The organism is Paenarthrobacter sp. NPDC089988 (assembly GCF_044748465.1).
In the GTDB taxonomy this organism is placed as follows: Bacteria; Actinomycetota; Actinomycetes; order Actinomycetales; family Micrococcaceae; genus Arthrobacter.
This window is the reverse complement of sequence record NZ_JBIVGD010000002.1, coordinates 1-226785: the sequence shown is the minus strand read 5'-3', so window position 1 is coordinate 226785 and position 226785 is coordinate 1. Positions and strand designations below refer to the sequence as shown.

General features: G+C 63.6%; 222 protein-coding genes, 4 tRNA genes and 1 pseudogene (1 of these 227 only partly in view). 67 read left to right on the top strand and 160 right to left on the bottom strand.

The window, feature by feature from the left end:
- The 10 genes from ACIPV6_RS04350 to ACIPV6_RS04305 form a co-directional block, all read right to left on the bottom strand.
- Positions 1-203 carry the 5' portion of a hypothetical protein gene (locus tag ACIPV6_RS04350; RefSeq protein WP_400269689.1) on the bottom strand. It extends 28 nt beyond the left edge of the window, so only the first 203 of its 231 coding nucleotides appear in the window; it begins with the start codon at positions 201-203; the stop codon falls past the left edge of the window.
- Positions 200-502: a hypothetical protein gene (locus ACIPV6_RS04345; RefSeq protein ID WP_400269688.1), complete on the bottom strand. Its 303-nt coding sequence runs from the start codon at positions 500-502 to the stop codon at positions 200-202. Before ACIPV6_RS04345 ends, ACIPV6_RS04350 begins: the two co-directional genes overlap by 4 nt.
- 119 nt (positions 503-621) lie before the next feature.
- Entirely contained in the window at positions 622-1575 is a 954-nt protein-coding gene (locus ACIPV6_RS04340) for a hypothetical protein (protein WP_400269687.1), read from the bottom strand.
- Positions 1572-1730 carry a hypothetical protein gene (locus tag ACIPV6_RS04335; RefSeq protein WP_400269686.1) on the bottom strand — a complete coding sequence of 53 codons (159 nt, stop codon included), beginning with the start codon at positions 1728-1730 and terminating at the stop codon, positions 1572-1574. The genes ACIPV6_RS04340 and ACIPV6_RS04335 overlap by 4 nt, the downstream gene beginning before the upstream one ends.
- Positions 1730-1936 (bottom strand): hypothetical protein, encoded by a 207-nt coding sequence (locus tag ACIPV6_RS04330; RefSeq protein WP_400269685.1) that lies wholly within the window; start codon positions 1934-1936, stop codon positions 1730-1732. The genes ACIPV6_RS04335 and ACIPV6_RS04330 overlap by 1 nt, the downstream gene beginning before the upstream one ends.
- Complete coding sequence (locus tag ACIPV6_RS04325) at positions 1933-3054, bottom strand: AAA family ATPase (protein ID WP_400269684.1); 1122 nt, start codon at positions 3052-3054, stop codon at positions 1933-1935. Before ACIPV6_RS04325 ends, ACIPV6_RS04330 begins: the two co-directional genes overlap by 4 nt.
- Positions 3055-3147: 93 nt before the next feature.
- Entirely contained in the window at positions 3148-3483 is a 336-nt protein-coding gene (locus tag ACIPV6_RS04320) for a hypothetical protein (protein ID WP_400269683.1), read from the bottom strand.
- Positions 3483-3788, bottom strand: a complete 306-nt coding sequence (locus ACIPV6_RS04315) for a hypothetical protein (RefSeq protein WP_400269682.1) — start codon at positions 3786-3788, stop codon at positions 3483-3485. Before ACIPV6_RS04315 ends, ACIPV6_RS04320 begins: the two co-directional genes overlap by 1 nt.
- 169 nt (positions 3789-3957) lie before the next feature.
- Positions 3958-4140, bottom strand: coding sequence for a hypothetical protein (locus tag ACIPV6_RS04310; RefSeq protein WP_400269681.1), 183 nt, complete (start codon positions 4138-4140; stop codon positions 3958-3960).
- A 1-nt stretch (position 4141) separates the two neighbouring features.
- A complete protein-coding gene (locus ACIPV6_RS04305; protein ID WP_400269680.1) occupies positions 4142-4333 on the bottom strand; it encodes a helix-turn-helix transcriptional regulator in 192 nt (63 codons plus the stop codon).
- Here ACIPV6_RS04305 and ACIPV6_RS04300 point away from each other — a divergent pair.
- Positions 4332-4967, top strand: a complete 636-nt coding sequence (locus tag ACIPV6_RS04300) for a helix-turn-helix domain-containing protein (protein WP_400269679.1) — start codon at positions 4332-4334, stop codon at positions 4965-4967. The genes ACIPV6_RS04305 and ACIPV6_RS04300 overlap by 2 nt on opposite strands.
- Before the next feature lie 142 nt (positions 4968-5109).
- Positions 5110-6066, top strand: a complete 957-nt coding sequence (locus tag ACIPV6_RS04295; RefSeq protein ID WP_400269678.1) for a tyrosine-type recombinase/integrase — start codon at positions 5110-5112, stop codon at positions 6064-6066.
- Positions 6067-6097: 31 nt separating this feature from the next.
- On the opposite strand, the gene ychF is transcribed toward ACIPV6_RS04295, so the two are convergent.
- Entirely contained in the window at positions 6098-7183 is a 1086-nt protein-coding gene (gene ychF, locus ACIPV6_RS04290) for a redox-regulated ATPase YchF (protein ID WP_397322155.1), read from the bottom strand.
- A 111-nt stretch (positions 7184-7294) separates the two neighbouring features.
- Here ychF and ACIPV6_RS04285 point away from each other — a divergent pair, with 111 nt between their 5' ends.
- Positions 7295-8545 carry a DNA recombination protein RmuC gene (locus ACIPV6_RS04285; RefSeq protein WP_400269677.1) on the top strand — a complete coding sequence of 417 codons (1251 nt, stop codon included), beginning with the start codon at positions 7295-7297 and terminating at the stop codon, positions 8543-8545.
- Positions 8546-8689: 144 nt separating this feature from the next.
- Here the strand turns inward: ACIPV6_RS04285 and ACIPV6_RS04280 are convergent, their stop codons facing one another.
- Both ACIPV6_RS04280 and ACIPV6_RS04275 read right to left on the bottom strand, forming a co-directional pair.
- Positions 8690-9775, bottom strand: a complete 1086-nt coding sequence (locus tag ACIPV6_RS04280; RefSeq protein WP_400269676.1) for a 4-hydroxy-3-methylbut-2-enyl diphosphate reductase — start codon at positions 9773-9775, stop codon at positions 8690-8692.
- Between the two features lie 9 nt (positions 9776-9784).
- The gene (locus ACIPV6_RS04275; protein WP_400269675.1) at positions 9785-10651 is read right to left on the bottom strand and encodes a hypothetical protein; all 867 of its coding nucleotides are present in this window, start codon (positions 10649-10651) and stop codon (positions 9785-9787) included.
- A 171-nt stretch (positions 10652-10822) separates the two neighbouring features.
- Between ACIPV6_RS04275 and xseA the strand changes: the two genes are divergently transcribed.
- Together xseA and ACIPV6_RS04265 are read left to right on the top strand one after the other, a co-directional pair.
- Positions 10823-12100 carry an exodeoxyribonuclease VII large subunit gene (gene xseA / locus ACIPV6_RS04270; protein ID WP_400269674.1) on the top strand — a complete coding sequence of 426 codons (1278 nt, stop codon included), beginning with the start codon at positions 10823-10825 and terminating at the stop codon, positions 12098-12100.
- Between the two features lie 76 nt (positions 12101-12176).
- The gene (locus tag ACIPV6_RS04265; protein ID WP_400269673.1) at positions 12177-12419 is read left to right on the top strand and encodes an exodeoxyribonuclease VII small subunit; all 243 of its coding nucleotides are present in this window, start codon (positions 12177-12179) and stop codon (positions 12417-12419) included.
- 128 nt (positions 12420-12547) lie between these two features.
- Here ACIPV6_RS04265 and ACIPV6_RS04260 read toward each other — a convergent pair whose 3' ends face one another.
- The 9 genes from ACIPV6_RS04260 to ACIPV6_RS04220 form a co-directional block, all read right to left on the bottom strand.
- Positions 12548-13402, bottom strand: a complete 855-nt coding sequence (locus ACIPV6_RS04260) for a polyphosphate kinase 2 family protein (protein WP_400269672.1) — start codon at positions 13400-13402, stop codon at positions 12548-12550.
- 51 nt (positions 13403-13453) lie between these two features.
- Positions 13454-14674 (bottom strand): pyridoxal phosphate-dependent aminotransferase, encoded by a 1221-nt coding sequence (locus ACIPV6_RS04255; protein WP_397322146.1) that lies wholly within the window; start codon positions 14672-14674, stop codon positions 13454-13456.
- A gap of 120 nt (positions 14675-14794) precedes the next feature.
- Positions 14795-15748, bottom strand: coding sequence for an ABC transporter substrate-binding protein (locus ACIPV6_RS04250; RefSeq protein ID WP_400269671.1), 954 nt, complete (start codon positions 15746-15748; stop codon positions 14795-14797).
- Complete coding sequence (locus ACIPV6_RS04245; protein WP_400269670.1) at positions 15745-16491, bottom strand: ABC transporter permease; 747 nt, start codon at positions 16489-16491, stop codon at positions 15745-15747. The genes ACIPV6_RS04250 and ACIPV6_RS04245 overlap by 4 nt, the downstream gene beginning before the upstream one ends.
- A complete protein-coding gene (locus ACIPV6_RS04240) occupies positions 16488-17222 on the bottom strand; it encodes an ABC transporter permease (RefSeq protein ID WP_400269669.1) in 735 nt (244 codons plus the stop codon). The genes ACIPV6_RS04245 and ACIPV6_RS04240 overlap by 4 nt, the downstream gene beginning before the upstream one ends.
- Complete coding sequence (locus tag ACIPV6_RS04235) at positions 17222-18316, bottom strand: ABC transporter ATP-binding protein (protein ID WP_400269668.1); 1095 nt, start codon at positions 18314-18316, stop codon at positions 17222-17224. The genes ACIPV6_RS04240 and ACIPV6_RS04235 overlap by 1 nt, the downstream gene beginning before the upstream one ends.
- Before the next feature lie 159 nt (positions 18317-18475).
- Positions 18476-19648, bottom strand: coding sequence for a ribosome small subunit-dependent GTPase A (rsgA, locus tag ACIPV6_RS04230; RefSeq protein ID WP_400269667.1), 1173 nt, complete (start codon positions 19646-19648; stop codon positions 18476-18478).
- Positions 19649-19866: 218 nt separating this feature from the next.
- Positions 19867-20331, bottom strand: coding sequence for an NUDIX hydrolase (locus ACIPV6_RS04225; RefSeq protein WP_400269666.1), 465 nt, complete (start codon positions 20329-20331; stop codon positions 19867-19869).
- Between the two features lie 30 nt (positions 20332-20361).
- Positions 20362-22158 carry a beta-galactosidase family protein gene (locus ACIPV6_RS04220; protein ID WP_400269665.1) on the bottom strand — a complete coding sequence of 599 codons (1797 nt, stop codon included), beginning with the start codon at positions 22156-22158 and terminating at the stop codon, positions 20362-20364.
- Between the two features lie 49 nt (positions 22159-22207).
- Here ACIPV6_RS04220 and ACIPV6_RS04215 point away from each other — a divergent pair, with 49 nt between their 5' ends.
- Positions 22208-23224: a pirin family protein gene (locus ACIPV6_RS04215; protein ID WP_400269664.1), complete on the top strand. Its 1017-nt coding sequence runs from the start codon at positions 22208-22210 to the stop codon at positions 23222-23224.
- Between the two features lie 36 nt (positions 23225-23260).
- Here ACIPV6_RS04215 and ACIPV6_RS04210 read toward each other — a convergent pair whose 3' ends face one another.
- The gene (locus tag ACIPV6_RS04210) at positions 23261-24205 is read right to left on the bottom strand and encodes an N-acetylglucosamine kinase (RefSeq protein WP_400269663.1); all 945 of its coding nucleotides are present in this window, start codon (positions 24203-24205) and stop codon (positions 23261-23263) included.
- A 39-nt stretch (positions 24206-24244) separates the two neighbouring features.
- On the opposite strand from ACIPV6_RS04210, the gene ACIPV6_RS04205 reads away from it, so the two are divergent.
- Positions 24245-25270, top strand: coding sequence for a nitronate monooxygenase (locus ACIPV6_RS04205; RefSeq protein WP_400269662.1), 1026 nt, complete (start codon positions 24245-24247; stop codon positions 25268-25270).
- On the opposite strand, the gene ACIPV6_RS04200 is transcribed toward ACIPV6_RS04205, so the two are convergent.
- Entirely contained in the window at positions 25245-26219 is a 975-nt protein-coding gene (locus ACIPV6_RS04200; RefSeq protein WP_400269661.1) for a LysR substrate-binding domain-containing protein, read from the bottom strand. The two genes, ACIPV6_RS04205 and ACIPV6_RS04200, sit on opposite strands and share 26 nt — an antisense overlap.
- A 91-nt stretch (positions 26220-26310) precedes the next feature.
- Between ACIPV6_RS04200 and ACIPV6_RS04195 the strand changes: the two genes are divergently transcribed.
- The 3 genes from ACIPV6_RS04195 to ACIPV6_RS04185 are packed head-to-tail and all read left to right on the top strand — an operon-like array spanning position 26311 to position 28766.
- Positions 26311-27537 (top strand): MFS transporter, encoded by a 1227-nt coding sequence (locus ACIPV6_RS04195; RefSeq protein WP_400269660.1) that lies wholly within the window; start codon positions 26311-26313, stop codon positions 27535-27537.
- A 31-nt stretch (positions 27538-27568) separates the two neighbouring features.
- A complete protein-coding gene (locus ACIPV6_RS04190) occupies positions 27569-28207 on the top strand; it encodes a TMEM175 family protein (RefSeq protein ID WP_400269659.1) in 639 nt (212 codons plus the stop codon).
- Between the two features lie 52 nt (positions 28208-28259).
- Entirely contained in the window at positions 28260-28766 is a 507-nt protein-coding gene (locus ACIPV6_RS04185) for an Lrp/AsnC family transcriptional regulator (protein ID WP_387434933.1), read from the top strand.
- Positions 28767-28778: 12 nt separating this feature from the next.
- On the opposite strand, the gene ACIPV6_RS04180 is transcribed toward ACIPV6_RS04185, so the two are convergent.
- Positions 28779-30011 carry an MFS transporter gene (locus ACIPV6_RS04180; protein ID WP_400269658.1) on the bottom strand — a complete coding sequence of 411 codons (1233 nt, stop codon included), beginning with the start codon at positions 30009-30011 and terminating at the stop codon, positions 28779-28781.
- Between the two features lie 171 nt (positions 30012-30182).
- On the opposite strand from ACIPV6_RS04180, the gene ACIPV6_RS04175 reads away from it, so the two are divergent.
- Genes ACIPV6_RS04175 through zapE form a run of 4 tightly spaced genes read left to right on the top strand, consistent with a single transcriptional unit; the run spans position 30183 to position 33306 of the window.
- Positions 30183-30698: an Lrp/AsnC family transcriptional regulator gene (locus tag ACIPV6_RS04175; RefSeq protein WP_400269859.1), complete on the top strand. Its 516-nt coding sequence runs from the start codon at positions 30183-30185 to the stop codon at positions 30696-30698.
- Positions 30699-30708: 10 nt separating this feature from the next.
- Positions 30709-31134 carry a DUF1761 domain-containing protein gene (locus ACIPV6_RS04170; RefSeq protein WP_400269657.1) on the top strand — a complete coding sequence of 142 codons (426 nt, stop codon included), beginning with the start codon at positions 30709-30711 and terminating at the stop codon, positions 31132-31134.
- 10 nt (positions 31135-31144) lie between these two features.
- Positions 31145-32140, top strand: coding sequence for a magnesium/cobalt transporter CorA (gene corA / locus ACIPV6_RS04165; protein WP_400269656.1), 996 nt, complete (start codon positions 31145-31147; stop codon positions 32138-32140).
- Positions 32131-33306, top strand: a complete 1176-nt coding sequence (zapE, locus tag ACIPV6_RS04160; protein ID WP_400269655.1) for a cell division protein ZapE — start codon at positions 32131-32133, stop codon at positions 33304-33306. Before corA ends, zapE begins: the two co-directional genes overlap by 10 nt.
- Positions 33307-33339: 33 nt before the next feature.
- Here the strand turns inward: zapE and ACIPV6_RS04155 are convergent, their stop codons facing one another.
- From ACIPV6_RS04155 to galU, 12 genes and pseudogenes are all read right to left on the bottom strand, one after another.
- Complete coding sequence (locus tag ACIPV6_RS04155; protein WP_397322117.1) at positions 33340-33870, bottom strand: ferritin; 531 nt, start codon at positions 33868-33870, stop codon at positions 33340-33342.
- 45 nt (positions 33871-33915) lie between these two features.
- The gene (crcB, locus tag ACIPV6_RS04150; protein WP_400269654.1) at positions 33916-34287 is read right to left on the bottom strand and encodes a fluoride efflux transporter CrcB; all 372 of its coding nucleotides are present in this window, start codon (positions 34285-34287) and stop codon (positions 33916-33918) included.
- A complete protein-coding gene (locus tag ACIPV6_RS04145; RefSeq protein WP_400269653.1) occupies positions 34284-34739 on the bottom strand; it encodes a fluoride efflux transporter FluC in 456 nt (151 codons plus the stop codon). The genes crcB and ACIPV6_RS04145 overlap by 4 nt, the downstream gene beginning before the upstream one ends.
- A complete protein-coding gene (locus ACIPV6_RS04140) occupies positions 34736-35251 on the bottom strand; it encodes a universal stress protein (protein WP_400269652.1) in 516 nt (171 codons plus the stop codon). The genes ACIPV6_RS04145 and ACIPV6_RS04140 overlap by 4 nt, the downstream gene beginning before the upstream one ends.
- A gap of 36 nt (positions 35252-35287) precedes the next feature.
- Positions 35288-36992: pseudogene (locus ACIPV6_RS04135) on the bottom strand (ABC1 kinase family protein).
- Positions 36993-36997: 5 nt separating this feature from the next.
- On the bottom strand, positions 36998-37534 hold the full coding sequence (locus ACIPV6_RS04130) for a PadR family transcriptional regulator (RefSeq protein ID WP_400269651.1): 537 nt from the start codon (positions 37532-37534) through the stop codon (positions 36998-37000).
- An 88-nt stretch (positions 37535-37622) separates the two neighbouring features.
- Positions 37623-38063: a VOC family protein gene (locus ACIPV6_RS04125; RefSeq protein ID WP_400269650.1), complete on the bottom strand. Its 441-nt coding sequence runs from the start codon at positions 38061-38063 to the stop codon at positions 37623-37625.
- A 47-nt stretch (positions 38064-38110) separates the two neighbouring features.
- A tRNA-Ala gene (locus ACIPV6_RS04120) sits at positions 38111-38183 on the bottom strand.
- 36 nt (positions 38184-38219) lie between these two features.
- Complete coding sequence (locus ACIPV6_RS04115; RefSeq protein WP_400269649.1) at positions 38220-39023, bottom strand: SDR family oxidoreductase; 804 nt, start codon at positions 39021-39023, stop codon at positions 38220-38222.
- Positions 39024-39029: 6 nt separating this feature from the next.
- Positions 39030-39896 carry a hypothetical protein gene (locus tag ACIPV6_RS04110; protein ID WP_400269858.1) on the bottom strand — a complete coding sequence of 289 codons (867 nt, stop codon included), beginning with the start codon at positions 39894-39896 and terminating at the stop codon, positions 39030-39032.
- A gap of 152 nt (positions 39897-40048) precedes the next feature.
- Entirely contained in the window at positions 40049-40675 is a 627-nt protein-coding gene (locus ACIPV6_RS04105; RefSeq protein WP_400269648.1) for a GNAT family N-acetyltransferase, read from the bottom strand.
- A 6-nt stretch (positions 40676-40681) separates the two neighbouring features.
- Positions 40682-41614 (bottom strand): UTP--glucose-1-phosphate uridylyltransferase GalU, encoded by a 933-nt coding sequence (gene galU / locus ACIPV6_RS04100; RefSeq protein ID WP_400269647.1) that lies wholly within the window; start codon positions 41612-41614, stop codon positions 40682-40684.
- Positions 41615-41718: 104 nt separating this feature from the next.
- On the opposite strand from galU, the gene ACIPV6_RS04095 reads away from it, so the two are divergent.
- The 3 genes from ACIPV6_RS04095 (at position 41719) to ACIPV6_RS04085 (ending at position 43555) form a co-directional block, all read left to right on the top strand.
- A complete protein-coding gene (locus ACIPV6_RS04095) occupies positions 41719-42318 on the top strand; it encodes a 5-formyltetrahydrofolate cyclo-ligase (RefSeq protein ID WP_400269646.1) in 600 nt (199 codons plus the stop codon).
- 147 nt (positions 42319-42465) lie between these two features.
- Complete coding sequence (locus tag ACIPV6_RS04090) at positions 42466-42735, top strand: FmdB family zinc ribbon protein (protein WP_400269645.1); 270 nt, start codon at positions 42466-42468, stop codon at positions 42733-42735.
- Between the two features lie 67 nt (positions 42736-42802).
- Positions 42803-43555: a Flp pilus assembly protein CpaB gene (locus ACIPV6_RS04085; protein ID WP_400269644.1), complete on the top strand. Its 753-nt coding sequence runs from the start codon at positions 42803-42805 to the stop codon at positions 43553-43555.
- Positions 43556-43568: 13 nt separating this feature from the next.
- On the opposite strand, the gene ACIPV6_RS04080 is transcribed toward ACIPV6_RS04085, so the two are convergent.
- The 7 genes from ACIPV6_RS04080 to ACIPV6_RS04050 all read right to left on the bottom strand — a co-directional run bounded on the left by ACIPV6_RS04080 (position 43569) and on the right by ACIPV6_RS04050 (position 54700).
- Positions 43569-47828: an AAA family ATPase gene (locus ACIPV6_RS04080; RefSeq protein ID WP_400269643.1), complete on the bottom strand. Its 4260-nt coding sequence runs from the start codon at positions 47826-47828 to the stop codon at positions 43569-43571.
- Positions 47829-47976: 148 nt separating this feature from the next.
- Complete coding sequence (gene guaA, locus ACIPV6_RS04075; protein ID WP_400269642.1) at positions 47977-49566, bottom strand: glutamine-hydrolyzing GMP synthase; 1590 nt, start codon at positions 49564-49566, stop codon at positions 47977-47979.
- Positions 49567-49676: 110 nt separating this feature from the next.
- Positions 49677-50177 (bottom strand): DUF3817 domain-containing protein, encoded by a 501-nt coding sequence (locus tag ACIPV6_RS04070; RefSeq protein WP_400269641.1) that lies wholly within the window; start codon positions 50175-50177, stop codon positions 49677-49679.
- Positions 50174-51037: an SURF1 family protein gene (locus tag ACIPV6_RS04065; protein ID WP_400269640.1), complete on the bottom strand. Its 864-nt coding sequence runs from the start codon at positions 51035-51037 to the stop codon at positions 50174-50176. The genes ACIPV6_RS04070 and ACIPV6_RS04065 overlap by 4 nt, the downstream gene beginning before the upstream one ends.
- A gap of 50 nt (positions 51038-51087) precedes the next feature.
- Complete coding sequence (locus ACIPV6_RS04060; RefSeq protein ID WP_400269639.1) at positions 51088-51576, bottom strand: PTS sugar transporter subunit IIA; 489 nt, start codon at positions 51574-51576, stop codon at positions 51088-51090.
- Between the two features lie 63 nt (positions 51577-51639).
- A complete protein-coding gene (locus tag ACIPV6_RS04055; protein WP_400269638.1) occupies positions 51640-53394 on the bottom strand; it encodes a glycerol-3-phosphate dehydrogenase/oxidase in 1755 nt (584 codons plus the stop codon).
- Between the two features lie 169 nt (positions 53395-53563).
- A complete protein-coding gene (locus ACIPV6_RS04050) occupies positions 53564-54700 on the bottom strand; it encodes a GuaB3 family IMP dehydrogenase-related protein (protein ID WP_397322005.1) in 1137 nt (378 codons plus the stop codon).
- Positions 54701-54881: 181 nt separating this feature from the next.
- Here ACIPV6_RS04050 and ACIPV6_RS04045 point away from each other — a divergent pair, with 181 nt between their 5' ends.
- Genes ACIPV6_RS04045 through ACIPV6_RS04035 form a run of 3 tightly spaced genes read left to right on the top strand, consistent with a single transcriptional unit; the run spans position 54882 to position 57116 of the window.
- Positions 54882-55781 (top strand): WXG100 family type VII secretion target, encoded by a 900-nt coding sequence (locus ACIPV6_RS04045; RefSeq protein WP_400269637.1) that lies wholly within the window; start codon positions 54882-54884, stop codon positions 55779-55781.
- A 49-nt stretch (positions 55782-55830) separates the two neighbouring features.
- Positions 55831-56460: a hypothetical protein gene (locus tag ACIPV6_RS04040; protein ID WP_400269636.1), complete on the top strand. Its 630-nt coding sequence runs from the start codon at positions 55831-55833 to the stop codon at positions 56458-56460.
- A gap of 5 nt (positions 56461-56465) precedes the next feature.
- Positions 56466-57116, top strand: a complete 651-nt coding sequence (locus ACIPV6_RS04035; protein ID WP_400269635.1) for a hypothetical protein — start codon at positions 56466-56468, stop codon at positions 57114-57116.
- Here the strand turns inward: ACIPV6_RS04035 and ACIPV6_RS04030 are convergent.
- From ACIPV6_RS04030 to ACIPV6_RS03985, 10 genes are all read right to left on the bottom strand, one after another.
- Positions 57113-58996, bottom strand: a complete 1884-nt coding sequence (locus ACIPV6_RS04030) for an ABC transporter ATP-binding protein (RefSeq protein ID WP_400269634.1) — start codon at positions 58994-58996, stop codon at positions 57113-57115. The two genes, ACIPV6_RS04035 and ACIPV6_RS04030, sit on opposite strands and share 4 nt — an antisense overlap.
- Before the next feature lie 105 nt (positions 58997-59101).
- Entirely contained in the window at positions 59102-60613 is a 1512-nt protein-coding gene (gene guaB / locus ACIPV6_RS04025; RefSeq protein WP_400269633.1) for an IMP dehydrogenase, read from the bottom strand.
- A gap of 213 nt (positions 60614-60826) precedes the next feature.
- Positions 60827-62878: an acyltransferase family protein gene (locus tag ACIPV6_RS04020; protein ID WP_400269632.1), complete on the bottom strand. Its 2052-nt coding sequence runs from the start codon at positions 62876-62878 to the stop codon at positions 60827-60829.
- A 14-nt stretch (positions 62879-62892) separates the two neighbouring features.
- Positions 62893-64956, bottom strand: coding sequence for an acyltransferase family protein (locus ACIPV6_RS04015; RefSeq protein ID WP_400269631.1), 2064 nt, complete (start codon positions 64954-64956; stop codon positions 62893-62895).
- A 264-nt stretch (positions 64957-65220) separates the two neighbouring features.
- Positions 65221-66324, bottom strand: a complete 1104-nt coding sequence (locus ACIPV6_RS04010; protein ID WP_400269630.1) for a flavin-containing monooxygenase — start codon at positions 66322-66324, stop codon at positions 65221-65223.
- 249 nt (positions 66325-66573) lie between these two features.
- The gene (locus ACIPV6_RS04005) at positions 66574-68208 is read right to left on the bottom strand and encodes a LuxR C-terminal-related transcriptional regulator (RefSeq protein ID WP_400269629.1); all 1635 of its coding nucleotides are present in this window, start codon (positions 68206-68208) and stop codon (positions 66574-66576) included.
- A gap of 335 nt (positions 68209-68543) precedes the next feature.
- Complete coding sequence (locus ACIPV6_RS04000; protein WP_400269628.1) at positions 68544-68777, bottom strand: hypothetical protein; 234 nt, start codon at positions 68775-68777, stop codon at positions 68544-68546.
- Between the two features lie 498 nt (positions 68778-69275).
- The gene (groL, locus tag ACIPV6_RS03995) at positions 69276-70889 is read right to left on the bottom strand and encodes a chaperonin GroEL (RefSeq protein WP_397321993.1); all 1614 of its coding nucleotides are present in this window, start codon (positions 70887-70889) and stop codon (positions 69276-69278) included.
- Positions 70890-70975: 86 nt separating this feature from the next.
- The gene (groES, locus tag ACIPV6_RS03990; protein ID WP_018776625.1) at positions 70976-71272 is read right to left on the bottom strand and encodes a co-chaperone GroES; all 297 of its coding nucleotides are present in this window, start codon (positions 71270-71272) and stop codon (positions 70976-70978) included.
- A gap of 197 nt (positions 71273-71469) precedes the next feature.
- On the bottom strand, positions 71470-71892 hold the full coding sequence (locus ACIPV6_RS03985; protein WP_400269627.1) for a hypothetical protein: 423 nt from the start codon (positions 71890-71892) through the stop codon (positions 71470-71472).
- 67 nt (positions 71893-71959) lie between these two features.
- Between ACIPV6_RS03985 and ACIPV6_RS03980 the strand changes: the two genes are divergently transcribed.
- On the top strand, positions 71960-73183 hold the full coding sequence (locus tag ACIPV6_RS03980; protein WP_400269626.1) for an SAM-dependent methyltransferase: 1224 nt from the start codon (positions 71960-71962) through the stop codon (positions 73181-73183).
- 114 nt (positions 73184-73297) lie between these two features.
- Here the strand turns inward: ACIPV6_RS03980 and ACIPV6_RS03975 are convergent, their stop codons facing one another.
- The 6 genes from ACIPV6_RS03975 to ACIPV6_RS03950 all read right to left on the bottom strand — a co-directional run bounded on the left by ACIPV6_RS03975 (position 73298) and on the right by ACIPV6_RS03950 (position 79044).
- A complete protein-coding gene (locus ACIPV6_RS03975; protein WP_400269625.1) occupies positions 73298-73678 on the bottom strand; it encodes a hypothetical protein in 381 nt (126 codons plus the stop codon).
- 712 nt (positions 73679-74390) lie between these two features.
- Positions 74391-76346 carry an alpha/beta hydrolase gene (locus ACIPV6_RS03970; RefSeq protein ID WP_400269624.1) on the bottom strand — a complete coding sequence of 652 codons (1956 nt, stop codon included), beginning with the start codon at positions 76344-76346 and terminating at the stop codon, positions 74391-74393.
- A 7-nt stretch (positions 76347-76353) separates the two neighbouring features.
- Entirely contained in the window at positions 76354-76761 is a 408-nt protein-coding gene (locus ACIPV6_RS03965; protein WP_400269623.1) for a DUF6507 family protein, read from the bottom strand.
- A 114-nt stretch (positions 76762-76875) separates the two neighbouring features.
- A complete protein-coding gene (locus ACIPV6_RS03960; RefSeq protein ID WP_400269622.1) occupies positions 76876-77688 on the bottom strand; it encodes a shikimate 5-dehydrogenase in 813 nt (270 codons plus the stop codon).
- 77 nt (positions 77689-77765) lie between these two features.
- Positions 77766-77888: a type B 50S ribosomal protein L36 gene (gene ykgO / locus ACIPV6_RS03955; protein WP_021472472.1), complete on the bottom strand. Its 123-nt coding sequence runs from the start codon at positions 77886-77888 to the stop codon at positions 77766-77768.
- A 25-nt stretch (positions 77889-77913) separates the two neighbouring features.
- Positions 77914-79044 (bottom strand): GTP-binding protein, encoded by a 1131-nt coding sequence (locus ACIPV6_RS03950; protein WP_400269621.1) that lies wholly within the window; start codon positions 79042-79044, stop codon positions 77914-77916.
- Between the two features lie 145 nt (positions 79045-79189).
- On the opposite strand from ACIPV6_RS03950, the gene ACIPV6_RS03945 reads away from it, so the two are divergent.
- Positions 79190-80341, top strand: a complete 1152-nt coding sequence (locus ACIPV6_RS03945) for a glutamate--cysteine ligase (RefSeq protein WP_400269620.1) — start codon at positions 79190-79192, stop codon at positions 80339-80341.
- 36 nt (positions 80342-80377) lie between these two features.
- Here the strand turns inward: ACIPV6_RS03945 and tsaD are convergent, their stop codons facing one another.
- The 6 genes from tsaD to ACIPV6_RS03915 all read right to left on the bottom strand — a co-directional run bounded on the left by tsaD (position 80378) and on the right by ACIPV6_RS03915 (position 85638).
- Positions 80378-81496 carry a tRNA (adenosine(37)-N6)-threonylcarbamoyltransferase complex transferase subunit TsaD gene (tsaD, locus tag ACIPV6_RS03940; RefSeq protein WP_400269619.1) on the bottom strand — a complete coding sequence of 373 codons (1119 nt, stop codon included), beginning with the start codon at positions 81494-81496 and terminating at the stop codon, positions 80378-80380.
- On the bottom strand, positions 81493-81996 hold the full coding sequence (gene rimI / locus ACIPV6_RS03935) for a ribosomal protein S18-alanine N-acetyltransferase (RefSeq protein ID WP_400269618.1): 504 nt from the start codon (positions 81994-81996) through the stop codon (positions 81493-81495). The genes tsaD and rimI overlap by 4 nt, the downstream gene beginning before the upstream one ends.
- Positions 81996-82667 (bottom strand): tRNA (adenosine(37)-N6)-threonylcarbamoyltransferase complex dimerization subunit type 1 TsaB, encoded by a 672-nt coding sequence (gene tsaB, locus ACIPV6_RS03930; protein ID WP_400269617.1) that lies wholly within the window; start codon positions 82665-82667, stop codon positions 81996-81998. The genes rimI and tsaB overlap by 1 nt, the downstream gene beginning before the upstream one ends.
- Positions 82667-83242, bottom strand: a complete 576-nt coding sequence (gene tsaE, locus ACIPV6_RS03925) for a tRNA (adenosine(37)-N6)-threonylcarbamoyltransferase complex ATPase subunit type 1 TsaE (RefSeq protein WP_400269616.1) — start codon at positions 83240-83242, stop codon at positions 82667-82669. The genes tsaB and tsaE overlap by 1 nt, the downstream gene beginning before the upstream one ends.
- A complete protein-coding gene (alr, locus tag ACIPV6_RS03920; protein ID WP_400269615.1) occupies positions 83239-84480 on the bottom strand; it encodes an alanine racemase in 1242 nt (413 codons plus the stop codon). Before alr ends, tsaE begins: the two co-directional genes overlap by 4 nt.
- Positions 84481-84543: 63 nt before the next feature.
- Entirely contained in the window at positions 84544-85638 is a 1095-nt protein-coding gene (locus tag ACIPV6_RS03915; protein ID WP_397321968.1) for a carbohydrate kinase family protein, read from the bottom strand.
- 46 nt (positions 85639-85684) lie between these two features.
- Here ACIPV6_RS03915 and ACIPV6_RS03910 point away from each other — a divergent pair, with 46 nt between their 5' ends.
- Positions 85685-87079: a 6-phospho-beta-glucosidase gene (locus tag ACIPV6_RS03910; RefSeq protein ID WP_400269614.1), complete on the top strand. Its 1395-nt coding sequence runs from the start codon at positions 85685-85687 to the stop codon at positions 87077-87079.
- Here ACIPV6_RS03910 and ACIPV6_RS03905 read toward each other — a convergent pair.
- Positions 87076-87594 (bottom strand): GNAT family N-acetyltransferase, encoded by a 519-nt coding sequence (locus ACIPV6_RS03905; protein ID WP_400269613.1) that lies wholly within the window; start codon positions 87592-87594, stop codon positions 87076-87078. The two genes, ACIPV6_RS03910 and ACIPV6_RS03905, sit on opposite strands and share 4 nt — an antisense overlap.
- Positions 87595-87676: 82 nt before the next feature.
- On the opposite strand from ACIPV6_RS03905, the gene mshA reads away from it, so the two are divergent.
- Both mshA and ACIPV6_RS03895 read left to right on the top strand, forming a co-directional pair.
- On the top strand, positions 87677-88921 hold the full coding sequence (gene mshA / locus ACIPV6_RS03900; RefSeq protein WP_400269612.1) for a D-inositol-3-phosphate glycosyltransferase: 1245 nt from the start codon (positions 87677-87679) through the stop codon (positions 88919-88921).
- Positions 88922-88992: 71 nt separating this feature from the next.
- Complete coding sequence (locus tag ACIPV6_RS03895) at positions 88993-90681, top strand: formate--tetrahydrofolate ligase (RefSeq protein WP_400269611.1); 1689 nt, start codon at positions 88993-88995, stop codon at positions 90679-90681.
- Positions 90682-91031: 350 nt separating this feature from the next.
- Here ACIPV6_RS03895 and ACIPV6_RS03890 read toward each other — a convergent pair whose 3' ends face one another.
- The 8 genes from ACIPV6_RS03890 to glmS form a co-directional block, all read right to left on the bottom strand.
- The gene (locus ACIPV6_RS03890; protein WP_397325810.1) at positions 91032-92117 is read right to left on the bottom strand and encodes an inositol-3-phosphate synthase; all 1086 of its coding nucleotides are present in this window, start codon (positions 92115-92117) and stop codon (positions 91032-91034) included.
- 168 nt (positions 92118-92285) lie between these two features.
- On the bottom strand, positions 92286-93323 hold the full coding sequence (gene mgrA / locus ACIPV6_RS03885; RefSeq protein WP_400269610.1) for an L-glyceraldehyde 3-phosphate reductase: 1038 nt from the start codon (positions 93321-93323) through the stop codon (positions 92286-92288).
- Positions 93324-93402: 79 nt separating this feature from the next.
- Entirely contained in the window at positions 93403-95166 is a 1764-nt protein-coding gene (gene treZ, locus ACIPV6_RS03880) for a malto-oligosyltrehalose trehalohydrolase (protein ID WP_400269857.1), read from the bottom strand.
- 50 nt (positions 95167-95216) lie between these two features.
- Positions 95217-97529 (bottom strand): malto-oligosyltrehalose synthase, encoded by a 2313-nt coding sequence (treY, locus tag ACIPV6_RS03875; protein ID WP_400269609.1) that lies wholly within the window; start codon positions 97527-97529, stop codon positions 95217-95219.
- Positions 97526-99832, bottom strand: coding sequence for a glycogen debranching protein GlgX (gene glgX, locus ACIPV6_RS03870; RefSeq protein WP_400269608.1), 2307 nt, complete (start codon positions 99830-99832; stop codon positions 97526-97528). Before glgX ends, treY begins: the two co-directional genes overlap by 4 nt.
- Positions 99833-99901: 69 nt before the next feature.
- Positions 99902-101479: an NAD(P)H-hydrate epimerase gene (locus ACIPV6_RS03865; protein ID WP_400269607.1), complete on the bottom strand. Its 1578-nt coding sequence runs from the start codon at positions 101477-101479 to the stop codon at positions 99902-99904.
- 18 nt (positions 101480-101497) lie between these two features.
- Positions 101498-101845, bottom strand: a complete 348-nt coding sequence (locus ACIPV6_RS03860) for a holo-ACP synthase (protein ID WP_400269606.1) — start codon at positions 101843-101845, stop codon at positions 101498-101500.
- A 4-nt stretch (positions 101846-101849) separates the two neighbouring features.
- Entirely contained in the window at positions 101850-103733 is a 1884-nt protein-coding gene (glmS, locus tag ACIPV6_RS03855) for a glutamine--fructose-6-phosphate transaminase (isomerizing) (RefSeq protein ID WP_400269605.1), read from the bottom strand.
- Between the two features lie 138 nt (positions 103734-103871).
- Here glmS and coaA point away from each other — a divergent pair, with 138 nt between their 5' ends.
- Together coaA and ACIPV6_RS03845 are read left to right on the top strand one after the other, a co-directional pair.
- Positions 103872-104843, top strand: a complete 972-nt coding sequence (gene coaA / locus ACIPV6_RS03850; protein WP_397325817.1) for a type I pantothenate kinase — start codon at positions 103872-103874, stop codon at positions 104841-104843.
- A 64-nt stretch (positions 104844-104907) separates the two neighbouring features.
- Entirely contained in the window at positions 104908-105684 is a 777-nt protein-coding gene (locus tag ACIPV6_RS03845; RefSeq protein ID WP_400269604.1) for a D-alanyl-D-alanine carboxypeptidase family protein, read from the top strand.
- Positions 105685-105747: 63 nt separating this feature from the next.
- Here ACIPV6_RS03845 and glmM read toward each other — a convergent pair whose 3' ends face one another.
- The 3 genes from glmM to rplM form a co-directional block, all read right to left on the bottom strand.
- Complete coding sequence (gene glmM / locus ACIPV6_RS03840) at positions 105748-107112, bottom strand: phosphoglucosamine mutase (RefSeq protein ID WP_400269603.1); 1365 nt, start codon at positions 107110-107112, stop codon at positions 105748-105750.
- Between the two features lie 125 nt (positions 107113-107237).
- Entirely contained in the window at positions 107238-107744 is a 507-nt protein-coding gene (gene rpsI / locus ACIPV6_RS03835; protein WP_387435019.1) for a 30S ribosomal protein S9, read from the bottom strand.
- 37 nt (positions 107745-107781) lie between these two features.
- Positions 107782-108225, bottom strand: a complete 444-nt coding sequence (gene rplM / locus ACIPV6_RS03830) for a 50S ribosomal protein L13 (protein ID WP_347108042.1) — start codon at positions 108223-108225, stop codon at positions 107782-107784.
- A gap of 300 nt (positions 108226-108525) precedes the next feature.
- Between rplM and ACIPV6_RS03825 the strand changes: the two genes are divergently transcribed.
- From ACIPV6_RS03825 to ACIPV6_RS03780, 10 genes are all read left to right on the top strand, one after another.
- Complete coding sequence (locus ACIPV6_RS03825; RefSeq protein WP_400269602.1) at positions 108526-109170, top strand: prepilin peptidase; 645 nt, start codon at positions 108526-108528, stop codon at positions 109168-109170.
- Positions 109171-109494: 324 nt separating this feature from the next.
- Complete coding sequence (locus ACIPV6_RS03820; RefSeq protein WP_400269601.1) at positions 109495-109692, top strand: Flp family type IVb pilin; 198 nt, start codon at positions 109495-109497, stop codon at positions 109690-109692.
- A gap of 152 nt (positions 109693-109844) precedes the next feature.
- On the top strand, positions 109845-110573 hold the full coding sequence (cpaB, locus tag ACIPV6_RS03815) for a Flp pilus assembly protein CpaB (protein ID WP_400269600.1): 729 nt from the start codon (positions 109845-109847) through the stop codon (positions 110571-110573).
- On the top strand, positions 110570-111763 hold the full coding sequence (locus ACIPV6_RS03810; protein WP_400269599.1) for a CpaE family protein: 1194 nt from the start codon (positions 110570-110572) through the stop codon (positions 111761-111763). The genes cpaB and ACIPV6_RS03810 overlap by 4 nt, the downstream gene beginning before the upstream one ends.
- Positions 111760-113202: a CpaF family protein gene (locus ACIPV6_RS03805; RefSeq protein WP_400269598.1), complete on the top strand. Its 1443-nt coding sequence runs from the start codon at positions 111760-111762 to the stop codon at positions 113200-113202. Before ACIPV6_RS03810 ends, ACIPV6_RS03805 begins: the two co-directional genes overlap by 4 nt.
- Before the next feature lie 5 nt (positions 113203-113207).
- The gene (locus ACIPV6_RS03800) at positions 113208-114158 is read left to right on the top strand and encodes a type II secretion system F family protein (protein ID WP_400269597.1); all 951 of its coding nucleotides are present in this window, start codon (positions 113208-113210) and stop codon (positions 114156-114158) included.
- 9 nt (positions 114159-114167) lie between these two features.
- Positions 114168-115049, top strand: coding sequence for a type II secretion system F family protein (locus tag ACIPV6_RS03795; protein ID WP_400269596.1), 882 nt, complete (start codon positions 114168-114170; stop codon positions 115047-115049).
- Positions 115050-115121: 72 nt separating this feature from the next.
- Complete coding sequence (locus ACIPV6_RS03790) at positions 115122-115517, top strand: TadE/TadG family type IV pilus assembly protein (protein ID WP_400269595.1); 396 nt, start codon at positions 115122-115124, stop codon at positions 115515-115517.
- Positions 115505-116950, top strand: a complete 1446-nt coding sequence (locus tag ACIPV6_RS03785) for a pilus assembly protein TadG-related protein (RefSeq protein ID WP_400269594.1) — start codon at positions 115505-115507, stop codon at positions 116948-116950. Before ACIPV6_RS03790 ends, ACIPV6_RS03785 begins: the two co-directional genes overlap by 13 nt.
- Before the next feature lie 262 nt (positions 116951-117212).
- Positions 117213-118379 (top strand): trypsin-like peptidase domain-containing protein, encoded by a 1167-nt coding sequence (locus ACIPV6_RS03780; protein ID WP_400269593.1) that lies wholly within the window; start codon positions 117213-117215, stop codon positions 118377-118379.
- A 70-nt stretch (positions 118380-118449) separates the two neighbouring features.
- Here the strand turns inward: ACIPV6_RS03780 and ACIPV6_RS03775 are convergent, their stop codons facing one another.
- Positions 118450-119133, bottom strand: coding sequence for a heme oxygenase (biliverdin-producing) (locus ACIPV6_RS03775; RefSeq protein ID WP_400269592.1), 684 nt, complete (start codon positions 119131-119133; stop codon positions 118450-118452).
- 284 nt (positions 119134-119417) lie between these two features.
- Here ACIPV6_RS03775 and ACIPV6_RS03770 point away from each other — a divergent pair, with 284 nt between their 5' ends.
- Both ACIPV6_RS03770 and opgC read left to right on the top strand, forming a co-directional pair.
- Positions 119418-120023: a TasA family protein gene (locus tag ACIPV6_RS03770; RefSeq protein WP_400269591.1), complete on the top strand. Its 606-nt coding sequence runs from the start codon at positions 119418-119420 to the stop codon at positions 120021-120023.
- Between the two features lie 233 nt (positions 120024-120256).
- Positions 120257-122773 (top strand): OpgC domain-containing protein, encoded by a 2517-nt coding sequence (gene opgC / locus ACIPV6_RS03765; protein WP_400269590.1) that lies wholly within the window; start codon positions 120257-120259, stop codon positions 122771-122773.
- Between the two features lie 37 nt (positions 122774-122810).
- Here the strand turns inward: opgC and ACIPV6_RS03760 are convergent, their stop codons facing one another.
- From ACIPV6_RS03760 to ACIPV6_RS03725, 8 genes are all read right to left on the bottom strand, one after another.
- Positions 122811-123701: a tRNA pseudouridine synthase A gene (locus ACIPV6_RS03760; protein WP_400269589.1), complete on the bottom strand. Its 891-nt coding sequence runs from the start codon at positions 123699-123701 to the stop codon at positions 122811-122813.
- A gap of 20 nt (positions 123702-123721) precedes the next feature.
- Positions 123722-124282, bottom strand: coding sequence for a 50S ribosomal protein L17 (gene rplQ, locus ACIPV6_RS03755; RefSeq protein ID WP_400269588.1), 561 nt, complete (start codon positions 124280-124282; stop codon positions 123722-123724).
- 66 nt (positions 124283-124348) lie between these two features.
- Entirely contained in the window at positions 124349-125359 is a 1011-nt protein-coding gene (locus tag ACIPV6_RS03750; protein WP_347108054.1) for a DNA-directed RNA polymerase subunit alpha, read from the bottom strand.
- 137 nt (positions 125360-125496) lie between these two features.
- Positions 125497-125898 carry a 30S ribosomal protein S11 gene (gene rpsK, locus ACIPV6_RS03745; RefSeq protein ID WP_021472435.1) on the bottom strand — a complete coding sequence of 134 codons (402 nt, stop codon included), beginning with the start codon at positions 125896-125898 and terminating at the stop codon, positions 125497-125499.
- 51 nt (positions 125899-125949) lie between these two features.
- Complete coding sequence (gene rpsM, locus ACIPV6_RS03740; RefSeq protein WP_021472434.1) at positions 125950-126327, bottom strand: 30S ribosomal protein S13; 378 nt, start codon at positions 126325-126327, stop codon at positions 125950-125952.
- Between the two features lie 197 nt (positions 126328-126524).
- On the bottom strand, positions 126525-126638 hold the full coding sequence (gene rpmJ / locus ACIPV6_RS03735) for a 50S ribosomal protein L36 (RefSeq protein ID WP_011775570.1): 114 nt from the start codon (positions 126636-126638) through the stop codon (positions 126525-126527).
- A gap of 70 nt (positions 126639-126708) precedes the next feature.
- Positions 126709-126930 (bottom strand): translation initiation factor IF-1, encoded by a 222-nt coding sequence (gene infA / locus ACIPV6_RS03730; RefSeq protein WP_011775571.1) that lies wholly within the window; start codon positions 126928-126930, stop codon positions 126709-126711.
- A gap of 196 nt (positions 126931-127126) precedes the next feature.
- Complete coding sequence (locus ACIPV6_RS03725; protein WP_400269587.1) at positions 127127-128194, bottom strand: P1 family peptidase; 1068 nt, start codon at positions 128192-128194, stop codon at positions 127127-127129.
- A gap of 223 nt (positions 128195-128417) precedes the next feature.
- On the opposite strand from ACIPV6_RS03725, the gene ACIPV6_RS03720 reads away from it, so the two are divergent.
- Genes ACIPV6_RS03720 through ACIPV6_RS03710 form a run of 3 tightly spaced genes read left to right on the top strand, consistent with a single transcriptional unit; the run spans position 128418 to position 131711 of the window.
- Positions 128418-129395, top strand: coding sequence for a carbohydrate ABC transporter permease (locus ACIPV6_RS03720; RefSeq protein ID WP_400269586.1), 978 nt, complete (start codon positions 128418-128420; stop codon positions 129393-129395).
- Complete coding sequence (locus ACIPV6_RS03715) at positions 129392-130312, top strand: carbohydrate ABC transporter permease (RefSeq protein ID WP_400269585.1); 921 nt, start codon at positions 129392-129394, stop codon at positions 130310-130312. Before ACIPV6_RS03720 ends, ACIPV6_RS03715 begins: the two co-directional genes overlap by 4 nt.
- Before the next feature lie 52 nt (positions 130313-130364).
- Complete coding sequence (locus ACIPV6_RS03710; protein WP_400269584.1) at positions 130365-131711, top strand: ABC transporter substrate-binding protein; 1347 nt, start codon at positions 130365-130367, stop codon at positions 131709-131711.
- 62 nt (positions 131712-131773) lie between these two features.
- Here the strand turns inward: ACIPV6_RS03710 and map are convergent, their stop codons facing one another.
- From map to rpsJ, 28 genes are all read right to left on the bottom strand, one after another.
- Positions 131774-132601 carry a type I methionyl aminopeptidase gene (map, locus tag ACIPV6_RS03705; protein ID WP_397325838.1) on the bottom strand — a complete coding sequence of 276 codons (828 nt, stop codon included), beginning with the start codon at positions 132599-132601 and terminating at the stop codon, positions 131774-131776.
- A gap of 17 nt (positions 132602-132618) precedes the next feature.
- Entirely contained in the window at positions 132619-133545 is a 927-nt protein-coding gene (locus ACIPV6_RS03700) for an NAD-dependent epimerase/dehydratase family protein (RefSeq protein WP_400269583.1), read from the bottom strand.
- A complete protein-coding gene (locus tag ACIPV6_RS03695) occupies positions 133542-135263 on the bottom strand; it encodes a class I adenylate-forming enzyme family protein (protein ID WP_400269582.1) in 1722 nt (573 codons plus the stop codon). The genes ACIPV6_RS03700 and ACIPV6_RS03695 overlap by 4 nt, the downstream gene beginning before the upstream one ends.
- On the bottom strand, positions 135253-136440 hold the full coding sequence (locus ACIPV6_RS03690; protein WP_400269581.1) for a cytochrome P450: 1188 nt from the start codon (positions 136438-136440) through the stop codon (positions 135253-135255). The genes ACIPV6_RS03695 and ACIPV6_RS03690 overlap by 11 nt, the downstream gene beginning before the upstream one ends.
- The gene (locus ACIPV6_RS03685) at positions 136437-137231 is read right to left on the bottom strand and encodes a glycosyltransferase (RefSeq protein ID WP_400269580.1); all 795 of its coding nucleotides are present in this window, start codon (positions 137229-137231) and stop codon (positions 136437-136439) included. Before ACIPV6_RS03685 ends, ACIPV6_RS03690 begins: the two co-directional genes overlap by 4 nt.
- Entirely contained in the window at positions 137228-138283 is a 1056-nt protein-coding gene (locus tag ACIPV6_RS03680; RefSeq protein ID WP_400269579.1) for a 3-oxoacyl-ACP synthase III family protein, read from the bottom strand. The genes ACIPV6_RS03685 and ACIPV6_RS03680 overlap by 4 nt, the downstream gene beginning before the upstream one ends.
- Positions 138284-138393: 110 nt before the next feature.
- Positions 138394-138963: an adenylate kinase gene (locus tag ACIPV6_RS03675; protein WP_397325868.1), complete on the bottom strand. Its 570-nt coding sequence runs from the start codon at positions 138961-138963 to the stop codon at positions 138394-138396.
- 5 nt (positions 138964-138968) lie between these two features.
- On the bottom strand, positions 138969-140279 hold the full coding sequence (gene secY, locus ACIPV6_RS03670; RefSeq protein WP_400269578.1) for a preprotein translocase subunit SecY: 1311 nt from the start codon (positions 140277-140279) through the stop codon (positions 138969-138971).
- A gap of 184 nt (positions 140280-140463) precedes the next feature.
- Positions 140464-140946: a 50S ribosomal protein L15 gene (gene rplO / locus ACIPV6_RS03665; RefSeq protein ID WP_347108065.1), complete on the bottom strand. Its 483-nt coding sequence runs from the start codon at positions 140944-140946 to the stop codon at positions 140464-140466.
- Entirely contained in the window at positions 140946-141152 is a 207-nt protein-coding gene (gene rpmD, locus ACIPV6_RS03660) for a 50S ribosomal protein L30 (protein ID WP_347108066.1), read from the bottom strand. Before rpmD ends, rplO begins: the two co-directional genes overlap by 1 nt.
- A 2-nt stretch (positions 141153-141154) precedes the next feature.
- Entirely contained in the window at positions 141155-141826 is a 672-nt protein-coding gene (gene rpsE / locus ACIPV6_RS03655; protein WP_397325846.1) for a 30S ribosomal protein S5, read from the bottom strand.
- A 29-nt stretch (positions 141827-141855) separates the two neighbouring features.
- Positions 141856-142239 (bottom strand): 50S ribosomal protein L18, encoded by a 384-nt coding sequence (gene rplR / locus ACIPV6_RS03650; RefSeq protein ID WP_397325847.1) that lies wholly within the window; start codon positions 142237-142239, stop codon positions 141856-141858.
- Positions 142240-142242: 3 nt separating this feature from the next.
- Positions 142243-142779: a 50S ribosomal protein L6 gene (rplF, locus tag ACIPV6_RS03645; protein ID WP_400269577.1), complete on the bottom strand. Its 537-nt coding sequence runs from the start codon at positions 142777-142779 to the stop codon at positions 142243-142245.
- A gap of 18 nt (positions 142780-142797) precedes the next feature.
- Complete coding sequence (rpsH, locus tag ACIPV6_RS03640; protein WP_387435056.1) at positions 142798-143196, bottom strand: 30S ribosomal protein S8; 399 nt, start codon at positions 143194-143196, stop codon at positions 142798-142800.
- 78 nt (positions 143197-143274) lie between these two features.
- Entirely contained in the window at positions 143275-143853 is a 579-nt protein-coding gene (gene rplE, locus ACIPV6_RS03635; RefSeq protein WP_144659421.1) for a 50S ribosomal protein L5, read from the bottom strand.
- The gene (rplX, locus tag ACIPV6_RS03630) at positions 143853-144212 is read right to left on the bottom strand and encodes a 50S ribosomal protein L24 (RefSeq protein WP_144659420.1); all 360 of its coding nucleotides are present in this window, start codon (positions 144210-144212) and stop codon (positions 143853-143855) included. Before rplX ends, rplE begins: the two co-directional genes overlap by 1 nt.
- Before the next feature lie 3 nt (positions 144213-144215).
- Positions 144216-144584: a 50S ribosomal protein L14 gene (rplN, locus tag ACIPV6_RS03625; protein WP_003803789.1), complete on the bottom strand. Its 369-nt coding sequence runs from the start codon at positions 144582-144584 to the stop codon at positions 144216-144218.
- A 353-nt stretch (positions 144585-144937) separates the two neighbouring features.
- Positions 144938-145234 (bottom strand): 30S ribosomal protein S17, encoded by a 297-nt coding sequence (rpsQ, locus tag ACIPV6_RS03620; protein WP_144659419.1) that lies wholly within the window; start codon positions 145232-145234, stop codon positions 144938-144940.
- Positions 145231-145551, bottom strand: coding sequence for a 50S ribosomal protein L29 (gene rpmC / locus ACIPV6_RS03615; RefSeq protein WP_400269576.1), 321 nt, complete (start codon positions 145549-145551; stop codon positions 145231-145233). The genes rpsQ and rpmC overlap by 4 nt, the downstream gene beginning before the upstream one ends.
- 2 nt (positions 145552-145553) lie before the next feature.
- Positions 145554-145970, bottom strand: coding sequence for a 50S ribosomal protein L16 (rplP, locus tag ACIPV6_RS03610; protein ID WP_021472412.1), 417 nt, complete (start codon positions 145968-145970; stop codon positions 145554-145556).
- Positions 145971-146792: a 30S ribosomal protein S3 gene (gene rpsC / locus ACIPV6_RS03605; RefSeq protein ID WP_387435059.1), complete on the bottom strand. Its 822-nt coding sequence runs from the start codon at positions 146790-146792 to the stop codon at positions 145971-145973. It lies immediately after the preceding gene.
- The gene (gene rplV / locus ACIPV6_RS03600) at positions 146793-147158 is read right to left on the bottom strand and encodes a 50S ribosomal protein L22 (RefSeq protein WP_021472410.1); all 366 of its coding nucleotides are present in this window, start codon (positions 147156-147158) and stop codon (positions 146793-146795) included.
- Between the two features lie 39 nt (positions 147159-147197).
- A complete protein-coding gene (gene rpsS, locus ACIPV6_RS03595; RefSeq protein ID WP_011775591.1) occupies positions 147198-147479 on the bottom strand; it encodes a 30S ribosomal protein S19 in 282 nt (93 codons plus the stop codon).
- A 12-nt stretch (positions 147480-147491) separates the two neighbouring features.
- Positions 147492-148331: a 50S ribosomal protein L2 gene (gene rplB, locus ACIPV6_RS03590; protein ID WP_021472409.1), complete on the bottom strand. Its 840-nt coding sequence runs from the start codon at positions 148329-148331 to the stop codon at positions 147492-147494.
- A gap of 29 nt (positions 148332-148360) precedes the next feature.
- A complete protein-coding gene (gene rplW / locus ACIPV6_RS03585; protein ID WP_011775593.1) occupies positions 148361-148666 on the bottom strand; it encodes a 50S ribosomal protein L23 in 306 nt (101 codons plus the stop codon).
- Positions 148663-149280, bottom strand: a complete 618-nt coding sequence (gene rplD, locus ACIPV6_RS03580) for a 50S ribosomal protein L4 (protein WP_021472407.1) — start codon at positions 149278-149280, stop codon at positions 148663-148665. The genes rplW and rplD overlap by 4 nt, the downstream gene beginning before the upstream one ends.
- Positions 149281-149284: 4 nt before the next feature.
- Positions 149285-149935 (bottom strand): 50S ribosomal protein L3, encoded by a 651-nt coding sequence (gene rplC / locus ACIPV6_RS03575; RefSeq protein ID WP_347108077.1) that lies wholly within the window; start codon positions 149933-149935, stop codon positions 149285-149287.
- 17 nt (positions 149936-149952) lie between these two features.
- On the bottom strand, positions 149953-150261 hold the full coding sequence (gene rpsJ / locus ACIPV6_RS03570; protein ID WP_003803825.1) for a 30S ribosomal protein S10: 309 nt from the start codon (positions 150259-150261) through the stop codon (positions 149953-149955).
- A 385-nt stretch (positions 150262-150646) separates the two neighbouring features.
- Here rpsJ and ACIPV6_RS03565 point away from each other — a divergent pair, with 385 nt between their 5' ends.
- Complete coding sequence (locus ACIPV6_RS03565) at positions 150647-152080, top strand: GH1 family beta-glucosidase (RefSeq protein WP_400269575.1); 1434 nt, start codon at positions 150647-150649, stop codon at positions 152078-152080.
- Between the two features lie 18 nt (positions 152081-152098).
- On the opposite strand, the gene ACIPV6_RS03560 is transcribed toward ACIPV6_RS03565, so the two are convergent.
- The 8 genes from ACIPV6_RS03560 to rpoB form a co-directional block, all read right to left on the bottom strand.
- Entirely contained in the window at positions 152099-152224 is a 126-nt protein-coding gene (locus tag ACIPV6_RS03560) for a hypothetical protein (protein WP_400269574.1), read from the bottom strand.
- A gap of 25 nt (positions 152225-152249) precedes the next feature.
- Positions 152250-156437 (bottom strand): hypothetical protein, encoded by a 4188-nt coding sequence (locus ACIPV6_RS03555; RefSeq protein ID WP_400269573.1) that lies wholly within the window; start codon positions 156435-156437, stop codon positions 152250-152252.
- Positions 156438-156600: 163 nt separating this feature from the next.
- Positions 156601-157791, bottom strand: a complete 1191-nt coding sequence (tuf, locus tag ACIPV6_RS03550) for an elongation factor Tu (RefSeq protein ID WP_021472401.1) — start codon at positions 157789-157791, stop codon at positions 156601-156603.
- Positions 157792-158022: 231 nt separating this feature from the next.
- Complete coding sequence (gene fusA / locus ACIPV6_RS03545; protein WP_397325852.1) at positions 158023-160137, bottom strand: elongation factor G; 2115 nt, start codon at positions 160135-160137, stop codon at positions 158023-158025.
- A gap of 69 nt (positions 160138-160206) precedes the next feature.
- Complete coding sequence (gene rpsG, locus ACIPV6_RS03540; protein WP_021472399.1) at positions 160207-160677, bottom strand: 30S ribosomal protein S7; 471 nt, start codon at positions 160675-160677, stop codon at positions 160207-160209.
- 1 nt (position 160678) lies between these two features.
- Positions 160679-161053, bottom strand: a complete 375-nt coding sequence (gene rpsL / locus ACIPV6_RS03535; RefSeq protein ID WP_009358312.1) for a 30S ribosomal protein S12 — start codon at positions 161051-161053, stop codon at positions 160679-160681.
- A 420-nt stretch (positions 161054-161473) separates the two neighbouring features.
- Positions 161474-165373: a DNA-directed RNA polymerase subunit beta' gene (locus ACIPV6_RS03530; protein ID WP_400269572.1), complete on the bottom strand. Its 3900-nt coding sequence runs from the start codon at positions 165371-165373 to the stop codon at positions 161474-161476.
- Between the two features lie 104 nt (positions 165374-165477).
- Complete coding sequence (rpoB, locus tag ACIPV6_RS03525; protein ID WP_400269571.1) at positions 165478-168984, bottom strand: DNA-directed RNA polymerase subunit beta; 3507 nt, start codon at positions 168982-168984, stop codon at positions 165478-165480.
- Positions 168985-169378: 394 nt separating this feature from the next.
- On the opposite strand from rpoB, the gene ACIPV6_RS03520 reads away from it, so the two are divergent.
- Both ACIPV6_RS03520 and ACIPV6_RS03515 read left to right on the top strand, forming a co-directional pair.
- Entirely contained in the window at positions 169379-170578 is a 1200-nt protein-coding gene (locus ACIPV6_RS03520) for an acetyl-CoA C-acetyltransferase (protein WP_400269570.1), read from the top strand.
- A gap of 45 nt (positions 170579-170623) precedes the next feature.
- The gene (locus tag ACIPV6_RS03515) at positions 170624-171103 is read left to right on the top strand and encodes an aminoacyl-tRNA deacylase (RefSeq protein WP_400269569.1); all 480 of its coding nucleotides are present in this window, start codon (positions 170624-170626) and stop codon (positions 171101-171103) included.
- Between the two features lie 179 nt (positions 171104-171282).
- On the opposite strand, the gene rplL is transcribed toward ACIPV6_RS03515, so the two are convergent.
- The 9 genes from rplL to ACIPV6_RS03470 all read right to left on the bottom strand — a co-directional run bounded on the left by rplL (position 171283) and on the right by ACIPV6_RS03470 (position 177784).
- On the bottom strand, positions 171283-171660 hold the full coding sequence (gene rplL / locus ACIPV6_RS03510; RefSeq protein WP_387435074.1) for a 50S ribosomal protein L7/L12: 378 nt from the start codon (positions 171658-171660) through the stop codon (positions 171283-171285).
- 76 nt (positions 171661-171736) lie between these two features.
- Positions 171737-172330: a 50S ribosomal protein L10 gene (rplJ, locus tag ACIPV6_RS03505; RefSeq protein WP_400269568.1), complete on the bottom strand. Its 594-nt coding sequence runs from the start codon at positions 172328-172330 to the stop codon at positions 171737-171739.
- Between the two features lie 302 nt (positions 172331-172632).
- Positions 172633-173802 (bottom strand): GNAT family N-acetyltransferase, encoded by a 1170-nt coding sequence (locus ACIPV6_RS03500; protein ID WP_400269567.1) that lies wholly within the window; start codon positions 173800-173802, stop codon positions 172633-172635.
- Positions 173781-174881 (bottom strand): GNAT family N-acetyltransferase, encoded by a 1101-nt coding sequence (locus ACIPV6_RS03495; RefSeq protein WP_400269566.1) that lies wholly within the window; start codon positions 174879-174881, stop codon positions 173781-173783. Before ACIPV6_RS03495 ends, ACIPV6_RS03500 begins: the two co-directional genes overlap by 22 nt.
- Before the next feature lie 109 nt (positions 174882-174990).
- On the bottom strand, positions 174991-175698 hold the full coding sequence (gene rplA, locus ACIPV6_RS03490; protein WP_397325861.1) for a 50S ribosomal protein L1: 708 nt from the start codon (positions 175696-175698) through the stop codon (positions 174991-174993).
- Between the two features lie 130 nt (positions 175699-175828).
- Entirely contained in the window at positions 175829-176260 is a 432-nt protein-coding gene (gene rplK / locus ACIPV6_RS03485) for a 50S ribosomal protein L11 (protein ID WP_166183617.1), read from the bottom strand.
- Between the two features lie 129 nt (positions 176261-176389).
- Entirely contained in the window at positions 176390-177238 is an 849-nt protein-coding gene (gene nusG, locus ACIPV6_RS03480) for a transcription termination/antitermination protein NusG (protein ID WP_400269565.1), read from the bottom strand.
- Between the two features lie 111 nt (positions 177239-177349).
- On the bottom strand, positions 177350-177631 hold the full coding sequence (secE, locus tag ACIPV6_RS03475) for a preprotein translocase subunit SecE (RefSeq protein WP_387435083.1): 282 nt from the start codon (positions 177629-177631) through the stop codon (positions 177350-177352).
- 80 nt (positions 177632-177711) lie between these two features.
- Positions 177712-177784 (bottom strand) — tRNA-Trp (locus ACIPV6_RS03470).
- Between the two features lie 255 nt (positions 177785-178039).
- Between ACIPV6_RS03470 and ACIPV6_RS03465 the strand changes: the two genes are divergently transcribed.
- A complete protein-coding gene (locus ACIPV6_RS03465) occupies positions 178040-179269 on the top strand; it encodes a pyridoxal phosphate-dependent aminotransferase (RefSeq protein WP_400269564.1) in 1230 nt (409 codons plus the stop codon).
- Positions 179270-179456: 187 nt separating this feature from the next.
- Here ACIPV6_RS03465 and ACIPV6_RS03460 read toward each other — a convergent pair whose 3' ends face one another.
- Positions 179457-180131 (bottom strand): LuxR C-terminal-related transcriptional regulator, encoded by a 675-nt coding sequence (locus tag ACIPV6_RS03460; protein ID WP_400269563.1) that lies wholly within the window; start codon positions 180129-180131, stop codon positions 179457-179459.
- Positions 180128-181612: a PspC domain-containing protein gene (locus ACIPV6_RS03455; RefSeq protein WP_400269562.1), complete on the bottom strand. Its 1485-nt coding sequence runs from the start codon at positions 181610-181612 to the stop codon at positions 180128-180130. The genes ACIPV6_RS03460 and ACIPV6_RS03455 overlap by 4 nt, the downstream gene beginning before the upstream one ends.
- A gap of 125 nt (positions 181613-181737) precedes the next feature.
- Between ACIPV6_RS03455 and ACIPV6_RS03450 the strand changes: the two genes are divergently transcribed.
- The 5 genes from ACIPV6_RS03450 (at position 181738) to ACIPV6_RS03430 (ending at position 185873) form a co-directional block, all read left to right on the top strand.
- Complete coding sequence (locus ACIPV6_RS03450; protein WP_400269561.1) at positions 181738-183234, top strand: PspC domain-containing protein; 1497 nt, start codon at positions 181738-181740, stop codon at positions 183232-183234.
- 1 nt (position 183235) lies between these two features.
- Positions 183236-183637, top strand: coding sequence for a hypothetical protein (locus ACIPV6_RS03445; RefSeq protein WP_400269560.1), 402 nt, complete (start codon positions 183236-183238; stop codon positions 183635-183637).
- Positions 183638-183639: 2 nt separating this feature from the next.
- Positions 183640-183888 (top strand): PspC domain-containing protein, encoded by a 249-nt coding sequence (locus tag ACIPV6_RS03440; protein WP_397324274.1) that lies wholly within the window; start codon positions 183640-183642, stop codon positions 183886-183888.
- Positions 183889-184097: 209 nt separating this feature from the next.
- Entirely contained in the window at positions 184098-185123 is a 1026-nt protein-coding gene (locus tag ACIPV6_RS03435; protein WP_387435091.1) for a 6-phosphofructokinase, read from the top strand.
- A gap of 9 nt (positions 185124-185132) precedes the next feature.
- A complete protein-coding gene (locus ACIPV6_RS03430) occupies positions 185133-185873 on the top strand; it encodes a GNAT family N-acetyltransferase (RefSeq protein ID WP_400269559.1) in 741 nt (246 codons plus the stop codon).
- A 101-nt stretch (positions 185874-185974) separates the two neighbouring features.
- Here the strand turns inward: ACIPV6_RS03430 and ACIPV6_RS03425 are convergent, their stop codons facing one another.
- The 7 genes from ACIPV6_RS03425 to ACIPV6_RS03395 form a co-directional block, all read right to left on the bottom strand.
- A complete protein-coding gene (locus tag ACIPV6_RS03425; RefSeq protein ID WP_400269558.1) occupies positions 185975-187507 on the bottom strand; it encodes a DHA2 family efflux MFS transporter permease subunit in 1533 nt (510 codons plus the stop codon).
- Positions 187491-188120 (bottom strand): PadR family transcriptional regulator, encoded by a 630-nt coding sequence (locus tag ACIPV6_RS03420; protein WP_400269557.1) that lies wholly within the window; start codon positions 188118-188120, stop codon positions 187491-187493. The genes ACIPV6_RS03425 and ACIPV6_RS03420 overlap by 17 nt, the downstream gene beginning before the upstream one ends.
- A 119-nt stretch (positions 188121-188239) precedes the next feature.
- Positions 188240-188665 carry an ankyrin repeat domain-containing protein gene (locus tag ACIPV6_RS03415; protein WP_400269556.1) on the bottom strand — a complete coding sequence of 142 codons (426 nt, stop codon included), beginning with the start codon at positions 188663-188665 and terminating at the stop codon, positions 188240-188242.
- Positions 188662-189747 (bottom strand): YgfZ/GcvT domain-containing protein, encoded by a 1086-nt coding sequence (locus ACIPV6_RS03410; RefSeq protein WP_400269555.1) that lies wholly within the window; start codon positions 189745-189747, stop codon positions 188662-188664. Before ACIPV6_RS03410 ends, ACIPV6_RS03415 begins: the two co-directional genes overlap by 4 nt.
- A gap of 52 nt (positions 189748-189799) precedes the next feature.
- Positions 189800-190522, bottom strand: a complete 723-nt coding sequence (locus ACIPV6_RS03405; protein WP_400269554.1) for a flavodoxin family protein — start codon at positions 190520-190522, stop codon at positions 189800-189802.
- Between the two features lie 80 nt (positions 190523-190602).
- Positions 190603-191202: an FABP family protein gene (locus ACIPV6_RS03400; protein ID WP_397324283.1), complete on the bottom strand. Its 600-nt coding sequence runs from the start codon at positions 191200-191202 to the stop codon at positions 190603-190605.
- Between the two features lie 166 nt (positions 191203-191368).
- Positions 191369-192103 carry a permease gene (locus ACIPV6_RS03395; RefSeq protein ID WP_400269553.1) on the bottom strand — a complete coding sequence of 245 codons (735 nt, stop codon included), beginning with the start codon at positions 192101-192103 and terminating at the stop codon, positions 191369-191371.
- Positions 192104-192367: 264 nt separating this feature from the next.
- Here ACIPV6_RS03395 and ACIPV6_RS03390 point away from each other — a divergent pair, with 264 nt between their 5' ends.
- The 10 genes from ACIPV6_RS03390 (at position 192368) to asd (ending at position 202556) form a co-directional block, all read left to right on the top strand.
- Positions 192368-193066: a winged-helix domain-containing protein gene (locus ACIPV6_RS03390; protein ID WP_397324286.1), complete on the top strand. Its 699-nt coding sequence runs from the start codon at positions 192368-192370 to the stop codon at positions 193064-193066.
- A 207-nt stretch (positions 193067-193273) separates the two neighbouring features.
- A complete protein-coding gene (mshD, locus tag ACIPV6_RS03385) occupies positions 193274-194245 on the top strand; it encodes a mycothiol synthase (protein ID WP_400269552.1) in 972 nt (323 codons plus the stop codon).
- A gap of 104 nt (positions 194246-194349) precedes the next feature.
- Entirely contained in the window at positions 194350-196599 is a 2250-nt protein-coding gene (locus ACIPV6_RS03380) for an RNA degradosome polyphosphate kinase (RefSeq protein WP_400269551.1), read from the top strand.
- Positions 196600-196607: 8 nt separating this feature from the next.
- Positions 196608-197576: an NUDIX domain-containing protein gene (locus tag ACIPV6_RS03375; protein WP_400269550.1), complete on the top strand. Its 969-nt coding sequence runs from the start codon at positions 196608-196610 to the stop codon at positions 197574-197576.
- 71 nt (positions 197577-197647) lie between these two features.
- On the top strand, positions 197648-199294 hold the full coding sequence (locus ACIPV6_RS03370; RefSeq protein ID WP_400269856.1) for a hypothetical protein: 1647 nt from the start codon (positions 197648-197650) through the stop codon (positions 199292-199294).
- Positions 199291-199683: a GntR family transcriptional regulator gene (locus ACIPV6_RS03365; protein WP_400269549.1), complete on the top strand. Its 393-nt coding sequence runs from the start codon at positions 199291-199293 to the stop codon at positions 199681-199683. The genes ACIPV6_RS03370 and ACIPV6_RS03365 overlap by 4 nt, the downstream gene beginning before the upstream one ends.
- Entirely contained in the window at positions 199680-200483 is an 804-nt protein-coding gene (locus ACIPV6_RS03360) for a thymidylate synthase (RefSeq protein WP_400269548.1), read from the top strand. The genes ACIPV6_RS03365 and ACIPV6_RS03360 overlap by 4 nt, the downstream gene beginning before the upstream one ends.
- Entirely contained in the window at positions 200480-201079 is a 600-nt protein-coding gene (locus ACIPV6_RS03355; protein WP_400269547.1) for a dihydrofolate reductase, read from the top strand. The genes ACIPV6_RS03360 and ACIPV6_RS03355 overlap by 4 nt, the downstream gene beginning before the upstream one ends.
- Positions 201080-201086: 7 nt before the next feature.
- Positions 201087-201308 (top strand): NF038396 family protein, encoded by a 222-nt coding sequence (locus tag ACIPV6_RS03350; RefSeq protein WP_400269546.1) that lies wholly within the window; start codon positions 201087-201089, stop codon positions 201306-201308.
- 105 nt (positions 201309-201413) lie between these two features.
- Positions 201414-202556 (top strand): aspartate-semialdehyde dehydrogenase, encoded by a 1143-nt coding sequence (asd, locus tag ACIPV6_RS03345; RefSeq protein ID WP_400269545.1) that lies wholly within the window; start codon positions 201414-201416, stop codon positions 202554-202556.
- Between the two features lie 73 nt (positions 202557-202629).
- On the opposite strand, the gene ACIPV6_RS03340 is transcribed toward asd, so the two are convergent.
- Complete coding sequence (locus ACIPV6_RS03340) at positions 202630-203778, bottom strand: winged helix DNA-binding domain-containing protein (RefSeq protein WP_400269544.1); 1149 nt, start codon at positions 203776-203778, stop codon at positions 202630-202632.
- An 86-nt stretch (positions 203779-203864) separates the two neighbouring features.
- Here ACIPV6_RS03340 and ACIPV6_RS03335 point away from each other — a divergent pair, with 86 nt between their 5' ends.
- Complete coding sequence (locus ACIPV6_RS03335; protein WP_400269543.1) at positions 203865-204344, top strand: hypothetical protein; 480 nt, start codon at positions 203865-203867, stop codon at positions 204342-204344.
- A 21-nt stretch (positions 204345-204365) separates the two neighbouring features.
- Here the strand turns inward: ACIPV6_RS03335 and ACIPV6_RS03330 are convergent, their stop codons facing one another.
- From ACIPV6_RS03330 to ACIPV6_RS03305, 6 genes are all read right to left on the bottom strand, one after another.
- Positions 204366-205433 (bottom strand): UDP-N-acetylmuramate dehydrogenase, encoded by a 1068-nt coding sequence (locus ACIPV6_RS03330; RefSeq protein WP_400269542.1) that lies wholly within the window; start codon positions 205431-205433, stop codon positions 204366-204368.
- A 119-nt stretch (positions 205434-205552) separates the two neighbouring features.
- Positions 205553-205987: a MaoC family dehydratase gene (locus tag ACIPV6_RS03325; protein ID WP_400269541.1), complete on the bottom strand. Its 435-nt coding sequence runs from the start codon at positions 205985-205987 to the stop codon at positions 205553-205555.
- A complete protein-coding gene (locus tag ACIPV6_RS03320; RefSeq protein WP_400269540.1) occupies positions 205987-206448 on the bottom strand; it encodes a MaoC family dehydratase N-terminal domain-containing protein in 462 nt (153 codons plus the stop codon). The genes ACIPV6_RS03325 and ACIPV6_RS03320 overlap by 1 nt, the downstream gene beginning before the upstream one ends.
- Before the next feature lie 61 nt (positions 206449-206509).
- Positions 206510-206734 carry a DUF3188 domain-containing protein gene (locus ACIPV6_RS03315; RefSeq protein WP_400269539.1) on the bottom strand — a complete coding sequence of 75 codons (225 nt, stop codon included), beginning with the start codon at positions 206732-206734 and terminating at the stop codon, positions 206510-206512.
- 31 nt (positions 206735-206765) lie between these two features.
- On the bottom strand, positions 206766-207686 hold the full coding sequence (locus ACIPV6_RS03310) for a DUF2797 domain-containing protein (RefSeq protein ID WP_400269538.1): 921 nt from the start codon (positions 207684-207686) through the stop codon (positions 206766-206768).
- Between the two features lie 2 nt (positions 207687-207688).
- On the bottom strand, positions 207689-208552 hold the full coding sequence (locus ACIPV6_RS03305; protein ID WP_400269537.1) for an HpcH/HpaI aldolase/citrate lyase family protein: 864 nt from the start codon (positions 208550-208552) through the stop codon (positions 207689-207691).
- 378 nt (positions 208553-208930) lie between these two features.
- Here ACIPV6_RS03305 and ACIPV6_RS03300 point away from each other — a divergent pair, with 378 nt between their 5' ends.
- Genes ACIPV6_RS03300 through ACIPV6_RS03285 form a run of 4 tightly spaced genes read left to right on the top strand, consistent with a single transcriptional unit; the run spans position 208931 to position 212760 of the window.
- Positions 208931-209992 (top strand): ABC transporter substrate-binding protein, encoded by a 1062-nt coding sequence (locus ACIPV6_RS03300; protein ID WP_400269536.1) that lies wholly within the window; start codon positions 208931-208933, stop codon positions 209990-209992.
- Positions 209993-209994: 2 nt separating this feature from the next.
- A complete protein-coding gene (locus ACIPV6_RS03295) occupies positions 209995-210879 on the top strand; it encodes an ABC transporter ATP-binding protein (RefSeq protein ID WP_400269535.1) in 885 nt (294 codons plus the stop codon).
- The gene (locus ACIPV6_RS03290; protein ID WP_400269534.1) at positions 210879-211781 is read left to right on the top strand and encodes an ABC transporter permease; all 903 of its coding nucleotides are present in this window, start codon (positions 210879-210881) and stop codon (positions 211779-211781) included. The genes ACIPV6_RS03295 and ACIPV6_RS03290 overlap by 1 nt, the downstream gene beginning before the upstream one ends.
- A 55-nt stretch (positions 211782-211836) precedes the next feature.
- A complete protein-coding gene (locus tag ACIPV6_RS03285; RefSeq protein WP_400269533.1) occupies positions 211837-212760 on the top strand; it encodes a TauD/TfdA dioxygenase family protein in 924 nt (307 codons plus the stop codon).
- A gap of 91 nt (positions 212761-212851) precedes the next feature.
- On the opposite strand, the gene ACIPV6_RS03280 is transcribed toward ACIPV6_RS03285, so the two are convergent.
- The 5 genes from ACIPV6_RS03280 to ACIPV6_RS03260 form a co-directional block, all read right to left on the bottom strand.
- A complete protein-coding gene (locus tag ACIPV6_RS03280) occupies positions 212852-213805 on the bottom strand; it encodes an aldo/keto reductase family oxidoreductase (RefSeq protein WP_400269532.1) in 954 nt (317 codons plus the stop codon).
- 12 nt (positions 213806-213817) lie between these two features.
- The gene (locus tag ACIPV6_RS03275) at positions 213818-215572 is read right to left on the bottom strand and encodes a glycoside hydrolase family 13 protein (protein WP_400269531.1); all 1755 of its coding nucleotides are present in this window, start codon (positions 215570-215572) and stop codon (positions 213818-213820) included.
- A gap of 73 nt (positions 215573-215645) precedes the next feature.
- Positions 215646-216542, bottom strand: coding sequence for a carbohydrate ABC transporter permease (locus tag ACIPV6_RS03270; protein WP_400269530.1), 897 nt, complete (start codon positions 216540-216542; stop codon positions 215646-215648).
- The gene (locus ACIPV6_RS03265) at positions 216542-217486 is read right to left on the bottom strand and encodes a carbohydrate ABC transporter permease (protein WP_400269529.1); all 945 of its coding nucleotides are present in this window, start codon (positions 217484-217486) and stop codon (positions 216542-216544) included. Before ACIPV6_RS03265 ends, ACIPV6_RS03270 begins: the two co-directional genes overlap by 1 nt.
- A gap of 23 nt (positions 217487-217509) precedes the next feature.
- Positions 217510-218781, bottom strand: coding sequence for an ABC transporter substrate-binding protein (locus ACIPV6_RS03260; protein WP_400269528.1), 1272 nt, complete (start codon positions 218779-218781; stop codon positions 217510-217512).
- 232 nt (positions 218782-219013) lie between these two features.
- Between ACIPV6_RS03260 and ACIPV6_RS03255 the strand changes: the two genes are divergently transcribed.
- Positions 219014-220231: an ROK family protein gene (locus ACIPV6_RS03255; RefSeq protein ID WP_400269527.1), complete on the top strand. Its 1218-nt coding sequence runs from the start codon at positions 219014-219016 to the stop codon at positions 220229-220231.
- 24 nt (positions 220232-220255) lie between these two features.
- Here ACIPV6_RS03255 and ACIPV6_RS03250 read toward each other — a convergent pair whose 3' ends face one another.
- The 7 genes from ACIPV6_RS03250 to ACIPV6_RS03220 form a co-directional block, all read right to left on the bottom strand.
- Positions 220256-221827, bottom strand: coding sequence for a Na+/H+ antiporter (locus ACIPV6_RS03250; protein WP_400269526.1), 1572 nt, complete (start codon positions 221825-221827; stop codon positions 220256-220258).
- A gap of 85 nt (positions 221828-221912) precedes the next feature.
- Complete coding sequence (locus tag ACIPV6_RS03245; protein WP_400269525.1) at positions 221913-222569, bottom strand: NAD(P)-binding oxidoreductase; 657 nt, start codon at positions 222567-222569, stop codon at positions 221913-221915.
- A gap of 83 nt (positions 222570-222652) precedes the next feature.
- Positions 222653-222726 (bottom strand) — tRNA-Met (locus ACIPV6_RS03240).
- A 60-nt stretch (positions 222727-222786) separates the two neighbouring features.
- A tRNA-Thr gene (locus ACIPV6_RS03235) sits at positions 222787-222858 on the bottom strand.
- Positions 222859-222975: 117 nt separating this feature from the next.
- Positions 222976-223434 carry a LysM peptidoglycan-binding domain-containing protein gene (locus ACIPV6_RS03230; protein ID WP_400269524.1) on the bottom strand — a complete coding sequence of 153 codons (459 nt, stop codon included), beginning with the start codon at positions 223432-223434 and terminating at the stop codon, positions 222976-222978.
- Positions 223435-223531: 97 nt separating this feature from the next.
- Positions 223532-225589, bottom strand: coding sequence for a DEAD/DEAH box helicase (locus ACIPV6_RS03225; RefSeq protein WP_400269523.1), 2058 nt, complete (start codon positions 225587-225589; stop codon positions 223532-223534).
- 382 nt (positions 225590-225971) lie between these two features.
- A complete protein-coding gene (locus ACIPV6_RS03220; RefSeq protein WP_400269522.1) occupies positions 225972-226628 on the bottom strand; it encodes an MOSC domain-containing protein in 657 nt (218 codons plus the stop codon).
- Between the last annotated feature and the right edge of the window lie 157 nt (positions 226629-226785).

The window sequence follows — 226785 nt, the reverse complement described above, 5'->3', positions numbered from 1 at the left end:
TCGATGATTTCGTTTGAGAGTCGTATGGCGTCTTCTGTGGTGAGGACGGATAGCACGTGCCTGTCGCGGAAGATGATGACGGCTGGTTCGTGTGTGCCGTCAGGTTTTTGCTGGATGCCGGCGCGGGAGTAAGTGCGGTAGCCGCCGTCGATGTTCTGCCAATAGCGGTCAGCGTGAGCCCGGAAGGGATTGCCAAACTTCATGTTGTTTTCCCGTTTCTGTGCCTTGCGAGAATTTCACGGATGATGCTTTGCGGATCGGCTACGGGAATGCCGCCCGGTAACCGTCCGCGGGTCTTATCGAGGAAGTGCGGGATTACTGCCTCGGAGAGCCCTAAGGGGTTTTCCTGGTGGTATTTCTCCCAGGAGCCGCTTTGTTGGAGCTTTACGAGTTCCGCGGTGATCATGTTGACGGTGCCGGCGCATTCGCGTTGCGCCATGTGGCATCCGTAGGTTCGGCCTTCGAGGCTGATTTCCCGCCAGATTTTGGCGAACTCGTTCACGCCGTTTACTTCGTGAGTGAGCTGCTTGTGTTCGTTGGTGGTTCGGCACGGGCATTCGAAGCAGGGTTCCGCGGCTGCGGGTCCGTCCGTGGTGGCCGGGTCAACTCTGGTTCGTCTGGTCACGTACGTTTCCCTTTCGTGGAGATGCTGGCGAGTTCGGTTAGTTGGAGCAGTGCGGTCATCGGAAAATCAAGTTGCGCGATGTCACCCGCTTGTTGGGTGGTGACGGATTCGATGTCGGCAGCGGCCTTGAGGAAGGCTTGTCCGTGCTGTGTCGTGGTGGTGAATCGCACGTATGCCCCACCTGTTTCCATCGCGTTTCGGTAGTTCATGGAGAACTCGTCTGGGTCTGGGTTCAGCAGGAACGGCAGACGATCCGGGAACTTCGCGTCGATCACTTCGCGGAAGTCTTGGCACGAGCTGACGGTTTGGATTCCTGTATTGCTCATCGCTGCCAGGAGCGGCCTGATCTGAACGTCTACAACAGTGCTATTACCGTCTGCTAGTCGCAGCGAGGCACCTTTGTGCATGGCCTCATACGACGCTGGTTCTCCCATGACGTTGTACATCCGCTCCACATTTCCGAGGCCGAAAGCCCAGAATGGAGAGTCCGCATCAACGTCCGACTGCGGATCCCTGATGAGGTCAGAGTCGAAGCCTTCCGGGACGATGAAGGGCGGTCCCTGTTCACCCCTCATGCGGGCGTAGATGGTTTGAATCGCGTCCCGAGACAGGCCGGTAGTGCGGGCTTCTAGATAGGCGCTGTGGCTGGGGTAGGTTTTCGCGATCGTTAGTTCCCGAAGGATAGCGAGAGTTGCGCCCGCACATTCGGGACGTTTCCCTGTTTCAACCGGTGTCACGTATCCCATGGCTTTCGTCTGTTCGTCATGGAGATGGATGTCAGGGGCGAAGACATGGCAGGCGAAGAAGCCACCCTTTGAGATGCCGCGCCAATCCACGATGAACTGATCGTCGTAATTCCCGCTGGTGTGCTCTCGTCCCGCGTTCGATTTGCGGAAGGGGCATTCCTGGCAAGGGTTCCCACAAGCAGACGCAAGTTCCGGGGTTGTCACGCTGCAACCTCCTGCCCGTTGGCGAGTGCTTCGTATCTGCGCTGCCAATACCGAGCCCGTGAAGCTTCATGCTCGGCACGTTGGCGCCATAGTGTCGCTTGGGCGGGCCAGTCCCAGAGTTCGACGGCGTGGGGGTTGTAGTCGTATCCGGCCATTACTGTGCCGCCTTCCTGTTCTTTCGTTCGCGGTCTACGTTTCCCGCGGCTTTGTGCCCGGTTGGGTCTTTATGGAGCGTGGTTTTGCCGTGATGTGTCTCAGGGGTGTTCTTCGAAGCCATGAGCGCTTGGTGGTAAGTGAGTGCGAGATTCCGCCAATGAATTGCTTGGAAGCGGTAATAGCTGGCAAGTTCGGCGTCAGTCATGCGGCTTCCCCAGATAGGGGTGTTACATGTGTTTCTTGTGTTACGTCTTCGAATAGCTCCGGGTCAGAAGTAACACTTGTAACAGATGTAACAGGGGTATAGACGCCCCGTGATGGGTTGCTGATCCGGCCTGCTTCGTATGCTCTGCGGAGGTAGACGCGGGCGGTGGAGTCGTCCAGATGTAGGAGTGTCGCAACGTCTTTGGCTTTCATGCCTTCGGGGTACTTGTTGACGACTTGGATAACTTCGGCCATGCGGTCATTCACGCCGTCAGTCGTGCGGGCGTCGATAGCTGCTTTCGCGGCTTCGGCGCGGGATCCGCCTACGAGCACCCAGTTCCCCGTTCCGGCTTGTTCAAGGATGTATTCACCCTCTGCCGCGTCCCTGCTGGTCACCTGTAGCTGCGCTTGCGTTTCGTGGCGGGAACGCTTGAGCAAGACGATGGTGTCTGCTGCCCCGGCGATACCCTGGGTTCCGCTCACCGCGTCCAGGAAGTCGGCGCCGTCCATCTTGCGGGTGTGGTGCACGATGATGATGCTGGATCCGGGATTGTCGTCAGCGAGGCGCTTGAGTGCGCCCATAACCCGGTAGTCCCTGTCGTACTGGGTTTCGCTTCCCGCAGCGGACGGCATTGCTTTACCAAGAGTGTCCAGGATGACTAGCGGGTTCTTGCCGGGGTGCCGGTCCATGAATTCCCGAATGGTTTCCACCATGTCACCGCGTGGAACATCGGTGAGGAATGTGAGGCTGTTGCTGAGGCTGGTTACGCCCAGGGTCCGAAGCCTGGATTGCAGGCGCCGTGGGCCGTCTTCGAGTGCGAGGTAGAGCACGGGAGCCGGTTTGGTTGTAACGCAGCCGAGCACCTTCTTTCCGGTGCTGATAGCAATGGCTATGCCCAGGACGAGCCATGATTTGCCGATCTTCGGGGCTGCGACAAGGAGCGTGAGCCCTTCGGGAATGATGCCGTCCACTACGTACACAAGTTCCGGGAACACCTGTTCAAGGAGCCAGGAACCAGTGAATGCTTTCTTGAGCTTCGAGGGGGATTCGTCTTCGTAGGCGTCGGCGCAAAAGTAGTCAGGAATGTCGCGGGTTGGGTTGAGCTGCGTGTCGGTCAAGTTCAGTCCTTGCGTCTGATGTGGTCTGTTCCGTTGTTTTGCAAGGGCCGGTGTGGGCGCTCATCTCCACACCGGCCCTAGTCCTGGGCGCTATCAAGCTGCCGGCTTGTGCTGCTGTGCTCTGGCGAAGTGATCCAGGAAGAGTGATTCCCATGCCGAGGCAATTTCATCTGACTCTGCGGTGATGATCAGGTTGAAGTCCGGGCGCGCCCAACCGTGGGGATCTGGGAATCGCTCCATGCCGCCGTATTCACGAGGGAACCGGAACGGCCTGTATCCGTGGACGCGAATTTCCACGATGGAGCCTTGTGGGAGTCGGGAGATGTCCCATGCATGGACTCGATCCAGCTCAGCGGAGTCATAGGCGACGGATCCGCGGGTGGTGCGGTCAAAGCGGGCAACATCGATGGTGATCTTCTTGCTGATCATCAGAGATGCCCCTCAAAGAACTCGTGGTCGGAGTTGTAGGCGAGGCGGAAAAGTTCAGCCCACAGCCCGCCTGCCATTACCTTCTTGGGGTTCTCAGCGCCCAGCCATGCCGTATAGGCGGCGTCTGTCAGCAGTTCTGGCGCCAGCTTGTTCGCCCTTGCGAGGCGTAGCACCGTTTCCGCGTATCGGGCGTGGCTTACTTCTTCCTGGAACTCAGCCAGTGCGGAAGCTGTGACGCTTGATGCTTGGTCGAAGTGGTCACGCCACGTTGCGTAGACATCGGTCGAGGGATCGGTTAGAGTCATTGCAGAAGACATAACGGTGAGAACCTATCTATTTCTTGTTGTTATTGATCAGGCGGGTTGGACTTGCAAGGGCAAATTGCATGGTTCGGCCCGCTTTTTTGTGCATTCCGTATTTGACTGCCCCCCCGGCTGCCAAACACTCTTGATGGTGGCTCTGAGTCCACTTGTGCTATTCGATGACGGTCAGTCCTTCTGGGTGGCACTGTTGGCGTTCGCCGTTCTCCCAGGTGACCCATACGCCCCGGCTAGTTACGCGCCAAACCTTGCCGATAGGGCCGTTTGCCTTACCGGACATTCCGACATACTTCACGCGCCTGCCGGCGAACTTTGCCTTCCACTCGTCAAGGCTCATCTCAAGCAGCGTTCTCAAATGCTGCGTCGATGTAGTCGCTAACGTCTGACTCGCGGAATACTCGACGGCCCCCAATTTTGGCGGATTTTGGTGCGGTTCCTTGGTGGATCATCCAACGTAGCTGCGCCTCTGACTTGCGGAGTCGTTCCGCAGCTTCTCCTAGCGTTAGCAACGTAGTTGGTGATGGTGTCATGTCGCTCCTAGTCGTTTGGGAACTAAGAAGAATAGTTCTTGTAAGACTATTGTGGCTGGATGTTGAGATTGTTGTCAACCCCCTGGGGAATACATACACTATTCGCATGGAGAATACTGATGGACCGGTAGGTATAGGTGAGGCGACGGAGCGAGCCTTCGGGGCTCGGGTAAGGGAACTTCGCACAGCGCTAGGCATGACGCAGGCTGACCTTGCGGCCAGGATGACAACCCTGGGCTACGGAATGTCCCAGACCATGATCGCCAAGTTAGAGCGTGGGGCCCGCCCCACTTCAGTCGGGGAATTGGCCGTGTTGGGTGACATCTTGGCTGTTCCCCTGCCGAGCCTCCTTGCGGGTGAGACTCTGCCCCCAGAGATTGCCCGCATCAACGAACTCAGGATTCGCGTGTACAACAAGGCGTCCGCGATTGTGGAACTTAAGCGCGAGATGGAGAAGGTTGCAACATCTCTCGAAGTTCAAAGAGTCGGCTTGGAGGGCTCTGTTCGTGTCTACAATGAAGCGCTGTCAGCGGCGATCAACGCCCGCGGCGCCGACTGGCTGGCCGCGTGGGGAATAGACGGTAACGACGAGCTAGACATTCAGCGCGATCTTTCGGGGTTCCTAAATGGCTAGCATTCAGAAACGTGACAACGGTTCTTGGCGTGCCAGATACAGAGACGACGCAGGCAAAGAACATGCGCGGCACTTCCCCCGGAAGATAGATGCTCAACGGTGGCTCGATGAAGTGACGGCGTCTGTCGTTACAGGCAGCTACGTGGATCCGAAGTCTGGGCGGATCACGCTTGCCAGTTTCTTCGCTGAATGGTCGGGCCGGCAAATATGGGCCGATGGAACCACGAAAGCTATGAGCTTAGCCGTGCGCTCGTGCACGTTCGCTGACATCGAGTTCCGAAGCCTCAAGCGCTCCCATGTTGAGGCGTGGGTGAAAAAGATGAGCCAAGACGGCTTGGCGCCAGGAACAGTAAAGACGCGCTACAACAATGTTCGTTCGGTGCTGCGCGGAGCAAAGAATGATCGGTTACTAGCCGTGGATCCGGCTGAGGGAGTGACGCTCCCCCGCGCCCGTAAGGCTGAGTATGCCATGGCTATCCCGTCGCCAGAAGATGTCGGCAAGCTCATGGCCGCATCGGAGGTGTGGTTTCAGCCGTTTGTTGCGATGTGCGCCTTTGCAGGCCTACGCCTCGGGGAAGCTGCGGCTGTGCAGCTCAGTGATATCGACTTTCTGCGCAGGACTCTCAACGTACGGCGCCAGATACAGCGGGCCGGCAAGGGGCAGGTTTCCATCACGCTGCCCAAATACGGCTCTGAGCGCGTCGTTCACATCCCGGACGGGTTGGTGCAGCTTCTAGCGACACACGTTCAGCAGATCGGCGTACACGGCCAGCAGCAGTGGTTATTCCTAGGTGACCAGGGCTTGCCTCCGCATCAGAACACCACTGGCTATTGGTGGCGTAAAACAGTAAAGGCCGCAGGCCTTGAAGCTGTGAGACTCCATGACCTGCGGCACTACTATGCTTCTGGTTTGATTGCTGCTGGCTGTGACGTTGTGACCGTGCAGCGGGCCTTAGGCCACTCGAAAGCAACCACCACCCTGAATACCTACGCGCACCTCTGGCCCACTGCCGAGGACCGCACCAGAACCGCCGCTGGCGCAATGATGGATCACGCTCTCGGCAATTCTGCGGACTCCTTGCGGACTCGGCAAACCTAACCCCAACAAGCAAGCGGGAAAACGGCCTCAATCACACGTTGAAGCGGAACTCCACCACGTCGCCGTCGGCCATGACGTATTCCTTGCCTTCGATGCGGACCTTGCCGCGAGACTTGGCCTCAGCCATGGAGCCGGCATCGATGAGGTCGTCGAAGGACACAACTTCGGCCTTGATGAAGCCGCGCTGGAAGTCGGAGTGGATCACGCCGGCTGCTTGCGGAGCGGTGTCACCTTGGCGGATGGTCCAAGCGCGGGTTTCCTTGGGGCCGGCGGTCAGGTAGGTCTGCAGGCCAAGGGTGTGGAAGCCGACGCGGGCCAATTGATCCAGCCCGGATTCGCTCTGCCCGTTCATTTCCAGCATTTCGCGGGCTTCTTCCTCGTCCAGTTCGACGAGGTCAGCCTCAAGCTTGGCGTCAAGGAACACCGCATCGGCGGGGGCAACGAGCTCGCGCAGCTCATCCTGCTTGGCGGGGTCGCCGAGGATGCCTTCGTCGGCGTTGAAGACGTAGATGAAGGGCTTGGCCGTCAGGAGGCCGAGCTCCTTGAGGTGTCCCATCTCCAGCTTGTCGCTCTTGATCGACGAGAAGATGGTGTCGCCGCGTTCGAGCACAGCTTGTGCAGCCTTGATGGCGTTCAGTTCGGCCGCTTCACGCTTCTTGATCTTGACTTCTTTTTCGATGCGCGGGATGGCGTTTTCGATCGTCTGGAGGTCGGCCAGGATCAGTTCGGTGTTGATGGTCTCCATGTCGGAGCGCGGGTCCACCTTGCCGTCGACGTGCACAACGTCGGGGTCGTCGAAGACGCGGACAACCTGGGCAATCGCCTCGGCTTCGCGGATGTTGGCGAGGAACTTGTTACCCAGGCCTTCACCCTCCGATGCGCCCTTCACAATCCCGGCGATGTCCACGAAGGACACCGGCGCGGGCAGCAACTTCTGCGAACCGAAGATCTCGGCCAGCTTCGCCAGGCGCGGGTCCGGCAGGTTCACGACGCCGACATTCGGTTCGATGGTTGCGAAGGGATAGTTCGCAGCAAGCACCTGGTTGCGGGTCAGTGCGTTGAAAAGGGTTGATTTGCCGACGTTGGGCAGTCCGACGATGCCAATAGTAAGAGCCACGAGGATTGATTCTACCCGGAACGACCGCAGACTTGCTTGTTGAAACCGGCACCGAAGGGTCACACGCGAGGCCGCACTAAAACTGTCGTACCCCTGTGACAGGGTTACTGCATGGATGGATTTGGATTGGTTCTGGCCCTGCTCATGCTGCTGATCGGAGCGGCCGTCGGACTTGGCATCGGGTACGTGCTCTTCCAGCGCCGGGGCGCGGGATTGGAAGCGGACTTCGACGCCGTTTCGTCCCGCCTTTCGGAGGTGACAGCCCAGTTCGCGGCCGCCGACGCCGAACGCCGGCTTTTGTTCGCACAGAACCGGGAACTAAGCGAGGCACGGAATTCGGACGGCAGCGTCCTGCGCGCCCTTGCCCCGGTCGCCGAGAAGCTCACCGCAGTCCAGCAGCAGGTCTCGCTCCTGGAACGCGACCGCGCGGAACAGTACGGGCAATTGGCCCAGCAGTTGCAGGACGCCCGGCTCTCCGATGAGCAACTCCTCAGGTCGACGCACGCTTTGGCATCCGCACTGCGATCCAACAGTGCCCGCGGTCAGTGGGGCGAGGTCCAGCTTCGCCGTGTGGTTGAGGCCTCGGGTATGTTGCGCCACGTGGACTTCCACGAGCAGGTGCATTCCGCACGCAGCGACAACACCCTGCGTCCAGACCTTGTGGTCCAGCTTCCCGGGGGCAAACAGCTGGTAGTGGATGCCAAGGTGCCCCTGGCTTCATACCTGGCAGCGCAGGAGCAGCTCCACGGCGAGGGTGCCCTCGGTGAATCAGTCACGCCTTCAGCCAATCAGGATCCCAAAGTGCTCCTTGCCCAGCACGCCAAGGCGCTCAAGGCCCACATCGACGCCCTCGCTTCGAAGAAGTACTGGGACATCCCCGGCAACTCCCCCGAACTGGTCATCTGCTTCCTGCCCGCCGAGTCGATCCTGGCCTCGGCCTTGGAAGCGGACCCGGCCTTGTTGGAGCATGCCCTGTCCAGGAACGTGGTACTGGCTTCGCCGGGAACGCTCCTCGCGGTCCTGAAATCCGTTGCCTTCACGTGGCGGCAAGACGTACTCACAGACAGCGCCCACGAACTCTTCGAACTCGCAAGGCAGTTGTACGAGCGGATGGGTACGCTCGGCGAAAATGTCGGGAAACTGGGCACTTCCCTCAAAACGTCCGTGGATCGCTACAACGCGTTGGTGGGAACTTTGGAGGCGCGGGTTCTGCCCACGGCCCGCAAACTCAACACCATGGACGACGCCGGACTTGTCGCCCCGCCGTCGGTGGAGGCCGTGCCGCGCTCCCTCGCAGCGCCGGAGCTTCTGGCAGTGGAGTCACGGGACGAAACGGACCACGACCGCGAGTCGGCCGCCTAGGAAAGCGGCCAGGCGACCTGTGGAGGGCTTGGGTAAGCAACTCTTCACCGCTTCAGCCAAAGTGCCGACAAGAAGAAACGGCCCCGGCTGGGTGACTCTCACTCATGTGACAATCACCCGGCCGGGGCCGGTTTCTGAATCTTTCTAGGACGTAGGGCGGTTTCCGCGTCCACCAAGTGCCCGGCTTACATCGCCGGCCTGCTTCAGGGTAGCGCGCAGTTCCTTCGGCAGGGAGAAGAGCAGGTCTTCTTCGGCCGTCACCACTTCCTGGACTTCGCCGTAACCGTAGTCTGCGAGCAGCCTCAGCACCTCCTGGACCAGAACCTCCGGCACCGAAGCGCCGGATGTGACGCCTACGGTGGCAACGCCTTCGAACCAGCGTTCATCCACCTCATTGGCAAAGTCCACGCGGTACGACGTCTTTGCACCGTACTCCAGGGCAACTTCGACCAAGCGGACGGAATTCGATGAGTTGGCCGATCCCACCACGATCACGAGGTCGGCCTGCGGAGCGATCTTCTTGATGGCTACCTGGCGATTGGTGGTTGCATAGCAAATGTCGTCGCTGGGCGGATCCTGGAGCGTGGGGAACCGTTCCTTGAGCATGCGCACGGTTTCCATGGTCTCGTCAACGCTCAAGGTGGTCTGGGAAAGCCAGATGGTCTTTTCAGGGTTGCGGACCGTTACCTTGCCCACTTCATGCGGGCCATTAATGATCTGGATATGGTCCGGGGCTTCACCAGCCGTACCTTCTACTTCCTCGTGGCCATCGTGGCCGATGAGCAGAATGTCGTAGTCCTCTTTCGCGAAACGCACGGCTTCGCGGTGAACCTTGGTCACCAACGGGCACGTGGCGTCGATGGTGCGCAGGCCGCGATCCTCAGCCGACTGCACCACGGCAGGGGAAACTCCGTGGGCAGAGAAGATCACCAGGGCACCCTCTGGGACCTCGTCCGTCTCGTCGACGAAGATGGCGCCCTTTTCCTCAAGGGAGGAGACCACATGGACGTTGTGGACGATCTGTTTGCGGACATAGACCGGAGGGCCGTAATGCTCCAAGGCCTTTTCGACCGCGATGACGGCACGGTCGACGCCCGCGCAGTATCCACGCGGGGCAGCCAGAAGGACCTTCTTGGTCCCGTTCACAGGAGCAGCCGCCAGTACCTCTTCAGGAGATCGACGTCTGCGGGGAACCGTGGGCATCGGAATGGAGACTGCTGTGCTGGTCATCCTTCCATGCTACCGGGCAGTGGTGGCCCGGTTCGCCGAAGGTGACCGCCGTCTCCCGGCTACCAACCACCCAAGGAATCCCAATGCCATGACGGCAGCCGAGACCCAAACATCCACGACTATCCATTGGCCAAAGCCGGACCGCGACGACTCGAGGAACTCCTGCTTGAACAACTCCGCCACACTGTTGCCGCTGGAAATGTTCTGGACCGAACTGACGGCGAGGTCCGCCGTCGTGCTCCAGAGGGCAGCCAGAGCCAGCCCGCCAAGTCCCAGGAAAACGAAAACCAGCGCGCGCCTGCGTGCCGCGGCCAGCGCGAGCAGAACCGACACACCGGCGCCCAAAGCGGCAACCCACCACAACGGGGCGAAAGCGGATACGCGCTCCACGATCTGCCGCTGCGACGGTTGTCCCAACGTCACCACGCTTTCAGCCGGCACCTCCAGGGTGATCCCGGTGGACGAGGCGAAGTGGTCCCTGATGAGCCGGACCAGCGGCGCGATATCCAGGAGCAAAGCAGTGGGGGAACCGGATTCTTCGGTTTGGCCGCCAAAATTGAGGCGGTGGCTGTTCCGGACCGTTTCTTCCCAGGCCTGCGGATAGTCGCTCCACGATTGCATGCCGTTCGCAGCGCCCTTGAGGGCATCGCCCGCGAGGTTGCGAACGGGCTCGGGCAGTTGCACGGAGGACTCGAAGGTGCTCACGGCCGCGCCGGTCAGGCGGTTCTGAAAGTCGGGATCCTTGCCCAGGGCACCGGCCATGCGAACGAACCCGTCCTCCTTGACCACATTCGCATCAACCCATGCTGCAGGCACGGCCACGGCTGTGAGCAGCAAAGCGAGGATCACTCCCACTGCTGAGACAAAAGTACGCAAGGTCTACCTCGGTGCTAGGGGGCTGTCCAACCATCCTAGGTCTGTCCACATACAGGGAAAAATATGGGACCCGGCGGCTGCGGCTATGGATAGAGTTGGAAGGCAGCCCGGTAACCGGCGGGCGCAAGGTTACCGAGGACAGGCGCATGCAGGAAAGAGCACGGATCACCCATGTCAGCTGAAGCCAGCCCCGAATCGACCTTGCCTGCAACTGCTGCCGAGACCAGTCCGGACAACCCGTGGCCCCTGCAATTGTTGTCGCGGAAGCTCAAGGCCCACATCGAACGTGCACCTGCTGCATGGATCGAGGGCCAGGTGATCGAAATGAACCGGCGCGGCGGCAACGCGTTCCTCACGCTACGCGACGTCGACGCGGAGATCTCATTGCCTGCTTCGGTGTGGTCCACGGTGCTGGACCGCCAACGGACTCCGCTGGAACGCGGCTCACGCGTGGTGGCCTTGGTGAAAGCCGATTTCTGGGTGAAGACCGGGCGACTCAACATGTCTGTGAAGGACATCAGGCCGGTGGGCCTGGGCGATCTCCTGGCCCGGATAGAGAGGCTCCGGCAGGCCCTGGCGGCAGAAGGGCTTTTCGCCGATTCCAGAAAGCGGAAGCTGCCGCTGCTCCCCCACCGCATTGGATTGATCACGGGCCGCGATTCGGACGCTAAGAAGGACGTCCTGCGCAACGCAGCGCTGCGTTGGCCAGCCGTCGAATTCGATGTCCGCGAGGTGGCAGTCCAAGGCAACACCGCGGTCTCGCAAATCATTGGCGCCCTCAAAAAGCTGGATGCGGATCCGCACGTGGATGTCATCGTCCTCGCCCGTGGTGGCGGTGCCCTGGAAGACCTCCTGCCTTTCAGCAACGAGGACCTGATCAGGGCCGTGGCCGCCGCTACAACCCCGGTGGTCAGTGCCATCGGCCACGAAGCCGACCGGCCGATCCTCGACGACGTTGCCGACCTCCGCGCCTCGACGCCAACGGATGCAGCCAAAAGGATCGTTCCGGACGTCTCCGAAGAGCTTGCGGTGGTCCGGCAGGCCCGCGACCACCTGCGCCGCAGCATCGGGAGGATGGTGGACCGGGAAACGGACCGGCTGCACGCCCTGAGGTCGAGGCCGGTTTTGGCCACGCCGGACACCCTCGTGGCGGTCCGCGCACAGGACATCGACAGGTTGCAGCAGAGGTCCCACTCTGCCGTGAATACAGCTGTGCTGCGGGCCCTCGACCAGGTGCATCACCTGCGCGCGCAAGTTCGGGCGTTGTCCCCGCAAAAGACACTGGACCGTGGTTATGCCGTGGTGCAGATCGTGGGCGAGGACCAGGCGGGCCACACTGTGGTCAGCAGCCCGGAACAGACGCCGGAAGGAACGGCTTTGGCCATCCGGGTTGCGGAAGGACGATTCCGGGCAACGTCCGTGGGGCAAGGCCAGATCGCCGGGCGATGATCCCAGGACACGAACGACGGCGCACTATAGACCACCAACCGGCCCTAGCGGCCGGGACACCAGCCAAAGGAAACCCATGACCGAAAACCCCGCACACGCCTCCGAGTCGCTCGACGCCCTGAGCTATGAAGACGCCCGTGAACAATTGGTGGCCGTCGTGGGCCGCCTCGAGGCCGGCGGCGCAAGCCTGGAAGAGTCACTCGCCCTGTGGGAACGCGGCGAAGCGCTGGCCAAACGCTGTGAGGACTGGCTGGAAGGCGCCCGAAAGCGGCTCGCAACGGCCCGCGAGGCAAGCACCGAATCCGGGGAGGGTCAGTAACCGGGTGCTGCCCCGCGACCGACGGGCAATCCCCTATTGCCCGCGTCCGACGGCTAAGCCGCTACTGACAGGAAGAAACGGCTGACCGGACGGCACGCGGCAGCCTCGCACGCCCGCCGAAGGACAGTTCAGGACTCGACCACCAAGGCACGTTCAGCGGCAACGTCAAACTCCGCCTTGGGCCAGTCCAGGGACATCCCGCGAAGGGCCTCCAGCAACAATTCCTGAACAGCGATGCGCGCGTACCACTTCTTGTTGGCCGGAACCACGTGCCACGGGGCGACGACAGTGGATGTTTTCTCGAATGCGACGCTGTAGGCGTCCATATAGTCGTCCCAGAATGCCCGCTCGGTGAGGTCGCCGCGACTGTACTTCCAGTGCTTGGTCGGATCGTCCAACCGCGCGATGAGGCGTCTTTTCTGTTCGTCCTTGCTGATGTTCAGCATGACTTTGACAATGGTTGTTCCCTGCTCGGCCAGCCGCGCCTCGAAGTCATTGATGGCTGAATACCGCCGCTCCAGTTCCTTGGCGTCGGCCCATCCATGCACCCGGTGGATGAGGACATCCTCGTAATGGGAGCGGTCGAAGACACCCACCATGCCTGCAGCCGGAACCTGCTTCTCGATCCGCCACAGGAAATCGTGGGCTTTCTCTTCCTCCGTGGGTGCCTTGAAGGCCGTGAGGTGGACACCTTGCGGGTCCATGGCACCCACAACATGGCTAACGGCCCCACCCTTGCCCGCTGTGTCCATGGCCTGGAGGATCAACAGCAACCGTTTGGGACTGCCGAACTTTCCGGACGCAAACAATTGCTCCTGGAGTTCGGCCAGCCTGGCATCCTGCGCGCCGAGCAAGGCCTTGCCGTCCATCTTGTTGCCTGCGTAGCCCGGCGTTGATTCGGGATCCACATCCGCAAGTGAGAATCCCGAACCCACCCTCAAGACTTCTGCTGGACTCTTGGCGAACTCAACCGCAGCGACCATGGCTTGCCTTCCTGCCGGGCGGCGCCCCGGCGGCGCAGCATGGAACTCAGGCTAGTTGCCCGGGTACCTCGACAGGAAGTCCGCCATGCGCCCGATCGCCTCTTCGATGTCCTTGACGTTGGGCAGGGTGACCATGCGGAAGTGGTCCGGACGTACCCAGTTGAAGGCCCGGCCGTGCGAGACCAGAATCTTCTGCTCCCTCAGGAGATCCAGGACGAACTTCTCGTCGTCCCGGATGTGGAAGACCTCCGGATCCAGTTTGGGGAACAGATAGAGGGCTCCCCTGGCCTGCTGGGTGCTGACGCCGGGAATGGCGTTCAGGAGGTCGTACGCCTTGTTCCGCTGCTCCAGGAGCCGACCGCCGGGAAGGATGAGGTCGTTGATGCTTTGGTAGCCGCCCAGTGCCGTTTGGATGGCGTGCTGGGCAGGCACGTTGGCGCACAGGCGCATGTTGGCCAGCAGGTTGATGCCTTCGAGGTAATCCGCGGCGTCCTTCTTCGGCCCGGAAATGGCCATCCAGCCGGCCCGGTAGCCGCACACGCGGTACGCCTTGGACAGGCCGCTGAACGTCAGGCACAGCACATCGTCGCCCGTCAGGCCGGCAAGATTCACGTGGACGGCGTCTTCATACAGGATCTTCTCGTAGATTTCGTCCGCGAAGATCACCAGGCCGTGCTTCTCGGCCAGAGCCACGATCTTCTTCAGCGTCTCTTCCGGGTAGACCGCTCCTGTGGGGTTGTTCGGGTTGATGACCACGATTCCCTTGGTGCGCGGCGTGATCTTGGCTTCCATGTCCTCAAGGTCGGGCTGCCAGCCGGATTCCTCGTCGGTGAGGTAATGGACGGGCCGCCCGCCGGCCAGGGCGACAGAAGCCGTCCACAGGGGGTAGTCCGGGGTGGGAATCAGGACCTCATCGCCGTCCTCGAGCAGCGCCATGAGGGACATGGTGATGAGCTCGCTGACGCCGTTGCCAAGGTAGATGTCGTCAACGTGGATGTTCTGGATACCGCGGGTCTGGTAGTACTGGGACACGGCCGTCCGGGCGGAGAAGATGCCGCGTGAATCGCTGTATCCCTGGGCGTTGGGGAGGTGGCGGATCATGTCCACCAGGATGGCGTCAGGCGCTTCGAAACCAAACGGTGCCGGGTTTCCGATGTTCAGTTTGAGGATACGGTGACCCTCCGCCTCCATTTGCTGGGCGGCCTGAAGAATCGGTCCACGGATGTCGTAGAGGACATTATGAAGCTTGGTGGACTGCTTGAAATTCGCCATTCCTCAAATATGCCATAGCGGTCATGGACTTCCGTTGAGACGTCCCTCACAGAAACGACGACGGCGGTGACGGGCCCGCGCGGGTCCGTCACCGCCGTCGTACGCGGTTTTCGTCAGCTGTTACTTGACGATGCCCTTGTCCTTGAGCCAAGCGGCAGCTGCGTCCTTGGCGCTCTGCTTCTGGTCGCCGCTCACCGAGCGGTTCAGGTTGATGAGGTCCTCGGTGGTGAGGATCTTGGACACGTTGTTGAGGGCGTCCTTGGCCTTGTCCGTCATCTTGGACTTGTTGTAGAGCGGCAGGACCTGCTGGGCCTTGAAATTGTTCTTGGGGTCTTCGAGGACCACGAGGTCGTTGTCAACGATGGACGGCGTGGTGGTGTAGATATCGGCCACCTGGACCTTGTCCTCGAGCAGGGCCTGCAGGGTCAGGTTGCCACCGCCGTCGCTGAAGGGCTGCAGTCCCTTGAGCTCGCAGTTGTAGTTCTTCTTCAAGCCCGGGAAACCGTAGGAGCGGGTCTCGAAGGTGGCCGGGGCAGCCATGGTGAAGTCCTTGCAGACCTTGGCCAGATCCTCGATGGACTTCAGCTGGTACTTCTCTGCCGTGGCTTTGGTGACCACCATGGCATCCTTGTCCTCGGCCTTGGCTGCATCCAGCACGGCCAGGCCCTCAGGGAGCTTGCCCGGCAGCGCCTTGTACACGTCATCTGCCGAGACCTCCGTGGCATCGGCGTTCAGGTAGGACAGGAGGTTGCCGGAGTAGTCCGGGACGAGGTCCACCGAGCCGTCCTGGACCGCCTTGAAGTAGATCTCGCGGGAACCAATGTTTGGCTTGGTGGTGGCCGTGACTCCGGCCGCGTTGAGGGCACCGGCGTAGATTTCGGCGATGACCTGGCTTTCCGGGAAGTCGGCCGAACCTACCACCAACGATCCACCGGCTGATCCACTGGGTGCCGACGTCGACGGTGTTGCCAGGGGGCTGCCACCACAGGCGCTCAGCGCAAGCGCCACACCGAGGCCGGCTGCCAGGCCGCCGAGACCACGGCGCGTAAGGGTCATGGGGACGGGGTTTTTCATGGTGTACCTCCTTGAACGGCAGCCCCGGAGGGAGCTGTGGCTTGGTGACCGTCGGATGCCTTCTGGCGTCCGCGGGAGTCGGGGGCAAGGCCCGGTGACAGCACCAGGCGCTGGATGGCGGCGAGGACAAGGTCGACGGCGATCGCCAGGGCTGCGATCAACAGGGAACCGCCGAGCATGCGCGGGAAGTCCTGAAGGACCAGTCCGTCGAAGAGGTAGCGGCCCAACCCGCCCAACGGCAGGTAGGCAACCACCGACACTGTGGCGATGACCTGCAGCACTGCCGTCCGGATTCCGCCGAACATCACTTGCAGGCCGTTGGGCAGTTCCACGCGGAACAGGATCTGCATCTCGGTCATGCCCACGGCCCGGGCACCATCCACCACCGTGGAATCGACGCTGGAGATGCCTGCGTAGGTGCCTGCCAGGAGCGGTGGAACGGTGAGGATGACGAGTGCCCAAACCGGCGGCATGAGGCCGCTGCCCGCCAAAAGCGCGAACAGCACCAGCAGGCCCAGCGTGGGCAGGGCACGGAGGGCGCCGGCCAAGGCGACCGCAACCACCCTGCCCCGGCCTGTGTGGCCAATGTAGAGCCCAACGGGAATGGCTATAGCCGCGGCGATGACCAGCACCAGGCCGCTGTATTGCAAGTGTTCGGATAGACGCGCAGGAATTCCACCGCTGCCGGACCAGTGCAAAGGATCGATCAGCCAGGCGATGGTGTCCGTGAAGATGTTGCTCATGCCGAAGCCCCCGGATCCGGTCGTGGGGATGCCTGCGCTGCCGGGCCGGACTTAGGTTCGGTGACGATCGCCGTGGTGCTGGCCTGTCCGCTGCCACCCGCGGCCCGTGTCCAAGGCGTCAGGATCCGCTCCAGCACCACGAGCACGGCGTCCATCAGCAACGCGAGCACCAGGATGGCAACGATGCCCACCACCACTTCGGTCACGAAGGCACGCTGCAGGCCGTCGGTGAAGAGCATTCCCAGGTTCCCAACGCCCAACAACGCCGCGACGCTGACCAGCGAGATGTTGCTGACCGACACAACGCGGAGCCCGGCAAAAAGCACCGGGAGGGACAAAGGCAGATCTACTTGGAAGAACCTGTTCAGTGGCTTGAAGCCCATGGCGACGGCGGCGTTGCGAAGATCGTTGTCCACGGAATCGAAGGCATCCATGGCTGCCCGGACCAGCAGGGCCACAGCATAGATCGTGAGGGCCACCACCACGTTCAGGGGGTCCAGTATCCGCGTGCCCAGGATGGTGGGAAGAATGATGAACAGGGCCAGGGACGGAATGGTGTACAACAGGGAAGTCGCCGTGGCCACCACTGATCGCAGGGTGCCGTTACGGCGGGCCAACTGTGCCAGGGGAATCGAAATCAGCAGCCCCAGGAGCATGGGAACGACGGCCAGGACCAGATGCTGTCCCGCCAAGCCAAACACCATGCCCGTGTTCGCCAGGAACCACTCCATCAGGTGGCGTCCTCCCTGCGGCGGCGGACTTCCTCGATGAGGGCAAGGACTTCCGGCGCCTTCAAGACGCCGGCAACCCGGCCGTCGTCGTCCACGGCCACGCCAAGCCCTGACGGGGAGGACAGCGCCGCGTCGAGCGCCCGCCGCAGGGTGTCCCCCTTGCGGAAGAGCGAACCGCCGGGGATGATTCCGGCACCGTCCCGCGGTGAGGACCACCCGAGCGGCCTGGACTCCTGGTCGACAACCAGCGCCCACTCCCCCGAATCCTGGCCGGCGTGATGCCCGTCCGAGGCTCCCACCATGGTGACGGGATGCAGCTGCACCGAGTCGGCGGCGTTGAACGCCAAATGCCGGAAGCCCCGGTCACGGCCAACAAAGGAGGCTACGAAGTCGTTGGCCGGCGCCCGCAGGATCTCCTCCGGAGCCGCGTACTGGGCGAGCTTACCGCCCACGGCAAAGACCGCTACCTTGTCGCCCAGCACCGTTGCCTCATCGATGTCGTGGGTCACGAACACGATGGTCTTGGCCAACTCGCGCTGGAGGCGCAGCAGTTCCTGCTGAAGTTCGTCGCGCACCACGGGGTCCACCGCGCTGAAGGGCTCATCCATGAGCAGCACCGGCGGATCTGCCGCGAGCGCACGCGCCACGCCGACGCGTTGCTGTTGGCCGCCCGAGAGTTGCGACGGGTACCGTTTGCCGAGTCCGGAAGCCAGCCCGACGACGTCGAGCAGTTCCGCCGCACGCTTCCGCGCCGCGGTCTTCGGAACGCCGTTCAGTCGCGGAACGGTGGCAATGTTGTCCAGCACGGACCGGTGCGGGAGCAAACCTGCGGATTGCATGACGTACCCCATGGACCGGCGCAACTGGGCGGCCGGGACCTTTGACACGTCCTCGCCGTTGACGGTGATGGTGCCCGCGCTGGGCTCGACCATGCGGTTGATCATGCGCAATGACGTGGTCTTGCCGCAGCCCGAGGGACCGACAAAGACCGTAATGGCACCCTTGTCGATGGACATGCTCAGAGCGTCAACCGCCGGTTGTCCCCCCTGGTACTGCTTGGTCACGCTCTGGAACTCAATCATGGCTTCGGCCATACCTGGGCTTACCTATCTGTAATTTCGACATCCTCGGACGGTAGAGCCAATTGATCATAAGCACGCTTACTGTGGCTGTAAAGCCGATCTTCACCCAGCGTAGCCAGCGGGCCAAGCGATGTCAGCGACGCCACGTATTCCGTAATGAATCGGCAATGTTCACCGTTTCCGGCGTTTGGGGTTCCTTCCGTTCCTTTCCTCGGCCGTGTCGTGGCGGTATCGCTCGGCCGCCCGTTGTCCGCGTTCGGCGGAAACCACCTTCTGGTGCCACTCGCGCTGGTAAGCACGACGCGCGGCTGCATCGTGTTTCCGGTTCAGTGCCGCGATCTCCCGCTGGAGCTTGAGGTAGCTTGCCCACCGGCGATGGTCCAACGATCCGTTGGCCAAGGCCTCCAGCACGGCGCACCCCGGCTCAGCCTGGTGGGAGCAGTCGGAGAACCTGCATTGCCCGAACAGCTCTTCAAGGTCGCCGAACATTTCGTCCATACCGTCGTCCGCGTCGAAAAGGCCGAAGCCACGGACGCCAGGCGTGTCCATCAGTACTGCGCCACCCTGCAACGGAACCAGCTCACGGGACGTGGTGGTGTGCCTGCCCTTGCCATCGCCGGCACGGACCGCGCCGGTCTCCTGGACGCCGCGACCCACCATGGCGTTGATCAGCGTGGACTTGCCTGCGCCGGACGGGCCAAGCATCACCAAGGTTGCCCCTTGCGGAATGTGGCGAAGGAGTTCATCCAGGCCGTCGCCGTGTTCGGCAGAGGTAGTGACCACTTCCACGCCGGCTGCTTGCTGGATGACCTCGCCCACAACATCGTCCGCCAGGTTTGCGAGGTCGGCCTTGGTGATCACCACCAGGGGTGTGGCACCGGAATCCCAGGCGGCCACGAGCGTCCTTTCCAGGCGGTTGTGGGTCAGCGGCCGGTCCATGGGAACCACCACGGCCACGATGTCGATGTTCGCACCGAGGATCTGTTCCTCCGAGGACGACTCGAAGGCGCGCTTGCGGCTCAGCGCGGAACGCCGGGGCAAGACCTCGACGACGGCCCGCTCACCGGCCGCGTTGCGCCCCAACCACACCCAGTCTCCCGTGGCTGGGACGAGGCCGCGGCGCGGGTAGGGCAAATGGAGCAGCCCGTTGCCCGAAGCGACCAGGACGTGGTTTCTGTCGAGGCGGACGATCCGGCCCGGCGAAGCATCAGCGGCGGACGCCAACGGTCCCGTCAAAGGATGGTCCGCGAAGAGTTGGACAACGCGGGGGTTGTATCCGTACTCCACGAGGAGTCGGTTGGTAGCAGGAAAAAGGATGTCGCTTGACGAAGCGTAAGTATTCAATCGGTAGCCTCTGCTGAGGCCCGGCCACCTGGCTAGAGGCAGGCGGATGCCGGGACAGGAATGGTGGAATGACGGTGCGCCGCTGCACTGTGCGAACTGTGCGGGGCGCGCAGAACCATGGCAGTCATCAAATCCACCTCCTCGGCATCCAGGGCCGGCTGTCGATCGGCCGGCAACGACCTCCAGCGTACTCAGGCCCGCCGGATATGGCTACCCTTTCAGGAATCGTGTGCGGCGAGCTTTCCATCCAGCGGGCGTTCCCGCTCAAGGCGAAGGGCCACATCCACCAGCGAAACCCGGTTGAGCTTGCCCACATCCTCAAGGGGGATCCAGGCAGCATGGGTGGTGCTGCCGTCCACCTCGTGCGTCAATTCCCCGCCGGTGATGGAGGCTTCATAGACCAGCCGGAGCGCCTGGAAGTCACGGGTTGTTCCGTCCGGCTGGGCTTCCCTGGGCCAATGGCCCACATCGATGCCGAGCATGCGGTGGATCCGCGCCTCGTAGCCTGTTTCCTCCAGGACCTCGCGCCGGCAGCCGTCCACGGGGTGCTCGGCCAGGTCCAACCCTCCTCCGGGGAGGGTCCATCCTTCCTTGTCGTCCTGCTTCCAGTACGCCAGGAGGATCTTGCCTTCCTGAATAATGACGGCGTAGGCAGCGGGGCGGGTGTCGAAGTCCAGGCTCATTCAGCCAGCATAGTTCTCCCCCGGGCCCGGTTACGTAAGATCAGCCGCGCCGATGGGACCGGCCTGTTCCGGCCCGAGGTCCGGCTTCTCCCGAAGCTCAATGACGGCACCCGGGTCACCGAGTTCCAGCACCCGGATGCTGTTGCGTCCCGCCCTCACCAAAGGCGCCGGGGCGTAGAGGGTTACCTGCGGTCCCTTGTTCCAGTACCTGCCCAGGAGAAAGCCATTGAGCCAGACGAAGCCCTTAGTGGATTCCGGGAGCGCAATATAGGTGTCTGCGGGTTCCGGGGCAGTGAACGCTGCTTCGGGGAGGTCCGCGAGATCCTCCTCTGTCCATTCGCCCAGGGCAACAGGCGTTTGGGTCCAGTGGAAGGTGTAGCGCTGGTTGATGAGCACGCCACCCAGGATGCCCTTGCCCTGGCCCGTGAATGGTCCGTAGTTGATGCGGCCCAGGTTTTCCACGAGGATTTCCAGTTTTGCCGGGATACCTGTTCCAGTAACGGCCAGCCCCTCGGCCGCGGTTTGGTCATCCAGGACCCCCGCGTACGCTCCATCCACCCAGATGTAGGCACGGTCGTGAAGGCCCATGATCTTGAGGCGGCTCTCCGTGGGAGCATCACGGCGTCCCGGAAGGATGGCCTCGGCCGCATACAGGACCATGCCGCCGTCGAGCCCCAACTGCTCGAAGGTGAGGGGCTTGACGCTGGCAACCGGCGACGCTGCTTCCTTGGCGATGTCCAGCGGACCCCGCCCGGCCGTCAACGGCAGCGACTGCGCCGGGAGGACAGGAGCCGCCGTAAGCAGCCCAGAGGGAAGTTCGGGCAGGTCATCGATGCCCTGGGCGCGGTAGAACTCCCTGCGAAGGGCGTGGAACTTGGGCGTCAACTCGCCGTTTTCAGCGATCGGGGCATCGGAGTCGTAGCTCGTGACCGTCGGCTGGAGCATGGTGCCATCGTGGTTGCTGCCCGACCCGAGGCCGAAGTTGGTTCCACCGTGGGCCATGTACACGCACAAGGACCCACCGGCGTCGAGCATTTTCCGGGCTTCGGCTGCCGCATCGGCGGCATCACGGCGGTGGTGGTGTTCGCCCCAGTGATCAAACCACCCACCCCAGAACTCAACGTTGAAGAACGGCTCGTCCGGCCGGCGTCGCTTCCACGTTTCAATGGCCTCGTCCCCGCGGCTCCCGAGCGTCGCAGTAGCCCACGTCCCCTCAACCGAACCGCCATCCAGGAAATAGTCGGTGCCTCCGTCGGCCGTAAAGAGCAACTCAGTGATCCCGCCGTCCTCGAGCACGCGGCGGTTCCAGCGGATGTACTCGTGGTCATCGCCATAACTGCCGTACTCGTTCTCAATCTGGACTGCCACCACAGGGCCGCCCGCGGAGGCCTGGCGGGAGGCAATGATAGGCAGCAGGTGGCCGAACCACTCCTCTATAGCCGCGGTAAACGCAGGATCCAGGCAGCGCAGGCCAATACCCGGAATGCCGGTGAGCCATGCGGGGAAGCCACCGTTGTCCCACTCGGCGCAGATGTACGGCCCGGGCCGGACGATGACCTCCAGGCCTTCCTCGGCGGCAGTGTCAATGAAGCGTCCCAGGTCCCGCCAACCGGTGAAGTCCGGAGCCTCCCCGCGCGTAGGCTGGTGGAAGTTCCACGCCACATACGTGTCCACCGTATTGGCGCCCATCGCCTTGAGTCGACGCAGCCGGTCACGCCAGAGATCCGGGTGCACGCGGAAGTAGTGGATGGCTCCAGCGAGGATGCGGTACGGTTCACCCGAACGGTAGAGGACGGCGTCACGATAGCTCAGAAGGGCGTTGTTCACACGGAACAGATTAGCTCAATTTCCAACATTTATGCACAGGTGATGACACATGACCAATCTGGATACTGCTCCCGCAGAGCAGGTCTGCCCCGCCGCTCCTGAAAGCCAGGGGCCGTGCGTCCAGTTATGGCCTGAGCGTGAGGTTCCCTTGGGCGGCGTTCGCGCCATGAACGTCTACCGCACCCTGCCGCAACGCGGGTTGCCCACCGTGGGTGCATGGTGTTTCCTGGACAGCTTCGGCCCGGACCGGGTTGCCATGAGCGTGCTCCCCCACCCGCACTGCGGCCTGCAGACCGTCACGTGGCCGCTGGAAGGAGCCGTTCGGCACCGCGACAGCGTGGGAAGCGACGTAGTGGTCCAACCCGGAGAACTGAACATCATGACGGCCGGGCACGGCATCTCCCACTCTGAGTTCTCCGTCCTGCCGGAGTCCGACGGTTCGCCGGAAGACATCCCGGTGTCCCGCGGACTGCAGTTGTGGGTTGCCCTTCCCGACGCACACCGGCACCGCGAACCCACCTTCGAACAGCACCGCGAGCTTCCCGCCGCCGTCGGTGAGGGCTATACCGCCACAGTGATGGTGGGCGAGTTCGCCGGCCAGCGCTCCCCTGCCACCATGTTCAGCCCTATCGTCGGCGCGGACATCACCGGCTCGGGAACGTTTAGCTTCCCGCTGCGCCCCGACTTTGAGCATGCAGTCCTGGTGCTGGATGGGCAGTTGGTCATCGACGGAGAATCCGTTGCCCCCGGTCCGCTCGCTTACGTGGGTGCGGGTAGGCATTCGTTGACGGTCGACGCCGCCCCGGACACCCGGTTCATGCTCCTGGGCGGAGAACCGTTCGGCGAGGACCTGCTGATGTGGTGGAACTTCGTGGGGCGCACCCACGAGGAAGTGGAACGGGCGCGCGAGGAGTGGGAAGCCGAGGGATTGCTCGACGACGACGCTGCCGCCACCTCCCGCTTCGGCCTGGTCCGCGGCCGCGGACCGGACGCGGGGGCCGAGGCCGGTCGCATACCGGCGCCGCCGCTTCCGGGGGTCAAGCTCCGCCCGCGAACCCGCGGCTGAACCGGACCCGAGGCTAACTGCCGCGCCCTCCCCTGATCAGGCGCGCTGTTCCGCCACGAGCCGGGGAACGCCGAAAACCGGGTCCTGCTGCAGGATCCGAACGTCGGCGATCCCCGCCTCGGCTAGCCTCTCCATGAAAGCCTCCTGAAGCCGGACCACGTTCATGCCAAGGCCGCTGCCAAGGATCACGGGCCCGTCGATGCCCAACTGCCGCACGGCCTGGGCGGCGAGTTCGGCAAGGTCCTTGCCGGCCTGGTTCACCAAGGCCACGGACGTCTCATCACCGGAATCCGCGGCTTCCACCACCAAGCGTGCCCGCTGCGCCCAGAATCGGCGGCCGGTCCCGGAGGAATGGAACAGGGCGATGAGCTTGCCGGGTTCGTCCACTCCGCACGATTCCAGCAAGGCCCGGCTCAGGGCGTCCGGCTCCAAGCCCTGGTTCATGCGGCGGAGGCTGTGGCGAACAGCCTCGCGGCCCAGCCAGTACCCGCTGCCTTCGTCGCCCAGCAGGTACCCCCACCCACCGGCGCGGGCTTCCTCGCCGGCCTCGTTCCTGCCCCAGGCAGCCGAACCCGTCCCCGCAATGACCGCGACGCCCGTGCTTGCGCCACCGGCTGCCAGGAGCAGCCTGGAATCGTGGACAACCGTGATGCGTGCGCCCGGTACGTGGGGGGCGATCAGGTCTGCGAGCGCCTGCGCGTCCTCGTCTGTGTCAATGCCACCGGAGCCGGCGTAAACCTCGGCAACATTGCCGCCGCCGATCCTGGCGAACAGTTCCGCAAGGTTGGCTTTGGCCTGTTCACGGGTGACGTTCTGGACATTGGAACTTCCTGCGCTCTCGTCACGGACAGGCGTTCCATCCTCGAAACGCACGCCGCGCGTTTTGGTGCCGCCGATGTCCAGGCCGATCACGGTTCCGGCCAGGGGTGCCACGGCTTCGGGCGACGACGGGGAATGCTTGTCCGAGTCAAGATTGTTCACCGTGAAAGACTAGCTTGGAGCGTCCGGAGGAGAAACCGCATGTCCCTGTTCCATACCCCGTTCATTGCAGCACCCATGGCCGGTGGCACCTCCACTGTTGCGTTGGTGAAGGCAGTCCAGGATGGCGGGGGCTTGGGCTTCCTTGCTGCGGGATACAAGAGCGTCGAGTCCATGACGGCGGAAATCACCGCCGCCCGCAGTGCGGGCCTGCGTTTCGGAATGAACGTCTTTGTCCCGGATCCTGCCCACCTCCCGCCCGGGGCTGAGGCGAGGGCACGGCTTGAGGACTACCGGGCGGAGCTCGAGGCCGAGGCGGCCCGTTACGGCGTAACCGTACCGCCCCTCCGCCTGGACGATGACGACGCCTGGCAGGGCAAGATCGACGCCCTCCTGGCGGATCCCGTGGAATTCGTCAGTTTCGCCTTCGGACTTCCCGGCACGGCAGTGGTCAAGGCGTTGCAAAAAGCCGGAACGACCGTGATTTCCAGCGTCACGAGTGTTGACGAAGCCTTGGCTGCGGCAGAGGAAGGCCCGGACGCCATCGCTGTTCAGCACCACACCGCTGGCGGACACACGGCCGCCTTCCTCTCCAGCGGTGGGCCCCCGGCTGAAAGCACGACGGCGGGGCTGCTCGCCCAGGTGCGTGCCGCCGTCGGGCTTCCCCTGATTGCGGCAGGCGCGATCAGTGACGGCGCCGTGCTTCGTGACGTCCTGGCGGCCGGGGCCGACGCTGCCCAGGTGGGTACCGCGTTGGTGCGCACGGACGAGAGCGGAGCCAGGCAGGTGCACAAGGACGCCTTGGGCGATCCGGTCTTCACCGAGACAGCCATGACCCGCGCGTTTACCGGCCGCTGGGCCCGCTCCCTGGTCAACGATTTTGTGCGTGATCACCAGGATGCTCCCGAAGGCTACCCTGCCATCCACCATTTGACGGCACCCATCCGGGCCGCTGCGTCCGCCGCGGCAGATCCTCACCGGGTCAATCTGTGGGCGGGTGAGGCATGGCGGTCGGCGCGTACCGGGTCGGCTTCCTCAGTGGTCAAGGAGTTCCTGAGCGGGCTCTGACCAGTTCCGCCAACAGCTCCCCGCCCCGGTTGACCACCAGTTCCCTGAAACGCCGCACCGCTTCCGGTTCGAAACTCCGTTCCCGCCAGGCCAAGCCGATCTGCCGGAAAGCCAGATCGGATTCGATGGGCACCTCCACCAGCCCCAGTTCCGCCTCCGGGAGGAATTGCCCAGTGCCGTAGCCGGGTCCGGCGGGTGGCAGGATGCTGTATCCCGAACCGGCCGAAACCAGGCCGCGGACGGTGGTGGACTCCTGAACTTCGAAAGCGATCCGCGGCCGGTAACCGGCCTCGCGGAGCAGTGCCTCGCCGAGGGCCCGGAGGCCCACCCCCTCGGGAAGGGTGACGTAGGGTTCATGGCGAAGCTGGGAAAGGTGGAGGCTCGCCCGTCCGGCCAAGGGATGCCGGTAATGGAGCACCACCCTCAACGGCTCGCGGTAAAGGGCGAAGGAGCGGATGCCTTTGCCTTCCGGCGCGATCGGGGCGGTGAGCGCAAAGTCGGCGTCGCCCCTTGCCAGTTCCTGTAGGCAGTCGTCCCGCGGGCCTTGCCGCAGCTCAAAAACGGTGTTCGGGTGCTGTGCCCGGAATGCGCTGATGAGCAGTGGCAACGTGGCCTCACCGAACGTGTGCTGGAACGAGACGCCGATCTTGCCACGCACCACGTCCGACTCGTGCCTTACCCTGTCCAGGCCGGCCTGGAAGTCTTCCAGCGCGGCTTCGATATACGGCAGGAGTGTCTTGGCGGCGGGCGTCAGCCGGATTCCCCTGCCGTCGCGGACCAGCAGGTCCATCCCGACGATCGCGCTGGCCCGGGCCACGGCCCGGCTCACCGTGGATTGCGGAACCCCAAGGAGTTCGGCGGTCTCCGTCATATGTTCGGTGCGCCCCAACTCGGCCAAGACGGGTAACAGCGGCAGCAACTGGATCAGTTGCTGGTGGTCCGGCTCCATGGTTCCTCCGCTGTCATTGATGCAATGTTGCATGAGTTATCAGCAAATCATGCATTGGAATACGGAGTTGTGCCAAGCCTAGTCTGACCGGGTGACGACTACAGCAGCAGCTTCGCCCCAAACGTGGGACGGACACGCGAAGGGATCCAGCGGCTACCGGCGGGTCCTTGCCGCCCTGGCCTTGGCCGGAGTGGCTACGTTTGCCCAGCTCTACTCCACCCAGGCCGTCCTCCCGCTCATGGCGGCAGACCTGCACATCACGGCTGCCGATGCTGCCCTCAGCATCTCCCTTGCCACCATTGGCCTCGCGGTCACCGTGCTGCCATGGTCCTTCGTCGCGGACCGGATCGGGCGGGTCCGCGCCATGGCCTTCGGCATCGGGGCCGCCACGGTCCTGGGCCTGCTGGTTCCGCTGGCACCCACCGTTCCGGTGCTGCTGGGCCTGCGGGCCCTGGAAGGCATGGCACTCGGCGGAATACCGGCCATTGCCATCGCATACCTCAACGAGGAAGTCACCAAAATCCACACTGCGCTTGCTGCAGGCAGCTACGTGGCCGGCACTACTTTGGGCGGGCTGGCCGGACGCCTCGTGGCCGGACCTGTCGGCGAGGCGTGGGGATGGCGGGCCGCCGCGCTGGCCGTTTCGGTGCTCGCCACAGTGTCCGCGATCCTGTTCCTGTTCCTCGTCCCCAAACAGCGCCGTTTCCGGCCGGCCCCGGTCCAAGGCTTCCGAGGCGCCCTGCGGACCCTTCGCGGCCATGCCCTCAATGCGCGGCTCTTCTCCCTTTACCTGCAGGCGTTCCTGCTCATGGGAGGATTCGTGGCCGTGTACAACTACCTCGGCTTCAGGCTCCACGCCGAGCCGTTCGGCCTGCCCGCCACCTTGGTGAGCCTGATCTTCCTGGCGTACCTGTCCGGGACAGTGAGCTCGCGCTGGGCGGCCGGACTGACCACCCGCTTTGGACGGCGGAACGTCCTCCTCGCCGGAATAGCCATCATGTCCGCGGGCCTCGCGTTCACCCTCTTGGACAACCTCGCTGCCACGCTTGCGGGCTTGGTGGTGTTCACCGGAGGATTCTTCGCGGCCCACAGTGTCGGATCCGGCTGGACAGGTGCCATCGCCACTACGGGGCGTGCCCAGGCGGCTTCGCTCTATAACCTGTCCTACTACCTGGGCTCCAGCGTGATCGGCTGGGCGGGCGGACTCGCCTTCCAGGCTTACGGCTGGACTGCCCTGGCACTGGGCGTCATCGCCTTGGGACTTACGACGGCGGCAGTCACCGCTGCGATCCATGGCAGGTCCGGCGCAACAGGCTAAGAACGGCCACCCACCACCTACAATCGGAGGCATGGCACAGGTCACAAGGCCCCGGGAACTGTCCTCACCCGAAAGATTGCAGGCGTTTACGGATGCCGTGGTGGCCATCGCCCTGACGTTGCTGATCCTGCCGCTCATGGAAAGCGTGGGCGACCTGGCCGATGAGGACGGCACCACGGCCGCTTGGTTTGAGCATGAACGCTATTTGCTGCTCGGCTTCGCGTTGAGCTTCCTCCTCATCGCGGTGTTCTGGGTGCACCACCACCGGTTGTTCCGGAGTGTCCGCCGGATCGATTCCGGTTTGCTGTGGTGGACCGTGGCGTGGATGTTCACCATCGTGTGCATGCCCGTGGCAACGGCACTGTCAACGCAAATGCGCGCCGATTGGGCGCAGCCCCTGGTGTACATCGGCACGCTCCTGGCTACCAGCCTGACGCTGCTCGCGGCACGGCTCTACCTCCGCCGCCACCCGGACCTGCACACGCTGGACGACGTCGAGGCCAACTCTGGCATACGGGCGGGCGCAATTGTCTCCGGCCTCTTCCTGGTTGCACTCGTGGTGGCCCTGATCGCCCCGGAACTCGGCAACCTCCCCCTGGTCCTGATGGTGCTGAGTGAACCCCTCCAGCGGCTTTCCAACAGGAGCACCCGGAAGGTGAAGGCAGCCTAGATCGCAGGGAATTCACCGTTATGATGGGTGGACGGCAATTTCAGGAGGATCCGTGAGCACCACCCCGAAGAATGTTCGATCGGCATCGGGCAACGCAGAGCCACTGGATGCCATCGACGAACGGATCCTCGCAGCGCTGGTAGACGACGCGCGCATCTCCAACAAACAACTCGCCGAACTGGTGGGCATTGCCCCTTCCACGGCCCTCATGCGGACCCGGGCATTGTCCGAGCGGGGCATCATTGAAGGCTTCGAAGCCGTATTGAGCCTGCCCGCAATTGGCCGCTCAGTACAGGCCCTGATCGCCGTCCGCCTGCGCGCCCACGACCGCGACCAGATCGACCGTTTCACGGCCCGCGTCCCCAAGCTGCCGGCCGTGATTTCCACCTTCCACACCACAGGTTCGGTCGACTATCTGCTGCACATCGCCGTCGCCAATACTGACGACCTCCGTAACTGGCTCTTGGACAACCTCGCCACCGACCCAGTGGTGGGCCACACGGAAACCACCATGGTGTTCCAGCACATCCCGGGCAACCGGGGACCGCTTCCCGAGTAGGAACGACACCCCTCAGGCGCGCGCCGCCCGCATCGCCACTCCGGCGAGCGCCAGCGCTGCCACTCCGCACAAGACCGTGAAACCCACGACGGCGGCCTGGAGCCCCACCGCCGCAACGGCAAGTCCCAGCCCCATCACCGGGACGGCGCTTCCCAGGTACGTGATGACGTAGACCGTGCTGATGACCTGCGCGTGGCGGGCCGCTTCCACTTTCCCGGCCACCTCGTTGAAGACCTGGCGGAAGGCCACACCCTGCCCGGCTCCCGCCGTGATACTGGCAGCGACCAGCAGCGCCGGGCTGGACCACGTAGCCGCCGCGCCCACCAGGACCACGGATACGCCAAGGACTGCCAAGGCAACGGGGACCTGGTATCTTCCGCGGGTGCCCAACAGTTGGCTCAAGGCTGAAGCGCCCAACGTCACGCCAGCAAGAAGCCCGATCAGCGGCCGGGAATCAGCATGGACCACGTAGGCGAAGTAGCCAGGTGCCAAGGACAGGCAGAACCCAAAGACCGCAAAACTCAGGAAGCCTACAGCCGAGGCCATCCAGAAAGCGCCGCGTGCGCTCCGTGATACAGCCGGACGCCGCGGGGCGAGCACTTTGAACGCGGGCTTTCCCGGAGCCGGCGCAATGGCGGGCCGGGCCTTCAGGAGCCACAGCGGCACCAGAGCCGCCAGCAGGATCCCGGAGTGGACATAGTACGGGGTGCGAGTGGGGTCCGGGAGGAGCGAGAGCAAGCCGCCGATCACAGGACCCGCAGCGACGCCACCGGCAGAGGACAAGAGTGTGAAGCGCGAGGCCCAGTCCGGCCTGTGGGGCAACAGTTCCCGCAATGCGGCAGAGCTTGCACCCGTAGCCAGTCCCACGGCCACGCCTTGGAGGGCACGGCCGGCAGACAACATCAGGAGGCTGTCCGCAGCGGCAAAGATGGCCCCACCTGCAAGGCCGACCAGGACAGCGAGGACCAGGGCGGCCCGCCGACCGATGTGGTCCGACCAATGGCCGGCCAGGATCAGGACAGCCACCAGGGCGAGGACGTAGCTGGAAAAGGCCACGGTGACATCCAGCGACGACAAACCCAACCGGGCATGCAGCAAGGGATACAACGGCGTTGCGAGGTTGGCACCAACCAGCAACGAGAAGATCACTACGCCCGTGAGGACCAGCCGTGCAGTCGTACTGGCATCCCATCCCCATCTCCCGGCGGTGGCCGGACGCATGCGGAGTTCACTCAAGACAGTCATTTCCATGCCTTCGATCAAGTGCCGTGCCAGCGAGTCCTTGTGGGATGGCTGGCAAGGGGCAAGTATTGGTGGCAATAGAATTGCCTACTATTGAGCGCAACGCATCGAATCCATGACAGGATTGAGCGATATACGCAAAGATGCCTTGTCTAGGTGAGCCGGAGTGACCATTTGAACAGCCTTGACCCGCTGGACCTGAAAATCCTTCTTGAACTCATCAGGGACCCGAGGGTCCAAATCGCCGAACTGAGCGATTCGCTGGGCATTGCCCGGAACACTGCGCAGAGCCGGGTCAAGCGCCTTCTGCGTTCAGGAGTCCTGCAGGCGGCCGGCCGTGAAGTCGATCTGGAAAAGGTGGGCTACGACGTGGTGGCCTTCGTGACCATAGAGGTCACCCACCGCGAACTCGACGGCGTCATCGGGGCCCTCCGCCTGATCCCCCAGGTCCTGGAAGTGCACGAGATCTCCGGCCGCGGCGATCTATGGTGCCGCGTCGTGGCCACGGACACCCACAATCTCCAGTCGGCCTTGCGCTCGGTGCTCAGGACCAAGGGCGTGATCCGGACCGAGACAGTGCTTGCCCTCCACACGCATATCCCTTACCGGACCGAGCCATTGATCAGCCGGATGACGGCCACGCCAACACGCAGCAAGCAGGAGCACTCCAACCCCCTTCCAGGGCCCTAGGATTTTTAGCATGGATTGGCTTTCACACATTTCACAGATCAACTGGCTGGCCGTGCTGCTGGCATTCGTTTCCAGCATGATTGTGGGGTTCGTCTGGTACATGCCATCTGTCCTGGGCAAGCGATGGATGCAGGCCATCGGCAAGACAGAAGAAGACCTCAAGAACATTGACGGCGGCGTGGGCATCTGGGTCCCCATGATGCTTGCCTCCGCCCTGACCAGCATCCTCCTCGCAGTCCTGATCAGTGCGCTGGACCTGAACGCCTTCTGGGCGGGCGCCTTCTTCGGCATCATCATTGCCCTGGTATTCCGGGCCGGCGGCCACGTGATCCACAACGGCTTCGCCGGCCGCCCCACGGCAGTCACGGTGATTGACTCTGGCCACGACATAGTGGCACTCGCAATCGCGGGCGCCATCATCGGAGCCATGCAGTAGCCTTCTGCCCGTGACCATCATCGATAACGCCGTCTACGTAGACGGCGTACGCACCGCCACTCCGGAAAGCCTGGAGCAAACATTCGAGACACTGGCCAGGCACGGAGGCATGGCCTGGATCGGGTTGTACCGGCCCACCCAAGAGGAAATGGCAGGCGTCGCCGCCGAGTTCGGCCTCCACGAACTCGCCGTCGAAGACGCTGTCTCCGCCCACCAGCGGCCCAAGCTGGAACGGTACGACAACAACCTCTTCACCGTCCTGCGGCCCGCAAGGTACCTGGACGAAACCGAAACCGTGGAGTTCGGCGAACTGCACGTCTTCACCGGCCCGAATTTTGTGGTCACCATCCGCCACGCGGAAACTGCGGGCGTAGCCCGGGTCCGGCACCGGCTGGAGGACCGCCCGGACCTCTTGCGCCACGGTCCCGAGGCCGTGCTCTACGCGCTCCTCGACCAGGTGGTGGATGACTACGCTCCCGTGGTGGCCGGTCTGGAAAACGATATCGACGAGATCGAGGACCAGCTCTTCAGCGGAGACTCCACGGTCTCCCGACGGATCTACGAACTCGCCCGCGAAGTGATCCAGTTCCAGCGCGCCATCCATCCCCTCCCTGAGATGATGACCCTGTTGGAAAAGGGCTTTGAAAAGTACGGCGTGGATATTGAGCTCCAGCGCTCCCTGCGAGACGTCGAGGACCATGTCAAGCACGTGATATCGCGGGCCAACTCCTTCCGCGACCTCCTTCAGAACGCCCTAACGCTGGACGGCACCCTCACTGCCAACCGGCAGAACGAGGCAAGTGCGGCGCAGAACGAGCAAGTCAAGAAGATCTCCTCCTGGGCCGCAATCCTCTTCGCCCCGTCGTTTGTGGCAGGGGTCTACGGCATGAACTTCGACTACATGCCCGAACTGCACTGGGGAGTCGGCTACCCGATGGCGGTCGGCCTCATGGTGGGCGCGGCACTCATGATGTACGTGATCTTCAAACGGAAGGGATGGCTTTGACGCCACCCCTTGCAAGCCCCTGGCATCGCCAACCGTCCAAGGCTGTCAGTGCCGCCCTCATGGCAGGAATAGAGCACGACGCCGGACGCTCGGGTTTCGCGCTCGAGCCGAGCCAGCGGGCAGCAGCTGAGCGGTTGGCCGCTTTCGGCGCATCGGTGACCGGCCGGCGTCGCGCTTTACCCCCAACGGTGTCACGGGGCAGGACGCCGCGGAGCATCTACCTTCACGGCCCCGTGGGGCGCGGCAAGACCTGGCTCATGGACAGCTTCTACCGCGGACTCCACGCACGGAAGCGCCGCGTCCACTTCCACGATTTCTTCAGGTCGCTGCACCGCGGCACCCACGGACAGCAAGGCGCAGGCGACGGGACAGCCATCCAGCGGTCCGTCGATGCGATGCTGGCGGACATCGATGTGCTGTTCTTCGACGAATTCCACGTCCACGACGTTGGAGACGGGATGTTCATGGCCCGTCTGCTGCGCACCGCCGCGCAACGCCACGTGCCCCTGGTTGTTACCTCCAACTACGCCCCTGACGAGTTGCTGCCCAATCCCCTGTGGCATGATCACTTTCTTCCCACCATCGAAGCCATCAAGGACATGATGGACATCCTGGTGATCAGCGGGCCCTCGGATTTCCGGCGGTACCCTGTGGCCGGTTCTTCCTTGGCGGCCGCTCCGCCGGCGTTCCGCTCCGGACGGATCATCTGCCCCGGCTCTGCCCATCAACTGGGCCGACTGGGACTGTTCGTGCCACCCGCCTCGCAGAGCCGGGTCCTCACCCCCACCACCCAGCCGGTGGTGGTGAAGAACGCAGATCCGGACCTCCTCTGGGTCAGTTTCGGGTCCCTGTTCGCGGGCCTGACATCGACGGCGGATTACCTGGCCCTGGCCGATGCCTACAAGGCCTGGGTGATCGACGACGTACCTTCGCCGGCACACGCCGACGCCTCCATGGCGCCCGCCTGGCAAAGGTTCAGCAATGCGGTGGACGTGCTGTACGACCAGGACATCACGCTGTTCCTGGTCGGTGTCGGCCCCCTCGACTGGGACGTGGCCGGGACCGGCAGCGTCCAGCCAGTCGACCTGGCACGGATCGCCAGCAGGCTCTCCCTCCTCGGCCGATCCGCGGCGGACACAGACAACGAAGGGCCCGCCGGAAGCTGACTTCCGACGGACCCGTCCGGCTCTGGTTCGGTGTTAGATCGCGCCGCCGGCTGCCGACGGAGCCCCGGCGTCGTGTCCGCCGTCGCCCACGGTCTCACGGGCAACGTAGTTCTCAATGTCGAACAGGTTCTCGGCTCGTTCGGTGATGTTCAAGAGCGTGGTCATGGAAGCAACTTCCTCAACCTGTTCCTTCAGGAACCACAACATGAACTGCTCACCCAGGGCATCACCCTCGGCACGTGCCGCGCGGAACATGTCCTCGATGTTCCGGGTGACTTCCTTCTCCTGCTCCAACGCCAGGGCAATGGGTTCCTTGGCATTGGTGAAGTTGTTGCGGACCGGGGCGATTCCCGGAATCTCGACGTGCACGTTGCGGTCCAGCATGTACTGGACCATCATCATGGCGTGGTTTCGTTCTTCAAGGGACTGGCGATAGAAGTGACGTGCCAACTGCGGCAAGTCTTCGCCGTCGAAGTACACAGCCACGGCAATGTACTGCTGGGAGGCCGCGAACTCATTGGCGACCTGGGCGGACAACAACTCATTGAAAGTCTTCTTAGCCATGGCACCGATCCTACAGTCGCGAATCGACGCAGGCGGCCTGTTCGCTCAGGGCAGTAACAGGGCCATCCAGACACCCAAAGCCGCGGCGGCCACGCTCGCCACCAGGGAACCCAGGGCGTTGATGAAGGCGAGGCCAGTGCGTCCGCTCTGCACCAGCCGAATGGTCTCCAAACTGGCGGTGCTGAACGTGGTGTAGCCGCCAAGGAAGCCGGTTCCCAGGATCATCTGCAGCGATTCCGGGGCATGCCCACGCATCACCAACCCTGCGATGAAGCCAAGCATCAGGGACCCCGATACGTTGATGATCACCGTGGCCCACGGGAGCGCAGTCCGGACCCTCTCCCGGATGAGGCCATCGGCGACGAACCTGGAGGCGGCGCCGACGCCACCGGCCAGGGCAAGAAGGATCACCGTCACGATGCACCCCCGCCGTTGGATCTGCGCCTTCGCTTGTGGTGCCATGCGCCCAGGGCGATGCCGGCCGTCGTCGCCATTGCCCCGCCCACAACGCTCAAGCCCACATACCAGGCCGCGCCGCTGGAAGAGCCGCCCAGGAGCAGGTGCACGGTGTCCAGGGCGAGCGTGCTGTAGGTGGTGTAGGCGCCAAGGAACCCTGTGCCCAAGGCGAGGCGCAACACCCGGCGATGACCGGCGTCGGGCCCCCTTCGCGAGAGTCCTTCCAGCAACGCACCGAGCGCCAACGCACCCGTCAGGTTGATAAGCAATGTTGGCAGCGGCCACGCGCCGGGTGCAGGGATCATCAGTCCCAACCCGTAGCGGGTGAGGGCACCGAAGGCACCGCCGGCAGCCACCAAGCCGATGAAACCCCAGTGGAGGTGCACCGGGCGTTTAGTGGTGTTTGCAGTCATTGTTCGTCTGGAACCCGCGGATCCACCGGAACCACCAGGACTGGACGATCCTGCCGGTGCAGCAACTGCCTCGCGACGGAGCCACCGGTCAGTTCCCGGAGCGTCGAGCCCAGTTTGTGTTCCCTGGAGCCGACCACGATCAGGGATGCGCCGATTTCCCCGGCATGCCGGGCCAATGCGTGGCCCGGTTCGCCAGCCAGTGCCACCAAGGACCAATCGACGCCGGATCCAGCCAGCTGCGCCGCGATGATGGCTTCGAGGGACGCGGGGATGGGCTCGGCGTCCCCTTCCACTCCGTCCGGATCGATCGGGGCCATGGGACCGCCCGTTGTGCCATCCAATGGATAAACCGTTACGTCCACAAACGCACACACCAAGGGGAGTCCTGCGGCCGCGGCGAATGCTGCGGCCTGCTCCACCACGATCGACTGCTGCTTTGGTGCCACGCCTGCGAGCACGGGTCCCGTCATCACGTTCATTGCATGGAGGGGCTGGGGAGGCGTGTCATTCACAAGGGCAAGTTTACGACGCGCGATTCCGGTTCCGGCCTAACGGCGTCCGGGCCTCAGCACGTAGAGCAGTGGCAGGAGCGAGGCGACCATCAGGACGTTGCTCAGCACCAGATCGTCAGCGCGGACCAAGGCGCCTGCGATCAGGACGCCGCTGAAGATCAAAGCCCCCACGGCCCGCTGGGCGGTCCTGGCCAGTCGGGCCAGGTGCCGTTCCATCCGAGGATTGGATACTTCCACGGACCCTTCGTCGATCCTGGTGATGAGACCGTCAAGGCGCTTCGGCAAGGACATGGCCACGGCCGCGGTCTCCAGGACTTGGGCAGCGGGGTCCTTCACCACGTTGCCGCGCTCATCCCTTAGCAGGCGGGCCGCGTATGGCTCCACGGAATCCCACAGGTTGAACCTGGCGTCCAGGGAGCTGCACACCCCCGAGGTCAGCGACATGGCCCGGATAATGAGCAGGAAGTTCTCGGGCAGCTGGAACGGCAAGGAACGCACCACATCCCCGAATTCCACCGCGAAATCACGGAATTCCCGCGGGTCCACTTCGCGGAGTTCCGCGAAACCCATGCCGCCAAAACGCGCGAACAGTTGGGTCATGGCCTGTTCCAGTTTGCGGGTATCCGCCGATGGCACCAGCACTCCGATGTCGCTGATGGCAGCAACGAGGCCCTGGCCATCCCTGGCGGCCGCCGCGATCAGCAACTTCCGGAGCCCACTGCGGGTCTTCGGCGGAACCTGGCCCATCATGCCAAAGTCGATGAACGTCAGCTTCCACGGGTGCTCTGCCCCAGGATCAGTGTCCGGGGTGACGAAGATATTGCCGGGATGGGGATCAGCGTGGAAGAAGCCGTTGGTGAAGAGCTGCTCGAACATCACCGAGGCAAAGACCGGGGCCACGGCTGTTGGGTCAATCCCGGCAGCCCGGAGCGCCTCCGCATCCGTGATCTTGATGGCCGTGACGTCCTCCAGCGTGAGGACCCGGCGGGACGTTCGTTCCCAGACAATCCCCGGAACGGCCACCCTCCCATCCTCGGCGAACTCCACCGCAAAACGCTCGGCGTTGGCGGCCTCGTTCAGGTAGTCGATTTCTTCGAGGCTGGTCTGTGCGAACTCCTTCACCAGGGCCGGCACGTCTGCCCGCTCCGCAACAATACGGATGCGCTTCAGCCAGCCGCCCACCCTCCGCAAGGCGGCAAGGTCGACGTCGACGATCGCCTGGATGCCCGGGCGCTGAACCTTGAACACCACGTTGCTGAGGCCGGTTTCTTCCCGGTCCGGCGCCAGGCGTAGCGCGGTGTGCCTGGCCCAACGAGGCCGCGGCGATGGGCGTTTCATCTATCGACGCGAAAACGGCCTCCAAGGGAGCGCCGAGTTCAGCTTCTGCGAGGTCTTTGATGGCCGGAAAAGGGACGGGCGGAACCTCGTCCTGGAGTCCTTCGAGTTCGGAGGTGATCTCAGGTGGGAGCACGTCCAGCCGGGAGGACATGAACTGGCCCACTTTGATCATCAGACCGCCCAACTCCACGGCGAGGTCATGGAACCTCCGGGCGAAGTGCCGCATTCTCCTGGCACGGTGCCTGTCGGCAATCCTGCGCAGGCCGAACCGGGGTAGGAGCAGTTCGAACCACCATGTGACGGCCAAATGCCAGGCGGCAAACCGCAGGATGCGACGGTAGCGGGCACGGGTATCCGCCGGACGGACCTCGTAGTCCGTCCGGTCTCCCGGAACCGATGCCACCCGTTTCAGTCCTGGGCGAGTATCGCGTAGATCCGGCGGCGGGCTTCTTCAAGCACGGTCACGGCATCCTGCACCTGCTTGGGCGTCCCGGTTCGACCCACCTGGGCAGCTGCCTGGGCCAAGTCGATTCCTGCCTTTGGCAGCGATGCGACCCCCCGGGTTTCGCCCTGGGAGCTCCAGAGGCCGGAGGTCTCGGCCTGCTCCACGTCCTCCCGGCCCGCTTCGGTCAGGGAGTAGATCTTCCGCCCGTTGGACTCCTCGGCACTGACGAATCCTTCATCTGCCAGAAGCTGGAGCGTCGGGTACACAGAGCCGGCGCTGGGCTTCCAACTGCCTCCGCTGCGCTCCTCGATTTCGCGGATGATCTGGTAGCCGTGCATGGGACGCTCCGTCAGGAGCGTGAGGATGGCCGTGCGCAGCTCGCCGCGTCCTGCCCGCATCCCGCTGCGTTTCTCGAACCGGGACCGGAAATCCTCCATGGCCTGCCACATGCCGTCGAAACCGTTCCCCATGAAGCCGCCTGCCGGGAATGACTCACGCATTTTGCCCACCTCACATCATCGCGAACGATACTGAACGATAGCCCAAACGATATACCTGCCCCTCGTGCTGGACAATCATCCTTGAGGACTATCCGATCCGCTGTGCAAGGGCAACGATGATCCCCTCCGGACCGCGAACGTACGTCATCCGCCAAATGTCTTCATGCTGGCCCACGCCACCTACCAGGCCGTACCCATCGGCCGCCAACCTCTCCAGGGCAGCATCCAGGTCATTGACTTCGAAAGCAACGTTGCGCAGGCCCAGCTCAGTGGACATCGCTGCGGGTGAACCCGGCTCATGGTCGGGGTGGGTGAAGCTGGACAGCTCCACGCCCGTACCCCCGTCAGGTGCACGCAGGGTGGCTATTTCGCTGCGGGAGTTCGGTATGCCGATCACGGTGTCAACGAACTCGCCCTCCATGTGCATCCGGCCCTCGACTTCGAGGCCCAGGCTTTCGAAGAACGCGATGGCTTTGTCGAGATCGGCAACCGTGATGCCGACGTGGTCGAAGTGCTTTACGAAAGACATGGTGCCAAGGCTAGCCCAGGCCGCGGACAAGGGTAAGGGAGGAAGTGTGGAGCTAAGGAGATTCGAACTCCTGACCTCTTCGATGCGAACGAAGCGCTCTACCAACTGAGCTATAGCCCCTGGACCAGGCTTCACGGCGTGGCCAGTGTCCCTAGGCTATAAAGTTTCCCGGCGCTTTTCCAACCACGACACGAACGACTCCGTCCCGTACTTTTGTCCTGGCACCAGGTTGAGCCCTGCACGGAGGTAGCGACCCATGGGGCCGGGCAACGGGAACTCGACTACTCGGCCGCGTGATCGTGTGGCCGCCTTCCAAGCCATGGCCATGTCCTGCATGGTCAGAATCTCCGGACCGCCCACGGTCCTGACGCTGTGGGTCTCTGCGGACGAGGAATCCGCGACGGCTTCCTCAAGCAGCGCCCAGGCAACATCCTGCGGTGAGATGGTTTGGATCCATGCCCCCTTGAACACAGGGATCAGCCGGAGCCGGGCACCCGCAGCGAAGACCATGGCTACCAGACTGTGGAACTGTGTTGCGCGCACCACCACGGTCTTCAGTTCCGAGCTTGCGTAGACACGCTCCTTCGCGGCCTTGGAAACGTAGAAGGAGTAACTGCTCCTGTCGCAATTGATGATGGACAACGCCACCGCCTTGGGAACGCCCGCCTGGTGGGCGGCGTCCAGAAGCCGCGTACCGCCGTCGGCGAAGTGCTTTTTCGCCTTCCCGAACTGGCCCTCCAGGCAGTCAATAACGACGTCGGCACCCGCCACCGCGGCGGCCAGGCCGACGCCGGTGGTGACGTCGCCCGCGAAGTAGGCGGCGCCGTCGTGATACCGCGCGGAACCAGGCTGGGGCAGACGGCGGCTCAGCACCCTAACGGCGTGGCCAGCTTCGAGGGCAAGCCGGACAACTTCCCGCCCGACTTGGCCGGTGCCACCGGCTACGCAGAGCGTGGCCAAGTGCGGCTAGGCCCGGCGTCGCTGCAGGACGTCGTCCAGGTTGCTCAGTGCGCTGTGACCCTTGGCCGGAGTGCGAACCTGCGTGGCGGCGTCAGCCTGTTCCGCACCCTGCTTGAGGACCGGCTTCCCGACGGGCTTGGGCGCCTCGGGAAGGACCAGCGGCTCCGGCGCAGGTCGGTTTGCCTTGGCTGCTCCAACGTAGGTGGGCTTGGGAACCTCAACGGGCTTCCAAGGGGTGCCAGCGTCTTCGGGCGCGGCCTCGGCAGATGTATCCCCGGCAGCGAGGGCCACGGCCAGTGCCGCTTGACGAAGTTCGACGGCGGAAAGCCTCGCCTGCTCGCCGCCTGCCTCGGCATCGAAAACAGGAGTTTCCCTGGCCTCCACGGGCTGCTCCTTGGGCAGGTACCGGGCGGGAGTCGGAATGGATTCCTTTTGGGCAGCACGGCGGGCACGGCGTTCGCGGAGGTCACGCAAGGCGAGCTGCCGCAAGACGACGACGGCGAGCACGGCACCGAGGAATGACACCAGCGGCAACCAGATGGAGCCCTGCCCAAAGAGCCGGACAACGCCGGAAACCACGGCAGTCAGGAGGAGGATCAGGCCGGACAAGGCCAGCGTCAGACGGGCGTACCGGATAGTGAACGGGGTACTGGACGGCTTCCGGGGAGTGGTATCAGCCACGCGGAATTCCAGGGGCGACGCCTGTGCTGTGCTGTGCATGGTCTCCATCGGTTTCTCCTGCTGAGGTGCCAATGCCAATACCACCCCTGGCTGCGTCTCGTCGGGCTCGTCCTCGAATGGCTCTGCCGGCCCGGTGGCCGTTTGGACCTGTGGCCGCCCTTTGCGTAGAACATAGGGCGCGACCCACACCATCCAGAGCGCGACAGTGACAACGAGTATCACTGAGCTGCTGAGAGGGAAGTCCACATTCAAAACCGTAGAAGCAAATCGTCAGGTGCCGTGGCATTCCTGCCGGTGTGTCGCCCGCGAGTCCCTAAATGATTCCCGGGAAGTCCCAAAAGTGCCTATGACCTGCCCGTTCTTCCTTCCCGCCAGCTTTCCAGGAGTCCGTGCGGAACTTCCTCGGAGGTCAGCGCGAAGGATCTGTGATCTGCCCATTCCCCATTGATGTGCAGGTATCTTTCGCGGTAGCCCTCGTCCCGAAACCCGAGTTTTTCGACTACGCGCAGACTGGGTGCGTTTTCCGGCCGGATGTTGATTTCCATGCGGTGCAGGCCCAGCGTCCGGAAGCAGTGATCCGTCGCCATCGCCACAGCAGTGGGAGCGATTCCGTGTCCCGCGCGGTCCTTGTCCACCCAATACCCCAGGGTGGCCATCATGGCCGAACCCCAGACGATCGAGGAAACCGTCAGCTGGCCAACGATGCGCGGTTCACGGAAGCCGGGGGTCGACTCGGCGATGATGAACGGCAAGGCGGTGGCTTGGCGCGCCTGCTGGTTCAGGGACGCCACCATCTGGCGGTAGCTTGGGAGGCTCCCACCCGGTGCGGGGTTGGACGCCTCCCAAGGAGCAAGCCATTCATTGTTCCGCGAGCGGACCTCGGACCATTCCCGCTTGTCCCGGTAACGGATGGGCCGGAGTACCAGGTCCCCGCTTTCCAGCGTCACCGGCCAGATCGCAGAGCCGTACATCCGGTGTTACTGGGGAAGGCTAGCCGTGAAGTCCGGCAGCCACTCGCGGAGCTCGGGACCCAGATCTTCGCGTTCGCAGGCCAACTCGATGCAGGCCTTCAAGTAGCTCAGCTTGTCTCCGGTGTCGTAGCGGCGGCCACGGAAGACCACGCCGAAGACGCCGTAGCCTTCGCCCTCGCCGCGGGCCAGGACCTCGAGAGCGTCGGTCAGCTGGATTTCTCCGCCGCGGCCCGGAGCTGTCTTCTCCAGGACATCGAAGACGGCCGGGTGCAGCACGTAGCGGCCGATCACGGCAAGGTTGGAAGGGGCCTCATCGACGGAAGGCTTCTCCACCAACTGCTTGATGCGGACGTACCCTTCCTCGCCGTTCTCCTCGACGTCGGCGCAACCATAGGCGCTGATCTTGGATGGTTCCACTTCGATGAGGGCCACCACGGATCCGCCGGTCTTCTGCTGCACGGCGATCATTTCGCTGAGGAGATCGTCCTTGGGATCGATCAGGTCGTCGCCGAGCAGGACGGCGAAAGGTTCGTGGCCTACGTGCTGCTTTGCGCGGAGGACAGCGTGGCCCAGGCCGTTCGGGTCGCCTTGGCGCACATAGTGGATGTCACCAAGGTTGGTGGCGGACTGGATGGCTTCGAGCTTGGACGTGTCACCTTTCTCCGCCAGGGTGGCCTCAAGCGCAGGAACACGGTCAAAGTGGTCCTCCAAGGCGCGCTTGCTGCGGCCGGTAATCATCAGGACGTCATGCAGTCCTACTTTCACGGCTTCTTCGACCACATACTGGATGGCTGGCTTGTCAACCACGGGCAGCATTTCCTTCGGCATCGCCTTCGTGGCGGGGAGGAACCTGGTACCAAGACCCGCTGCGGGGATGACGGCCTTACGGACAGCATTGTTATGGTGAGTCACCGGACTAATGTAACGGACGGAACACATCAAAAGGTAAACCCCCGCCGTGCCGGGACACACAAATTGTCAGTGAATCAGCTGGCTGGGGCATTGGCGCCCCACCCGGCAACGCACCGACGGAACGGACAATCATGGCATCGAAGGAAGAAATACGCGCCGCCCGCAGGCTGCACCGTCGCACGCTGACACCTGAGCAGATAGCAATCGCTGGCGACGCCCTCGCGGCGCACGGAACGGCGTGGGCCAAAGAGGTTTCAGGCGGCGCCCCCGGCACCTTCACCGTGTACCTCGGCGTGGCTTTCGAGCCACCCACCCTTCCCCTGATCGAGGCCCTGCACCGGGACGGCCACCGGATCCTGCTTCCGGTGTGCGAGCCTGACCGTCAACTGAGCTGGGTGATCTGGACCCCTGAGACAGTCTTCGTCCGTTCGGAATACGCACCGATCGACGAACCGGAGGGCGAACGGCACGGCGCGGATGCCGCCTCGCACGCCGACGGCATCTTCATGCCTGCCACGGCCGTTGACGAAGACGGCAACCGGATCGGCCAGGGCGGTGGCTACTACGACCGCTTCCTGCAAGGCCTCGACGCCTCGGGCCGGCAGCCCCGCACCATCGCGGTGACATACGACGACGATGTGTTGCCTTCCGGTGCCATCCCGGCCGAGCCTTTTGACCAGCCCGTCCCGGAGGTCCTCACGCCGTCGGGAATTGTGCGGCTAGGCAGGTAGTTATGGTGGCGTACGGCCGGGCAACTTCAGGCTGGCGGTCGTACAGCCGGATGATAGAATTGGCACTCAGGCCCTGCGACTGCTAAGGCGGATATACCTCCGCCGGAGGCTGCACAGGACCTGACGTTTGTCCTGAGGAGGAATTCAGTGCCCACATACGCATACGCCTGCAAAGACTGTGACCATGCCTTTGACATCGTCCAGTCGTTTTCGGACAGCTCCCTGACGGAGTGCCCGCAATGCCAGGGCGCCCTGCGCAAGAAGTTCAACAGCGTCGGCGTTGTCTTCAAGGGCTCCGGCTTCTACCGCACGGATTCCCGCGACTCCAAGGGCAGCAGCACCGTTTCTGCTGCGCCTTCGGCTGCACCGGCAGCCGCGCCGGCTGCCACGCCGGCGCCCGCCGCTGCCGCGAGCTAGCCTCACTTATCCACATAAGGCTGCGGGCCGCTGTCGGGCAGTCGGCGACGGTGGTTAGCGTGGCGTCATGCCACACTCACCCTCCTCTCCTCGCTTTGCCCGAACGCGCCATGCACGTGGCGGAGTCCGCACGCGCTACACGTCCCGGCGTCCGTCAGTGCCTGCACCTGACAGCCGTCCCCGGCTGCTGTTTCTTTCCCGCCTTGCCCGCCACCGGCGGCTGCTTGTAGTCCTTCTGCTGTGCGTGGCGGCCGGCATCACCGTCCAGCAGCTCACGCCCGCCCCTGAGCACCGCATCAGCATTGTGGTGGCCGCCCGGGACCTGCCCGCAGGGACAAGTCTCAGCCAAGGTGACTTCATCAGCATGGGCGTCCCACAGGACATGGCAATTTCGGGGGCCATAGGCGACCCCGCGTCGCTGGCCGGACGCCAGTTGACTTCGCCCCTGGCCAAGGGACAAATACCTACCGAGGCGAATCTCCTGGGACCAGGCCTTCTCACAGGGGCCCCCGCAGGATCCGCAGCAGTTCCCCTGCGCATGGCCGATCCCTCGTCCATTCAGTTGCTCTCCCCCGGACAACTCGTCAACGTGGTGCTGACCCCTGCAGACTCCTATGACGGATCCCGCCAGAACCAAACTCTCGCTGGACCTGTCCCCGTGCTTTGGACGTCGGGCAAAGGCGGGAAGGCCGGGCCCTGGCTGGGAACAAGCGATACGGACGGCCTGGTTGTGGTGGCGGCAGACCCTCAACAAGCAGAAAAGCTTGCCGGCGCATCCACGCACGGCAAGCTCTTCTTCGTGCTCATCAATACCTCTTGATCAGCGTCCGGGATCAGCCCCAGTGCGGTGGCCGCTGCTCCTTCAGCCACTGATCGTGGTCGTAGCCGGACTCGTCGCCCCACCGGCGTGGGTCGTCCTCCGAGGCCTTGTTGGGCAGGATTCCCGTGGAGGCGGACTTCACAGCCGCGGACTTCGAGTCTTCGTCCTCCGCGCCCTTTTCGGACTCCGCCACGTCATTCGACTCGTTCGCCTCACGGGCCTCGTTGGCCTCACCGGAGTCCTGATCGACGGAGGCGGTTTCTTCGGAACCGTTCGCCGGGGCTTCCTGGCCCGGTTCCTCGGGCTGCCCGTCCTTCGTCCTTGCAGGCTCCACGGCAGGTTCCTGAGTGCTCACTGATTCTTCTTTCACGACTTCCAGTTCCGGGTTTTCCGCGCGGTCCCGGGACCCCACCGCGGAAGGGCGCGGCACGAAGGCCTGTGCGCTGCCCACTTCTAATTGTTCTACGTCCATGTCCAGGAAACCATGGTGCGGGACGGGGGTAGCTTGTGGCACGTGGTTCTCGAGGCCCAGGTAAGAGCCAATGCGGTCAGCGCAGGAGGACGGGTCAGTGAAAACCTCGATGGTCCACAGGGACATGTACCGCCAGCCCATCCGCTCCAGCAGTTGGGGGCGCAACCTGCTGCGTTCCCGGACGCTCATCCGCCGGTAGCGCTCGGTACCGTCGGATTCGATGGCTACCGGGGTGGGGACCTCGGCACCTTCCCGGCCAATCGTGTGCACCGGGTCGGCGGCGGCGGCGATGTCCAGCACCCCGTCATAGAGGTGCCACACCCGCGCTCCCCGCGCCCGCAGACGGTCACCAAGATCGGCCACCAACGGATCCTCGCCGAGAGCCTGTTCGCTGGCCACGGCGCGGGATGCTGGTGTGCCGAGGTTGCTGTTCCCGGAGAGCTCCCGGTCCAGCAACTCATAGAAGTCCACGGCCCCGTGCGACAAGCGGTCCAGGTCCAGGTCTTCAGGACGGAAGCAACTCAGGACGTGCAGGGAACGGCGGGCACGGGTCATGGCCAGGGCGAAGCGGCTGCGTCCGCCATCAACGGACAAGGGCCCGAAGGAATGCAGGGCGCGTCCGTGCGGCGTGCGGCCATATCCCAAGGAGAAGATCACGTGGTCCCGCACCAGTCCCTGGGCGCGCTCCAGGTCCACGACGCGGAAGGACTCCGGTCCCGCCCCAAAGAAAGCAGAGAGCAGTGGGTGGTTGGGCAACTGAAGCCTGATCGCTTCGCCGATGCGGGCCGCGTGCCGCAGGCTCGCAGTGACCACGGCCAAGGACGTGCGGGGACGCAGCCGGGCGTGCTCGAATACAAGGTCCACCACGCGGTTGACCTCCGCCGTCACGGATTCGACACCCTCGTGGTCCGCCCCGGGAAGTCCGGTGCCGTCCGGGATGTACTCCACCAGGATGGAACGGTCCAGGCCCGTCACGGAGTTGCCGTCCGGGAGTCGCCGCAACCCGCCGTCGTAATAGTTCTTGCTGAGCTGGAGGACCAGGTCCTCGTCCACGGCCCGGTACACCCAGTTCAGTTGCCACGTGGGCAGGACACGCGCCAAGGCAGTGAAGGCACTGTCCACGGGTTCATGGCTGGCCACTCCAGCCACCGGAGGCTCCACGGCCACACTGAAAGTGCGGGCGTTTGCGATCTTCGCGTCACCGAAGGCAATGACCTGGCGGGCACGGGCGATGGCCGGGAGCACCGCCTGGAGGGATGTCGACTCGGCATCGATGATCACCACGGCATCGAACTTCTGCTCAGCGGGAAGCACACCCGTCAGCAGGTACGGGCTGACCGACCACACGGGGACCAGCAGCGGCACCAGGTCGGGTGCCTGGGCGCTCAGTGCCGGGAGCGTGACCCGGCCATCCTTGAGCAGGGCGCGCAGCAGCTCTGCTTGGCGCGGGTGTTCCACGATTCCCTGGCGCCACCGGCTGGCCAGCTGCCACCGCAGGCGTGCGGCACCACTGGCGATATGCGCTTGGTCGGCCAGGCGGAATTCGGCCTCCAGCTGGCGCAGCGAATCGCCGTCGGACATGGCAAGGTAATCGTCGCCGCTGATCATGGCTTCCAACGCTGACTGCCACCACGCGAGGTCAAGCTCGGCCGCGACGGACGCGGCAGGGACTTCACGCGCGGCAAGGTCGGTCAGCAACTCGCCCAGGCCATGCTCACGCATCTGCTCTATCAGCAGGGTGCGCTCAGGAAGTGTCTCCAAAGTGGCGGTATCGGCCACAAGCCGTTCCAGCCGTTCCATGAGCTCCGTGTAGGGACTTCCGTGCAGGGCACCGCCGTCGGAGGTGTGCTTGAGGGCCTCCCCAAGACGCTGCAATTCGCCATCGAGTTCGCGGTAGAGCGCACCAAGATCGGCAAGGCCGGACGGCACGGCGGGATGCCGCTGGGTGGTGGCGTACCCGGCCCACAACGCGCGCTGTTCCTGGACAAGGACCAGCGAGCTGTGGAGATCCGCGATGTGAACACCTGGTCGCACGTATTCCTTGGCTACCCGGCGCAAACGGGAGCGCTGCATGGACGGCATCTCAAGGTTGCGTTCGCGGCGCCAGGAGGAGCTCGCCGTAGCGGAGATGAGGTCGTGGACGGGACGGTCGAAAATGTCCGGGGTGAACTTGTCCAGGCTCTCACGCACGGCAATCAGGAGTTCAAGCTGGGTACCCCACTCGGTGAACGTCTCCCCCAGCCGGATTTCGGCGTGGTCGGCCAACTGCTTCATCCGGTCACGAAGGACAGGAAGCTTCTCCTCCGCCAGCCGGGCAAGCTGTTGCGCTTCCTCGGTCTCCTTGCGCGTAACCAGTCGCGCACCGTACCAAGGACTGGAGGTGGATGCCCGGCTGAAGCTGCCCAGTTCCGCAGCGCGGCGCAGGCGTCCGGCCAGTTCCTCGCGGTCCTTGATGTTGTCCAGGACACTGCGCTTGAGCCGCACGGTGGTGGACGGGGCCGGGTGGATGGACGTCAGTTCAGCGAGGGACTGCATGGCCTGGTACGGCGAGCAGCCCCACCGTTCACGCACGTTGTGCAGCGACGCCACATGGTCCGTCAGGGCATGGCGATGCCCCGTCAAGGTCTCGTGGAGGTTGCCCAGCTGGGGTTCCAGGGCTTTCTCGTTCCGCATGATTGCCCGGACCAACTGGCCCTTCAGCTGTTGCGGCGTGGTGCCGTTGCCGGGGCGGAAGAGCATCGATTCGAGCCCCAGGGTGTCCAGATGCGCAGAGAGGGCGGCCAGGCTCGACTGGCGCTCCCCCACCACCAGGACGGACTTGCCCTCAGCCACCAAGGCACCAACCGCGTTGATGGCTGTCTGCGTTTGTCCGCTGCCGGGAGGCGTGCTGACAACCAGGGAATCCCCGGCGCGGACAGCGTCCACCACGTATTGCTGGTCGGTATCGGCATCAAGCAGCAGGAGTTCGTCGGCAGGATCGCGCTCGTCCAGGCTGGGGAACCGCCCGGCCTTGATGGGCTCAGGCTCCACGTCGCCGCCATTGGCCGCCGTAGCCAGTGCGGCCACGGTGGGGTTGTTCATGTTGATCCAAGGATCGTCGAGGTTGCCGGAGAGGTCCGCGAGCGTGGTCACCAGCAGGTTGAACTCAACATCCGCTCCATGGATCGGTTGTACCAGCGTGGCGAGGCGGTCGAGCACCGGCTGCGGGTCCAGCCGCGCGGTGTTGTACGCCATCCGGGCTACCGCATTGACGTCGAACACGATGCCATGGACGGACTTGAGGTGCCGTACCAGGGCGGGGTTCATCCGGGCCTGTTCGGTCAGTTGCAGCTCGAAGTCGTCTTCTCCGGGACGGACGGTCAACGTGATGGCCGTAAGCATGACGGGCGCCGAAACGCGCTGCGGCTTGCCCCCGACGGCGGAAGTCCACACCACGGTTCCGGCGGAAAGATAGCCCGCCTCGATGCCGCGGTCGTTGCCGAGTTCAAAGATCTTGGAACGGATATTGCGCGCAGCACGGGCAGCAACCAGGTATTGCTGGCGGTCCCGGATCAGCGTGGACAAGCGTGTTCGGCGTCCCGCGAGCAACTGTGCCAGGCCGGATGGGTGCGCTGTGCTGAGGTCGATTGCGCCTTCCGGCGTCTTGACGAAGCGAAGCATGGTGTCCGCCCCGGTAACGGGCTTAAGTCCAGACAGCCATTTCCGGAGCTCTTCGGAGTCCTCTTCGTGGCCTTGACCTAATGACACAACTTCTGCCTTCTTTTCTGAACTAGCTTTAGACGCCTTGGACCATACCGGCATACTTTCGAGGGTAGCGGGAATACGCCCGGAGCCCGCTCCGCAACACTGGTCACGGCAAAATTCGCCGTCATTTCACAGTTCCGCAAAGCAAGGTTCAGGCGGGCAGCACAATGGCCGGCCTCCCGAAGGAGACCGGCCATTCACACTGCTATTCCCACTCGATGGTTCCCGGCGGCTTGCTGGTCACGTCCAGCACCACGCGGTTCACGCCGTCCACCTCGTTGGTGATCCGGTTGGAGATCCGGGCCAGGAGGTCATAAGGCAGGCGGGACCAGTCGGCGGTCATGGCGTCCTCGGAGGACACGGGACGCAGCACGATCGGGTGGCCGTAAGTACGGCCATCACCCTGCACGCCGACGCTGCGGACATCCGCCAGCAGCACCACCGGCATCTGCCACACGTCGTTGTCCAGGCCGGCAGCGGTCAGTTCCGCACGGGCAATGGCGTCAGCCTTGCGCAGCAGGTCCAGCCGTTCCTTGGTAACTTCCCCTACGATGCGGATGCCCAGGCCGGGGCCCGGGAAGGGCTGGCGGCCGACGATTTCCTGCGGCAGGCCCAACTGGGCGCCAACAGCGCGCACCTCATCCTTGAAGAGGGCCCGAAGCGGCTCCACGAGCTCGAACTGCAGGTCTTCGGGAAGCCCGCCCACGTTGTGGTGGCTCTTGATGTTCGCTGCACCCTCGCCGCCGCCGGACTCGACGACGTCCGGGTAGAGCGTGCCCTGGACCAGGAACTTGATCTTTTCGCCTTCGGCAGCGGCCTGGGCGATGATGGCCCGCTCCGCCTCCTCGAAGGCGCGGATGAATTCCCGGCCGATGATCTTGCGCTTGGTCTCGGGATCGCTGACCCCTGCCAATGCGGACTGGAAGCGCTCCTGCTCATTGGCAACATAGAGGTTGACGCCGGTGGCGGCCACGAAGTCGCGCTCCACCTGCTCGGCTTCGCCTTCACGAAGAAGTCCGTGGTCCACGAACACACAGGTCAGCTGGTCCCCCACGGCACGCTGAACCAATGCTGCTGCGACGGCGGAGTCAACGCCGCCGGAGAGGCCACAAATAACCTTGGAGTCGCCGATCTGCTCGCGGATGCGTTCAACCTGTTCCTCCAGGATGTTCCCGGTGGTCCAGTTGGGGGTCAGGCCGGCGCCCTTGAACAGGAAGTTCTCGAGGACATGCTGGCCAAGGACGGAGTGCTTCACTTCAGGGTGCCACTGCACACCGTAAAGGCGCTTCTCATCGTTGGCGAACGCGGCCACTGGAGCTCCGGCAGTCGTCGCCAGCACCTCGAAGCCCTCGGGTGCCTCATGGACGGAGTCGCCATGGCTCATCCAGGTGTTCTGGGACGCCGGGACACCGTCAAGGATGGAACGTGCGTCGCCAACAAGAAGGGCTTCGGTTGCGCCGTACTCCCGCAGGCCGGTCTGGGCAACCTTGCCACCCAGGGCGTTGGCCATGGCCTGGAATCCGTAGCAGATGCCGAAAACGGGAACGCCTGCCTCGAAGAGGTCGGCTTCCACGAATGGGGCGCCTTCGGCGTAAACGCTGGAAGGTCCGCCGGACAGGATGATGGCTGCCGGGTTCTTGGCCAGAAGCTGCTCGGTGGTGAAGGTGTGCGGAACGATTTCCGAATACACATTCGCTTCACGGACGCGGCGGGCAATCAGCTGCGCGTACTGGGCACCATAGTCAACAACCAGCACCGGCTTCTGCGAAGTCTGGGGTGCGGTGGGAGTAGTCACCAAACAAGACTACTTTGCCGGGCCGCCCCGGTGCACACCGGAACGGCCCCCGAGGGGTCAAAACCGGCGCTGCCGTAAGGCATCTCACACCGGGCATGCCCCGCGGCCTGTCAGTAGCGCTTGGACGCCTGGGGATTCGCGGCCAGTTCGGCCTCCACCTGTGCGTGGAACTTCTTCTCCACGATGAAGGACATGAGGGGAACCACGCCGCCCAGTGCCAGGAGGATCAGCTTGGAGAACGGCCAACGCAGGAGCGACCACAGACGGAAGTTGGAGATCAGGTACACCACGTACATCCATCCGTGGACGATCAGGACCGTTGTGGAAATGTTGAATCCGCCGATCACGCCTTTGGGCTCCGATGCTGCGAACCCGAACCCGAACGGCTGGCCGGTCACGGCGTCCGTTCCGCCCGCGAAGAGGGACACCCCAAAGCCGTAACGGGCGATCAGTTCAGCGCACAGGAGGAGAAGCATGGCACCGGTGAGGTAGGCCATGACCTTGTAGAACTTCAACGCCGAACGGATCTGGGCTTCCGTTCCGCCGAACCGCCGCTTCTTGGGCTTGGGGCCGGACTGTTCGGGCTGGATTGCCGGTTTGGGCTCAATCATGGTTGCACCTTTTGTTCTGGCTCACTGTTGTTTGGCTCAGTTGCTTGTTGGTCCGGGGCTGGATGGTCGTCGGGCTCGTCGTCATACTCGTCCTCATCGCCTTCGAGGCCACGGCGATAGTCGTCTGCCACCATCCGCCACCAGATGTACAGCGCGAATCCTGCGAAGACCACCCACTCCACGGAGTAGAACAGGTTGAGCCAATTGACCTGTTGGGCCGGGGGTTGGGCGGGAATGTTCAGTGCCTTGACGGCGTCGTTCGCGGCGACGGGTCCCGCGTCCGTGGTTTGGGAAGTTGCGGCAACGAAGCCTGGGTAGCTGGACACTCCCCAGTCGTTGATGAGTTCCGCAACGGCGACGGCAGACGCACGGCCTGGACCGGCGTCGACATTTGGCACCGGCGCTTCAGACGGCAACAGGCGGCCGGTCACCGTAACAGTGCCCGACGGCGGCTGGTCGGCTTGGGCGGGATCGGCCACCCAACCGCGGGCTACCGGAATCCAGGTCTGGGGCGACGCCGCGACGCCGCTGAGCTTGGGAGCGTTGTCCACGGCGAACGCCGAGACGATCCAATAGCCCTTTTGGTTGTTGTAGAGCCTGCCCTCGACGAGGACTTGTTTTCCGGCGTCGTAGTGTCCCGTAGCGCTGACCATCTGGTCCTGGACCGATCCGGGGAAGAATTGTCCAGGCTTGAGGACGTCCACCAACGGTTTGACATCCTCCACGCTGGACGGCTCCGGCGGTTCGTGCTGCGTGGAGCGGCTCAGCTGCCACTGGCTGAGCAGCACGAACACCCCGGACAGCAGGAGCGCAAAGACCAGTCCTGCGATCCAACGGGGTTTCAACGCAGTTTTCAACACCCCTTAACCGTACTTCGTCCGGCTGTAGAACAACGAAACGGGTTGTGCCCTCAGTGGTCGAAGAACACCAGGCTTGAGTTGATGAGTTCGGAGATGACCTCGGGATCGTGCGCCCGGCGGAGCGATTCACGGAAGGACTCCTTGGATAGGGAACGGGCCAGGGTGGCCAGGACTTCCAAGTGGTCGGAGAAGGAGCTTGCGGGGGTCGCGATCAACAGGACCACCGTGGCCGGGCCATCACTGGCACCGAAGTCGAGGGAATGCCCGAATTTGGTGACGCCCACGGCGATGGAGATCCGGTCCACATATTCGCTGCGGGCGTGCGGCAGTCCGATGCCGCCCGGCAAGCCGGTGGCCAATTGGTGTTCGCGCGAATTGACGGTCTCCAGGAACCCTTCCAAGTTGGAGATCCGGCCGGCGGCGTAGAGCCTTTCCGCAAGTTGGGCCGCGGCATCACTCTTGTCTGCTGCAACAAGTTCAAGAATGACGGTGTCCGGCGTGGTCAGTTCCGCGTCATACCGGTCAAGTGGTTCGGCCAAGTCGTGTTTCCCTCCAGTGTGGCCTCCCGGCCGCAACTCCCCGGCTTCTTGGTTCCCGACGCGTCAGCGAAGGGGCACGATGTCATCCACTCCCATGCGCGCGGCATCTGCCGACTCGTCGTCGGGTTGCTCCTGGCTCAGCCGTTCGGCCTCTACCCGCGCCAGATAGTGCTTGATTTCGCTTTCGCGCTGGGTTTCGCTCCAGCCGAGGATTTCTCCCATCAGCTTAGCCACTACGGGCACGGCGGACACACCCCGGTCCCATGCTTCGATGGAAATCCGCGTCCTGCGCGTCAAAACGTCGTGAACATGACGTGCGCCCTCGTGCGTGGTGGCGTAGACCACCTCGGCCGCCAGATAGTCGTCCGCACCCGGCAGCGGTTCTCCCAGCCCGGGCTGGCGGGCGATCAGTTCCAACACTTCCGATGCCATGGACCCATAACGGTTGAGCAGGTGCTCCACCCTGGCCACGTGGACCCCGGCCTCGTCGGCCGAGCGGGCGCGACGGTTCCACGCCGCTTTGAAGCCCTCGGCGCCGAGCAGCGGAATGGTCTCGGTGCAACTGGAGGGAACGCGCTCGTCCATGGCCCGGGTTGCCTCGTCCACTGCATCCTTGGCCATGACCCTGTACGTTGTGTACTTGCCTCCGGCCACCACCACGAGCCCGGGGACCGGGTGTGCCACCACGTGTTCGCGGGACAACTTGGCGGTGGAGTCGTTGTCCCCGGCGAGCAGCGGCCGAAGTCCCGCATAGACGCCTTCCACGTCTTCGCGGGTGAGGGGTCGCTTGAGGACGCGGTTGACGTGTTCCAGGACGTAGTCAATGTCCTTGCTGGAGGCCGCCGGGTGCGCCTTGTCCAGCTTCCAATCTGTGTCCGTGGTGCCAATGATCCAATGCCGGCCCCAGGGTATGACGAAGAGCACCGACTTCTCCGTGCGAAGGATCAAGCCCACGGTGGATTGGAACCTGTCCCGCGGGACCACCAGGTGGATGCCCTTGGACGCCCTGACCTTCAGTTGGCCCCTGTCCGTGACCATGGCCTGTGTCTCATCGGTCCAGACCCCGGTGGCATTGACCACCTGCTTGGCACGGACCTCGAAGACACTGCCGTCTTCCTGGTTCTCCAGCCTGGCCCCAACAACGCGTTCGCCCTCGCGAAGAAAATCCACCACACGGACCCGGTTGGCGGCGTAGGCGCCGTAATGCGCCGCGGTCCTGACCACGTTCACCACCAGGCGGGCGTCATCCACCTGGGCGTCGTAGTAGCGGATGGAACCGACGAAAGCGTCATCCTTCAGGCTCGGAGCTGCCCGCAGGGTGCCCCGTTTGGACAAATGCTTGTGCATGGGGACGCCACGGCTGTGGCCAGAGGTGATGCCGAGGGTGTCATACAGCATGATGCCCGCGCCAACATAGGGGCGTTCCCACACCCGTCGGGTCAACGGGTACAGGAAGGGCACGGGACGTACCAAGTGCGGAGCAATGGTCTGGATCAGGAGGCCTCGTTCCTGGAGAGCTTCCTGGACCAACGCGAAGTCCAGCATCTCCAGGTAGCGAAGCCCGCCGTGAATGAGCTTGGAGGAACGCGAGGAGGTTCCGGAGGCCCAGTCGCGGGCTTCCACGATACCCACCGTCAGGCCGCGCGTCACGGCATCCAGCGCAGCCCCTGCACCCACCACGCCTCCACCGACGATCAGGATGTCCAGTTCCTTGCCTGACTCCGCCGTGGCTTTCAGGGCTTCGATGGAAGCGGCACGGGACTCCGGGCTCAGGGCTCCGGAGAGATTCACCTGTGGGCCGCCTGCGACATTGCTCATCGGACTCCTCCTCAAACGCAATTGCTGGTAGTCCCCCTACCCTACTTGCTGGCCGCCGTCGTGGGCAGTGCCAGCCTGGCAGGGACGGCACGGCGCCTTCGGAAGCAAAGCAAAAACCCGCAGGGTCCGGATTGCTCCGGACCCTGCGGGGGTTGATGATACCGAGGTATTAATTGCCTGCGTAGGGCGAGACCACCACGTCCACGCGCTGGAACTCCTTGAGGTCGGAGTAGCCCGTGGTGGCCATGGACCGGCGCAGGGCACCGATCAGGTTGGACGTTCCATCGGTGTGGTGGCCCGGCCCGAACAGCACTTCCTCAAGCGGGCCCACGGTGCCAACGTTGACGCGGTCACCACGCGGCGACTCGAGGTGGTGTGCTTCGGGTCCCCAATGCCAGCCGCGGCCGGGGGCTTCCTCGGCACGGGCAAGAGCACTGCCCAGCATCACGGCGTCTGCGCCCATGGCGATGGCCTTGACGATGTCGCCGGAGCTGCCCATGCCGCCGTCGGCGATGACGTGCACGTAGCGTCCGCCGGACTCATCCATGTAGTCGCGGCGGGCCGCAGCGACGTCGGAAATGGCGGAAGCCATGGGCGAATGGATGCCCAGTGCACGGCGGGTCGTGGTGGTGGCACCGCCGCCGAAACCGACGAGGACGCCGGCCGCGCCGGTGCGCATCAAGTGGAGGGCAGGGGTGTAACCGGCCGCGCCGCCAACGATGACGGGAACATCCAGTTCGTAGATGAACTGTTTCAGGTTGAGCGGCTCGTGGTTCTTGGAGACATGCTCGGCGGAGACGGTGGTACCGCGGATCACAAAGATATCGACGCCGGCAGCCACCACGGTCTTGTAGTGTTCCTGGGTACGCTGTGGGGTCAGGGATCCGGCAACGGTGACTCCGGCGGCGCGGATCTCGGCCAAGCGGGAGCTGATGAGTTCCGGCTGGACCGGAGCCTGGTACAGGTCCTGCATCCGGCGGGTGACGGCCGGGCTGCTGGTCTCGTCCGCCAGGCCGGCGATCTCGTCGAGGACCTTCTGCGGGTTCTCGTAACGGGTCCAGAGGCCTTCGAGGTCCAGGACACCAAGGCCACCCAGGCGGCCCAAGGCAATCGCAGTTTCGGGAGACATCACGGAGTCCATGGGAGCGCCGATCACCGGCGTATCGAACTTGTAGGCGTCGATCTGCCACGAGACCGAGACATCCTTCGGGTCGCGCGTCCGGCGGTTCGGGACGATCGCGATGTCATCCAGGGAGTAGGCACGACGCCCACGCTTGCCACGGCCAATCTCAATCTCATAAGTCACGGCTCTTACTTTACTGGACCGCTCCCTGAACGCCGGTTCGCCCATCACGGGGAGCACTTCACAAAACGCGCCAATGAACCACTGGAACTGCCCCTCCACATGGGCAGGGCTGCCCATGGCAGAGTCCCGGAACTATCCGATAGCCTGCGAAAACACAACCACACCATGCAAAGGGGGACCCATGGCGCCTGGATTCTACGGAGCCGACATTGAACAGCTCCGCTCGTTATCCAAACAAATGGGACAGGCCGGCAGCCGGCTCCAGAACCAGGAACTCCAGATCAGCGGCCTGATCTCCAGCGTTGCCTGGAAGGGAACGGACGGAGACCGGTTCCGCCGCGAATGGAGCAGCACCCTGCGGCCCCTCCTGCACAAAACGGCGCGTTCGTTGGATGACGCGTCCAAGACCCTCCGCACCCAGGCCGATGAACAAGACAAGGCAAGCACCCCGGGCGGTGCCCTCGGCTATGGGCCAAGTGGACCGGCTCATCCGCCGATTCCCGGTGGAAGCGGAAACCAGCCAACTCCTGTCACTGGTCTCGAAGGACTGTTCGGCGTCACCGGTAGCGAGGAATGGTGGGCTGGAAACGGCCTGGTGACCGCCGGCGGCCTGTTTGCGGACAACATCCTTGCCCAGATGGCAAAAGGCGGATTGGTCACGGAACTGACTCGGTGGCCTTGGCTGAGCGCCCAATACGGTCAGGCCGCCGGTGCCGGATATGTCAAGGGCACTCAACTGCTCAACGGCACGTCGATGCTGGGCCGGCTTTCCGGAGCCCTGGGCATCGTTACCGGTGGTTTGCAGGTCTACCAAGGGATCCAAACGGGACATCCCGGAGTGGCAGTAGATGGCGGCATCTCCGCTGCCTTGGCCGTAGGCAGCTTTGTTCCCGTGATCGGCCCTGCCTGCGCCGTCGCTGGCATCGCGTGGGGCGGCCTCGGCCTCCTGGCCACGCACCTGGGGTACGACTCCGCTTCATCCATGGTGGCTGACGGCGCCAAGCATGTCTGGGAAGGCGCAAAGGACGTGGGGGAATCCATAGCCGACGGCGCGAAGAAGGTCTGGGGATGGCTCACTTGAACCGCCCATTTCCTAGACTGGACACAGAATCGCTCAAGAGAGGGCAGAAATGACCACCCAGACCGAAGAGAACCAGGCTTTGCTCATCACCGAGCATGAGCTCATTGCCCTGATTGCGTTGGCCGGCACCGACGGCGCGCTGAGGTGCCAGACCTTGTTCCGCCTCGATCACGCCGCCGGGTCACCATTGGAACAAGCCGGTGTCTCCACGTTGCTGGAGCGTGGTTTGATGAAGATCGAAAACGACGCGCTCTTGCCGGTGGGGCCGGCCGCAACCGTGACGGCTGTCCTGGCGGATTCCACCTCGTGGCTGGAAACAGCCCTCGTGACGCCTTCGTCGGAGCACGTCTCGTTCATGTTCGGCGCCGAGCAGGGCGCACTGCTGCTCAACCTGAGCAAGTACGGCGTTCACGAACTCCACCCCATCACGGGCACCGAGGGCATGATCACCACGGCCGTGCAGATGGCGGACTACTATCTGAGCCAGGCGCCGGACGGATTCCCCGCTGCCGCCACAACCCGCCAGCACTTTATTGACGGAACCTCCCGAGCGGTCCACGTCAAAGCGGAAGCAGACGGTGCACTGTCCATCGCGACCGGGGAAGGCGAGAACCTTGAGTCGTCGGCGCTTGAGCGTGGGCAACTCGACTCCCTGATCCGCGCGGGGCTGGAGCGATAACCCGGGTGAGCTACCAAACAGGTCCATCCCCCCTCTCCCCTCCTGACCGTCCGCTGGATTACTGGCTTTCCCCGGAACTCGCAGCGGTCACCCCCGCGGGTGCGCGCTCACGCCTGCGCGAGATCGCCGGGGCACGGGGCTCGTATATGGGTGCCTGGGCTGCCGGAGTGGGGATCGGCACAGTCCTGGTGCTGATGGGCGTCCTCCTGGCCGTTCGACTCGGCACGTTCGCGCTGCTTCCCTCCCTCGGCATTCCGGGCGCGGCACTCGCAGTGCTCTGCGGCGTCTTTTACGTCAAGGTGCGGGATCGCTTGCCGCGGACAGACCGGGCCCTGGTCAATCGTGGTCCCGGGAACCTGCGTGGCGCGCTGTCCTTCGTGGCGTTCATCCTGATCGTCTTCATTGGGCTGTTTGCCTTCACGGCCAAACCATCCACGTGGCAGGATCCCGGGACTCTGCTGACGCTGGCCATGGTGCTGGCGTTCGTCGTCTGCCTTCTGGTGGGCGCCATCATTGTCCCGGCCACCATCATGGGGCGTTCACGCGAGTCCCTTCGTCGCAAGGCAGCGACTGATCCCCGCTTCCGGGCGCTGCTGGAACAGGACCTGGTGACGTGGCGTGATCCCTACGGCAACGCCGGATACGGCCCGCTCTAGGCCGCAGGGTCGTGACGACTGGTCTCCTCCACGGTGAGCTGGGACTCGAACATCCGGAAGTAGCGCCCGCGTAGGGCAACCAGTTCCTTATGTGTCCCCTGCTCGGCAATCCGCCCGTCTTCCAGCATGTACACCACGTCTGCCTTCTCTATGGTTGCCAGCCGGTGGCTGATGGCGATGATGGTGCTGCTCCTGTCCGCGAACAGCCGGGTGAAGATCCGGTGTTCGGCCAAGGCGTCGATGGCCGAGGTGGGCTCGTCCATGACCATGAAGGACGCATCGCGGTAGAAGTTCCGGGCCATGGCCAGGCGCTGCCACTGGCCGCCGGACAATCCGCTGCCCTTCCGGCCACGGGGATCCTCCATCCAGTTGCTGACGTGGTTCTCCAGACCGTTGGGCAATTTGCTGATGAATTCCATGGCCTCCGCATCCGAGGCCGCGCGCCGGACGCGCTGGTCGTCCCGAGGCTGTTCGACGTCGCCGAGGTAGATGTTCTCGGCTGCTGTGGCGAACTCGTATTTAAGGAACTCCTGGCTCAAAACGGCCAGGTGCCGGTGCCAACTGGTCACATCAACATGGGCAAGATCCACGCCGTCGAGCAGTACACGGCCGGAATCCGGCCGGTAGAGCCCGGCCAGGATGCGGATCAAGGTGGACTTACCAGCTCCGTTCTCCCCAACAATCGCTATGTGCTGACCGGCTTTGATGGTCAGCGAGATGCCCTTGATGACTTCGATGTCGCTGCCGGTGTAGCTGAAGCGGATGTCCTGCATCTCCACGGTCTGCGGAGACCGGGTCAACGGCGGCTCGTGTCCGCTGGGAACCGGGAGCGCCATGAACAGCTCGTAGTCCTTCAGGTTGGCCAGGTCCTCGTCGATGGAGCTGAGGGAAGAGACCAGGTTGTTGGCCGTTGACAGCGCGCGGCTCACGATCTGCTGGACGTACAGGAACTGCCCCACAGGTTGGGCGCGGGCGATGATTTGGCCTACCACCCAGACCAACGAGACAACCTCCGCGCCATACTGCAGGGCGTCGGCGGCGAGTTGCTTGGGGATGTAGCGCTTCTGGAAATCGAGCCGGCGGCGTTCGTCCGCGTCGCGCAGGCGGGAACGGAGATCCATCAGGTAGTTCACGATCCCGTACAGCCGCATTTCCGCGATGTGCTGCGGCCGGAGCAGGTTCTGTTCGATCATCCTGCGCTGGCGACGGGAATCAACCTGGGTGTTCCAATGGGCAATCTGCTCGCGGGAGAGCTTGAACTGCAGGTAGACGCTGGGAACGATCGCCACCAGGACAATTACGGCAATCCACCAACTGACCAACACCAGGGCGCCAATGGCCAGGATGACGGAAACGAGCTGCGTAAAGATGGCGGCTATGCGGTCCAGCACCCGGGCGTAGGAGTCGGAGAACCGCTTGGCACGGTCGTAGAGGTCTACCGTTTCCTTGTCGTCGTAGCGCCAGAACTCCAACGCAAGGAACCTCTGGTACATCAGGTCCCCCACGATCGCACCTACGCGGAAGCTCATGAGCTGCTGGATGTAGCGGTCCACGCTGCTGAACCCGCCCCAGAACAGCCCCAGCGCAGCGGTGATGACGACGTACAAAACTGCCCGCGGACCGGCGTCGGGGTCTCCCGCGTAACCGGCCGCCAAAGCCGTGGTGGTGAGCGCGGCGAAATAGGTGGTGACGAGCGGCAAAGTGGCCGAGATCAGCGAACCGGCCACCTTCATGACGACGGCGGCCGGCGAGGCCTTGAAACTCACTTTCAGGACCTGTCCGACGGCGCGTGCGTACGGGCGCAGTGCAAGCTTTCGGGGCGGCGCCTTGGTCACCCGGACGGATTCCGGGTGACGTGGTCCCGACGGTATTTCAGACATGTTGACAGCCTATGCCTACCCCCGTCAGCCAGGAGGCCGGCCGAACCCGCATCCGGCACAAAAACAAGGGTTCCCCGTGGAAGACCACGGGGAACCTTGAGTGTGTCAGCGCGAGTTGTAGTTCGGCGCTTCGACGGTCATCTGGATGTCGTGCGGGTGTGATTCCTTCAGGCCGGCCGGCGTGATGCGGACGAACTTGCCCCGGGCCTTGAGTTCGGCAACGGTGGGAGCGCCCGTGTAGAACATGGTCTGGCGGAGGCCGCCGACCAGCTGGTAGGCAACCGAGGCCAGCGGGCCACGGTAGGCCACGCGGCCTTCGATGCCTTCAGGGATCAGTTTGTCGTCACCGGAGACGTCGGCCTGGAAGTAACGGTCCTTGGAGTAGGACGTGTTCTTGCCGCGGGACTGCATGGCGCCGAGGGAACCCATGCCGCGGTAGCTCTTGAACTGCTTGCCGTTGACGAAGATGAGGTCTCCCGGGGACTCCTCACAACCGGCGAGCAGGGAGCCGAGCATCACGGTATCGGCACCGGCCACGAGGGCCTTGCCGATATCGCCCGAGTACTGCAGGCCGCCGTCGGCGATCAGCGGCACGCCGGCCGGAATCGCAGCCTTGGCGGACTCGTAGATGGCCGTGATCTGGGGAACGCCCACGCCGGCCACCACGCGGGTGGTGCAGATCGAACCGGGGCCCACGCCAACCTTGATGCCGTCGGCGCCTGCGTCGATGAGTGCCTGGGCACCTTCGCGGGTGGCTGCCTGGCCGCCGATGATGTCCACGTGCGCGGCAACGGGATCCGACTTCAGGCGGGCGATCATGTCCAGCACACCCTGCGAGTGGCCGTTGGCCGTGTCCACGAACAACGCGTCAACGCCGGCGTCGATGAGCTTCATGGCGCGCTCCCAGCCGTCGCCGAAGAAGCCGATGGCAGCACCTACGCGGAGGCGGCCCTCGTCGTCCTTGGTGGCGAGCGGGTACTGCTCAGCCTTGGTGAAGTCCTTGGTGGTGATCAGGCCCTTAAGGCGGCCCTGGTCGTCCACCAGCGGGAGCTTCTCGATCTTGTTGGTGGCCAGCTTGTGGGAGGCCTCTTCCCGGCTGATGCCCACGTGGCCGGTGACCAAGGGCATCTTGGTCATGGCGTCGCTGACACGGCGGGTGGGGAACTCAGACTCGGGGATGAAGCGGGTGTCGCGGTTGGTGACGATGCCCAGGAGGCGGCCTTCCGGATCGACCACCGGCAGGCCGGAAACGCGGTAGCGGGAGCACAGTTCGTCGAGCTCCTGCAACGTAGCTTCGGGATTGATGGTGAGCGGGTTGGTGATCATGCCGGACTCGCTGCGCTTCACGCGGTCCACATGCTCGGCTTGGTCGTCGATGGACAGGTTGCGGTGGACTACCCCGAGGCCACCCTGGCGTGCCATGGCGATGGCCATGCGGGACTCGGTCACGGTGTCCATGGCTGCGGAGAGCAGCGGCGTCTGGACGGAGATGCGCCGGGAAAGGCGGGAGGAGGTGTCAGCGTCGGACGGGATGACGTCGGTGTGTCCGGGAAGCAGCAGGACGTCGTCGTAGGTCAGGCCAATGAAGCCAAAAGGATCGTGTTCGGGCTGGGTCATGAGTGCGCCTCTTACCTGGGTTTGGGGACTGGAACTGGTAGGGGTTGCAACTGATGACCAGCCCGTCATTACGGGACTGGCCTGTGCAGAAGTGTTGGATAAATACTAGAACCTCAGCGCCCGTCGCCATATTCCGCGGCGGCCGAGTGTGAGCAACAGCACTGGCGGCAGGCCGCCGTCGTGCTTCGCCTGGTGCGCGAGTGGCTGGTGGGGCTAGCTGGCCGACCATCCTGTCGCCGCCAGCAACCGCTCCTCGAACATGGGAATCATGCTCTGCACGTAGGTCTTGGTGAGGTGGTTATCGTCCTTGTAAACGTAGACGTTCCCCACCACGGCAGGGCATGTTCCCTGCTCGCAAATGAAGTCGCTCATGTCCATCAGGAAGAGCCTGTCCACCTTGCCCACGTAGTCATCCAGCGGCGAGGACGCGGCCAGCGACTCTTCCAGCGGGGCGTTGCAATCGGGCGAATCCGGACCCTTTTTCTGGACGCACTCGGGCATGTTGATACTGAAGCGTGGATTATCGCGGACTCCAACCACGTCAATCCCGGCATCCGTGAACGGCTTGATGCCGTCCAAATACCCGGGCACCTCCGTCTCGAACGGCGCTGTCACGTGGGTCAGCGAGGCCACGGTGAACACCGCGTCCGGTTTGTGTTCCATGACGTAGGCGGCGCTGGCTTTGTTGAACTCGTTGCATTCGTCGGTCCGTTCCTCCGACTCCGCCCCGAAGCGGCAACTGCCTTTCAGAAGTGTCACGACTTCCCAGCCGTGCGCTTTGGCAATGGGGCCGAGGGCCGCCATGTACTGCTGGGCGTGGGAATCGCCAAGGACCACGATCCGTTTGGTGACCACCTCCGGATCGTCGTTTTGGAGGCAACCCTCCAACAACGGATCGGACGGCACGTTGTCCCCGGTGCACAGACCGTCGATATCCGCCCATTCGTCTTTCATGGCTGCGGGGGCAGGGATGATCCTGGCGTCCGGTGTTGGTTGGCCGGCGTTTTGCGGCGCGAGTGCGGCAGCACCGGGAGTCAGCTCCATGGGCTGGTCAGCGATCGCAGCGCTCTCCGAAGAAATGGCCCCCTGCCAGACGGTGACCGGCAATGCGAGGAGCGCGCCACACGAAGCAATCACGACGGCGGCACGCCAGGACCGCACGTTCGGCCACTCCCAGCGGCGCAGCGGGCGTTCCACGTAGCGGGTGGTGGCGACGGCCAGCACCATGGAAACTGCCATGATGGCCAGGCCTTGGAGGATATTGGGCGTGCTGGTTTCGGTGACCAGGAGGAAGAACACCAGGACCGGCCAGTGCCAAAGGTACAGGGCGTAGGAATTGTCGCCGACCAGGACCAGCGGCTTGGAGCTGAGGAAACGGTCCGCGCCAAAGCGGCTATGGCTTTGACCGGCCACGATCACGGCAGCGGCGGCCAGCGTAGGCCACAAAGCGACGAAGCCTGGGAAGGAGCGGTCAACAGTCAGGACCAGCCCGCAGGACAGCATGGCGGCCAGCCCGGCCCAGCCCAGGAACACCCGCAGGCGGCGCCCCGGTTTGAGATAGGGCAGCGCCAGGGCCAGCAAGGAGCCGAGTGCGAACTCCCACAGCCGGGTACGGGTGTCGAAGTACGCAATCTCCTGGTTGGTGGCCGTTTGGTCGATCGAGAAAATGAGCGATGCCACGAAGATCAGCCCGAACGCCATGAACAACAACTGCCTGTGGGCCATGGCCTTGCTGTGCGGGAACAGTTTGGCCAGGTGCGGCTGAAGGAGAGCCACCGCGGCAAAGACCAACGGCCAAAGAATGAAGACTTGGCCCTGTACCGACAGGGACCAGAAGTGCTGCAGCGGGCTCGCTCCCGAATGGTCCTGGGCGTAATAGTCCACCGCGGACTCGGCAAGCTGCCAGTTCTGCCGGTACAGCAGGGAGGCCCACGCCTCGGCGAGGACGTCAGGCCAACGGCTTTGCGGAATAAAGGTCCAGGTAGCCGTGAGGACGGCAAGCAAAACCACGACGACGGCGGGCAGCAGCCGCTTGAAGACGTGCAGCCAGTGCCTCAGGAGTTGGAGCGGCTTGTGGCTCTCCAGCTTCCGGGTGAAGGACAAGGTCAACAGGAACGCCGAGATGAGCAGGAACACATCCACACCGCCGGACACCCTGCCCAGCCAGATGTGGTACGCGGCCACCATCAGCACCGCCAACGCCCGCAGGCCCTGGACCTCCGGACGGAAGGCGCGTTCCGCCGTCGGGCTCTGTGCCGTATCCATCACCGCTTTAGCCATCATCGCGTCCACCCCGTCGCGGCAAACCACCTCTCATCGAACATGTCCCCCATGCTGGTGACGTACGTCTTGGACAAGTGGTTGTCGTCCAGATACACGAACACGTTTCCAATGACGCTGGGGCAGGTCACGCCGTCGCACAGGAGGTCGGTCATATCCATGAACGCTGCGTTGCCGAACGTCCCCTGTACCGCGGCGAACGGGCTTTCGGTGGCCAGCACGTCGGGCTCGTCCGACTTGCACTCTGTACTGTCCACGCCCTTGGCCAAGGCGCATTCGGTGACGTTGTAGTCGTAGCGTGGGTTGTCGCGCATGGCCACAACCTGGATCCCCAAATCGTTGAAGTTGGTCACCGTCTGGTCAAAGCCATACACGAGCTTCTCGTCCGGCGACGACGGAGAAGCCATGGTTCCCACCATGAACACGGCGTCCGGCGTCTTTGAGGCCACGTAATTGAATGCGGCGGCATTGAACTCGTTGCACTGCGCTTCGGCATCCGGATTCTGTGGCATGAAGTGGCACCCGCCCAGCAGGAGCGCAGTGACCTTCCAATGCTCAGCCTCGGCCAAGGGACCAATCGCTGCCAGCCATTGCTGCGAATGCGAATCGCCCAGGACCACGATGTTCTTCACGGCGTCGTCGCCAACACCGTTGGTCTGGCAGTTGTCCGCCAGGAGTTTGTCATCCGGCTTGGTATCTCCCTCGCAGGAGCCTCCAAGGTGCGCCCAGTCCTCCGGCAACTGTTCCGCCGTCGGAAGCGTCTTCGCGCCGTCGCCCACCAAGTCCACGTAGCCCGGAAGGAGGGCGTGCGCGCCGGGGTTGTCGTTGAAGGCCTGGGTCTCGGCAGCCTTCTGGTCAAGGTATTGCTTGTACTGGAAGCCCAGGAGCGGCGTGCAGGCAATGGCCAGGCAGGCAGCGATGGAAACCGCAGCCCGCCACTTCTTCACTTCAGGCCACTTCCACTCACGGAAGGGCTTCTCCACGAACTTGGTGGTCAGGAAGGCCAGGACCAGGGCCAAAGCAACGATCGCTGATCCTGACAACCAGCCTGCGTGTTCTTTCCCGCTCCAGGCCAACGCGATGACCAGGATGGGCCAGTGCCACAGGTAAAGGGCGTAGGAGTTGTCACCCAAGCGGACCAGCAACTTGGAGCTCAGGATCCGGTCCACGCCGAAGCGGCTTCCGGTTTGGCCGGCCGCGATCACGCAGACGGCAGCGAGCGTGGGCCACAGCGCAACGAAGCCCGGGAAGGCAGTCTGAACCTGCAGGATGATCCCGCAGCTGAGCATGGCCACGACGCCGACCCAACCCATGACTACGCGGACGGGCTTTGAGAAGTTGAGCGCCGGAAGTATGAGGGCAACCAGCGTTCCCAGGGCGAATTCCCACAACCGGGCGAAGGTATCGAAGTAAGCCACAGCCTGGTTGTTTGCAGTGAAAATGATGGAGTACGTCAGCGATGCGATGAAAATGATCGCGAAAACGTAGGCCAGGGAGGCACGGTAGCGGAGGTTGAACTTCCGGCAGAGGATCGCCATGGTGGCGAAGATGACGGGCCACAGAATGAAGACCTGGCCTTGGATGGAGAGCGACCAGAAGTGCTGGACGGGGCTCGCAAGGCTGTGGTCGGTGGCGTAGTAGTTGACCGCGAGGGTCTGGAGCAGCCAGTTCTCGAAGTAGAAGAGGGATGCCCACGCCTGGTTCACCACTTCCACCCACCGTGTAGGCGGAAGGAACACGAACGTTGCGGCGAGGGTGCTGAGCAGGACCACCACCACGGCCGGGAGCAAGCGGCGGAACAAGTGGAGCCAGTGCCGGATGAGGTCCATGGACCTCCGCTGTTTATAGCGGCCTGTGAACTGCAATGTCATGAGGAATGCTGAGATCAGCAGGAAAACGTCCACGCCTCCGGAGACGCGTCCAATCCAGATGTGGTAGCTGACCACCATGAGGACTGCGAGGGAGCGAAGGCCTTGGATTTCCGGGCGGAACTTGGACTTTGCAACGGGTCCGGCGGCCCGCCTGTTGGGACGGGCGGGCTGTTGGATCGTTGGTGCAGTCACGTTAGGCGATTCCTCAAAGGCTCATTCACAAAGGTTCCATCATATGCGTTTTCGCGCATGCAACCCAGTCAAGTGGGGCGGACGGACCCGGTTCCGGAGGTCAATTAGTTCATCCATCGCTATGGAACAGCACAGTTGAACCTGTGTTCTGGCTGTGCCCTTCCAAGCCGATTCCGGGCCTGACAGGGGCAAACGATCCTCAGTTGCCTTATCTCAATCGTACTGAAAAATCATGTGACCTATTCCACGGACTTTAATGCGCCCTCAGGCGCTTTCCTTCTCCTTTGGTTGGGGTTGAACCTCCGTGTTTCCCCGTTGCTTGGCAGGCCGAACCGATGCCATGACGCCAGCCAGATACCGCGCATCCCTGCCAACTCCCGGGAGCGTGGCGGAGGCGGCAGCGAACTGGAATTCCTGGCCCAGGAAGTAAAGCCCGGGTACGGATTCCACCACGCCGCGAGGGTGGTCCAAGGAGCCTGCGTCCTGCAGTTTGAGCCATGAGAAGTCCTCGCGGTATCCGGTGCACCACACCACATTTGCCACGTCCAGGGTGGTTCCGTCCTCAAGCACCGGCTTGCCTGCGGCAACGCCGGCCACCCTGGACACCATCTGGACGCCCGCCGCACGGAGCTCCTTGCTGCGTGTCCGGATCAGGGGTGCAGCCATGGACTTGAATCCCGGTGCTGCCTTGCGGCCGATGGGCGTGTTCAGGGTCAGGACGTACAAGCCGAGGAACCTGATCACCGGAAGGAAGAAACGTGCCCCGGCCCGGCCATGGCGGACGGGAAGTTCGCCGCTTGGTTTTCCGGACACGGACGTCGGGTGCGTACGGCTGGTTTCCAAGGCAATTTCCGCTCCGGAATTGCCCAGTCCCACTACCAGCACTGGCCCAGGCTGGAGCTGTTGTGCGTTCCGATAGTCCTTGGAATGCATTTGGATGATCCCAGGGTCCAGGTCCTTGGCAAAGTCCGGCCGCTTGGGCAATTGGTGCCCGCCTGTGGCAACCACCACGTTCCGCGCATGCCAACTCCGCTCCCCCGCCACGACAACAAAGCCGTCGGCAGCCTGCCGAACCTCATCCACCCCTGCACCGAGGACCAGGGGCAGTTCGAAGCGTTGGGAATAGTCCTCCAGGAAGTCCGCCAGCTGATCCTTGGTGGGGAAGGCCAGGTGGTCTCCCGGGAACAGCATTCCCGGGAGGCCGTCGTATTTTGCGGGCGTGAACAGCCGAAGCGAGTCCCACCGCTCCCGCCACGCCGCTCCGGCTCTGGGGTTCTCGTCGAGGATGACGAAGTTCCGATGTTGGCTGGCGAGGTAATAGCCCATCGCCAGTCCGGCCTGCCCGCCGCCCACCACGACGGTGTCCACCTCAGTGCGCTGGTTCTCTTGCGTGGCAGTTGTCCTCCTGAATAGTGCTGCGAGTGCTGATACGGCAAACGTATGGCGCCGTGGGCTCCCGGCGCGTCGGGAGGATTGCCCAGTCCGCTGGAGAGGGTGTGGGTATTTATGCGCAGTGAGAGAGCGATCGCCGTAAAGGGGCGGTCGGTGAGAGAGGGTCCGCGGGAAAGGGGCGTTCGGTGAGAGAGGATCCGGGGGTGGGGGTGTGTTGAGGGGGATTCAGGGGATGAGGTGGTGTTCGAAGGCGTAGGTGGTTGCCGCCGCCCTTGAGGGGACGTCGAGTTTGGCCAGGATGATGCTGACGTGGCGGGCAACGGTCTTTTCGCTGAGGTAGAGCAGCCTCGCAATGGATTTGTTCGAATGTCCTGCAGCGATCAATGCCAGGACCTCGGACTCCCTGGGCGAGAGCAGTGATTTGCTTCCGGATTGCCCGCCGCAGAGCTCCTGGACCCGGGCCATCGCCGGCCCGGCACCAAGGTCCGCGAAATCGGCGCGGGCTGCCTCGAATTCCATGGCTGCCGAATCGGCATCCCCCAGCGCGGCACACGCTTGACCCGCCATGACCCGGGCCCCGGCCGCGTGGTAGGGCGCTTCAATGGTGTACCACAGCCGCCAAGCCCGCCGGGCCGCTCCCAAGGCACGCTCCGCTTTCCCCTCTGCCAGCAGGACCGCGGCCTCGGCCTCGGCGGCGAGTGCGAGCTCCAACGGCCGGCTTCCGGGATTAAGCCAGCCGGCCAATTCGTCGACGGCGGTTCTCGCCGCTGCCACGTCACCGGCCTGCAGATCAATCTCGACGGCGGCAGGAAGCAACCGTCGCCGGTTGGCAGGGTCAGCGCCGGCTGCGGCGCGGTGAATGCGTGCTTGCGCCTCTGCCGTCTTGCCGGCCGCGAGCCGAAGCAAGGCGAGGCCCGGTTCCGGCTCGAAGCCCGTTTCCGATGCCATCTTGAAGGCTTGTTCGGCTCCTTCCCACTGGCCACGGAGTCTGAAGACTTCGCCCTCTTGGTACCAGGCACCAAAGGTCGCGTCGGGATCGCCTTTGCGGATGCGTCCTTCGGCGGCGCGGGCCACGGCCAAAGCCTCGTCCCAGGCACCGTGAAGGATCAGCAGCTCGGCGCGGAAGGCCTGGCACTGCGCCCCGAACATCACCATGTCCGGGCGTTCCCCACACCACCGCTCCAGTGCGGCCGTCCACTCTTGTGCCCTCCCTACATCCTGGGCCAAGCGGCAACTGCCCAAGACGGCGCAATAGATGATCCCGGTAGGTATGGGCGAAACTTCGCCGGCAGTCACCGATACCATCACCTCGTCCAACAGTTGCAGGCCTTCCTCGGGGTAGCCGAGCGCCAGGCGGGAAGTCCCCAAGCCAAGGCGCCCCATGGCTTGGAGGTCCTTTTCCCCGAGCGATTCACCTATCTCCAAAGCCCTGCTGAAGAAGCGGTAACTGCTGTCCGGGTCACCGCCGCGCAGGGTGCCGAGTCCAGTCGGGATCAGCAGATACCCTTCTCCCGCGGAAGGATGTCCGACTCCCTCAACCAGCCGTTTGGCCTTGGCCAGCCATCCACTGCCGTGGGCGTGTTCGCCCATATCCATGAGGAACATCACCAGCCACGCGGCGCAACGTGCGGCGCTGTCGGTGTCCCCCACGGTCAGGTACTCTTCGTGCGCCCGGCCGAGGTACTCCACTCCGTCACGGTTGAGCCCAAGCAACATGGCAACCGAAGCAAGAAGCTCCATGTCCTGGGGCGGCAGCCCGCCCTCCGAATCGGCGCGGACGAGGCACTCCAAAGCGTCGCTCCAGCGGCGTTCCGTGAAAGCCGTGCGACCCAGGTCCAGGGCAGTGACAGGTACTGTCATGTCTCACTTCTCCGGTGGAAGCGGCACCCTTGGCGTACCCAACCGCCGCTTCAAGCGTCAGGTTACCGCCCGCCGTCGTACGCGGACAATAGCCCGCGTTGACTCATAGAAAACCTCCGCGTAGCCGGATACGTTGCCTCATTTGAAGACCTCCGCGTGGTGGCGTGGTTGAGGGTGTCGGCGACGGTCTGGGGTATGCCCGTTTTCATGGAGCTCACGATGGCCCAGCGGCAGGCTGTGACGAAGAGGAAGGCTCTGGCGTATCAGGGCGCGTCCCGGGCGGCGAAGTCCAGGATTTTGGATGAGCTGGTCGACTTGACCGGGTGGCACCGGGACTATGCCAGAGCGGCGTTGCGGGGTGCTTTGGTGTTGAAAATCGTCAGGCCCAGGCCCGGGAGATCTCCGGTGTACGGGCCCGAGCTGTTACCTGCCCTGGTCAAGTGCTGGGCGGTGCTGCGGGCTCCGGCGGGAAAGCTGTTGGCGCCGATGCTGCCGGTGCTGGTGCCCTTGCTGCGCCGAGAGAACGAACTGGTCATCACGGATGAACAAGCAGCGTTACTGATGAGCATGAGCGCAGCCACGATCGACCGTAAGCTGGCCGGCGAACGGGCGAAGCTAACCCTGCGGGGACGCTCCCATACCAAGCCGGGAACCCTGTTGAAGGCACAGATTCCCATCCGGACGTGGGCCCAGTGGGACGACGCGGTCCCGGGCTTCGTGGAGATCGATCTGGTTGGCCACGAGGGCGGCAACAGCCTCGGGGAGTTCTGTTTCACCCTGACAGTGACCGATATCGCGACCGGATCACCTTCACCCGGTCCCGCCCAGGCAACAAGAATGACGGCGCCCACGTGCAGCAGAAGAACTGGGCCAGGGTCCGTGAACTGGTCGGCTACCCGCGATACGACACCCCCGATACCCCTAAGCGGAGGTTTACCTATGAGGCAACGAATCAACCCTCCCGGAGGTATTGCAATGAGGCAACAGGTAGCCATCCCGCACCCCTCAGGAGACATAAAGAAACCCCGGCCACGCAGGCGTGACCGGGGTCCCTTTGTGCAGGCAGCTTAGTGCTGGTGGCCTGCGTGTGCGTCTTCTTCCTCAGCCGGCTTCTCGGCAACCAGGGTCTCGGTGGTGAGAACCAGGGCAGCGATCGAAGCGGCGTTGCGGAGAGCGGAGCGGGTGACCTTGACGGGGTCGATCACGCCGGCGGCGATCAGGTCCTCGTATTCACCGGACTTGGCATTGAAGCCATGGTTGGCGTCCAGGTCGGAGACCTTGGAAACCACCACGTAGCCGTCGAAACCGGCGTTCTGGGCGATCCAGCGCAGCGGCTGCGTCAGGGCGCGGCGGACGATGCCGACAGCGGCAGCTGCGTCACCTTCCAGGGCCTTGACGGCGGGAGCCTCGTCCAGCGCCTTGAGGGCGTGGATCAGGGCGGAACCGCCGCCGGAAACGATGCCTTCTTCAAGGGCAGCACGCGTGGAGGAGACAGCATCCTCAATGCGGTGCTTCTTTTCCTTGAGCTCAACCTCGGTGGCTGCGCCAACCTTGATGACGCCGATTCCGCCGGCCAGTTTGGCCAGGCGCTCCTGGAGCTTCTCGCGGTCCCAGTCGGAATCCGTGCGGGTGAGCTCAGCGCGGAGCTGTGCAACGCGGTCAGCTACGTCCTGCTCGGTCCCGGCACCATCAACGATGGTGGTGTTGTCCTTGGTGACCGTGATGCGGCGTGCCGTACCCAGTACCTCGAGGCCAACGGTGTCCAGGCTCAGGCCGAGATCCGGGGAAACAACCTGTGCACCGGTGAGGGTGGCGATGTCCTGGAGCATGGCCTTGCGGCGGTCCCCGAAGCCCGGGGCCTTGACGGCCACAACGTTGAGCGTGCCGCGGATGCGGTTGACGATCAGCGTGGACAGGGCTTCGCCTTCGATGTCTTCGGCGATGATGAAGAGCGGCTTGGAAGCCTGGAGGGCCTTCTCCAGCAGCGGCAGGAAGTCCTGCAGCGAGGAGATCTTGCCCTGGTTGATCAGGATCAGCGCGTCTTCGAGGACTGCTTCCTGGCGCTCTGCGTCGGTGACGAAGTACGGGGAAAGGTAGCCCTTGTCGAACTGCATGCCCTCGGTGAGGACCAGCTCGGTCTGCGTGGTGGAGGACTCTTCGATGGTGATGACACCGTCCTTGCCCACCTTGCCGAAAGCCTCGGCCAGCAGTTCGCCAACCTCATCACTCTGTGCGGAGATCGCTGCGACGTTGGCAACCTGGGTGCCTTCGACTTCGCGGGCGTTCTCCAGCAGGCGGGCGGCGATGGCTTCCACGGAAACCTCGATGCCGCGCTTGATCTCGCCCGGAGCGGCGCCGGCTGCGACGTTGCGCAGGCCTTCCTTGACCAAGGCCTGCGCGAGCACGGTGGCCGTGGTGGTGCCGTCACCGGCAACATCGTTGGTCTTGGTGGCGACTTCCTTGGCCAGCTGTGCGCCAAGGTTCTCGTAGGGGTCGTCCAGCTCGACTTCGCGCGCGATGGTCACGCCGTCGTTGGTGATGGTGGGGGCGCCCCACTTCTTGTCCAGCACCACGTTGCGGCCACGGGGGCCGAGGGTCACCTTGACGGTGTTGGCGAGCTTGTCGATACCGGCCTCAAGCGACCGGCGGGCAGCGTCGTTAAACGCAAGCTGCTTTGCCATGGTTGTGTCCTTTCAGAACGGAAAACCCGCACCACTGGCGGCTGGAGAAAATTCCAACGATGCCTGCGGTGCGGGGTTCCAGGAAGTTACTTGACGACGATCGCGAGGACGTCGCGGGCGGACAGAACGAGGTACTCGCTGCCACCGGTCTTGACTTCGGTTCCACCGTACTTGGAGTAGATAACGACGTCGCCAACGGCTACGTCCACCGGTACGCGGTTGCCGTTGTCATCGAAGCGGCCGGGGCCGATTGCAACAACTTCGCCTTCCTGCGGCTTCTCCTGTGCGGAGTCCGGAATGACCAGGCCGGAAGCCGTGGTCTGCTCTGCTTCGAGCGGGCGAACAACAATACGATCCTCAAGAGGCTTAATCGAGACCGACACTCGGATCTCTCCTTTTCATGAGCTGATTCATGGACTAAGAACAAGGGTGCCGAGGCGTGCAACCGTCGTCGCGGTGCCGGTAGCTGCCTGGCGGTGGTGTTAGCACCCACCTAGGGAGAGTGCTAACCAAGACTCTATGTAAGGCGTTAGCACTCGGTCAAGGTGAGTGCCAGCATTTCGTCATGGGTGAACCCGGCTTACTGGTCCCTGAGGTCGTCCAGGTCGTAGTCCTCGTCGTCGCCGTCCACTGCCGTGGCCCCGCGGTTGAGGTAGAGAACAACACCCGCAGCAACGGCCACGACGCCGGAAACCACCAGGCCGATGATCCCGCCGGCGCGTACTCCGCTGTACAGCTCCCGGATGTCGCGGGCCTCGTCCGTAGCGTCATTGACACTCTTGCCCGTCACCGAATAGGCGGCAGCATTGAAGGAGTCCAACGCAAAAATCACAATGAGCAGGCCCGCGCAGATCACGGCAATCACGACGCCCGCAATCAAGGCGGGCCGCGCGTAGGCCGTAAGGGAACGACCGGCGGAATGTCCATCGGCTCCGGGACGGACGGGCTGGTTATTGTCCGGGTTGTCGGCGTGGGAGGGCTGCGGAGCTGCGGTGTCTTCCATGAAATCAACCCTATCGGGCTGATCGGTCCGGTCTCAGCCCCGGGCGCGAAACGTTAAGCTGGATGCCATGCCCAACGCTCCCCAGGAACACCTCGCGCCCTTGCTCACCACCGAAGGATGGGAACTGCTTGGCTCGCTGGGACCTTACCGGGAAGCCGACGTACTGGCCCTGAATGCGTCCCTGCGCAAGGCCGGGCACTCCCCCGAGCTTGTAGCCGCCGTCCTGACGCAATCGCGCTTGCGGACCAAGGCCGAGGCCAAATTCGGCGAGTTTGCCCACCAGATGCTGTTTACCCAGGCGGGCTTGGAACAGGCCACCCGACTCAATGTTGCAGCCCGGCACGCCGAGCGCTTCGTGAAGGCTGGGATCTCCCACGTGGCTGATCTGGGGTGCGGGCTGGGCGCCGATTCCTTGGCACTGGCATCCATGGACGTCAACGTCACTGCGGTGGAGATGGACGAGACCACAGCCGCCTGCGCCACCATCAACCTGATGCCGTTCCCGCACGCCACGGTGGTACATTCCGATGCCACCTCCGTGGACCTCTCCGGAGTGAACGGCGTGTGGCTCGATCCTGCCCGGCGAACTACCTCAACCTCTGGAACAAAGCGAATCTGGGACCCCGAGGCGTTCTCTCCCCCGCTCTCGTTCGTCGAGGGCCTGGCAGCAACCGGCCGCGCAGTGGGGGTCAAAATGGGCCCAGGCATGCCCCACGATTCCGTCCCGGCCGATTGCGAGGCGCAGTGGGTCTCCGTGGGTGGCGATGTCACCGAGGTAACCCTTTGGTTCAACGCCGTCGCCCGCCCCGGGGTTCGCCGCGCAGCGCTGGTGATCGGCGCCCAGGGCGCTGCCGAGATCACCAGCGGCGAGGATTTCGACGGCGGTCCGGAAGCCGCCGTCGGGCCCGTGGAAGGGTTCCTGTACGAACCGGACGGTGCAGTCATCAGGGCAGGGCTGGTGGCCGATGTTGCTGACCGACTCGGCGGACACCTGGTGGACGAACACATCGCCTACATCTGTGCACCCGAACTCCACGACACCCCCTTCGCCCGCGCCTACCGCGTGCTCGAGGTGATGCCCTACAGCGTCAAAGCCCTCAAGGCGTGGGTCAAGGCAAACGGCATCACCGTGCTGGACATCAAGAAACGCGGCACCGCGGTCACGCCCGAGGAACTCCGGAAACAGCTGCTGCCCGGTAAGCCCTCCGGGAAGGCGAAGACAGCCACGCTGGTGCTCACCAGGATCGGCGAAGAGCGGGTGGTTGTGGTGGTGGAGCCGGTTAGCGTTTAGCCGAGCATTGCCTCTGTCGCCGCGAAGCCACCAAACCCACCATGGCCAGCGCCGCGAAGACTTTCGAACACCGCCACGCACCCTGGGAGCGCCCTGAGAATTCACCAACCACACCTACGTCGTCTTCTTGGCGGCAGCCGGGTCTAGGGTGCATTCGCTGTGAACGTTTATGAATGACGTACCTTTCGACGGCGTGAAAATCAGGAGCATGCCTCGCGGGGCTACAGCATGAATCTCAATGCCGGTGGTGTTTCCACCCATGTTGTCGAAGACGTGTGTAATCCTGTAACCCTTCGATTTCCAATGGGCCTTCATGGCGTCCACGGCAGCCTGCGGATCCTCAACCGGGCCACCCTCTATCTGTGTCTGATAGGCCCTACCATCGTCCTTGCTATGAACCGAGCATGGCCCCGGGAAGAATCCTGCGGTGCGATTGGGATCCCAAATGGGCCAATCTGCGCCAGACTGCTGCACCGTGTCATCAATGGCATCCATGAAGTCCGTGAACACCTCCGCCGCGCTCCGCTGTCCTGGCCCCGGCTCGCCGCCCTGGCCACCACTAGTTGGGTTTGCAGCGCACCCTGACAAGCCCAAACCCACCACAGCCATCACTGCGAAGACCTTCGAACACCACCGCGCGGGCCAGGAGGGTACGGCTAGTTCACGAATCACAACTACGTCGTCCTGCTCTCGGCAGCCGGATCCAAGGTGCATTCACTTACGACCTTGATAAAGCTCGTCTCCGAAGACGGTGTGAACTGTACAAGTAACCCGCGAGGACTTCTGGCATTGACCTGAATGCCCGTAGTGTTTCCACCCATGTTGTTGAAGGTATTGCCAATTATGTAGCCCCTCGATTCCCAGTGAGCTTTCATTCGCTCGGCAGCTGCCTGGGGGTTAGCAATAGATCCGCCTTCAATCTGCGTTTGATATGCCCTACCATCGTCACGGGCCCGAACGGAGCACGGTGGTGGGAAATATCCGGACGTATCGTTTCGGTCCCACTCGACCCAATTCGTCCCGGATTGTCGGACTGTGTCGTCAATGGCGTCCAGAAATTCCGCGAACACTTCCTGCGCGCTCCGCTCTCCGGGTCCCGGCTGTCCGCGTCCGTCGCCACCTGTTGGGTTTGCGTTGCATCCTGCCATCATCAAGCACCCCACCATCATCGATGCCAACCACGCTTTGCGGTCGTACTTTGTCGTTGTCATTTGCCCTGTTCCTCTGCGATTTCTTCAAGAGTCAGGTCACGTTCGATCCACGACCCATTCGAAAAGTACATGCCGCCGTAGCCCGTTTGTGTTTCGCGGCGAAGTGGTAAGAGCTGCTTGATCTGGGCCCCTCGTCCGGTTGAGGTCATGGCTATGTTGTGCGCAGATTCGGTGTCCGGGTCGAGGTAGCCGTGGAGTTCAGTGGCGGCGAACAATGAGTCTCCGCTGCCATTCACTGCCCACCCTTTGGCATCGTGGCCGGTGGTCCGCTTGTAGAAGTGCCCAGTGTCCGGATCGTAACCGCCTTCGGAGGAGAAGGTCTTGCCCCCAAACCACTCACCCGTTGGATCGAGGCGCCCCTCGCGACCCCGCAGCCCACTCCCCAGAATCCCCCAGGGCGCCACTCGGTCCTCGCTCGCCGCGGTCAGATAAACCTCGGCCTCGCCGTCTATGTCTTTAGAAACATGCAGATCCTCTGCAGAGCCAACATCCCGCCCTGCAATCCCGGCAGAGCCAAAGAACGTAGCCGTCGCAACCTCATGGGAGATGGCCTTTAAGGCATAGGAGGCCGTAGTGGTCCCATACGAATGGGCCACAACGTTCAGTTTCACGGCCTTCTCCCCCAGGACGGCGCGGGTCTCGCTGAAGCCATCCAACGCCGCGGCCAGCTTCACCCCGCCAGCCCTGGCCAACTCTGTCGACAGCACTTCGCCGCTGGGCGGCGCCTCAGGCGTGTCGTAACCAACCCACGACACAACGGCGTGGCCAGTCTTCCGGCCATCGCCATCGAGGGCCTGTCCCTGTTCGTCGTATAGGTCCTGCGCGGATTTAGTCCATGATTCCAGCCCGTCAGCCACGGTGGTTTTCATCCCCGGGACGTTCCACGTCACGTGGACTGCTGTGTCCAGATCGCCGATAGCAACGGCAACCAGCGGCTTGCCGTTTTCTTTGGGCGCGAACGAAATAATGCTCCTTGCGGCTGTTGTGCTCTTCTTATCGACTGGCATAAGGGCCTTGTAGATTTCCCGCAGCACCGCTTTGTCCCCCTCGCTGGTCCGCGTGTCGTTGTAGATTGCGTCAAGGTTGGCACGGTTGGCCTTCGCCCTGACCGCATAAGGGATCCCGTTGAGGTTTCCGATGATCCCCGGTGCGGCCACCAACAACGCCGCCTGTTGCTCGGAAGACATCCCAGCCCACCAGCCCTGGACATAAGCCACCGTCGGTTGGTCCTTCAGTCCGTTGCGGAGGTAATCCGTCTCAGCCGAGCCGTAGTCCAGCAACTCCCCGGCCGACATGGACTTCAGCAGGGCCAGCGTCTCCACAGCACCTTCAATGCCGCCCCCACCGCTGGCCTCCAACTTTTGCAACCGGAACCTGGTGAAGTCCGCCCGGAACTCCCTCGCCGCTCCGCCGTCGTAATACACCGGAACTGACGGGTCGATCGAATAGACGCGATTGATCTGACGGGCGCAGTCCTGCTGCGCTTGTTCATGCTGCGATGCCAGCAACCGCACCCGGCGCTCCAGATCCGCGGCCTGCAAAGCAAGAGCAGCACCGCCCGACGAAGCCAACAGGTCACCCGCTTGCTCCATGAACGCCACCCGCTCCTCATACCGGTCCCGCTCGCGATGAAACTGCCCGATCTCGTCCAGCAACAAAGCACGACGCCGGTTCAGGTCCCGGATGTCATCCGCATACGCCATCAACGCCCGATACACCACCGCAAGACCGGCCCGGATCCCCTCACTCTTCTGGGTCACCGGCTTAAACAAAGCCAACAATTCCGGCGCCTCCGGAGCCCGGTACGCATCAGCCATGGCAGACCACTCCGACGACGCCATTTGCACAATGTTCACGATGCCCTGCGCGTTCTCTGTCAGAGGGTTCGCCGCCATCTCCAACGCTTCAGGGTCCGGCCATCCGTCCATAGCCGACGCATCAACTTGGTACACGACAGCCCTACTTCGCCGGATTCCAGGGGGACATGTCACGTGGGAAATCCCTGGAGTTGGGATTCCAGTAGGACATGTCCAGCGGCAAATCTCCGGGACGCAACACCACGATGCTCCGAGCGTTCGCCAGGGCCGTGGCCGCCATGGCCTCGTCGCACGCCACGTAGGCAGCTACCGCCTCGCGGGTACCACCAAAGATGTTGGCCGTTCGCCGCGCCAGCCCATGGACATCCACCGTGAGTACAGAGTCTTCGTAACTCTCCATCGCCATATAGACGGGCCCACTCCGCAGTGCGCCACGAATGTCATCACACACATGCCTCAGCTTGGCTTGAACGGCTGGAAGCTGTTCCATGCGCTGCTTCGAGGCAGCCACCACCGCCAGAGTCCTGCCCGTATCAATGTCGAACGTCACTGCTGCTCCACCAACTTCGTAAGGATTCTGATTAATCCATCGAAATGATTAATCCCTAACGAAGCGTATACCGACAGCAGACTCTCAACTGGATCGGACTAGGACATCCGAACGTCAGCGACGGGAGAACTCCGAGGCTTCACGAACCTGTTCGGGCGTTGGCCTGACGCCGGTGTAGAGGACAAACTGCTCCTCGGCCTGGATGGCGATGACCTCCGCTCCCGTAATGACCGGCTTGCCCGCCCTGCGCGCCGCAGCAATGAGCGGCGTTTCCGACGGCAAGGCCACCACATCGAACACCGCCGTCGCCGCAGCGATGGTGGAATCGTCGAAGGACTGGGCAGTCTCGTCAGCGCCGGCCATGCCCAGCGGCGTGACGTTGATGATGAGATCGGCAGTGGCTCCGTTGACGTCGTCCTGCCATCCAAAGCCATAGAGTTCGGCGAGCGCCCTACCTGAGATTTCGTTACGGGCCACGATGGTCACATTGGTGAAGCCGGCATCCCGCAAAGCAGCGGCCACAGCCTTGGCCATGCCGCCTGCTCCCCGCAGGAGGACCGAGTGCGTCGTTGGCACTTCGTGATCCTTCAAGAGTCGGGCAATAGCGATGTAGTCGGTGTTGTAAGCAGTCAGCACGCCATCGTTGTTGACGATGGTGTTGACGGAGTCGATGGCCTTGGCGGACGGGTCCATCACATCCACCAGCGGGATGACGGCCTCCTTGTAGGGCATGGATACCGCCGCACCGCGAATGGGAAGGCCCCTGATTCCGGCCACGGCGAGCGCAATGTCCGCGGGCGCGAAGGCCTTGTAGACAAAGTTCAGGCCGAGCAGGTCATAGAGATAGTTGTGGAACCTGGTTCCAATGTTGCTGGGTCGGGCAGCAAGCGAGATGCAGAGGGCCATGTCTTTGTTCAGGATGGGCATGCACCCATTAAACAACCATGATGGGCAAGCCGGGTGAATAAGTCATATTTATTTTGCCGGCTTGCCCACTGGATACGTCAGCCCTGCCGCGCCTTCATGCGCGGGTTCTGCTTGTTGATCACAAAGGTGCGTCCGCGGCGACGGACGATCTGTGCTCCTGGGATCTTCTTGAGCGCGCGAAGCGAGTTCCGGACTTTCATGGTTGTTCTCCTTATGTTGTAGGGATCAGAGGGTTTCACTGAGCTCGAAGGGGTCGTGCCACTCCGCGGGATGCAGCGCCATTTCTGCCTCGGTAATCTGACAATCGTCCAGCAAGCGACGAATCTCCCCGGGGTCGACGTCCTCCGAGCGTCCAGTGATGGCCAGGACGGTACCGCGGTCACCATGGTGGGGATGCCAGTCGAGGACGGCGTCGACGTCGGCTCCCGGACCTGCGGTGCCGACCACGTCCGCCAGCCAAGGCCCGGTGCTTTCCAGCCACACGCGGGGACCAACGCCTTGGATGGCAATCCGGACCCCCGCCGCTGATGCGATCCATAGACGGCCCCGCATCCAGTGGGTTCCGGCCGCCAGTTGGGGCAGCGCCTCCCGAAAGCGCCCAGGATGAAGTGGCCTTGATGCCTTATGCAGGACGGTACTGAAGAGCCCGGGGGCTTCGTCCAACGGAACGCGCACCGTGCCAGGCCTGGTGCGGGCTGCGGCTTCGGCATCGTCGTAGCATCCCGGCCTGAACTCATCGGAGGAGCCCACCACAGCGGCATGCGGAGCCAGTTCACCGAGCAATTCAACTCCGGATCCCCAAGCCTCCGAATCCACCCGCGGATCACCCGCGAGCTCCGCCCCCAGGCCCGCGTGGAGCATGACTGTGTCCACCTGACCGAATTCGCCAATGAGGAATTCCCCACTGGTGCGGTCATCCTGCGGCATGGACGTGAATCCGGACTCGAACAGGGTATGGCGGTCCCAGACATGGTCTTCCACGTCGGCCGGATCCAGGGCCAGTACCGCATTGTCGATCACCAGCGAATTCCCCGGACGTTGACGGAGTTCAGCTACCACCATGCCCGCAGCCACCCCCGGCGGCAAGCCAAGGACCGCATGGTCGAAACCGCACGAGGCGAGCCGCTCCGCCGTCGGAATAATGTCCAACCGGACAGTGCAGCTCAGGCACCCATGTTCCAGGACGGTGGTTTCGCGCTCAAAGAGTTGACCGTCCCGGTAGACGCGACGGAGGACCACAGACCCATCCAGGAGGTCGTGGAAAACGACGGCGGAGTTGCTGTGGGTCCGGCCGAGCCGGGCCGCCGCCACTTCGCGGCATTGACTGTCCAGGGAACTGACGATGGAGAGGTGCATGCCAACATCCTAGTTAAGAATCATTCTCATTAGCAATTCACTGACGGTAGTTGCAGCATCTCCGGGCGGGCCGCTGCACTAGACTTGAGCCGACCGCTGGCGGCCCCGCAGCGGGGAAGCGCGACGAACATAACGAGGGGACTACGTGCAGATTGATTTTGCGCCATCCAGGCAATCGACACTGGGTGTGGAATGGGAGCTGGCGCTCGTCAACGCACGGACAGGGGAACTGGTCTCGGTCGCGAACGATGTCCTGAAGGGCGTCGCCGCCAACCACCCCGACCTCAACGAGGACGACGAGCACCCGCACATCAAGCGCGAACTCCTCCTCAACACCGTGGAACTCGTCACCGGGGTCTGCGAAACGGTCAAGGAAGCCAAGGAAGACCTGAGCCGCTCCCTGGCCGCCGTCCGCGAAGTCACAGACACCATGGGTGTGGAGGTGTTCTGCGCCGGCAGCCACCCCTTCAGCCCTCCGCTGCTCCAGCCGGTCACGGACAAGGAACGCTACGCAAAGCTGATTGAGCGCACCCAATGGTGGGGACGCCAGATGGTGATCTACGGCGTGCACGTCCACGTGGGCATCGACCGCAAGGACAAGGTCCTCCCCATCCTGGACGGCCTGGTCAACTACTTCCCGCACTTCCAGGCACTGTCCGCGTCCAGCCCCTATTGGGCGGGCGAAGAAACGGGTTACGCGTCACAGCGCGCCCTGATGTTCCAACAGCTTCCGACGGCGGGACTTCCGTTCCAGTTCGACGCGTGGGATGGGTACGAGGCCTACGTCCAGGACATGTTTACCACCGGCGTCATCGATGCGATCTCAGAGATCCGCTGGGACATCCGCCCGGTTGCCGCCCTGGGCACCATCGAGATGCGCATTTGCGATGGCCTTGCCACGCTTGAAGAAGTGGGCGCGATCGCAGCGCTGACACAGTGTCTGGTCCATGAGTTCTCCGGCATCCTCGATGCCGGCGGCACCATCCCCACCATGCCGCCATGGCACGTCCAGGAGAACAAGTGGCGCGCGGCCCGGTACGGGATGGAAGCGATCATCATCCTCGACGCCGAGGGCAACGAGAAGCTCGTGACCGAACACCTGACCGAGACCCTCGACCGGCTGAGGCCCATCGCTGCCGAGCTCGGCTGCTCCGAGGAACTCGCAGACGTGGCCAGGATCATCGAACGGGGCGCGAGCTACCAGCGCCAGCGCCGCGTGGCAGCCGAGCACAACGGCGACCTCCAGGCAGTGGTGATGGACCTCGTGCAGCAAATGCGCAAAGGACCGGACGCCTGATGTCCCCTCCCGCCGTGGATTCAGAGCAATGCGGATCTAGGCCGGCACTGAAACCGTAGTCACCGGCATGGACGAATCCGGGGCGAAGGACACTCCACTGGGTCCGATTCCAGCCATGATCAGTTGGGCTCCCAGGGCAGCAACCATGGCACCGTTGTCCGTGCACAGGTTCAAGGGCGGAACGTGGAGCTTGATCCCCGCCGAGGTGCAGCGCTGACGCGTCAGTTCGCGAAGCCGCGAATTGGCGGCGACGCCACCGCCCAACAGGAGGTCCGTGATCCCGTGTTCCCTGCAGGCCAGCACCGCTTTGGACGTAATGACGTCCACCACGGCTTCCTGGAACGCCGCAGCGATATCAGCCACGGGGACGTCCTCGCCGCGGGCTTCGAACTGTTCCACGCAGCGGGCAACAGCGGTCTTCAGGCCACTGAAGGACCAGTCGTAGCGGTGCGGGCCTTTCTCTTCTGCGGTGCCCATGTATTTGGGCTGCGTCAGGCCGCGCGGGAAGCGGATGGACTTCGGATTTCCCTGCCGTGCCAGTTTGTCGATGGCGGGACCGCCGGGATAGCCGAGGCCAAGGATGCGGGCCACCTTGTCATACGCCTCGCCTGCGGCGTCATCGATGGTGGAGCCCAGGAGCTCTACGTCGTCGGTGATGCTGCGGATCCGCAGGATTTCCGTATGGCCTCCTGAAACCAGAAGTGCGCCGAGGTTCTCCGGCAGTTCCCCGGCACCGAGGCCGGCGGCAGCACCGGCGTCGTTCCTTGCATCCAGCAGCCCGACTCCGACGTGCGCCACCAAATGGTTGATCGCGTAGAGCGGCTTGCCGGTAGCAACGGCGAGTGCCTTGGCCGCGCAGACGCCCACCATCAGCGCACCGGCCAGGCCGGGTCCTGAGGTGACGGCGATTGCGTCGATGTCCTCAAGCGTCACCCCCGCTTCATGGAGGGATTCCTGCAACGTGGGAACGAAGGCGTCCAAGTGGGCGCGCGAAGCAATCTCGGGAATGACACCGCCAAACCGCACGTGCTCGTCCATGGACGAGGACACCGTGTTGGTCAGGAGCGTGGTTCCCCGCACGATGCCGACACCGGTCTCGTCGCATGAGGACTCGATGCCCAGCACCAACGGCTGCGTGGGAAGTGCGGCGCTCACTCGGAGGCTCCTTCTGTTGGGGTGGAGTTGTTCAGCGGCAAGCGCATGATCAGGGCATCCGTGCCGTCGCGGTAGTAGCGGGGACGGATGTGGATCTGCTCGAACCCGAAACGCAGGTACAGCTGCTGGGCCCGGGGATTGTCCGCGCGCACCTCCAGCAGGACGTCGGCCGCGCGGCGGCGCCGTGCTTCCTCGATCAGTTCGGTAAGGATCGCCGAGCCGATGCCCTTTCCTTCAAATTCAGGAACGACGGCGATCGTCTGGACGTCCGCAATGGGCTCGATGCACATCAAGCCGGCGTAGGCGATGATCTCGCCCGCGGCCTCGGCCACGACGTAGCGACGGGTTTCCGGCTGGGAGAGTTCATCGAAGAACATCTGCAGCGGCCAGGCATCCACCGGGAACAGGCGGCGCTCGAGGGCATCGACGGCAGCGACGTCCGCCTCGGTCATGTCCCGCAGGGAGACACCCTCGAGTTCAAGTTTGGGTGAGAGCTTCATCAGAGCGCACGCTTCCGTGGGCCGGGGACCTGGGCATCGGACTCCCGCAGGTACAGCGGCGTTGAGTCGAGCAGCGGCTGTCCTGCAGAAAGTTTGGCCAGCGCGAACTGACCCAAGGATGAGGCGTCCGGTTGCGTTTCCGCGAAGTCCTCGTTCGCGTTGAGCACCTCTGCGTAGAGCCCGGCACCAGCCCCGAAGACTGGAAGGTCCGGGAGGTCTGCCGCGAAGCCCACATGGGGTCCGTCCACCAGCTGCGGCAATTGGCCTTCGGCGAGGGTGTAGCGGGCCCAGTACACCTCTTTGCGCCGGGCGTCCGTTGCCACGAGGAACTCGGGGACAGCGGCCGTGGACTCAGCAACTTCCAACGCAATCGCGTCGAGGCTCATCAGGCCGTACAGGGGCTTGTTCCAGACGAAGGCCAGCGTCCGGGCTGTGGCGATGCCGGAGCGGAGACCCGTAAAGGGACCCGGCCCCACACCGGTGACGATAGCGTCGATATCGGCCCCCGTGACTCCGGCGCCCGCCAGGAGCTTCTCGATTCCCGGAGCAAGGACCTCGGCGTGGCTGCGCGTGTCTTCGGTGGCGAAGGAGTCCACCACGCCTTCCATGGCGTCCTCGGAAATCAGGGCGGCACTAGCCACGGCTGAGGTGTCGATGGCCAGGATCAGCATCAGTTGCCTCCTTCGGGGAGTGTGGTTTCAAGGAGTGCCGGGGCTTCCTGCCAGCGTGGGCCGAAGCCGCGGAAGACGATGGTGCGGGGCTCGTCGTCGTCCTCGGTGTCAAAGTCGAGGACCTGCCCACCGGGCGCGTCCTCGCCGCCAACTGCGCGGTGCAGGTCCACTTCCAGCCGACTCTCGGACAAATGCTCTACCCGGTGGCGCCCCCACTCGACCACGGTCACGGACGTGTCCATGGTGTTTTCAAGATCGATATCGTCAATCTCCCCCGAGGACTCCAGCCGGTACGCGTCCACGTGGACCAGGTCCGGACCGCCCGGGCGCGGGCCGTCGGCAAGGTTTGGATGGATCCTGACCAGGACAAACGTGGGTGAGATGATGCCGGACCTCACCCCGAGGCCTTCTCCGAGCCCCTGGGTGAAGGTGGTCTTTCCGGCACCCAGTTCACCTGTCAGGACCAGCAGGTCTCCGGCCTCAAGCACCCCACCGAGCGATGCGGCGAGCTCGTGGGTCTCTTCCGCCGTCGTGACTTTGACGCTGCGTTCCCAATTCGCGGGTGTGCTGTTCACAGGGCGGCTGCCTTGGATGCCGCCGCAACCTCGGCTGCCGAGGGAACCTCATTGACATAGGTTCGTGGAACGCGGGGACTGATGCGGGTGACGATCTCGTAGTTGATGGTCCCGGCTTCGGCAGCCCAGTCGTCTGCCGTGGGTCCACCATCCGTGCCGTCGCCGAACATCACCGCTTCGCTGCCCTTGAGGCCGGCAGCTTCCTCCTCCGTGAGGGGTCCAAGGTCAATGACCATCTGGTCCATGGCGATACGTCCCACCACGGGGTAGGTGACACCGTTCACGCGGACCGGTCCGCCCGTGGCAACACGTGGCACACCGTCCGCGTATCCCAGCGGGATCAGCCCAAGCGTGCTCTCCGTGGTGGTGTGGTAGTTCAGTCCGTAGGACACGCCTTGGCCTTCGGGAACTTTCTTGCAGTTGGACAACAGGGTCCGAACGGTCATGGCCGGCCGGAGGCCGAGTTCGGCGGACGTAGCTCCTTGGAAGGGCGAGAGGCCGTAGACGCCCAGGCCTACGCGGACCAGGTCGAAGTGCGAATCGGGCCGGGACAACGTGGCAGGAGTGTTGGCGATATGCCGGACTTCGGTGTCCACCCCGGCGTCCTCGGCCATGGCCAAGGCCTCGCGGAAGACGGTAAGTTGTTCGTCGGTTTCCGGCCGCTGCGGTTCATCGGCAACGGCCAGGTGGGAGAAGACCCCCACCACGCGCAGCAGGCCCTCGTCCTGGTACTCCATGGCCTGGCCCAGGAGCTGGTCCCAGTCGTCGATAGTGCAGCCGTTGCGGCCCAGGCCGGTATCGATTTTGAGGTGCACGCGTGCAGGGCGTTCCTGGTCCCGGGCTGCCGCCACCACGGCGTCCAGTTCCCAGCCGGAGATTCCGACGTCGATGCCGGCGGCAACTGCCGCTTGGAAGTTGCTCTCGCGGGTGTGCAACCAGGCAAGCAGGGGCGCATCGATGCCTGCTGCGCGCAGGGCGAGCGCTTCGGAAATGTGGGCAACACCCAACCAGGAGGCCCCGGCGTCAAGGGCGGCACGGGCCACCTGCACCGCTCCGTGTCCATAGGCGTCGGCCTTGACGACGGCCATGACGGAGGCGGGCGAAGCGATACCGACGAACTGGCGAACGTTGTGCCGAACAGCTTCGAGGTCGATCACGGCCGAGCGTTCAAGCATCGCCGACTTTGCTATGGAGGGCTTGGAACCGATCCCGATATCTGCTGCTGCTTCGTAAGTCACCCTAGAGATTCTAGTGGGGTGGGTGAACCCGGGTTAACTGCGCTGCTTCCCCGGCTTGCCCGGCTACTGAGCGTCGGACAGGTGAGCGATGGTTGCCCGGGCCCGCCGCTGGGCCTCGGCCGGGATGTCCCGCACGATCGGCTCAAGGAATGCGAACCGCCGCAGCCATTGGCTCGACTGGCGCTCCTTCCGTGCGTTGGCCCTCTGCCACCAGTCGGCAATGTCTCCCCAGCCCGGGGCCGCAAGCGAACCGCCCACCTGCTGTACAGCCAAGGAGGCACAGAGATTCGCGAACCTCAGGCGGTCCCCCAGCTTCCAACCCGCGAGGCTGCCCACAATGAACGCCGCGCCGAAGCAGTCCCCGGCGCCCGTGGGGTCCGAGGCAGAGACGGGCAACGAGGGCACCCATTCTTCCTCGCCGGTTTCGGAGTCCACGGCCATGGCACCCTGCGGTCCGAGCGTCACCACAGCCACGGGGACCCTGTCCGCCAACGAGTAGAGCGCAGCCCAAGGGTCGGCTTTCCCGGTGAAGGCCATGGCCTCGGGAGCGTTGGGCAAGAACGCGTGGTAATGCTCCAACTGCTCCAGCCTGCGCTGTGACCATTCGCCGCTGGGGTCCCAGCCCACCACACCGAAAAGCTTGGTGCCGGCCGTCTTGGCGGCGAGCATCCACGGTTCCAGTTCCTCGCCGAGGTCCGCTACGGCTGCGAGCGCCTTGGGTGGCCGGCCGATGAGTTCCGAGGCGTTCACCGGTGCGGGGTGCCCGTGCGTCACCATGGACCGGTCCTGGTTGACGCACATGGACACCGTCACCGGCGAGTGCCAACCGGGCACGCGCCGGGACAAGGAAAGATCCACGTGCTCCTGGGTTTCCAGGATCTCCCAGTTGTAGTCCCCGTACCCGTCGTCGCCAAAAGTGGCGGCCAGATTGGTCCGCAGTCCCAGTCGGGCCGCGGCGATCGCCTGGTTTGCCACTCCACCAGGGCAACTGCCCATGCCTTCACTCCACACTTCGGTGCCGGGTTCGGGCGCGTGCGGAAGGCCCGTGAAGATGATGTCCTGGAAAACCGTTCCGGTGAGCAGGAGATCGCACTGGTTTTCGCCATCGGACCGAACGGAGGCAAGGGGATCATAGCGACGCTGGGGCATGGCATCCATGCACGGCAGACTACGCTGCACCTTCCGGGCTGCATAGACTCGGACCATGCGGCTCATGATCGCCGGCGGCGGCGGATTCCGGGTTCCCCTTGTGTACCGTGCCTTGTGTTCGGGCCCCTCCGCGGGGCTCGTGGACGAGTTGGTCCTGTACGACGTGGATACCACCCGCCTGGTGGCAATCGAGTCGGTCCTGACGGCCATGCCCGTACCGGAAGGTTCCCGTCCCGCCGTCGTGGTTTCCACGGACCTGGGCGAGGCGCTGGCCGGGACGCGCATGGTATTCGCGGCGATCCGTCCAGGCGGGACGGCGGGCCGGATGATCGACGAACGCGTGGCTTTGGACCTGGGCGTGCTGGGCCAGGAAACAACCGGAGCGGGCGGCATCTCCTACGCGCTGCGTTCCATCCCGCGGATGCTCGAACTCGCCGAGGCCATGCGGCTCCACTGCCCCGATGCGTGGCTCATCAACTTCACCAACCCCGCCGGGATGGTCACCGAGGCATTGGTGCCCGTACTGGGCAAGCGGGTGATCGGCATCTGCGATTCGGCCGGTGGCTTGGTGAAGCGGGCCGCGGCGGCTGCGGGGGCGCCGCTGCCGGAAGGGCGGCTCGACGGCGTGGGCTACTACGGGCTCAACCACCTCGGTTGGCTCTACCGGCTGGCACCGGGAGGAACGGACCTGCTGCCCGGGTTGCTGTCCAGCCACGATGCGCTTGCCTCGATGGAGGAGGGCCGGCTGTTTGGACAGCACCTGCTGGAACTGCTCGGCTGCCTCCCTAACGAGTACCTGTATTACTACTACGAAACCCACCACGCCACGCAGGCCATCCGCCGGCAATCCGAGACGCGCGGGGCCTCCATCCACGGGCAGCAGGCCGCGCTCTATCCTGGCTTGGTTGGTTCCCCCGATGCGTATGCACGGTGGGACGCTGCCCGGTTGTCCCGCGAGGAAGGGTATCTGGCTGAATCGCGCGAAGAGGGCGAACAGCGGGACGAATCGGACTTGGCCGGTGGCGGCTACGAACGGGTGGCTTTGGCGGTGATGCGGGCGCTCTCCGGCTCGGCGTCCGGGGCCACCACCGAGTTGATCCTGAACGTGCCCAACTCCCCCGTGGCGTCCGTTGCCAGGGTGGACACCGCGGAGGTTGCCGTGCCCGGGTTGCCGGCGGACGCCGTCGTCGAGGTTCCCTGCCAGGTGACGTCCGACGGCGCGTTGCCGCTCCCACAGGACCGTCCCGGTGGGCAGTTCCTCACCTTGATGCGGCACGTCAAAGAGGTGGAAGGGCTCACCATCCAGGCCGTCCGGGAAGGCGACAGGGAGGCTGCCCTGCAAGCCTTCGCGGCCCATCCCCTGGTGGGTTCGGCGGATCTGGGGCGGCAGCTCCTGGAGGGCTACGAGGACGGATTCCCTGAGCTGGCGCAGTTATGGGCGGAACGCTAGAGCTTCTGATACATGACGTGCAGGCCCACGTAGCCAATCTCAGGGTGGTTGAAGGCCTCGGGAACCGTGGCAAGGATCTTGAAGCCCATGGACTGCCACAGCCACACGGCACGGACGTTGCTTTCCACCACCGCGTTGAACTGCATGGAACGGAATCCGGCTGCCTTGGCCTCCTTCAGGGAGTAAGCGCACAGTGCCCGCGCAATGCCTTGGCCCGAATGTTGGGCACCCACCATGTAGCCTGCGTTTGCCACGTGGCTGCCGCCGCCGGCCTGGTTGGCATGGAACTCACCGGTACCAAGGATCGCGCCGTCCGCTGAACGCACGGCCACGAACGTCTGCCCGGGGGCGTCCTTCATCCATTTGGCCCTGGCGGTTGCCTCATCGGTGTCCCTGTCCCACGTGAAGGTTTCACCCTCGCGGATCACCGGTTCCAGGACGGACCAGATGCCCGGCCAGTCGTTGTCCGTGGCTGGGCGGATGTCATAGCTGTTTTCTAGGCTCACAGCGGACACGGTAGCAGCCTTGTGGGTTCCGGGCAGGAGTAGTGTTTTCTGCAGGGAAAGCCGGTTTTGCGATGAAGGGCAGGAGTCAACCGTGACATTGATCCGTCGGGTCGCGTTCCTGTCCTTGCACACGTCCCCCATGGAGCAGCCGGGGGCCGGGGATGCAGGTGGCATGAACGTCTACGTGCGCGCGTTGGCCATGGCTTTGGCTGAAACGGGCGTGGAGGTGGAGATCTTCACCCGTGCCACCAAGGCCGGGCAGGCCGCCGTCGAACATCCCGGTCCGAACGTCTGCGTCCACAACGTCATGGCCGGTCCGCGCCGCAAGCTGCCCAAGGAAGAACTGCCCGCATTGCTGCACCAGATGGTGGAGGAGATCGACCGGATCCGGCAGCAACAACCGCGTGGCCGTTATGACGCTGTCCATTCGCACTACTGGGTGTCCGGGGTTGCGGGCTTGGAATTGTCCCAGTTGTGGGGCATTCCACTGGTCCACACCATGCACACCATGGCCAAGGTCAAGAACCTGGTGCTGGAATCCGGCGAACGGCCCGAACCCCGGCGCCGGGAAGAGGGCGAGCAGCGGATTGTCGACGGCGCCACCCGGCTCATCGCCAACACTCCAGCCGAGGCCGAGGAACTGGTTTCGCACTATGGCGCGGACATCGACCGCATCGATGTGGCACCTCCCGGCGTGGACCTTCGCGTCTTCACGCCCTCGTTCCGGCGAAGGTCCCGCAGGGAACGGGATGTGCGGCCGGACAGTTTCCACCTGGTTTTCGCCGGCCGAATCCAACGCCTCAAGGGACCGCAGGTGTTCGTCAAGGCAGCGGGTCTGTTGAGGCAGCGCCGCCCGGACATCGACCTTGAGCTGACCATTCTGGGTTCCCTCAGCGGCGCCAAGGATTTCGACCTGCAGCACTACATCGAAGAGGCCGGATTGAACGACGTCGTCACGCACCGGCCGCCGGTTGTGGCACCGGAGCTGGCTGGCTGGTTCCGTTCAGCGGACGTGGTGGTGATGCCTTCCTTCAGTGAATCCTTCGGCTTGGTGGCGTTGGAAGCACAGGCGTGCGGTACACCGGTGGTAGCCACCAATGTTGGCGGGTTGTCCCGCGCCGTCTCCGATGGCCGGACCGGCATCCTGGTGGACGGGCATGATCCCGCCGACTGGGCTGATGCCTTGGAAGAGCTGTACGACGATATCCGGACCCGGGAGGACATGGGCAGGGCAGCGGCAACCCACGCCGAATCCTTCGGTTGGCAACGCACTGCCGCCATCACTTTGGAAAGCTACCGCGAGTCCGTCTCCGGGTTGCTGGTTCCCGGGCGCTGACATCCGCTGGTGGGCGCGTGCCGGCTGGTAGATTGACGCGCACACCGTAAGCACCGAGTCGAAGGACAACGATGTCTGAAAACCACGTCCTGTCAGATCTGGAGATCGCCAAGCGCGCCCGGATCAGGCCCATCGAGGAAATCGCCGAACATGCAGGCATCAACCTGGAGGCACTGGAGCTCTACGGACCCTACAAGGCCAAGATCAATCCGGCACTGCTCACCCTCCCCGCCGCGAAGCCCGCGGGAAGGGTAGTCCTCGTCTCGGCCATGTCCCCTACCCCGGCAGGCGAAGGCAAATCCACCACCACTGTGGGTTTGGCGGACTCGCTCGCGCGGGCCGGGCACAAAGTGATGATTGCTTTGCGGGAGCCTTCCCTGGGGCCCATCCTCGGCATGAAGGGCGGGGCGACGGGAGGCGGCTACTCCCAAGTGCTGCCCATGGACGATATCAACCTGCATTTCACCGGCGACTTCCATGCGATCACCTCAGCCAACAACGCGCTCATGGCCCTGGTGGACAACCACATCTTCCAAGGCAACGAGCTCGGGATCGATCCACGGCGCATGACCTTCAAACGCGTGCTGGACATGAACGACCGCGCGCTCCGGGACATCGTCATCGGCCTCGGCGGGCCGGCGCAGGGCGTGCCCCGGCAGGACGGCTTCGACATCACTGTCGCTTCCGAAATCATGGCGGTCTTCTGCCTCGCCACGGACCTGGACGACCTCCGGACCAGGCTGGGCCGGATCACCTTCGGCTATACCTTCGACCGGGAACCCGTCACGGTTGCCGACCTGGGCGTGGAAGGAGCCCTCACCCTCCTGCTGAAGGACGCCATCAAACCCAATCTGGTGCAGACCATCGCAGGGACTCCCGCCTTGGTCCATGGCGGTCCGTTTGCCAACATCGCCCACGGCTGCAACTCACTGATTGCCACGCGCACGGCCCAGCAGCTGGCGGACATCGTGGTCACGGAGGCAGGCTTCGGTGCGGACCTCGGCGCCGAGAAATACATGGACATCAAGTCCCGGATTGCGGACGTGTCCCCATCCGCCGTCGTGGTTGTTGCCACCATCCGCGCACTCAAGATGCAGGGCGGCGTACCCAAGGAGGACCTCAAGGTTCCCAACGTGGAGGCACTGGCCGCGGGCGTCGAGAACCTCAAACGTCATGTGGGCAATGTGGCCAAATTCGGGATCTCGCCCGTGGTGGCCATCAACAAGTTCGGCACCGACACCCCGGAAGAGATCGACTGGCTCCTTGCGTGGTGCGCCGCGGAAGGCGTGCAGGCCGCCGTCGCCGATGTGTGGGGCCGGGGTGGCGGAGGCGACGGCGGGGACGAGCTCGCCGGGAAGGTCGCAGCCGCGCTGGAGTCGCCGTCGAATTTCCACCATCTGTACCCGCTGGAGATGTCCGTGGAGGACAAGATCCGAACCATCGTCCAGGAAATTTATGGTGCCGACGGCGTCGAGTTCTCCGTGCCTGCGCTCAAGAGGCTTGCGGACATCGAGAAGAACGGGTGGAGCGGGCTGCCCGTCTGCATGGCCAAGACCCAGTACTCGTTTACCGACGATGCCTCGCAGCTGGGCGCGCCCAAGGGTTTCCGCGTGCATGTCCGGGAACTGATTCCCAAGACCGGCGCGGGCTTCATCGTGGCGCTGACCGGAGCCGTCATGACCATGCCGGGCCTGCCCAAGGAGCCTGCGGCCATGCGGATGGACGTTGGCCCTGACGGCAACCCCACCGGCCTCTTCTGACCCTCTCTCACCAAACCACCCCCATTTTCGATCCCTCTCCCACCAAACCGCCCCCACTTCCGATCCCTCTCCCACCAAACCGCCCCCACTTCCGATCCCTCTTCCACCAAACCGCCCCCAGTTCCGATCCCTCTTCCCCCAAACCGCGGTGAGAGAGCGTCGACCGGGAAGGGCGGCTCGGTGAGAGAGCGTCGGCCAGGAGGGGAGGTTTGGTGAGAGAGCGTCGGCCGGGAAGGGCGGCTCGGTGAGAGAGCGTCGGTTGGGAAGGGCGGCGCGGTGAGAGAGGGTGCAACAGGACGGCCCTCCCGGCGGTACACCGGGAGGGCCGTTCTCGCGAGCGTTGCTGGTTCTTAGCGCTCGATATCGCCGCGGATGAAGGCCTCAACCTTCTCGCGGGCAATGTCATCGTTGAACTGCTCCGGCGGGGACTTCATGAAGTAGCTCGAAGCCGAGAGCAGCGGGCCGCCGATGCCGCGGTCCAGGCCGATCTTTGCGGCGCGGATGGCGTCAATGATGACGCCGGCGGAGTTCGGGGAGTCCCAGACCTCCAGCTTGTACTCGAGCGACACGGGAGCGTCGCCGAAGTTGCGGCCCTCAAGGCGGACGAAGGCCCACTTGCGGTCATCGAGCCAGGCAACGTAGTCCGACGGGCCAATGTGGACGTCGTCTGCGTGGAGCTCGGCCTCGACGTTGGAGGTCACGGCCTGCGTCTTGGAGATCTTCTTCGATTCCAGTCGGTCGCGCTCAAGCATGTTCTTGAAGTCCATGTTGCCGCCAACGTTGAGCTGGTACGTGCGGTCCAGGGTGACGCCGCGGTCTTCGAAGAGCTTGGCCATGACGCGGTGCGTGATGGTTGCACCGATCTGGCTCTTGATGTCGTCGCCAACAATCGGCAGGCCGGCAGCGGTGAACTTGTCGGCCCATTCCTTGGTACCGGCAATGAACACCGGCAGGGCGTTGACGAAGGCCACGCCGGCGTCGATCGCGCACTGGGCGTAGAACTTGGCTGCCTGGTCCGAACCGACGGGCAGGTAGCAAACCATGACATCGGCTTTGGCTTCGCGCAGGGCGGCGACGACGTCGACGGCTTCTTCGGGAGCCTCAACGATGGTCTCGCGGTAGTAGCGGCCCAGGCCATCCAGGGTGTGGCCGCGCTGGACCTTCACGCCGGTGGCGGGAACGTCGGCGATCTTGATGGTGTTGTTCTCGCTGGCGCCGATGGCGTCCGCGAGGTCCAACCCGACCTTCTTGCTGTCCACATCGAAAGCCGCAACGAACTCAACATCGTTGACGTGGTACGGGCCGAACTCAACGTGCATCAGACCCGGGATCGTGGACTTCGGGTCAGCATCGCGGTAGTACTCGACACCTTGGACCAACGACGCGGCGCAGTTACCTACGCCGACAATGGCAACACGAATCGGATGTGAAGACACGGAACTCCTTTGGAAAAAACCTCAGGTGCCATGCGCTGCTCCGCTGAGCCCGGAGAGCGGCTGATTGGCACGGCGCCATTCGGCGCATACTTTTGCATTCTAACCAACAGGAGAGGGGCCGCCGTTATTCCCGGCAGGCCCCTCTCCCAATGTGTCAGTTGCTTGAGGCTATTTTTGTGCCCAGCGGTTGATGTCCGATTCGACGGCGAATTCGTCGATCGCGGTCAGCTCCTCTTCCGTGAAGTCCAGCCTGTTGAGGGCGCCCAAGGTGTCTTCGAGCTGGGCGACGCTGGATGCCCCCACCAGCGCGGACGTCACCGGCGAGCCCTTGGGCTGGTCGCGAAGGATCCAGGCAATCGCCATCTGCGCGAGGGACTGGCCGCGTCCTTCGGCGATCGCGTTCAAGCCGCGCACCCGGTTCAGCCTGTCTTCCGTCAAGGATGCTTCGGACAGGAAGCGCTCCTTAGCCGCACGGGAGTCGGCCGGGACGCCGTTGAGGTAGCGGTTGGTCAGCATGCCCTGGGCAAGCGGGGAGAAGGCAATGGAGCCTGCGCCCACCTGGTCCAGGGCTTCGTAAAGGTTGGGCGAGCCATCTTCGGTCCAGCGGTTCAGCATGGAGTAGCTGGGCTGGTGGATGAGCAAGGGGGTGCCGAGATCCTTCAGGATCCGGGCCGCTTCCAGGGTCTGCTCCGGGGTGTAGGAGGAGATACCGGCGTACAGGGCCTTGCCTGAGCGGACAGCATGGTCCAGTGCGCCCATGGTTTCTTCCAGCGGCGTCTCGGGGTCCGGACGGTGGCTGTAGAAGATATCCACATACTCCAGCCCCATGCGCTGCAGCGACTGGTCCAGGCTGGAAATGAGGTACTTGCGGGACCCCCACTCACCGTAAGGGCCAGGCCACATGTAGTAGCCGGCCTTGGTGGAGATGACCAGTTCGTCACGGTACGGCTTGAAGTCGTCCTTCAGGTGTCGGCCGAAGTTCGTTTCGGCGGACCCGTCCGGCGGCCCGTAATTGTTGGCGAGGTCGAAGTGGTTGACGCCCAAATCGAACGCCCGGCGCAGGATGGCGCGCTGTTCGTCGAACCGCTTGTCGTCACCGAAGTTGTGCCAAAGGCCCAGCGAGATGGCAGGGAGCTTCAGGCCACTGCGTCCGACGCGGCGGTAGGGCATGGTTTCGTAGCGGTTTTCCGCAGCCGAATAAGTCATACGTACCATCCTGCCATCGCGCCGTAAGAGGTGACGGCGCCGTCCGCAATGTGGGCGCCGTCACCTCTCTTCGGTCCGCCTAGCTGACGCGAACGACGGCGGCGCTCTCACCGGGGAGGGTGAGCTTGCCTTCGTTCAGGGCTGCTTCGTGGTCGGTGGACAGGAGCAAGGATCCTTCCACCGGGGTTTCCAGGGCCTCTGCGCCAAAGTTGCAGACCACCCTTACCGCACTGCGCGAAAACTGCAGCCAGTGCTCGTCCTCGTCGTACTCCACGGCTGTCTCGGCGAATCCACCGTCCACCAGTTCCGGGTTTTCGCGGCGCAACTGTGCCAAATCCCGGTAGAGCCCCAGCAGCCGCGCATGCCTTCCTTCCCCCGCCTCCTCCCACTTCAGTTTGGAGCGCAGGAAGGTCTCCGGATCCTGCGGATCGGGGACCACCGCGGGATCCCAGCCCATGCGTTCGAATTCCTTGATCCGCCCTTCCGCCGTGGCCTTCCCCAAGTCCGGCTCCGGGTGGGACGTGAAGAACTGCCAGGGTGTGGAGGCAGCGAATTCCTCGCCCATGAAAAGCATGGGCGTGAACGGCGAGGTCATGGTGAGGACGGCACCGATGGCCAGCTTTCCCTCGGACAACGTCGCAGTGAGCCGGTCCCCGATGGCCCGGTTCCCGATCTGGTCATGGTTCTGCAGGCAGACCACCAACGCGGACGGGTGCGCCAGGTCATGCCGGATGGGCCGGCCGTGATGGCGTCCACGGAAGCTGGAATAGCTTCCGTCGTGCAGGAAGCCGTGCTCAAGTACCTTGGCCAGGACGGCGAGGGAGTCGAAATCTCCGTAGTACCCGGTGGTTTCTCCGCTCAGGTTCACGTGGAGCGCGTGGTGGAAGTCATCGCTCCACTGCCCCTCCAGGCCGTAACCGTTGTCCTTCCGGGGATAGATGAGCCGCGGGTTGTTCAGGTCCGATTCCGCGATCAGCGTCCGGGGGATGCCGGTCTCGGCTTCGATACTGTCACCGAGCGCGCCGAAGTCTTCCAGGATGTGCACGGCACGCTCGTCGCGAAGTGCGTGGACGGCGTCCAAGCGCAGCCCATCAACGTGGTAGTCGCGCAGCCACATGGCTGCGTTCTCCAGGATGTACCGGCGGACCTCATCGGAATCCGGGCCGTCAAGGTTAACGGAGTCGCCCCAAGTGTTTCCCTCTCCGGACTTCAGGTACGGCCCGAATTCAGGGAGGTAGTTGCCGCTCGGTCCGAGGTGGTTGTACACCACGTCCTGGATCACGCCAAGCCCGGCCTGGTGGGCTGCATCAACAAACTCCTGGTAGGCGGCAGGGCCACCGTAGGCCTCCTGGACGGCGTACCAAAGCACGCCGTCGTAGCCCCAGTTGTGGACGCCGTTGAAGGCATTCACTGGCAGGAGTTCAATGAAATCGACGCCCAGCTCCACCAGGTAATCCAGTTTCCCGGCAGCAGCTTCCAGCGTCCCCTCGGGAGTGAAGGTGCCCAGGTGCAACTCGTAGATGAGTGCACCCTTGAGCCCACGGCCTTTCCACGCCTGGTCTTTCCACTCGTGGACAGCGGCGTCGAACGTCGCGGACAATCCGTGGACGCCGTCGGGCTGCCGCCGGGACCGCGGATCCGGGAACGGACCTTCGCCATCCACTTTGTAGCCGTATCTCGCGCCGTCACCGGCCGCGACGCCAGCCGGGGCGCGCCACCAACCCCGTGCTCCGGCGTCGTTGTTTTGCTCCATGGGGTACTCGCGGCCATCCGCAAGCAGCGTCACCGAAGCGGCGTTCGGCGCCCAGACATCAAAAAGTCCTTCTCCAGCGTGCTCCAACATCATGCTCCCTGTGTTTGTAAAAGCGTGCGTTGTCTGTGTTCGTCGGATCGTCAGTCGACGGGGACCAAGAGGGCCACCGGGTACTGTTCCAGGAGGGTGCCGAGCTTCAACGGTCCTGCGGGGTAGGCAGTCCCGGTCAGTTCGTCGCGGCTGTCCACCGGAACGTCGATGGCCGTATCCCGCCAGCCGCCGTCCCTTGCCAAGCGCTTGGGCAGGCGGGTAGCCACGGTCAAGGCCCCGGGTCCCTCAGGTCCGCGGTCAAACGCAACCACGTGTCCGGCCGCTTCTCCAGTGGCCTGGACAGGACGGTAGCCGCCAAACAGCTCCGGGTGATCACGGCGCAGGCGAAGAGCGCGGGAAACCACCAACAGCTTGGCCTCTTCTTCGGTGTACTCCGGCCTGGCACCGGAATCGAGTTCCGCCAAGGCCGCGATCCGGGCGTCGAAATCCACGGGCCGCCGGTTATCCGGGTCGGTCAGCGAACCGTCCCGGAACTCGGTGCCTTGGTAGACATCCGGGACCCCGGGGATGGTCAGCTGGATGAGCTTGGCGGACAGCGAGTTGGAGGTTCCGTAGGGCTCCAGTTCGGCGACGAAGTTGTCCAGCGCGGCTTCCACCTCGGGATCGTCAAAGACGGAGTCGACGGCGGCAGCCACGTGGCGTTCGAAGTCCAGGTCCGGATCGGTCCAGTTGGTGGAATTGCCCGCCTCGCGTGCTGCCTTAAGCGCGTAGGACTGCAGCCGGCTGCGGTCGGCGGGCCATGCCCCGGCAATCGCCTGCCACACCAGAGCGGCCAGCGGACCGTCCGGGATGGTGACCCGCTCCTGCACGGTTCCCAGGAAGAGCTCCCATTCCGGCACCGACTCCGAGATGACGGAGATGCGGGCACGGGCATCCTCGCTGCGTTTGGTGTCGTGGGTGCTGAGCGTGGTCATGGACAGTGGAAGCTCCGCCTGGCGACGGGCCATGCGTTCGTGGAACACCTCGGTGGAAATGGCAAATTCCGTGGGATCGCCGCCCACTTCCGTCAACGTCCCCAAACGGGTGTACCTGAAGAACGCGGTGTCCTCCACGCCCTTGGCCATCACCATGCCCGAGGTCTGCTGGAACCTTCGGGCCAGTTCTCCTGAGGTATCCAGGAGAAGGGGCAGCAAAGCATCGAGGACACCCTTGAGCTCCGGGCGGTGCCGTGCCGCGTGCTCCACGGATTCCTCCAGGACCTCTTGGCTGTACGGAAGGTAGGTCCGGTAGATCGGGAACCAGCAGATGACCTCGGCCAAGGCATCGGCCACTTCAAGGCGGGGCAATGCAGGCGTCTCTGGAACGAGCCGGGACAAACGGAGGATCTCCGAGCGGAGGATGCCATCGGCAATACGTCGTTTGGTTCCGTGGATCATGGCCTGATAGTCGGCCGGTTCCGGCTCGGCGCGCAGCCTCGCATCGAGATCGTCCATGAATGGCTCTGCCGCGGGGTCGACGAAAAGGCGGTCAACGTCTGCGAGCGCGTCGTAGCCCGTAGTGCCTTCGCACTGGAAGGTTTCCGGGAGCTTCTCCCCGGGTTCCAGGATCTTCTCCACCAGCAGGTAGGCGCCGCCGCTTGCCTCACGCAGCCTGGCCAGGTACCCCTCGGGATCGGCGAGGCCGTCCGGGTGGTCAATCCTGAGGCCATCGACCAGGCCCTCGCGGAACCAGCGCACAATCTCCTGGTGAGATTCGTCGAAGACCCAGGGAACCTCAACGCGGACGCCTGCCAGGGTATTGACCGCGAAGAAACGCCGGTAGTTCAGCTCGGCATCCGCCCGCCTCCAGCCCACGAGTTCGTAGTGCTGCCGGGCGTGCACTTCGCGGGGATCGTCGCCCGCGCTGTACGTTCCATCCGCCAGCGGGAAGCGGTGATCGTAGTAGTGCAGCTCGCCGCCCGCCACGGTCAGCTGGTCAAGATCGTCATCGCTGCCCAGGACCGGGACGCGGATCTTTCCTCCGCCGAAGTCCCAGTCCACGTCGAATGCTTCGGCGTACTTGGAGGAACGCCCCTCCTTAAGGAGGCTCCACCACCAGGCGTTCTGCCCGGGGGTGGCTACGCCCATGTGGTTGGGAACAATATCCGCCAGGACCCCGAGGCCCTGCTCGTGCGCGGCCTTGGACAAAGCCGCCAGGCCCTCTTCGCCTCCGCGGGAGGGATCCACAGACGATGGATCGGTGACATCGTAACCGTGGTCCGAGCCTTCCTCGGCGGTCAGGATTGGCGAGAGGTAGACCCAGTCGACGCCCAGCTGATGAAGATACTCTGTGAGCCCGGCGGCATCCTGCAGGGTGAACCCGGGCCGGATCTGGAGCCTGTAGGTGGAGACGGGGGTCTTCACGCCTTCTCCTCCTTGGCTTCTGCGTCGTCGGGAATGGCGTCGGCGGCCTCATCACCGGTAGCCCCGGCATCGTCGTCCTTGTATTCCAAGGGCAGCGACGTCACAGCCGGCGCCGTCATGGAGGCCGTCTCCGGCGTGCTGGTGTGGGTCAGGGCAGCCAGCGATGCAGCGACGGAGTGATCCGGCTCGATCTCCGGAGCCGTGTGGGCCCGCAGCACTACGAGCGACTTGCCGGCGACCATGAGGATCTGGTCCGCCTTGACCACGCCGGCATCGGCGCCTTCACCTCCGGTATCGATCATGACGTCCCACGCCGGGGCGTACTCGTCCGAAGGAATGCGGAAGCCCACTTCCTCCTGGTCCGCATTGAAGTAAAGCAGGAAGTTCACGTCCGTGATCCGGCGGCCCTGGTGGTCCCGGCCGCGGATGCCGTCCCCGTTGAGGAACACGCCAACGGAGCGTCCCAGGGCGGTGTCCCAGTCCTCGGGCGTCATGGTGCTGGCATCGGCGTCGAGCCACACGATGTCCGGAAGACGCTCGCCCTCGCCACGGACCGCTGGCCTGCCATCGAAGAAGCGGCTACGGCGCAGGCTGGGGTGCTTGGCGCGAAGCGCGCTCACTGCCGCCGTGAACTCGATCAGTGGCTGGTCCACGTTCTCCCAGTTGATCCACGTGATTTCGGAGTCCTGGCAGTACCCGTTGTTGTTGCCCTGTTGCGTCCGGCCCAGCTCATCACCGTGCAGGAGCATGGGCACGCCTTGGGACAGGAAGAGCGAGGCGATGAAGTTGCGCTGTTGGCGTGCGCGCAGGCCCATGACCGTGGGATCGTCCGTGGGTCCTTCCACGCCGCAGTTCCACGAGCGGTTGTGGGATTCGCCGTCGTTGTTGTCCTCGCCGTTGGCCTCGTTGTGTTTCTCGTTGTAGGACACCAGGTCCGCCAAGGTGAAGCCGTCGTGGGCCGTGACGAAGTTGATGGAGGCCACGGGCCGGCGGCCGGAGTGCTCGTAGAGGTCCGCGGATCCCGTGAGGCGGGAAGCAAATTCGCCCAGAGTGGAGGGTTCTCCGCGCCAAAAATCCCGGACGGTGTCCCGGTACTTGCCGTTCCATTCCGTCCATTGCGGCGGGAAGTTGCCCACCTGGTAGCCGCCGGGGCCAACGTCCCACGGCTCGGCGATCAGTTTCACCTGCGAGACCACCGGGTCCTGCTGGATGAGTTCGAAGAAGCTGGAGAGCTTGTCCACGTCATAGAACTCGCGGGCCAGGGTGGACGCGAGGTCGAAGCGGAAGCCGTCAACGTGCATCTCGGTAACCCAGTACCGGAGCGAGTCCATCAGGAGCTGCAGGGAGTGCGGGCTGCGAACGTTCAGGGAGTTACCCGTTCCGGTGTAGTCCATGTAGTACTTCTGGTCGTCTTCCACCAGGCGGTAGTAGGCCGAGTTATCGATGCCCTTGAAGGACAGCGTGGGACCCAGGTGGTTGCCTTCCGCGGTGTGGTTGTACACGACGTCCAGGATCACTTCGATACCGGCGTTGTGCAGGGAGCGGACCATCGCCTTGAAGTCCTGCACCTGCTGGCCGGTGTCGCCCTTGGAACTGTAGCTGTTGTGCGGGGCGAAAAAGCCGATGGTGTTGTAGCCCCAGTAGTTGTTCAGGCCCTTGTCCTGAAGGATGCCGTCATTCACGAATTGATGTACGGGCATGAGCTCGATCGCCGTGATGCCCAGCTTCTGCAGGTGGGAAATCACGGCGGGATGCGCGACGCCGGCATAGGTACCGCGCTGCTCTTCGGGAATCTCGGGGTGCAACTGGGTGAGGCCTTTGACGTGGGCCTCATAAATCACGGACTTGTGGTACGGAATCCGCAGGAGCTTATCGCCGTCCCAATCGAAGAACGGGTTGATGACGACGCCAAGCATCATGTGCGGCGCGGAGTCCTCATCGTTGCGGGATTCCGGGTCTCCCAGGTTGTAGGCGAAGAGGGACGGGTCCCAGTCGATTTGCCGGTGGATTGCCTTCGCGTACGGGTCCAGCAGCAGCTTGTTGGCGTTGAAGCGCTGGCCCGAGTCCGGGTCGTAGGGACCGTGCACGCGATAGCCATATTTCTGTCCGGGCTGCACCTGCGGCAGGTAGCAGTGCCAGACGTAGCCGTCCACTTCCTTGAGTTCAACGCGGACTTCGCCGCCGTCGTCGTCGAAGAGGCACAGCTCTACCTTCTCTGCCTTTTCGCTGAACAGCGCAAAGTTTGTGCCGGTACCGTCAAAGGTGGCACCGAGCGGATAAGCCGATCCAGGCCAGACTTCCATGCGTTCTCCTCTGGGTGATGCGAACAACTGCTGCAAGCCTACTCATGCCCCATGACACGGACAGTAACCTTACGGTCCGGTCCGGTCGCATTCCGCGTACAGCGAACCAAGGACGCGGGGTACCGCGTTCATGATCGCCGAGGCAGTAATGGGTCCTCCATCGAATTCCCGTGACGCGGCCGAGCCTGCGCGGCCATGGACGCTCGCCGCCACGGCAGCCACGGCAGCCCACCGATCGTCCCGTTCAAGTCCAAGGGTGGCGTAAGCGCCGTCGTCGTCCATCAGGGGCCCGATGGACTGCGCCACCAGGGCGCCAAGAATGCCTCCCAGGACGTCGCCGCTCCCTGCGGTTGCCATCCATGGCGTGCCCTCGGACTGGCTGAAGACAATGCCCGACGGCGACGCCACCAGTGTAGTGGCACCCTTCAGGAACACTGTGGCACCGGTGAGTTCGGCGGCCTGGCGTACAAAGTGCAGTGGACGTGCTTCCACGTCCTCGCGGGTGACGGCCACTTCGCCGGTGGCAGGCAGCGCGCCAAAGAGCGTGGCCAGTTCGCCGGCATGAGGTGTCAGGATCCAGTTTGCGGGGCACTTTTCCGGCAGCAGGGACAGCGCCCCGGCATCGACGATCACCGGCGCTCCAGCCCCAAGCGCCGCCTTCATCGCGGTCTTGACGCGGTCCTGCTGCTCCCCTCCGTCTACGCCTGGCCCTACGAGCCAGGCCTGGACCCGCCCCGGTTCCCCGGATTCCCACAACGCTTCGGGAGTCCTGGACAGGACGTGCCGGGCCGCGGCTTCGGGACCCAGGTACCTGACCATGCCCACCCCTGACAAGGCTGCAGCGTGGACGCACAACGCGGCGGCCCCGACGTACCGGGAAGAGCCCGCCACCACGCCCAGGACGCCTCGCGTGTACTTCTGCGAACGTCGTTCCGGTTTGGGAAGCACGTGTGCAAGATCGTATCCCGCCAAGCGGCGCACTTCGGGAGGAAGCAGCCGAAGCGGGGCCTCGATGCCGATCTCCACAACAACTACCCGTCCCGCGCAACCTTCGCCGGGATCGACCACGAGCCCCGCTTTGGTACCCCCGAAAGTGACAGTGACATCTGCCTCCAGGACCGGCCAGTGGACCTCGCCCGTGTTGGCGTCCAGCCCGCTGGGGACATCGCATGCTACGACGCAGGTGGGACCAAGTTCCTGGATCAGGGAGACCAACTCGGCCGCGGCTCCACGCAAGCCACCCCGGGCACCTGTCCCCAGGAGGGCGTCGATCAGCACGTCGGCACCGGCGCAGGAAACCGCGAGCTCCTCGGCGTTGTCTGCGTTCAGCCTGAGCACCCGGCCGCCCACCGCCTCAAAGGAGGCCAAGCCCTCGGCGTGGGCACCGTCCGAGGCGAGTACCGCCGTCGTACGCATTCCACGCCGCGCGAGCATGGCCGCGGCGAATAGGCCATCACCGCCGTTGTTGCCCTTGCCCACCATGACGGTGACGTTGGCTCCGGCCAGCCGGCGGCGTTTGCGTATCTCCCGGACAACTTCCTGTGCCAGCCCGTAAGCGGCCCGTTGCATGAGAACAGCGCCCCCACCGGAGTCCAGGAACGGTTTTTCCGCATCCCCGATCTGTTGTCCGGTGAAGGCGCTGATCATTATTCTCTTGTGCCCGTTCTAGCCCTCGGCAAGGACTGTCGCCGTAGCGATGCCCCCATCGTGACTGATGGACAAGTGCCAGCGCTTGACGCCTTTGCTCTCCGCGACCGCCAGGACCGTGCCTTTGACCTGCACGGTGGGACCGTTCTCGTCCAGGCCGATCCAGCAGTCCTGCCAGTTCATGCCGGCAGGAGCCCCCAGAACCTTGGCCACGGCTTCCTTCGCTGCGAAACGGGCAGCCAGGGATCGGGTGTTGAGTTGCCGCTCGGCAGGAACGAACAAGCGTTCCTTCAGGCCAGGGGTCCGTTCCAGCTGCCGACCGAACCGCTCGATGTCTACGACGTCTACGCCAATGCCAACAATCATGCGGTTATTCTACGGTCACGCTCTTGGCGAGGTTACGCGGCTGGTCCACGTCGTAGCCCTTGGCACCGGCCAGTTCTGCGGCGAAGATCTGCAGCGGAACCGTGGTGAGCAGCGGCATGAGGAGCGTGGGAGTCTCCGGAACGTAGAACACGTGCTCTGCGTAGTCCTTGACCGACTCGTCGCCTTCCTCGGCAATCACCAGGGTGCGGGCACCACGTGCGCGTACTTCCTGGATGTTGCTGACCACCTTGGAGTGCAGGGAGTCGCGGCCGCGCGGGGACGGAACCACCACGAAGACCGGCTGGCCGTCGTCGATCAGAGCGATCGGGCCGTGCTTCAGCTCGCCGGCGGCGAAGCCTTCAGCGTGGATGTAGGCGATTTCCTTGAGCTTCAAGGCACCCTCGAGGGCCACGGGGAAGCCAACATGGCGGCCCAGGAACAGCACGGACTTCTCGTCCTTCATGCTGCGTGCGAGTTCCCGCAACGGGCCGGCGGTGTCCAGGATCTGCTGGATCTTGGCAGGAATCTTGCCGAGGTCCGCCAGGACATCCTTGATCTGGCCGCTGAAGATGTTGCCGCGCAACTGTGCCAGGTACAGACCCAGCAGGTAAGCAGCGGTGATCTGCGCCAGGAAGGCCTTGGTGGAGGCGACGGCGATTTCCGGACCGGCGTGCGTGTACAGCACGGCGTCGGATTCACGCGGAATGGTGGAGCCGTTGGTGTTGCAGATGGAGATGGTCTTGGCGCCCTGTTCGCGGGCATAGCGGACGGCCATGAGGGTGTCCATGGTTTCGCCGGACTGGCTGATGGAAACCACCAGCGTGTTGGCGTCCACGATCGGATCGCGGTAGCGGAACTCGTGGGCGAGCTCCACTTCGGTGGGGATGCGGCACCAGTTCTCGATCGCGTACTTGGCTACGAGGCCGGCGTAGGCTGCGGTACCGCAGGCCAGGACGATGATCTTGTTGACCTGCTTGAGCAGCTCCGGGTCGATGCGGAGTTCATCCAGGGTCAGCTGGCCGTTGAGGTCCGAACGGCCCAAGAGGGTCTGGGCCACGGCGTCGGGCTGGTCGTGGATTTCCTTCTCCATGAAGGAGTTGAAGCCGCCCTTTTCGGCGGAAGCCGGATCCCAGTCGACGTGGTATTCCTTGCCCTCTGCGGGAGCGCCGAAGAAGTCGGTGATCTCCACGGAATCCGCGGTGATGGTGACGATCTGGTCCTGGCCCAGCTCAACCGCACGGCGGGTGTAGTCGATGAAACCGGAGACATCGGAGCCCAGGAAGTTCTCGCCCTCGCCAAGGCCCACAACGAGCGGTGAGTTGCGGCGGGCAGCGACAACCACGTCAGGCTGGTCGGCGTGGACGGCCAGGAGCGTGAAGGCTCCTTCGAGGCGCTGGCAGGCCAGGCGCATCGCCTGGGTGAGGTTGCCGGCGTCGCCGTTGAGCTCGTTGCGGAAGATGTCGCCCAGGAGGGCGGCCGCAACCTCGGTGTCGGTTTCGGACAGGAAGGTGACGCCCTTGGCCAGCAGTTCCTGCTTAAGCTCCGCGAAGTTTTCGATGATCCCGTTGTGGATCAACGCGAGGCGCCCGCCGTCGGAAAGGTGCGGGTGGGCGTTGCCATCGGTGGGTCCACCGTGCGTGGCCCAACGGGTGTGGCCAATGCCGGTCAGGGATTCCGGGACCGGGTTTGCTTCAAGTTCGCTGACCAGATTGCTCAGCTTTCCGGACTTCTTCCGGGACGAGATGGTCCCGTCAGCCACTACTGCGACGCCGGCGGAGTCGTAGCCGCGGTACTCAAGACGACGCAGCCCCTCCACAACGACGTCAAGGGCGCTGTGTCCAGCTGCCTTACGAGACGAATTGCCAACATAGCCTACGATTCCACACATGGGTCCAAGCCTACCGGCTCAGTCAAACAACTGACGTGGGACATCCCCTCTCCAACCTCGCAGGTGCGGCGTCCATCACTGACAGTTCACTTTGCCGTCGTCGCCCATTTCCTGTTCCGCCGCGTGAAGGGCAGAATCGTGAGCGTGACTTTGCAACGCACCGAAGCAAACGGCGACGGCGCTTCTCCCTTTGTTGAGCTCGATCGACACACCTGGTCCCGGCTTGCGGCCCAGATGGAGCAGCCCCTTAACGAAGAGGACATTTTCCGCCTCCGCGGGCTCGGCGATCCCCTCGACATGAAGGAAGTCCGGGAGGTCTATCTCCCGCTTTCGCGCCTCCTGCACCTGTACGTCGAGGCCTCGCACCAGCTCCACGCCGCCACCACAACCTTCCTTGGCGAACAGACGCAACGTACCCCCTTTGTCATCGGCGTGGCAGGATCCGTGGCCGTGGGCAAATCAACCATCGCCCGCGTGCTCCGCGAAATGCTCCGCCGCTGGCCCGGCACGCCCAATGTGGAGCTCATTACCACCGACGGATTCCTGTATCCCCTGGCTGAGCTCAAACGCCGCCACCTACTGGAACGCAAGGGTTTCCCGGAGTCCTACGACCGCCGCGCCCTGTTGCGTTTTGTGTCGGAAGTCAAGGGCGGAGCGGAGGAAGTCCGGGCGCCGTGGTACTCGCACGTGACCTATGACATTGTGCCGGGACGGGAAGTAGTGGTTCGCCGGCCCGACGTGCTGATTGTGGAAGGCCTCAACGTCCTGGCCCCCGCCAGGCCCCGCATCGATGGCAAGCAGGGACTGGCCCTGAGCGACTTCTTCGACTTCTCCATCTACGTGGACGCCAAGACCTCCTACATTGAAGAGTGGTACGTAGACCGGTTCCGCAAGCTGCGTTCCACGGCCTTCGCCCAGCCGGAATCCTACTTCCACCGCTACGCCACCCTCTCCGACGACGACGCCGAATCCACGGCACGCGGCATTTGGAAGCGCATCAACGAGCCCAACCTCGAGGAGAACGTGTTGCCCACCCGGGGACGCGCACAGTTGGTCCTGACCAAGGATGCGGACCACTCCATCCGGCGCATGCTCCTGCGGAAGGTCTGATCCGTTGACTCATCCCGAGCCCAGCCGACGTGCATTCGCAGGCCTTCTCACCGCAGGGGCAGGCATGCTTGCCCTGGCCGCCTGCACCCCGGAAAGCACAGCCCCCTCCCCTGCCGCTGCGGACGCTCCCACAGCTTCGCCCAGCGCCACCCCCACTGCCACGCCCAGCGTGACCCCGGCAGCGGCCGCCACCACCGCCCCACCCAGCCCATCGCCGTCGAGCACGGCAACCATGCAGTTCTCACTCACCGACCCCACCAGCCCCTGGGTTGTGGTCAACAAGCACAGGCCGCTCAACCCGCAGAACTACGTGCCGGCCGACTTGGTGCAGCCGAAGATCCGCCTCGCCGTCAGCGGCGAGGCCACTCTGCTGAACAGTACGACGGCGGCTGCCGCAGAAAAGATGTTCGGCGCAGCTGCGGCCGAAGGCGTTATCATGGCGCTGGCTTCGGGTTATCGCTCCTACTCCACGCAGATCACCACGTACAACGGATACGTCGCCAGCAGCGGGCAGGCGGTCGCGGACCGGGCCTCCGCCCGCCCGGGCTACTCGGAGCACCAGACCGGTTGGTCATTCGACGTGGCTGACGGTGGCGGCGCGTGCAGCTTCCAACCGTGCTTCGCTGACCAGCCCGCAGCTGTCTGGGCCAAGGCCAACGCCAATAAGTTCGGCTTCGTGGTCCGATACCCGTGGATGTTCCATGAGATCACCGGCTACTACTACGAGTCGTGGCACCTGCGGTACATCGGCGTCGAGGCAGCTACGGCCATGGCAACCAAGGGCATTGCCACTCTCGAAGAGTACTTCGGGCTGGAGGCCGCGCCGGATTACCTGGCCTAGCCTGCACGCGAAAGGCGGCCCGCTCCAAACCGGAGCGGGCCGCCTTTGGCGTAGTACGGAGTCCTAGACAGCGACGTCGCTGGTGACGCTCAAGCGTTCCTTCACGACGGCAGCGAGGCTCTTGCAGATACGCTCAGCAGTTTCCATGTCAGCGGCCTCCACCATGACACGGACCAAAGCCTCAGTGCCGGACGGGCGCAACAGGACGCGGCCGGTCTCGCCGAGTTCCTCTTCCGCGGCAACCACGGCAGCAGCTACGCCTTCGTCGGAAGCTGCGCGGGCCTTGTCCACTCCCTTGACGTTGATCATGAGCTGCGGAAGCTTGGTCATCGCGGTGGCCAGGTCCCTAAGGCTGCGGCCGGTGAGGGCTACCTGGGCCGCGAGCTGCAGGCCGGTGAGCACGCCGTCGCCCGTGGTGGCGTAGTCGGAGAAGATCACGTGTCCGGACTGTTCGCCGCCGAGGTTGTAGCCGCCGTCGCGCATTTCTTCCAGGACGTAACGGTCGCCAACGGCGGTTTCACGGATGGTGATTCCGGCGTCGCGGAGCGCGAGCTTGAGCCCGAGGTTGCTCATGACGGTTGCCACCAGGACGTTGTCCTTGAGCTTGCCCGCCTTGTCCAAGGCCAACGCCAGGATCGCCATGATCTGGTCGCCGTCCACCTCGTTGCCTTCGTGGTCCACGGCAAGGCAGCGGTCGGCATCGCCGTCGTGGGCGATCCCGAGGTCCGCGCCGTATTTGACGACGGCTTCCTTCAGCGGGCCAAGGTGCGTGGAGCCAACGCCATCGTTGATGTTGAGGCCGTCCGGCTCGGCACCGATCACCACAACCTCGGCGCCGGCGTCCTTGAAGACCTGCGGTGAGCAGCCGCTCGCAGCACCGTGCGCGCAGTCCAGGACAACCTTCAAACCGTCGAGTCGCTTGGGGATGGTACCGAGCAGGTGGACGATGTAGCGGTCCTCGGCGTCCGAGAAGCGCTGGATGCGCCCCACGTCGCCGCCTACCGGGCGCTGCGGTTCCTTGCCCAGCTGCGCTTCGATGGCGTCCTCGACGTCGTCCGGCAGCTTTTGGCCGCCGCGGGCGAAGAACTTAATGCCGTTGTCCGGGGCCGGGTTGTGGGAAGCCGAGAGCATGACGCCGAAATCGGCGTCGAGGTCGGCTACCAGGTACGCCGCAGCCGGAGTGGGGAGAACACCGGCGTCGAAGACGTCCACACCGGAGCTGGAGAGCCCGGCTTCCACGGCGGCGGCGAGGAATTCGCCGCTGGCCCTCGGGTCCCGTGCGACCACGGCACGGGGCCGTTTGCCGTCGGTTGTGCGGTCATGGCCGAGTACGACGGCGGCGGCCTGGGCGAGCTGCATCGCCAGCTCGGCGGTGAGCAATCCGTTCGCGAGACCGCGCACGCCATCTGTTCCAAATAATCTAGACATCGGCTCAAGTTTAGACGACGACGGCACAGCGGCCCGCCACGGCACGTTCCGGAGCGTCACAACCGGTGGTTTAAAGGCGGAAGCCCGCCCCACCGGAGTGGAACGGGCTTCCTGCGAAGCGCGGTTTAGCGCTTGGAGTACTGCTGAGCCTTACGTGCCTTCTTGAGACCGGCCTTCTTACGCTCGATGACGCGGGCGTCACGAGTAAGGAAGCCAGCCTTCTTCAGGGTGGGGCGGTTGTTCTCGACGTCGATCTCGTTCAGCGAACGGGCGATGCCGAGACGCAGTGCGCCAGCCTGGCCGGAGGGGCCACCGCCGTGGATACGGGCGATGACGTCGTAGGCGCCTTCGAGGTCAAGAACACGGAACGGTTCGTTGACATCCTGCTGGTGCAGCTTGTTCGGGAAGTAGTTGGCCAGCTCGCGGCCGTTGATGATCCACTTGCCGGAGCCCGGTACAACGCGAACGCGTGCAACGGCTTCCTTGCGGCGGCCAACAGCTGCGCCGGCAACGGTCAGTGCCGGGCGCTCCTTCTTGGGCGCGTCCTCGGCGGGTGCGCTTTCAGAGGTGTAGCTGGTGAGGTTTTCCTCGGCCTCGACGGCCTCGGCGGTCAGTTCTTCGTTCTGAGCCACGGTTCTCCTTGGAATAAAAGTTAGTTGGTGGCCAGGACTACTGGGCGACCTGGGTGATTTCGAAAGTCTTCGGCTGCTGTGCAGCGTGCGGGTGCTCGGAGCCTGCGTAGACCTTGAGCTTGCCCAGCTGCTGAGCAGCGAGGGAGTTCTTGGGGAGCATGCCCTTGATGGCCTTCTCAACAGCGCGAACCGGGTTCTTCTCCAGCAGTTCGGCGTAGTTGACGGAGGTCAGGCCGCCCGGGTAACCGGAGTGGCGGTATGCGCGCTTCTGCTCCAGCTTGGCACCGGTAAGGGCGACCTTTTCAGCGTTGATGATGATGACGAAGTCGCCCATGTCCATGTGGGACGCATAGGTCGGCTTGTGCTTTCCGCGCAGCAGTGTTGCGGTCTGGCTGGCAAGACGACCAAGGACAACATCGGTGGCGTCAATGACGTGCCACTGGCGGTTGATATCGCCGGGCTTCGGGGTGTACGTACGCACGGTTTGGCCTCGTTCTTGTTCTGGCGTTCATGTTTCAGGGCACGCAATAAGACGTGCACCTACTATGTATGCGCTACCGGAGCAGAGGTGAGGGCTCTATAGACCAGTCATCCAGAGGTCTCGATATGCCACCTGGGTTACTGACCCTGCAACTGGATCCCCTGGCGGGCATGTGTCATCGAGATAGGACACGCACAACGACTATAAACAATACCTTCAACGGTATGTCCGGGTCAAAATGGGGTGACCGCGCCGTGGGGCGACTGTGTTAATGAGCGCTGCGTTGATGAGGGAGAGCACATGACCGACGGACTTGCCCTTCCGCTCCTGCTTGCCCTGGCCGGCCTGCTGCTGAGTCCAATCACCGAGCTCGTGGTTTTGAGGTGGCTGCCGCGGCTCGGCGGACTCCCCTCCCCGCGGGTGCGGATCACGACGGCGGCACTCACCTCGTTGTTGTTCGGTCTACTCGCCTGGCGCTTTGGCTTTTCTTCTGAACTCCCGGCCTATCTATTATTGGCACTTCTGGGCGTTCAGCTTTCGCGCATTGATTTCGCACTTCATTTGCTCCCCAACGGGCTCGTATTGGCCCTTCTTGGTGGTGGTTTGCTGCTCCTTGGGGTGTCCTCATTGGTGGATCCCGAGTGGCCGGAGCTCCTCCGGGCACTCGCTGGAGGGGCAATCCTGTTCGCCGGCTACCTTATTTTGGGACTTATTTCGCCGCGGAGCCTTGGAATGGGCGATGTGAAGCTCGCAGCACCTTTGGGACTGTACTTGGGCTACTTGGGCTGGAGGCACTTACTCTACGGCGGACTACTGGGGTTCGTGATAGGTGGGGTGCTGACGGTGCTGATGTTACGCCTGAGATCCGCAGAAAAACCGGCGGAAACGGCCCACGGACCGGCCATGCTCGCCGCAGCGCTGGGCGTTGTGCTGTTCATGAACTGAACGGCTGAGTACCGTCCCCCGGACTGCGCGCCGATGACCCCAAACTCATAAGGGGCCTTAATTTTCCAAGTAGTCGCGTGCTGCTTTGGCGTCGAAAACTGAGTACCCGCCTCCACGGCATCGAGTACCCGGCAGCGGACCCTGGTAAAAAATTCGAGTACGCCTACGCATTGTTGAATCCATCCCAAACCAGCAATTCTTGTCATATCGAAATCCGAGCCGCTAAAGGCAAAACGGGGGTAGTTCGGAATTCGAAGCAAATTCCGATAATTTGCTGGACCTATGTTTCACAATTTCACACAAAAATTCTGGGAAGGATTTACCATGAACTCGCTTATGGTCAACATGATTGCTTTCGTCGCCGGCATCAAGGAACGCTTCACCTCCGAGAAGGGCGCCACCGCCGTTGAGTACGGCATCATGGTCGCTCTCATCGCAGTGGTCGTCATTACAGCCGTCGCCACCTTGGGTGGCTACATCAACACAGCGTTCGGCGCCATCAATGCCGAGCTGAAGCCCTAGCTGCGCCACAACGCTAAGGCTTTCAATACACATGCTGCCGGCTGTCCGCCCAATCTGGACAGCCGGCAGCGGTGTTTACGACGAGGAACCGGGACGTCTGGGCGCCCCGTAAACCTCCGCGCTGTTGAGGTACCAAAGGTGAGGAAGCAATCATGAAAACGCGATTAATCGGGGGCATCGCCGCGCTCGTCCTGGCTGTCATCGGGACTGTGCTGCTGGTGAACTATGTCTCCAACGCAGACCGGCGGGCACAGTCGTCCCTGGATCCCGTCGATGTTGTTGTCGTTGAAAGGCCGGTCCCGGCCGGCACCAGCGTCCAGGAACTCAGTTCCTACGTGCAGATCAAATCCGTGCCGAGTGCCGCGAAGGCAGCCGGCGCACTGACCGCACTCGACAAGGGCAGCGGACAGGTAACGTCCGTGGCCCTTGAGCCCGGTGAGCAGCTTCTGGGAAGCCGGCTCATCAATCCTGCTGAACGCATCATGGCGGGCGCTGTCCCCGTGCCCGAAGGTCTGCAGGAAGTAACCATCCTCCTGCCCCCTGAAAGCGTGGTGGGCGGAACCATCAGGGCAGGAGACCTCGTGGGCCTCTTCGTTACCCAAACGGACCCCACCAATGCCCAGGTCGCCAGCACTCAGCTGGTGTTCGACAAGGTCCTGGTCACAGCCATCCAGCAGGCACCGGCGACTACCGGCACTGCGCAGGAGGGCACGTCCGCCGTTCCAACCGGCTCGTCGTTTGTGACTCTTGCCAGGACCTCCACCGATGCCGCCAAGGTGATCCTGAGCGCCAAGGTCGGAAGCATCTGGCTGAGCAAGCAAACAGCAAACACCCCGGAGAGTCCCAAGACTCCCGTCAGCACCTCAGGGATCTTCCAATGAGCCGCTTCCTGGCCCTGACCACATCACCTGGGTTCGAACAGCGTCTGGCTCTCGCACTGTCAGCAGGGCATGAAGTGCAGGTTCTCAGCGGGCCAGCCGGGCACCTGTCTCCCGCCGAAGTATTGAATCGGAACCTCGGCGGGCCAATCGACGTCATGATCTTCGGCCCCGACGTCAGCATTGAGGATTGGTTCGCGCTGGCCTCGGCGATCGACGCGGAGCACCCGGAGATCGTCCTCCTCCTTGCAGCTGCGCCGAGCAGCGAGTTGACGTTGGCTGCCGTGCGCTCGGGCATCCGCGACATCATCGATCCGGATGCAGACGCACACGACCTCACCCAAGCGTTGGAGCGTGCTGCCACCACTGCTGCGGGCCGCCGTCAGGCATCCGTTGCCGACGCCCAGGACGAGCAACCGCGAGGCCGAGTCGTGTCCGTCATGTCCCCCAAGGGAGGAGTCGGTAAGACCACCGTGTCCACCAACCTCGCAGTGGGCCTCGCCCGAACAGTCCCCATGGGTGCCGTTATCGTGGACCTGGACCTTCAGTTCGGTGATGTCGGATCAGGGCTGGGACTCGAACCCGCGCACACCATCACCGATGCTGTCCGTGGATCGGCGGCCTCCGATTCGATGGTTCTTAAGGCGTTCCTGGCCCCGCACCCCAGCGGTGCGTACGCTCTGTGTGCTCCGCTTCGCCCGGCCGAAGCAGACCTGATCCAGCCTGCCCATGTGGCTGCCTTGGTGCACCAATTGTCGTTGGAGTTCCCCTTCGTCGTCCTGGACACGTCTCCGGGGCTCGGTGACGTGGTGCTGGCGGTGCTCGAACTGGCAACTGACGCTGTTTGGGTCTGTGGCATGGACATTCCGTCCATTCGTGGCCTCAACCAGGGTTTGGAGGTTCTGAGGCAACTGGACCTGATGCCGCCGTCGAGCACTGTTGTCTTGAACTTCGCGGACAAGCGGAGTGGGCTGACCGTCAAAGATGTGGAGGCCACCGTCGGCTTGCCCGTAGAGGTGGTGCTTCCTCACTCGCGGGCAGTCCCGTTCTCAACAAATGCCGGCGTGCCGATGCTTCAGAGCAGTCGCCGTGATCCCGTTGCCAAAGGCCTCGGCGCACTGGTGGCCAAGATCGCGACCGGCGGAGCGGCGTCCGGCGCAAGGAACTCGCGTCGAAGGGTGGCCGTGTCATGAGCATCATCGCCCGCTTGGAAGCAGCCACCGCCAGTAGCGGAGTTGCCATCCCGTCAGGTCCTCAGGCGACGTCTACAGACGCAGCAGCCGCGGCGCCCGCGGCCAAAGAACCGCGGCAGATGGAACAACTGGCACGCGCCACTGCCAAGCCCTCCACCGATGCACTGGCGGGGATCAAGAAGCGGGCAGCGGACGAACTGACCAGTCGATTGGGGAGCCGCATTACCGACAGCGGCCTTGACGAGGGCGACGTGCGCCGCATGGTCCGCGAAGCCCTTAGTGAGTTCATTGACGATGAACAGGTGCCGTTGACGCCGGAAGAACGCCGCCGGCTGATCCGCGAAATAGTAGACGAAGTCCTGGGACTGGGGCCACTGCAGAGACTCCTGGACGATCCACTCGTCACGGAGATCATGGTCAATGGCGCCAACAGCATCTATGTCGAACGGGCGGGAAGGCTTCATCCAACTGGGACGACGTTCAGCTCCGATTCCCATTTGCGACGCGTGATTGAGCGGATCGTGTCAAGGATCGGTCGACGAATCGACGAATCCTCGCCCTTGGTCGATGCCCGTTTGGAGGACGGCTCACGCGTCAACGCCGTCATCCCGCCCCTGGCAGTCGATGGCCCGTCCCTGACCATCCGCAAATTCTCGGCCGTGCCCCTGACTGTGGAGGACTTGATCAAATTCGACTCCATGTCCCCCGCGATGGCCCAGGTACTGGACGCTTGCGTGAAGGCCAGATTGAACATCATCGTCTCCGGTGGAACCGGTACCGGCAAAACCACGCTGCTGAACGTGCTCTCCTCCTTCATTCCCGAAGAAGAGCGCATTGTCACCATCGAGGACGCAGTGGAACTGCAACTCCAGCAGGACCACGTGGTGCGTCTGGAAAGCCGACCTGCCAACATCGAAGGCCGTGGCGCCATCACCATCCGCGACCTCGTCCGCAACTCACTGCGCATGCGGCCTGACCGGATCGTCGTCGGCGAGGTCCGCAGCGGCGAAGCCCTGGACATGCTCCAAGCGATGAACACGGGCCACGATGGCTCAATATCAACGGTCCACGCCAACTCCCCCAGGGACGCTATTGCCCGGATGGAAACCTTGGTGCTGATGGCAGGCATGGAACTGCCCCTGCGGGCCATCAGGGAACAGATCGCTTCTGCCGTGCACCTGATCGTGCAATTGAGCAGGCTCAGGGACGGCACCCGACGCGTCACCCACATCACCGAAGTCCTCGGAATGGAAGGCGACGTCGTCACTTTGCAGGACGCGTTCTCTTTCGATTTCGCAGCCGGTGTCAACGCCGAGGGTCGTTTTGTCGGGAAGACCGTGGCAACAGGCGTCCGTCCAAGGTTCGTCGAAAGGCTGGCGGACATGGGCATCTACCTGCCCGCCGAGGCCTTCATGCCGCAACGACAGATGGGCAGGTGACGACGGTGAACGTAGACTTCACACTTTTGGCCGGATTAGTCGCCGTTCTCCTTGCCGTATCCCTGCTGTTGTTCGTCGCCCTGAGGCCGCGTTATCGGGACATCGACGTATCTCGGCGGAGGCCCACAGGTGATGCCGAGGGCGGGGAATCGGTCATCACCAGGATGGCTGACGCGACGGTCTCAGCCGTTGAGCGCGGGGTCGGCCGCAATCGGGGTGGCGTGTTCGGTCGTGAGGCCCTTCAGGAAGCAGGGCTTGCGATCAAGCAATCGGAATTCGTCGTCCTTGTTTTGGTGGGCAGCTTCGTCCTGGGCGTTGTTGGTTTCATGCTCGGAGGAGTCCTGATGGGCCTCTTCTTCGCGGCAGTGTCCCCCGTCGTCGCCTGGTTGCTGCTCACAGTGCGCGCTGGAAAAAGACGGACAAAGTTTGGAGAACAGCTCACGGACATGCTCCGGGCCATTTCCGGAAGCCTGCGCTCGGGCCACAGCATCACCTCCAGCATGCACAGCGCAAGCCTCGAAATGCCGGCGCCCATGTCCGAAGAACTGGCCCGGATCGTCAACGAGAACCGGGTTGGCAGACCGGTCTCGGATGCCATGGCTGAAGTTGGGCGCAGGATGCAATGTGAGGACTTCGAATGGTTGAGCCAGGCGATCGAGATCAACCGCGAAGTCGGCGGCGATCTGGCAGGCGTCCTGGACCATGCAGCAGACACGGTGCGGGAGCGCGCTCAGATTAAAGGGCAGGTTCGGGCGTTGGCCGCCGAAGGAAAGTTCTCTGCCTACATCCTCATCGGTTTGCCGTTCGTCGTTGGCATTCTCATCAACACGGTTAATCCAGGCTACATGGCAACGCTGTTCCAATCCCTGCTTGGTTGGATCCTCATTATCGTCGGCGCAATCATGTTGGCTGTCGGTTCCTTTTGGATCAGCCGCATGGTCAAGATTGAGTTTTAGGGGTCCGGTATGACTACTTCAGTTTGGCTTATGATTTCCGCGGTTATTCTGCCGCTGTCCTATTTCGCTTGGACGCTGATTGCTGTGGACCGGGCTTCCGGACGTCTAATCCAAAGCCGTCTACAGGCCGCCGGAGTGAAAGAGGCCGGCGAAGCGGCAAGCGGCCCCGCACTATTGACGCGTTTGGCCCGGCGGCTGACGCCCGACTCGTACATAGCCAGGCTCGACCAGACATTGGCGAAGGCTGGCCGACCAGCGTCCATGTCTCTCGACCGCCTATTGACCATCAAACCCCTTGCTGCTGTGGGAGGAGGTCTCTTTGTAGTGGTGGTGGGCGGGGGCCGGTCGGCCACCGGCCTGTTCTTGGGCCTGATTCTCTCTATCGCCTGCTACTTCCTGCCTGACCTCTTGGTCTACAACAGCGGCACCAAACGCCAACTGCGCATCGAGAAGGACTTACCAAACGTCCTGGACCAGTTGCTGATTTCGGTCGAAGCCGGACTTGGCTTCGAAGCCGCCGTCGCCCGCGTCGGTGCCAGTGGCAGCGGGCCTCTGGCCGACGAACTTGTCCGCACGCTCCAGGACATCCAGGCCGGGCGGTCCCGGCGCGAGGCTTACCGGGCGCTGGCCGAACGCTCTACAGTTGCTGATCTTCGAAGCTTTGTCGGGGCTGTTGTCCAAGCGGACATCCAAGGGCTGGCTATTGCCCGGATCCTGAAACCACAAGCCGAACAGATGCGGGTCAAGAGAAAGCTCAGGGCGGAAGAGAAAGCGATGAAGCTTCCTGTGGCAGTGATCTTTCCATTGATCCTTTTCATCTTTCCGCCGTTGTTCATCATCATTCTTGGCCCGGCCGTCATAAACACAATTGCGGCCTTTGCCGGTCGATAAAGCTAGGAGACGACGATGTTGAGATCATGCTCACAGCGCCATCATAAAGATTCACGGGAGCGAGGCGCATCCGTGGTTGAATTCGCGATTATTGCTCCTTTGCTGCTCTCGATGCTCCTGGGAGTAGTCGACTTCGGCGTGGCGTACAGCGAAAGCATCGGGCTGCAGGCCGCCGCCCGCGAAGGAGCACGTCAGGGTGTGACCAATGGAGACGTTCTTGCGTCGATCAATAACGCCAAAGGCAACCTGGACAGTTCTAAGATCCAGTCGAAGTTTGTTGTCGACACTACGGGAGGCGCCCCCGGAAAGCTCGTGGTGTGCCTTAGGTATCCTCAGCGCTCCGTCAGTGGCTTCTTCAGCTGGATGCTCAACGGCTACTTCGACACCCAATACGTCATGAAAATGGAAGGCACGGCAACCGTGACTTCCGGAGCCAGGAACTGGACTGGTGGAACATGCGCAGCCTAGCTCTTCACAAGATCTGGTCCCGTGTGAAGGACGACGATACGAAGGCGACCAGCGAGCGAGGCGCCTCCATCATCCTCTTCGCTCTCCTGGTCCCGGTGCTCTTTGGTGCACTTGCCCTGGCCCTGGACTTCGGCAAACTGGCCTACGAGCGCCAGGACCTCAGCAACGCCCTGGACGCGGCAGCCCTTGCCGGGGCGGGATCCTTGCCGAATGACCCCACAACAGCGCAGAGCGCTGCCATCGCCTATGCAAAAAACAACGATCCGCAGGCGAACCCCACCATCACGTTCACCTGCCTGGTTGCGTCCACGGGCACATCAAAGACGGTGGCTGCCGGGCAGGTACCCAACGTCTGCGACCCGGGCACCACTGCCGGCGCCAAATGCAATGAAACCTTGTGCTCCATCCCGTGCGTTCCGGGCGGAACCAAGACGTGCAACACGATCATCGTGACGGCAGCTAAAGATGTGCCCTTCGCGTTTGCACCCGTCATCGGGGTCACCACAGGGAACACCGGTTCACTGTCCTCCATTGCCTGCAAAGGCTCGTGCGGCTCCCAGATTCCGAATCCGATGGACATCGTGATGGTCGCCGACCGTACCGGCAGCATGGACACTGCGGACCGAAACGCCATGGTCGCCGGGATCAAGAGCACCCTGCAAACCATGACCAAGGAACAGCAATACGTTGCCTTGGGTACCATCGGCCGAAGCTCCTCCAGCCCTGGCAGCTGCATCACCACCCCATCAACATCGCAGACAACCGGGCCATGGCTCCCTGTACCGTTTACCAATAACTACACATCCAACCCGGCCACCCCGGGTGGAGTACCCCCGCTGAACAACAGCAGCACCCTGGTGGGCGGACTCAACTGTCTGGGCGCTTCCAGCACCGGCACCTATCTCGCATCACCGCTGAAGTCGGCCGCCAGGTACGCTCTCGGGCTGACACCCAACAACCTCGGTTCGCTCCCAGTCAGGTCGACTCCAGCCAAGAAGGCGATCATCCTGGAAACCGACGGCGAGCCGAACGAGCAGAACATCACCGGCGGAACCACGGCGCTGAGCAACAGCGGAGACCTTGGCACGACCAACGGTGCCACGGCTTGCCAAAACCTCAAGGACGTTGCAGCCAACGCCAAGGCGCAGGGCTTGCTGATCATCACTGTGGCCTTTGGCGACGCCAACTCCGCCAGATGCACCAGCGGAGGATCGTTCGTCCGGGATGTGCTCGCTGCGGCCGCCTCACCCAAGTCAGCCGGTGTGCCCAGCGCGGCATCCAATGACTGCTCCACCACGGCGTTGAGGGCCACCGAGAACGCGGACGGGGACTTCTTCTTCTGCGCGGCAACCGGGGCGGAAATGGGCCCGATCTTCGCCTCCGCCGTCAACGCCATCAGCACCAGTTCCCGCCTGATCAGGCTCCCCGAATGAGCGGCGCTGCCTAGGGCCGTCCAAAGACCGGCCGTTCGTGGATCCCAGACTGCGGGCGGCCAACAGGGCCCCTTCCCGGTACCCAGAGCCGGGAGGGGGTCCGCCCAGGAAACCGAGTACCCGGAGTGCGCGCGGCAAGTAGCGGCATGAGGAAAAGTCGAGTACCGCCAGGGCATGTTTCATCCCTTTCAGGTCGTCTACACTCCACATACAGGCTGGGGTGTGCCACTATTCAGAGCATTTTGAGCTTCAGGAAGCCACCATGAAAACACCACGCCCAATCAGGACAGCGGGGAAGAAGTGCACGGTGCCACTGGCCCTTGCAGCGACTCTGTCCGCGCCGCTCCTGGCATCCACGCCGGCATTGGCCGACGTCAATTCGGACACCATCGACAAGTCCATCGTGTGGGTGGACACTGCGTGGTCTGCAACCGTTCAAGTCCCCTTCAAAGATGGAACTACGGAGACCTTCAAGACTACTTTGGTGACGCTTTGCACGGGTTGGTTCGTCAGCAACACTGGGCACGTGGCAACTGCCGGCCATTGCGTGGACGCGGATGATGGGCTGTACACCAGCATCTACGCGAAGGTCATCGACGAGCAGAGCCTTACGGGCGTCAAGCCGGAAAACGTTGACTGGCCGTTATCGTTGGCCGACCCACAGATCAAGATAGACCAGCCCTCCGGCATCGACGGTGGCGTCCTGAGCGGCAAGACAGCCATCACGGCCCAGCTCATCGCCAAGCAAGGCTTCGAGAAGGGCGACAACGCATTGCTCCGGATAGCCGACATGAAAGACACTCCTGCACTGGCGCTGGGCTCCGAAGCGCCCAAGGTCCGCGACAAAGTCACGTCCATAGGATTCCCCGACCTCGTTGGTTCCACCTCCGACGTCGAACGGCAGAAGCCGTCTTACCGCTCGGGAGCCGTGAGCTCGCGAAGCTACTCGACCCAAGGCGTGCCCCGCACGGAGATTGATACGGACATCACACCAGGAATGTCCGGCGGCCCCTCAGTAAATGAAGCCGGTGAAGTCATCGGTATCAACTCTGCCTACGTCTACCAGGGGGCAGGCCAGGCCAACTACATCACCGATACCCAGACCCTTCGGGATTTCCTCACATCCAACGGCGTCAAGCTCACCGAGGCAGCGTCCAAGAGTGCGACGCCGGCAGCCGTCGCCGATGTGCCGGCGAGCAATACCCAAGGCGGGCAAGGCATTCCTGTATGGATCATCGCCACCATTTCGGTTCTGGTGCTCGCCGTCCTGGCGATGGCCGCCCTCCTCTTCGTGAACTTGCGGAAACAACGGAAGCCCGCGTACGCCCAGTTCCCCGCAGGCCAGCCGCCAGCCGGCCCACCGACCCCAGGCCCCCAGCTGCCTTGGATGCAGGAACCACCGGGCCCCGGCAGCGGCCCGCGTCCCTGACATCCGACGCTCGGATCCATGCCCGGTCGCAGGTCAGGGCCGTCGCCTTGTGGACCGGTCAGCGCGCCCGTCAGGAGATCGCGGACCGCGCGTTCGCTTCGCGGTCGGAGCGCAGATAATCATGCATGAGGTCTACAAACACTTGCTGGTTTGTGGCAAAAGCGTTCTTGGCGTGGCTAACGATTTCTTCTTTTTCCTCAACGCTGAAGGGAGCCGAATCCAAATGCCCGCGATAGGCGTCCTTGTACGGCTTGATCTTGTCGATGCCTTCGAAGGCGTAGAAGTTCAGGCCCTCCGGCCCCAGGCCGTAGTGGCGTCGAACCAATGACGCGATGATTTGACCTCCCGAGAGGTCTCCCAGATAGCGCACATAGTGGTGAGCCAGAAGATAGGTCACAGAAACTGGACCCAGAGAGGTGAGTTCCGCAGCGTACGCTTCGGCCCCGGGTGTCACATGCAGTGATCCGGAGTCGAGCCTTGCCTCCCAGTCGCTGCCGAAGTGGACAGCCAGGTCCTTCTCCAGGGCATGGACCCTTAGCAGCGCGGGGTCCGAAAACATGGCAAGGCGGGGATCATCATTGAGCACCAGTGCTGTCTCCAAGGCACGGTAGATCACCAGATTCTGCAGCAGGAGCTTGCCTACCTGTTCTGCGTCCAGGCGCCCTGCCAGGAGTTCCGTGACGAATCCAGTCTGTTCTGCCTGCTCGTGGGCTTCGGCGGTCTGGGCCTTCAACTCATCAGAAAAACCTGGCACGGCTTACTCCATTCAGACGACTCGGACGAGCAGGATCCTGGCAACAGAGCCAGGAAGCACTTTGGTAATACTTTTATGACCTAATTCACCACCCGAGCGCAAGGCTGTTTCACCCTTCGTTACCAGATCAAGTCTTGAGGTTTTTCTGAGGAACAGTTGATGGATTGCAGGATGGGTTCTTGAGGTGGGGCCGTCAAAGTATTTCTTGTCAGCCGGAAAGGCTGGAAACAAGAGAACGGCCGTCCGGGGAAACGGTGGCCACCTTTGAAAGGACACTGATTCAGATGGCCATCAGCCTCAAGACCACCTCCGGGAAGATCCTCGCCTCCGTCGCCCTGGTCGGCACCGCAGCCGCCGTCGCCGGCATGGGCACTTACGGCGCGTTCACTTCCTCCACCTCCGCTTCCCAGGCCGTCACCGCCGGCACCGTGACCATCGCCCTGGGCACCGGGGCTTCGAACACCCTGAACGTCCCGGTCGCTGGGCTGCTGCCCGGTGACAAGGTCGAAAAGCTCGTCACCCTGGCCAACACCGGCAACTCGGACCTGAACAACGTCACCCTCACCACCTCAGCCGGCGCCACCGCCTCGCTGCTGACCACCGACACCACCAACGGTTTGCAGCTGACCATCGAAAACTGCTCCGTTCCGTGGACCGGGTCCGCCGCCCCCTACACCTGCGCAGGGACCAAAACCACCGTGCTGGCCTCGGCCCCGGTGATCGGCGCGAACAAAGTCCTGAACAACCTGACCTCCCTGACCTCGGCCAAAACCGACAACCTCAAGGTCACCACCGCGTTCCCCACCACCGCGGACAACACCTTCCAAGGCGCCACCTCCACCATCGCCTTCTCCTTCACCGGCACCCAACGCACCGAAACCACCAAGTAACAGCCGACGGGCCGCGGGCTCCTGGCCCGTCACCTGACCCCAAACCCCGGAGGCCCGCCCTGTTCGTCCTTTCCAGGCCGGGCCTCCGGCCAGACCCACCTCCGGGCCTGATCGGATTCACCAACCCCAGCCCGATCAGACCCGGCGGTATTTCCGTGCAACATTGCCTGACACTCCCCTCTCCGTCCGCGCCATGCCTTTAGAGTGTCTTTGTATCAACCGTCTACTGGGGGATGGCATCCGTGCTCGCAGCGCTCCGTGGTTTGTTCGAGGGCTCGTTCAAGAAATCATCGTGGTTCCTTGCAGCCTTATGCGTAGTGGCAGCCGTCGCATCCATGTCGCTTGGTGCGGAGCCTGCAGCGGCCACGAACGATCGCCAAGCCCATGGCCAAGGCACCTACTTTGGACCGGACCTGGCACCTGGAGCGTCCTTTGACCAGTACGTTGATGACCTCCAGAAAGCGCCGTCCGCTACGGGGGCCACTTTCAGCTACCCGCTGGACTCCGAACAGAAGACGCGTATCCGGGAATTCCTTCAGGCGGCCGCGCGCCAAGGGGCTGTTGCGCAAGTGACCTTGGAACCGCGCGTCGACCTGACGGAGCTGAAAGCACGGGACGCCGAGGAACTTGCCCGCTTGGTTCAAGAGCTTCACTCCCAACTTGAATCCAGGATCGTGATCCGCTTCGCGCCCGAAATGAACGGCACCTGGGTGCGTTGGGGGCAACAGCCTGTGGACTATGTAAAGGCCTTCCAGGTCGTCGCGGATGCCGTCCACCGGACTGCCCCATCGGCCATCATGCTATGGGCGCCGGCGTATGGCTCCGGTTACCCCTTTGACTCGAGGCCGGATGCCACCGCGTCGCGCCATGTATCCGAGGCGGATACCAATGCCAACGGCGTGCTGGACGCGGACGACGATCCATATGGCCCCTACTATCCGGGGGACGCCGCGGCCGACTGGGTCGGTTTGAGCGTTTACCATTACGGGACCTTGCTGCCTGACGGTTCATTCGCCATCAACCAGGCGGCCGAACCCGGAAAGTTCGCGGCCCAGCTTGCCGGTACGTACGGCTATGAAACCAGCGGTGACAGCAGGCGTGATTTTGTGACCCGCTTCGCCTCGGGCAAGGGCAAGGAGCTTGCGCTCCAGACCGGGGCCTTGTTCAGCACGGCAGCCCCAGGGGCAACGGAAGAGGAGATCAAGTCCGGCTGGATGCGCCAAGTGGCAGCAGCCGCGGTCAGCATCAAGCCCGCAATGGTGACCTGGCTTGAACAGGTACGCCCTGAAGACGAGGCCGGCGGAGCACAGGTGGACTGGCGCGCCACGGCCAACGCGGACGTGGCACAAACGCTCAGGAAGACCCTGGCTGCCGGAGACTCTCCCTTCATGACAGGTCCCGTTACCCCTGTCCATGACATCAGCGTCAACAACGCAGCCCCGGCCCAGATCCGCAACCCAGGCACCACAACCGGCGATCCTATGGGTTGGATCACAGCAAGTGTTGCCGCCCTCGCAGTCCTGGCTTTGGCCGGAGCCGCCACGTTGCGGTTCAAGCGCTCCTGGTCCTACGGCATCGACCATGATCCACGGGACATACGCCTGGACTTGTTGCGCGGCTGGATCATTTGCGCGGTAGTCGTCACGCACATCGAGGTCGCCGGTCCGTTTTCCTTCTTCGCGTTGAACATTGGTGGCGCCATTACGGGCGCGGAACTCTTCGTGCTTCTTTCCGGGATAGTCATGGGCATGGTCCATCCCCGCGCCGTGCAGAAAATTGGTGGCTGGGAAGCAGCCATTGGCAACGGCCAGCGGGCACTTAAGCAGTATTTGACGGCGTTGGCCGTTGTCATCGCCGTCTTCCTGATCTCACTGATCCCGTTTGTCGACGCAAGTGTGGTCACCACGTTCACCGACCGCGGGACCGGCGAAAACGGCACGGCCGCTGCCGGGCGCATCTACGATCTCTATTCCAATGCGCCACTCTTCTTCGACTATCCCGTGCCGGTTTTCGTGATCGAGCAATTGGTGCGTTTGGACATGGGTCCGTGGGTATACAACATCATGGGCCTGTTCGTTGTCCTCACTTTGACCGTACCGCCGCTGATGTGGTTGTTGCGCCGCGGCCTGTGGTGGTTGGTCCTGGCCTTGAGCTGGGCTCTCTACTTCCTGGATGCCCAGTTCCATATCCGCCTGTTCGACTCGCAGTTCCAGGACGTTTTCCCGCTGCTGACGTGGCAAATCGCATTTCTCCACGGTTTGGTGATCGGCTACTACCGAGACAACATTGCCCGCTTTGTCCTGAGCCGCGCAGGTCTGGCCACGATTACGATCGCCACGTCCGCCTACGCTTTGATCCTCGGAGCAGTCTGGGCCAGCCATGCCTATGGTCTCCAGCTGCCCGGCATCACGCCGGAAGTGTTTGAAGGGCTGTATGCAACACAGTATGACCGGACCTTCCTACAGCCCGGCCGTCTGGTGAACCTCTTGTTTTTCCTGGCAGTCGGCTACATCGTCCTGACAGCGTTCTGGAAGCCCCTGAACCGGGGCTTCGGGTGGCTCTACGTTCCGCTGGGCCAGGCCAGCATGTACGTCTTTACCGTGCACGTGTTCTTCGTGCTGCTCGTGGGAAACATTCCTGGCTTGGACCGGACCAGCGCCTGGCAGGGACTTCTGGTTCATGCCCTGGTCATCGCCCTGATCTGGCTGATGGTCCGTTACAAAGTACTGTTCAAGGTCATCCCCAGATAGTCCGGCCAACAGTGCGACGCCGCGCGCCCGGAAAGTCTTACTCCCGCCTCGCCCGCGTCAGCTCCGCCCGGGCCAGCAGCTCATCATCGGACGGGTAGGCCACTTCCTCCAAAACCAAGGGATGGGGGGCCGCCAACAAAGACTTCGGATCCCGGGCACGTGCCAACAAACGGTCATGCAGCCAGGCAGGCGGTTCCAGCCCCTCCCCCACGCGCAAGGTGGAGCCCACCAAGGAACGAACCATGTTGTGGCAGAAAGCGTCCGCCTGCACGGTGGCGACGATGATCCCGTCCGATCCTCTGGAAAAGGAGAACTGCTGGAGCTCACGTATGGTGGTGGCACCCTCACGGGGTTTGCAGTAGGAACGGAAATCCTGCAACCCGAGCAACAGTGATGCACCGGCATTCATCAGCGATACGTCCAAAGAAGCCTTATGCCACAGCGTGATCCCGCGGAGCACAGGATCCCAACGCTCGGCGCCGTCGGCAATCCGGTAACTGTAACGGCGCCACAAGGCAGAGAACCGCGCATCGAAACCCAACGGAGCCGGACCGGCGTCGTGCACTTCGATGGCACCGGTGAGGTCACCGAGAACGCGGCTCAGCGCGCCGCGAAGGCGACGCAACAACGAAACGGAGGGGTCCACGTCGTGACCCCGTGTCAGGCCGGACCATTCGTCGGACGTGAAGTCGACGTGCACCACCTGGCCACGGGCGTGGACACCCGCGTCGGTCCGGCCGGCAACGGTGACCCGGACCGGGCGACGCACCAACAAAGCCAGGGCTTCCTCAAGGGCACCTTGTACGGTCACGAGCCCAGGCTGAACCGCCCAGCCGCTGAAGGGACCGCCGTCGTAAGAGAGATCCATCCGGATACGCAAAAACCCGCCGCCCTCCAAAACGGGGGCAGCGGGTTTTTGTTCGTTCATAGACTCAAGTCTACTGAAATTTACTTCTTGTCCTCGTCGGCCGGAGCCTCTTCGGATTCAGCAGCTTCAGCTTCAGCGGCGGGGGCTTCTTCAGCCTCAGCAGCTTCGGTTTCAGCAACTTCGGTCTCAACAACCTCTTCCTCAGCAGCAGGAGCAACGGCCGCCGGAGCAGCCTTGGCAGCAGCAGCGGTTGCTTCAGCAACTACGGCCTGCTTCGGGGAAACGGGCTCGAGAACCAGTTCGATGACAGCCATGGGAGCGTTGTCGCCCTTGCGGTTGCCGATCTTGGTGATGCGGGTGTAGCCACCGTCACGGTTGGCAACAGCGCCGGCGATGTCGGTGAACAGCTCGTGGACAATGCCCTTGTCGCTGATCAGGCCGAGGACACGACGGCGGGAAGCGAGGTCGCCACGCTTGGCGAAGGTGACCAGACGCTCTGCGTACGGCTTGAGGCGCTTGGCCTTGGTAACCGTGGTGGTGATGCGCTTGTGCTCGAAGAGCGATGCTGCCAGGTTCGCGAGCATCAGGCGCTCGTGAGCCGGGCCGCCTCCGAGGCGCGGACCCTTAGTGGGGGTAGGCATAGTTATTTCTCCTGTTGTGGAGGCCGGTCGGTTCCATCACTGGACCCGGCGGCCAAGATCTGCTTTTTAGAGCTCGTCGTCGCTGAACGCGGCGTCGTCCTCTTCGATGGCTGCGGCGCGGGCTGCGAGATCGAAACCGGGAGGGGAGTCCTTGAGGGACAGACCCAGTTCAACGAGCTTTGCCTTGACCTCGTCGATGGACTTTGCACCGAAGTTACGGATGTCCATCAGGTCAGCCTCGGAGCGGGCAACGAGTTCACCCACGGTGTGGATGCCCTCACGCTTGAGGCAGTTGTAGGAACGGACCGTGAGGTCCAGATCCTCGATCGGCAGAGCCATGTCAGCTGCAAGTGCAGCGTCAGTCGGCGACGGGCCAATCTCGATACCTTCAGCTGCGGTGTTCAGCTCACGGGCCAGACCGAACAGTTCCACCAGGGTGGTGCCTGCAGAAGCAACAGCGTCACGCGGAGCGATAGCCTGCTTGGTCTCGACGTCGACAATGAGCTTGTCGAAGTCGGTGCGCTGCTCAACACGGGTAGCTTCCACGCGGAAAGTTACCTTCATGACCGGCGAGTAGATCGAGTCGACCGGGATACGGCCGATCTCGGAGTCGCCGGACTTGTTCTGAGCTGCCGAAACGTAGCCACGGCCGCGCTCGATGGTCAGTTCGAGTTCGAACTTGCCCTTCGAGTTAAGGGTGGCAATGTGCAGATCCGGGTTGTGGAATTCGACGCCGGCCGGCGGAGCGATGTCCGCGGCGGTGACGACTCCGGGGCCCTGCTTGCGCAGGTACGCAACAACCGGCTCATCGTGCTCGGAGGAAACCGAAAGGTTCTTGATGTTCAGGATGATCTCAGTGACATCTTCCTTGACACCCGGAACCGTGGTGAACTCGTGCAGCACGCCATCGATCCGGATGCTGGTAACAGCGGCACCGGGGATGGAGGAGAGCAGGGTACGGCGGAGGGAGTTTCCGAGGGTGTAACCAAAGCCCGGCTCCAGCGGTTCAATGATGAAACGGGAGCGGTTCTCGGCTACAACTTCTTCAGACAGAGTGGGGCGCTGTGCAATGAGCACTTAGGTTTCCTTTCGGCGAGCATCCGCTATATGACGCAACACAGGTGGTGGAAATCGGCTTCGGTTTCCAGCCTGACCAGCCGGACCATGCTTGTGGATCCACAAGCAGGCCCGGCCGTCAGGCAGGTTGAACCTAATTAGACGCGGCGGCGCTTCGGCGGGCGGCAACCGTTGTGGGCGCTGGGGGTGACGTCCTGGATGGAGCCAACCTCGAGGCCAGCAGCCTGGAGCGAACGGATTGCGGTTTCGCGTCCCGAACCCGGTCCCTTGACGAAAACGTCAACCTTGCGCAGACCGTGCTCCTGGGCGCGCTTTGCAGCAGCTTCGGCAGCCATCTGGGCAGCGAACGGGGTGGACTTACGGGAGCCCTTGAAGCCAACCTCACCGGCGGAAGCCCAGGAGATCACAGCGCCAGTCGGGTCCGTGATGGACACGATGGTGTTGTTAAAGGTGCTCTTGATGTGCGCCTGTCCAAGCGCAATATTCTTCTTATCCTTGCGACGCGGCTTACGGACCGCTCCACGAGTCTTCGGGGGCATTGTTTCTCCTACAGAAAGTTATCGGGGGAAAACCAGGTCAATCCCGAGGGATTAACGTCCGGCCTTCTTCTTGCCGGCGACGGTGCGCTTCGGGCCCTTGCGGGTACGAGCGTTGGTCTTCGTACGCTGACCGCGTACGGGCAGGCCCTTGCGGTGGCGCAGGCCCTCGTAGCTGCCGATCTCAACCTTGCGGCGGATGTCAGCGGCTACCTCGCGGCGAAGGTCACCCTCAACCTTGTAGTTGCCTTCAATGTAGTCACGCAGCTGAACCAGTTCGGCGTCAGTCAGGTCCTTGACGCGAACGTCAGGGCTGATGCCGGTGGCAGCCAGGGTTTCGTGTGCACGGGTCTTACCCACGCCGTAGATGTAAGTAAGCGCAATTTCCAACCGCTTTTCGCGGGGAATGTCTACGCCAGCGAGACGAGCCATAGTGGCGGTACTCCTTGAATAAACCGGAGGTCGTAGGCAGTACACCCGCATTTTCCATGCGGCCCCAGCCTCCGACCGGGGGTTCGCTGTCCGGGCTCTGAAAAGCGTCCCAGCTCAGCTTGTGCTGCCTTTATTTACTTGCGTGGGTTAAGCAACCCAGGTTTGCCCTTGCGGGCGCTGGTTCCCTTGCGGGGAAATCAGCCCTGGCGCTGCTTGTGGCGCGGGTTCTCGCAGATCACCATGACCCGGCCGTTACGGCGGATCACTTTGCACTTGTCGCAGATCTGCTTGACGCTCGGCTTGACCTTCATGGCGTTCCTTTGCGTGTTTAGCAGTTGATCAGCTGGAGCAACCAAGGCACTGCCTTGGCCGCCCAGCAATTTACTTGTAGCGGTAGACGATACGACCACGTGTGAGGTCGTACGGGCTCAGCTCCACCACTACCCGGTCCTCGGGGAGGATACGAATGTAGTGCTGACGCATCTTCCCAGAGATGTGCGCGAGAACGACGTGCTTGTTGGTGAGCTCAACGCGAAACATCGCGTTGGGCAGCGCCTCAGTCACAACGCCCTCGATCTCAATGACCCCGTCCTTCTTGGCCATATCCTCCGCTAACTGTTGTTTGCCGCAGTCCTCCGGTTAGGCACCGGCGATCCAGCGGACGTTTTTTGTTTGCTTTGGTCCTCTTGGAACCACCACACCAAAAAGGGCGTGGCTGTACAGACAACCAACAGACAACTCTACGCCACTCGGGCACGAAAGTTAAATCCGATCATGGTAGCGCACGCGGGCGTCCTCGTCACCCTCCAGTGGCGAGGTAGGAGGGGAAGGTACCCGCCGCCGTCGTGATGCTTTCCGCGGCCGAAACGCCGTCCAGGATCGCCAACCGCGCTGCCTCCGCCGCCGCGCTTTGGAGCGTGATCAGCGAAACCTGTCGCGCCTGCTCGCTGCTGCGGTCAAGCCCGACGGCGCCAGTCGCCAAGGCGAATACGGTGTCACCGTCCGCCAGGGTATGGGACGGATCAAGGGCCCTGGCCAGCCCCGCGTGTCCGGATGATGCGGTCCTCTTGCACTCGGCAACATCCAGGGCAGCGTTCGTGGCGATCACTACCAGGGTGGTGTTGAGTCCCTGCGGTTCAGCGCCGGGCGCCTCGCCACCTGGCTGCGGGACTGGAGCCCGGCCGCGGGCGTCCAAGGTGGGGCCACGACGGCCGGGATCCTCGGCCGAGCTTGCGAGGTTGGGGTGCCGTTGGGGAGGAACGACCGAGCGCGCAGACGGCTGCAGGCCCGCAGGAAAAACCGGCGAACCCAGCGCGTTCACCACGGCGATAGCTCCGACAATGACCCCACCCTCGAGTTCGATCGACGACGTTCCCACGCCCCCTTTGTACTGGCCGCGGGCAATGACGGCGCCGGTGCCGGCACCGACGTTTCCGCGCACGACGGCGGCATGGTCGCCTGAGGCGAACGCCGCGCTGGCTGCCTGGTAGCCCATGCCGGCGTCAGGGCGGGCGTGGACGTCACCGCCGCGGCCGAGGTCGAAAATGGCGGCGGCGGGAACGATCGGGACAACGGTCCCGGGAACGACGAAGCCCCTCCCCTGTTCTTCGCACCACTGCTGGGCCCCATGCGCGGCCACCAATCCGAAGGCGCTCCCACCGGTCAGGACAACAGCGTCCACAGTGGAGACCAGGGTGGTCGGGTCCAGCGCGTCGGTCTCATGCGTCCCTGGTCCCCCGCCCCGCACGTCCACCGACCCCACGGTTCCTGGCGGTGGAAGGACGACGGTCACGCCACTGAGCCACCCGCCGTCGTTCTTCTGGGTGTGGCCAATCCGGATTCCTGGAACGTCGGTTATCTGACCCATGGCTCCATTCTCCACCTGACAGGGTGAGGTCAAGTGGGAGCCCGGCCTCGAATTCGAAACTCCGGAGTAACGGCGAGTAAACGGGTCCGGAAGTGTCAGCCAACTATCGGTACGGTGCCCACTTTTGGTCCAACGGAGCCTCAGCCCTGTGGTGAGCTAGGGCTGTCTCCGCCGCCCGATCCGGGCCGGCACGCAAAGTTCGCCTCACAAACGTAAGTGATCCATGACTACCCGACTTGTAAACAGCCACGCTCCTGGCATGGAAACACCGGGCTCAGTGCCGCCTCCGTCACGGCCTCAGCCGGTTCGTCGCGGCAGGCGGTGGTCCGGCCGAAGCCGCAAGGACTTCTTCGTTTTCCTGGCCATGGCCCTGCCCAACATCGCCCTGATTGCCACGTTCACCTACTGGCCCCTGATCAACAACATCTACTACTCCACCTTGGACTGGACGCTGGGTTCGGCGTCGGCAACGGTGGTGGGCCTGCAGAACTACGTCACTTTCTTCAGCGGCGAGGACGCAGCCAAGGTCCTCGGAACCACGGGCATCTTCACGGTCGTGACGGTGGGCGGTTCCATGGTGCTCGGCCTGCTGGTGGCCCTGGCACTGAACTCGAAGGTCCGCGGCACCACGTTCGCCCGTTCGGCGGTGTTTGCGCCTTACGTACTGTCCGGCGTGGGAGTGGGCCTGGTTTGGCTGTTCATCTTCGACCCCGGCTACGGTGTCCTCGCATGGATCCTTCGCGGCCTGGGACAGCAGAGCCCGCAGTGGATCAATGATCCCCAGTTGTCCCTGGTGATGGTCATCATCGTGTACGTCTGGAAGAACCTCGGCTACTGCGCCGTGGTGTACCTGGCCGGCCTTCAATCGCTCCCCCGCGACGTGATGGAAGCTGCCGCGTTGGACGGAGCCAACAACATCCGGCGGTTCTTCAACATCTCGGTCCCGCTGCTCTCCCCCACCACGTTCTTCCTGCTGATCACCACCATGCTCAGCTCCTTGCAGGCCTTCGACCTCATCCGCATCATGACGCCCCTGGGGAACGGCACCAGCACCCTGATCTACGAGGCCTATCTGCAGGCCTTCGGCGCCTACAACCGGGCAGGCTATTCGGCCGCGATTTCGGTGGTGCTCTTCGCCATCCTGCTGGTCATCACCGTCCTCCAACTGCGCTTTGTTGAGCGAAAGGTCCATTACTCATGAGCGCCAAGTCTCCCGCCGCCGTCGTCCGTGCCGCCGAACCGGACCCAACAGGACCGCAGCCGCCGCACGTCCCGCGTCCGCTGTCCAGGTCCAACCTGGTCCAGACGCTGGCAACCGGGTATGTCCCGCTCCTCCTAGCAACGCTGGTGGTCTTCCTGCCCTTGCTGTGGATGCTGCTCAGCTCCTTCAAGCAGCCCGGCGAGATTGTCACCACGGACCTGAAGATCCTGCCCGAATCGCTGAACCTCGAGAACTATGCCACGGCGATGACCACCGTCCCGTTCGCGCAGTTCTTTGCCAACAGCCTGATCGTCACGTCCGTTGGTTCCGCCATCAAGGTGGTCCTGGCGATCCTGACGGCGTACGCGCTGGTGTTCGTCCGGTTCCCGTTCAAGAACGTCATCTTCGTGCTGATCCTGGTGGCGCTCATGGTGCCGGCGCAGGTCTCGATCCTGCCCAACTACATCCTGATCGCGGGCATGGGCGGAAAGAACACGTTATGGGGCATCATCCTCCCCGGCCTGGGCACCGCGTTCGGCACCTTCCTGCTCCGGCAGCATTTCCTCACGCTTCCGCCGTCCATCCTGGAGGCGGCGGAGATCGACGGCGCCGGACATTGGCGGCGTCTGTGGCAAATCATTGTGCCTGTTTCCCTGCCCTCGGTGGCGACCGTGGCATTGGTGACCGTGGTCAGTGAATGGAACGACTACATCTGGCCGCTCATCATCACCGACCGGCCCGAAACCATGACGCTCCCGGTGGGCCTGACGTTGCTGCAGAACTCCGAAGGCAACGGCTCGGGCTGGGGCATCCTCATGGCGGGGGCCGTCCTGGTGATCGTCCCTATCCTTCTGGTCTTCGCCGCCCTGCAGCGCTACATCGTCGCCGGCCTCACGCAAGGCAGCGTCACCGGCTAAGAACTCCACCCGCACTATTTCGCATCGAAGTCAGTAATTGAGAGGAAGCACCATGCGCACGAATCTTGACCGTCGGCATTTCCTTGGCCTCGCAGGCCTGGGCGCCGGAGCAGCGGCACTGGCCGCTTGCGGTGGACCGTCGACGGCGGGCCCCGGCACCACCGTGGAATCGGCGGCCGTCGACTTCAGCGGCGTCAAGCCAGCCGCGTCCATCGATTTCTGGACCAACCACCCGGGCAAGTCCCAGGACGTGGAAAAGTCCATCATCGACAAGTTCCACGCCAAGTTCCCGGACATCAAGGTGAACCTGGTGACCGCGGGCGCCAACTACGAGGAGATTGCCCAGAAGTTCCAGACCTCGCAGGCTGCCAAGACCGGCCTGCCCGGCCTGGTTGTCCTCTCCGACGTGTGGTGGTTCCGCTACTTCTCCAACGGCAGCATCATCCCCTTGGATGGGCTCGTAAAGCAGCTGGACATCAAGCTCGATGACTTCCAGAAATCGCTGGTTGACGACTACAAGTACGACAACCAGCAGTGGGCCCTTCCCTACGGCCGTTCCACCCCGCTGTTCTACTACAACAAGGACCACTTCAAGGCTGCGGGCCTTCCGGACCGTGCTCCGGCCACGTGGCAGGAATTCTCCGAGTGGGCACCCAAGCTCAAGGCATCCTCCGGTGCTCAGCACGCCTACATGTACCCCGCCCTGGCGGGCTATGCGGGCTGGACACTGCAGAACAACCTCTGGGGCTGGGGTGGCAGCTGGTCCAAGGACTGGGACATCACGTGCGATTCGGACAAGGCCGTGGCTGCCCTCCAGTGGGCGCAGGATTCCATCTACAAGGACGCATGGGCCGGCGTTTCCTCCAAGGAAGCTGCCGACGACTTCGCTGCGGGCATCGCCTCCGCCACGATTTCCTCCACCGGTTCGCTGCTCGGCGTGCTCAAGGCCGCCAAGTTCAATGTCGGCGTCGGCTTCCTGCCGGGCGGCCCCGAAGTTGCCACGGGCGTCTGCCCCACCGGCGGCGCAGGCCTGGGCATCCCCAGTGGCATCAGCAAGGAAGAGCAGCTCGCCGCAGCCACGTTCCTCAAGTTCATGACCGAACCCGAGAACACGGCCGCGTTCTCCGCCGCCACCGGCTACATGCCCACGCGGCTTTCGGCGGACATGTCGGCCGTCCTGGCAGCCACGCCGCAGATCAAAACCGCCATGGACCAACTCGCGGTCACCCGTGTGCAGGACAACGCCCGCGTGTTCCTGCCCGGCGCGGACCAGGAAATGGCCAAGGCCGCCGCCAAGATCCTCACCCAGCAGGGAGACGTCAAGGCAACCATGACGGAACTGAAGAAGACGCTTGAAGGCATCTACACCAAAGATGTGAAGCCCAAGCTGAAGGCGTAGCCTCCTGGCGGCATGAAAAAAGCGCGGGGCTGCTTGGCAGCTCCGCGCTTTCTTTCGGGTTGCTACGGAATCGGAACAGGCACGACGCCGAGCGGCGCCAACTGCTCGGCGCCGCCGTCCGGCGCAGACAGGACCCAGATGCCCTTTTCGTGGACAGCAACGGAGTGCTCCCACTGGCAGGATCGCTTGCCGTCGGTGGTCACCACGGTCCAATCGTCGTCAAGGGTGGCGGTTTCGATGCCACCGCGCACCAGCATGGGCTCAATGGCCAGGCACAGCCCGGGACGGACCTTGGGGCCCCGGTGGTTGGTGCGGTAGTTCAGGACATCCGGTGCCATGTGCATTTCGGAACCGATGCCGTGGCCCACGTAGTCCTCAAGGATGCCCAGCGGCTTGCCCGGAACGGAGGAAACGTAGTCATCGATTGCATTGCCGATGTCCCCCACGAACTTTCCCTTCGCGAGCGCGGCGATCCCCCGCCACATGGCTGCCTGCGTGACATCAGAGAGGCGCTGGTCCTCCGGATCGGCCGTGCCGACGATCACGGTACGGGCGGAGTCCGAGTGCCATCCGTCCACGATGCAGCCGCCGTCGATCGAAATGATGTCGCCGTCCTGCAGCACACGGCCACCCGGGATCCCGTGGACCACTTCCTCATTCACGGACGTGCAGATGGTGGCCGGGAAGCCGTGGTAACCGAGGAAGTTGGACTTTGCTCCGGCGTCGTTCAGGACAGCCGCGAAGACGTCGTCAAGGTCCTTGGTGGTCACACCCGCCTTCGCCGCCGCAACTGCAGCGTCCAGCGCACGGCTGAGGACCAGGCCGGCCTCGTGCATCTTGCGCATCTGCTCGTTGGACTTGTATTCAATGCGGGGCTGACCGAACGCCATGTTCTCCTCTGGAATGTTTATGCGGGTGCCGATCGGGCCCCATGCTCCAACCATTTTCCAGCATCTGACAGCGTGGTAGAAATTGGCTCGACCCCCAGGCCTTCCCGGAGCCTGTCCAGGAGGTAGGTCCGTTCGCGTCCCAGTTGGCTCACGGCGTACCGCGTCAGCCTCGGCGGCCTGCCGGTGACCAAGGCAGCGGCCTCCGAAACACGCGCCAAAGCCATGGCCCCCGGCACCGGAATGTACCGGATCCGCACCTCCCCGTGTCCTGTCGCGTCCAGTACTTGCCGGAGCACGGCACCGAGCTCCACGGGTTCCGCGTCAGCGACGTTGACGGCTCCCCGGAGCCCTGAGGTGCAGGCAGCGAGCGCGGCACGGACCAGATTGCTGATGTGGGTCAGTTGGTGCCGCACCGAAGCATGGCCAACGCTTAGGAGTTGTCCTCCACGGATGTTCCCGATGAGCCTCGGCAGCAGCGTGCGGTCCCCGGGGCCGTACACACCGTGTGGCCGCAAAACCAGGGCGTTGCCGTGCTGACGCGCCTCGATATCCGCGAGCGCCTTGCTGCGACCGTAGGCGTTGAGGTGCCGCGTTGCAGGCTCCTCCTCGCCGCGGTTGCGGCATGGTTCCCACCATGGGTAGACGCTTGAGCTTGAGATCTGCACCAGCCGCGTCCCGGCAAACGCCTCAGCCACCGCCCGCGTCCCCAGGACGTTGGTGCGGTGGAAATGCCCGGCGTCGCCCCAGTCGGACACGAGCGCCCCGGCATGGACGACGGCGTCAACGTCCGGTAAGCGGGCTGGCGCTAGGCCGGCGAGATCCCAGTAAGCAACGCCGTCCGCTGCGCGCCGGGCATAGCGCACTACTTCCCAGCCCCGGGCTTCCGCTGCCTGGGCCACGGCTCCCCCGATGAATCCGGTAGCTCCTGTGACGGCGATTTTCATGCGTGCTGCACGGCAAGCGTGGCGTCGGCGAACTGCCGCCGAAGGGCCTCACGGTCGGGCTTCCTGTGGCGTCCGGCCACCGGGATGCTGTCCAGTATTTCCACACGGTCCGGAAGGGCGGATTCGTCGATCAGCCGCGGAAGGTCCTTCGCCAGCCGTGCCCGGAGGACTTCCGCGCCATGACCCGGTGCCGGCACCACGGCGAGCCACACGGACTCGTCGCCAATGGAGTCGGTCACGCCAATCATCACGGCCTGCTGCACGCCCTCAACGCCGGCGATCACCGGTTCATACAAGGCCGGATAGATGTTGGTCTTTCCACGGATGATCATGTCCTTCTTCCGGCCGATCATCACCAACCGGACCCGCCCACCTGACCCGTCCTTCCCGTGGTCCAGGCGAACGAGGTCCCCCGTGGCATGCTCCACCATGGGCTTCTCGCCAAGATAGCCGAGACACATGTTGGGACCGTGCACGAACAGTTCGTGGTCCTCGCCTACGCGGACGCCGACGGCGGGCAGCGGCTCCCCGAGGAAGTCACCTTCACCGCTTCCATCAGCCGCAGTGAACTCGGCAGTGGTTCCCGCGGCGAAGGCAAGTTTTTCCGAACCGTCGGCGATGGCTATGGGCAACAGCTCTGTCATGCCGTAGATGAGCTTGAAGTCGACACCGGGCAGCAAGTCCGTGGCACGTTGGAGGAAAGGCGCCAGGACAGGAGCGGCCCCCAGCATCACGGTCTTCAAGGTTGCCGGAAGCGTGACAGAGCCGTCCTCCACCGCGTCCAGGATGGGTGCCAGTTGCGAGGGAACCAGGAAGAGGTGAGTGGCCGCGCCATAGCCGTTGCGTTTCCCACCCACCGGCCCCAGCTCACGTGCCAACCGGAGGGGATCAATGTGGGCGGAGAAGCCGTAGGCCGGCATGGTCCAATGGGCGCCGGCGATCAGGGCAGGAAGGCCCATCATGAGCTGCTCCGAATGGATCCGGTCGCCCTCCCTGAAAGTGCAGCGCCGGGTGAGCTGGCTGAAGCCCGCGGCGAGCGAACCCCGCGTGTGGACCACACCTTTGGGGGCTCCGGTAGTCCCCGAGGTAAAGATGATCACCGCTTCCTGCCCGGAATCGCCGGAGGGGAGCTTCGAATACGGGCCCACCGGTGGTTCGTGGGCCGTTCCCGCCTGGGGCAACGGCCGCCGCAACTTTCCCACCGCCGTGGCTCCGCCCGGGACTCCGGGGAGCCACGGCCCCGCGTAATAGTGCCGGACGTTCATGGCCCCGTAATCGGGAAGGAGCAAGCCCCGCCGACGGGCTAGTGGCCGCAGGGGACTCCTGGTGCTCAGCGCATACAGCAGCGATTCCGCAGCCGCCCAGCGGGGAGCGGCGAGTTCGGCCCGGTCGCGGAAGAGGGAAGGACCGATGCCTGGATCGATGAACACCACCGAGCCACCCGCCCTGACGGCACCCAAGGCAAGGATGAAGGCGGCGGGGCTTGGCCTGACGGAAAAGAGCATCCGCTCGCCGGAGCCAAAGCCCCGATCCTGGAGCCGGGTGGAGGTGGCCTCGATTCCGGCCACGAGTTCGCGGTAGGTGATGGTCTTTCCGGGTTTTCCTTGGCTTCGCTTTCCGCGCGCCCGGCCGGGGGCCGTGATTGCCGGATGGTCCGGGACCTTCGCGGCTGCTGCATACACAGCCTCCACCAAATCCGTATGCCCCTCAGCTTCCATTGGCCAACTCCAGTTTCTGATAACCCGGGATCAGCACGCCCGTGCTGACCCTCCTGGACGGGATGGTCCAGGGCTTCTTGAGGTACCTGTCCAGCAGTACATCCAGGGCAGCGTTGATTTCCGCCATGGCAAGGGGCATACCGATGCAAAAGTGGGGACCTGCACCAAACCACAACTGCCGTGCCTGCGGTGGGGTTGGCTGGTCGGGATCAAATCCTCCCAGGCTCTTCGCGGCATGCACGGTGGACAGGAGGATACGATCGCCGGTGCGGACTGCCTTCGCCCCGATGGCTCCGTCAACAACGACGTTCCGGAGCATCATGGGTGACGGCACGGTGTACCGCAAAGCCTCGTTGACCGCCGCAGGGAGGCCCGCACGATCGGCCGCGAGCGCAGAAATCCGTCCGGTATCGCTAAGCAAGGCAACCAACCTCGGCACGAACGAAACCAGCGTTTCCGTTCCCACCATGACGAAGGCACTGATGATGCCCAGGGCTTCTTCCTCGGTCATGCCCAAGCTGCGAAGCCGGCCGGGAAACGTCCTGGGGTCATTCCCGTGGAAGGCCGCCCTCGCCGGTCCGGCCAGAAGCTCGACGGCGGCACGCCCTTTGGCGGCCTGACGCGGCGTCAGGCTGGGGCGACCCAAGCGGACCAGCGAGGAAATCGAGGAACCGAGATTGAACAGTTCCTTGTCCGGCAAACGCCCTGGTGCGTCATTGGGTACGCCCAAGAGCCGGGAAATGACTCCTCCGGCCAACTCTTTGACGCAGTCCACCAGGTCCACCCTGGCCCCGTTGCCCAGTCCATGCTCCAAACGGGACAGGAATCTTTCCCTTGCCGGCTCCACCATGACCGCGACGGAGCCCGGAGTGAAGAGGTCGGCCAATTTGCGCCGCAGTTCCCGGTGGTCCTTTCCGTCCATGTTGACCAGCGCCCGCGGACCCACCACGGGGGTCCACAGGCCACCCGAGGCCGAGGCTCCGTTCTTCACGAACCGCTCCCCGTCCATCAGCACACCACGGACCAGGGACGCTTCGCTGACCAGGACGCCCAGCCCGGGAAGACGAAGCACGGGACCCAAAGCACCCAGCGAACGGACCAGCGGATAGAGCACCGGGTGGGCGCCCAGCTGGACCCTGCGTTCCCAGCGTTCTGCTGCGGTGACGGACCCCGTCATCGGATGTCTACGTGCTCGGGACGGTAGCGGTGGTCCGCATACCAGGCCAGGGTGTTCTTCAGCCCCCAGGCCTTCACCCGCCGGGAAGAGCCGTACACCACCACATCCCGGCGCAGGGCGTAGCTGCGGGTAAGTTTCCGTACTTGGTTGGATAATGCCCGGTCCTCGTGCAGATCCTCGATGCGGGTCCTGGGGAAGCCTCCGGAACGGTGGTACATGTCTGCGGTGATGGCCATGTTGCAACCCGGCAGCATCTGGTACGGACCCAGGTAGCCTTCTCCCTTGTTGCCGGGACGGATCCTGCCGAAGAACGACGCCACTTCAACAGCCAGCAACATCATCCTCCGCTCTCCGGCCGTGATGCCCTCGTCATGCCGCGGTACAAGCTGCCCGGCGATGAGTTCAAGCCCCGCCTCGAATCCGGCCACGATGCGGGCCGTCCAGTCGCTCGCAGCGAGGCAGTCGGCGTCGGTCCGTGCAAGCCAGGTGGCGCCGTGGTCAACGCCGAAGCGCATCCCGGTATCAGCGGCCGCGCCGGTGCCCTTCTCCGCCTCATGCAGGAGGCGGATATCCATGCCGGGGTTCTCCGCGGCGAACGCGGCCACAATGCCGCAACTATCGTCGGTGGAACCGTTGTCCACCACCACAACCGTGAAGTTGGCATCGTCCTGGGCCGCGAGGGACTCCAAGGTCTGCCGGACCAGCTTCGCTTCGTTGAGCATGGGCACGGCGATGGACAAACGGCGGGTGGGAGCAAGGCTGCCCAAGGATCCGGACTGCTCTGTGTTCACAGCCGCACCACGGCCATTCCCAGGCTCACCCCGCCAGCCAAACCAACCAGCGCCACAAGGTCACCCGGACCGCAACGCCCTCCATCGATGGCGATTTTGAGCTGCAGCGGCAAGCTCACGGACGCGAGGTTGCCGAACTCCTCTACCGTGGGCACCAATTTGCCTTGCGGTACTCCTGCGCGCTCAGCAAAGATTTCGCGATAGGGGGCGCTGACCTGGTGTACGCAGACAACAGCGAAGTCCTCCCACTCCATGCCCAGGCTCTCCAAGGTCTGGTCCAGCACTTCACAACCAAGGTCAAGGAACGCGTCCTTGAGCTTCTCCCCGTCCATGCTGAAGTAGGTGGCCTCGGGGTCACGGGGAAAGGCCGACCCGCCCGCTGCCAGCGTCCCGACGGACCAGTGGCTGCTCTTGGCGGTGAACGCCATGGCTAGGATTCCCTCCGACCCCATCTTCGGTGAACCCGAAGCCGTGCCCGGCGGGAGCGCAGCCTCGAGCAGGACGGCAGCACCGCCGTCGCTCATGGTGTACCCGGGGAAGCTGCCCGCGAACGTCTCGAAGTCCGCAACCGACCACCGGATAGCCCGCGACGGTGACTCCCCCGTAACCACCAAAACCCGCGCATAGCGCCCGGCAGCGATCAGCGAGTCTGCCACCTCAACACCGTTCAGGAAGCTGTTGCAGGCGTTCTTGACGTCCATCACGGGGCATTGCAGTCCCAGTTTGGCGGCCACCATGTGGCCGGTAGCCGGCTCCACCATGTCCTGGCTGGCCGAGGCGAAGATCAGCAGGTCAACGTCCGGGGCCTGCAGCCCGCACCCTGCCAGGACCTTGGCCGCGGCGTTCGCGGCAAGATCGGAGGCCTGCTCGGACTCAGCCATGACGCTCCGCGTCCTGATCCCGGTGACCCGTCCAATAAGGCCCTTCGGTACGCGGAACCCGGGGCTCGATTCAGCGATGCGACGCTCGACGGCGGCAGTGTCCAGGCGTGCGGGTGGCAGGTAGACCTCCAGGCCCGCGATCCGGCTGTTCCCGGAAAAGACTCCATGCATGCGGTCCCCCAAGATTGCCGCGGAAAAGGAAAAGGGTGTGTCCCGCACCAATCGTACGGGACACACCCTTTGCGTCCGGAGCCGGTTTACGGGCTCTGTGGACAACCTGCTTAGACGGCCTTCGCCGACTCGATCGCGGTGAGGACGCGGTCGGTGACCTCGTCAATGCCGCCGATGCCGTCAACCTGCGTCAGGATGCCACGCTCGGCATACTTCGCAACAACGGCCTCGGTCTGCTCGTGGTACAGGTCAAGGCGGTGGCGGATGACGGCTTCATTGTCGTCAGAACGGCCGGTTTCCTTGGCGCGACCCAGAAGGCGCTGCACCAGTTCCTCGTCATCGGCGGTCAGCTGGAGCACGACGTCGAGCTCCTGCTCGCCCTCGGCGAGGATGTGGTCCAGGTAGTCCACCTGGGCCGTGGTGCGCGGGTAGCCGTCAAGGAGGAACCCGTTTTCGACGTCGGATTCTCCCAGGCGGTCGCGGACCATCTTGTTGGTGACGCTGTCCGGAACGAAGTCCCCGGCGTCCATGTACTTCTTGGCCTCGATGCCCAAAGGTGTTTCGCCCTTGACGTTGGCCCGGAAGATGTCGCCGGTGGAGATGGCGACTACGCCAAGGCGCTCGGAAATCCGCTCAGCCTGCGTACCCTTGCCCGAACCCGGAGGTCCGATAATCAGCATTCTCGTCATCGCAAAAGCCCTTCGTAGTGACGTTGTTGTAGCTGCGCATCAATCTGCTTGACGGTTTCCAGGCCCACACCCACCATGATCAGGATTGACGTGCCACCGAACGGGAAGTTCTGGTTGGCGTTGATCAGGACGAGTGCAACCAGCGGAATCAGCGCCACGAAGCCCAGGTAGAGGGCTCCAGGCAGGGTGATCCTGGAAAGCACGTACTGCAGGTAGTCCGCGGTCGGTTTACCCGCCCGGATGCCCGGAATGAACCCGCCGTACTTCTTCATGTTGTCCGACACTTCTTCAGGGTTGAAGGTGATGGCCACGTAGAAGTAGGTGAAGAACACGATCATGGCGAAGTAGAGCGCCATGTAGATGGGGTGGTCGCCACGGGTGAGGTTGTTGTTGATCCACTCAACCCAGGGCGCCATCTGCTCCCCTGCCTTGGGCTGGTTGAACTGAGCAATCAGGCCCGGCAGGTAAAGCATGGAGGAAGCGAAGATGACGGGCACGACGCCGGCCATGTTCACCTTGATGGGAATGTAGGTGCTGGTTCCGCCAACCGTGCGGCGGCCAATCATGCGCTTCGCGTACTGCACCGGAACGCGGCGCTGCGACTGCTCGACGAAGACAACCAGCGCGACGGTTACCAAACCGATGGCCAGCACGATGAAGAACGTGCCAGGACCCTTCGAGTTCCAGATGGACCCCAACGAGGTGGGGAAGCCTGCAGCGATGGACGTGAAGATGAGCAGGGACATGCCGTTGCCCACGCCCTTCTCCGTGACCAGTTCGCCCATCCACATGATGAGGCCGGTACCGGCGGTCAGGGTGATGATGACGAGGATCGTGGTGACGATGCTGTCATCAGGAATGATTGGCAGGTTGCAGCCGGGCAACAATTGGCCCGAGCGGGCCAGCGACACCAAGGTGGTCGCATTCAAGAGGCCCAGCGCGATGGTGAGGTACCGGGTGTACTGGGTGAGCTTCGACTGGCCGGACGAGCCTTCCTCATACAGTTGCTGGAACCGGGGAATGACCACCCGGAGCAGCTGCACGATGATGCTCGCCGTGATGTACGGCATGATGCCGAGGGCGAAGATGGAAACCTGCAGCAAAGCGCCGCCGCTGAACAGGTTCACCAACTGGTAGATGCCCTGCGAGGTATCACCGGACTTCAAGCATTGCTGGACATTCTGGTAGTTCACACCAGGCGAGGGGATGAAAGCTCCCAAGCGGAAGATTGTGATGATTCCCAGCGTGAACAACAACTTGCGTCGCAAATCGGGCGTCCGAAACGCCCGTCCGAATGCGCTGAGCAAGCGTCCTCCTGAGTTTAAGTACAAGGATGTGGATGGGCTCAATGAAACCCAACAACCGAGTCTAGCCGCTTGTGACGCCGTCGTAATAATCGAGAGTCCACAACCACGAAAAAAATCCCGGCCTGCAGGGCCGAAGCCCCGCAAACCGGGATCTTTTCACAACGGGCTTTTGCCCCGCCGACTCTTAGAGAGCGGTGGTGCTTCCGCCTGCTGCAGCAATCTTTTCAGCCGCGCTGGAAGAGAATGCGTGGGCGGTGACGTCAACCTTGACGGTGATGTCGCCGGTGCCCAGCACCTTGACGGGCTGGTTCTTGCGAACGGCACCCTTCTCAACCAGGGACTCAACGGTGACAGCGCCACCTTCCGGGAACAGCTCGTTGAGCTTCTCCAGGTTCACAACCTGGAACTCAACCCGGAACGGGTTCTTGAAGCCGCGCAGCTTCGGCAGGCGCATGTGCAGCGGCAGCTGGCCGCCGGCAAAGCCAGCCTTTACCTGGTAGCGGGCCTTCGTACCCTTGGTACCGCGACCAGCGGTCTTACCCTTGGAGCCTTCACCACGACCAACACGGGTCTTGGCGGTCTTGGCACCCGGGGCGGGACGCAGGTGGTGGACCTTCAGAGCGTTCTGCTTCTCAGCAGCCTCTGCGGCGGTCTTGTTCTCTGCCATTACTTCGCCTCCTCAACATTCACGAGGTGCGGAACCGTGTTGAGCATGCCAACGGTCACGGCGTCGGCGTCACGGACAACGGTGTGTCCGATGCGCTTCAGGCCGAGGGACCGAAGGGTGTCGCGCTGGTTCTGCTTGGCGCCGATGACGCCCTTGATCTGGGTGATTTCCAACTTAGCGTCGGAAGGAGTCAGGTTCTTGGCCATGACTAGACACCTGCCTTCTGGTTCTGGAGCGCACGCACCAGGGCAACCGGAGCAACCTCGTCCAGCGGCAGGCCACGGCGGGCTGCCACGGAAGCGGGCTCTTCGAGCTGCTTCAGGGCGTCAACGGTCGCATGAACGATGTTGATCGCGTTGGAGGAACCGAGCGACTTGGAGAGGATGTCGTGGATACCCACGCACTCCAGTACTGCGCGGACCGGACCACCGGCGATAACACCGGTACCAGCGGAAGCCGGACGCAGCAGGACAACGCCTGCAGCAGCTTCACCCTGCACGCGGTGCGGGATGGTGCTGCCAACGCGCGGTACGCGGAAGAAGGACTTCTTGGCCTCTTCAACGCCCTTGGCGATAGCTGCGGGAACTTCCTTGGCCTTGCCGTAGCCAACGCCAACCAGACCGTTGCCGTCGCCGACGACGACGAGAGCGGTGAAGCTGAAGCGACGACCACCCTTGACGACCTTGGCAACGCGGTTGATGGTTACAACGCGCTCTACGAACTGGCTCTTCTCGGCCTCACGGCCGCCGTCGCGGCCACCACGGCCACCACGGTCGCCGCGGCCCTGGCCACGCTCGCCGCGCTCGCCACGACGTCCGCCGCGGCGGTCGTCGGTAGCGGCTGCGGTCTCAGTTGCTTCAGCAGCTGCAGCTTCAGTCACCTGAATGTCCTTTTCGTTGTTTTCAGCGGTCACAGTGCCAGCCCACCTTCGCGAGCACCGTCAGCGACGGCGGCGATGCGGCCGTGGTACTTGTTACCGCCACGGTCGAAGACAACAGCTTCGATGCCTGCAGCCTTGGCACGCTCGGCGACGAGTTCGCCAACGCGCTTGGCCTTGGCCGTCTTGTCACCGTCGAAAGCGCGGAGGTCGGCTTCGAGGGTGGAAGCCGAAGCCACGGTGACGCCCTTGCTGTCATCGACAACCTGGACGAACACGTGACGTGCCGAACGGTTGACGATCAGGCGGGGACGTACAGCCGTGCCCGTGATGCGCTTGCGGATACGAAGCTGGCGGCGGCTGCGTGCAGCAGACTTGCTCTTGTTCGAACGCTTCTTGTTAATTGCGATGGCCATGGTTTACTTACCAGCCTTTCCGACCTTGCGGCGGATGACTTCGCCGGCGTAACGGACACCCTTGCCCTTGTAGGGGTCGGGCTTGCGCAGCTTGCGAATGTTGGCAGCAACCTCGCCGACCTGCTGCTTGGAGATACCCGAAACAGAGAGCTTCGTGGGGCCCTCCACTGCGAAGGTGATGCCCTCGGGAGCCGAGACGTTGACCGGGTGGCTGTAGCCCAGAGCGAACTCCAAGTCAGCGCCCTTGGCCTGAACGCGGTAACCGGTACCGACGATTTCAAGCTTCTTCTCGTAGCCCTCGGTGACACCCTGGATCATGTTGGCGATCAGGGTGCGGGTCAGGCCGTGCAGCGAACGCGAGTTGCGCTCGTCGTTCGGGCGGGTAACCGTGAGGGTGTTCTCTTCGAGGGAAACCTCGATCGGGCTGGCAACAGTGTGGCTCAGCTCGCCCTTGGCACCCTTGATGCTGATGACGGAGCCATCGAGCTTGACCTCAACGCCGGCGGGAACGGTGATGGGGAGACGTCCAATACGTGACATTATTCTCTTCCTTTCCCGTTACCAGACGTAAGCGAGGACTTCGCCGCCCACGCCCTTCTTGCCGGCCTGCTTGTCAGTCAGGAGGCCGGAAGAGGTGGACAGGATTGCGATACCCAGGCCACCCAGCACGTGAGGCAGGTTGGTGGACTTCGCGTAAACGCGGAGACCCGGCTTGGAGATGCGGCGGACACCAGCGATCGAACGCTCGCGGTTCGGACCGAACTTGAGGTCGATGGTCAGCTTCTTGCCAACCTCGGCGTCCTCTTCCTTCCAGCCGGCGATGAAGCCTTCTGCCTTCAGGATGTCGGCAACGCGTGCCTTCAGCTTGCTGTACGGCATGGTCACGGAGTCGTGGTATGCCGAGTTTGCATTGCGCAGACGCGTAAGCATGTCTGCGACAGGATCTGTCATAGTCATTTGGGCTATAGCCCTTCCTCGTAATGGTTTCCGCTGCGCTTGCTCTCATGAGCCTGCGCTGCCGGACCTGTTACGTAGTTAGTTTTCAGTCTTGAACGGGAAACCAAGCGCCTTGAGCAGCGCGCGGCCTTCGTCGTCGGTCTTGGCGGTGGTGACGACCGTGATGTCCATACCGCGAACGCGATCGATGGAGTCCTGGTCGATTTCGTGGAACATAACCTGCTCGGTCAGACCGAAGGTGTAGTTGCCGTTGCCATCGAACTGCTTGCCGTTGAGGCCGCGGAAGTCACGGATACGCGGCAGTGCCAGCGATACCAGACGGTCCACGAATTCCCACATGCGGTCGCCACGCAGGGTTGCGTGTGCACCGATCGGCATGCCTTCGCGCAGCTTGAACTGTGCGATCGACTTGCGGGCCTTGGTTACCTGCGGCTTCTGGCCGGTGATCAGGGTGAGGTCGCGGACAGCGCCGTCGATCAGCTTGGAGTCCTTGGCGGCATCTCCAACACCCATGTTCACAACAACCTTCACCAGGCGGGGAACCTGGTTCACGTTCGCGTAGTTGAACTCGTCCTGCAGGGACTTCTTGATGGTCTCTGCGTACTTCGTCTTCAGACGCGGAACGATCTTCACTGGAGTCTCGAGAGTCTCAGTCATTAGATGTCCTTCCCGGTGGCCTTGGACACGCGGATACGAACGGTCTTGGTGCGGCCGTCCTTCTCAACGGTGTCGAGACGGAAACCAACGCGGGTCGGCTTCTTGGTCGACGGGTCTACCAGAGCAACGTTGGACACGTGGATCGGGGCTTCGACAACCTCGATGCCGCCGGTCTTGGTGCCGCGCTGGGACTGACCAACCTTGGTGTGCTTGGTGACGCGGTTGATGCCCTCGACCAACACGCGGTTGGTGTCCGGGAATACGCGCAGGACCTTGCCCTGCTTGCCGCGGTCGCCGCCGCGTTCCTGCTTGGCGCCGGTGATGACCTGAACCAGGTCACCCTTCTTGATCTTAGCCATGGACTAAAGCACCTCCGGGGCCAGCGAAACGATCTTCATGAACTTCTTGTCGCGAAGTTCACGACCAACCGGGCCGAAGATACGGGTACCGCGGGGGTCACCGTCGTTCTTCAGGATCACAGCTGCGTTCTCGTCAAACTTGATGTAGGAACCATCCGCACGGCGGCGTTCCTTCTTGGTACGAACGATGACAGCCTTGACGACGTCACCCTTCTTTACGTTGCCGCCAGGGATAGCGTCCTTGACGGTTGCGACGATGACGTCGCCAATGCCTGCGTAGCGACGGCCGGATCCACCGAGAACGCGAATGGTAAGGATTTCCTTAGCACCCGTGTTGTCGGCGACCTTGAGTCGCGACTCCTGCTGAATCAATTTTTACTCCTTGCGTCGCGCCGGTTCTCAGACCGAAATCATGCATACGGAATGAGCCTTGCGGAACGGTTGATCGGGGTGTCTCTGGACCTGCCTGGATTTTGCCAGAACAGGCCTAAACGCCCGTGCCACAAGCATCAGCTTCCCTTGCAGGAAAACCCTGCGCGGGGCAGTATGCAGTGGCACGATTGTTTACGAGGTGGTTGATGACGCACAAATGGCGCCATACAAACTCAAAATCTTAGCATGCTTCGAGGCCATACCATAACTGGCCGGAAAAGCGGAAGGGCCCGCGCTCCATAAGGAACGCGGACCCTTCCAGTAAGCCCCGCCGGGCATGCCCGGCGTCGGATTTACTTGGCCTTTTCGAGGATCTCCACCAGGCGGAACCGCTTGGTAGCGGACAGCGGGCGGGTCTCGGCGATCAGAACGAGGTCGCCGATGCCGGCGGTGTTCTGCTCGTCGTGAGCCTTGATCTTCGAGGTGCGGCGAATAACCTTGCCGTACAGAGCGTGCTTCACGCGGTCTTCAACCTCAACAACGATGGTCTTTTCCATCTTGTCGGAGACTACGTAGCCGCGACGCGTCTTACGGTAACCGCGCTGTTCAGCGCTGGCTGCTGCTTCCGTCACGTTTTCCTTCTCGCTCACTTGGCGTCCTCTCCAGCCTCAACCTCGGCAGCTTCTGCCTTGGCAGCCTTCTTGGACTTCTTTTCTTCCTTGGCTTCCACAACCGGTGCGGCAACCTCGGCACGAATGCCCAGCTCGCGCTCACGGAAAACGGTGTAGATGCGTGCGATGTCCTTCTTTACCGCGCGCAGACGACCGTGGTTCTCCAGCTGGCCGGTGGCGGACTGGAAACGCAGGTTGAACAGCTCTTCCTTGGACTTGCGGAGTTCTTCAACGAGACGCTCGTTGTCGAAACCGTCCAGCTGTGCGGGTGCGAGATCCTTCGACCCTACTGCCATTTCTATTCACCACCTTCGCGACGCACAATGCGTGCCTTCAACGGGAGCTTGTGGATTGCCAGGCGAAGGGCCTCGCGAGCTACCTCTTCATTGACACCGGAGAGTTCGAACAGAACCCGGCCCGGCTTGACGTTTGCGACCCACCATTCCGGAGAACCCTTACCGGAACCCATACGGGTTTCGGCAGGCTTCTTCGTCAGCGGACGGTCCGGGTAGATGTTGATCCAGACCTTACCGCCACGCTTGATGTGGCGGGTCATCGCGATACGGGCGGACTCGATCTGACGGTTGGTGACGTATGCCGGGCTCAGGGCCTGGATGCCGTACTCACCGAAAGTGACCTTGGTGCCACCCGTAGCAGCGCCGGAACGACCCGGGTGGTGCTGCTTACGGTGCTTGACTCGACGTGGGATAAGCATTTAAGCCTGTCCTCCTTCTGCTGCCGGAGCAGCAGCTTCAGCGGCCGGTGCTTCAACGGCAGCAGGTGCTGCCTCAGCTGCCGGACGGTCGTTACGACGACGGCGGTCGCCACCCGGGCGTCCCGGACGGTCTCCTCCACGGCCACGGGACGGAGCAGCAGCTGCCTGCTGTGCCAGTTCCTTGGCGGTGACGTCACCCTTGTAGATCCAAACCTTCACACCGATGCGGCCGAAGGTGGTCTTGGCTTCGTAGAAGCCGTAGTCGATGTTCGCGCGGAGGGTGTGCAGGGGCACACGGCCTTCGCGGTAGAACTCCGAGCGGGACATTTCTGCGCCACCCAGACGGCCGGAGCAAGCAACACGGATACCCTTGGCACCTGCGCGCTGTGCGGACTGCATGGCCTTCTTCATCGCACGGCGGAAAGCCACGCGGGAAGTCAGCTGCTCTGCGATGCCCTGGGCAACGAGCTGTGCTTCGATCTCCGGGTTCTTGACCTCGAGGATGTTCAGCTGGACCTGCTTGCCGGTGAGCTTTTCGAGCTCGCCGCGGATGCGGTCTGCTTCAGCGCCGCGGCGGCCGATGACGATGCCCGGACGTGCCGTGTGGATGTCCACGCGGACACGGTCCCGGGTGCGCTCGATCTCGACCTTGGCGATGCCGGCGCGCTCCATGCCGGTGGACATGAGCTGGCGGATCTTGATGTCCTCGCGGACGAAGTCCTTGTAGCGCTGTCCCGGCTTGTTGCTGTCAGCAAACCAGTGCGAAACGTGGTCGCTGGTGATGCCGAGTCGGAACCCGTGCGGGTTTACTTTCTGTCCCACTTAGCGAGCCTCCTCTTTCTCCGGGGTTGCGACGACCACGGTGATGTGGCTGGTCCGCTTCTTGATGCGGTAGGCGCGGCCCTGGGCACGCGGCTGGAACCGCTTCATGGTCGGGCCCTCATCAACGAATGCTTCGCTGATGAAGAGGTCACTGTCGTCGAATGCAACGCCGTCACGGTCCGCGAGGACGCGTGCGTTGGCCATTGCCGACTGAAGTACCTTGAATACCGGCTCCGAAGCTGCCTGCGGGGCAAACTTCAGAATTGCCAGAGCCTCATTCGCTTGCTTGCCACGAACAAGGTTGACGACGCGCCGGGCCTTCATAGGCGTTACGCGGATGTGACGCGCAATTGCCTTGGCTTCCATTGCTTTCCTTCTCTCGTCTAAGACGTAAGGTCAGGCGCCTTAGCGGCGCTTGCCCTTACGGTCGTCCTTAACATGGCCGCGGAATGTCCGCGTAGGAGCGAATTCGCCGAGCTTGTGCCCGACCATCGACTCAGTGACAAACACCGGGATGTGCTTGCGTCCGTCGTGTACGGCGATCGTGTGCCCGAGCATGTCGGGGATGATCATCGAACGGCGGGACCAGGTCTTGATGACGTTCTTGGTGCCCTTATCGTTTTCCCGTGCGACCTTCACAAAGAGGTGCTGGTCAACGAAAGGACCTTTTTTCAGGCTGCGTGGCATGTGTCCAGGCTCCTATCGCTTGTTCTTGCCAGTACGGCGGCGACGAACAATAAGCTTGTCGCTCTCTTTGTTCGGACGGCGGGTACGGCCCTCGGGCTTGCCGTTCGGGTTGACCGGGTGACGACCACCGGAAGTCTTACCTTCACCACCACCGTGCGGGTGGTCAACCGGGTTCATGGCTACACCACGGACGGTCGGGCGAACGCCCTTCCAGCGCATACGGCCGGCCTTGCCCCAGTTGATGTTCGACTGCTCGGCGTTGCCAACCTCGCCGACGGTTGCGCGGCAGCGCACGTCAACGTTGCGGATTTCGCCGGAGGGCAGGCGCAGCTGTGCGAAGCGGCCTTCCTTGGCGACGAGCTGAACCGAAGCACCTGCGGAGCGGGCCATCTTGGCGCCGCCACCCGGACGCAGTTCAACTGCGTGGATAACGGTACCAACCGGGATGTTGCGCAGCGGCAGGTTGTTGCCCGGCTTGATGTCAGCGTCGGGGCCAGCCTCGACGAAGTCACCCTGGGACAGCTTGTTCGGGGCGATGATGTAACGCTTGGTGCCATCAACGTAGTGCAGGAGGGCGATGCGAGCCGTGCGGTTCGGATCGTACTCGATTTCGGCAACGCGGGCGTTGATGCCGTCCTTGTCGTGACGACGGAAGTCGATCAGACGGTACTGGCGCTTGTGTCCGCCACCCTTGTGACGGGTGGTGATCTTACCGGTGTTGTTGCGGCCGCCGGTCTTGTGCAGCGGACGCAGCAACGACTTTTCCGGAGTCGACCGCGTGATTTCAGCAAAGTCGGCTACGCTCGAGCCACGACGGCCCGGGGTAGTCGGCTTGTATTTACGGATTCCCATAATTTATTTCCTCGTTAAAGTGGTCTCCGCTACGCGAGCGGACCGCCGAAGATGTCGATTGTGCCTTCTTTGAGGGTGACAATTGCACGCTTGGTGCTCTTGCGCTGTCCCCAGCCGAATTTGGTGCGCTTGCGCTTACCGGCACGGTTGATGGTGTTGATCGAGTCGACCTTGACGGAGAAGATCTTCTCCACGGCCAGCTTGATCTCGGTCTTGTTCGAGCGAGGGTCCACCAGGAAGGTGTACTTGCCTTCGTCGATCAGACCGTAGCTCTTTTCCGAAACGACGGGTGCAAGCACGACGTCGCGCGGGTCCTTGATGGTGGTTACGCTCACTTGGAGGCCTCCTCGTTCTTTGCCTTGTCAGCGACGAACGCATCGAAAGCAGCCTTGGTGAAGACCACGTCGTCGGAGATCAGCACGTCGTAGGTGTTCAGCTGGTCTGCGTACAGAACGTGAACATCTGCGAGGTTTCGCACGGACAGTGCGGCAACGTCTTCGGCGCGCTCGATCACAACGAGCAGGTTCTTGCGCTCGGAAACCGCACGCAGCGACGCCAGGGCTTCCTTGGCGGACGGCTTGGTGCCGGCAACCAGGGCCTCAATGACGTGAATGCGGCCGTTACGGGCGCGGTCAGACAGGGCGCCGCGGAGAGCAGCAGCCTTCATCTTCTTGGGGGTGCGCTGGCTGTAGTCGCGCGGGGTGGGACCGTGGACAATGCCACCGCCGGTCATGTGAGGAGCACGGATGGAACCCTGACGGGCGCGGCCGGTGCCCTTCTGCTTGAACGGCTTGCGACCTGCACCGGAAACCTCGGCGCGGGTCTTGGTCTTGTGGGTTCCCTGGCGGGCAGCAGCGAGCTGGGCGACGACAACCTGGTGCAGCAGGGGCACGTTGGTCTGGACGTCGAAGATCTCTGCAGGCAGGTCAACCTTGACAGTGCTAGTCATTGAACTAGGCTCCCTTCACGGCGGAACGTACGAGTACGACCTGGCCGCGGGCGCCGGGGACGGCACCCTTGATAAGGAGCAGCGACTTCTCAACGTCAACAGCGTGAACCGTGAGGTTCAGCGTGGTGTGACGAACGGCGCCCATGCGGCCGGCCATTTTCAGACCCTTGAAGACGCGGCTCGGGGTGGATGCGCCACCGATGGAGCCAGGCTTACGGTGGTTCTTGTGGGCACCGTGGGAAGCGCCAACACCGGAGAAGCCGTGACGCTTCATAACACCGGCAAAGCCCTTACCCTTGGAGGTGCCGACGACGTCGATCTTCTGGCCGGCTTCGAAGATCTCAACAGAGAGCTCCTGGCCCAGCTCGTAGGATGCGGCGTCTGCGGTACGCAGTTCGACGACGTGGCGGCGAGGAGTTACGCCTGCCTTCTCAAAGTGACCAGCCAGCGGCTTGGTGACCTTGCGGGGGTCGATCTGGCCGTAGCCGATCTGTACGGCGACGTAGCCATCGGACTCAGCGTTGCGGAGCTGGGTGATGACGTTGGAGTCAGCCTGGACAACAGTTACCGGGATGAGCTTGTTGTTCTCGTCCCAGACCTGGGTCATGCCGAGCTTCGTGCCCAGCAGGCCCTTTACGTTACGGGTTGCGGTCATAGTCTCTCAGCACCTCCCTAGAGCTTGATTTCGATGTTCACGTCGGCAGGCAGGTCGAGACGCATAAGCGAGTCAACGGCCTTCGGCGTGGGGTCGATGATGTCGATCAGACGCTTGTGAGTACGCATTTCGAAGTGCTCACGGCTGTCCTTGTACTTGTGAGGAGAGCGAATAACGCAGTAAACGTTCTTCTCCGTGGGCAGCGGCACCGGGCCGACTACCGTTGCGCCTGCGCGCGTGACCGTCTCAACGATCTTCCGCGCTGAAACATCAATGACCTCGTGGTCATATGACTTCAGCCGGATGCGGATTTTTTGTCCCGCCATGTCGCCTGACTCTCTTTCAGCTAGTGCTGCTCTAGTTAGGGCTGCTCTGTTTACTTACCTGTTGTTGTGGCCGCCGAAGCGTTTGAGGATTTACCACCACACGCCGCACAAGCTGAATCCGGATGATTCCGGGTTCCTCAACCTGCCGGCGCACCGACCCCCGCGGTCGGGCGTGTCGCGATTTTCACGCAAACTCGACCGCATTCCATGGGGTTCAGGGTTATGTTTGGGCTTCAGCTTGGACCCTGGCACCCGGCATTATCCGGATCGGGACGCGAAGAAGCGCTTGAACAACTCATCCAGTATGCCGGAAATCGGAGCCGATGGCTAATCGGGCCTCTTCAGCCCATTGCCACAGCCGAGCCGCGGTATGGATGATAGGTGAATGACCGTCCAGGATACGGGTTCCGTGGAAGACCTTGCCGCGCGCCTTCGTCCTGGATTCACGCTCGGCGTCGCATCAGCCGCGTTCCAGATCGAAGGCTCCCTTAACACTGACGGCCGCGGCCCGTCGGGTTGGGACGCCTTCTCGGAAAAGCCGGGAGCAATTGTCGACGGCGGCTCCCCCGCCATTGCTTGCGACCACTACAACCGCGCCGACCAGGACATCGCCCTGTTGCAGGAGCTCGGGGTGGACTCGTACCGTTTCTCCTTGTCCTGGCCAAGGATCCAGCCTGATGGCCAGGGATCCATCAACCAGCGGGGCCTGGATTTCTATGACCGCTTGATCGACAAGCTGCTCGCCGCCGGGATCTCACCCATGGTCACGCTCTACCACTGGGACACTCCCCTTCCACTGGAGCACGCCGGTGGCTGGTTGAACCGGCAGACGGCCTTGCGCTTTGCCGCCTACAGCGCCATCGTGGCAGAGCGGTTCGCCGACCGGGTGGACGCGTGGGTCACAGTCAACGAACCGGTGTCAGTCACGTTGCAGGGATATGCCCTGGGGGCACACGCGCCAGGGCACCAACTCCTCTTCGATTGCCTGCCCGCGGCCCACCACCAACTCCTTGGCCATGGCATGGCCGTGCAGGCACTGCGCGCCGCAGGCGTTTCCGGACAGATCGGCATTTCCAACATGCACTCCCCCGTCCGTCCTGCCACCAGCAAGCTCTCCGACCGGCTCATGGCCGAAGCCCTGGACCTGATCCTCAACCGCATCTACGCCGATGCCATCCTGCTGGGCCAATACCCCAAGCCACATTTCGCGCTGTGGCCCTGGTTCCGTTCCCTGGGTCCGGTCAAGGACGGCGACCTCGCCGTGATCGCCCAGCCGCTGGACTTCTACGGCGTGAATTACTACTACCCCATCAAGGTGGCCTCCGGCCGCGGACCGGCAGAGATACCCACCGGCACGGCCGAGGAAATGGTGAACGTCCCCTTCCATCTGGCCGCCTACCAGGAATACCCGGTCACGGGATTCGGCTGGCCCGAGGCCCCCGAGCAATTGGCAACCCTGCTTCAGGAAATGAAAGAGCGGTACGGGGCGTCGCTCCCGCCCATCTACATCACCGAAGGAGGTGCCAGCTTTCCGGAACCGGACCACGTCAGCGGCCCGGTCCAGGACACCGACCGGATTACCTATCTGGCAGAGCACCTGGGCCATGCCCTTACAGCGACGGGACCAGGCGGGCAAGCCGCTGGCGTGGACCTTCGCGGCTATTACGTGTGGACGTTGCTGGACAATTTCGAATGGGCCGCCGGGTATTCCCAGCGCTTCGGATTGGTTCACGTGGACTTCGAAACCCTGGAACGGACGCCCAAGGAATCGTTCCATTGGCTCAGGGCACTGGAGCGCGCCCGGAGGCACCACGCTTAACCCGATCGGGTTAAAACGCTACTTGTTCTTATTGGCCCTGTTGATGCGCTTGGCCCGGTCGATCTCATTCCGGAAGTACTTGCGACCCCACAGGACGGCTCCGCCGATGCCAACAACGATGACCAGGAAAATCAGGAATTCCATGCTGATCCTTTCTACCCAAGCAAGACTATCCGACTCCCTCCCCGCCACGCCCACTGCCACCGGAGGCAGTGCGATCGGATGGACGGGGTCCGCGGTTCAACCGCCAGACGGCGAGGACAATCAGGGCAACGGCCACGAGTGCCAGCAGGGCAAAGGCGTATGACCTCAAGGCCCACATGACGCTCGCGGCCACCCCGGCTGCGCCCCACGCCGTGAAGAGCCTTTCGGACAGCAGCAGTCCCACGCCCAGGAGTGCGGCGTGGGCCGCCAGGACATAGACCTGCTGCGGGGGCGTTCCGCCGAAAATGGTAGCCACTGAACTGAGCGACAAGAATCCGGAGGCAACGCCCAGCCGCAGGATGGCGTCTCTCCGGTGGCCCCGCAAATAGCGCACCCCTGCCAAAACACCTGCGGTAACCACGTACCACTGCGCCAGCCAGAACCAATCCGGCCGTGCGCCGTCCACGAACAGCAGCGCCCGCTGAAAACCGACAAGAGCTACAAAAGCAGCAATTTCCGCCACCAAGTGCCTCTGATGCGGCACTTCCGCCGCAGCGATGCCGCCGGCGATTGCCAGCAGGAACGCGCCCGCCAGTGCCGTGGAGTCGTAGGCCAAGCCCACCGCTGCCGCTGCCAGGTACGCCACCAGCGCGGTCGCGGCCAGCGATACCCGCCTTCCCGGCTGGCCGCTCAGGTTGAGGCCGCCAAACCAGCGGAGGCCGTACAGCAGGGACCCTATGCCCACTCCCCCAACGAGCCACGGCAGGAAGTCGGCCCACGGACTCGATACTCCCGCATCGAGCAAACCCCCGACGGCGGTCACGGCACCCACCAAGGCGGTGGGCGCCGCGCCCGCATAGAAGGTGGGTATTGATTCCAGGTGGGATGCAGCGAAGAAGACAATCGCCACGGCCAGGACAGCAACACCCACCATGGCCGGCGGAGGATCCACAGTGGCCAAGCAAGCAGTGCCGGCGAACACCACAGCCGAGACGAACCACAGCCAACGGTCCGCGCCTCCGGTGCCACGGCTAGGACGGCCGCGCAGCAACGTCTTTGCGAGCGTCACCACCATGGCGCATGCCAGCAGGAGAACCGGAACCTGAAACCTGTCCAACACCGCGTGGTGCAGGAACGTGCTGGATGGGAAGTCCAGGAATGGCCCCGCGAAAACCACCATCAAGGTGACCACCGCCAGTCCGGGATACAGTGCCACCGCAGCGCCCAGCGTCCAGCGCACCATCAACGACGCGAGGCCAGCGAGTGCCAAGCCCAGCAGCAGCACCCAACGGCCGCCGCCGTCGAAATCGCCAACCAGGAGGTAGGCGAGCGGCAGTCCGGCCTGGAGGCCCAGCGTGGACCAGAGAGCAACCCGTTGGAAGGGAAGGTCATTAAGCCTGCGATGCGCCAGGCAATGCGTGATGAGCTGCAGGAAAGCGACCAACCCGAGCGCCAACCACGGCACCGCCGTCGAATCGGCAACGTCCGCGGCAACAAGCGTCACCATGGCCGCCGATGCTACGCGGACCGCCACGAGGTAGGCTCCGCGAACCCGTTTGGTCTGAGCCAGTGCGGCCATGATGCAGCCGTAGGCAAGGAGGATGCCGAGCATGATTTCGACATCCCTCACATAGCCTGCCCGGAGCAGCAGCAAGGCCACGGACGCCGACGCGAAGATCCACGCGTTCCGGTGGCTGCGCAGTGCTATCGAGCAAGTTGCCGCTGCGAGGGTGGTCACGATAGCCGCAGCACCGGGCTGCCAACCACCGTACGCCGTGAGGGCGGGCAGCCGTGTTGCAACATTGAGTGAGATGGTTGCCACCGCCATCGCTGCCAGGAGAACACCCACATCCGCGGTGACTGTTTGGAGTGAGGTTCCGCGTCGCCCGGCCACCAGGACCACCAGCATTTGCCCGGCCAGGACCCACACCACGAGGGAAGCCACTGTCACGTCCTCACCAGCGAGGCTCAGGGCCCACCCGTGCCCCTGCAGATCAGCGTAGGCCGATGCAACGAGGATTGTGCCCGCGGCACGGGAAAGCCACCAGTAGACACTCCGGTGCAACGAGACGGGAAGGCGCAGGGCCGTAGCCACCAGATAAGCGGTAATCGCCAGCAACACAAGATTGGCGGCTCCGCGGGAGACAACAGCGGCGGAAACCAGCAAAGCAACCATGCCTGCACCTGGTGCAAGGAGCTCGCCGATGGTCAGGCGCCAAGGGGTCCGGCTTTCTCCGGTCATTGGTGGCACCACCACCCGGGGGAAGGCCATCCATCCCGAGGCTAGCCCCGCGAACAGCAGCGCCAACACTCCGGAAACCAGCACGGCGTGTCCCGGAAGATGCTCCAGGACGGCAAGAACCAGCAATCCGAGAGCCGCAGCACAGCCGAAGAGTCCGGTACTTGCCCGCGCCGCGACCACGCCAAAGCGCCCTCGCTCAAGGACAGCACTCAGTACTTGCTGCACTCCGGCCACCACCACGAACGCCAGCAGGGTCAGCGACACGCGTTCCTGGTGGCCCACGAGCACCCCGGCCACGACTGCGGGGACGGCAAAGGTGAATGCAATGCGCCCAGCCAGCACCAGGCACCTGCCAAGGAATCCACGGGCAACTGCCGCGAGCGCAAACCAGTAGGTCCCAGTGGCGCCCAGCATCAGAGCCAACGGCCAGGCGCCCAGCAGGTAAGCGAGCACGAGCGAAACGCCAAGCACCGCGGCCGGCGCGAAAGCGACGCCTTGCCGCAGCCTCCACCCCAGCACCATCGCCGTGGGCAGCACAACCAGGACAGGTATGTACACGGGCAAGTCGAAGTCCCCTATGCCAAGCACCACCGTCAAGACCAAGGCTATAAGGAGTTGAAGTCCCAGGCAGGAAACGGCGTCGTTCCACCACGTCCTCGGCGTGATCGCCTGACCGGCGTATGACATCCCGATCGCTTGGACACCCAGGCAGGCAACGGCCGCCAGCACGGCCAAGCTGACGTCCGAGGTGCCGTCCCACACCAAGGCAATGATTGCGAGCGTGAACGCTGCACGCGCGGCGAAGAAGTGCCCTCTCCGGTATCGAACCGCGGGGACCAGCATCATCACCGCAAAGTAGATGCCGCAGATGGCCATGACCAACGGGTACTCCCCCTTGGCCAGGGCGTTTGGCGTGACCGTTGCGGCCAGCCCTACTGCCGGAACCACAAAGGGATGGAGCGCCATGAGGGGTTGCATATACAGCGACGGTATCCAACGCGGACGGACCAGTGCGAAGAGTGTCAGGAGGATCGCCACACCCACCAGGGCAACGAAGTACCACACCAAGGCTCCGCCAAGCACGGACACACCGGACCAGGCGGTGGACACCACGAAACTCAGGGAAAGCCAGGCCAGCACTTTGTTATTCAGGCGCACGGCCGCAAACACGTAGGCGCAGGTACCAAGCAAGGATGTGGCCAGCCATGCGAGCGGACCGTTGTGTAGCGCAAAGTTGTACATCGCCAACCCTGTGATCGGCACCAGGGCCAGGCCGGTACCGGTGAACGCCATGGCGGCTGGACGAAGCCGGGGAACGCGGGGGTGAAGGACCAAACCCGTCACGTAAAACAGGACCGTGATCCCCCACAGGGCAACGAACCTGAACATCTCCGGCAGGCTGGTACCCACGAAGAGCGCACCCGCAGCCACCAGCAGCAGGCTTGCCACGTAGAGAGTGATGTTGATGTTCTGGCGGTCACGCTTGTCCTTGCGTGCGGCCGCCTCCTCCGCGCTTTCGGGACGGACAGGTGCGGGTGGCAGCAGCGGCTGTGCTGGAAGAACGGACGACGGCGGCGCCATGGTTTGCGCTGCAAACCCCGCCTGTGCGGTTTGTTTCGGCCGCATCGGCTGCGCGGGTTGCCACGAATCCATCGGCGGGACTGGCTGAGTAGGCGGATGGGGACCCGTTGTCGGCCCGGGCAGTCCCGGCGGTGAGGTCCGTGTTCCCGCCCCGCCAGGAATCGGGCTGGCCGAGGCAACCCGGACGGCCTGCGTCTTGGCCAGTGCATCGCGCCAACCAGCCATATGGCCGGCGAGATAGCCTGCACGGTAGGCGCCGCCGTCGTCCGCTTGCTGCGCGGATCCCTTGGGAGACTGCCCGCGTCCATGTACCAGGCCCAGGACGAATCCGCCAGCAGCGACCAGCGCCAGGAACAACAAGCCCCAGATTGTGCCAAGGAATCCGTACACGGCAGCTCCCAACTGTGCCCGGGCACGGCTGTTTGCACAGGCCTTGCCGCATTAATCAAGACGATGGACTAATCATAGCAAAGAAGAACCCCACCGCCGAGGCGATGGGGTTCTTCTTTGGGTTGCTTCCGAAGCGGAAGCGCCCCCGATCTACAAGCAGAAACTACTTGATGATCTTGGTAACACGTCCCGAACCAACGGTGCGGCCACCTTCACGGATAGCGAAGCCGAGGCCCTCTTCCATTGCGATCGGCTGGATGAGCTCAACGGTCATCTCAGTGTTGTCGCCAGGCATAACCATTTCCGTGCCCTCGGGCAGGGTGATAACGCCGGTAACGTCCGTCGTACGGAAGTAGAACTGCGGGCGGTAGTTCGAGTAGAACGGGTTGTGACGTCCGCCTTCGTCCTTGGAGAGGATGTAGACGTTTGCCTCGAAGTCGGTGTGCGGGGTGATGGAACCCGGCTTGACGACAACCTGGCCACGCTCGACATCGTCGCGCTTGAGGCCACGGAGCAGAAGGCCACAGTTCTCGCCGGCCCATGCTTCGTCGAGCTGCTTGTGGAACATCTCGATACCGGTAACCGTGGTCTTCTGGATCGGGCGGATGCCGACGATCTCAACCTCGGAGTTGATGGCGAGGGTACCACGCTCGGCGCGGCCCGTAACAACGGTGCCACGGCCGGTGATGGTGAAGACGTCTTCGATCGGCATCAGGAACGGCTTGTCGCGGTCACGTACGGGGTCCGGAACGGACTCGTCGACAGCTGCCATCAGGTCCTGGACGGACTTGACCCAAACCGGGTCGCCTTCCAGAGCCTTCAGACCGGAAACGCGAACAACGGGAGCGTCGTCGCCATCGAAGCCCTGCGAGCTCAGGAGCTCACGAACTTCCATTTCGACGAGGTCGAGGAGTTCCTCGTCCTCAACCATGTCCGACTTGTTCAGTGCGACCAGCAGGTAGGGAACACCAACCTGGCGGGCGAGCAGAACGTGCTCACGGGTCTGAGCCATCGGACCATCGGTAGCGGCAACCACGAGGATTGCGCCGTCCATCTGGGCAGCACCGGTGATCATGTTCTTGATGTAGTCAGCGTGACCCGGGGCGTCAACGTGTGCGTAGTGACGCTTCTCGGTCTGGTACTCCACGTGGGAGATGTTGATGGTAATACCGCGCTGGCGCTCTTCCGGAGCAGAGTCGATGGACGCGAAGTCGCGCTGCTCGTTGAGATCCGGGTACTGGTCGTACAGCACCTTGGAAATGGCGGCAGTCAGCGTCGTCTTACCGTGGTCAACGTGACCGATGGTGCCGATGTTGACGTGCGGCTTAGTCCGCTCGAACTTTGCCTTTGCCACAGGTTCCTCCTAGAACGATTTCAAGTGACGTGCTCCTCGGCCGCGCTTTTCGCGGCAGAAACTCTAGCAAGTCTACTTGGGGGCTTGGTTTTGGTGAAATTTCAGATTCAGGAACCAATCTTAGTTCCTGGACTCTGTTCGCGCAGGGGGCCGGGCCACGACCTTCGCCGTGGCCCCGCCACTCACGCTGAGATGCCTTCCCGGGACCGGAATTGCACCGTTACCGGGTGATTACTCGCCGCGGGTCTTCTGGATGATCTCGTCGGCAACAGCCTTCGGGACCTCCGCGTAGCTGTCGAACGTCATCGAGTACACGGCGCGACCCTGGGTCTTGGACCGGAGGTCACCGATGTAGCCGAACATTTCGGACAGCGGCACGTTCGCACGGACCACCTTCACGCCTGCAGCATCTTCCATCGACTGGATCATGCCACGGCGGGAGTTGAGGTCACCGATGACGTCGCCCATGTATTCCTCAGGGGTACGTACTTCGACGGCCATCAGCGGTTCGAGCAGGACGGGGTTGGCCTTGCGGGCACCTTCCTTGAACACCTGGGAACCGGCGATCTTGAACGCCATTTCCGAGGAGTCGACGTCGTGGTAAGCGCCGTCGATCAGGCTGGCCTTGACGCCTACCATCGGGTAGCCGGCAAGGATACCGAACTGCATGGCATCCTGGATACCAGCGTCAACGGAGGGGATGTATTCACGCGGAATACGGCCACCGGTGACCTTGTTTTCGAACTCGTAGAAGGTACCGTCCGTGGTTTCCAGGGGCTCGAAGGAGACCTGGACCTTTGCGAACTGACCCGAACCACCAGTCTGCTTCTTGTGGGTGTAGTCAACCTTCTCCACAGCGCGCTTGATGGTTTCGCGGTAAGCAACCTGCGGCTTGCCGACGTTGGCCTCAACCTTGAATTCGCGGCGCATACGGTCAACGAGGATGTCCAGGTGGAGTTCACCCATACCCGCGATGACGGTCTGGCCGGTTTCTTCGTTGAGGGAGACCTGGAAGGTCGGGTCCTCAGCGGAGAGCTTCTGGATAGCCGTGGAGAGCTTCTCCTGGTCACCCTTGGTGTTCGGCTCGATCGCAACAGAGATCACGGGCTCCGGGAAGCTCATGGACTCGAGGACGATCTGGTTTGCGGGATCGCACAGGGTGTCACCGGTGGTGGTGTCCTTCAGGCCGATCGCTGCGTAGATGTGGCCGGCGGTAGCGCCCTCAACAGGCATTTCCTTGTTGGCGTGCATCTGGAAGAGCTTGCCGATGCGCTCCTTCTTGCCCTTGGTGGAGTTGACCACCTGCGCACCGGAGTCCACGTGACCGGAGTACACGCGGACGAAGGTGAGCTGGCCGAAGAAGGGGTGTGCCGCGATCTTGAACGCAAGAGCGGAGAACGGCTCGTCGGCGGAAGGCTTACGGGTCAGTTCCTTCTCTTCGTCGCGGGGATCGTGGCCGATCATCGCGGGGACGTCGAGCGGGTTCGGCAGGAAGTCCACAACAGCGTCGAGCATCGGCTGGACACCGCGGTTCTTGAACGCAGAACCACAGAAGACCGGGTAGAGCTCGGAGTTGATGGTCATCTTGCGGATGCCGGCCTTGAGCTCTTCGAGGGTGAGTTCTTCACCTTCGAGGTACTTCTCCATGAGTTCCTCGGAAGCCTCTGCAACAGTCTCAACGAGCTGTGCGCGGTATTCCTCGGCCTTCTCCTTGAGGTCGGCAGGAATTTCCTGGACCTCGTAGGAAGCGCCCATGGTCACGTCACCCTTGGCGTCGCCCGGCCAAACCAGTGCGCGCATTTCAAGGAGGTCAACGACGCCAACAAAGTCGTTCTCGGCACCGATCGGCAGCTGCATGACCAGCGGCTTGGCACCAAGGCGGGAAACGATGGTGTCAACGGTGAAGTAGAAGTCAGCGCCGAGCTTGTCCATTTTGTTGACGAAGCAGATACGCGGAACGTTGTACTTGTCGGCCTGGCGCCATACAGTCTCGGACTGCGGCTCCACGCCTTCCTTGCCGTCGAACACGGCAACTGCACCGTCGAGGACGCGCAGGGAGCGCTCAACCTCAACCGTGAAGTCCACGTGGCCCGGGGTGTCGATGATGTTGATCTGGTTCTTGTTCCAGAAACAGGTCACGGCCGCGGACGTGATGGTGATGCCGCGTTCCTTTTCCTGTTCCATCCAGTCGGTCGTCGAAGCGCCGTCGTGCGTTTCGCCGATCTTGTGGTTCACACCCGTGTAGAACAGGATGCGCTCGGTAGTGGTGGTCTTGCCGGCATCGATGTGGGCCATGATGCCGATATTGCGGACCTTGTTAAGGTCGGTAAGCACGTCCTGTGCCACGGGGTCTCCCTTTCGGATGGACTACACGTTCGCCGCCGGCTCGGTCGAGCCGGCGGCGTCCGGGAAGTTTTACCAGCGGTAGTGTGCGAAGGCCTTGTTGGACTCGGCCATCTTGTGGGTGTCTTCGCGACGCTTCACAGCGGCACCGAGACCGTTCGACGCATCCAGGATTTCGTTCTGGAGACGCTCGGTCATCGTCTTTTCGCGGCGGGCCTTGGAGTAGCCCACGAGCCAACGCAGAGCGAGGGCGGTGGAGCGACCCGGCTTGACCTCAACCGGAACCTGGTAGGTGGCGCCACCAACACGGCGGGAGCGCACCTCGAGGGAAGGCTTGACGTTGTCCATGGCCTTCTTCAGGGCTGCGACGGGGTCGCCGCCCGTCTTGGCGCGGGCACCTTCAAGGGCACCGTAGACGATGCGCTCTGCGGTGGACTTCTTGCCGTCGATGAGGACCTTGTTGATCAGCTGGGTGACCAACGGGGAGCCGTAAACGGGATCTGAAACGAGCGGCCGCTTGGGGGCCGGACCCTTGCGAGGCATATTACTTCTTCTCCATCTTTGCGCCGTAGCGGCTGCGGGCCTGCTTGCGGTTCTTGACACCCTGGGTGTCAAGGGCGCCGCGGACAATCTTGTAACGGACACCCGGGAGGTCCTTCACACGACCACCACGGACGAGCACGATGGAGTGCTCCTGCAGGTTGTGGCCAACACCGGGGATGTAGGCGGTAACTTCCACACCACCGTTGAGGCGCACACGTGCGACCTTACGAAGAGCCGAGTTCGGCTTCTTCGGGGTGGTGGTGTAAACGCGGGTGCAAACACCGCGGCGCATCGGGCTGCCCTTCAGCGCGGGAGCCTTGGTCTTGGAGACCTTCGGCGTGCGGCCCTTGCGGACCAGCTGGTTAATCGTAGGCACTTTCGTGTTCTCCGTTTGTTTGATCTCTGCCCCCACACACAGGCGCCAGCCGGTGCTCAGTGGGAACTTTGGCGTTGCTCTCGCGGCCAGCCGGAACTCCCGGTAGGCGTGCAAAAGTGCGGCATTCGTTGCGCAAGTTGCCCGCAACCCGGAAACAAGCTCCACCCAACATCATGAGAACAAAACCAAAATGATGCTGCGGCGGCCATCATCCACTGCCACACAGAACAATTACCAAAAGTCTAGCACGGCTTGATCCGGCACCTTAATCGGGTGTATGGAGGACGGCGGCGGCAGGGGGCCGCCGCCGTCGTGGTCTCCTCCTCCGCCTCACCGGACAGGCCAACGCGTTAACGGGCCAGGCCCCGCACTCGATGAGTGCGGGGCCTGGCCTTCAGTCAATGACTACTGCCGGTTATTTCAGCGGAAGTCGTTGCCGAGATCGTAGTCATCCAGCGGGATGGCGTGGAACTCGGGAGCACCGTCGCCGCCCAGGGCGTCATAGGAGAAGTCGGTGAAAGCGCTGGGGCCCGTGAACAGGCTTGCCTTCGCTTCTTCCGTCGGCTCCACAGTGACCTGCGTGTAGCGCGGCAGACCCGTACCAGCCGGGATGAGCTTACCGATGATGACGTTTTCCTTGAGGCCGAGCAACGGATCGCTCTTGCCTTCCATGGCCGCCTGCGTCAGGACGCGGGTGGTCTCCTGGAAGGAAGCTGCCGACAGCCAGGACTCGGTAGCCAAGGAAGCCTTGGTGATACCCATAAGTTCCGGACGGCCGGAAGCCGGTGCCTTGCCCTCGGACACGACGCGGCGGTTCTCATCCTCGAAGCGGGCGCGCTCTGCCAGCTCACCGGGGAGCAGCTCGGAGTCGCCGGACTCGATGACGGTCACGCGGCGCAGCATCTGGCGGACAATGACCTCCACGTGCTTGTCGTGGATACCAATACCCTGGCTGCGGTACACGCCCTGCACTTCGTCCACGAGGAACTTCTGTGCGGCACGCGGACCCATGATGCGCAGAACCTGCTTCGGGTCCACCGGACCGTTGATCAGCTTCTGTCCGACGCTAACGTGGTCGCCGTCCTCGATGAGGAGGCGGGACCGGCGCAGTACCGGGTAGGCGATCTCTTCGGAGCCATCGTCCGGAGTGATCACCAGGCGCATCTGACGCTCGGACTCTTCGATGGTGATGCGTCCGGCTGCTTCCGCAATCGGTGCCACACCCTTCGGAGTACGGGCTTCGAACAGTTCCTGGATACGGGGCAGACCCTGGGTGATGTCATCGCCACCACCTGCGGAAACAGCACCACCGGTGTGGAACGTACGCATGGTCAGCTGGGTACCGGGCTCACCGATGGACTGTGCGGCGATGATGCCCACGGCCTCGCCGATGTCCACGGTCTTGCCGGTGGCCAGCGAACGGCCGTAGCAAAGCGCACAGGTGCCCACCTTGGACTCACACGTGAGTACGGAGCGGACCTTGACCTCGGTGATGCCGGCAGCCAGCAGCTGGTCGATGACGACGTCGCCGCAGTCGGTGCCTGCAGGTGCCAGGACGTTGCCCTCGGCATCGACGACGTCGACGGCCAGGGTACGTGCGTAGGCGCTGTTCTCGACGTTCTCGTCCAGGACCAACTCACCGTTGGAGTCCGGAACGGCGATCGGCGTGACCAGGCCGCGCTCGGTACCGCAGTCCTCTTCGCGGACAATGACGTCCTGCGAAACGTCCACCAGACGACGGGTCAGGTAACCCGAGTTGGCGGTACGGAGAGCGGTATCGGCCAGACCCTTACGGGCACCGTGCGTGGCGATGAAGTATTCCAGCACCGACAGGCCCTCGCGGTAGGAGGACTTGATGGGGCGCGGGATGATCTCACCCTTCGGGTTGGCCACAAGACCACGGATACCCGCGATCTGGCGGACCTGCATCCAGTTACCACGTGCGCCGGAGGACACCATGCGGTTGATGGTGTTCATCGGGGACAGGCTGTCGCGCATTGCCTGGGCGATCTCGTTGGTTGCCTTGTTCCAGATCTCGATCAGTTCCTGGCGACGCTCGTCGTCGTCGATCAGGCCCTTGTCGTACTGGCCCTGGATCTTGGCAGCCATGTTCTCGTAACCGGCCAGGATGCCCGGCTTGGTGTCCGGAACCTCGATGTCGGAGATTGCCACCGTGACACCCGAACGGGTTGCCCAGTAGAAACCGGCATCCTTCAGGTTGTCCAGCGTGGCAGCCGTTACTACCTTCGGGTAGCGCTCGGCGAGGTCATTGACGATCCGGGACAGTTCGCCCTTGTCCGCAACAGCCTCGACCCAGGGGTAATCCTCAGGCAGCGTCTGGTTGAAGATAACCTGGCCCAGGGAGGTTTCAACGAGCGCCGGCTGGCCGGGCTCCCAACCTTCCGGAGCTTCCCAACCTGCGTAGGGAACGAAGTCCTCCAGGCGGATCTTGACCTGGGAGTTCAGATGAAGATCGCGGGCGTCGTAGGCCATGATGGCCTCGGACACCGAGGAGAACACGCGGCCCTCGCCGGCGGAGCCGACGCGCTTGGTGGTCAGGTGGTACAGGCCGATGATCATATCCTGCGACGGCAGGGTCACCGGACGTCCATCGGACGGCTTCAGGATGTTGTTCGAGGACAGCATCAGGATGCGGGCTTCGGCCTGGGCTTCCGGGCTCAGCGGCAGGTGGACTGCCATCTGGTCGCCGTCGAAGTCAGCGTTGAAGGCGCCACAAACCAGCGGGTGAAGCTGGATTGCCTTGCCTTCCACAAGCTGCGGTTCGAAGGCCTGGATGCCGAGGCGGTGAAGGGTAGGTGCACGGTTGAGCAGCACCGGGTGTTCGGTGATGATCTCTTCCAGCACGTCCCAGACCTGCGGACGGTAACGCTCAACCATGCGCTTTGCCGACTTGATGTTCTGGGCGTGGTTGAGGTCAACCAGGCGCTTCATCACGAACGGCTTGAAGAGCTCCAGGGCCATCTGCTTGGGCAGGCCACACTGGTGCAGCTTCAGCTGCGGGCCGACGACGATGACCGAACGGCCGGAGTAGTCAACACGCTTGCCCAGGAGGTTCTGGCGGAAACGGCCCTGCTTGCCCTTGAGCATGTCGCTCAGGGACTTCAGCGGACGGTTGCCCGGACCCGTGACGGGACGGCCACGACGGCCGTTGTCGAAGAGGCTGTCAACAGCTTCCTGAAGCATGCGCTTCTCGTTGTTGACGATGATCTCCGGGGCGCCGAGGTCAAGCAGTCGCTTGAGTCGGTTGTTGCGGTTGATCACACGGCGGTAGAGGTCGTTGAGGTCGGAGGTCGCGAAGCGGCCACCGTCCAACTGGACCATCGGGCGCAGTTCCGGCGGGATCACCGGGACGGCGTCGAGAACCATGCCGAGCGGGCTGTTGTTGGTGGTCAGGAATGCGTTGACAACCTTGAGGCGCTTGAGCGCACGGGTCTTGCGCTGGCCCTTGCCGTTCTGGATGGTGTCTCGCAGCGACTCGGCCTCAGCCTGCATGTCGAAGGTTTCAAGGCGCTTCTTGATCGCCTCTGCACCCATGGAGCCCTCGAAGTACATGCCGTAGCGGTCACGCAGTTCGCGGTACAGGCCTTCGTCGCCTTCGAGGTCGGCAACCTTGAGGTTCTTGAAGCGGTCCCAGACCTGCTCAAGGCGCTCGATGTCGGCGTCGGCACGCTTGCGGACGTTCGCCATCTGGCGGTCAGCGGAGTCGCGGGCCTTCTTCTTGTCTGCACCCTTGGCACCCTCGCCCTCAAGACGGGCAAGCTCGTCTTCAAGGTCGCGGGCAATCGTGGCGATGTCGCTGTCGCGGTTGTCCACCATCTGCTTCTTCTCAAGGTCATGCTCGACCTGGAGGTTGGGCAGTTCAGCGTGCCGGTTTTCCTCGTCAACGCTGGTGATCATGTAGGCAGCGAAGTAGATGACCTTCTCAAGGTCCTTCGGAGCCAGGTCCAGGAGGTAGCCAAGGCGCGACGGAACGCCCTTGAAGTACCAGATGTGGGTTACGGGAGCGGCGAGCTCGATGTGGCCCATGCGCTCACGGCGTACCTTGGCGCGAGTGACTTCCACGCCACAACGCTCACAGATGATGCCCTTGAAGCGGACACGCTTGTACTTGCCGCAGTAGCATTCCCAGTCGCGGGAAGGTCCGAAGATCTTCTCGCAGAAAAGACCGTCCTTCTCAGGCTTGAGAGTGCGGTAGTTGATGGTTTCCGGCTTCTTGACCTCACCGTATGACCAACCACGGATGTCTTCCGCGGTGGCGAGGCCGATCTGCATGAGGCCGAAGGAGGATTCGCTGGACATATGGTCCCTGTTCTCTCTTGTTCTCTAAATTCTGAAGTCTTGGTTACGGAAAGAGGGAGCTGCCCGGCAGGCGGCATTCTTGGTGCCGCCTGCCGGAACGGCTGCTAGACCTCTTCTACGGAACTGGGCTCTGCACGAGACAGATCGATGCCCAGTTCCTCCGCAGCCGTGAAGACTGCGTCATCAGAGTCACGCATTTCGATCGTGGTTCCGTCGGTGGAAAGAACTTCCACGTTCAGGCACAACGACTGCATTTCCTTGATCAAGACCTTGAAGGACTCCGGAACGCCAGGCTCAGGGATGTTCTCGCCCTTGACGATGGCTTCGTAGACCTTCACGCGGCCGTGGATATCATCCGACTTGATCGTGAGGAGTTCCTGAAGGGTGTAGGCGGCGCCGTATGCTTCGAGCGCCCACACTTCCATTTCACCGAAGCGCTGGCCACCGAACTGTGCCTTACCACCCAGCGGCTGCTGCGTGATCATGGAGTACGGACCGGTGGAACGTGCGTGGATCTTGTCGTCCACCAGGTGGTGGAGCTTCAGGATGTACATGTAACCGACGGAGATCGGGTCCGGGAACGGCTCGCCGGAGCGGCCGTCGAACAGACGGGTCTTTCCGGAGGAGTCGATCAGGCGGTCGCCGTCGCGCGTCACGTTGGTGGAATCGAGCAGGCCCGTGATTTCCTCTTCGCGGGCGCCATCGAACACCGGGGTGGCAACGGTGGTCTGGCCGGTTTCACGGGGCAGGTTCGGGAGGTTCTTGACCCACTCCGGCTCGCCTTCGATCTTCCAGCCGGTCTTGGCAACCCAACCGAGGTGGGTTTCCAGGACCTGTCCAACGTTCATACGGCCCGGAACACCAAGCGGGTTCAAGACGATGTCCACCGGGGTACCGTCCGCAAGGAAGGGCATGTCCTCGACCGGAAGGATCTTGGAGATAACACCCTTGTTGCCGTGGCGGCCGGCGAGCTTGTCGCCGTCGGTGATCTTACGCTTGGCTGCAACGTAGACGCGGACCAGCTGGTTCACGCCCGGGGGCAGCTCGTCGTCGTTGTCGCGGTCGAAGACGCGGACGCCGATGACCGTACCGGACTCGCCGTGGGGAACCTTCAGGGAGGTGTCACGGACTTCGCGGGACTTCTCACCGAAGATGGCGCGGAGCAGGCGCTCTTCCGGGGTCAGTTCGGTTTCACCCTTCGGGGTGACCTTGCCTACCAGGATGTCGCCGGCTTCAACCTCGGCACCGATGTGGATGATGCCGCGCTCGTCGAGACCTGCAAGGACTTCCTCGGACACGTTCGGGATGTCACGGGTGATTTCCTCGGCACCAAGCTTGGTGTCGCGGGCATCGATCTCGTGCTCCTCGATGTGGATGGAGGAAAGGACGTCCTCGGCGACGATGCGCTGGGACAGGATGATGGCGTCCTCGAAGTTGTGGCCTTCCCAGGACATGAATGCCACGAGGAGGTTCTTGCCGAGGGCGAGTTCACCCTGGTCCGTCGCGGGACCGTCAGCGATGATGCCGCCAACTTCCAGGCGCTGGCCTTCGTTGACCAGGACGCGGTGGTTGTAGCAGTTGCCCTGGTTGGAGCGGGCGAACTTGTTGATGCGGTAGTTGGTTTCCGTGCCGTCATCGTTGATCATCACAACGAGCTCGGCGGAAACCTCGGTGACCACACCGGCCTTCTTCGCGATGACCACGTCACCGGCGTCGACTGCTGCGGCGCGCTCCATGCCGGTGCCCACGAACGGAGCCTCGGAACGGACCAGCGGCACAGCCTGGCGCTGCATGTTGGCACCCATGAGTGCGCGGTTGGCGTCGTCGTGCTCCAGGAACGGGATCAGGGCAGTTGCCACGGACACCATCTGGCGCGGGGAAACGTCCATGAACTGGACATCTGCAGCGGGAACCAGAACCGGCTCGCCTCCACCACCACGGGCACGGACAAGGACGGTCTCCTCGGAGAAGCGCTTGTCAGCGTCCAGCGGAGCGTTGGCCTGTGCGATCAGGACCTCGGCCTCGTCGTCGGCAGTCAGGTATTCGACGTCGTCGGAAACCACACCGTTGGAAACCTTGCGGTAAGGGGTCTCAATGAAGCCGAACGGGTTGATGCGGCCGTAGGAAGCCAACGAACCGATCAGACCAATGTTCGGGCCTTCAGGGGTTTCGATGGGGCACATACGTCCGTAGTGGGACGGGTGGACGTCCCGGACTTCCATGCCTGCACGGTCACGGGACAGACCACCCGGGCCAAGGGCCGAAAGACGGCGCTTGTGGGTCAAACCCGACAGCGGGTTGTTCTGGTCCATGAACTGCGACAGCTGGGACGTTCCGAAGAACTCCTTGATGGCTGCCACAACCGGACGGATGTTGATCAGGGTCTGCGGCGTGATGGCCTCGACGTCCTGCGTGGTCATGCGTTCGCGGACGACGCGTTCCATGCGGGACAGGCCGGTGCGGACCTGGTTCTCGATCAGTTCGCCAACGGCGCGGATGCGACGGTTGCCGAAGTGGTCGATGTCATCGATCTCGACGCGGAGCTCGTGGTCTTCGCCATCGCGCTTGCCCATGATGGTCTTCTCGCCGGCGTGCAGCGCGACGAGGAACTTGATCATGGCAACGATGTCTTCGACGTGCAGGACCGAAGCTTCCTTGTCGCCAAGGGAGCGGTCGATGCCGAGCTTGCGGTTGATCTTGTAACGGCCAACCTTGGCGAGGTCGTAACGCTTCGGGTTGAAGTACAGGTTGTCCAGCAGGGACTGGGCAGCCTCGACTGTGGGCGGCTCGCCCGGACGCAGCTTGCGGTAGATGTCCAAAAGCGCGTCTTCGCGGGTTTCGGTGGCGTCCTTCTCCAGCGTTGCGCGCATGGAGTCGTACTGGCCGAACTCTTCCAGGATCTGGCCTTCGGTCCAGCCGAGGGCCTTCAGCAGTACCGTGACGGACTGCTTGCGCTTGCGGTCGAGGCGAACGCCGACCTGGTCGCGCTTGTCGATTTCGAGCTCGAACCAAGCACCACGCGAGGGGATGATCTTCGCGGTGAAGATGTCCTTGTCGCTGGTCTTGTCGGCAGCGCGCTCGAAGTAAGCGCCGGGCGAACGGACCAGCTGGGAAACAACAACACGCTCGGTGCCGTTGACCACGAAGGTTCCCCTTTCGGTCATGAGCGGGAAGTCGCCCATGAACACGGTCTGCTGCTTGATTTCGCCCGTGTTGTTGTTCATGAACTCGGCCTTGACGTACAAGGGAGCCGAGTAGGTGGCGTCACGGTCTTTGCATTCGGCCATGGTGTACTTCGGGTCAGCGAACTCCGGCTCGGAGAAGCTCAGGGACATGGTGCCCTGGAAGTCCTCGATCGGGGAGATCTCTTCGAAGATGTCGGCAAGTCCGGAGGTGGTGGCGACGCTGAGGTCGCCCTCCTCGACAGCCTTCGCTACCCGCGCCTGCCAGCGTTCGTTTCCGACCAGCCAGTCAAAGCTGTCTGTCTGCAGGGCGAGAAGATTCGGAACATCAAGGGGTTCGTGAATCTTTGCGAATGAGAGGCGGCGGGTGGCACCATCGGTGCTTGCCGTGTTAGCGGTTTCGTTATTAGAGGTGCTCGAGGCGACCAAGAGGGATCCTTCCACAGACCTTCAGGCGTTTTCAGATCTCCCCCGTTTGCATGTTGCGGAGTGCTCCGCAGCATACTTAATCCGGTTCCGCTATATGACCCGGACCCAGCCCTGCAAAAGGCATTTGCACGCTATGGACGGCATGCCAATTGACGCAGCTGAGAGGTAAAGCCCACCGCTATATGAAGGCTGAAGGTTAACAGGGAAGACGCAAATATCTACAATACGGCAAAGCAGCCTTCCTGTCTACCCCAGATCGTCCGTGAATGCAAGCACCGTTGCTGCAGGCACCTAAGCCCTGGAATGCCGCGGCGCCCACATTCGTTGGAACGGATACCTGCGCACGCACCCCGCGATAGCCTTGCAGTAACACCACCGGACTGGAAGAGAGACCATGACCACCTCCGCTGACGACAATGACGTTGTCATCCTTGCCGCTTCCCGGACTCCGCAGGGCCGCCTCAACGGGCAGCTGGCGGGATTCACCGCCGTCGACCTTGGCGCCCACGCCATTACAGCCGCCCTGGCGTCCAGCGGCGTCAAAGCCGAACAGGTGGACGCCGTGATCATGGGCCAGGTCCTGCAAGCCGGCGCGGGCCAGAATCCCGCCCGGCAGAGCGCGATCGCGGCCGGTGTCGGCTGGAACATCCCTGCCGTGACCATCAACAAGGTGTGCCTCTCCGGGCTGACGGCCGTCATTGACGCTGCCCGGATGATCCGCAGCGGCGATGCCACGGTAGTGGTGGCCGGCGGGCAGGAATCCATGACGCGTGCCCCGCACCTGCTGCCGGGCTCACGCCAGGGGTGGACCTATGGCTCCATCCAGGCCCTGGATGCCGCCGCGCACGATGGCCTCACGGATGCCTTCGACGGCCAGTCCATGGGTCTCTCCACGGAATCCAAGAACGTGACCCTCGGCATCGACCGCCGCGCCCAGGACGAGGTGGCTGCCGCTTCCCACCAACGCGCCGCCGCTGCGGCCGCGGACGGAATTTTCGACGTCGAGATCGCTGCGGTAAGCGTCAAGCAGCGCAAGGGGGATCCGCTGGTCCTCACCACGGACGAAGGCATCCGCCCCAACACCACCATCGAAACCCTGGCTCCGCTGAAGGCAGCCTTCGCCACGGACGGCACCATCACGGCGGGCAACTCCTCTCCCCTGTCCGACGGCGCCTCCGCACTGGTGCTGGCGAGCCGCCGCTTCGCACGGGACAACGGCCTGGACTACCTCGCCGTCGTGGGCAAGCCGGGCCAGGTGGCCGGGCCGGACAATTCCCTCCATTCGCAGCCGTCCAACGCAATTGCGCAGGCCTTGAAGAAGGCAGGCTGGACCGCGGAGGACCTTGACTTCATCGAGATCAACGAGGCCTTCGGCTCGGTGGCCGTCCAGTCGCTCAAGGACCTGCAGTACCCGCTGGAGAAGTGCAACATCCACGGCGGCGCCATCGCCCTTGGCCACCCCATCGGCGCATCAGGTGCCCGTCTTGCCCTGCATGCGGCCCACGAACTCAAGCGCCGGGGAACCGGCAAGGCCGCAGTTTCCCTGTGCGGCGGTGGAGGCCAGGGCGAGGCCCTCCTGCTGTACCGTGACTGAAGCCCAGGCGACTGACACTCCAGCAACTAAGAAGGACCCAAGCCCATGAGCCAGACAGCCAACGGAGCGGAGCGCTTCCTCGAGGATGCCGCCGCACGCGGACTGGAGGTGGACGTCGTCGAACGTCCCGCCGCCCGCAGCCTTGAAGAGGCGGCCGGAATCCTGGGCATCAGCCCCGGAGACATCGTCAAGTCCCTCGTGGTCAAGCACCGGGACGGCAGCTTCCTGTTCGCCCTGATTCCGGGCGACCGGCAGATCTCCTGGCCCAAGCTGCGGGCGTTGGTGGGCGTGAACAAGCTCTCGCTGCCGCACGCGGACGTGGCCCTTGCCGCGACCGGCTACGAACGGGGAACCATCACTCCCCTGGGCAGCACCACCGCGTGGCCGGTCTACGCGGATGCGACCATCACGGGACGGCGGATCTCCATGGGCGCCGGGGCGCACGGCCGCAGCGCCTTCGTGGACGCGGACGCCCTCACGTCCGCGCTCAACGCCACCGTAGCGGACATCAGCGAACCCAACTGATCATTCCCAAGTAGGGGACAGGACCTGCTCCATTGAGCGCTCATTGGAGCAGGTCCTGCCAGCCAGTCCCAGACCAGCCACTGTCAAGACTCACAGTTGGGTTGGGTGGGCACACGGGCGTGTTAATAGCAGGAAGCCCCGCCCGGCGAACCGGACGGGGCTTCCCCAAGCAGAACGAGTTACTTGATGGTAACCGTTGCGCCAGCTTCTTCGAGCTGAGCCTTGGCCTTCTCTGCGGCTTCCTTGTTGGCGCCTTCGAGAACAGCCTTCGGTGCACCGTCAACCAGGTCCTTGGCTTCCTTGAGGCCGAGGGAAGTGATGGCGCGAACTTCCTTGATCACTGCGATCTTCTTGTCGCCAGCAGCTTCGAGGATGACGTCGAATTCGGTCTTCTCTTCAGCAGCTTCAGCGGCACCGCCGGCAGCGGGGCCAGCAACTGCAACAGCAGCAGCCGTAACTTCGAAGGTCTCTTCGAAGAGCTTGACGAACTCGGAGAGCTCGATGATGGTCAGTTCCTTGAAAGCTTCAATGAGCTCTTCGTTGCTGAGCTTCGCCATGGTGGCGTCCTTCCATTAGGTGGTGCGGATCCGGACTCTGCCGCTCCATGCACCGGAGTTTGATTGGGGGGAGAACTTAGTTCTCTTCGGTTGCGGCTTCAGCAGCTTCGGCCGGAGCCGCAGCTTCCTCTGCAGCAGCCTCTTCAGCGGCCGGTGCTTCTTCAGCGGCCGGAGCAGGTGCGCCGCCCTCTTCTTCAAGCTTGAGGCGCAGGGCATCGATGATGCGTGCAGCAGCGGATGCAGGAGCCTTGAGGACACCGGCAACACGTGCAAGCTGGAACTCGCGGGACTCAAGGGCAGCCAGTGCGGCAACACCCTCAGAGTCAAGTGCCTTGCCTTCGAACAGACCGGTCTTGATGACCAGCTGCTTGTTGGCCTTGGCAAAGTCCGTAAGGCTCTTGGCAGCAGCAACGGCGTCGCCCTTGATGAAGGCGATCGCAGTGGGGCCGGAAAGCTGACCGTCGAATGCGTCGACACCAGCTTCCTTGGCTGCGATGGCGCTCAGGGTGTTCTTGACGACCGAGAACTTGGTGTCCTGGCCGAGAGCAACACGGAGTTCCTTGAGCTGCGCAACAGAGAGCCCACGGTATTCGGTCAGGACAGCCGCGGTCGATTCCTTGAAATCGTTGGTGATCTCTGCAACTGCGGAGACCTTGCTAGGCGTTGTCATAACCCTCCTTCCGGGGAATAAAGCCGGCCTTCCGGGTCCCCGCTCATGAGAGCTAAAACTAAAAACGCCCCGCGCAGATGCACGGGGCTTGGCTCAACACAGCTTGGCTGTGGAGACTCAACTCGTTCACCTGCGTTGGCCGCCCTATGTCAGGGTCCTTCGTCAAGGAATTCACCTTGTTCTCACGGGCGTGGCTACAGAGTTGAGCTGTGCTCGAAAGGGTGGATTCCCATCAACCGACGGTCTTTGGTACTTCAAGATTACGGGAGAGTGTTCAGCAAACCAAATCGGGGCCTGGATCCCTAGTCCGATGATGTGACCTTGGGTGCCCGATCCGGAAGTTCCTTCTGCCACAGACCGGTGACTCCCGCCGTCGTGAACCCCAATTGCTTGTTCACGGTGAGGAGGTAGCGGTTCTCCGGTGCATTCCAGGTGTAGATCACCCGGGCATCCGGGAACTGCTCGCTCAGGCGTTCCATGTTGGCCACCTTGATGAGCAGGCCCAGCTTGTTCCCCCGGTGTTCCTGCAGCACCAAGGTATCGTCCTGGAACACCACGTCCTGGCGATGCGCCAGGACACTGATGGTGGTCAGGCCCACCAGTCGACCGGACGCGAGATGTTCGACGGCGGTCACCACCGTTCGCCGGCCCTGCGCCAAGGCGGCGTCTTCCGTTTCGCGCAGGACGCCGACGTCGAAAACCATCCCGGGACTCCCGGCTGCAGGATCCTGCTCCTCGTCGTCGCCATGGACTACCTCGCCGGCTGCATTCTCAAGCTCGGCGACTGCCTCCAGCCACGGAGCGGGGCAGCGGTCCGTCCAGTGGTGCAGGGCGTAACGGCCGGCGTTCGTCTCCTCTGCCTCGGCCTGGAGATCGGCTACCAGCTTGGTATCAAGCGGAAGGATGCAGGAGCTGAACTGCTCAATGTGCTGCAGGGTATAACCCGCGCGCTGGGCAAAATCCACTTCCCGGCTGCTGACGGGGACAAACCCCGGGCCGCTGCCCGGGATCAATTGGTCCTCGGGGATCTCGGTCAGGGACGTCGCCGGATGGTTGGTGTCCACCAGGATCATGGTGCGTCCCTCCGCGCGGGCCAGTTGCTCGGCCGCGTCCAGCAGCTGGCGGCCAACGCCTTGCCGTTGGTATTCGGGAAGGATGTCCAGGGTGAACTCGGCGAGGTCCATGTTGTCCATCAAGGGAAGGGCGATGTCCACGGTACCCACGATCTCACCGTCGATCTTGGCCACCAGGATGATCTGGCGCTCATAGGGGTCGGAAAACTCCAGCAGTTTCTCCAAGGGCGTGTACGCGAGGTCGTCGCTCCCCCACGTCTGCATGCGTACTCGCCGGCCAACTTCCACCGCGTCCAGGAAATCCTTGGCATCGGGGCTGTCCAGGTTATCCGGCACCCACACTTGCTCCACCTGAACGGTTTTCGCCTCGTCTACAGTCATCCCAGCCGTTTCTGCCATTCGCCTTCAAAGCCGGAAGGCTTGAATCCCAAGGCGATATTAATGGCCAGCATATGCCGGTTTTCACTGGCGTTCCATGTCATCACCCGGGTGGCGTCCGGCCACGTAACTCCGGTCTGGCGGAGATTGGCGATCTTCACCAACATGCCCAGCCGGTGCCCACGGTGTCCGGGTGCCACCAGGGTGTCTTCCTGGTAGATCACGGCCGGCGCTTCCGCACGGTGGATCAGCACAGTGTAGGCAGCCAACTCTCCCGAAGCTTCATGCTGCGCCGCCGCGATGATCGCATCGATGCCGCTTGACCGCCATGTTGCTTCCTCTTGCCGCACGCGGGCGGTGTCCCACTCCTCGCCCTCCCACCCCAATCCAGCGATGGGAACCTCGGTGCTCATCAGGCTTTTCAAGGCAGCGAACGCGTCCACCAGCGCATCCGGACACCTGTCCCGCCAAGCGATGACGCTGTAGCCCTGCGCTAACGGCAGGGCCCGGGACTCAAGAGCGGCCAAGAGTTCCCCGTCAGGAGGCAGTGACAGCGTGCTGTTGCTCTCCACCTGCTCCAGCGAATAGCCATGGCGTACGGCGAAACGGGTGGCGTCGGACTCCAGCGGGAATCCACCGCTGCCCGACTTCGCTTCCAACAACGGAACGCCGGGCACGATGGGCGCTCCACAATAGCCGTCGAAGGACACCCGGTCCCGCGCACGGGCTGTATCTTCCAGGTGTTCCAGGATCGCCGTCCCAATGCCTCGCCGCCGGTAGCCGGCGTCCACCAGCACGTCCACGCCCGCCGTCGTCGTATTCTCGCTCAAGGGAAGCGTCAGCGTACCGCTGCCCACCACGGTGCCGCCGAGCCGTGCGAGGTACACGTGGCGTTCTTCGTATTCGTTGCCGAGCCAGAACATGATGTCCTCGGCGAGAGTGGGTGCCCGGTCGGCGTTCCCCCACAGCGCGGTTTCATGGGCTACACGCATCCGGTGGAAGGCCAGGAAGTCGGCCGACGCCTCAGTCTCAGGGCTCGCGGGAACGCCGATGCGCCCAACCACGAGCGCGCTGCCGTTTGGAGCGTTCGACGACGTCACGCCCCACAGCCTATGGCCCGGCCTTGGGCGGGACAAGACCATGGTGGGAATGAGAAAGGACCGCCCGGCAAAAGCCGGACGGTCCTTTCAGAGCCAAGCTCCGCGAAGCTTACGCCTCGGTGAGAACCTTGGTGACGTTCGGGTCAACGGTGATGCCCGGGCCGAACGTGGTGGCGACGGTAGCCTTCTGGATGTAGCGGCCCTTGGAAGCGGACGGCTTCAAACGAAGCACCTCTTCCAGTGCTGCTGCGTAGTTCTCGGCCAGCTTGATGGCGTCGAAGGAAACCTTGCCGATGATGAAGTGCAGGTTCGAGTGCTTGTCGACGCGGAAGTCGATCTTGCCGCCCTTGATGTCGTTGACAGCCTTGGTGACATCCGGGGTAACCGTACCGGTCTTCGGGTTCGGCATGAGGTTACGCGGGCCGAGGACCTTACCGAGGCGGCCAACCTTGCCCATGAGGTCAGGGGTGGCAACGGCTGCGTCGAAGTCGGTCCAGCCGCCTGCGATCTTTTCGATCAGGTCATCGGAACCAACGAAGTCGGCGCCGGCTGCGATTGCTGCCTCAGCCTTGTCACCGGTTGCGAAAACCAGGACACGGGCGGTCTTGCCGGTGCCGTGGGGGAGGTTGACCGTACCGCGGACCATCTGGTCAGCCTTGCGGGGGTCAACGCCGAGGCGGAAAGCGACCTCAACCGTTGCGTCGAACTTGGACGGGTTGATTTCCTTTGCCAGGCTGATGGCCTCGAACGGGGCGTAGACCTTGTCTGCCTCGATCTTGGCTACGGCTGCCTCATATGCTTTGCTGCGCTTTGCCATGCTGCTTGTTTCTCCTTGTGCAGTTGTGGTCTGCGGACCGCGCTGGGCCCTGCCACAGTCGTGGATCCGGCAAGGATCCTGCGACATTTCAATGTTTCAGATGCCGGTTGCCCGGCGGGTGAAGGCTGTATTAGCCCTCGACGGTGATGCCCATGGAGCGGGCAGTGCCGGCGATGATCTTGGCTGCTGCCGCGATGTCGTTGGCGTTGAGGTCTTCCATCTTGGTGGAAGCAATTTCCTCGACCTGTGCCTGGGTCAGCTTGGCAACCTTCACGGTGTGCGGGGTAGCGGAACCCTTGGCAACGCCTGCAGCCTTCTTGATGAGCTCTGCAGCCGGCGGGGTCTTGGTGATGAAGGTGAAGGAACGGTCTTCGTAGACCGTGATTTCCACCGGGATAACGTTTCCGCGCTGGGATTCCGTAGCAGCGTTGTACGCCTTGCAGAATTCCATGATGTTGACACCGTGCTGGCCAAGCGCAGGACCGATCGGCGGAGCCGGGTTGGCGGCACCTGCCTGGATCTGCAGCTTGATGAGGCCGGTGACCTTCTTCTTGGGAGCCAATGTAGGGTCCTTCTCTCAATAGCTTCCTGGGGCACAGGAGCGCGTCCCAGGTTGGTGGCCGCCATGGCAAGGCGGCCGGCCGCTTCCGGACCGCTAAGCAGGCGGCCGGGAGCGAAATCTTTGAATCAACTAAATCTTGGTGACCTGGTTGAAGGCGAGCGTAACCGGGGTTTCGCGTTCGAAGATCGAAACCAGCACCACGAGGGTCTGCGACTCGGGCTTGATCTCGGAAATCGTAGCGGGAAGGGTCTCGAACGGACCTTCCTTGACGATGACGGACTCGCCGACCTCGAAGTCGACGGCCACGGGAGCCTGCTGCTGCTTGTTGACCGGCTTGCCCTTCTCAGCCTGCTCTTCTTCGAAGACCGGGGCGAGCATGGAGAAGACTTCGTCCAGGCGCAGCGGCACGGGGTTGTGGGCGTTGCCCACGAAGCCGGTGACACCGGGGGTGTGGCGAACGGCGCCCCAGGAAGCATCCGTCAGGTCCATGCGGACCAGGACGTAGCCGGGGATGCGCACGCGGTTGATCACCTTGCGCTGCGCGTTCTTGATCTCCACGACCTCTTCCATGGGGACCTGGATTTCGAAGATGTAATCTTCCATGTCCAGGGTCTGGATACGGGTCTCGAGGTTGGCCTTCACGCGGTTCTCGTAGCCGGCGTAGGAGTGGATGACGTACCAGTCACCTTCCTGGCGGCGCAGCTTGGACTTGAACTCCTCGGCGGGGTCCACCGGTGCGGCAGCGGCAGCGGCTTCCAGGGAAACGCCTTCCGCTTCGTCGTCGCTGTCTGCTTCGTCGCCGTCCGACTCATCGTCGGATTCGTCGTCTACGTCAGCCTCGAAAGCCTCTTCGGAATCGTCGACGTCGGCAGTTTCGGGTGCAGCGGAATCGACCTCGGACTCGTCCGCAGCAGCGGTCGTGTTCTCTTCGGTCCCATCCAGCTCAGTCTCGTTTACCTCGAGCTCCTGCTCAGACACTTGGTCTCCTGCTTCCTCATTGCCTAACATGCCTATTTAAATGGCTCAATTCCGCAAGCCCCGCAAAATCCCTGCTTCCAGGGGTTTCACATGGCTTGCGGACAGATCCGCTTAGCGGTCCGTAGCGCCTGACCCTCCGAAGACCCAGCTGACACCTGTGCCGAAGGCAAGATCCAGGAGAGTCACGATGACCATCATGATGACGACGAACACCAGCACCACGAGCGTGTAGTTGATCAGTTCTTTACGGGTCGGAGCGACAACCTTCTTCAGCTCGCCGATGACCTGGCGGACGAAGAGAGCGATCCGGGCAAAGAAACCGGCTTCGGCTTTCTTGGCAGGACGGCCCTTCGAGCTGCTGGCAGCTGTTTCGGTCACCTGGTCCTCACTCACCTTGAAAAGTCGTTGACCCGGCCCTGATCAGAGCCATGGTTGCTGCGCTAGTCCCGGCGTTTCCGCCGGAACAGCCTGCGCAGGGCAGACAGGACTCGAACCTGCAACCTGCGGTTTTGGAGACCGCTGCGCTACCAATTGCGCCACTACCCTATGGATCGAATCCATGTTTCAGGCCGCACAACAGCCTGTGATGCTTTTCAACACCGGTGAACCAGTCTACGCAAGAATTTCGCGATAGTCGAACCGGCTCGATTCCGGGGCTTCCGGCGTGTTGCATGCGCTGTGACCAGCACCATCAGTCACATTGCCTGCCACTCACCCGGGAGCTCCGCAGAACAGCATAAGGTAGTTTACGTCGAATCCCATCATCCAGCCCACGAGCTGCCTGCGAAGAACGGTACATAGATGTCTGCCGGAACACCTGCCGCCCGCATTTCACAACGAATCTCCGCCATTGCCGAGTCCGCCACCCTTGCCGTTGATGCCAAGGCCAAGGCACTGAAGGCCGCGGGCCGCCCCGTGATTGGCTTCGGTGCCGGTGAACCCGACTTCCCCACCCCGGATTACATTGTGCAGGCTGCCATCGAGGCCGCCAGCCAGCCGAAGTACCACCGGTACTCCCCCGCGTCCGGTCTCCCCGAGCTGAAGAAGGCCATTGCGGACAAGACACTGCGCGACTCCGGATACCAGGTGGACCCGTCCCAGGTCCTGGTGACCAACGGCGGCAAGCAGGCCGTGTACAACACCTTCGCCACCCTGGTTGATCCGGGCGACGAAGTCATCATCCCCACCCCGTTCTGGACCACTTACCCGGAAGCCATCCGCCTGGCTGGCGGCGTTCCCGTGGAGGTTTTCGCCGGCCCGGAGCAGGGCTACCTGGTGACCGTTGAGCAGCTTGAAGCAGCGGTCACGGACAAGACCAAGATCCTGTTGTTCGTCTCCCCGTCCAACCCGACCGGCGCCGTGTACAGCCCGGAGCAGGTTGCTGAGATCGGCAAGTGGGCCGCGGCCAAGGGCCTGTGGGTTGTCACCGATGAGATCTATGAGCACCTGACCTACGACGGCGTGGAATTCACCTCCATCGCCACTGCCGCTCCCGAACTGGGCGACCGCGTGGTGATCCTCAACGGCGTGGCCAAGACCTACGCCATGACTGGTTGGCGCGTGGGCTGGATGATCGGCCCGGCAGATGTCATCAAGGCTGCCACCAACCTGCAGTCGCACGCGACGTCGAACGTTTCCAACATCATGCAGGTGGCCGCTGCGGCCGCCCTCACGGGCCCGCTGACCGCCGTCGACGAGATGAAGGTCGCCTTTGACCGTCGCCGCAAGGCGATCGTGGCCGGCCTGAACGCGATTGACGGCGTGGAATGCCCGACGCCGACCGGCGCCTTCTACGTGTACGCGGACGTCCGCGGGCTGCTGGGCAAGGAATTCGAAACCTCCAACGGTACGGCCCGCCCGACGACGTCGGCAGAGCTTGCCGCACTCATCCTGGACGAGGTTGAGGTTGCCGTGGTCCCCGGCGAGGCCTTCGGTCCGTCCGGCTACGTCCGCTTGTCCTACGCCCTGGGCGACGACGACCTCGCCGAAGGTGTGCGGCGCATCCAGGAATTCCTGGGCAAGGCCAAGTAGCGACACTTCACCGAAACGCTCTTCCACCTCGTTTGGTGGAAGAGCGTTTCTGTTTAAGGGCGAATCGGTGAGAGAGGGTTGCCGAAAAGGGGGCGTTTGGTGAGAGAGCGTCCGGGGTGGGGCGGGGCCGGGGTGGGGAGGTGGGGTGGGATGTGTGGGGTGGGGTGGGGGTGGGGTGGGGAATTGCTTAGAGGAGGCGGCGTTCGGCGGCCCACTTGGTGAGTTCGTGGCGGCTGGAGAGCTGGAGTTTCCGGAGTACCGCGGAGACGTGCGTCTCCACGGTCTTGATGGAAATGAACAGTTCCTTGGCCACTTCCTTGTAGCTGTAACCGCGGGCGATCAGGCGCATGACTTCCAGTTCGCGGGCGGACAGCTTGTCCAGCTCATCGTCTGCGATGTCCGCCGGGGCCGTCCCGAAGGCGTCCAGCACAAACCCTGCCAACCGGGGCGAGAAGACGGCGTCACCATCGGCCACGCGGATCACGGCATCCGAAATCTCGGCACCGGAAATGGTCTTGGTGACATACCCGCGCGCACCGGCACGGATCACGGCCACCACGTCCTCCGCGGCGTCGGACACGCTGAGCGCCAGGAAGCTCGTGGAGCCCAGCAAGACAGCGGAGCCCGCGATGACTTCGCGCCCGCCGCCGCCCAGGCCTCCGGGAAGGTGGACATCGAGCAGGACCACCTCGGGCCGGGTCTCGGCTATCACGGCGATGGCCTGCTCCACGGTGCCGGCCTCGCCCACCACGTGCATCCTCTGGTCGAGATCGGCCTTCAACCCGGACCGGAAGATGGTGTGGTCATCCACGATCACCACGCGCACGCTCCGCCCGGTGCCGTCCTGGAGGGTATTGTTCATGGCTTGGTCTCTCCGTTCCTCGAGTCGCCGTTCTCGGCGGTGGCCGCGGGGAGCGCCAGGCGGACCTCCGTGCCGTCGGCACTGCTGATGATCTTGGCGGTGCCGCCGTGGCGTTTCATGCGGCCAATAATGGATTCCTTGACGCCCATGCGGTCCTCCGGCACGGCGTCGGGGTCGAATCCGGGACCACGGTCCTTGACGAAGACTTCCGTACCACCTGCCGTGCTTTCCAAATAGACCGACACCGTCCCGCCGCCGTGGCGCGCCGCATTGAGCATCGCCTCCCTGGCGGCCTGGACAAGGGCCTCATGCCTGTCGGTCATCTCCGTGTCGCCAACGGTCACCACCTCCACGGCATGGCCGTGCGCGTCCTCGACTTCGGCGGCGACTGCCTTGATCCGCTCGGCCAGGAGTCCTGATTCCTTGGTGGAATCGCTGAAGAGCCACGAGCGCAGCTCGCGTTCCTGGGCTCTCGCCAGGCGGACCACGTCCTGCTCGGAACCGGCCCTTCGCTGGATGAGAGCGAGCGTCTGCAGGACGGAGTCGTGGAGGTGCGCGGCAATCTCGGCGCGCTCGGTTTCCCGGACCCGTCCTGCACGTTCCGTCTCCAGGTCCTTCCAGAACTTCAGGCCCCAAGGGAGCAGTACCAGGGCCACACCGCCCAGCACGGCCACCGAAGCAAGGAGCGCGAGCCATGTCTGCTCCCAGGACCCCGAGCCGGAAACCATCACCAGGACCCCGGCCACCACCAGGGCCAGGCCTGCCGCCAGGCGGACCCAGCCCCCGGCTTGGTCCGCTTTGGTCTTGTCCACCAGGCCGGCCCTGCGTGTTTCGTCGAGCTGCATCCACGCGATGGCTGCGCCGCCCAGGATCGCCGCGGCAGGGATGAGCGTTCCCAGAGGCAGGTCCACACCGAACTGCCGGGCCACCAGGATGGCAGCCACCAAAAGCAGCCCCGCGCCCAGCAGGATCTCCTTGCCGTACTGGATGCGTCGGAACGCAAACCAGGGCGCAGTGCCATCCGCCGGCCTGAACCAACCGCTTGCACCGGCAACGGGTTCTTCCGGACTTCCCGGAGCCGCCACGTACTCTGCCGTCCCGGCTGGCGCGCCGAACGCCGTGGATGCGGTCGCAGCCCCGAAAGCCGGGGATCCCGGCGGTACGCCAAAAACGGCAGGCGACGGACCGGCGTCGTACGTTCCTTCTGTCCCTGACGCGGGCGGCGGCTGGCTCACCGCAGGAGCAATGGGCGACGCCGGCCGCTTGGCATTGCGGCGTGCGTTCTCATCCGCGGTGGGAACCATGGTCCACAACCAGGCGTAGAAGGCCAGGCCCGCTCCCCCGGCGAAACAGGCCAGGACCATGCCCACCCGGACGTACTTGACCGGACAGCCCAAATGCGCGGCGAGTCCGCTGCAGACGCCCGCGATCATGCGGTCGCTGCTGCGGACCAGCGGCGGGCGTTGTACAGCAGTGCTCATGTACCCATCCAAACACGGATCAGCGTTGCCCGGACCGGAAACCAGCGTTGTTCGGGGGTCCCTCAGGGATCATTCAGGGTATCCCCCAGTAGAGGCCAGGCAGGCACCAACGGCAGGATCGAAGTATGAACGCGAACAGCATGAACCCCGAGGAATCCGGCCGCCCCGCCAACGCGGGCTCCCCGGGTCCCGACGCCACCACCGGTGCACCTGCCGGCGCTCCCGAGGACCACTCCGGACGGTCCTGGACCCCGGGCAGCGGTCCCGCCGCTCCACAGCAGAACTTCTTCGATTGGATCCGCAACCAGGGCATCCGCCGTGGACCGGACCGCTGGATTGGTGGCGTCGCGAGCGGCATTGCCCACCGCTTCGGCATCGATCCGCTCATTGTCCGCGGCATCTTCATTGTCCTGGCACTGTTCGCCGGCGTCGGCGTTCTCCTCTACGGCCTGGCGTGGGCACTCCTTCCCGAACCCGACGGACGCATCCATGTGCAGGAAGCCGGCGCAGGACGCTGGTCCGGGGGCATGACCGGTGCGCTGATCACCACGATCATCGGCTTGCCGAGCCTTGGCCGCGGTTTCTGGGGCTGGGGCTGGAACGGGCTTCCCGGCCTGTTCTGGACCCTCTTCTGGATAGGCGCTGTTGCCTATTTGGTCTATTACCTGGTGCAACGCAACAAGAACCAGAAAGCGACGCAGCCCATGAACCGGCAAGACTTCAGCGCCTCGGCACCTTACGCCACGGCCTATGGCGCCGCAGGCTCCGCCCCTACAGTGACCCGCCCGGCGGGTGCCAACACCGGCGTTCCCGTCTATGGGGCAGGGCCCGGCCAGGCAGGCGCACCCGGTACCTCCCAGACCCCGGCCGGATCAGCCAACCCCACCGGTCGCTACAACCCGGCGGGCCCCTACAACCCATCCGGTCCGCGGCCGCCCTACGGTCCCACCCCGCCACAGGGCGGAGAGCCCAAGCCGGCCCGGCCCAAGCGCAAGGGTCCGGGTGCTGCCATTGTGGCCGTCACCACTGGAGCCGCGCTCCTGGCCGGTGGCACGCTGAAAGCCCTGGACGCCGGCAATGTGATCGACCTGGGCAATGCTGCAAACGCCGTGGTTTGGGCAGTGGGCGCTGCCGTCCTGGGCTTGGGCATCCTGGTGGCAGGCCTTCGAGGACGCACCTCCGGGTTCCTGGGCTTCCTGGCGATCGTTGCGCTGGTGATCGGCGGCATCTTCAACGTGGTCCCCCGCAACGGTGACCGCTTCACGTTCCGGGACGTCAATTGGGCACCAGTCAGCATCGAACAGGCGCGCTCGGGATTCAACGTCACGGGGGCCAGCGGCACCGTGGACCTCACGGACCTGAACCTGACCCCGCCGCTGACCACACCGGTCACCATCCCGGTGGACGCGACCGCCAGCAACGTGACTGTGGTCATCCCGGACGACGTGCCGGTGGAAGTCCAGGCGGACATGACCTTCGGCAACCTGAACGAGCGCGGCACGGACCGTGGCGGCAGGCTCCAGGACGACCGCACGCTGTACAACACGGACAAACCAGGAGCCAACCTCGTGGTGAAGATCGATGGCACCTTCAGCAACGTGACCATCCAGGAAGGAAACTGACATGAGCACGAATGAGCCGAACGGTACCCACGATTCCAAGGCCGCAGAAGCACAAACGGCGCCCCTGCCCCGGGAGACCCGTCCCACGGAGCCCCTCCCATCGCCCCGCCTGCAGCAGATCCCGCTGACACCGCACCTGGAACCCACCTACAAAGTGGACCGGGAAGCGGACGACGACGAACCCCGGCAGGCGCGGATCGGCACCGTGGTGTGGGGCCTGGTGGTCATGGCACTGTCAGCATTGTTGCTCGTCTCCACCCTGGGCTGGGTGGTGCTGAACGGAACCTACGTGCTGATCGGCCTCATGATCGGCGCCGGTGCAGCACTGGTGGTCGGCGGCCTCCTGGCAGCCAGCCGGGGCTCCAAGCGAGTGACAAAGAGCTCCCAACAAGGAAGGGTGTAACCATGGACAAGTTCTTCAGTATCGTCAGGGGCTTCGGCCTGAAGCGCGGACCGCAACGCTGGTTGGGTGGCGTCTGCGGAGGCATCGCGGCCAAACTCAAGGTTGATGTGGCCTATGTCCGGGTGGCTTTCCTGCTCTTCTGCCTCCTGCCGGGCCCGGCCATCGTGTTCTATGTCCTTGCCTGGCTCATCCTTCCGGACCAGGGAAACAAGATCCCCTTGGAATCGTTCATCAGCCAGCGCTCGCGCTGACCTCCGGACCCTTCGTGTGAAAGACGCCCTGCCTCCCGTGGAGACTTCCCGGGACGCAGGGCGTTTTGCGTGTTTTGGGCAGGTTTCCAATACCGCACGCGCGGGTTGAAAAGTAACCATTTGTGTCCCACCCCACATGCACGTCTAGAATCGTGGGGAGCTCAGCGTGGCGCTCGGCACGTATTCCTCCAAGCCATGAGTGAGCAAACATGAAAATTGGCATTCTTACCAGCGGTGGCGACTGCCCCGGCCTCAACGCAGTGATCCGGGGTGCTGTCCTCAAGGGCATCGCCATCCATGGCCAGGAGTTCGTTGGCTTCCGCGACGGCTGGCGCGGCGTAGTTGAAGGTGATGTCATCGACATCCCCCGCACCATGGTCCGCGGCATCGCCAAGCAGGGCGGCACCATCCTGGGCACTTCGCGGACCAACCCCTTCGAAAACGGTGGCGGCCCCGAGGTCATCAAAGAGCACATGGAACGCCTGGGTATCGACGCGATCATCGCGATCGGTGGCGAAGGCACCCTCGCCGCGGCCAAGCGGCTCACCGACGCCGGGCTGAAGATCGTCGGTGTCCCCAAGACCGTGGACAACGACCTCGACGCCACGGACTACACGTTCGGGTTCGATACCGCCGTCGAAATCGCCACCGAAGCCATCGACCGTCTCCGTACTACCGGCGAGTCCCACCACCGCTGCATGATCGCCGAGGTCATGGGCCGGCACGTCGGCTGGATCGCCCTTCACTCCGGCATGGCCTCCGGCGCACACGCCATCCTGATCCCCGAGCAGAAGGTCAGCATCGAACAGATCGCCGAATGGGTCCAGGAAGCCCATGACCGTGGCCGTGCGCCCCTGGTTGTGGTGGCCGAAGGCTTCGTGCCGGACCACATGGAATCCCCGCACTCCGAGCGCGGCCTGGACACCTTCGGCCGTCCCCGCCTGGGCGGCATCGCCGACCAGCTCGCCCCGGAAATCGAAGCCCGCACCGGGATCGAAACCCGCGCCACCATCCTGGGCCACATCCAGCGCGGCGGCGTCCCCACTGCATACGACCGGGTCCTGGCAACCCGCCTTGGCATGGCCGCGATCGACTCCGTGGTGGATGGTCGCTGGGGCACCATGGTTGCGCTCAAGGGCACGGACATCTCCCACGTTGGCTTCGAAGAGGCCTTGGGCAAGCTCAAGACCGTGCCGCAGCACCGCTACGACGAAGCGAGTGTGTTGTTCGGCTAGTCTGAATCCATGACTCTCGAGCCCACGTCTGCTGCCATTATCCAGCTGGCGTGGGCTCGCCGCTTAAAACTCGACGACGCTGCTTTCGCCACCGCCGCGGACCGGCTGGCCTCCTCCCCGGCAGGCCCGCGCGATCGGATCACGCTGGCCGATGAGTCGGCCCGCGCTGTCCAGTTCCTTCGTCTGTTCGGCGTCTCCGCGCTGGTGGGTCCCCAATGGGCCCTTGACGCGGCAGCGGAGATACCCGATGCCGAACTGGCTCAGCACGTCACGCTGCTGACCCTCACCCGGACCCACGGCGGTCACGGCCTGGGCTCATCGGCATTGTTCTTCGCCGATGACCTTCCTTTGAACCAACCGTCCGAGGACCTGACGGTATCCCGCGGCAATCCCGAAGCGGTCGCACTGGAAAGCCTGTGCCCACCCGACGACGTCAACGAGGTTGGCCTCCAGTCGCTGGAGCACCGCTTCACCATCATGCATCCCGAGGACGAGCAAGCCTCGCCGGTAGCCTGCGGGGCCTACACGGAGTGGGAAGGCCTCCTGGCGGATATGGGTGTGCTGGTAGCCCCCGCATGGCGCCGCCGGGGCGTGGGAAAGCTTGCCGCCTCCATTGCCGCGCACGAGGCCTTGGCCTCCGGCCTCACTCTTCAATGGAAGGCCGACGTCAGCAATACGGGAGCCCTGGCCATGGCCCGCAGCCTGGGTTTTGCCACCGGGGGGCTGCACGCGGGAGTGCTGCTCGGTTAGGGCCAAGCCGGCGATGCACAAAAGAGTGTGCACCGCTGCCGCCTTTGTGGGGGCAACCGCAGTGCACACTCTCTCCTGGCCGCTAAGCCTATGGCCGGCTGTTAGTGGCGGGCGTCCTGCGCTGCGGGATCCTGCGCAGGAACGGCCGCGTCCGCTGGCTTGGCGCCCCAGCTTTCCACCGACCTGGGCTTGGCGAAGAACAGCGCGATCAGCGCACCTACCAGGATCGCGAACGCGGGCAGCAGGATGGACTGGCTCATGGCCGTCGAGAAGCCTGCGTGCAGGAACTCCGGGAGCGTGCCGGTCATGGATGCTTCACCCACGGGGGCTCCTGCCGACGCGGCGGGAAGTTCCGCGGCCAGGCGGGACTGAATCAGCGCAGCGATGGCGGCTGAACCAAGCACTGCGCCGATTTGCCGGGTGGTGTTGAACACGCCTGATCCTGCGCCGGCTTGGCGCGGCGCCAGGTTCCTGGTGGTGGCGTTGGACACGGGGCCCCAGATGAAGGCGTTGGCCACACCCTGGAGGGCGCTCGGCAGGAGGAACATCCAGATGGGAGTGTCCGGCCCCAGGAGCGACGCTGTCCAGAAGAGCGCACCGGACAGGCAGAGCAGTCCGAACGCGGCGAACCAACGGGGGTTGGCGCGGTCGATCAGCTTTCCAACGAACGGGGCCAGGCCGCCGGAGATCACGGCCATGGGGATCATCAACAGGGCTGACTGCGTCGGCGTGAGCCCGCGGACCACCTGGTAGTAGAAGATCGTGGGAAGCGGGAACGCGGTGACCGTGAAGCCCACGGCCATGATGGTGGAGTTGCCCAGGGAGAAGTTGCGGTCCTTGAACAAGCCCAGCGGCAGGAGCGGTTCACCGCCGCGGCGTTCGAGCCACCACTGCCAGGCTACGAAGACGGCCAACACCACGATGCCGGCGATGATGAGTCCCCACACCGTGATGATGCCGTTGACCACTCCCCACTTGTAGGTCTGGCCTTCCTGGATGCCGAAGACCAGCAGGAACATGCCAAGGGCCGAGAGCACCACCCCAAGGATGTCGAAGGAGTGGCTGTGGGTGGTCAGCTTGGGCACAAAGCGCGTGACCAGGATGAAGGCCACGATGCCGATGGGAACGTTGACAAAGAAGATCCACTCCCAGCCGAGTCCGTCCACCAGGACGCCACCCAGGATGGGGCCCACCAGGACGGCCATGCCCGCTGTGGCACCCCACAAACCCATGGCGGCGCCGCGGCGGTCCGGCGGGAAGATGCGGGTGATGACAGCCATGGTTTGGGGCGTCATCATGGCTGCACCCAGCCCTTGGACGGCCCGTGCGGCAATGAGCATGGTGACGTCTCCGGAGAGTCCGCACCACAGCGAGGCCAGGGTGAAGACCACCAGGCCAATGAGGTACAGGTTCTTGGGACCGAAGCGGTCACCAAGCCTGCCGGTGATCAGCAGGGGCACCGCGTAGGCCAGGAGGTACGCGCTGGTTACCCAGATCACGGCGTTGATATCGGTATTGAGGCCTTCCATGATCCGCGGATTGGCGACCGACACAATGGTGGTGTCGATCAGGATCATGAAGAAGCCAACCACGAGTGACCAGAGGGCCGGCCACGGCTTAGCTACGTTTTCCAAGGGATTCCTTTGGCTTGGTGGAAGCTTCGGACGGAGTTGGCTGGGGGTTGTCCCAGGGCAGCTGACCGCTGCGCAACTCCGCAAGGAGCTCGCGGATCCACGAGATCTCTGTTCGAAGCATGGCTTGTTGATAGGTGACGTCTATCCAATATTTGCGTTCCAGGCCCTTGGCCGTGACAGCCGCCTCAGCCTGCAGGAGGAAGTTGAGATCGGCACTGAGGGCCGCCAGCCGTCCCTCGAGCAGTTCGCCCACCACCTCCGCCGGGAGGTGATGGGCCTCAGCGATGGCGTGGGGAAAGGTGGGGTATTCATTGATGGGAGTCGCCAGCATGTCCTGCAGCCGCGCATCCAGGGCTTCGTGGCCGGCGGAGGTGATCCGGTACGTTGTGCGCTCCGGCCGGTTGCCTTCGCGTTCGGTACCGGCAGCTTCCACCAGGCCGTTCTCAGCAAGGCGTCCGACGGCGTGGTACAGCGTCCCGGGACGGACCTTGACCAATCGGTCCTCATGCCGTGCCATCAGGACCTGGTACATCTCGTAAGGGTGCATGGGTCCTTCGGCAAGCAGCGCCAGCGCGGCGACACCCAAGGGCGTCAGGTCAACGGCTTTTGGCACGACAAAACCCCTTCCACGGCAAATATTCCACTACAACTATTCCACATGGAATAGTCAGACGCAAGAAAACCCTGTTGCCACAGGCAACAGGGTTCTCTCCGGAAGGAAGTGCCTGGCCGTTAGCCCAACAACTCCAGGATCTCGGTGCGCGCGAACATCTTCGCTGCGTCCCGGGCACTCGGCGTGCCGGCGTCGGGATCCGCGCCCGCGTCCACCAGGGCCCTGGCGACGCCTGCGTACCCCTTGAAAACCGCCCCGGCGAGCGGAGTCTGTCCTCGGTCGTTGGCCGCATTCACGTCGGCGCCGTGATGTACCAGAAGCTGAACGGTTTCCTCGTGGCCATGGTAGGCCGCCAGCATAAGCAAGGAATCACCCGCCGCGTTGGTCAGTGTCGCGGGAGCACCGGCGCTCAGGTAACCCCGCAAGAGTTCGGAGTTGCCTTCGCGGGCGGCGTCGAAAAGCGCGTGCGCCAACGCCAATGTTTCGTCGTCGGCCTGGTTCGAAGGTTGGGCGTCCGCCGCCTCCGGCGTGGTGGGCTGGGTCATCGGTGGGGTCCCTTCAGGAATCCGGTCTGGCGCCCGACCACCTGGCCGGCGTCGGGGGCGACGATCACTTCCTGGGCCGCGACGTAGGGCTCATCGCCGTCCATCACCGTCAACGTATCTTCGGCAGACACCGAACGCTTGATGACAGCCAAGGCCACCGGGCCCATCTCGAAGTGCTGCGCCACAGATGTCAGAGTACCCACCTTGCGTTCCCCGGCAAATACGACGCTGCCAACGGCGGGAAGCGTGTGCTGCGAACCGTCCAGTTGGAGGAAGACCAGCCGCCGCGGCGGATGGCCGAGGTTATGGACGCGGGCAATGGTTTCCTGGCCCTTGTAGCAACCCTTGTTCAGGTGGACCGACGTACGGATCAGGTCCAGTTCGTGCGGAATGGTCTTGTCGTCCGTTTCGGCGCCCAAACGGGGACGCCAGGCGGCGATGCGGAGGGCGTCGGCCGCCATGGCACCTGCCAAGGGCAGGTCCTCGACCGCTGCCTCAAGCTCGGCAACCGGCACGAGGTACTCGAACCAGGGACGCTCCAGCCCTGGATGCGACTCTTCGGGAACCAGGCTGTAGGAGTAGCCACCCGGTCCCACATGCGGCCAGGGGTCTTCCCACACCAGGCGGTCAGCGAGTTGCTCCACCGGCTTGGTGGAGCCAACCACGGCCCATTCAGCTGAGACATCGGCGATCTCCACGCGCAGCATGAACTTCATCTTGTTCAACCACTCCGCAAGGGGTTCGGCTTCCGCTGCCTCGACGATCAGCCAGGTGGTGCCGCCGTCGTCAATAACCCGCGCATCGAATTCGATGCGGCCCTGGACGCTGAGCAGCAGCAGTTCGCTGGCCACCTTCGGCTGGAGGTTGGTGAGCTGCTGCGATGAAAGGGTGTTGAGCCAGCTGAGCCTGTCAGGTCCGGCCACCGTCACCACGCCGCGGTTGGAAAGATCGACGACGGCGGTACCGGCTGCGAGGGCGCGTTGCTCGCGCAGCGGCTCGCCGTAGTGGGCCGCGACGCCGGCATCGAGGCCGGTGTCCTCGACCGCACCAGGGCGCGACAACAGAGGGCTCTTGTAAGTCATATGTAGTAGAAGTCCTTGGTGTTCGGGCGTATTCCCTGAGGGGTACGGTTCCTCAGCGGTACTCGGGGTTTTCGAAATCGAAGCGCGTTCCGGCTTTCCATTCGTCCGGCAGGTTCCCATAGGCGGGAATGCCACCGCCGTCGCGCAGGAGCTTTGCCATGTGCAGCAGGTTCCATGTCATGAAAGTGGTGTTCCTGTTAGTGAAATCACTCTCCGGGCCGCCCGATCCTTCGTCCAGGTAGCTGGGCCCAGGACCCACGGGACCGATCCATCCGGCATCGGCCTGCGGCGGGATGGTGAAGCCGACGTGCTGGAGGCTGTAAAGCACGTTCATGGAACAGTGCTTGATGCCGTCCTCGTTACCGGTGATCAGGCAGCCGCCGACTTTCGGGTAGAAAGCCCACTGGCCCTTGCTGTTGAGCTGGCCCGAGTGGGCGTACAGGCGTTCGATCAGCTTTTTGGTCTGGGAGGAGTTGTCGCCCAGCCAGATGGGGCCGGCCACTACCACGATGTCCGCTTCCTGCACGGCAGGGTAGATCTCCGGCCATTCGTCGCTCTTCCAGCCGTGCTCCCGCATGTCCGGATAGACGCCACTGGCGATGTCATGGTCCACGGTCCTGAACAGCTGGGTGGAGACGCCCTGCTTCTCCATGATGTCCCGGCTGATGCGGATCAGGCCATCGGTGTTGCTGAGCTGCGGCGAGGGCTTCAAGGTTCCGTTGAAGAACACGGCCTTGAGGCCCTCGTAGCCTCCGGGCTTGAGGTTGTCTGTCACTTGCTGCTCCTTTTGCTGGTTGCTTTATGGAACGTTCAGTGAGGCCTCGCCGCGGGTTGGGCGCACGTCAGGCCGATGCCTCAGGAGGCTTTATGAAGGAACGCCGAGGCGTGGGCTTCGAGTGACTTGCCGTTGGCGGCTACATCCCAGCGCCACAGCAGGTTGCCGTCCACCAGGCCGAAGATCCGGGTTGCCGCCGTGTACTCCTTGGAGTGGCTGCCCCGCATCACCATGTCGGTGCTGAGCTGGATCTGTGGGCCTTTGATCTGGCCGTAGTACAGCTCCGTGATGCCACCGGGGTGGGAGATCGAAACGGAGAGGTCGAAGCCGCCGTCCTTGTTCCGGCGCTCTTCCACGTCGTCTGCCGTCTTGAGCACGGGAACGATGTCCGCGGGAACCAGCCCGGGGCCGCCATCGCCCTCCTGGAGTTCCCGTTCCAGCGCCCAGAATCCGGTCTCAACGGTCAGCGGGCGCAACTTTGTGCCGGCGTCGTCACTGATCCAACTCTCGGCCCGGTACTGCAGGTAGGGCAGGCCGTTGTGGGTGAAGGAAACATGCTGGACGAAGTGCTCCGAATCCTCATCGCCGCTGCCAAGCCGGCCGCGGCCTTCCCACTCGCCAATGAGCCAGGAAAGGGGGACGAGTTCAGGAGTCAGGTCCGTTGGGATCTCAATAGGCACAACCACTACCTCTGTTGCAGTGCGTGAAGGGGGTGTTTACTTCTGGCCCTTGAAAAGCCGGTAGACAACAAAGCCGGCGAACCAGGCCATGGAGACGCTGGCGAGGCCGAGGAGGACCAGGAAGAAGATTTCAAATGCGAGAACAGACATGATGCCATCCTAACCGTTAGTAGATGAGTAGTTTGTCTATGAAGTAAGCCAGCGCCCCTACTGCCCAGACGGGTGCAACACCCATGCCCAGTGCCGCAGGAAGATTGAGGCGGCCGCGCCGCAGGGTGGTCATGCGTCGGAAGCACACCAGGACCGAGCCCATGACAACGCCAACCAAGGCCGCAGGGAGGACCGCTATATCGGAGAAGACCAGCCCGGCCAGCGGCCCCATGAGCCCGGCCATGACGACACCCAGGGGCGCGACGATCCGGTCCGGCCAGCGGATGACCCCCACCAGGAGTGCCACGGCCGCGCTGAGTCCGGCCACGAGGACCATCTCCTTGACGCCGTTGAACCGCGCACCGGCGATCCAACCCGCACCGAGGCAGTTGAGCAGCACGCCCGCACAGCAACCCAGGGTTGATTCAAGCCGCTGCGCCTGCCCGGTTCCCCGGATCAACTGGATGATAAAGACGGCCATCACGCCCACGGCGATGAAGGCAGGGGTGCCGTCCAGGAATCCCGGTGCTGGCATATAGGCGGCCGTCACGGCCGAGCCGGCGCCGGCCAACGCAATGACCGAGGCCAGGGTTTTCTTGGCGGGGACGGCAAGGAAGTGGGGCCAGCCGATTCCCACGGCTGCAGAGGCAACGATTCCCACGCCCACCATGGCCTCCCGGGAAACGAAGGTGCTGGACACGATGGCTGCGAGCGCCACAAGTCCGAATACCCCAATGCTCCAAGACTTCACTGTGTGCCCGATCCTCAATTCGATGCGCCTAACGACCTCTCGTCAATCCTGCCTCATGGCGGCCCGATATGTCGTAATTCCGGTGCCTGACCGTCACGAATCCCTGACTGCACGGGCCCTGGTGGGTATACTCGGACATCAACAGTGCACTGTCATCGCCTCGATCCCGTTACAACGGCAAGGGCGATCCCAGTTCGCCGTGACCGGCCGGTGAAACTCCGGTTTCGACGCCCGATGATGCGCGGACAGCCCATTGGAGGAACTATGTCGCACATCCTGCTCCTGACGAACAGCACCGGCTCTTCGGTGGACATCCTGCCTGCCTTGGAGTTGCTCAACCACCGTGTGCACATCCTCCCGGCAGAACCCACAGCCCTGCTTGAGACCGATCCCACGGACATCGTGTTCCTCGATGCCCGGAAGGACCTGGTAGGGGCGCGTTCCCTGACGCAACTGCTCAAGGCCACCGGCCTCAGCGCACCCCTCATGCTGATCCTGACCGAGGGCGGCATGGCCGCCGTCTCTTCGGCCTGGTCCGTTGACGACATCGTGCTTGATTCCGCCGGCCCCGCAGAGGTGGAGGCCCGCATCCGCCTTGCCATGGCCCGTGCCACGCCGGGCGAAGAGGAAACGCAGACCGAAATCCGGGCCGCCGGCGTCGTTATTGACGAGGCAAGCTACACGGCCCGCGTAGCCGGGCAGCCGCTGAACCTCACTTTCAAGGAGTTCGAGCTCCTGAAGTACCTGGCCCAGCACCCCGGCCGCGTTTTCACGCGCCAGCAGCTGCTCACCGAGGTTTGGGGCTACGACTATTACGGCGGCACCCGCACCGTGGACGTCCACATCCGCCGCCTGCGCGCCAAGCTCGGCGTCGACCACGAAAATCTCATCAGCACGGTCCGCAACGTCGGCTACCGCCTGACGCTGGTCCGGCTTCCGGACGACGAGTTGTCCGAAGCCTGACACCACAGCAGGAAGGGCCGGGAATCACAGTGATTCCCGGCCCTTCGCCGTGTTGTGGAGGACATACGGGTCGAACGTATCGAAGCCACCCCACTGGTGGATCCCCCTCGCATGCGGCTTCGGGAAGCCGAACGAGATAACGAGACTACCTTTGTTGGCCGGGCATGCCAAATCGCGGGGCTTGCCCCGGGCGTATAGCCTTGCATCATGAGTCACGCGCACCCCGAGAACTGGCCCGTACTGCACGTCACCGGCGCACTTGACCCCGGACTCTTCAAGGACTTCGGCACGCTCGCCGCCGCTGCCGGTGAGTCGGACGGGAACCCCCCGCTCTCGGAGCAGACGCTGGTCACCCTGCGCGGCGCGGACGGCGGCGGGCATTCCCTCCTTTCCTTGGCGCTCTACGCACCCGATGAAGATTCGGATCCGTCCACCGCGGACGACCTCGCCGGAATCGCCGTCGTCATTGAGGCGCCCGACGGAAGCGGCGTCCTGGAACTGGCTGTGCACCCCACATACCGGAACCAAGGCGTAGCGGGCCGCCTCCTGGCGGCACTGCAGGAAAAGCGCGGCTTCGCAGGCCTGACCGCCTGGTCCCACGGCAACCACGAGGCAGCCGCCCAACTGGCCGCACGCTTCGGGTACGGCCCGGTCCGGGAGCTGCGGAAGATGCGGCTCATGTCCTCCACCGCAGCACTGCCCGACGCCGTCCTGCCGACGGATGTTTCGCTGCGCGCCTTCGTGCCAGGTCAGGATGAGCAAGCCTGGCTGGCTGCCAACCGCGCGGCCTTTGCGCACCATCCGGAACAGGGATCCATGACGCTGGCAGACCTGCAGGCACGCGAGGCCGAGGACTGGTTCGACCCCCACGGATTCCTTCTCGCCGTCAACGCTGATGGGGAACTCCTGGGCTACCACTGGACCAAAGTGCATCCCCGGCAGGGGGCCCACCCGGCCATCGGTGAGGTCTACGTAGTGGGTGTCACTCCGGAAGCACAGGGGCTTGGGCTCGGCAAAGCACTTACCGTGGCTGGCATCCGGCACCTCCAGGACAAGGACCTCCACGCAGTCATGCTGTACGTGGACGCGGACAACGAAGCCGCCGTGGCCCTATACCAAAAGCTGGGCTTCGTCCGCTGGGACACGGATGTTTTGTATGGACCGTTAACCAAAAATTAACCAGATGCGTCCATCTGCCGGAAAGGGCTGGACATCTTCGATTCAGGCCGCCCATTTGCTTGTAATGTGGGAGGAAACCCCAGTCCTGAGCTTAGGAGAAACCCATGCAGCCGGACCCCGTCGGCACCGCCGGATCCACCTCTAAGGGCGCAACGTTGCCCGCGCGCTTCGGCTCATCGGAAGTTCCCGCTTCGCGGGCCACCCAGGACCGCATCGACATCCCCGAGTTCGCCCCAAGCCTCGAGCCCGAAGGCGACATCTCTCCGGACCGTTTCCTGGACAGGGAACTCAGTTGGCTGGCCTTCAACTCGCGTGTCCTGGAACTCGCTGAAGATCCGGACCTCTTCCTGCTGGAGCGGGTGAACTTCCTTTCCATTTTTGCCTCCAACCTGGACGAGTTCTTCATGGTCCGCGTGGCCGGCCTCAAGCGCCGCATCGCCACGGGCCTTGCCGTCCCTTCCCCCGCAGGCCTGAGCCCCATCGAGGTACTGGAGCAGATCGGTGCGGAGGCCCACAAGCTCCAGGAACGGCACGCCCGCGTCTTCGCCGAGCAGATCCGCCCGGCCTTGGCGTACGAGCACATCCACATCATGCACTGGAACGAGCTCGACGAAGAGGCCCGGCACCGCCTGAGCCTGATGTTCCAGGAGAAGGTCTTCCCCATCCTCACACCCCTGGCGGTGGATCCGGCACACCCGTTCCCGTACATCTCCGGCCTGTCCTTGAACCTGGCCGTGATCGTGAGCAACCCGGTCAGCGAAAAGGAACTCTTTGCCCGCGTGAAGGTTCCTGACCAGTTGCCGCGGCTGATCTCCGTGGACGGTCCCCGCGCCGGTGCAGTTCCCGGACGCGTCGCCCGCTTCGTCGCCCTTGAAGAACTCATCGCCGTCCACCTGGACAAGCTCTTCCCCGGCATGGAAGTCCTGGAACACCACACCTTCCGCGTGACCCGCAACGAGGACCTTGAAGTGGAAGAAGACGATGCCGAGAACCTCCTCCAGGCACTGGAGAAGGAACTCCTGCGCCGCCGTTTCGGCCCTCCCGTCCGCCTCGAAGTCACCACGGACATCAACCCGAACATCCGCGCACTCCTGATCCGGGAATTGGGCGTGGAGGAGTCCGAGGTGTACTCCGTTCCGGCCCCGTTGGACCTTCGCGGCTTGTCCGCAATCAGCGGCATCGACCGCCCGGACCTCCACTACCCCAAGCATGTTCCGCACACGTCCCGGTACCTGAACGAGTCCGAGACGTCCAAGGCGGCCAACGTCTTCGCTGCAATGCGTCGCCGCGACATCCTCCTTCACCACCCCTACGACTCGTTCTCCACGTCAGTCCAGGCGTTCCTTGAGCAGGCTGCAGCGGACCCCAAGGTCCAGGCGATCAAGCAGACCCTGTACCGGACGTCCGGCGACTCCCCCATTGTGGACGCCCTGATCGACGCTGCCGAAGCCGGCAAGCAGGTACTGGCACTTGTGGAGATCAAGGCCCGTTTCGACGAACAAGCCAACATTTCCTGGGCACGCAAGCTTGAGCAAGCCGGCGTGCATGTGGTGTACGGCATCGTGGGCCTCAAGACCCACTGCAAGCTCTCCCTCGTGGTGCGCCAGGAAGTGGACGGGCTCCGGCGCTATTGCCACATCGGCACTGGCAACTACCACCCGCGCACGGCACGCTACTACGAAGACCTCGGCCTGCTGACGTCCAATGAGCAGGTGGGCGAGGACCTTTCCAAGCTCTTCAACCAGCTCTCCGGCTACGCCCCGAAGTCCACGTTCAAGCGGCTCCTCGTGGCGCCGCGTTCGGTGCGTTCCGGCTTGGTGGACCGGATCGAAACAGAGATCCGCAATGCCCACAAGGGTGTTCCTGCCCGGGTGCAGATCAAGGTCAACTCCATGGTGGACGAGGCCATCATCGACTCCCTCTACCGGGCATCGCAGGCGGGCGTGAAGGTGGACGTGGTGGTCCGCGGCATCTGCTCGCTGCGGCCCGGCGTTCCCGGCCTCAGCGAGAACATCACGGTCCGTTCCATCCTTGGCCGGTTCCTGGAGCACTCCCGTGTCTTCGCCTTCGCCAACGGTGGCGAGCCCGTGGTGTACATCGGTTCCGCGGACATGATGCACCGTAACCTGGACCGCCGCGTGGAAGCGTTGGTGCAGCTGGCCAGCAAGGACGACGTCAACGCCGTCCTGGACCTCATGCGCCGCTACGTGGACGACGGGACGGCCAGCTGGCACCTGGACAACCAAGGCCACTGGACCCGCCACCACTTGGACGGGAACGGCGAAGCGTTGCTGGACATGCAGTCCTGGCTCCTGGCATCGCGTTCGCGTCAGCGGGCAGCGGCGCGGCGGTAAGGGAAGAGTTGAACAGCGATACCCCCGTGGCCGACCAGACGGACCATCCGGGCGAACCGGTGGCCGTCGTCGCGGCTGGCGCCATTCCGTGGCGCATCCACAAGGGCACCCTGGAGGTGCTGCTCATCCATCGCCCCCGCTATGACGATTGGTCGTGGCCCAAAGGAAAGCTCGACGACGGCGAGACGGTTCCGGAGTGCGCCGTCCGGGAAGTACGTGAAGAGATTGGGCTGGATGCCATTCTGGGCATCCCCTTGCCACCCATCCACTACCACGTAAATGCCGGCCTCAAGGTTGTCCACTACTGGGCTGTCCGGGTCAACGGAGATCTCCTTCGTCCCGACGGCAAGGAAGTGGACAGCGTCATGTGGTGCAGCCCGGACAGGGCCGCGACCTTCCTGAGCAACCCCACCGATGTGCCCCCGCTCGAATACTTGGCCAAGGCCCACGTCCGGGGCGAACTGGATACCTGGCCGCTGGTGCTGATCCGCCATGCCAAGGCCAAGCCGCGGTCCTCGTGGACCAAGGCCGAGGGCGACCGTCCCTTGGCTGCCACGGGACAGCGCCAAGCCGTTGCCGTACAGCGCCTCCTGCAGGGATGGAAACCACAGCGCATAGTGACCAGCCCATGGGTACGTTGTGTCGCCACCATCGCGCCCTATGCCAAGGCCAGCGGAGCCAAGGTGAAACTGGTGGAAGCCCTCACGGAGCACAACCACGACCGGTCACCGAAGAAGACCGCGGCAGCAGTGGAGGCCTTGTTCGACAAGCAGGTTCCCATTGCGGTGTGCACGCACCGGCCTGCCCTGCCAACCGTGCTGAAGCAGTTGGGCCTGCACATGTCCGGATCCTTGCGGAAGGTGCTGCCCGATTCAGATCCCTTCCTGACCCCGGGCGAAGTGATTGTCTGCCAGGTGGTCCGGGGCAGCGAACGGAAGGTCGTGTCCGTGGAGCAGGTCAAGCCGTTCGACGACTAGGCAGAGTTGACCCCCAGGTCTTTGTATCAAATACTTGACACATTGATGTCAAAGACTTGGGGGTCTTGATCGTGTCCTTTTACCTGCCGCCACTAGTGTTGCTCGGTCCCGTCATCGGCGCAGTGCTGGTCTACCTGTTCCTTCGGGTGCAGGTCTGGTCGAAGCCCGATGCCAAGTCCGTCGAGTCCCACGGCTTGTGGGTGGGCATCATCGGCTGGATGGCCAGTTCCCTGCAGGCGGCCATGAGCGCAGGCGTCATCCGGGCAAATCCAACGGCGACGACTGCTCCCGTGACCGCCGAGCAAATCGTGGGCGCCCTTGCGTGGCCTGTCCTGGCAATGCTGGCAGTCCATGCCCTGGGCCAGTGGAGCTACCCTGCACCGAAAGCACCCCGCAGATACGCAGAATTAACTGTCCGCCGGATCCGCGACTTCCTCCCCCGAGGGCTTGCCTGGACCACCGCTGCGATCTTCACCTATGCCGCGGTAGTCATCGCCTGGATCACGGCGTTGCCGGCGTATGCGCCGGTGCTTCCCCAGCCCGCGCCGGGTCGGTCCGCGGATTACAACACCGGTTATTTCGGGCAAGGCCAGGATGGCAGGATTGCTGGATCGGAACTGGCAGGCTGGCTCTGTGGCGCCCTGGCGGTCTTGGCAGCGGGGACGTGGCTGGTGCTGGTGCTCATTGCCCGTCGACGCCAGCTGGAAACACTGGACGGCGACGACAACCGGGTCCTCCGCGGCATCGCGGCCAACCGGCTGCTGCGGACAGCGGCCACTATTGCGGCCGGACTGGCGGCCATCGCCGGGAATTTCGCAGTTCTCCCGGCACCCGGCGCTGCCTGGCAATCGTCGTGGTTCAACCTGCTCGGCTTCGTCAACATGGCGGTCCTGCTGGTGATGTGGTGGTGGCGGGTGCCGAAGCTCCCCTCCCTCGTCGCCGGCGGCACTACCGTGAGCGGCCAGGCCCTCCGCGCCGATCCCGGGACCCACGGCGCGGCGAAGCTCAGCATCTCCATTGGCGCTTTGATGGGGATCGTGGGGGCGTCACCCCTCCTGACCATCGTGTTTTGGTACAGCTTCATACCCGCGCAAGGCCAGGGACCCTTGGGCCTGGCAATCCTCGTGGCCGTCATGGCTTCCCTCGTCCTCTTGTCCATCGCCGTCGGGGAACTGCTGATTGCCCGCAACTACGGTGACCCGGAAGCACCGCTGCACTGGCCGCGGCAGCCAGTATCGCGGGGTCTGCTCACGTTCGGGATAGTCTCCGCTGCCATCTTTGCCGTCGCCATCGTCATGACCGGCGCAGGCCAGGGCCTCCTGGCAACTACGCCGTCGTGGCCGGCCAGCCTGCTGCTCACTTTCGGCGTGGGAATAGTCGCCGCTGCCGCGATCCTTGCCGCCCGCCGTCGTCGTGGTGTTCCTGAGTTTCCAGAGGAGCAAGGCCTCGATGCCGTACTGCGGGCCATCAGCATGTACCGCATTGTGCGAACACTCACTGCTTACGGCCTGGCGCAATCTGCCGCGCTGCTGCTGACGAACGTCGAGGCCTGGGCGGCGCTCTTTCCAGCGTTCGATCGTCTGGCCCCGAGTCCAGTCACACTTATCGGCGCCATCTTGTTGGCGATCGCCGTTGCAGTAGTGGTTACGCCCGTCCGCAGCCTGTTCCGAGCAATTCCGCGGGCCAGCGATGCCACGCAAAGCCAGCCCGCTCCATGACGGCCGGCATCACGATCGACCTCGCCGATCCCGTTCCGCCCTACGAGCAGATCCGCAGGCAGCTGGCTTCGCTGATCACCGTCGGCGCGCTCCCTCCCGGGAACCGGCTGCCCACCGTCCGCAGCCTCGCGGCAGACCTCGGCATCGCAGTGGGCACAGTGGCTCGCGCCTACCGCGAACTTGAGCAGTCCGGACTGATTGAAGCACGACGGCGGCACGGGACTGTCGTCGTCGGGCCAGCTGAGGTGCCGAACGGCAATGCCGGCGCAGACGCGGCGGTGATGACCGCCGTCGACGGTCTGATAAATACGGCCCGCCACGCGGGGGTCCGTGACGAAACGCTCATAGATCTCGTTCGGGGCAGGTTGGCAAGTAAGCTTGACTCGTGAGCATTCCCACCCCTTACGAAGACCTTTTGCGTGACGTCATGGCGAATGGCACGCACAAATCTGACCGTACCGGCACCGGAACCCGGAGTGTCTTCGGGCGCCAGCTGCGTTTCGACCTGGGCTCGAGCTTCCCGCTCATCACCACCAAGCGCGTCCATTTCAAGTCCGTCGCCGTTGAACTTCTGTGGTTCCTGCGCGGCGATTCGAACGTCAAGTGGATGCAGGACCAGGGCGTGAGTATTTGGGACGAGTGGGCGGACGCCGAGGGTGAACTCGGGCCGGTCTACGGGGTGCAGTGGCGCAGCTGGCCCACCCCCGATGGCGGCCACATCGACCAGATCTCCGAGCTCATGAAGGGCTTGGAAGCCAACCCGGACTCGCGCAGGCACATCGTTTCCGCGTGGAACGTCTCCGAGCTCAAGGACATGGCACTGCCGCCGTGCCACGCGTTCTTCCAGTTCTACGTAGCCGATGGCAAGCTCTCGTGCCAGCTTTACCAGCGCTCAGCGGATACGTTCCTCGGCGTCCCGTTCAACATCGCCTCCTACGCCCTGCTCACGCGGATGGTGGCCCAGCAACTTGGCCTGGAACCGGGCGAATTCGTCTGGACCGGCGGCGATGTCCACGTCTACGACAACCACGTGGAGCAAGTGGCCGAACAACTCAGCCGCGAGCCGTACGAGTACCCGCAGCTGAACATCCTGCGGAAGCCGGACTCGATCTTCGACTACACGCTGGACGACTTCGAAGTGGTCAACTACCAGCACCACCCCACCATCAAGGCACCGATCGCCGTATGAGCACGCCTTCCCCAGAGAACCCGGCCCAGCTTCCCGGCGTCATCTTCACCCAGGAGACCGCTGCCGCAATGACCGGCATCGGCCTGATCTGGGCCCAGACGAAAGCCGGAGTGATCGGCAAGGACGGCAGCATGCCCTGGCACCTGCCGGAGGACCTGAAGCACTTCAGCAAGCTGACCTCGGGCCACCCCGTGATCATGGGCCGGAAGACCTGGGAGTCGTTCCCGGACAAGTACAGGCCCCTGCCGGGACGAACCAACATTGTGGTCACCCGGAACCAGGAGTGGGCGTCAACACCCGAGGCCGAAGGCGCCACCGTCGTGTCCTCCCTCGACGCCGCCTTGCTGGAATCCCAATTCGCCCCCGGCGGCCAAAAGGTCTGGATCATCGGCGGCGGAGAGATCTTCGAACAGTCCATGGGCATCGCCAACCTTGCGGTGATCACCATCATCGACGCCGACCTCGACGGCGATACCTTCGCTCCGGAACTGGGCGGCGACTGGAAGTTTGACACCATGGCGCCGGCCGAGGGCTGGCTCACTGCCAACAATGGCACGAAATACCGGTTCACCACATGGCGCCGGACGGAAAGCTAGGAACAGCATGCTCAAGAAACCCGAAACCCTCTTTGTGCTGGGCTACATGCTGCTCCCGCTCTTCGCCCTGCTCTCGGCCATCGTTGGGTTGACCATGATCCTGGGTGGTAACAAAATCCTGGGGATCATCGTGCTCGTGGTGGTCACGCAGGTTTTCGCCTTCGGCGCCTTCTTTGCGCTGCGGGCCCGGAAAGCGGCCCTCCTGCAGGAGCACGACGCCGGCCAGTAGTCCCGCTTCGGGGTCGCCGGGCACTGTGGTGCGGGCCGTCGTCGTACGTTGTGCGGGTGACGTAACCAACAGCGGCGGGCGGGTCCGAAAGTTTAGACTGGGTGAATGACTACAGCAGCTAATCCGTCCGTTGGACTGGTCGGTTGGCGTGGCATGGTCGGCTCCGTCCTGATGCACCGCATGCAGGAAGAGAACGACTTCGCCAACATCAACCCGGTATTTTTCTCCACCTCGAACGCAGGAGGTGCCGCCCCGTCCTTCGCTGATGGGGCCGGCAAGCTCGAGGATGCGTTCGATATTGAGACGCTTGCCAAGCTGCCGATTATTGTTACCGCCCAGGGCGGCGACTACACCAAGCAGGTCCATGGCGAACTTCGCAGCCGTGGCTGGGACGGACTCTGGATCGACGCCGCCTCTACCCTGCGCATGAACGACGATTCGATCATTGTGCTGGACCCCATCAACCGCGACGTCATCGACGCAGGCCTTTCCGGCGGAGTGAAGGACTTCATCGGCGGAAACTGCACGGTGTCCTGCATGCTCATGGGCCTCGGCGGCCTCTTCAAGAACAACCTCGTGGAGTGGGGTACGTCCATGACGTACCAGGCCGCTTCCGGCGGCGGCGCCAGGCACATGCGCGAACTCCTGAACCAGTTCGGCACCCTCAACAACGAGGTCAGCAGCGAGCTCGACGACCCGGCCTCGGCCATCCTGGAGATCGACCGCAAGGTCCTCGCCACGCAGCGCACCGGTGTTGACGCAACGCAGTTCGGCGTTCCGCTGGCCGGCTCCCTGATTCCCTGGATCGACGCCGACCTCGGCAACGGCCAGTCCAAGGAAGAGTGGAAGGCCGGTGTGGAGACCAACAAGATCCTCGGCACCGCCAAGGGCGCCGCGGGCAAGGAACACATTGCCATGGACGGACTCTGCGTCCGCATCGGCGCCATGCGTTCGCACTCGCAGGCTCTGACCCTGAAGCTCCGCGAGGACCTGTCCGTCACGGAGATCGAAAACCTCCTGGCCAAGGACAACGAGTGGGCCAAGGTTGTGCCCAACACCAAGGAAGCGTCCATGGCGGACCTGACCCCCGTTGCGGCTTCGGGCACCCTGGACATCCCGGTGGGCCGTATCCGCAAGCTCGAAATGGGCCCGGAGTACATCAGCGCCTTCACCGTGGGCGACCAGCTCCTGTGGGGCGCAGCCGAGCCGCTGCGCCGCATGCTGAACATTGTGACGGGCACGCTCTAAGCTTCACCGCCTTCACGTCCTGAACCCGTTTTTCCGTTGCTGCCCAGCGACGGGAAAGCGGGTTTTTGGCGTCTCAGCCCGCCATGAACTTCGCGAAGGCCCGGCCCTGTGCTTGGAACGAGCGGCTCGCGGCTGGACCGAGTTCGCCAAGGAACGGCTCCGGGACGACGCCCAAGTCCTTCCCGTTGCCGGTGCGCGCCCACGTCCCGACCACCACGCCTCCGGAGACGATGATGCGCTTGAACACTCCGTTCCGGCCAGGGACCACCAATTCGGCGTGCTCGGGATCCAGCACCAGGTTCCGGTCCTGGTACCCGAGCAGGTACTCATCGAAACCGGGGAGGGCCAGCAAGGAGCGGGAGCCGGGCACACCGGCGTCGAGCATGGCCGCAGTCTCCGGCGAGAGCCAATAGCTGGCACCGTCGAAAGCCAGCTCCACCATCTCCTCCTGCACCGCAGTCAATGCCTTCCGGGCCTCCGTGAGCGGCACCTGGCTCCACCAGGCGAAATCCCGGATGGTAGCCGGTCCATGGCCTCGGATGTAGCGCAGCAGCAGCTCGGCGATGCCTTCCTCACGGTCCAGGTCACGGGATTCCGTGACCCACTGGTCGAAAGGCACGAACAGTTGCTGGACGCCCACCTTGCCGTTGGTCCCCGCCATTGGACCTTGGACCAGCCACGCCTCCTGGCACAGGCTGCCCAGGAGGTGGATTCCGCGTTGCCCCGTAGTGATCTGGCCGGCTTCCTCGAAGGCCGCGAAGAGTTGTTCACGGCTGGCCCCGGTGGTCCCGTCGGAGCTCTTCAGGGTCTCCAAGGTCTTCAGTGCAATGTCCCTGGCATGGCTGATGTCATCCGGGGTGATGGCGAGTTCGCGGTGCCGGCCGGTCAGCGACTTCAGGAGCCGCGGACGGGTGATGGCAAGAATCCAGCGAAGATCTTCCGGTGCCAACAGGTGCAGCGTGCCGCGCATGGGCCATGAACGGACGATGGTTCCTGCGTCCAAGGCGGCCCGGACGTGGGAAGCCGCTGTGCCGGGCACCCGCTGTCCCACGGCCCACAGTGCGTGGCCAAGGTCCTGGGCCTGCATGGCCGTCATCCAGCGGACAGCATCGGGAACGGAAGGAAACCCGCCGCCCAGCAGTCCTTGGCTCACCAGGCGTAAGCGGCCCATGACCTGCGGCCGGACGGACAGCGTGCTGGAGGAAAGCGGCTTCGCAGGCATGCTTCATCCTATGGGCCGCCGGGGGGCACAGGGAACCTTGCCGCGCCTCCCAGCGGCCTTCCAGAACCGTTTCCTAGGATGGATTCATGCTTTTTGGTGATCTTGCCCCTCTGGTGCGGCCGCTCAGCCGTTGGCTTGCCGCCGCCGGTTGGTGCTGCACCGCCATGGGGCTCGGCGCCGGACTCGTTGTTGCCGTCGGCACCGGAGTGAGCCTGTCCCCCTCCATGCAGGGCATCCAGCTGGCGGGACTCGTTGCCACAGCCGCAGCTGCCCTCCTGATTGGCGCCGCTGCCGTAAGCCAGCCAGTATCGGACCGCGACGACGACGCCCCCGAACCATGGTTCTACCCGGCCGCCGCGGCGCAGGTCCGCAGTTTCCTGCTGGGTTCCATCGTCATGATGCTCGGCTTGGTGGGTTTTGCCACGGCCGGGCTTTTCCTCCCGAGCGGCCCCTCGCCGCAGAGCATCGCCTTCAGCCAGATCTTCCTGCTGGGGGCAGTCAGTTGCGGTCTGACGTTCCTGCTGCTCAACAAGGTTCTGCCCATCGCGGAGCGACGCGTCCGCTGACGCCCAACCTTCCGGAAAGCCCTAGAGCGCTACCCCGATGAGCAGCGGCTCCGGATGGAGCTCGATTCCGAAGCGATCCACGACGCCGGCACGCACCTCGCGTGCGATCGCCACCATGTCCGCGGCCGTGGCTGAACCGCGGTTGGTGATGGCCAAGGTGTGCTTGGTGGAGAGGGAGGCCCGGCCACCGGAAGCACTCGACTCCTCCAGCCCGAAGCCCTTGGTGAATCCCGCCTGGTCAATCAACCAGGCAGCGGAAAGCTTTACCAGTCCGTCGCTCCCCGCCGGGTACTTGGGCGCATTCTCCGGCAACTGCGCAGCCTGCTCGGACGGGACGATCGGGTTGGTGAAGAACGAGCCCGTGGAGAAGGTGTCGCGGTCTTCGGCGTCCAGGACCATCCCCTTGGACGCCCTGAGCTTCAGGACTTCCCGGCGGACATCGTTGGAGTAGGCGCGCTTACCCACTTCGACTCCCAAGACGCGGGCCAGCTCGGCGTAACGGATGGGGGCGCTCATCCGGCCCAGTGCCAGCTGGAATTCGACGGTCAGCACCACGTATCGCGGCGAGCCCTCCACAGTGGTCTGCTTGAGGATGGAATCCCGGTAGCCAAACTTCAGCTCGGAATTGGTGAAGGTCTGCACGGCATTGCGTTCGCGGTCCCAGGTGCGGACGGCGGCGATGGTCTGCGAGACGTCGGCACCGTATGCTCCCACGTTCTGAACAGGCGTGGCGCCCGTGGCACCGGGAATCCCGGACAGCGCTTCGAGGCCGGACCAGGCATGCAGCACGGTGTATTCAACCAGCGCATCCCAGTTGTGGCCTGCCTGGACCACCAAGGAGACTCCCCCGCAACTGTCCTCGGAGTCCACCGTGAACCCCTCGGAGGCGATCTTGAGGACCGTCCCGGGGTACCCCGCGTCCGATACGAGGAGGTTGGAGCCGCCGCCGATGATCAGCAGCTTCTCCCCCGCAGCGTCAGCCGACCGGACGGCGTCGATGATTTCAGCCTCGGTGCGGGCCTCCACATAGGTACCTGCGGGGCCGCCGACGGCAGCCGTGGTCAGTTCGGAAAGCAGCGTCTGGGTCACCCATCAAGCCTAGCGGGGATTGAGCCGACTCCGCCCCTGGGCTCACTCACGACGAAGCGGCGCGCCACCTGGACATTCCTGTCGTAGTGACGCGCCGCTGCGTTGCGGTACTGCTTGGGTCAGGCGACCTTGACAACCGCCTGGGACTTCATAAGGACTTTCTGCCCCGCCGCAACCACGGTCAGGTCGATGCGGGCGGTGCCCGCCTCGGCGTCGAGCGCGCCAACCACGCCGGTGACGTCAATGACGGCTCCCGCTTCGGCGGTACCGGTGGTGTCGGTGACCAGGACCGGCTTGGTAAAGCGGGTCTGGTAATCCACGACGGCGGCAGGGTCGCCTGCCCAGTCGCTCACGAGCTGTACTGCGGAGCCCATGGTGAACATGCCGTGTGCAATGACGCCCGGAAGTTCCACGGACGTGGCGAATGCTTCGTTCCAGTGGATCGGGTTGAAATCACCGGATGCCCCGGCGTACTTGACCAGGTCCTGGCGCGTGACCTCGATGCTGGTGGAGCCAATTTCCTGGCCGACTGACAGGTCTTCGAACTTTGGCATTACTGTCCCTCTCCGCGGACCAGGATGGATGAGGTGGTGGTGGCCACCTTCTCACGGTTGTCGCCGTCGGTCAGCGCATAGATTTCCGAACGCGTGGTAATCATGGCACCGCCGCCCATGGCCCGGACACCGTCCACATGGAGCTCGGCAACCAGACGGTCACCGGCCACGATGGCGCGGTGGTGCGTGAAACGCTGGTCGGCGTGGACCACCCGCGAGAAGTCGATCCCGGCCTCGGGGTCCTCCACCAATTGGGCGTCGGCGCGCTGGGCAACGATGATGGCGAACGTCGGCGGCGCAACAAGGTCCCTGTGGCCCAAGGCGCGTGCGGTCTCCACGTCGAAGTGCGCGGGGTTGGTGGCCTTCACGGCCTTCGCGAACTCGCGGATCTTCTCTCGGCCAACGTCGTAAACCTCTGCGGCAGGGTAGCTTCGGCCCTGCAGGTCCGGATTGATACTCATGGTTCCAACCCTATCGGCCAGCCGGGTGTGCCTGCTGGGTGGATTCCGCCTGAGGAGGCAATTATTTCTTGTAGCTCTTGCGGATCTTCTGGCCGCGGACCACCAGGCCCACCACGTGGAGCACCAGGCCCAGGCCAATGACCGGCAGCGAGGCCAGCGCGAGCCCTTGGTTTCCGGAGGTATTGCCTGCGATCGAGAGGATCAGTCCGACGGCGATCAGGCCCATGGCACTGAAGACCAGCGCTTTGTAGCCGGTGGAGGCAGTGGCCCAGAATTCGTTCAGCACCGTCCAAGTCTACCGGCGCCCCCACAACGGGCTAGAACAGGGAGTCCTGAAGCGCAGGGATCTCCGTGACGTGCGGGCCGAGTTCGATCCTGCGGCCCTTCAGCGCGCCGAGGTCGGCGACGAAGCTGCCTTCCACCTCAACCCCGGAAGCGTCCGGAAGTCCGGCCAAGGCGATGGCCCCTGACAGCGAGCGGACCCGCAGTCCGTGGCCGCCGTCGTCGAACGTTGCAGGGTAGGCGTGCCGCACGGCCCCGACCGCACGGGCGTTGCACAGCCGGTCGGCCAAAGCCGGGCGTTTCCACTCCTCCTCAACAACCGTGTAGCCCGTCATTGCCAGTCCGCCCAGGAGCTCCCGCACGCCGGCGGCCTGCTTCCGGTTGATCGCCTCAAGTTCGACGCCGGGACGCGGCTCCACGAGCGAGGTCGCCTTGGCGGCGGAGCGGACTTGCTGGACGAGCCCCAAATCCCGCGTCACGAGGTCTTCGAGTACACGGACAATCCGGCCATCCTCGGCGTTCGCAACATAGGAGGCGTGAACGGCTCCTTGCTCGGCGAGCCGGTTCCACTTACGTGGGGCAGAGGCCGTCCCTACCTTGGTGGCGCCGTTGGCGAACGTGGCGACATAGAGCCAGTGCGGCTGCATGAGGTAGGCCCGAAGTCCGGCCGGGACGGATCCGCCGCGGTGGAAGTCGTGCATGAGCCGGGAATCGTCCTTGGCAAAGCAGGCGCCGCACTGTTTGCCGCGCTCGGCAGGGGATGAACTGCGGCAGGGGACGTGGGTCCGGTCCCCCGGCCCGTGCACTTTGACATGGCCAAGGCACCACAGGCCGGGGATAACGCGCAGGCCCAGGGATGATCCCTGGGCCAACGCAAGGTCACTGAACTCCCCGTCCGGGGTGTGGAGCCGCAGCGCCGGGGAGGACGAGTCCCAAACGACTCCGTGGACGAGCATGCCTACAGCGAAGGCTGGACCCCGAAGGCCACAGCGAGCTTCATGATCTTCTCTGCGCGGCCAAGGCGCGGGAGGTCCGAGCCGTCGCGGATCACACGGCCATTGGCTTCGAAGTCGTTCATGAAGTCCGTGGCCCATGCGACGTCGGACGGCGTGGGGCTGATGACCTCGTTGATGACCGTGGTTTGGTCGATGGCCAGGCACAGCTTGCCGGTCATGCCCATGGTCACTGTGATGCCGGTCTGCTCGCGCAGGATCGGGTGGTTGGTGCCTACGGTGGGGCCGTCGATGGGGCCCGGCAGGTTGCCCACACGGCTGGCGACAACCAGTTTGGCACGCGGGTACGCCATGGCTTCAGGGGTGGCCGCCATACCGGTATCGCGGCGGAAGTCGCCCGAACCGAACGCCAGGCGGAACGCACCCTGGGCGCGGGCGATGTGGTTGGCCTCTTCGATGCCGAGGGCGGACTCGACCAGCGCGATCACGGGGGTCTTGCCGTCCATGCGGTGGTAGGACTCTGTGACCTGGTCCGCGGATTCGGTCTTGGCCAGCATTACGCCGAGCAAGCCGGGGGTGCCGCGCAGGCCTGCGAGGTCGTCGGCCCAGAAGGGGCTGGTGGCGTCGTTGATGCGGACCCAGGCCTGGCCGCCATTGGTCAGCCAGTTCACTACGTTCTCGCGGGCCTTGTCCTTCTGGGACGGGTCAACGGCGTCTTCGATGTCAAGGATGATGGCGTCTGCACGCGAGCCCGCCGATTCGTCAAAAAGCTCCGTCTTCATGGCGTTCACGAGGAGCCAGGAACGGGCGATATCGGCAGGAATGTTGCGGGTAGGCCGAACGGACTCGGCGGCGATGCTAGACGTCATGTATCTACCGTATCCGCCCACCGGCCCGCGGGGCGAAGAATTGCGCCCGGTTGTGAGGATCAATACGAACTAAACCCCTGAATGCTGTGGGGTCCCGCAGTATGACTGCCCGACGCCGGTACGCGCCAGTCGCTTTGGCCCACCGTAAGCACTGGGTCACTTTTCGGAACACAGGCTTCACGGAGGTCAACCCGGCGTCTTTGTGTCGTTCCGTTGCCTCGAAAGGCCCCGGATTTCATTGCGTTTCCCGCTGTTTCCCAGCGTTTCCGGCCGTTACCGGATCACTTCCCTGCCGCCGTCCATATGGGCTTTCATCGTTCCCAAGCCGTTTCACAGACGGTTCCCCAACCACAAACCAACCACCCGAAAGTAGCTCCCATGAAACTGCAACTGCCCCTCCTGAGCGTCGCGGCCGCCGTCGTACTTGCGCTGACGGTGAGCGGCTGCGGCGGTTCAGCCGACGCCGGTCAAGCCAGCCAAGCGGGCCCCGAAGTCAAGGAACTCCGCTACCAGGGCTGGGCCAACCAGGTTACCTTCCCGGAGCTCGCCGCAGACCTCGGCTACCTGGGCGACATCAAGCTTGACTGGGTGGGCAACACCACCAGCGGTCCGCAGGACATCCAGTCGGCGGCGACCAACCAGACCGACTTTGGCGGGGCGTTCACCGGCGCGGTGACCAAGCTGATTGAAGCCGGTGCCCCGGTGAAGGGCGTCATCAACTACTACGGAGCAGACGCCAAGAACTTCAGCGGCTACTACGTCAAGGCCGACAGCGACATCAAAAGACCCCGGGACCTGATCGGCAAGAAGGTCGCCGTCAACACCTTGGGCGCCCACCATGAGGCCGTCATCAACACCTACCTCACCAAGAACGGCCTCAGCCAAGACGAAATCAAGCAGGTCCAGTTGGTGCCGCTGCCACCGAACGACACCGAGGAAGCCATCCGTCGCGGACAGGTAGACGCCGGAACACTGGGCGGAGTGCTGCAGGACCGGGCAATCGAAGCCGGCGGGCTGCGTTCCCTGTTCAACGACTATGAACTGTTCGGCACGTTCGCCGGCGGCCAGATCGTGCTCCGGAACGACTTCATCGAAAAGAACCCGAACACCACCCGCGAGTTCACCACCGCCATTGCCAAAGCACTGAAGTGGGCCACGGAAACGCCGCGCGAGGAAGTAATCGCACGCTTCACCAAGATCATCGAAAGCCGTGGACGCAACGAAAGCACAGCCAACCTCAAGTACTGGAAGAGCCCGGGCGTGCCGGACAACGGCGTGATCAAGGACGAGGACTTCACCCGCTGGGAGGCGTGGCTGAACTCTTCGGGAATCGTGAAGGGCAACCTGACGCCGTCCAAGTACTACACCAACGACTTCAACGACCTCGCGAAGCAGCCTGCGGCCAGCGCCACGGCTTCCAGCGGAACGACGAAGGGATAGCCATGACCGCGAAAATCAGCCTGAAAAACGTCACCAAGGAATTCACCGTCCGTGCCACGAAGGGGGCACCCGCATCCCGGCTCACGGCCATCGATGGGCTCAGCCTGGACGTTCGCGACGGCGAGTTCCTCACCTTGGTAGGGCCCAGCGGCTCCGGCAAGACCACCCTGCTGGACCTGTTGGCCGGGCTTTCCACGCCGACCTCCGGAGAGGTCCTGGTGGACGGCAAACCCGTGACCGGCCCCGGCAAGGACCGTGCCGTGGTGTTCCAGCAATACGCCCTCTTCCCGTGGCGGACGGCCTCGGCCAATGTGTCCATTGGACTCGAAGGCAAGGGACCTGACGGCAAAAAGCTGAGTCGCCGGGAACGCGCTGGGAAAGCCAGCGAGTACCTTGCACTCGTAGGGTTGGCGGGCTTCGAGGACCGCTACCCCCACGAGCTGTCCGGCGGCATGAAGCAGCGCGTGGCCATCGCCCGGAGCCTGGCCTACGAGCCCGATGTCCTGCTGATGGACGAGCCGTTCGCGGCCCTGGACGCACAAACCCGCGAGCAGTTGCAGGACGAACTGCTCAGGATCTGGAAAGCCACCGGCAAGACGATCGTCTTCATCACGCACGGCATTGACGAGGCCGTGTACCTGGGCCAGCGGGTCGCCGTGCTCAGCGCGCGGCCCGGCCAGCTCAAGGAGATCGTGGACATCGACATTCCGGACCGCGACGGGGATGAGGACATCCGCTCCAACCCCGCTTTCGTGGAGCACCGCCATCAGGTCTGGACACTCCTCCACGACGAGGTCCGGCGAGCGCAGGATGCCGGACACCGCAAGATCCTGCCGGACGGCAGTGCACCAGACGAACCAACCACCCTTGAAAGGAGCGCGGCCTGATGACAACCACCCTGACGCACGCAGAAACCGCAGCCGCCGCACCCCAGCCGGCTGCCGCCGTCGAACCTTCAGTTCCTTTGGAAGCGGAACGCACGACGCCGGTCCGCGCCGTGGCGCGAAGGGTCACCGCGGTTGCGGGATCGGCGGTGTGGAAGTCCGCAGCCGTCCTTGCCTTCCTCCTGCTGTGGGAACTCGGGCCGACGTACCTGGCCAGCCCTTCCACGCGGGTGTTTCTGCCACCGCTGCATGAAGTCCTCGCAGCCTGGGGCAAGCTGTTCGATGCCGGGACCATCCAAGGGCACATAGCCGCCAGCCTGACACGTTCGGTAGCCGGTTTCGGCGCCGCACTGGTGGCGGGTGTGGCGCTGGGCCTGCTCATCGCCTGGTACGGGAAGCTGAACGCCGTCCTGAACCCGCTGCTGGAACTGTTCCGCAATACCGCCGCGCTGGCCCTGCTGCCGGTGTTCACGCTCCTGCTGGGGATCGGCGAGGAATCGAAGATCAGCATCGTTGCCTACGCTGCGTTCTTCCCCGTGCTGCTCAACACGATCGCAGGCGTGAAGACCGTGGATCCCCTGCTCATCCGGGCCGCACGCTCACTGGGACTGAACAACGTCCGGCTCTTCCAGAAGGTCATCCTGCCCTCTGCGGTGCCCACCATCTTCACCGGTATCCGCATGGCCGGCACCGCGTCCATCCTGGTGCTGATCGCGGCCGAAATGGTCGGAGCCAAGGCCGGCTTGGGCTATTTGATCGTGAACGCCCAGAGCAGCTTCCTCATCCCGGACATGTACGCGGGCATCCTCACTGTGTCCCTGCTGGGGCTTGCCGTGAACTTCCTGTTGGTCGCCCTGGAACGGCATTTCTCCCGCTGGCGCACCGCCGTCGGTTCTACCGCCTGATTTTGTACCCGTGGCACCCCGCCACACCCATCACTGAAAGAAAAGGAAAGAAACCATGACTGTCATTACCGAAACCAAGCTCGAGTTTGCCAAGCTGGGTTCACGCATCGGCGCCGAGATCCGTGGCCTCGACATCTCCGGTGACCTCAGCGCGGAGACCGTCGCACAGATCCGTTCGGCGCTCAACGAGCACAAGGCGCTGGTGTTCCGGGAAGCGAACATCTTCACCGACGAAGCCCAGGTGAAGTTTGCCTCGCACTTCGGCCCTTTGACCAAGGCGCACCCCACGGTGGCTTCGGTTGAGGGCGAAGAGAACGTCCTGCCGGTGGACAGCGAGAACGGTTCGGCCAACAACTGGCACACGGATGTCACGTTCGTAGTGAACCCACCGCAGGCCTCCACGCTCCGCAGCATCGATCTTCCGGCATACGGCGGGGAGACGCTGATTGCCTCCTCGGCGGGTGCCTACCGCGATCTGCCGGAGGAACTGCGCAACTTCGCGGACACTCTCTGGGCCATCCACACCAATGACTACGACTACTCCGTGCCCAAGAACCTGGAGCACGCCAACGCCGAGGAACGCCGCAAGGAGTTCACCCGCCTGAAGTTCGAGACGGCCCACCCGGTGGTGCGTGTCCATCCGTTGACCGGCGAGCGCGGATTGTTCATTGGGGGCTTCGCGCAGCGGCTGCGGATTGTCGGCCTGTCCAACACTGAGTCGAAGGACATCATCCGCTTGCTGCAGGCGTATGTGACGCGTCCGGAGAACGTGGTCCGCGTGAACTGGGAACCCAACCAGGTGGTGCTGTTCGACAACCGGATCACCCAGCACTACGCACCGGACAACTACGACGGCCAGCCGCGCAAGCTGAACCGCGTAACCATCGCCGGTGACATCCCCGTGGGTGTAGACGGCAAACTGAGCCAGTCCATCCAGGGCGATTCGAGCACCTACTCCGTGGTGGCTGACGCTTCGTAGGGGGCCTTATGTGTTGCTGTTGTCACCCAACTGAGTCGCAGTTAAGCCCGTTTTGAGCTCTCATAACGCGCACTACTGCGACTCAGTTGGGTTAAGGGAGGTTGTTTCCGCGGGCCGTGGTCCAGAGGCCGTACCACTCTTCGCGCGACATGGTTGCCGCTACGTCGGCGGCCTGGGCGCACGCTGCGATCCGTCCCGGATTGGTGGTGCCCACCACGGGCGAAATCCGTGCCGGGTGCTTCATGAGCCAGCCGAGCAGGACGGATTCGGGAGTGGCGTTCTTCTCCCCTGCCAGCCGTTCCAGCATTGCGGCCGTCGCCGTATCAGCTGGGTTCAGCCCGCCTGCTCCGGTGTACCGGCCTTGCGCCAAGGAACCGTAGGCCTGGAGCTCAATCCCGTTTGCCATGCAATGCTCCAGTGTCCCGTGCGGAAAGCTGGTTGCGGCGCCCTCGGGATGGTTGACCAGCACAGTGCTCTCCAGCCAATCCCGCTTCAGCAGGCTCATTTCCAATTGGTTGGCCACGATGGGCGTCTCCAGCCGGTCCTGCAGGTAGGCGATCTGCGCACCGGACATATTGGACACACCCAAGTGCCGCACCTTGCCTTCGGCCATCAACTGCCCGACGGCGTCAGCCACCTCGCGCGCGTCCATGAGGGGATCGGGTCGGTGCAGCAGGAGGATGTCCACATAGTCTGTCTGGAGCCTTTTCAGGCTCTGGTTGACCCGCTCCAGGATGGCTTCGCGGCTGAGGTCATAGTGGGTATCCAGCCCCCGCTCCCCGAGCCGGATTCCGCACTTGGTCTGTAGCTGGACCGATTCCCGCAGGCCTTGCGAACGGGCGAGGACTTCCCCAAAGACGGCCTCTGATTTGCCGCTGCGGTAGATATCGGCTTGATCGAACAGTTCGATCCCGATCCCCTGTGCGGCTTCGATCACGGCAGCAGCCTGGTCGATCTCCATGGAGCCGTAAGACGTGCCATCCCACGGACCGCCGAGTCCCATGCAACCGTAAATGAGGCGTCCCCGCCCGTTCGTATGAGTCATTGGTGCCGGCGCCTAGGCGTCCCGGACTACCCACGCGGTGGTGTCGGCGGGCAGCTTGCCGTCTTCCAACGGTCCGCTGCTCACGACGACGGTCCCCGCCGGAAGCTCGAAGGCTTCGGTTCCGAAGTTGGTCACCGTCTCCCAGCCACCGTGGCGGCTGAAGTGCAGCACGTCCGGGTTGCCGGTCTCCACCCATTCGAGTTCTTCATCGGTCTGGAGTTCACTGCGGAGGCGAAGTGCCTTGCGATAGAGCTCCAGCGTGGAGCCCTCCACGCCTTCCTGGGTGGACACTGCGTAGTCCTTGAACCAGGCAGGCTGCGGCAGGTGTGCTGTGCCGCCGCCGAAACCGAAGGCGGACCCTTCCGGGGTCCAAGGCAACGGAACGCGGCAGCCGTCGCGGCCGATCTCCACGCCCTTGTTGCGGAAGAAGGACGGGTCCTGGCGCTCGGAGTCGGGAATCTCCGTGACTTCGCGCAGGCCCAGCTCTTCGCCCTGGTACAGGTAGGCCGAGCCGGGAAGTGCAAGCAGGAGCAGTGATGCCGCACGGGCACGCTTGAGGCCGAGTTCAATGTCCAGTTCGGCGGCCGGGGCACCGGCCAGCAGCCAGCCCTTGCCGTCCTGGCCCTTGGGTTCGGTGCCGGTGATGTCCTGCGCTGCGTTGGTTCCCTGGGCTACGGACCCACCCTTCGGCAGCCCGTAGCGGGTGGCGTGGCGGACGACGTCGTGGTTTGAGAAGACCCACGTGGAGGAGGCGCCGGATTCCTTGGCGGCGACCAGGTTGTCCGTGATGATCTTCTTGAACGAGGCAGCGTCGAAGTCCGACTGCAGGAGGTCGAAGTTGAAGGCCTGGCCAAGTCCTTCCGGGCTGGCATAGCGGGCACGGCGGGACTCATGGACCCAGGCCTCGGCGACGGCGGTGCGCGGCGGGTTGTACTCGTTGAACAGCTTGCGCCATTCCGCGTAGACCTCGTGGACTTCGTCGCGGTCCCAGAACGGGTGCGAACCATCAATGAAGCCGTCTGTGTTGTGGGCCTTGGCGGCCAGGTCCGCCTTCATAGGCATCGGCTCGGAGAGGTCCTTGGCCATGCCATGGGCAACGTCGATCCGGAAGCCGTCCACCCCACGGTCTGACCAGAAACGCAGGGTCTTCAGGAAGTCCTCGCGGATTTCCGGGTTTTCCCAGTTAAAGTCCGGTTGTTCCTTGGCGAAGATGTGCATGTACCACTGGCCGGGCGTGCCGTCGGGTTCGGTGATGCGCTCCCAGATGGGCCCGCCGAACACGGAATCCCAATCCGACGGCGGCAGCTCACCGTTTTCGCCGTTGCCATCGCGGAAGATGTAGCGGTTACGGGCTGCGGAACCCTTGGGCGATGCCAGTGCTTCCTTGAACCATTCGTGGCGGTCCGAGGAGTGGTTGGGCACGATGTCCACCACGAGCTTGATCCCCGCGTCGTGGAGGGCAGCGGCCATCTCGTCGAAGTCCTCCAGCGTTCCGAGCTTGGGATCCACATTGCGGTAGTCGTCCACGTCGTAGCCACCGTCGGCGAGAGCTGAGGGGTAGAACGGGCTCAGCCACACGGCGTCGACGCCGAGTTCCTTCAGGTACGGAACCTTGGCGGTGATGCCCTTGATGTCGCCCAGCCCATCACCGTTCGCGTCGTAGAAGCTGCGCGGGTAGATCTGGTACACCGCCGCCTGGCGCCACCAGTTGGGGTCGGCCATGCGGTCGGAGTGGGACAGGTTTGCCTTGGTGGCGGAGGTGCTCACGAAACTCCTTTGATTTAGATTCTAAATTTAGTTCCCGAACCAGTATCTGACGGCTGGCCCGGCAGGTCAACACTCAGCCCTTGACGGCCCCCTGGGTCACGCCGGCCATGACCCACCTCTGCGTAAACAGGTAGGCAACGATCGCCGGAGCCATGGCCATCAAGTAGGACGCAAAGGACACGTGGTAGTTATTGCTGAATTGAGTCTGGAACAGACTTTGCCGCACTGGAAGGGTTTGCAGCGCAGGATCGGAAATGATCAGGGACGGCATCATGAAGTCGTTCCAGGCATAGAGGAAGGCGAAGATCCCCACAGTTGCACTCATGGGTGCCAGCAGCGGGAAGATCAGCCTCCAGAACGTCTGCCACGTGGTTGCCCCGTCGATCCTGGCACTCTCCTCCAACTCCATGGGGATCGAGCGGAGGAAGGCGGTGAACAGGAGCACGCTGAAGCTCAACTGGAACATGGTGGCCAGCAGGATGACGCCGAGGGGATTGTCCAGGCCCAGGCGGCCGGTCAACTGGATCTGCGGCAGGGCCACAACGGGGAATGGGATGAACATAGCGGCCAGCAGGTAGAAGAACGAATACCGGAAGAGGCGGCGGTCCCAGTTCCGGACAATGGCATAGGAGGCGAACGCCGCCAACACAATAGTGGCCACAACTGTTCCCGCGGTCACCAGCAAGGACATGGCCGCACCCACAGGGAAGTTGGTCAAGGTCCAGGCCTGGACGAATCCGTCCAGGCTGAAGGGAGCGGGCAAGGAGAAGGCGTTGCCATCCACCGCCTGGGCCTGGGTCTTGAACGCCATGGACACCGTGACGTAGAGGGGCAACAGGACCGTCACCGCGCACAGGATGAGGATGGTGCTTCCGGACCAGTTGATCCGTTCCGGCTTGTTGGGAGATTTCCGTTCATCAGTCCCGCCAGTGGAGGGGGCTGGGATATCGAGAGTTGCTTGTGTGCTCATCAGAGGGCATTCCGTCCGCGGGTCAAGGAGAGCTGTACGAGGGAAATAAGGATGGCAACCACGAAGAAGATGGTGGCATTGGCCATCTGGTAGGCGTAGTCGCCGCCGTTGAAGCCGGTGATGACGGTCATGGCAATGCTCCGCGTCGAGGTCCCCGGACCTCCGTTAGTGAGCCCCACGATGATGTCGTAGGCGTTGAGGAAGCCCTTGAACCCCAGGATGACGTTGATGACCACGTAGCCGGCCACGAGTGGAAGCGTGATCTTCAGCAATTGCTGGACCTTGCCGGCACCATCGAGTTCCGCAGCCTCATACACGTCACCGGGAACGGCCACGAGACCAGCTATGTAGATCAGCAGGGAACCGGGGACAGCCTGCCAGGCGGTGACCAGTACGACGGCGACCCAAGCGAGGTCCGGATTGGCCAGGAGGCTGCCTTCCAGCCACGGAATCCCGGCGGCCGTGCCCAGTGCCGGGAGCGAATTGGAGAAGAGGAAGTTGAAAACGTAGGCGATGATGATGCCGGAAACCACCATGGGAATGACGAAGACGGTCCGCAGCGCAGACTTCATCCGGACGCGGGAGGTCAGCCCCACAGCCAACAGGAATGCGATCACGTTCACCACGATCACCGTCACGATCGAGAACCCAAAGGTGAAGAGGTAACTCTGCAGGATCGCAGGGTCGCTGAAAATGGCGATGTAGTTGGTCAGGCCCACGAACTCCCAGTCACCGATTCCGATGGAGTCCGTGAAGCTGAAGAAGATCCCGATGACGCCGGGCACGGTGATCGCCAAGGTGAAAAGAACGAGGCTTGGCAGGAGGAACAGGTAGAAGATCGGCTCGACCCGCCGGGTTCGACGGCGGCCGGGTGCGGGATTCGCTTGCGCACTGCGCCCGCTGGCAGGGCGTTTGGATGACGTTGAAGTGGTGAGGACGGACATTTATCTGGCTCCCTGTGTCTGCGCTACTGGCGGTAGGCCAGGCGTGCCCAGTCTGCGTCGAGTGTACGGAGGGTGGATGTGGGGTCTGCGCCAAACACGAGTGCCTGGGTGTAGTTCATGATCGGGATGGTCTTTGGAACCAGCACGGACGGCCCCTGGTACACCTGGGCGTTGTCGTAGTACTTCACCATTCCCTCGATCCGGGGATCGGCAGCGCCGGCCGCATCCTTGGTGGGCGTGAAGCCCAGTTGCGACTGGTTGTAGGCGTCGATGACTTCGGGCCGGTACAGGTACTCCAGGAAGTCACGGGCGGCATCCTTGTGCTGGGACGCCTCCGGAATCCACGCGGCGAGGTCCACGTTGACGCGGACGCGCAGGTCCTGCGGGTTGTCCGTCATGGGAAGCGGAAAGGTTCCCAGTTCCAGGTCGGGAGCCGTCTTGGCCACTTCGCTGAAAGCCCACGGCCCCTGCAGGTACATGGCGGCCTTGCCCTGGGAGAAGGCAAGGTTTCCGTCCCCGTAAGCCCTGCTGGCAGCGTCCTTGTTGACGTACTTTTTGGCCAGGGTCAGCATCTTTTCCACCGGCTGGCCAAAGTCCTTCTGGAACGAAGCCTCGGAGCCGGGCCCAACGGCAGTGCCTTCGGAGGCCAGCTTGTCGAAGAAGCCAAGGGTGTCCACTTGGCCACCCACCGCATAGTCGAACCAGCCCTGGGCGATGGTCCAGTCGTCTTTCCATGTGGCATAGAACGGCGTCACTCCGGCAGCCTTGAGCTTCTCGCACGCGGCAATCAGCTCGCTCCAGGTGGTAGGTACCTTGATGTTGTTGGCCGCGAAGATTTGCTTGTTGTAGATCACCGAGGAAGCCATGACCGAATAGGGCAGGGCACTGGTGCGGCCGGGGTAGGAACCGTACTGGTCCATGAGCGGCTGGAGGTCTTCGCGGACGCGGCTGGCTGCACCCGTGCCCGACAGATCGCTCAACGCACCCCGCTGGACAAAGCGCGAGGTCTCCATGTTGTAGTTTGCCAAGGCGATGTCCGGCGGATTGCCGCGGACAAAGCTTGCCGAGACCACATCGACGCCGGACGTATCCAGCACCACTTCCGTGTGGTCCTGCGAGGCGTTGTACTCGGAGACGAGCTTTGTCATGAAGCCAATCGCTTCGCGCTTGCTGAAGGTGAAGCGGATGGTTTCCTTCCCGTGCTCTCCTGCACATCCCGAAAGAAGGCCGGCAAGCAATGCCAGCCCAAGGCCCATGGCGGCCCAACGTTTCTTGCGTGTCACTTTCACAGACACGTGGTCCTTTCGTCGTGCGGCCCCTCTGCCGCATGCCAACGGGGTGATGGCGCGCGACACCACCCCGGGATTTTAGATAGGAGATAAATTTATTACCTGTCGCAAGTATTGTGTGAGGGCCGCCACACCGTCAAGCTCGAAGACGTAACACGGGGAAGTCTAAATTTATGTACTAAATTTAGAGAGGCCGATACCTCTCTCCACCGGCGGCCAGGAAAGGTGGGAACACACCATGCTCACTGGAACGGCGCCCTCAACCCAGTTGGTACGCAGGCTCAACGCCGGTGCGATGCTCAAGGCCATGCGCGGTGCAGGGGTCGTCACCGGAACCGAGCTGATGGCCCAAACGGGACTCTCCCGGGCAACCGTCATTTCCATTTGCGACGAGCTGGTCCGGCTCGGCTGGCTTCGGGAACTCGAAAACCAGCGCGGCGCGGGCGATTATGTCAAGGGACGCCCGGCCCGCCGTTTCGTGTTCGACGACGGCGCCGCCAGCGTCCTGGGCATCGACATCGGCGCCAACAAGATCACCACGATCGTCGCCGACATGGCCGGAAACCCACTCTCGCAGGTCACCATGCCCTTCCGGACATACAACGTCTCCGCGGCCGAACGCGCCGACGTGCTGGACAAGATCGCGGCCAACGCCTTGCAGGAGGCCGGGGTTCCCGCGGACTCCGTCCTGGCAGTATCCGTTGGCGTGGCCGCACCCGTCAGCCGGGAGGGCGAGGTCCTCACCGTCCAGGAGTTCTGGAAATCCTTCGATGTCCGCCGGATCGTGTCCGAGCGCCACGGCTGGCATGTCCTCCTGGAAAACGACGCCAACCTTGCAGCGCTTGCCGAACGATGGCAAGGGACGGCCCAGGGTGTGGACAACCTGGTGGTCATGCTGGCCGGAGACCGCTTGGGTTCCGGGATCCTCGAATCCGGCCGTCTCCTCCACGGCCAGGTGGGCGGCTTCGGTGAACTGGGATTCCTCAACAACATGGACGGCGTGGGTAACACGTACGGAATCGCGTTCTATGCCACCTTGGCGGGCCGTGAAGCCATGCAAGACCAGGAAGAGACAAGCCTCCGCGGGCTCTGTGGCGGCAACCCGGAAGACCTGACCGCCGAGATGGTCTTCGCAGCAGCGGCCGAAGGAGACGGTGCCGCCCTCAGCGCCCTGGACCGGGTGTCACTGCGCATGGCGAGGGTCATCGGGTCCATCAGCACGTTGGTCAACCCGGAACTCGTGGTGCTCGCCGGAGGGGTGGCAGCCTCCGCGGGGACGTTGCTTCCGGGCATCCAGCAGCACCTGACGGAGTTCACCTTCACTCCCCCGAGGTTGGCCACCTCCACCCTGGGGGAAGGCATTGTCTCGCTCGGAGCCATCCGGCACGCCTTGGACTACGTGGAAGAGCACGCACTGGATCTCTCTCCTTCGTCCCTGCCAAAGCGGGCTTCCTGACACAACCCCGCTGGAGGCTCCGGCCTACTCCGGCATGGACATGGTCCGTAGGTCCAGCTGCCGGAGAACCCGGTCGGCAACCTCCGGATCCGTCCCCGGTTCGTTACGGGCCTGCACAACTTCCAGCCGGGCAGCGTCCAAGGCGATGGTCTGCACCGTGATGGCCAATTCCCGGCCGCGCTCGCGCTTCTCCGCGGCGGACTCATTCTTGAGCGTTCCATCCAGCAACTCGGCGTGCAGGCGGCGCATCTTTTCCTTGACCAGGGCCACCTTCTCCGGCGGCAACTCCTTCATGAGGTCATGCTCCTTGAGTGCCGCCACCGCGGCCGTCTGGGCACGCTTGGCCAGCAACCGGGCCGCGTCCTTCTCGTGCGAGCCGTCCTCGGTGGCTTTGAGGACACGCATGAGCCACGGAAGCGTCAACCCGGGCACCACCAGCGTGGCCAGCAGCACCGCGCAGGCGATCACCAGGATCTCGTGCCGGGCCGGGAAATCGCTGCCGTCCGGAAGGGTGAGCGGAAGCGCCAGCGCCAGCGCCAGGGTGGCAAGCCCCCGCATGCCGCACCACGTCAGGATGAGTACTTCCTTGGGCGTCGTAGGCTGCAGGAGATTCCTGCGCCGGTTGGCGGACAGCGCCAGGAGACCCAGCCAGAGGTAGCGCACCACGAACACCAGCACGCAGATCACCACGGCCATTCCGATCATGCCAAAGATGGCCGTGCCCTCATCCCGGATGACATGACGGATCTCCAGCCCCACCAATCCGAACGCCAGGCCCGTGGCCAGGAGTTCCACCACATCCCAGAAGGCGTTCCGGGTAACCCGCTCGGCGGCGTCCTGCGGGCGGGCGTGGCGTTGCAACTCCAAGGCGGTGACGACGACGGCCACCACGCCTGAGGCGTGCAGCTCTTCAGCCAGGATGTATGCGGCGAACGGAACAACCAACGTCACTGCGCTCCTGGCCACCATGGAGGACACCAGCTTGGTAATGACCTTGGTGAGCCAGCCCATGGCGATGCCGATCAGCACGGCGAGTGCCGCGCCGATGACGAACTGGAGGATGATTCCCGGGCCTACCTCGCTGCCGGCCAGTGTGGCCGCCACTGCCGCCTGGAAGATCACGATGGCGGCTGCGTCGTTGAACAATCCCTCACTCTGCAGGACAGTGATCAGCCGACGCGGCATGTGCACCCGGCCCGCAACGGATTCCACCGCCACAGGGTCCGGCGGCGCCACCATGGCCCCCAAGGCGATCGCCGCCGGAATACCGATCCCCGGGATCATGAGCCAGGCGGCTCCCGCCACTGCTGCGGTGGAGACCACCACCAAGGCCACGGCCATGAGCAGCAACGTCCTCCACCGCACGCGGAACACAGCCCACGAACTCTTCTGCGCCGTGGCGAAAAGTAACGGCGGAAGGAAGATGGGGAGGATCAGTTCCGGGGAAATCTCGAACTCGGGGAACCCCGGAATGAACGTCAGGGCCACCGCCAGCAGCAGCATCAGCACCGGATAGGGAAGGCGGAGCCGGTCCCCCAAACCAACAGCCACCACCGTTGCAAGCAGCAATCCGATAATCAGCGCCAATTGATCCATAGTTCCGCTTTCCCCATGAGTATGTCCGTACTTCAGCGGACCACGCCGCGAAAGTTCCCTACCAACATATCCCGGGGCCAGGGCCTCACTCCCCGGTCAGGGCGTCCACTACGTCCACGGCGCCATCCTTGAACCTGATAGTGCGGTTGACCGTTTCCGGGAGTTCCAGGACCGCCGCGGCCACCAGGGCCACATTGGTCCGGGAAGTCTGCGTGCCGTCGCCCGCGTTCGCTGGATCCACCTCGATCTGTCCCGTCGGAGGCACATCCGTCAGTGTCCCCGGCCCCAAAACCGTCCAGTCCAGCGACGTGCTGCGCAGGTAGTCGTCGGCAGCTGCCTTGGCTTCGGCGTATGCGAAGAAACCGTGATCCTGGGGGACGCCGTGGTCCTTCGCCGCGCCGAGGTAGGAAACCATCACGTAGCGGTTGACGCCGGCTTCGGCAGCCGCGTCGATGGAGCGGATCGCTGCGTCGCGGTCGACGGCATAGGTCCTCGCCGGGTTGCCTCCTCCGGCACCCGCCGACCAGACCACTGCGTCATGGCCCGTGAGCGCCTGGGCGAGTTCCGCCGTCGTCGAACTTTCCACGTCCAGTACCTCGGCGACGGCCCCGGTTGCCGTGACATCCGACACATGGTCGGGATTCCGGACGAACGACGTGACATCGTGACCTTCGCCACTCAGAATCCTGGACAGATGCAGGGCCACCTTGCCGTGGCCGCCAATGATTGCGATTCGGCTCATGCACCCATTCTGTCCCACATCGGCCCCACGCGGCGCGGCAACAAAAAAGGCCCGCAGGTGAAAACCTGCGGGGCCTTGCTCTGTAGCGGTGGGGAGGCTCGATCTCCCGACCTCACGATTATGAGTCGTGCGCTCTAACCAACTGAGCTACACCGCCACGGATGAGAAAAGCCTGCGTCAGCCGGTCAAAACCGCCTTGACGCAGGCCCTCATCCAGAGCCCCCCACCGGAATCGATCCGGTGACCTCGTTCTTACCAAGAACGCGCTCTACCACTGAGCTAGGGGGGCAACGAGTAAATACTCTACCGGAGGTTTTCCGAAGCTCCAAATCGGCGCAAAGACGGGGAAAAACAGCTCCGACACAATTTGCGAACCGGCCAATTTCCTGTTCTCAAAGGGGCCATTTCAGGGCAGACGGAGCACCTGTCCGGGGTAGATCGCGTCCGGGTTCGGCACGGTGTCTGCGTTCGTCGCGATGAGCGCTCCAAGGTCCACTTTGAACTGGGCCGCGATGCCGGCCATGGTGTCCCCTGGCTCCACCACCACCTCCGTGACGCGCGGAGCCACTCGCCCGGCCTGACCGGCCCCCGCAGCGGCCTCCACGGCGGCGTCCTGGCCCGCCTGCCGCACCTCCGGGTCCGAAGGCTCCAGGCCGACGTCGTGCGCCTCCTGCGCGGCCGCCGCGGTGGCTGCCGCCTGCTGTTCGGCCGCCTGCGCTGCCGCGGCCTCCGCGGCCGCCGTGTCCGAGGCGGAAACCTCGACGGCGGCAGCGTCCTCGGCCGCTTGGCGCGCCGTCGACTCCCCGGCAGCGTGGTCCTTGTGTCCCAAACCGAGGTTCTTCTTCACGTTGTCCAGGAATCCCATGGCTCGATGGTACGGCGGGTGCCAGTGGCAGGGAACCCGCCGCGTTAAACGACCCAGGGGCCGGCTCGAAAGCCGACCCCTGGGGATGTTGCTGGGTTTACCACTTGCCCTTGCGGTTGAAGTCGCGGTGGCCGCCTTCGCCGCCGCCGCGGGGCTTGCGGGCACCGTCGCCGTGACCGCCGAAGCGCGATCCGCTCGACTGGCCACGGTCACGGTCGCCGTAGCTGCCGGAGGTACGCTCGCTGTAGGAGCGGCCGCCACGGTCTGCCGAGGAGCGCTCACCATCGTTGCGGCGGAACTCCTTCTTGAAGCCACCGTTGCCCTTGAAGTTTCCGCCGCCACGGCCACCGGAGTAGCCGCCGCGATCGCCTTCACCGCGGGGCTTGCGTCCCGTGTCCAGCTCGAGGTGGATCAGCTCGCCACCAATCCGGGTACGGGACAGGGCGCGCAGCTGCTCGGGGCTCAGGTCCGCGGGGAGCTCAACCAGGGAGTGGTCCGAGCGGATGTCGATGCCACCGATCTGCGAGGACGAGATGCCACCTTCATTGGCGATGGCGCCCACGATCGAACCCGGCATGACGCGCTGGCGGCGTCCGACGGCGATCCGGTACGTGGCGTTGCCCTCGGTCAGGGCTCGGGACGGGCCGCGGGAGTTGAAGCCGTCCTTGCGTTCGCGCTTCTGGAATTCCGGTGCTGCAGGGAGGTCCTTGACCAGGAGCGGCTGGCCACCCTGTGCCATGACAGCCAGGGCTGCGGCGATCTCGGCAGCCGGAACCTTGTGTTCTTCCTCGTAGGAAGCGATGAGGTCGCGGAACAGCGAAACATCCTCGGACTCAAGGGTTTCGGTGATGCGCTCGGCGAACTTGCCCAGGCGCAGGGAGTTGACCGTCTCCGCCGTCGGCAGGTGCATCTGCTCCACCGACTGGCGCGTGGCCTTCTCGATGGCACGGAGCAAGTACTTCTCGCGCGGGGTCATGAAGAGGATCGCGTCACCACTGCGGCCTGCACGTCCGGTACGGCCGATGCGGTGGACGTAGGACTCGGTGTCGTGCGGGATGTCGTAGTTCACGACGTGGCTGATGCGCTCCACGTCGAGGCCACGGGCGGCGACGTCGGTTGCCACCAGGATGTCGATGCGGCCCTCGCGCAGGGCGTCAACCGTGCGCTCACGCTGCTGCTGCGGGATGTCGCCGTTGATTGCGGCAGCCTGGAAGCCGCGGGCCTTCAACTTGTCGGCGAGGTCCTCGGTGGCCATCTTGGTGCGCACGAAGGCGATGACGCCGTCGAACTCTTCCACCTCGAGGATGCGGGTCATCGCGTCCAGCTTGTGCGGGCCCATGACCTGCACGTAGCGCTGGCGGATGTTGGAACCCGTGGAGGTCTTGGACTTGACCGAGATCTCGGCGGGGTCGTTCAGGTACTGCTTGGACATGCGACGGATCTGGCCGGGCATGGTGGCGGAGAACAGTGCCACCTGGCGGGTCTCCGGGGTCTGCTGGAAGATCTGCTCCACGTCATCGGCGAAGCCCATGCGCAGCATCTCGTCGGCTTCGTCCAGCACCAGGTACTGGAGTTCGGAGAGGTCCAGGGAACCCTTGGAGATGTGGTCGATAACGCGGCCGGGGGTACCCACAACAACCTGGGCACCGCGGCGCAGGCCAGCGAGCTGCGGGCCGTAAGCCGAGCCACCGTAGACGGGCAGGACGGTGAAGTCGTCCATGTGCTTGGCGTAGGAGGTGAAGGCCTCAGCCACCTGCAGGGCGAGCTCGCGCGTCGGAGCCAGGACCAGGGCCTGGGTCTTGCGGGAGGGACCGTTGAGGTCGTGGAGCTCGGCAAGCCGGGACAAGGCAGGAACAGCGAAGGCTGCGGTCTTGCCGGTACCGGTCTGGGCCAGGCCAACGACGTCGCGGCCTTCGAGGAGCAGCGGAATGGTGGCGGCCTGGATGGGGGACGGCTTCTCGTAGCCAACATCCTGGAGTGCTGCAAGGACGCGGCCGTCAAGGCCGAGGTCGGAGAAGCGGACGCCTTCCTCTTCGGTTTCGGCAGCGGGGGCGGTTTCAGCCGCAGGGGTTTCGACGGCGGCCGGTGCTTCCGGAGCGTCGCTCACGGTCTCTGCGGTCTCGGCGTCAAGGTTCTCGTTGAGAGTCTCGGGCATGTGGGGAAATTCCTCATCCATAGGGCGTCGGCGCGGCCCGGTTGGGCTTGGCCGCAGTACACGCGAAAGCCCGGCAAGGGTGCCCTGCTTTCGCAGAAGTCCGGCGCTGTCGCAATCCCATGGCAGGACTTCGCGCTGCATCTCTTGGCTGCTATCCCAGCAGTCTGTACAGCGTTTTCTTTAGCCGGCGCTCCCTATGAAAATGCCCGCACACAGTTTGCGGGCCCCAACACTTACCAGTCCTGCCTCAAAAATTGGGCAGGATAAAGGGAATTCCGGAGTGGGGGATGTATCCAGTGTAGGGCACGGGCAGGGTCCACCGCGACCTACACGGCGTCGGAGGCGGTGAGAGCTTGCGCACACCCCTCTGTGTGGGGCGGTGCTAGAGGCCGTTGCGGCGCAGGATTTTCTCGAACTTTGAGTGGTATTCATCCTGCAAACGGATCTCCCCGTCTGCCTCCGCGTCCAACAGTGCCTGGACGATTTCCGGGGTCGGTTCGCTGAACCACTGCCCCACTGTGATGCCGTGTTTGGGGACGAAGAGCCGATGGATGTGGTCGCCTGCCGAAATGCTCCCGGTCTTGACCACCCGCAGGTATGTTCCCACCCGACCCTCGGCGGTGAACCTCTTGACCCACTGCGGTTCTCCCAGCACCCGCTGGAACGTGGCGCACGGAACACGCGGCGAGGTCACCTCAACTTCCAGGTCGAGTCCAATCTTCCAGCGCTCCCCGATCACCGCTCCGGTGGCATCGATGCCTGCAACGCGGAGGTTCTCCCCGAAGATTCCCGGAGGCAGCCCGCGTCCCAGTTCGGCGGACCAGAAGTCGGCATCGTCCTGCGAGTAGGCGTAAAGGGCCTGGTCCTCTCCCCCGTGATCCTTGCGGCTGGCCTGCACATCTCCGTGAAGGCCCAGTTTGTGCACCTTGACGGGCCCCTCCACCGCGCGTTTGTCGATCGCGGTTACGCCCACGCTGCCCTCCGGATCCGGCAACAGTTGGTGGACTCGGCACACGGCAAGAAGGGAGGCGGTGTTCATGGGATCAGTCTACGGAAGCCCCCACCCCAACGCTCTCTCACCGAACGCCCCCTCCCCGCCGGACGCTCGTTACCTTTTTCGTAGCCTGTTTCCTGGTGCAGGATATGGGTGTGCTGGCCTGCCGGCTCCGGCATGATTTTGACGCTCTGTCGCTTGA

Bases quoted from the DNA above. Each gene is read 5' to 3' on its own strand.
- ACIPV6_RS04335 (WP_400269686.1), bottom strand. From the start codon at position 1,730: ATGGCCGGATACGACTACAACCCCCACGCCGTCGAACTCTGGGACTGG.
- ACIPV6_RS04330 (WP_400269685.1), bottom strand. From the start codon at position 1,936: ATGACTGACGCCGAACTTGCCAGCTATTACCGCTTCCAAGCAATTCAT.
- ACIPV6_RS04320 (WP_400269683.1), bottom strand. From the start codon at position 3,483: ATGATCAGCAAGAAGATCACCATCGATGTTGCCCGCTTTGACCGCACC.
- ACIPV6_RS04315 (WP_400269682.1), bottom strand. From the start codon at position 3,788: ATGACTCTAACCGATCCCTCGACCGATGTCTACGCAACGTGGCGTGAC.
- ACIPV6_RS04310 (WP_400269681.1), bottom strand. From the start codon at position 4,140: ATGAGCCTTGACGAGTGGAAGGCAAAGTTCGCCGGCAGGCGCGTGAAG.
- ACIPV6_RS04300 (WP_400269679.1), top strand. From the start codon at position 4,332: ATGTCGCTCCTAGTCGTTTGGGAACTAAGAAGAATAGTTCTTGTAAGA.
- ACIPV6_RS04305 (WP_400269680.1), bottom strand. From the start codon at position 4,333: ATGACACCATCACCAACTACGTTGCTAACGCTAGGAGAAGCTGCGGAA.
- ACIPV6_RS04285 (WP_400269677.1), top strand. From the start codon at position 7,295: ATGGATGGATTTGGATTGGTTCTGGCCCTGCTCATGCTGCTGATCGGA.
- ACIPV6_RS04280 (WP_400269676.1), bottom strand. From the start codon at position 9,775: ATGACCAGCACAGCAGTCTCCATTCCGATGCCCACGGTTCCCCGCAGA.
- xseA (WP_400269674.1), top strand. From the start codon at position 10,823: ATGTCAGCTGAAGCCAGCCCCGAATCGACCTTGCCTGCAACTGCTGCC.
- ACIPV6_RS04265 (WP_400269673.1), top strand. From the start codon at position 12,177: ATGACCGAAAACCCCGCACACGCCTCCGAGTCGCTCGACGCCCTGAGC.
- ACIPV6_RS04260 (WP_400269672.1), bottom strand. From the start codon at position 13,402: ATGGTCGCTGCGGTTGAGTTCGCCAAGAGTCCAGCAGAAGTCTTGAGG.
- ACIPV6_RS04255 (WP_397322146.1), bottom strand. From the start codon at position 14,674: ATGGCGAATTTCAAGCAGTCCACCAAGCTTCATAATGTCCTCTACGAC.
- ACIPV6_RS04250 (WP_400269671.1), bottom strand. From the start codon at position 15,748: ATGAAAAACCCCGTCCCCATGACCCTTACGCGCCGTGGTCTCGGCGGC.
- ACIPV6_RS04245 (WP_400269670.1), bottom strand. From the start codon at position 16,491: ATGAGCAACATCTTCACGGACACCATCGCCTGGCTGATCGATCCTTTG.
- ACIPV6_RS04240 (WP_400269669.1), bottom strand. From the start codon at position 17,222: ATGGAGTGGTTCCTGGCGAACACGGGCATGGTGTTTGGCTTGGCGGGA.
- ACIPV6_RS04235 (WP_400269668.1), bottom strand. From the start codon at position 18,316: ATGGCCGAAGCCATGATTGAGTTCCAGAGCGTGACCAAGCAGTACCAG.
- ACIPV6_RS04225 (WP_400269666.1), bottom strand. From the start codon at position 20,331: ATGAGCCTGGACTTCGACACCCGCCCCGCTGCCTACGCCGTCATTATT.
- ACIPV6_RS04215 (WP_400269664.1), top strand. From the start codon at position 22,208: ATGACCAATCTGGATACTGCTCCCGCAGAGCAGGTCTGCCCCGCCGCT.
- ACIPV6_RS04205 (WP_400269662.1), top strand. From the start codon at position 24,245: ATGTCCCTGTTCCATACCCCGTTCATTGCAGCACCCATGGCCGGTGGC.
- ACIPV6_RS04200 (WP_400269661.1), bottom strand. From the start codon at position 26,219: ATGGAGCCGGACCACCAGCAACTGATCCAGTTGCTGCCGCTGTTACCC.
- ACIPV6_RS04190 (WP_400269659.1), top strand. From the start codon at position 27,569: ATGGCACAGGTCACAAGGCCCCGGGAACTGTCCTCACCCGAAAGATTG.
- ACIPV6_RS04180 (WP_400269658.1), bottom strand. From the start codon at position 30,011: ATGACTGTCTTGAGTGAACTCCGCATGCGTCCGGCCACCGCCGGGAGA.
- ACIPV6_RS04170 (WP_400269657.1), top strand. From the start codon at position 30,709: ATGGATTGGCTTTCACACATTTCACAGATCAACTGGCTGGCCGTGCTG.
- zapE (WP_400269655.1), top strand. From the start codon at position 32,131: ATGGCTTTGACGCCACCCCTTGCAAGCCCCTGGCATCGCCAACCGTCC.
- ACIPV6_RS04155 (WP_397322117.1), bottom strand. From the start codon at position 33,870: ATGGCTAAGAAGACTTTCAATGAGTTGTTGTCCGCCCAGGTCGCCAAT.
- ACIPV6_RS04145 (WP_400269653.1), bottom strand. From the start codon at position 34,739: ATGACTGCAAACACCACTAAACGCCCGGTGCACCTCCACTGGGGTTTC.
- ACIPV6_RS04130 (WP_400269651.1), bottom strand. From the start codon at position 37,534: ATGCGTGAGTCATTCCCGGCAGGCGGCTTCATGGGGAACGGTTTCGAC.
- ACIPV6_RS04125 (WP_400269650.1), bottom strand. From the start codon at position 38,063: ATGTCTTTCGTAAAGCACTTCGACCACGTCGGCATCACGGTTGCCGAT.
- ACIPV6_RS04110 (WP_400269858.1), bottom strand. From the start codon at position 39,896: ATGGTGTGGGTCGCGCCCTATGTTCTACGCAAAGGGCGGCCACAGGTC.
- ACIPV6_RS04105 (WP_400269648.1), bottom strand. From the start codon at position 40,675: ATGTACGGCTCTGCGATCTGGCCGGTGACGCTGGAAAGCGGGGACCTG.
- galU (WP_400269647.1), bottom strand. From the start codon at position 41,614: ATGTGTTCCGTCCGTTACATTAGTCCGGTGACTCACCATAACAATGCT.
- ACIPV6_RS04095 (WP_400269646.1), top strand. From the start codon at position 41,719: ATGGCATCGAAGGAAGAAATACGCGCCGCCCGCAGGCTGCACCGTCGC.
- ACIPV6_RS04085 (WP_400269644.1), top strand. From the start codon at position 42,803: ATGCCACACTCACCCTCCTCTCCTCGCTTTGCCCGAACGCGCCATGCA.
- ACIPV6_RS04080 (WP_400269643.1), bottom strand. From the start codon at position 47,828: ATGCCGGTATGGTCCAAGGCGTCTAAAGCTAGTTCAGAAAAGAAGGCA.
- ACIPV6_RS04070 (WP_400269641.1), bottom strand. From the start codon at position 50,177: ATGATTGAGCCCAAACCGGCAATCCAGCCCGAACAGTCCGGCCCCAAG.
- ACIPV6_RS04055 (WP_400269638.1), bottom strand. From the start codon at position 53,394: ATGAGCAATGTCGCAGGCGGCCCACAGGTGAATCTCTCCGGAGCCCTG.
- ACIPV6_RS04045 (WP_400269637.1), top strand. From the start codon at position 54,882: ATGGCGCCTGGATTCTACGGAGCCGACATTGAACAGCTCCGCTCGTTA.
- ACIPV6_RS04040 (WP_400269636.1), top strand. From the start codon at position 55,831: ATGACCACCCAGACCGAAGAGAACCAGGCTTTGCTCATCACCGAGCAT.
- ACIPV6_RS04030 (WP_400269634.1), bottom strand. From the start codon at position 58,996: ATGTCTGAAATACCGTCGGGACCACGTCACCCGGAATCCGTCCGGGTG.
- guaB (WP_400269633.1), bottom strand. From the start codon at position 60,613: ATGACCCAGCCCGAACACGATCCTTTTGGCTTCATTGGCCTGACCTAC.
- ACIPV6_RS04020 (WP_400269632.1), bottom strand. From the start codon at position 62,878: ATGGATACGGCACAGAGCCCGACGGCGGAACGCGCCTTCCGTCCGGAG.
- ACIPV6_RS04005 (WP_400269629.1), bottom strand. From the start codon at position 68,208: ATGACAGTACCTGTCACTGCCCTGGACCTGGGTCGCACGGCTTTCACG.
- ACIPV6_RS04000 (WP_400269628.1), bottom strand. From the start codon at position 68,777: ATGCTCATCAGTAACGCTGCTTGTTCATCCGTGATGACCAGTTCGTTC.
- groL (WP_397321993.1), bottom strand. From the start codon at position 70,889: ATGGCAAAGCAGCTTGCGTTTAACGACGCTGCCCGCCGGTCGCTTGAG.
- ACIPV6_RS03985 (WP_400269627.1), bottom strand. From the start codon at position 71,892: ATGGAAGACACCGCAGCTCCGCAGCCCTCCCACGCCGACAACCCGGAC.
- ACIPV6_RS03980 (WP_400269626.1), top strand. From the start codon at position 71,960: ATGCCCAACGCTCCCCAGGAACACCTCGCGCCCTTGCTCACCACCGAA.
- ACIPV6_RS03975 (WP_400269625.1), bottom strand. From the start codon at position 73,678: ATGGATGCCATTGATGACACGGTGCAGCAGTCTGGCGCAGATTGGCCC.
- ACIPV6_RS03960 (WP_400269622.1), bottom strand. From the start codon at position 77,688: ATGCCCATCCTGAACAAAGACATGGCCCTCTGCATCTCGCTTGCTGCC.
- ykgO (WP_021472472.1), bottom strand. From the start codon at position 77,888: ATGAAAGTCCGGAACTCGCTTCGCGCGCTCAAGAAGATCCCAGGAGCA.
- ACIPV6_RS03950 (WP_400269621.1), bottom strand. From the start codon at position 79,044: ATGCACCTCTCCATCGTCAGTTCCCTGGACAGTCAATGCCGCGAAGTG.
- rimI (WP_400269618.1), bottom strand. From the start codon at position 81,996: ATGAAGCTCTCACCCAAACTTGAACTCGAGGGTGTCTCCCTGCGGGAC.
- tsaB (WP_400269617.1), bottom strand. From the start codon at position 82,667: ATGCTGATCCTGGCCATCGACACCTCAGCCGTGGCTAGTGCCGCCCTG.
- ACIPV6_RS03915 (WP_397321968.1), bottom strand. From the start codon at position 85,638: ATGGATGCCATGCCCCAGCGTCGCTATGATCCCCTTGCCTCCGTTCGG.
- ACIPV6_RS03910 (WP_400269614.1), top strand. From the start codon at position 85,685: ATGCGGCTCATGATCGCCGGCGGCGGCGGATTCCGGGTTCCCCTTGTG.
- ACIPV6_RS03895 (WP_400269611.1), top strand. From the start codon at position 88,993: ATGTCTGAAAACCACGTCCTGTCAGATCTGGAGATCGCCAAGCGCGCC.
- mgrA (WP_400269610.1), bottom strand. From the start codon at position 93,323: ATGACTTATTCGGCTGCGGAAAACCGCTACGAAACCATGCCCTACCGC.
- treZ (WP_400269857.1), bottom strand. From the start codon at position 95,166: ATGTTGGAGCACGCTGGAGAAGGACTTTTTGATGTCTGGGCGCCGAAC.
- glgX (WP_400269608.1), bottom strand. From the start codon at position 99,832: ATGGAAGTCTGGCCTGGATCGGCTTATCCGCTCGGTGCCACCTTTGAC.
- ACIPV6_RS03865 (WP_400269607.1), bottom strand. From the start codon at position 101,479: ATGATCAGCGCCTTCACCGGACAACAGATCGGGGATGCGGAAAAACCG.
- ACIPV6_RS03860 (WP_400269606.1), bottom strand. From the start codon at position 101,845: ATGATTGTTGGCATTGGCGTAGACGTCGTAGACATCGAGCGGTTCGGT.
- glmS (WP_400269605.1), bottom strand. From the start codon at position 103,733: ATGTGTGGAATCGTAGGCTATGTTGGCAATTCGTCTCGTAAGGCAGCT.
- ACIPV6_RS03845 (WP_400269604.1), top strand. From the start codon at position 104,908: ATGCTTGCCCTGGCCGCCTGCACCCCGGAAAGCACAGCCCCCTCCCCT.
- glmM (WP_400269603.1), bottom strand. From the start codon at position 107,112: ATGTCTAGATTATTTGGAACAGATGGCGTGCGCGGTCTCGCGAACGGA.
- ACIPV6_RS03825 (WP_400269602.1), top strand. From the start codon at position 108,526: ATGACCGACGGACTTGCCCTTCCGCTCCTGCTTGCCCTGGCCGGCCTG.
- ACIPV6_RS03820 (WP_400269601.1), top strand. From the start codon at position 109,495: ATGAACTCGCTTATGGTCAACATGATTGCTTTCGTCGCCGGCATCAAG.
- cpaB (WP_400269600.1), top strand. From the start codon at position 109,845: ATGAAAACGCGATTAATCGGGGGCATCGCCGCGCTCGTCCTGGCTGTC.
- ACIPV6_RS03810 (WP_400269599.1), top strand. From the start codon at position 110,570: ATGAGCCGCTTCCTGGCCCTGACCACATCACCTGGGTTCGAACAGCGT.
- ACIPV6_RS03805 (WP_400269598.1), top strand. From the start codon at position 111,760: ATGAGCATCATCGCCCGCTTGGAAGCAGCCACCGCCAGTAGCGGAGTT.
- ACIPV6_RS03795 (WP_400269596.1), top strand. From the start codon at position 114,168: ATGACTACTTCAGTTTGGCTTATGATTTCCGCGGTTATTCTGCCGCTG.
- ACIPV6_RS03785 (WP_400269594.1), top strand. From the start codon at position 115,505: ATGCGCAGCCTAGCTCTTCACAAGATCTGGTCCCGTGTGAAGGACGAC.
- ACIPV6_RS03780 (WP_400269593.1), top strand. From the start codon at position 117,213: ATGAAAACACCACGCCCAATCAGGACAGCGGGGAAGAAGTGCACGGTG.
- ACIPV6_RS03770 (WP_400269591.1), top strand. From the start codon at position 119,418: ATGGCCATCAGCCTCAAGACCACCTCCGGGAAGATCCTCGCCTCCGTC.
- opgC (WP_400269590.1), top strand. From the start codon at position 120,257: ATGGCATCCGTGCTCGCAGCGCTCCGTGGTTTGTTCGAGGGCTCGTTC.
- ACIPV6_RS03760 (WP_400269589.1), bottom strand. From the start codon at position 123,701: ATGAACGAACAAAAACCCGCTGCCCCCGTTTTGGAGGGCGGCGGGTTT.
- rplQ (WP_400269588.1), bottom strand. From the start codon at position 124,282: ATGCCTACCCCCACTAAGGGTCCGCGCCTCGGAGGCGGCCCGGCTCAC.
- rpsK (WP_021472435.1), bottom strand. From the start codon at position 125,898: ATGCCCCCGAAGACTCGTGGAGCGGTCCGTAAGCCGCGTCGCAAGGAT.
- rpsM (WP_021472434.1), bottom strand. From the start codon at position 126,327: ATGGCTCGTCTCGCTGGCGTAGACATTCCCCGCGAAAAGCGGTTGGAA.
- rpmJ (WP_011775570.1), bottom strand. From the start codon at position 126,638: ATGAAGGTCAAGCCGAGCGTCAAGCAGATCTGCGACAAGTGCAAAGTG.
- infA (WP_011775571.1), bottom strand. From the start codon at position 126,930: ATGGCCAAGAAGGACGGGGTCATTGAGATCGAGGGCGTTGTGACTGAG.
- ACIPV6_RS03725 (WP_400269587.1), bottom strand. From the start codon at position 128,194: ATGGGTCAGATAACCGACGTTCCAGGAATCCGGATTGGCCACACCCAG.
- ACIPV6_RS03720 (WP_400269586.1), top strand. From the start codon at position 128,418: ATGACTACCCGACTTGTAAACAGCCACGCTCCTGGCATGGAAACACCG.
- ACIPV6_RS03715 (WP_400269585.1), top strand. From the start codon at position 129,392: ATGAGCGCCAAGTCTCCCGCCGCCGTCGTCCGTGCCGCCGAACCGGAC.
- ACIPV6_RS03710 (WP_400269584.1), top strand. From the start codon at position 130,365: ATGCGCACGAATCTTGACCGTCGGCATTTCCTTGGCCTCGCAGGCCTG.
- map (WP_397325838.1), bottom strand. From the start codon at position 132,601: ATGGCGTTCGGTCAGCCCCGCATTGAATACAAGTCCAACGAGCAGATG.
- ACIPV6_RS03700 (WP_400269583.1), bottom strand. From the start codon at position 133,545: ATGAAAATCGCCGTCACAGGAGCTACCGGATTCATCGGGGGAGCCGTG.
- ACIPV6_RS03695 (WP_400269582.1), bottom strand. From the start codon at position 135,263: ATGGAAGCTGAGGGGCATACGGATTTGGTGGAGGCTGTGTATGCAGCA.
- ACIPV6_RS03690 (WP_400269581.1), bottom strand. From the start codon at position 136,440: ATGACGGGGTCCGTCACCGCAGCAGAACGCTGGGAACGCAGGGTCCAG.
- ACIPV6_RS03680 (WP_400269579.1), bottom strand. From the start codon at position 138,283: ATGCATGGAGTCTTTTCCGGGAACAGCCGGATCGCGGGCCTGGAGGTC.
- ACIPV6_RS03675 (WP_397325868.1), bottom strand. From the start codon at position 138,963: ATGCTGATTATCGGACCTCCGGGTTCGGGCAAGGGTACGCAGGCTGAG.
- rplO (WP_347108065.1), bottom strand. From the start codon at position 140,946: ATGGCAGAGAACAAGACCGCCGCAGAGGCTGCTGAGAAGCAGAACGCT.
- rpmD (WP_347108066.1), bottom strand. From the start codon at position 141,152: ATGGCCAAGAACCTGACTCCTTCCGACGCTAAGTTGGAAATCACCCAG.
- rplR (WP_397325847.1), bottom strand. From the start codon at position 142,239: ATGGCCATCGCAATTAACAAGAAGCGTTCGAACAAGAGCAAGTCTGCT.
- rplF (WP_400269577.1), bottom strand. From the start codon at position 142,779: ATGTCACGTATTGGACGTCTCCCCATCACCGTTCCCGCCGGCGTTGAG.
- rpsH (WP_387435056.1), bottom strand. From the start codon at position 143,196: ATGACTATGACAGATCCTGTCGCAGACATGCTTACGCGTCTGCGCAAT.
- rplE (WP_144659421.1), bottom strand. From the start codon at position 143,853: ATGACTGAGACTCTCGAGACTCCAGTGAAGATCGTTCCGCGTCTGAAG.
- rplX (WP_144659420.1), bottom strand. From the start codon at position 144,212: ATGGCTAAGATCAAGAAGGGTGACCTGGTTCAGGTCATCACCGGCGCC.
- rpmC (WP_400269576.1), bottom strand. From the start codon at position 145,551: ATGGCAGTAGGGTCGAAGGATCTCGCACCCGCACAGCTGGACGGTTTC.
- rplP (WP_021472412.1), bottom strand. From the start codon at position 145,970: ATGCTTATCCCACGTCGAGTCAAGCACCGTAAGCAGCACCACCCGGGT.
- rplV (WP_021472410.1), bottom strand. From the start codon at position 147,158: ATGGAAGCCAAGGCAATTGCGCGTCACATCCGCGTAACGCCTATGAAG.
- rpsS (WP_011775591.1), bottom strand. From the start codon at position 147,479: ATGCCACGCAGCCTGAAAAAAGGTCCTTTCGTTGACCAGCACCTCTTT.
- rplB (WP_021472409.1), bottom strand. From the start codon at position 148,331: ATGGGAATCCGTAAATACAAGCCGACTACCCCGGGCCGTCGTGGCTCG.
- rplD (WP_021472407.1), bottom strand. From the start codon at position 149,280: ATGACTAGCACTGTCAAGGTTGACCTGCCTGCAGAGATCTTCGACGTC.
- rplC (WP_347108077.1), bottom strand. From the start codon at position 149,935: ATGACCGCAACCCGTAACGTAAAGGGCCTGCTGGGCACGAAGCTCGGC.
- rpsJ (WP_003803825.1), bottom strand. From the start codon at position 150,261: ATGGCGGGACAAAAAATCCGCATCCGGCTGAAGTCATATGACCACGAG.
- ACIPV6_RS03565 (WP_400269575.1), top strand. From the start codon at position 150,647: ATGACCGTCCAGGATACGGGTTCCGTGGAAGACCTTGCCGCGCGCCTT.
- ACIPV6_RS03560 (WP_400269574.1), bottom strand. From the start codon at position 152,224: ATGGAATTCCTGATTTTCCTGGTCATCGTTGTTGGCATCGGCGGAGCC.
- rpsG (WP_021472399.1), bottom strand. From the start codon at position 160,677: ATGCCTCGCAAGGGTCCGGCCCCCAAGCGGCCGCTCGTTTCAGATCCC.
- ACIPV6_RS03530 (WP_400269572.1), bottom strand. From the start codon at position 165,373: ATGTCCAGCGAATCCTCCTTCGGCCTCATGCAGATCGGCCTCGCCACC.
- ACIPV6_RS03520 (WP_400269570.1), top strand. From the start codon at position 169,379: ATGACCACCTCCGCTGACGACAATGACGTTGTCATCCTTGCCGCTTCC.
- ACIPV6_RS03515 (WP_400269569.1), top strand. From the start codon at position 170,624: ATGAGCCAGACAGCCAACGGAGCGGAGCGCTTCCTCGAGGATGCCGCC.
- rplL (WP_387435074.1), bottom strand. From the start codon at position 171,660: ATGGCGAAGCTCAGCAACGAAGAGCTCATTGAAGCTTTCAAGGAACTG.
- rplJ (WP_400269568.1), bottom strand. From the start codon at position 172,330: ATGACAACGCCTAGCAAGGTCTCCGCAGTTGCAGAGATCACCAACGAT.
- ACIPV6_RS03500 (WP_400269567.1), bottom strand. From the start codon at position 173,802: ATGGCAGAAACGGCTGGGATGACTGTAGACGAGGCGAAAACCGTTCAG.
- rplA (WP_397325861.1), bottom strand. From the start codon at position 175,698: ATGGCAAAGCGCAGCAAAGCATATGAGGCAGCCGTAGCCAAGATCGAG.
- ACIPV6_RS03465 (WP_400269564.1), top strand. From the start codon at position 178,040: ATGTCTGCCGGAACACCTGCCGCCCGCATTTCACAACGAATCTCCGCC.
- ACIPV6_RS03460 (WP_400269563.1), bottom strand. From the start codon at position 180,131: ATGAACAATACCCTCCAGGACGGCACCGGGCGGAGCGTGCGCGTGGTG.
- ACIPV6_RS03455 (WP_400269562.1), bottom strand. From the start codon at position 181,612: ATGAGCACTGCTGTACAACGCCCGCCGCTGGTCCGCAGCAGCGACCGC.
- ACIPV6_RS03450 (WP_400269561.1), top strand. From the start codon at position 181,738: ATGAACGCGAACAGCATGAACCCCGAGGAATCCGGCCGCCCCGCCAAC.
- ACIPV6_RS03445 (WP_400269560.1), top strand. From the start codon at position 183,236: ATGAGCACGAATGAGCCGAACGGTACCCACGATTCCAAGGCCGCAGAA.
- ACIPV6_RS03440 (WP_397324274.1), top strand. From the start codon at position 183,640: ATGGACAAGTTCTTCAGTATCGTCAGGGGCTTCGGCCTGAAGCGCGGA.
- ACIPV6_RS03435 (WP_387435091.1), top strand. From the start codon at position 184,098: ATGAAAATTGGCATTCTTACCAGCGGTGGCGACTGCCCCGGCCTCAAC.
- ACIPV6_RS03430 (WP_400269559.1), top strand. From the start codon at position 185,133: ATGACTCTCGAGCCCACGTCTGCTGCCATTATCCAGCTGGCGTGGGCT.
- ACIPV6_RS03415 (WP_400269556.1), bottom strand. From the start codon at position 188,665: ATGACCCAGCCCACCACGCCGGAGGCGGCGGACGCCCAACCTTCGAAC.
- ACIPV6_RS03410 (WP_400269555.1), bottom strand. From the start codon at position 189,747: ATGACTTACAAGAGCCCTCTGTTGTCGCGCCCTGGTGCGGTCGAGGAC.
- ACIPV6_RS03390 (WP_397324286.1), top strand. From the start codon at position 192,368: ATGTCGCACATCCTGCTCCTGACGAACAGCACCGGCTCTTCGGTGGAC.
- mshD (WP_400269552.1), top strand. From the start codon at position 193,274: ATGAGTCACGCGCACCCCGAGAACTGGCCCGTACTGCACGTCACCGGC.
- ACIPV6_RS03380 (WP_400269551.1), top strand. From the start codon at position 194,350: ATGCAGCCGGACCCCGTCGGCACCGCCGGATCCACCTCTAAGGGCGCA.
- ACIPV6_RS03365 (WP_400269549.1), top strand. From the start codon at position 199,291: ATGACGGCCGGCATCACGATCGACCTCGCCGATCCCGTTCCGCCCTAC.
- ACIPV6_RS03355 (WP_400269547.1), top strand. From the start codon at position 200,480: ATGAGCACGCCTTCCCCAGAGAACCCGGCCCAGCTTCCCGGCGTCATC.
- ACIPV6_RS03350 (WP_400269546.1), top strand. From the start codon at position 201,087: ATGCTCAAGAAACCCGAAACCCTCTTTGTGCTGGGCTACATGCTGCTC.
- asd (WP_400269545.1), top strand. From the start codon at position 201,414: ATGACTACAGCAGCTAATCCGTCCGTTGGACTGGTCGGTTGGCGTGGC.
- ACIPV6_RS03340 (WP_400269544.1), bottom strand. From the start codon at position 203,778: ATGCCTGCGAAGCCGCTTTCCTCCAGCACGCTGTCCGTCCGGCCGCAG.
- ACIPV6_RS03335 (WP_400269543.1), top strand. From the start codon at position 203,865: ATGCTTTTTGGTGATCTTGCCCCTCTGGTGCGGCCGCTCAGCCGTTGG.
- ACIPV6_RS03325 (WP_400269541.1), bottom strand. From the start codon at position 205,987: ATGCCAAAGTTCGAAGACCTGTCAGTCGGCCAGGAAATTGGCTCCACC.
- ACIPV6_RS03320 (WP_400269540.1), bottom strand. From the start codon at position 206,448: ATGAGTATCAATCCGGACCTGCAGGGCCGAAGCTACCCTGCCGCAGAG.
- ACIPV6_RS03310 (WP_400269538.1), bottom strand. From the start codon at position 207,686: ATGCTCGTCCACGGAGTCGTTTGGGACTCGTCCTCCCCGGCGCTGCGG.
- ACIPV6_RS03305 (WP_400269537.1), bottom strand. From the start codon at position 208,552: ATGACGTCTAGCATCGCCGCCGAGTCCGTTCGGCCTACCCGCAACATT.
- ACIPV6_RS03300 (WP_400269536.1), top strand. From the start codon at position 208,931: ATGAAACTGCAACTGCCCCTCCTGAGCGTCGCGGCCGCCGTCGTACTT.
- ACIPV6_RS03295 (WP_400269535.1), top strand. From the start codon at position 209,995: ATGACCGCGAAAATCAGCCTGAAAAACGTCACCAAGGAATTCACCGTC.
- ACIPV6_RS03290 (WP_400269534.1), top strand. From the start codon at position 210,879: ATGACAACCACCCTGACGCACGCAGAAACCGCAGCCGCCGCACCCCAG.
- ACIPV6_RS03285 (WP_400269533.1), top strand. From the start codon at position 211,837: ATGACTGTCATTACCGAAACCAAGCTCGAGTTTGCCAAGCTGGGTTCA.
- ACIPV6_RS03280 (WP_400269532.1), bottom strand. From the start codon at position 213,805: ATGACTCATACGAACGGGCGGGGACGCCTCATTTACGGTTGCATGGGA.
- ACIPV6_RS03270 (WP_400269530.1), bottom strand. From the start codon at position 216,542: ATGAGCACACAAGCAACTCTCGATATCCCAGCCCCCTCCACTGGCGGG.
- ACIPV6_RS03265 (WP_400269529.1), bottom strand. From the start codon at position 217,486: ATGTCCGTCCTCACCACTTCAACGTCATCCAAACGCCCTGCCAGCGGG.
- ACIPV6_RS03255 (WP_400269527.1), top strand. From the start codon at position 219,014: ATGCTCACTGGAACGGCGCCCTCAACCCAGTTGGTACGCAGGCTCAAC.
- ACIPV6_RS03250 (WP_400269526.1), bottom strand. From the start codon at position 221,827: ATGGATCAATTGGCGCTGATTATCGGATTGCTGCTTGCAACGGTGGTG.
- ACIPV6_RS03245 (WP_400269525.1), bottom strand. From the start codon at position 222,569: ATGAGCCGAATCGCAATCATTGGCGGCCACGGCAAGGTGGCCCTGCAT.
- ACIPV6_RS03230 (WP_400269524.1), bottom strand. From the start codon at position 223,434: ATGGGATTCCTGGACAACGTGAAGAAGAACCTCGGTTTGGGACACAAG.
- ACIPV6_RS03225 (WP_400269523.1), bottom strand. From the start codon at position 225,589: ATGCCCGAGACTCTCAACGAGAACCTTGACGCCGAGACCGCAGAGACC.
- ACIPV6_RS03220 (WP_400269522.1), bottom strand. From the start codon at position 226,628: ATGAACACCGCCTCCCTTCTTGCCGTGTGCCGAGTCCACCAACTGTTG.